Source organism: Ghiorsea bivora (assembly GCF_000744415.1).
GTDB classification, from domain to species: Bacteria; Pseudomonadota; Zetaproteobacteria; order Mariprofundales; family Mariprofundaceae; genus Ghiorsea; species Ghiorsea bivora.
On the sequence record NZ_JQLW01000006.1, the window covers coordinates 1 to 230,686 of the forward strand.

Consider the following 230,686-nt stretch of genomic DNA (forward strand, 5'->3'; position numbering starts at 1 on the left):
AACTTCACCATGATCACCAATTAAACGCTTGCGGGAATAACCATTACGATGGTTATTTGTATCGCTACGCTCATGATGACCATAACCAAGATGTTCTTCCATCTCTGCACCAAGGGCTGTTTCAACCGTGAGTTTCGTTAATAGCTGACTAAGGCTCGATATGTCAGACTCAGTCTTCATATGCTTCGCCAACTCACTGGCTAAGGCGACCAACTTTGGGTCATATTTGTCTTTCTTCTTCATTATAAATACTCCTGTCAGCATTCTAGCTGTTTGAAATATTTACACAGTTGGATTTACAGTCTCCATTTTTACTTACTTATCTGACCACACGGCAAACTCATTACCCACAGGATCTTTAAAATGAAAACGTCGCCCACCGGGGAACATAAAAATGTCCTTACAAATCATTCCACCCGCATCTTGTGCTTCACCCTGAGTCTGCTCCAAATCAGCACTATACAAGACCACCAATACACTGCCCTGATCTATAGAAACAGTTTCACTTGATTGATAAAAAACACCATCTATTCCTGCATCAACAAAAGCGGTGTATTCAGGTCCATAATCTTTAAATGACCAGCCAAACACTTGGCTAAAAAAGTTTTTACTAACCAATATATCTTTACTCGGAATTTCCAAGTAATTAATCTTATGTTGCACACGCATAACTAACCTCCCTGTTTACGGTATCGGGTTAAAATCTTGTCCAACTGATTGGCAAAAGTTTGTCTATCTGCATGACTAAATGCAGCCTGCCCACCTGTAACCACGCCGCTACCTCTAAGTTCATCCATAAAATTACGCATGGTCAGCTGTGCTTTAATCGTTTCCGGCGAAAACAAACTTCCACGTGGACTTAATGCCAAACCTCCTTTCTTAATCACATCTGCAGCCAAGGGTACATCCGCCGTAATCACCAAATCCTTTCCCTTTAAATGCTCTACAATCCAAGCATCAGCAACATCAGCCCCACTATCTACCTTCACACTAAAAATATAAGTCGACTTGGGCACTTGCATTTTACTGTTGGCAACCAAAGTTGTTGTGATTTGTGTACGCTCTGCAGCACGAAATAACATCTCTTTCACAGGCACAGGGCATGCATCGGCATCTACCCAAATTTTCATAGACTCACTCATTTGCTAAAAAAGGTCTAAATAAGTCTGGACAAAGCAGGTTGTGGTTCATGATTTATTCAGATCTTCCCTAAATGTCGTTGGTTTTTCAAGCTCATAAATAGCATCTTGAATCACATCCAAACGCTCAGCCAATACCGCTTGTGCATCCAATAAACCACGGTTATAAAAAGAACTTCCCACCTCGGTTGCGAAAAAGTCCAACACAGCCTCTGCCTCAAACTGCCCTAAATCTTGATCCAGTTCTTGATCAAAATAACGCTTAATTTTATGCACCAATACTTCTTTTTCACCATCAGAAAATGCAATCAAGATTTATCCCCTCTCTGCTTTGCGCGCCATAACAAGAAAAATGGGATATGCATTATCATCTTTATAAACGGTTGTTACCGTTTCAAAATGCACATCGAGGAAGCCAGCTTGCTCTAATTTCTTTTGTAGCGCACTTCGCTCAAATCCATCATGAAACACCCCTTCAATATCCGCAGGATGAAAACTTCCATCTTCCGCATCTAAGTCTGCCAAAGCCACCCTTCCATCATCTTTCAAATGTTCATAAAAGCTTTGCAACAAAACATCTGTATCTTGCACATGGTGCATAGCCATAGCGCTCACAATCACATCAAACTTCTCATCAATGGGACAATCTAAAATATCCTGACAAACCGTAGTCACTTTGCCCTGCAACTCAGGTTTAGCTGCCAATCGTTCCAACATCGAAGGCGAAATATCCACTGCCGCAATACTTTGCACATGTGGCGCAATGGCTGAGCAAATCAACCCCGTACCCGCGCCAAAATCCATCACATGATGTTGTTTCTCAAAACCAACCTTTTGCACCATCGCTCCACCAATCGCTTGGGAAAGCATCTGCTTCATATCACCCTTATCCCAATCACCCGCTTTGTTTTCAAATAAATCTGTCATTTACGCTCCTAATGCCTTCAATACTTTAACCATGCTTTGATTTAAACGGCTAAACCGTTGTTGATCAGCAAGCATTTCCTTTGCCAACTGCACATAACTGTTTTGCTTCGACAAACTGGCATCCAGTTCATCACCACAGTTTTCTATCAATGCAGCAGCTGATTCAGGCGTGGTTTCTAGATGAAACTGCAAACCCAATACCCGATTATCATAAATAAAACCTTGGTTAGCGCATGCTTCACTCGCCCCCAAAGCTTTCACGCCTGCTGGCACATCAAAGGTATCCCCATGCCAATGGAAAGCTTCGAAGGTTTGAGGAAACACCCCATCCAGCACTGTTTCCTGTAATTCAGGCGAGCATTGAATATCAAACCAGCCGATTTCCTTACGTTTGCTTGCATACACTGCTCTTTTATCTCCTGAACCACCCATGACATCAGCAATCAACTGCGCCCCCAAACACACACCCAACACCGTTTTACCCGCATCAATAGCTTGTTTGATAAAAACCTTCTCAGTTTGTAACCATGAATACTCATCATAGTCATAAATACCCATGGGGCCACCCATGGCAATCAACCAATCAAATGTATCCACACTTGGCAAATGCTCACCAGCATACAGCCTCGTCACACTTAAATCATGACCCTGAGCTTGCAAATAAGGCTGTATCGCCCCTAACCCTTCAAAAGCTACATGTTGGATATAATGTACACGCATCAAACTACCCTCACACAGCTTTAATGATTATATTTCTCAGCAAGTTTAGCAAAGCGTTTGCACTCTGCCGTTTCATTTTGCATAGCATCGCAGCTTTGTTTCTCCAAGCTTTGATAACATGCCAATGCAGGCTGATACAAATCATGATTTTTTACAGCCCTATCATAATTATCCACCATATCCAAACACAAGTAATCCAAAGATTGCTCCATCATTTGCAACGTACCTGCTGGCATACTTTGCATATTCTGAGCACTCATCTGCGCCTTGGTACACTGTTTCAACTTTTCGCAATACCCTTTTAAGCTATCTGCCAGCTCATCGGCAAATACTGGTTGTGTAAACAACAATAACATCAAACTTAATATGATCTTCTTCATGTTCCCTACTCCCTTCAAACAGCAAAATACTTATGATTACCACCATAAGCATGGCTACCTCTAGTTCACACCCTGATACAATCAAAGAAACAAGCAAAGCACAATCCAAAATTGACAATATCCATGTTTATAGCTTATATAAGGTATTATCAGGGGTGGGAGCAACAATCCTCTTTTACTGTTTAATATTCAATATAATGGAAAATATATCCACCTATAGAAATCAATAATGTGGAATTTTTTATTGCTCCTGTATAGTTAGTTAAGGTAATAAGGGGCTACTCATGAAAACAAAATCAAAATTAGTATTTCTTGAACTCATTACTAGTCTATTTGGGTGGATCTGGATTGGCGCATCAATAATAGCACTGTATTCTCTTATCGTAGCTCTATTCTCTGATGGTACATGGTCTCAGTTTTTCTGGGCATTGGGTGCAAGTATTATTGCAAAATGGCTTACAAGAGGCTTCGAAGATAACAGGGAACGAATTGCGTATGAAGCCAAGTTAGTAAATGAGGGGTATTCGGTTGAAGAAGCGGGGCAAATATGGTTTCAGCAGTATTCCAAAACATCTGAATCAGGCAACCAATCAAATGACTTAATGGCTATTATTCAGGCATACGGAAAAGCAATAGAAACATCGGCTCCTTCTCCTAGTTGTGTAGCCGACGAAAACAAACTTCCCTATCCAAAAAATAAAATCAAAAAAGCCATAATTGCTGGATTACGCAGCACTGAAGATCCTCAAATAAAAGAGCACCTCAAGATCAGTTATATTCAGCTAGCTGATTGGCAAAAGGATGTTGGGGAATTAGATCAAGGCTTTAATCTAACGAATATCGATATAAACCAAGATACAGAGTCTCTTGCTAAAGCGGTTCTAAAACAACCATCTTCTTCAAGAAATTGGGCTACAATTACACAGAAAGAGCAAGAAATTCTAAAGCAAGAATTGCAGGACTTGGGTCTGTGGTAAAAGTCCCAATAAGAAAACGGTGAATTCAAGTTCCAAGTGCACCACGTTTAGCCGCATTGAAGACCTCATGAGGTGTTCGATAGTTGAGGCACTTTCTGGGTCGATGATTAATCTTTCGCACAGCTTGAGCAAGCATTTCATCAGTCATATTTTTAAAGCTGGTGCCTTTAGGGAAATATTGGCGTAACAATCCATTCGTATTTTCATTTAAACCCCGCTGCCATTTTACTGGACCACTACAGTCTTCATTTCTAGGCTTGTGGTGCACTTGCTAGTTGGGTTCACCAACTCTCTCGGAGCAAACGGGGTCAGTGCTTGATTCGCGTATTTCTGTTATCTTATTCAATCACCCAACCCTGCTTGGCTTTGAAGCTTTAGTGAAACCCATACTTTAAGATATAGCCATTTACCCTATTACATAAACATACCTTTTGAGATATGATTGCAATAGGCACACAAATTGTGCTATCCTCCCTCTTATGAAACCCATCAACTGGAATCCCGACAAAAATCGCAAGCTTATTGAAGAGCGAGGTGTTTCATTTGAAGATATTATTTTTTCTCTTCAGTCAGGTTGTTTGCTTGATGATATTTCGCACCCGAACCAAGAGAAGTATTCCCACCAACGGGTGTTTATCGTTGCAATCGACGATTACGCATATTTGGTGCCCTATATTGAAAATGACGAGGAAATATTTCTTAAAACCGTAGTGCCAAGCAGAAAAGCGACAAAACAGCACCTTGGAGGAAAAACATGAAAAAGGTCAAATTAAACAAAGAAGAACAAGACATTCTCAATGCTTACGAGTCTGGTGAATTTGAATCTGTGATGACGGATGAGCGGAAAGAATCTATTGAGCAGATAGCTGCCGCCACTTTCAAAAAAGATAAGCGAATCAATATAAGATTATCTGGAAGGGATTTATCCGCAATTCAGAGAAGAGCTTTGGAAGAAGGTATTCCCTATCAAACATTAGTGACTAGCATTTTGCATAAGTATGTTTCAGGTAGTCTGTATGATGCCACAGCTAATAAAAGCAACTAACTGATGCTAGGCGTTAACCTTTCACCACCCAATCTTGCACTTGGCTTTGAAATTTGGGTGAAATCCGCACTTTAATTTGTAGCCACTCATCATCAGCTTGCTGAGATAACACTAGGCCGTGCTCATGACACCAAGCAAGGGTTTTACCATCGGCGATGGGTAGTTTGAGGGCAAGTTCAACCATATTTTGCTCACTCCACTTGGCAAGCAATGTCATCAAATCATCCATGCCTTGACCTGTAATTGCAGACAATGCAATGCGCGAACCATCAATATCTTCACGAATGGTAGTGGTCACTTGTGGAGCCAAATCAATCTTGTTTAACACTTCCACAATCGGTGGCGCATGATCACCATCTAGCCCAAGTTCTTTTAGGGTTTCAATTACTACAGCTTTATGATTAGGGCTTTCAGGGTCTGAAATATCACGCACATGTAAAATCAAATCGGCTTCAATCACTTCTTCCAAAGTAGCGCGAAAAGCATTCACCAGCTCATGGGGCAATTCTTGTACAAAACCCACAGTGTCCGACATCATCAAAGTAACACTGTTGGGCAGCTTAATTTGCCTCAGCGTGGGGTCTAATGTAGCAAATAATTGGTCGGCAACATAAGCATCGGCTTGGGTGATTTTATTAAATAATGTGGATTTACCAGCATTGGTATAACCCACCAATGCCACAGTTAATACATCCCTACGTTTACGACCTTCACGTTGAGTTGCCCGCATTTGACGTACTTTGGCGAGGTCTTGCTCAATGCGTTTGATGCTATCGCGAATCATACGTTTATCCAGCTCCAGTTGACGCTCACCAGGGCCACCCATAAAACCAACACCACCACGTTGCCGCTCAAGATGTGTCCAAGTGCGAACCAACCTACTGATTTGATAGTTAAGGCTAGCAAGCTCCACTTGCATCACCCCTTCCCTTGTTTGGGCTCTTGCGCCAAAGATTTCCAGAATCAAACCTGTTCTATCAATCACTTTACAATTAAAAGCTGTTTCAAGATTACGCTGTTGAATGGGTGATAATTGATGGTCCACAAACACCACGGCAGCTTCATGAATTTCAACACGCCGTGCAATATCTTTGGCTTGCCCTGAACCTATCAATGTGGCGGGCAATGCTCGGCGCACATTCATCAACACCGATTCTTCCAACGGACAACCCAACGACAAAACCAAACGTTCAAACTCTTCAAATCGAGACTTACTCGCCGCATCACCCCAGCGCATTTCGGCAAGCCGAGGATGCAGCGCAATCACTTTGTCTTGTTGATGTTCCGTTTCTGTCAGTTCGCTCATGAATACCCTTAAAATTTATCTGTTTATTGACAAGCCTGCCTTTATCAGCCCATGCTTTAGCGCACAAGTATGACAACAAACGACGCGAAACCTAGCATTTCGCACACGGGAGCAAGCAACCCCATCATGACAGCAGCAAGCAACACTGCCAATATTAATATTTACCACCTCAACCGCTTGTTTTTATTTCGAGCAAGCATGGTGGTTGCATATGAAATTTTATTGCTGACCATTGCTGTTCGTTTGAGTGACAACCATTTTCCTTTGCTGCAAGTGATGTTTATTGTCGGCTTATACGCTGCATTCACCATCATCACATGGCTAAAACAACCCAAAACATCCACCATTTCGCCCAACTATTTATTTTTTCAGCTTTGCATCGATGTATTGGCACTCACCTTATTGCTTTACTACACTGGCGGCTCAAACAACCCATTTGTGTCCTTATTTTTATTACCCCTACTGCTGGTCGCTGCGATTTTCCCCAAACCCTATATTTGGAGCATGGCGATGGTAACCACCATCAGTTATGCCATTCTTCTCTTATTCCCCTACCAACAAAACCAAGGCATGGGATACATGAACCCCGCAAACATGAGCAACTCCGCTATGAACAGCCATGCCATTGGTATGGCAGCGAGTTTTTTATTTAGTGTGGTGGTGATTTTATTTTTTGTGGTTTCCATGGCGGAATCCCTGCGTGACCGCGAACGTAAACTTGCGATTGCCCATGAAAAAAGCTTGCGTGATGAACATGTGATTGCCCTCGGCACATTGGCAGCAGGCGCTGCCCACGAACTGGGCACACCATTGGGAACCATGGCTATTTTAACCAAAGAAATGGAACGTGAGTATACCGATAATACAGAGCTTTTAGAGCAAGTTCAGATTTTAAGAGAACAAGTGAATCGCTGCAAAACCACGATTTCGCAAATGAGCAGCAGTGCTGGGCAATTGCGCGCCACAGGTGGCAAAAACATGGTCATCACCGATTATATCACTAACATTGGTAAACATTGGCAAAACGAACATAAGCTCACCCAACTTGAAACCCACTTCCCCTCAACAAAAGATGCACCTGAACTTGTGGTGGACGACACCTTGCAACAAGCCTTGATGAGTCTACTCAACAATGCAGCAGATGCAGGAGCACAACATATCAAACTCAATCTCAACTGGAATGATACGCATTTGAATATCGATATTTGCGATGATGGTGAAGGTTTAAGCAAGGAAGTACAAAGAACCTTAGGCAAACCATTTGTGAGCACCAAACCCAATGGGCAAGGACTAGGCTTTTATTTGGCGCAAGCCGTAATTTCACGCATGAGTGGCAATATTCACATTGAAAACCAAAGCAATAACCGTGGTGCTTGTGTCTATATTCAACTACCACTGCAAAACATAAGGTCATCCCATGCATGAAATAATGGACGATATGATTACACCCCACCCCACCTTGCTTTTGGTGGATGATGATGAATTATACTGTCGTATTTTGGGCAATGCGCTTAGCAAACGTGGTTTTTCTGTGCTCACCGCTCACAATGTACAACAAGCGCTTGAAGTAGTCGGCGAAGTACCGCCCAAATATGCAGTGATTGATTTAAACATGCCTGGCGACTCAGGCTTGGTATTGATTGAAAAAATCCACAAGTTAGACCCTGAGTCACATATAGTGGTGCTCACAGGTTATGCCAGCGTTGCCACAGCTGTGGAAGCCATCAAACTGGGTGCAACCCACTATCTCGCTAAACCCGCCGATGCTGATGAAGTGCTCAAAGCCTTGGGCAAAAGCGAGGGCGATACAGGCATTGAAGTCAAACAACAGCCCATGTCACCCAAACGTTTGGAATGGGAACATATCCAAAAAGTGCTCACAGAAAATGGCGGTAATATCTCCGAAACTGCAAGGCAGCTAGGTTTACACCGCCGCACCTTGCAACGCAAGCTACAAAAGCGCCCTGTCAACGAATAATCTAAACCCTGCGGCATCGTGTCGCATGTTCAAGCCTTCACCTACTTCCTAAAGTTTGTCCATCAAATTTTGGGAGAAATCAATGAATACGGTAAAAACTTTAAGCATCGCAACAGCTTTGCTATGTAGCAGCTTAGCATTATCACAACAATCAAACGCTAGCGAATGTGGACTTTCATGTTGTATCGCTGCGGGGATGGATGGTGTTGGTTCAAACAATGGGTTTAACATTTCATTGCAATACGACACCATGATTATGAAAACCAATAAAACAGGGACATCCACAATCAGTTCGACCCAAATTATCAATAACAAACTGGCCGGTGTAACAACTGGTATGTATACCGTATCCACAAAAATGGTGATGCAAAAAATAGCAGCTAATGTTTCATATCGTATTGACCAAGATAATGCCTTACTTCTGACTTTACCTTACATTATCAATGATATGGATATGCAAATGGGCATGAAAATGATGGGGAACATTACATACAAAAACATGACGATGGATACCATTCAAGGCATTGGAGATGTATCACTTCTTTATATCCGCAATCTTTACAAAGATAGCGAATTCAGAACCCGAAAACGCATTTCTATTGGCATTGGTATTAAAGCTCCAACAGGCACATCTGATGCCAGAAATGCAAAAGGCGAGCTCGTCCACATGATGATGCAAGCAGGCACCAATGCATGGGATGCCTTATTTAGCATCAATAGTGTTTTAGCCTTTGGACAACATGATGATGGTGGTGCCCAGTGGATAATATCGCCTTCATTGTTTTACCAAGCCAATACAAGAAACGATCTAGGGTATAAGGTGGGCAACCGCTTAAACTACGACATTTCCACCCGCTATCGGCTTACATCTCTATTTAATATCAAGTTCGATTTAAACGGCGTAAAATCAGAGCAAGACAGCACAGATGGAACCATAGATACTGCAACAGGTAACATTGCATACCAAAATGTAAATGGAAATGTTTTGGATAATATTGCCAACACAGGATTGCACTCCATTTTTATCTCACCCGGCTTTCAATGGATTCTCGATGATGGCTATAATTTAAGCGGCGAATATCGAATTCCTGTGTATCAAGATGTTAACGGCATCCAACAAGTGACGGATAACTGGTACTTTCTACGCGTAAGCAAAAGTTTCTAGCCTAATTTCGCATAAAAACAGAGCAACCTAACCGCTGCTCTGTTTTCATAGGCATATGCAAATAAAATAGTTAGCTTACCGCTCTGCGAAAGAGGATTCTATGAAATTTGAGCAATACCACATCTCTGAAGACATCAAAAAAAACCTAAGTAAGTTAGGTTTTAAACGCCCAACGGATATTCAATTCAAAGCCATTCCATCCATTATGGCAGGTGAAGATGTGCTCGCGATTGCTCAAACGGGTACAGGTAAAACCGCAGCTTTTGCGATTCCTGTGATTGATAAAATTCATAAATTTAAAAGCAGTAAACGTTCGTATGGCATCAAATGTATTGTGCTTGCCCCTACCCGCGAATTAGCCCAGCAAATTGGCGAAGTATTTACCAAGTTGGCACGACATACCCGCGTTAAAACCTTTGCTTTGTATGGTGGCGTAGAGCAAGAGCAACAAATTGCCAAGCTTCAAGATGGTATTGATGTTTTGATTGCAACCCCAGGGCGAATGTTTGATTTGATTAACCAAGATGTGATTAAACTGGAAGGCGTGAGCACGCTGATTTTGGATGAAGCCGACCATATGCTTGATTTGGGTTTTATTGAAGACATTAAATACATCAAAAAGATGGTCTATCATAAACACCAAACCCTATTCTTTTCCGCAACCATCAATGATGAGATTAAAAAACTTGCGTATTCCCAAGTAAAATCGGCTGCCATTCGTATTCAAGTTTCACCCAAAGACAAAGTGTCCAAAAACATCACGCACTTTGTCATGTTTGTCGATATGGATGATAAACGTTTCTTTTTGGAGCGGTTTATCAACGAAAACCCTGATAGTCGTATGATTGTCTTTGTACGTACGCGTGTTCGCGCAGAGCGCGTTGCCAAAGCCATGGCTAGGGTTGGCATTGAAACAGTCACCATTCATGGCGATAAAGATCAACATGAACGTTCAGACATTATGCGTAGCTTTAAACAAGGGCATGGCAATATCCTGATTGCCACCGATGTCAGTGCGCGCGGCATTGATATTGCCGATATTGATTATGTGATTAACTATGACCTACCCGAACGCGAAGAAAATTATGTACACCGAGTTGGGCGTACAGGGCGCGGTGTGAATAAAGGCACAGCCATTTCCTTTTGTGCACCTGAAGAAAAAGAACTGCTTGAAAATATCCAAGCATTTTTGAGCAAACCCATTGAAGTGCTCAAAGTATCCAAACACGAATACGAACAAACCCGTACTATTCCTGATGAACCAGCTAGCCTTCGCGCTATTATCAATGATGATGTGCTGCCTAAGAAAAAGCGAAAAACCAAGAAAAAAGTTAAAAAACCAAAAAAGAAAAAATAAAGTTAAAGTCCAGCATACTATTGCCGATGGTTTGTTCTGAAAGGGTGAATGTGTAACAGCATACATTCTAAGAATAAGATTTAAAAGAGGTTGGTACCGTTATGACGATTCGTCCTACAGATGGTTTGGTTTCACGACTACTGCAACAGCAGTCGCGCACATCAAATACACCTACGCCAACAAGCGAATCGCGTAAAACTGCAGATCATGTCAATATTTCTGCTCAAGCCCGTGAGCAAGGTAGTGAAGCCCAGCCCCAAAAACAAAATGGCACCAATACCTATGGGCAAAAACAAGAAAAACTAGAATCCCAATTGATTGGTTTATATACCAAACATGAACGGTATGAGTCAAAAGATTGACTGTCCCCAAGCTACTTATCGCCGAAGATGATGAAGCTTTAGGCGCATTACTTGAAGAATATCTCGATTCTTCTGGTTACCAAGTCACCTTGGTTCAGCGCGGTGATGATGCAGTCGCTGCTATCAAGTCACAACATTTTGACATTGTACTCACCGATATTGTCATGCCTGGTGCAGATGGTCTGCATGTCTTGGCAGAAAGCAAAGGAAATCCAAGTAAAACCCTTGTCGTTTTAATGACAGCTTATTCTGGCATCGAAGATGCTATACATGCTGTAGAACAAGGAGCCTATGATTTTGTTAGTAAACCATTCCAATTGCCTGAAATACGTGTTCGCCTTGATAATGCAGCACGCTACCAATCCCTTCTTCGCAAGTGGTCTGCCGTTGAGCGCCAAGAAAACAATGAAGAGTTCACACCTTATATTGCACCTGATTCATCCATATATGCACCTGCTGCCATCAAAGCTTATGGTGTCCGCAAAGGTTAAGCCATGTTAAAAATCCTTGTCATTGAAGACCAGCCTGCTGTCCGTGAAATTATTTCCGAAGTGATTCAAGGTATGCACATCAAAATGGACATTGGGCAGTCAAGCAGCCTCAAAGAAGCCGAAGTTGCCTTACATGAACAGAGCTGGGATATGGTTGTCACCGACTTAAGTCTAGGTGATGGTAATTCGTTGGATTTAATTTCAACACTACAGCAGAAACACATCACATTGCCACCCATTGTGCTCATCAGTGGTTTTCTCACCGACAAACATGTCCAACAAGCAAAAAGTCTCAATATTGAGCATATACTTGCCAAACCCTTTGACCCTGATGTGTTGTTGGGTTGTGTACAAGATGTACTGGATCTAAAGAATATCATTAAAGTTCCAGCCACATCAAACAACCACGCACATGATAGTAAGTTACTGCCTGAAATGTTTGAAATGGACAGAAAACTAGGGCTTTTGTTTCGTATGTTTGACGAAATGCCCAAAAGCCCCGATGTATCTTCAGTATGTGATAGCGCACTAAAAATAGCCATTGATATGGTGCATGCCCAAGGTGGTTACCTTGCCTTGTATGAGCGCAATAAAGAAACATTGGTGCAAGTCGCATTCCAAGGCAGTAATTCGCCTAATCCTATTGCGAAAACATGTCACTTACATGATACACCTTTTGCACCTTTGATTCATGCTTCACAAGAGTTTATTGAGGTGCTGCCCCAACAGCAGGTCAAACCATGTTGGCCAGATATTGAAAGTAATGCTTACTTGGCAATCCCTGTTTACCTTCAAGGTATTCCTATGGGGGTTTTATGTTTAACCAATCGTTTAAACACATCACCTTTAACCGATGAATCCCGGTACATGCTCAGTTTGCTCATCAAGAAACTGGATACGCTTTTGGATAACCGTGCTGTGCATGCAGCACTTGCTGACAGCATGAATGAAACACTGATTGCATTGGTACGCTCTTTGGAAGCAAGGGATAGATATACCAAAGACCATTCATCTCGAGTCAGCCTACTTTCTGTTCAGTTTGCTCGAGCTTTAGGGCTGGATGATGAAAGTGTTCAACTGATTAAAACGGGTGGTTTGTTACATGATATTGGCAAAGTTGGTATAGCAGACTCTGTACTACTCAAACCGGGTCGGTATACCGACCAAGAATATAATATTATGAAAGCCCACCCTGCCATTGGTGATTCTATTCTTAAAAATATGGATACTTTGGTTCGTGAACGTTTAATTGTACGCCATCATCATGAACGTTGGGATGGCAAAGGTTACCCCGATAAAATTGGCAGCACTGAAATTCCTTTTGAAGCACGTATTGTTTGTGTAGCCGATGCTATTGATGCCATGACCACCCACAGGGTTTACCGTCAAGCCAAACCCTTATCTTTTTGCGCTGAGCAGTTAGAGTTTGCCTCAGGAAGCCAGTTCGACCCACAAGTTGTTGCCGTAGCTCTTGAGGCAATTCGCCAAGGTAATATTTTCACACAAGCCAAATCTGACAATTGTGATGAAGGTGTGATGCCTATCCAAGCTTCTATGGGCCAAGATAAATCAATAAAACAACAGGAGTTGCCTTATGCCTGATCAAAATCGAAGACAAGATTTTCGCATTGATGATATTCTGCCCATGCAAGATACATTGCTCACCAAAGATGAGTATGAAGCCCAAAGTGAACAAATTGGTATTCGTTCTCGACAAAATAGTATGTTACAAGAAATGGTCGGCCGTGATATTTTTTCTTCAAATATGAAAGAAAGCCTTAATCATGATATGGCAGCTGCTATTGAAACCTTAGATGCCAAGCTTAACTATTTGATTGGCGTTAATATGCTTAATGATGCCAACCGCAGCGATCTTAAAGAACGCTCTGTAAATTTAAGTGTTACGGGCACAAGTTTTTTTACTAAAAAGTCATATCAGAAAGGTGACTACATCAAAACCACCATGATGCTCCCCTCTTTCCCACCAACCATTCTTGAACTTGTGGGTACGGTGACATGGGTAAAAAAACAAGACAGCGACGCATTACATATTGGTGTACGCTTTCACTACCGTTGTGATGAAGAAGAAAACAGTATTGCCAAATATGTATTCCGCCGCCACCGCGAAAGCATACGCCTGCGAGCCAAACAAGAGCAGCAACGCAACAATTCGCAAGCATCATAGTACCCCCGCGATGCATGCCGCAACCCTGCATCCAAGGTCAACCTCAGATTTTTGGGTTACATCAACGTTTTGATAGTAAAAGTAAGCTCTTCAACCAAACGATTACCAACATCTAACATCAAAGTTTCACTTTCCGCTTCAAGCATGACCCGAAGTTTTGGTTCCGTACCCGATGCTCGCACATTAATCCGACCTGTATTGCCCAAGCTTTGCTCTGCATTTTGAATCAATGTTTGCACAGATGCATCACTTAACACATCCACTTTCTTTTCCATCACAATATTCCACAGTTTTTGTGGATAAAGCGTTAAATCTTTAGCCAATTCAGAAAGCGGTTGCGCTGTTTCTTGCATTGCACATAACAACTGCAAGGCAGTCATTAAACCATCCCCCGTGGTATTGCTATCCAATAAAATCATGTGACCCGATTGTTCACCACCAAGATTACAACCTTTATCCCGCATCATTTCCAACACATATCTATCGCCAACGTTTGCTCGCAACATTTGCACACCACGTTGTTCAAGGAACTTACCCAGCCCCATATTGCTCATCAAGGTGGTCACCACTGCCTGCCCTTTGAGTTTTCCTTGCTTGAGTAAATGGTCAGCCAAAATAGCAATCACTTGATCACCATCCACAAGCTGACCTTGGGCATTACAAGCAATGAGTCTATCTGCATCACCATCCAGTGCAAAACCAATATCCGCACCTACATCAATCACTTTCTGACACATCGTTTCAGGATATGTCGAGCCACACTGTTGATTGATATTGTAACCATCAGGTTGGTCAAATAAGGAAATGACTTCACAACCCATTTCTTTAAACAAACTTGGGGCAACATCATAAGCTGCACCATTGGCACTATCGATGACCACTTTTAGCCCATCAAAACGAACACCTCGCGGCAATGAAGACTTTAAAAACTCAATATAACGACCCCGTGCATCATCAACACGCACAGCTTTACCAATCTCCAAAGCAGGTGGTAATGGTGGCAAGTTATCAAGTGCGGCTTCAATTTCTAGCTCCACACTATCAGGAAGTTTAAAACCATCGGCAGCAAAAAACTTAATACCATTATCACCCGCTGGATTATGTGAAGCAGATAACACCACACCCGCATCAGCCCGTAGGCTTCGCGTCAAATAAGCCACTGCAGGTGTAGGCACAGGACCAACAAGCAATACATTCATACCTTGGGCTGTAAGCCCTGCACATAAAGCTGATTCAATCATATAACCCGAAAGCCGCGTATCTTTACCAATCAAGACATGTGGTTTGTGTTTTAAATGTTTGGTCAAAACATGACCAGCGGCTCTACCTAAACGCAAAGCAAATTCAGCAGTCATTGGGTCAGTATTCACTACCCCTCTCACACCATCTGTACCAAAATAACGACGCATACTTATTTATCCCCAATACTCTTTTGTGTATTCGCATCTGGCACATCAGCATCAGCTGTTGCATCGATATGACTCAGTTCCCCACGAATACGTATACTCAAATCTTTATCTAATAAATGGATGCCTTGCCCACTCAATGGCACAAGCTCGGCTTGCACATCAAACAAGCCCTCTTCCAATGGCAATCGCACAGCAACAGTATCCACTTTGTTTAATGTGCTTAACCAAACCTCTGGACCTGAAAGTTTCACAATCGATGGGGTTACTACCACATGTTGTACTTCCCACCCTTGTGGCAAATCAAACGTAGGAACCACATCTAAAATACGTGTGACAATATGATCCACTTGTAATTGCACACTATCTGGCTGAATTTTTTCAACCTTTAATCCAACAGGTAAATCAATGGTTTCAACATCCAATGCCTGCTCAATCACACCAGGCATATTCAATGATGATGCATCCACAGATACAAATAAGTTTTTGGTATCCAAAGCATTTAGTTGCGCCTGCAAACCAGAAATAGTCACACTTACCTGATCGGGTAAATCATTCACAATCACCATATCAGCAGGCACATCACGTACTTGTAATGCAACATCCATGCGTACTGAACCCATACCTTGACCGTGAACCTGCACCCACAATACAACTGCAATCAACACTGACCAAAATGGTAACCCCAATACACGAAGCATTCTCATGTTTTACTTTTCCCATTGGCTTTCATGGAAACCAATTTTTTCTTCAGCTTTAATTTTAATGTTTTGGCATCCAAAGCTTCGCCCAGCTCACCATTTTCAACCAAGTGTACATCACCGCGTTCTTCTGAAACAACCAAAACCAAAGCATCATTTTCTTCTGTCAAACCAATAGCTGCTCTATGCCGAGTACCTAAGTCGCCATCAACACTTTTCGACTTGGCTAGCGGTAATAATACTCGGGCGGATCTTATTTCGGGAAGATTTTCCTCATTTAAGGCAATCACCACAGCACCATCATGCAATGGTGTGGAGGGTGAGAATAGTGTTAATATCAACTCAGCATCTGCGCGTGAGTGCAACAAAACACCACTTTCATCCAAGTGTTTCAAGCCTGTTTCCCGTTCAAAAACAATCAAAGCTCCCCATCGCTTATTGATAAGTCTAGTCGTTGCTTTAACAACTGCAGCGATAAGCTCATCCTTAGGCGTGGCTGAAACCGCAAGCGGGTTCACAGCCACACGCATCAAACCTTTACGAATCTCAGCTTGAAAAAGAACCACTAAAATCACAATAAAAACAGAGAAAACTTGATCAAATATCCACTCAACCGTCAGTAAACCGAAAGTACGCGCCACTTCATACAACACAAACATCAAGGCTAGCCCAATCAGCATTTTCTCAGCATGTGTGCCTCGAATTAAACGCAGCACATAATAGACCACAAACGCAACAAGCCCTATATCAATCAAATCGAGTAGGCTAACTTGCATATTACCAATCAACATACGCTAAGCTGCCTATAATCAGCTAGTTTCGCTGCCACCATCATGGGATGGTGAAGTGTGCAATCATGGACTCGAACCATATCCACACCATTAAACACCCCAATTGCCGAAGCAACAGCTGTTTCCACTTCACGGTGATGAATATCTGAACCCGTAATTTTCCCTAAGAAAGACTTGCGAGATGCACCCAACAACACAGGCAAAGCAAACTTTCGTTTTATTTGGTCTATATTGGCAATCAAAGTTAAATTATCTTCAAGATTTTTACCAAAACCTATGCCAGGATCAAGAATAATTGATGTTCTCTTAATCCCTGCCGCTAAACAGGCATCGATACGACGTTCAAAAAACTGTATCACTTCAGCAAGCACATTCACATACTTCGGCGCTTGTTGCATGGTTTCTGGTGTGCCTTGCATATGCATTAAACATACATCGACACCTGACTTTGCCACGACAGCCAAACTATCGCGATCAAACGTCAATGCGCTCACATCATTCACTAAACTGGCACCTGCCTCAATCGCCTGCCGCATCACCTCAGCTTTCATGGTATCAATAGAGATCACGATATCATTAGGCAATGCCTGAATCACAGGAATCACACGGGCAAGTTCTTCCTCAAGGCTGACAGGCTCAGCATTAGGGCGCGTTGATTCACCACCAACATCAATAATATCCGCACCTTGTGAAAGCATGACTTCAGTTTTACACACAAGCTCGGATACACTCAGGCCTGCACCATCAGAAAAAGAATCTGGTGTGCAATTGAGCACCCCCATCAGCCACGTAGGCTGCCCTTTTTTACGATGCCAACGCGCCGTCAAGCTTAACTCTCTTGACCTGTCTCTTTCCCATCTTTGGGTTCATGTTTTTCTTCACCAGCATCCATGGCGATATCTTCTTCGCCCGTATCATCATTGTTACTGGAAAAAGTACTTTGATCCACAGGACGTTGAAGTTTTTCACCACGCAATAAAGCAGACACTTCTTTACCCGACAATGTTTCATACTCCAGCAATGCTTGAGCAATAATTTCCAACTCATCACGGTGGTCTGTTAAAATTTTACGCGCTTTTTCTTCGGCTATATCAACAAAAGCTCGAATTTCTTCATCAATAATCAGCGCTGTTGCATCAGACACATGTTTATTTTGTGTCACTGAACGACCCAAAAATACCTCTTCTTCATTTTCAGAAAAACGCAAACGTCCCAAACGTTCACTAAAGCCATACTCTGTCACCATAGCTCTAGCAATTTTTGTAGCTTGCTGAATATCATGACCTGCACCTGTGGTAATGTTTTCAGGACCAAATACCAATTCTTCAGCCATGCGTCCACCAAACAAAGATGCCAAACGTGACTCCAACTCAATACGCGACTGACTTAAACGATCGCGTTCTGGCAAGTTCATGGTCACACCCAAAGCACGACCACGCGGAATAATCGTCACCTTATGCAAAGGATCATGTTTAGGGCTGTGAATACCAACAAGCGCATGACCTGCTTCATGGTAAGCCGTTAATGCTTTTTCCTCATCGGTCATTGCCATGGATTTACGCTCAGCACCCATCATGACTTTATCTTTGGACTCTTCAAAATCTTGATTGGTCACTTTATCACGATTGTATCGTGCAGCACTTAATGCAGCTTCATTCACCAAGTTTGCCAAGTCCGCGCCTGAGAACCCAGGTGTACCCCGTGCCAAAGCTTGTACATCCACATCCGATGATAAAGGCACTTTTTTCATGTGTACTTTAAGAATCTGTACACGACCTGCCATATCAGGATTACCAACAACCACTTGACGGTCAAAACGGCCCGGACGAAGTAATGCAGGGTCAAGCACATCTGGGCGGTTGGTGGCAGCCACCAAAATCACACCTTCATTGGCCTCAAAGCCATCCATCTCCACCAACAATTGGTTCAATGTTTGTTCGCGTTCATCATTACCACCGCCAATGCCTGCACCGCGGTGTCTACCCATAGCATCAATCTCATCAACAAAAATAATGCATGGTGCATGTTTTTTAGCTTGTTCAAACATATCACGCACGCGTGATGCACCTACACCTACGAACATTTCCACAAAATCTGAGCCTGAAATAGAATAAAATGGAACCTCAGCTTCACCAGCAATCGCACGACCCAACAACGTTTTACCTGTGCCCGGAGGTCCTACAAGCAGGATACCTTTAGGAATTTTACCACCCAATCGGGTGAATTTGGTCGGGTCGCGTAAAAACTCAATGACTTCAGTGACTTCTTGTTTGGCTTCATCACAACCCGCTACATCTTCAAATGTTACACGGTCTTTATGTTCGGTAAGCAACTTGGCTTTAGATTTACCAAAACCCATGGCTCCACCTTTGCCACCACCTTGCATTTGACGCATAAAGAAAATCCATACACCAATCAATAACAACATAGGGAACCATGAAATCAAAATGGTTAAGAACATAGATTCTTCACGATGCGATGCTTTCACTTCAACTTTATTATCAATCAAACGTTGCACCAAGCTAGGGTCATCGGGCAACTCAAGTTCGAATCGTGTAACATTACCAGACATGTCGCGGTAATGACCCACTGCTTTTTTATCTTGGATGGTAACATCATCCACAAGCCCTTGGTCTACTTTTTCAATAAACGCGGTATAACTTAGCGGCTGTGTTTTGCCCATTGGCGCACTGAACATATTAAAAATGCTCATCATTGTCATACCAATTACAATCCATAAAAGTAGGTTTTTATTCATATTTTATCACTATCCTTATGTTTCACTATTCATACATCTTTTGCGCAAACTCACCTTTCCTTGGCAAAGTTGCAAGTCTTGTTCATGCCGATACAAACAACATCCTGACAGATTCAGCCAACCATGACCACCCTGTTCACGCCATGTCTCAATGGCATGAATATGTCTTCGCCCCAACACACTTCCATCAACAAACAACATACCAACCATTTTTTGCAACAAATAAACACGCACTGGTAACAACTGCCCACACCAATCTTCCCAATTCATCGCACATACTACGATAGAATCTTGCTGCCATCGTTGCAAAGTCACAGCTTGCGCAAGCCCTTCTATCTCTGTTTGTATACGTTCAGCTTGTTTCTGCCAACGTAAAAACAACGCACTGGGTTCAATCTGGCGTGCTTTCATTGCTGGAAACAACTTATGCCTTATTTTATTTCGCCAAATGGTAACATCTTGATTGCTTACATCTTCGTGCCACTCTATTTGGCGGCAGATTAAGAATTGCTTAAGCCGTTCTTTACGCACAGTTAACAGTGGTCGCCAAAGTGTTACACACTGTTGCTGCCTAACATTCTTCATACCTTGGCAACCGGCAACCCCAGCACCTTGTAACAAACGCATACACACCGTCTCTGCTTGGTCTTCAGCATGATGCCCCAACACAATATGTTTACACCCTGTTTCTTTTGCCAATGCCGCAAAGGCTTGATAACGATGTTTCCGCGCTTCAGCCTCAATATTGCTTTTAGCCTTATGTGTATGCCTTAAATGAAAGCTTAAGCCCCAAAATTTAGCCTGCTGTGCTAACGCCTCGGCGATCAATCCAGACTGCTTACTCCATCCATGGTCGACATGCCACAATTGAACATCAAAACCTGCATCCTGCAATAACAAAACAAGCGCCGTAGAGTCCAAACCTCCAGACCATGCCACAGCAACTTGTTTAGGCATGGTGCCCAATAATGGTAAATCAAATGGCATTGTAGTCACGCTTAATAAAACACTGTCGTTTTAGGGAAGTTCTGAATAAACATGGATGAAGTAGCTTGTGATTCAGCGTATTCAAAATCTAGGCGTGAGTTACCTGAAATAGCCAAGCTATTGCGCAAACTCACAACACAGCGTTTGAATGCTCTGGACACAAAATACAGTTTCATGGTTTATTCAGAACTTCCTTAGTTACTTCCAACGAGGTAAACCATCATTATAAATACGTTTACCCACTACACTTGTCATATCAATCAACTCATACAAATCGGTATCCACACCAGCCAATGCTGGGCGACCAGCTCGAATAAACAAATACACCTCATCATCCTGACGTGAGCGAATACATACCACCTTCAAACCTTCTGGCGGCAAGCGAAACTCAGGTAATACAGATTGTGCAGCTTTTGATGTTGGTCGAAACTCTTTAACCACCGCTTTATTTTGCATGGATGCACAAAGCTCTGTTAACGCCTGAGATGTCAGGGCAAAACCATTATTGTACAAAACATATTCTGAATGACCTGTACCACTCTCTAAACTATCTACACGCACCCCACCCAATGGGCTTTTACGCATTTTTTGGTCACGGTAAGAAATCAATCGACCCACACCAACATCACGTACCACGCCAGCATCTGCTTGTGAGACAGCCAGACTAAATGCCAAGGTATGTTTTCCCAACTTCGGATGTTCAAAAGTCGCAAAGTCCCAATCTCCCATCAATGCCGCACACATAGATACTGCGGGCATGCTGGCTGCTGCACCTTCTTCAGTAGCTTCTTCAAACCATAACCTCAATTGGACACGCAACTCTTTTCCTACATCAACCAACCCCTTCACGCTACCTCGAAGCAAACATCCTGATGCTGAAATTTGATCAATATACACATGTTCGTGCTGACTCACCAAATCCATCACATTGGGCATAAAATATTTGCTCAAAAACTCCATACGGTTTTTCACGGTAATAGTCATACCTGCAAGGTAATCCGACCACTCTACACGCAAACAACCCTGTTTATTTGCCAGCGATGTACCGCCATGCAAAGACTTATTAGCATCAGGCTGAAAATAAACAATATCACCATCCATATAAGCCTTTTCAATCAAAGCATTAGCTTCTTTACCTTTTTTACCCGCCGTAATGTCCGCAGTTTTATCCATCCATAATGATTCTTGTTCTCGTCTGGTGACTTCTACTTTGACATCTTCTTCAAACACACGAAAAGCATTCAATACAACATCTTCATGTAACCAAGGTGAAGCTGCATTTTTCGCAGCTTTACCACCCTCTCTTACCGCCAATAGCCAACTTGCGACTGGGTGTTCTTTCTGCGCAGATGCAAGCAGTTTCACCACAGCATCAGGTAATTTTTCAGGGCGCGCTAACAATAAGTCCAGCTTTTTAGCATCCAAGACCCATTGCATCCACACACCTTGTTTGGTTTTTTGTGCCAATGTCCACAGTGCCAAACGTGCCCAGCTGCGTTTCACCATATGTTCGCCCATGCGATCTTGTGCCAGTAAAGGCAAAATACCGGCTTCATTTTTTGCGCCAACTTTAAGCCTAATCTCACGCATACGCGGCAACAAGTCTGGCTCTAAACCATAAGCTTTAATCATGATTCGTGAGTCTGCCAACAAATTAGCATCGGGCTGCTGATAAAAGAACGCCATGGGTGTTGCGGGAATAATCATGGTTTCATAGGTAGCAATACGTGTCATTTCCACGGCACCACCCACAAATTTTTTCAAAAATAAACGCAGTGCCCAATCATATAAACCACCCAACACCGACACCATGACATGGTCGTTATGTTCCGCGTGTTCATTGGGTAAACGTCCAATCGCATCACGAATCAACCGCAATACCAACACATTCACTGCGGGCACCCAAGGTGCTGTATCCTCTTGATCTTGTCGCCAAGATTGTGTCCACATATCTTGCCAAACTTTAAAAAGAGCCAGTCCCCCATTTTCATCTGCGCACCAATGATGCAGCAATGTTTGCGGAAAATGGGGATACAATGATTGCAAATGTTTCATCATTTCGCGGGCAACAGGGTTCATTTTAGGTAGCTGGTGCGCCGACACCCGCTGCTTATTTATCATGTATTTTACAGAATAATCATACAACCGTTTCACCGCATTATTAAACACCGAAGATATTTGCGAGTGCATCACATATGGCACATATTCACGTGCATCTTCACCCGGTACATACAACGGCAAACGTCGTGCATCCACACGACAACGTTTTGCAGCACTCTCACCTTGCTGCAAGATGGGGCGATACCAACTCCAACGATAATCAAAATATTCAGGTGAAAGCATTATTTCCCGCTCCTTTCAAACTTAACCACTTGACCCTAACACATACAACATTGGTTCATTGCCCATTCACAGGTAGAGTGCGCCCCTAAGTTAAGGTAAAAAGCATGCAAAATGCAACATTTACAACAACCACAGGAAAAAACGATGAAACTTTTTATCACGCTATCTCTATCTTTTATAGCACAAATGATGCTAATCACAAGCACAAATGCTGCCAATTTACCGACAAAACCCAAAAGTATTATCGTCACCTTACCTCCACTTTCAGGTTTAACCACCATGCTACTGCCTGAAGTAAAAAACCAATGTTTACTGTCTGCTGGTGCTGACCCACACCATTTTCAACCCTCGCCCAAACAAGTGGATCTCATCAACCAAGGGCATTTATTGATTCGTGCATCACACGATGATCAAGGCTGGCCTATTCAAACCCAGCCTGAACACACCTTGGATTTATCACCCACACAAAACCATGCTTGGCTACAGTTTTCCCAAGTTAAGCACATGCTTCCTATCCTTGCCCAAGCATTGATAAACAACTTTCCACAATACCAACAACAAATTCAAACGCGTTTAAAACAAAAGCTCAAAGACATAACGCAACTCGAAACAACTTGGGACAAACAATTACAAGTGTTAAAAAAACATGGTGTTTTTATGCAGCACCCTGCATGGCAAGGTTTGTTTGATAACAAGAACATTCCCGTTTGGGCGGTATTAGAATCTGAACAACATGGGCATGAACAAGGCCCAAGACATTTAGAAGAAGCGCTTTATACATTAAAAAAACATCCTTCAGCCATATTGATTGGTAGTACCCGTCACAGCAACCGCAGTTTGGAATGGTTAAGCAGACATCATACCCCCAAAAAGGAAATTATTCTACTCGATGAGTTGGGCACATGCAATCAAGCATGGGATGTACTCATGCGACACAATTTGGATGTTTTAGCAGGTAAACTGTGAGCACACCCATCATTAGTTTATCCCATGTCCGCTTTGGCCCTGCCAAGAAACCCATTTTAGACAATCTATCCTTGGAAGTACCAGCAGGTCATTTCATGGGCATTATTGGCCCCAATGGCGCAGGTAAAAGTACGCTTTTAACCATCATCGCAGGGCTAACCAAACCTGATGCAGGACATATCGACTTATTTGGACGCTGTTTAAACAGTAAAACCCGCATATCTTTGCAAGAAAACATTGGTTACTTGCATCAAAAACATGCCAATCAACCCGATATACCCATGCGTGTATATGATGTGGTTGCTATGGGGCTGACCAGCTTTAACCAATCACTTTGGCATGGTTTATTCGCAGATAAACAAGCTGAAAAAGATGCTATTCATCATGCCCTCACCTTGGTTGAAATGGATAACCATATACATACTGATTTCAGAAACTTATCAGGTGGACAACAGCAGCGTGTTCGTTTGGCAAGAGCCTTGGTTCGTCAACCCAAACTGTTACTTTTAGATGAACCTTCTGCCGCTTTAGACAGCCCGCGCCAAGAAAAACTCTACAAACTGCTACGCAAACTATGCGATGAAAACAATATGACCGTATTGATGGTTGAACATGATGTTGCAGCCATTACATCCTACGTGGATTCGGTTGCCTGCTTAAATAAACAAATGCATCACCACGCCAAAAAAGGCGAAACCATCCCTGATGAGGTATGGCGTGAAATGTATGGTGAACATGTGAATATTGTTGCCCATGATGCAAGCTGTATTGGTTGCGTGCCCTCACCCCAGAATCATTCGCAGAAGCAGTCGTCACCAGAACAACATCACCACGAGTTTCATCATGATTGATTTCCTTAACCAGTTTTTTAACAGCCCCGTCATGCAAGATGCATTGCCCCCTGCATTATTGATTGCATTTATCACTGCATCCATGTCCATCATGGTTGTTGCCCATAGATTATCCTTCCTCACGGTTGGTGTATCCCATGCTTCACTGGCAGGGCTTGGATTGGCTGTCGCTTTAAGCTTACCACTTTTACCAACTGCTGCTGCAACTGCCATCGCTATTGCCCTTTTATTGGCAGTCTTACCCAACCGTCAAGGTATCAATGAAGATGCTGGCACGGGTATGTTGTTTGCGGGCAGTATGGCTTTGGGTGTGGTCTTAATTTCCAGCACCAGCCGCAATGAAGTAGATTTATTTGGGTTGTTATTTGGTAATATTTTGACTGTATCCCCTGATGATATGCAATGGATTATGGGCGGAAGCATACTCGTTGTGTTCAGCATCATACTTTGGGCAAAAAGCTGGTGGAGTATGGCTTTTGATATGATTACCGCCAAAGCTTCAGGCATTGCCACATCAAGATTGCGCTTAATCTTACACGGCATGATTGGTTTAACCGTGGTGATGTGCGTTAAACTTGCAGGTATTGTGTTAACCACGGGATTATTGGTCTTACCCGCTGCTTGCGCTTGGTTTTGGGGGCGTTCGATGTTTAACCTTTGGTGGCTAAGCCTCTCTTTTTCATTGGTAGGCACATTGGGTGGTTTGATGTGGTCATATCAGTATGATTGGCCATCAGGTGCAGCGATTATTTTAATGTTATGTGTATTGTTTACCATCAGCTGGGCAGCTTCTTGGCTGCAACAACAATACCAAAAAAGTAGGTAACCATGAGTTTTGATTATATAAAAGCCATTGATGAAGCCAAAGTGTATGATGTTGCGATTAAAACACCGCTCACGGCTGCACCCAAATTATCCAAACGTTTAAACAATGATGTGGTATTCAAACGCGAAGACTTACAACCTGTATTCTCGTTTAAGCTTCGTGGTGCATACAATAAAATCGCCAACCTTAGCCAAGAAGACAAAGACAAAGGTGTGATTTGTGCATCTGCAGGCAATCATGCCCAAGGTGTTGCCATGAGTGCCGCCAAGCTTGGCATTGCAGCCACGATTGTGATGCCTGAAACCACGCCCGATATCAAAGTGTCTGCCGTAGAAGCCATGGGCGGTAATGTGGTGTTGATTGGTGATTCCTATTCCGATGCTTCAGCACATGCCAAAGTCTTGTGCGATGAAAATGGATACACCTTTATCCACCCTTACGACAATGAACTGGTGATTGCAGGGCAAGGCACTGTCGCCAAAGAATTAATCAAACAAAGCAAGCGACCGATTGATGCCGTGTTTATTCCTATCGGTGGTGGTGGTTTAGCTGCGGGTATTGCCGCATATTTCAAAGCCAAATCCCCACAAACCAAGTTGATTGGTGTTGAGCCCGTGGACTCCGCAGCCATGTTTGAGTCTATAAAAGCAGATAAACTGGTCACTTTAGACCAAGTGGGTATTTTTGCAGATGGTGTAGCGGTCAAACAAGTCGGTGACATCACATTTGACCTATGCAAACAATATTTGGATGAAGTCATCTTGGTCGACACTGATGAAACATGTGCCGCCATCAAGGATATTTACGATGAAATTCGCGCTATTGTTGAGCCTGCGGGCGCATTGGCTTTGGCAGCCTTGAAAAAATATGTCAAACGTGAAGCTGTCAATAAACAAACATTGGTTGCTATCAATAGCGGTGCAAACATGAATTTTGACCGTCTACGCCATGTTTCAGAGCGCGCAGAATTGGGAGAACGTCGTGAAGCGTTGTTCACTGTACAAATTCCTGAAAGAGCAGGTTCATTCCTTGAATTTTGCAATCAACTGGGCGCATACAATGTCACTGAATTCAATTATCGTATGTCCAGCCGCCATGAAGCTTATGTATATGTAGGCGTTGCCATCAAACATGGTTCACAAGCTGAAAAAATCACCACTGAATTGCGTGAGCATGGCTATCAAATCACCAGTTTGATGGACAATGAAGCTGCAAAATTGCATTTAAGGCATTTGGTGGGCGGTAAGTCTGTGGATGTGCATGATGAACACCTATATCGCTTCGAATTTCCAGAACGCCCGCGTGCATTGCTCGATTTCTTAACCAAACTTGCAGGTCGCTGGAATATATCCCTATTCCATTATCGCAATCATGGTGCTGCATTTGGTCGCGTTTTGGTTGGTTTTGAAGTACCTGATAAGGACTTAAATACTTTCCAAGCTTTCCTCGAAGATGTGGGTTACACCTATGTTGATGAAAGCAATAATGAAGCCTTAAAGCTATTTTTATAATGTTCAACATAAACAATTCCGTCATTCCCGCGAAGGCGGGAATCCATGAAGTAGATTCCCGCCTTCGCGGGAATGACGGCTAAGTTTGAATCATGTCTAACTCAGCATGGGAACGCGAGCATATTTGGCATCCCTATGCCGCTATGCCCAACCCTTCACCTATTTACCAAGTTGAATCCGCACAAGGCGTAAACCTCACCCTCAGCGATGGGCGAACAGTCATTGATGGCATGAGCTCATGGTGGTCTGCGATTCATGGTTATAATGTGCCAGAATTGAACCAAGCCATTGAAAAACAACTCAAAAACATGGCACATGTGATGTTTGGTGGCTTAACCCATCAACCTGCCATTGATTTAGCCAAAATATTGCTAGAAATCGCACCGAATAACCTAAAACACGTCTTTTTTGCCGATTCAGGCTCAGTTTCCGTCGAAACTGCCTTAAAAATGGCATTACAATACTGGCAAGGTCAAAAAAATACTAAAAAGACCAAGTTTTTAAGCCTCACCCACGCTTATCACGGCGACACATTCGGCGCGATGAGTGTCTGCGACCCTGATAATAGTATGCATCATCTATTCAGAGACATATTACCCCAACATATCTTTGTGCAACCCGAGATTGAAAGTTTGCGAACAACTTTTGCCCAACATCACCATGAACTTTCCGCCATGATTATTGAACCCATCGTGCAAGGTGCTGGTGGTATGCTATTTTATGATGCCGAAGTATTAAAAGAAATCCGCGTATTGTGTAATGAATATAATGTACTCCTCATTGTCGATGAAATAGCCACAGGTTTTGGGCGCACAGGTAAATTATTCGCCTGTGAACACGCCAATATTCAGCCTGACATCTTATGTCTAGGCAAAGCCTTAACAGGTGGCTACATGACACTCGCCGCCATACTCTGTGACCCTAAAATCAGCCAAGGCATCCAAAAAGAAGGTAATATCCTCATGCACGGCCCCACCTTTATGGCAAACCCATTAGCATGTGCTGTTGCCAAAGCATCCATTGATTTATTACTGGTTTCGCCTTGGCAACAACGCATCCAAAACATCGAAACCCAACTCAAAAATGGTTTAAAGCCCTGCCTACAATCGAATAAAGTTGCAGATGTGCGGGTGATAGGTGCGATTGGCGTGGTCGAAATGAAAGAGGTCATGGATATATCATCCATTCAAGCCAAACTCATCGAACAGGGCGTGTGGCTGCGTCCTTTTGGTAAGTTATTATACACCATGCCACCATTCATCGCTTCCCATGCAAACATACAACAAATAAACAACGCCATTACCATGCAGTGCTCTTAAAAAGCATTTCAATTCCCAAATAATTCTGCTAAAATATTTCATGTGCGCACAAACCAACTGAGGGTAACATGAGAAAATTTCTTTTACTGCTTCCAATTCTGTTCTCATGTGCGCTCATTGTTTTTGCATTTTACCCTGAAAAAGAATCACCGCCGATTAAAGTAGGCATTCTCCATTCTTTAACGGGCACTATGGCCATCAGTGAGAAACCAGTGATGCAAGCGACTCTGCTAGCAATCGAGGAAATCAATGCACAAGGTGGTTTGCTTGGGCGACAAATAGAGCCTGTTATTATTGATGGAAAATCAGACTGGGATACTTTTGCCAAACAAGCTGAATATTTGATTACGCAAGAAAAAGTACGCGTTATTTTTGGTTGTTGGACATCGGCAAGCCGAAAAAGAGTGCGCCCCATTGTAGAGAAATACCATCACCTACTCTTTTACCCTGTACAATATGAAGGTTTAGAAACATCGCCCAATATTATTTATATGGGGGCAGCTCCCAACCAACAAATTATTCCTGCCGTATCGTGGTCTATCCGAAACTTTGGGTCACGAATATATTTGATTGGTTCTGATTATGTGTTCCCGCGCGTTGCGAGCTGGTTAATCCATAAACAAACACCACTATTAGATGGTGCGATTATCGGCGAACATTATATGCCATTGGGTGCCACAGACATGACACAAGTGATTGCCGACCTCAAACAATTAAAACCTGATGTGGTGATCAATAGTATCAATGGTGACTCCAATATCGCCTTCTTTTCAGCTTTGCAAAAAGCGAGTATTACCGCAAGTGATATACCTGTCATGTCACTCAGTATTGGTGAAGCTGAGCTATCCAAGATACATAAAAGCACCAATATTCAAGGGCATTACGCCGCTTGGAATTATTTTCAAAGCATCAACACCCCTGAAAATCATAAATTTGTCCAAGCTTACCAGTCCCATTATGGGAAAAACCTTCCCGTAAGCGACCCTATGGAAGCTGCTTGGAATGGGGTTCACCTATGGTCACAGGCAGTGCTTTCAGCACAAACCGATGATACGGCAACCGTACGTCAAACCGTACGCCACCAAAGTTTCACTGGACCTGAAGGCATTGTTTCTATTGATAATCGCACCCAGCATACATGGAAAACTGCACGCATAGGTCAAATCCAAGAAAATGGTCAGTTTAAGATACTTTGGTCTTCAACTCAACCTATCCGCCCTATGCCTTACCCAGCATTGGTTTCCGTACAGGAAGCAGACCAGTATCTCAAACAACTCTACCTCGGATGGCATAAACACTGGGCAAGCCAAACCACACATGCGAAGCCTGCAAAACAGGGGCAACCATGAGTAAGCTTTTAGGCAAAATTCCCCTTATCACCACAAAGCCCAGCATTTTTAGTGTGCTTATGCTACTTATACTCAGTATCATCATCATACTTTCGCTTACCTCAGGTTGGCATACACTTAGCAGCCTAAAAAAAATAGCAGTCGAAGAAAAAATAGCCGCGTTACAAAGCCTTGCTGACAATAAAATAAATACACTCAATACCTATATTGATCAGCATTTGATACAGATTGAAGTATTAAGTAACATGCAGACAACACAAATCGCCACAAAAGCAATCATCCATGCATTTCATCACCAAACCCAAAACCCTAAAGTTTACAAGTTCGTCAACACGCACTATGGAAAATCCTTTGAGCATTTTTTATCAAGCTGGGGTTATTACGACCTGTTTATCATCGATTTGCAAGGCAATATTGTTTATACGATAAAGCACGAAAAAGACTTTGCGACCAACCTTATCCATGGACCATACAAAAACACAGGTTTAGGGTTTGTTTTCAAACAGGCTAAAGACTTTTTGCAAACCAGCAACTCAACATTCGCTTACTACCCACCATCAGATGCACCAGGTGCTTTTGTTGCCACGCCGATTATCAATGATGGTGTCATGCTTGGTGTCATTGCATTGCAATTTGACACCCTTGCTTTCTATGATGAACTCGATGACCTTGTCGGCATCGGTCAAACAGGGGAAATCGTAACAGGGCAACGCAGCAACCAACAAATTTTGATTACTGCACCACTTCGTCATGATGCCAATGCTGCTTTTAAACGCACTGTCCCCTTACATTCAGAGCAGCCTCTACCCATTGAACAAGCTTCTTCTGGACACAATGGCTCAGGTATATTTTACGACTGGCGTGGTCAAGAAGTTATCGCCGTATGGGAATATATTCCTGCTTTGCAATGGGGGATGGTGGTTAAAGTTGACACCCAAGAAGCCTTTGCATTTTTACATCAAGTACAACGCAATTATATCATGTGGGTTGGGGTTAGTTTATTATTCGCTTCCTTACTTATTTATATTTTTACCCGCCGATTAACCATGCCCCTGCATCAACTGACAAAAATCACAACAGAAATTGCCCATAACCCAGACCTTCATTTGACACAAGATACTTTCCATGCTCCTCGCACCATCACAGCAGAAGTCAATGCGCTCAGCCAAGCTTTTATAAGCATGATTCACAAAGTACAAGCGTCACAACGCAAGTTAAAAGATCATGTGGTCTCCTTAGCCAACCAAAATACAGCACTTGATTATCAAGTCTCAGAACAAACAGCCCGTATGCAAGCTGTGATTGAGAATGCAGCCGATGGCATTATCACCATCAGTGAAACAGGTGTTATTCTAAGCCTCAATCCAGCAGCATGCACGATTTTTGCATACGAAGAAGAGACCTTGTTGGGTCAACCCATCCAACAGCTAATCACAGCAGAAACACTAGATTTCCAAGTATTACAACAAAACAGCGAATCAGAAGGCAAACGAAAATCAGGAGAAATATTTCCCTTAGAAATAAGTTGTGCGGACATGTATGTGTTCACCCAGAAGTTATTTCTTGTCACCGTGCGTGACATTACCCAAGCTAAATATGAACGCGAACAACTCGAACATACCCAACGTTTGGAATCGCTAGGCGTGCTCGCAGGTGGTATTGCCCATGATTTCAACAATATACTGACCGCAATTTTGGGCAATGCAGCCATTGCCAAAGCACGAACAGATGCCTTATCCCCTATCTCACCCATGTTGGATAATATCGAGAAATCCAGTGAACGTGCCGCTGAATTGTGCAAACAAATGTTGGCTTATTCAGGTAAAGGCAAGTTTATTATTAAACATATCAGCCTCACCGAAATGGTCGAAGAAATGCTTGCCTTATTAGAGGTTTCGATACAAAAAAATATTGTGATGCGCTTAGACCTCACCCAGCAACTGCCCTATATCGAAGCTGATGTATCCCAAATTCAACAAATCATAATGAATCTTGTCATCAATGCATCAGAAGCCATTGGTAAAAATAGCGGTACCATCACCGTACACACTAGTGTCGTTCATGTTAGCGATGATTATATCAAAACCACCTACATCCATGACGATATTCAAGCCGGGCGTTATGTAACCCTTGAAGTATCCGATACTGGCTGTGGGATGAGCAAAGAAACCCAAAAACGGCTTTTTGACCCATTTTTCACCACCAAATTTACAGGGCGTGGTTTGGGCATGAGTGCGATTCTTGGTATTATCCGCGGTCATAAAGGTGCAATCAAAGTGTATTCTGAAGAAGGAAAAGGCTCAAGCTTTAAACTCCTTTTCCCATGTGCAACATCCGATAAACCCACAAATGCAGCAGACATTAAACCCATTATTCAACATCAACATGGCATCGTGCTTGTTATCGATGATGAAGAAAGTGTACGCGAAATTGCCAGTATTATGCTTGAAGAAGCAGGATATACAGTGCTTACTGCATCAGGAGGTGTAGAAGGCATCGCCATCTTCAAAGCGCAACAAAAAGACATTATTGCCATCTTACTCGACATGACCATGCCAGACATGGACGGCAGCACTGTTTTTCGTGAATTAAAAATCATACAACCTGATGTCACGGTCATTCTATCATCAGGTTATAATGAACAGGATGCAACCAACCGTTTTGCTGGTAAAGGTTTGGCTGGCTTCTTACAAAAACCTTATACACCTGATGCATTGTATAAAAAATTATCTGATGTCTTAAAATAAATACGCTACACATAACCCACTATATCAGATAAATGCCCGCTTTAAAAAAGCAGGCATTTATCCTTCATTTGAATCAATGTTAAACGATTACTGATTCATTAAAAGCGATCAAGATTCATCACTTTTGTCCATGCTTGGATGAAGTCATGTACAAATTTTTCTTTGGAATCATCAAATGCATACACTTCAGCAACAGCTCTTAGCTCTGAGTTTGAACCGAAAATCAAGTCAACGGATGTGGCACTCCACTTGTGTTGACCTGTTTTTCTATCAAACCCTTCATACATACCCTCAGCTTTATCGGATTTTTTCCAAGCTGTTGCCATATCAAGCAAGTTGACGAAGAAATCATTGCTTAATGTGGCGGGTTTAGCCGTGAATACACCATGTTTTGATCCATCGACATTGGTATCAAGCACACGCATACCCCCGACCAACACCGTCATTTCAGGCACAGTGAGATTCAACAAGCTTGCTTTATCCACCAACATTTCCACAGGACCACGATAGCTAGACGCATCATAATAATTGCGGAAACCATCGGCAGTCAGCTCTAACACGGCAAATGATTTCACATCCGTTTGCGCTTGTGTTGCATCAGCACGGCCTGGTGCAAATGGTACTTTCACAGTAAACCCTGCATCTTTAGCCGCTTTTTCAATCGCTGCTGCACCGCCAAGCACAATCAAATCTGCCAAGGATACTTTAGTCCGACTAAAGAAAGCATGGTTAAAGTCTTGCTGAATACCTTTCAACACGTTAAGCACTTTCGCCAATTCTTGAGGGTTATTCACCGCCCAATCCTTCTGTGGTGCTAAGCTAAGGCGAGCACCATTGGCACCACCACGCATATCACTGCTACGGAAACTGGCTGCCGATGCCCAAGCAGTACGCACAAGCTCTGGCACAGTTAACCCCGAGTGAAGGATGTCTTGTTTAAGCGATTTAATATCTCCTGCATCAATCAACTTATAATCAACACTGGGAATCGGATCTTGCCAAACCATGACTTCACTTGGCACATCAGCCCCAACATAACGTGTACGCGGTCCCATATCTCTGTGGGTTAGTTTAAACCAAGCACTCGCAAAGGCATGTTCAAACGCTTCGGGATGCTCTTGAAAACGTTTGGCAATCACTTTGTAACTGGGGTCAAACTTCAATGCCAAGTCTGTGGTAAACATGATAGGCGTATGAAACTTACCATCCACATGCGCATCAGGCACAATTTTTGCAGATTCATCGGTTGGAACCCATTGAATTGCACCCGCTGGACTTCTGGTTTTTTTCCACTCAAAGTGGAACAAGTTTTCCAAATACAAAGTTGTCCATTCGGTAGGTGATGATGTCCACGCACCTTCTAAACCACTGGTTACTGTGTCCTCAGCATTACCTTTGCCACACTTGTTCTTCCAGCCAAAACCCTGATCTTCGATGGGTGCCGCTGCTGGCTCTGCACCCACACATTTGGAGGGTTTATGTGCACCATGCGCTTTACCAAAGGTGTGACCACCTGCAATCAACGCAACCACTTCTTCATCATTCATCGCCATGCGACCAAAAGATTCACGAATCGATTGCGCCGCAGCCAATGGGTCTGGAATACCATTCGGGCCTTCAGGATTTACATAAATCAAACCCATTTGCACAGCCGCAAGTGGTTTTTCTAACTCACCATCTTTATTGCGACGTTTATGGTCCATGAATTTTGTTTCTGAACCCCAATAAATTAAATCAGGCTCCCAATCATCCTCTCGACCACCAGCAAAACCTAAGGTTTTAAAACCCATGTTTTCCATGGCTACATTGCCTGCAAGAATCATCAAATCAGCCCAAGAAATATGTTCGCCATATTTCTGTTTTACAGGCCACAATAAACGTCTGGCTTTATCAAGATTGCCATTATCAGGCCAACTGTTTAATGGCTCAAAGCGTTGTTGCCCACCTGCCGCACCACCACGGCCATCATGCACACGGTATGTGCCTGCACTATGCCAAGCCATACGAATAAAGAATGGCCCATAATTGCCATAATCGGCAGGCCACCAATCTTGCGATGTGGTTAACAAGGCATCAATATCCTTCTTCACCGCTTGCAAGTCTAACTGCGCAAACGCCTTGGCATAGTTAAAACTTTCACCCAAAGGATTGGATGAAGCATCGTGAGCACGAAGTGGGCTGAGGTTAAGTTGTTCAGGCCACCAAAATTGATTGGTTTTTGCTTCCCCTTTATGCACGTTGGGGTCGGCAAAAGTCGTCGTTGATAGCGGTACGGCTAACAAGCTTGCCACCGCTATACTCATTAATAGATTTCTTGTTTTCATGGGTTTTACCCTCCTTGATTTCAAACTTCATGTGAAAACCGCGTGTATTTTCACATTTGAAATGGTATCAATAGCTAAAACCTATGTACAAGCGATGTTTTGTATGATAACAATAGCTTTTAACTATGATGAAAGAGGCAATATAAGGAGTAATCATGAACTTACGTGAAATGTCATACTTGGTTGCCGTCGCTGAATTGCGCAATTTCACCAAAGCTGCAGAACATTGTCATGTTAGCCAGCCCACACTGAGCGCACAAATCAAAAAGATGGAAAAATACTTGGATGTAAAAATCTTTGAGCGCGATAACAAACAAGTGATGATTACCGAAGAAGGTAAAGACATCATCCAATCAGCTGAAAAAATCCTACAAGAAGTGGCGCGAATCGAAGAAATTGCAGAACACGCGCACAATCCATTTTCAGGCAAATTTAGGCTTGGCGCATTCCCAACCCTTGCCACTTATATATTCCCCGGCATGGTGCCAAAAATCAAAGCGCTCATGCCTGACCTTCACCTGATTCTTATTGAAGAAAAAACGGCTGAGTTGCTCGACCGTCTGCACAAAGGTGAAATTGATGCAGCCCTACTCGCTCTGCCCGTGCTTGGTGAGTCGCTGGAAATCAATGCCTTGTTTGATGATAATTTCTTCCTAGCCACTAGCCCCACCCACCCTTTGGCAAACACTGCTAGGATTAACATCGATACACTTGCCCAATACAGATTATTGCTGCTTGAAGAAGGTCATTGTTTACGCGACCACGCTTTGGAAGTTTGTCACCAACATAATATTGGTGAAGAGCAAGACTTTCGCGCTACAAGCCTTGAAACACTTAGGCAAATGGTCAAAGCTGGCACAGGCATCACCATGATACCTGAAATCGCCATTAATCATGTGGAAACGGACATCCATTATATCCCTTTTATCAAACCCCAACCCTACCGAACCATTGCCATGGTTTACCGAAAAACATCAACAAAAAAAGAAATCATCAAACATATTGAAGATATATTGAGAGCTTAGCTATCTTATCAGCTACATGCCTTGTGATTTCAGCATATAAACTGGCATAAGTGTTTAAAAACGATAGGTTTCAATTTAAAGATACATCAAAAACCTTGGAGGAAACATGGCTTATCCCATTGATAAAAAATTAGTGATTGCGGTGTCATCCAGTGCATTGTTTGATTTAAGTGAATCGGATAAAGTCTTTAGAGAACAAGGTGCAAAAGCTTACAAGGCTTATCAAGAGGAGCATTTGGATGATGTGTTGGGCAAAGGTGTTGCTTTCCCTTTTGTTCGCCGTTTTCTAAGTATCAATGACCGTTTTGCTGAGCAGCAACCTGTAGAAGTGGTGTTATTATCGCGCAATTCAGCAGTGACTGGCAAACGCGTGTTCCGATCTATCCAACATTATGACTTAAACATCTCCCGCGCCGCGTTTATGGAAGGCAAATCACCCTATGCCTATATCCCCGCGTTTAATGCCTCTCTATTCCTTTCTGCCAATGAAGGTGATGTGCTCAAAGCCATTGATTCAGGTTATCCAGCAGGCATGGTATTACCCTCTAAAGTCAATGATGATAATAATGACCATGAACTACGCATTGCCTTTGATTTTGATGGTGTAATTGCCGATGATGAAGCCGAATCTGTGTTTCAAGATGGTAAGCTTGATGAGTTTGTTCAACATGAAATTAACAACAAGCTCAAACCACACAATCCAGGTCCACTTGCGGACTTGTTCAAAAAACTATCGGATCTACAAGCCTTAGAAGCTGATGAAGAAACCAAAGATTCATCATATCAACGTATCATTCGCACCAGCATTATCACCGCCCGTAGCGCCCCTACCCATGAGCGTGTGATTACCACCTTAGAAAATTGGGGAGTAAGTGCCAATGAAACTTTTTTCTTGGGTGGCATGAAAAAAGAACATATCCTCAACACCTTAAAACCACACATGTTTTTTGATGACCAAAAGAATCATTTACAATCAAAACTTGGTAATATTCCTATGGTACATATCCCTTTCGGCATCACCAATAACGGTAGAATATAATTCTCTTATGCTTTGGCATCATCATTGCATAGCTATCATGGTATAACAGTACAATAAGGAGCACTTATGGTCAGTAGTAAACAAGATTGGGGACAGTACCCCGTCACTGTCTTTTATCTTGATGACCAACGAAGTGTGACCAAGTCTGTTAAAAAGATGTTAAAACACACCCCACATATTCATTACCATGAATGCAATGACCCTAAGCTTGCCATTGAACAAATATTAAATATTGGTCCTACTGTTATTCTTTTGGATTTACACATGCCCATTATGGATGGTTTTGCCATACTTCAACAACTGCAAACCCATGAAGCCACCCAAGATATTCCCGTGCTTATTCTTACTATGGATGCCAGTATTGAGTCTCATAAAAAGGCTTTTGAACTTGGTGCCAATGATTATTTGCTGAAAATGCCTGATAAAATGGAATTAATTTTACGTTTGCGCTACCACACACGTTCATATATTGACCATTTAGAACGCCAAGCCATGTACCAAACACTGCTGGAGAACAAAAAGAAATTGAAACAAGTGATTGAAAAATTGGAGCGTTCATCACTTGAAGATAGTTTAACTGAAATACCCAACCGCCGCTCTTTTGACCAATATTTTGAAGTGGAGTGGCAACGCGCTATGCGTGAAACCACATCACTATCCTTAATTTTCATCGATATTGACCACTTTAAACTATACAATGATTTTTATGGTCACCTAGCTGGTGACGACTGCCTTAAAGAAGTCGCCCAAGCCCTCAAAAACACCTTGCAACGCCCCACAGACTTACTTGCTCGTTATGGTGGGGAAGAGTTTGTTGCTTTATTGCCCAATACCCATGGGCAAGGTGCCATGCTAATTGCAGACCGTTTGCGTAAAAAAGTTCTCTCACTTCAACTTGAACACCAGCAATCTCCAACCAGCGACATTATTACCATCAGTCTTGGCGTTGTCACAACATCACCCATGATCAAACACCATGCCCGTGATTTTGTCCATGTCGCAGATGAAGCATTATATGAAGCAAAGAAAGCTGGGCGAAACTGTGTCATATGTAAAAGTATTTAGTATATGAATAAATTTTAACTTGCATGCATTCTCCCTTCGTGTTGAAATGACTAAATGGCAACGAAAAAAGTTAAACAACAAGCAAAAAATGTATTAAAAGAAGTATTCGGATATGATGAATTCCGCCCCCCACAAGAAGAAGTAATATGCTCAGTGCTCGATGGCAAGGATGCCTTCGTATTGATGCCAACAGGTGGAGGTAAATCTTTATGCTACCAAATTCCATCCATCATGCGCGAAGGTACAGGCATTGTCATCTCCCCACTGATTTCATTGATGAAAGATCAGGTGGATGCTCTCAATCGATGTGGTGTGTCAGCAGCATATTACAACTCCTCTTTAAAGGCTGCCGAAGCCAAAGAAGTGATGGAAAAATTTGAAAACGGTCAACTCGACTTATTATACGTCGCACCTGAGCGGCTATTAACCAAGGCATTCCTTTCTCGCTTGGAGAAAGTAAAGGTTGCGCTCTTTGCTGTCGATGAGGCACACTGTGTATCCCAATGGGGACATGATTTCCGTCCCGAATATGTGCGTTTGGGTGAGTTACGTGAAAACTTCCCAAATGTGCCTATGATTGCACTCACCGCAACAGCAGATATTCATACCCGCGATGATATTGTAAAACGTTTGGGCATGCGTCGCTCTAAACGGTATGTATCCAGCTTTGATCGCCCAAATATCCGTTATTTAATCGCCGAAAAGCGTCAACCCTTAACCCAAGTCCTTCAATTCTTGGATGATTGGAAAGATTGCTCTGGTATTATTTACTGTTTATCGCGCAAACGCGTGGAAGAAATGGCGGTAAACTTGCAACGCCATGGTATCCGTGCTTCAGCATACCATGCAGGTATGCCTGGTCGCGTGCGTGAAAAAGTACAAGATGATTTCTTGCGTGATCGCGTTAAAGTGATTGTGGCAACCATTGCCTTTGGTATGGGCGTCGATAAACCCAATGTTAGGTTTGTGATTCATCATGATTTACCCAAATCCATGGAATCCTACTACCAAGAAACAGGTCGTGCTGGGCGTGATGGTTTGGAATCTGAAGCCATGCTTTTATACGGCTCTGGTGATGTAAACTTGGTTCGTCGTTTGATTGAAAACGTTGAAAACCCCGATCAGCGACGTGTAGAAGTACACAAACTCAACAGCATGATTTCATTAGCAGAATCACTCACCTGTCGCCGTAAAGTTTTACTGGGTTATTTTAATGAATACTTAGAACATGACTGTGGCAACTGCGATGTTTGTTTGGACCCACCTGAAACATACGACGCTAGAGAACTTGCATATATGGTCGCCAAAGCTATTGAAGAACTTAATGGTGATTATGCCGTAGGTTATATTGTTGATGTGCTTCGTGGCTCTAAGAGCAAACGTATTGTAGACAAAAAACATGATGAACTGCCTTGTCATGGAGCCGGTAAAGATATCAATGCAGATGAATGGACATCGATTGTACGCCAACTTGTGCATCGCGGTTATTACAACCAAGATATTTCACGCCGTGCCGCATTGGTGCCCACTGAAATGGCTGCTTCATTGCTGGAGAAAAAACAAGCTGTGATACTTGCCAAATACCAACCAGGCATTAAACGCAAGCTTAAACGTTTCACTGTTGCCAAAGACAACAACTTATTCAAAAAACTTGTTGAACTAAGAGCCGAACTTGCTGAAAAAGAAAATGTAGCACCGCATACTTTGTTTAGTGATGTGACACTGACTGAACTAAGTCAGTTGGGAAATATCAATGACAATGACAATCCATTTACGCTAGTCAGTGGTATGGGTAAACATAAAATCGACACATATGGTGATGCTTTCTTAGAAGTGATTCGCTCGCATGTAGGTAAAAAATCATCTAAAAAGTCGATGGCAGATAGCAAACCTGTATTGCTTGCCAAAGGACCATCAGCAACTGATGGTCAAGTCTATACTTGGAACCTATACAAGTCTGGAAAATCACTGGATGAAATTGCAGCTGAGCAAGGAGTAAGTCAAAAAACAATTTTGAACCACTTTATTGCTTTGGTGCGCGCTGCCCATTATGTCGAAGTAAAAGATATTATTGGCGAAGAACGCTTCAAGCAGGCCATGGATGAACTTAAAGATGCTGACCCTTATGCTTCACTCTCTGAAATCAAAGGTGATTTAGATGTTGAACTCACCAATGAAGAGTTTCGTCTTATTCTTGCATGGCGTGAAGGTATTGGCGTTTCATAAAACAAACCTGTGCTCTTCTTACGAGGAGCACACCCTTAAGGAAGCGCTGATTTATTCAGTACTTCCGTGCAGCCCATGGACGGGCTGCCAAATCAATAGCCTAATCGTTTGATTTGTAAGAGAAAAGAAAACCACGCTTTTCCTTTCTCGCCCTGATTTTTGGCAGGATACCAATAAATCAGCATCTCCTTAATATAAAAAAGCCTCGATATTTTCTTGTAAAGTATCGGGGTGAAAGGGTTTGGACATCAGCATACTGTGCGCAAAATCCTTGGTGGCTTTAATCGATATCGACTGATCATAAGCAGTGGCAAAAATAATAGGAACATCAGGATAAAGTTGGCGAATTTGGCTTGCTGCAGCCGTGCCTACCAAACGTGGCATCACCATATCCATAACTATCAAATCCACCTGATCACCATGTTCACGCATCATATCAACAGCACATTGCCCATCTTCTGCCTGCAATATTTGATACCCCAATACATCAAGAAGTTCGGCACATGTATCCCGCACCAAACCATCATCATCCACCAGCAATATCGTCTGGTTCATTGTTTCACGAGGTAGTATCGAATGAATCTCTTCACTCTTTTTATCTTCCAATAAGGGTAACCAAATATGCACCACTGTACCGTCAGGTTTGGATTCAATATCAATCATGCCATGATTATTTTTGATATTACCAATGGCAACAGCCAAACCCAAACCGCTACCCAATGTTTTTGTCGTAAAAAATGGGTCAAAAACCTTATGAATATCTTCGTCTTTGATGCCTGAACCATTGTCAGCAATGGTAATATGGGCAAACCTACCCTCTGCAAGTGCTGCATGTTTTTTAACCCAAAGTGAATCGTTATCCGCATCCCAGCTTTGCAAACCCAGAATAATTGTAGGTTCTCTCGTATCTACTGCTGCATCCACGGCATTTTGTATAATATTTAACAGCGCTTCTTGCAAACTTTCTACATCACCCTGACACGAAAAATCAGCGCGCTGAAAATCAATGCTAAGCTTGATATTATCAGGCACGGTATGCTCTGCTAAGCGAATAAATTCTTTGATAAAAGACCCTAAAGGAAACCTTCTTTTTTTCACCTCACCTTTGCGCGCAAAGGTCATCAACTGCTGAACAATACCAGCAATATCATTGGCAACACCTTGTATTTTACCTAACCTTACAGAGGTTTTAGGCATATCCTTTACTTCCCGATTCGCCAAATACAAATGCCCTAACATACCCGATAATAAGTTATTAAAATCATGCGCAATGCCACCAATTAAAGTTGCCAAGGCTTCTTGTTTCTCACTTTGCCTATATTGCATTTCAAACTTAAGCTGCTCACTAATGTCTTCTTGCACCACCACAGCATGGGTCACTTTGCCTTGTGGGTTAACAATCGGGGCAATGCTCACCGATGCCATGAAACAAGAATCATCCTTACGCTTGATTTCAAGCCTGCCTTGCCATGTTTCAGCACCTGATACAACCTGCTTTACAGTAAGGTTAAGGTTGTCTTCTAAAGGCATAATATATGTGTCCCAATACGATTCGCCAAGCACATGCTCAGAACTTAAACAACCCGTTTGTGCAAGGAATGCTTTATTCACATATTCAATGTCACCATGAATACGCATAATTACAAAAGCTTCAGCGGCTTTATCCACAGCGCGCACAAGTATATTATTTTGTTGTTCCAGCTGTTTTCGTTGTTCAATTTCATGCTCATAAGAAGCCAAAACTTTTTTGTGCTTCTCTTCACGTAACACCGACCGCGTCATATCTACAACTGTAAATAAAGCCAGTGTTTCATTATCATTGCGTAATGAAGTGACTGTAACCCGCTGTGCTTGCAAGCTCCCATCAGGTTTCTGGAAATCAAAAAGATGATGGTGCAACAACATAGAAAAAAATGCAGGCGACCCGTTGTGTAAAACTTGGTCTATACGTGTTTTATAAGCAAGACCAGCCAGGCGAGGGTACAAATCGGTTAACTTTTGACCAACAAACACACTTTCCGCCTGTTGTGACCATTGTACCAACCTTTTATTCCAAAAGACAATTTTATAATCTTTATCAACAATACATACGCCATCAGGTAAAGTCTGCAACACATCAAAGCACATGAGACTTTTCATGCTACTCCACTCCACCTGCTTCTAGCGCACTAAAAAAAGAAGTTAAACTTTCTTGTTCGATTTGAAGCATCAATAAACTAGATAAATACAACCCAGAAACACAAAAATGTACATTAGCAGTCATAACCACACTACCTTGCTGCCCAACAGATAAACAATCATCAGCTGACAACTCCTCATAATCGGGAAAATCAAAAGACACTTCACCTTGTTTCGTATCACAAAGCTTACCTATCACGCCATTCATCAGAATATTACCAACTTCGGTTATCGCACCCATACGAAAAATATCCATTTCATAGCTGCGCATTGTGCTTTGCGTGAGTGTATTGATAAGTACAGTTATCGAATCTGAAGGAAACAATATTGCAACCGAACCAGACACCAACCCCGTAAACCGCATAAAGACCCATGATAAATGAACATCATAGTTCTCAGCCACTTGCTGCTGCAAACGCGGCACATCAATCACCTGCACAGCATCCACCGCAACTTGCATAGGTTGGGCGACCATCGCCTCAAATACCGACTCAGCTTGCGTCACCCCATGCACAAACATATCCTGCACCAAAGCGCGCTGCTGTTCTGATATTGATTGCTGTATTCCATCCATCATAGCACTATTACAGCAAAAAGTAAGCCAACAATCAATTTAAGCGTATCAGAGTGCTGTAAAAGCATGGGTAATGGGGTAACGCCTATCCCGACCAAATGCTTTTTCCGTAATTTTAATGCCCGGTGGTGATTGACGACGTTTATATTCAGCCAACTGCACCATGCGTACAATACGCTGCACTTCTTTTTGGTCATAACCAAACTGGGCAATTTCCTTCACGCTCAAACGTTCTTCAATGCTCGCCTTTAAAATCGCATCCAAAATCGCATAATCAGGCAATGAGTCTGAATCTTTTTGCTCAGGACGTAGTTCAGCCGATGGCGGTTTATCAATGGTATGTTGTGGAATCACTTCTTTATCTTTATTCAAATACCTGCACAGCGCAAACACTTCCATTTTATACACATCTTTAAGCACGGCAAAACCACCTGCCATATCCCCGTATAAGGTGGCATAACCCACTGCCATTTCCGATTTGTTTCCCGTTGTCAACAACATACGCCCTGTTTTATTGGAAATTGCCATCAACAACACACCACGAGCGCGCGCTTGAATATTTTCCTCGGTTACATCTCTATCTGTTTTTCCCCAAGCTTCAAAGGTTTCTGCCAAAGTATGTTCAATAGCAGCTACGCTTTCAGCAATCGGTAAGGTAATGCTTTCAATGCCAAGGTTTTCAACCAAATCCAGTGCATCCTTGATGGAATGGTCACTGGAAAATGATGAGGGCAACAATACACCCAACACATTCTCTTTACCCAAGGCATCCACAGCAATCGCGGCCGTAAGTGCCGAATCAATGCCACCCGACAAACCAAGCACCACTTGTGTACTACCATTACGCAACACATAATCTTTGGTGCCCAAAACCAAAGCTTGGTAAATTTGCGCCGTTGGCTCTTCAATCACAGCTAGCATCGCTGGTGTTAAAGGCTCAGTATCTATTTCAGCCGTAGCTTCAACAAACATAGGCAAACGAAGCATCACCTGCCCATCTTGATTCACCACATGTGACCCCCCATCAAATACCACTTCATCTTGTCCACCCACTGGGTTCACATACACCACAGGACATCCGAATTGTTTGGCACGTTTGGCTGTTAACGCCTCACGTTCATATTGTTTATTGATATGAAAGGGTGATGCATTGAGATTAAGCCAAACATCACAACCCAAATCTTGCTGCGAAGCTGCCAAATCATCATCCCATAAGTCTTCACACACACCCACACCAACCTTAACACCTTTAAGGTTAAACACAGCATGCCCTGCACCTTCCGTAAAATAACGCTGCTCATCAAAGACACCATAATTCGGCAGTTTTTGTTTATCATAAATGCCAATCAGTCTGCCGTGTTGCGCCATAAAAACACTGTTATACAACTTATCTTCTTCAGCTCTAGGCGCACCAAAAACCACCACAGCTTCACCGCTGCTCTGCACTATCGCACCAATCGCCTCATCCACCTCAGCCAAAAAAGATGCGCGCAACAATAAGTCTTCGGGTGGGTAACCTGTAATCACAAGCTCTGGAAACACCAGTAAGTCAGTCGGTGTGCCACTGGCATCTTGCATGGCATGATACACCTTTCTCGTATTGCCTAAAATGTCGCCCACACGGGGTATAATCTGCATCAATTTGATTTTCATGGGGCAAGTGTATCGTTGCTGGTGCGTGATGGGTAGATTCTGTGTAAGCTTTGCCTATGAATGATGCGCTAGATATTCAAATCGTCCAACATCTCAACCGTGGTTTAAGTTATGCAGAAAGCTGCTTTGAAACTTTTCGAGTCATTGATGGTGCTATTTTTTTATGGGATAAGCATTGGCAACGTTTGCAGCATGGGTTTGCAAGTTTCGGGCTTTGTTTGGCTGATAAACATCAAGAAAACATCAAACAAAACTGTTTACACGCGGCAAAAAAAGAAGGTTCGGATTGTCTGGTTCGGCTGACACTAACTGGTGGTGAAGCTGCTTGGGGGCTTATGCAACAGGCTACACCCCAAATTTTCATTCAAACGCTTCCCTTTTTAACCCAGCAACAAACCATACACTTACAAAGCGTTGAATATCCCTTTGCCTTGCTTCCCAAACCTGCCAAGTTCACAGCCGATTACGCGCTCATGCTTCGCGCCAAACAACACTGGACCTTACAAGATGGAAAAAGCCCCCTGATATGCAAAAATAATGTGCTTTTAAGCGGATTGGTTGCCAATATCGCTTTGTTTAACCAAGGAAAATGGCTTACACCACAAGGTGATGGTATTTTAGCTGGAAACATTCGAAATTACTTCATACAACAAGGTTTAATGACCCCACAATCATGTTCAGCCCAGCTTTTAGCACAAACTGAAGCTGCTGTACTGCTCAATTCAGGGTCTTTTTTACAGGTTGTGCAAAGCATAGATAACCAACCACTGCAAACACAACACCCTGCCATTGCTGATTTGCAACAAAATTTACAAGCCCAACAAGGTGTACGTTTATGAAAAGAACTTGGCTTATTCTGATTGTTGTTGTCTTGGTTTTGGCAGGCTCAGCTTTGTTTGCACAAACAAAAATCAACCAGTTACAAACGGTTGCAGCACAAGATATACAAATCCCCAACGGCGCATCGAGTAAAAGTATTGCCCGAATTTTAGAAACCAACGGTATTATCTCATCGGCAACCCTTTTTGCTTGGTACACCCGCCTATCCGACCAAGCATCCAAGCTTAAACCTGGTTTGTATCACTTTGAAGGCGCACTCAATATGCCTTATGTGTTGAATATACTTACCCAAGGCAAAGTGCTTCAGTTTAAAGTCACCATCCCTGAAGGTTTGCGCACCGATGAAATGCTTCATCTGCTGGCGAAGAAAACCCAAACACCCCTTCAAAACTGGCAAAACGCTCTCCAATCCATCGTTGGTACAGGTGAATATGAAGGTTTATTTTTACCTGAGACCTATGTCTATAACAAACCCATAAAGCCTGAGTCCATCTTGCAGCAAATGTATGATGCACGCGCCAAAATCGAAGGAAAACTTGCACAGGAACTTGATTGGAATGAGGCACAAATCAAACGCAATCGAATTATTGCTTCCATTGTCGAAAAAGAAACAGCCCTTGCCAAAGAGCGCGTTTGGGTATCAGCTGCCATTCATAACCGTTTAAGAAAAAACATGCGTTTACAAATGGACCCTACGGTCATTTATGGCATGTATCGCACCCAAGGTACATTTGATGGCAATATCAGGCGCAAGGATTTAAGAGCCGACACCCCTTGGAACACCTACACACGCAACGGTTTGCCACCGACGCCAATCTGCAACCCAGGAGCTGAAAGTTTACGCGCAGCGGCATACCCCGCCGATGTCGATTATTTATATTTTGTCGCCGATGGCACAGGCGGTCATGCCTTTGCTTCCACATTGGAAGAACACAATGCCAATGTACGCAAATGGATTCGCATTGAACGAAAGTTACATAAAAACTAAGGAGATACTGATTTATTGGTATCCTGCCAAAAATCAAGGCGCAAAAGGAAAAACGAGGCTTCCCTAAAGACCTAATCTTTTTCGGGAAGCCCTGTAAACTCAATGTAAATATGTTTGGCTTCTTCGGATTCTTTACTCACCGCTTCTTCTAGGGATGCTCGCACATTATCCAACCTATGCATAAAACGAATCGCTTGTTGTACTTCAGCCTCTGTCATATCGGCAAACAGCTCTTCTTCTCTTAGCTCAAGCTCTGCCATCAAAATACTTGCTTCAGGCGAGAGAACGATGCTGCGAATATGACGCACATTTTGTACCCGTTCATCAGCAGTCCAAGCCTTTAAAGCCACTTGGTTAATTTCCTCATCGGACACATTGAGCAAATACTTTTTATTGGTTGCAGCCAAAAATATTGCCAATAAACCCATCAACAACGCAATACCCATCGCTGCTGCCACATCAAAAATAGCTGACCCTGTATAAGCTGCCAACCCCATACCAACAAGGGCAAAGGTTAAACCCAGCACAGCAACAGTATCTTCAATTAAGATTGCCAACGTTGTTGGGTCTCGCGTTTCTTTCACATATTGCATAAAACCCATGTTTTCAGCTTTACGTTGACGGGTAAACTCCACAAATGCCACATAAAACGAGTAACCTTCCACCACAAAAGCAAAACCCAAAATACCAAAAGCAAGCCAGCTCATTTCTGGTGCATGCCCACTTTCCAACTGCCCAACAGCATGCATCATGGTGTAAATACAGCCTAAAAAGAAAATGGTAATGGCTGACACCAGATTCCAAAAATAACGTTCTTGCCCATAACCAAAGTGATATTTGCCATCAGCAACACGTTTCGACCGCTTTAGACCCAAAAACAATAAACCTTGATTCGCCGTATCAGCCAATGAATGAATCGCTTCAGCAAGCAAAGCACTCGAACCTGAAAATGCAAAACCAACAAATTTTGCAATCGTTACCGAACCATTGGCAACAATTGCAGTTATCACTGCTTTCGTTGAACCATCTTCACTATGTGACATTCATCAAACTCCGTTTACACTTGCCCAATGTGGACATACCAACATCAGCACTTCATCGTACATCAGTTGCCCGTACTTCGAGACAACTATATTTATATTATTCAAGACCGCCACAGTCCTGTGGTTTGTGTGGTTGATCCCGCCTTGGCCCAACCTGTGATTGAAGCATGTAAACAACACAACATCACCCCCACCCATATCCTCAACACACACCACCACTGGGACCATACCGATGGCAACAAGCAACTAGTAGAAACCTACCAATGTGCCGTGGTTGGCAACCAAGCTGATGCTTCACGCATTCCATACATCAAACAAGCAATAACCGCCAACAGTCACTTTTCACTAGGGCATTTGAATATTCAAAGTCTCGAAGTTAATGGCCACACACTAGGGCATATTGCCTTTGTGATTGATGACGCGCTATTTTGCGGGGATACTCTGTTTGGTGCTGGATGTGGTAGGTTATTTGAAGGAAGCTTTGCACAAATGTGGGAAAGTTTACAAAAACTTGCCGAACTCGACCAACAAACCAAAGTATATTGCGCCCATGAGTACACCCTTGTGAACCTAGCGTTCGCCCAAAGCGTTGATGCCGATAATAACCATCTTCAACAACGCATAGACGATGACAAATACAAACGCCTTCACAACCAACCAACCATTCCCTCTACCATAGGTTTAGAGGTTCAAACCAATCCCTTTTTACGCCCTTTAGACCCCACATTCTGTTTGGCTTACAGCCAAACCCATCAAACCAAGTCACAGCCCTTACAAGTGTTCACATCCATCCGAGAAGCAAGAAATAATTTTTAAACTGCGGGCAGCTGTTTGAGACAACTAAATTTGTGCTTGCAACTCAGGACCAATATCATTGATAAACTGCAAGTACTCTTCTTTGAGTTTTTCACCTTTGACATCTGCTGCATTCAACAAACCATAATTAAAGCGCATTTTCACCCACAGCGTACGTTTGCTATTTTTATAAGGTAACACTTCATATTTATCAGCAAAGTTTGGGAAATTACTGTCGATATAATGCTCAACCTTACGCGTCACATCTTCAATATCATGTCCTTTGGCTACAGTTTTAATTAATGAAAGTTCCATATATGTTTTATAGTTGGTGATAATATATGCCACACCTTTGTATTTAAACTTCCACTGACCATCGGCATACTGCGTCTCATACTGTGGTAAACCTTCCAAACCATCATTCATCAGTGCCATAAAATCTCTAGCAGACAATGTTTTCACAACTTGTGTCACCATATCTGCTGTATATTTATGAGTAATTTTACGCAAACTTGGGTAAATACCTCGCACATAATTAATAAACTTCTCATGATAATTGCGAATATCTTCACCTGAAGGTTCTTTATCTAAAGGATATTCCAATACAATCATGGTGATACCTTGTTTGTTCGGGTGCGCCAATACCTTGGTTGACTTAGCGCCTTTAGGTAACCTTGCTAAGATCCGCTTTCTTAAATCAGCATACATCTTTTCTTGTTTATATTCGGATAAACTTCCTGTATTTAACCATATACGTTCCTCAAAATACCGCCCATAATTCACCGTTTCAACATCAATATCATCCACTTTCCACTGCCAATGCCCTAGTTTGGAATCTTTGCGTCGCAATTGATTGCGCTTACTAAAACCATGACCAACCACCTCAACAAATACTTGTGTATCAACAATCGCCGCGTAATCTTTATTTAACACATGCTCAAAATAATCAGCCAAAGCTTCTTGGTTAGCATGATCAATCTCATAATACAAATCTGCCGTTTCTTCTCGCAAATCTTTCAACAGATTTTTCACTTCATCCAAACTTTTTCCAGCTACACTTACACTTCCTTTAAAGTTCATCCGTTTGCCATCAAAAGACACTTCACCCTGAAAACCCGATAAATCGGACATCATGGCATCATAGTTCTGTAAATCTTCAATATGACTGGTGGCATCACTATCATGAAGCACCACATCCGCTACGCGAGCATCGACTTTAGGCATCACTTGCACAATATGGATGCGACTTCCCGCATATCTAAGCATAGTAGGAATACCTACCTCATGACTTTCTTCATCTTCTTTGTCTGCTGTTTTGGCTAAAAACTTCATATGCCAACGGTTATTATAACCCTCATCTTCTTGGACATCGACGATATGTTTCTTATCCGCAGTAAGAATAGCCTCATATATTTCTGTGGTCGTAAAAGCATATGCTTGTACCGACCACATACCCAGAATACCCCACAGCACAACATGAAAGAAATTTGTTTTTTTTAACATCATCACACCTTATTCTTCATCATTTTAAACAAGTATAGCTTACCTTACCTATTCTTTAAACCCATTATCTACAGTGTACAGCAAATAAACGCGGCATTTTCTCTTGATCAAGCCTAGCCAAGGTCAACTGACCACCCCATACACATCCTGTATCTAGACCCAAAACATACGGGTGTTCAGCAACCAAACCTTTGGCTGCCCAATGTCCAAACACGAATCGCGTTTTCTTTTTTCCATCTTTTTTCCACTTGGCATGTTCGTGTTCAAACCATGGTTGACTATGTTGATCTGTGGTATCTGCTGTTTTTTGTTGCCAATCAAATGTGCCAACATCACTACAAAAACGTGTTCGCGTGAATACGGCTGTATTAAACAATAGTCTCACATGTTTATCTTTAGGTTCCTGCGTTGGAAAACCTTTACTTTGCAATGCCTTACAAAAAGAACCCCAATCATCGGATTGTAAAACAGCCTCAACCTTTCGTGCGCGTTTCTTGGCTTTTTTGAGGCTCCAAAGCGGGCTAACCCCTGCATGAACCATGGCCCAACCCAAAGTTTTATCATGATGCAATAAGGGTTTATGCCGAAGCCAATCGATCAATGCTGCACCATCTTTAGCATGCACCACTTCATCCAAGGTATCCCCTTCAAATGATTTCCCACCCGCATAATACGCCAACAATTGAATATCATGATTGCCTAATACACATACACAAGCGTCACCCAATTTTTTCAAGAAACGTAAGACTTTCAACGAATCAGGGCCTCGGTTGACCATGTCTCCAGCGCACCACAACATATCTTCCTTGGGGTTAAAGTTGACTTGCTTTAACAACTTTTTTAAAGGTTTATAACAGCCTTGAATATCACCCACCACATATACAGCCATTACTTCAACATCTCCTGCCAGCACAAAGCCGCAAGTTTTTCTGCAGGGTTACCTGTGCCCAGCAATGCACGCAAATCTGCAAAGGCTTGTGTTTGCTGCTGTGTCTCACCGCACAATAATGGATGAATGTTAGCTTCAATATTTTCTATCGTTGCATCATGCTGCAATAACTCTGGCACAATACCTTGCGAACTTGGCGCATCACCCAAAAGCAAGATATTAGCAAGCCCTACACACCGCCCCTTAATCAAGCGTTGTCCAATAAACCAAGAAAATGCCGATGTTTTGTACACCAATACTGTAGGCGTATCCCAAAGTGCCAATTCCAGCGTCGCCGTACCTGAAACAGCAATCGCAGCATCAGCTCTGAGCGCATAATAATTTTCCGTACGCTCTAAAAGCATTACACCCACATCCGTAAGAGGTTTTAATGCTTCGGGTTTGACACTTGGTGCAAGCGTTGCCACCGCTTGAAGTGCTGGTTGTTGTTTTTGTAAACGGACAAACGTATCCGCTAAAAGTTGCACATGCTGTTTTAATTCCGATGGGCGAGAGCCAGGCAGTAAAGCCAACAGTGGTGTATCCTCTATCAAACCCAAGCGCTTTTTAAGCGCAGCCTTGCTCCAACCACCCTGACAAGCATACGCACTGGGGTTACCCACATACACGACATCTTGAATACCACGTTCGCTAAACCACGTTTGCTCAAACGGAAAAATACATGCCAAACGATTTTGTGATTGCTGCAGTTTGGTAATGCGTTTCGCACCCCATGCCCAAAGCTTGGGTGCAATATAATGCGTCACAAACAAACCTTTGGCACGAAGTTTACGCCCAAGCCCCAAATGGAAACTGGTGAAATCAGTAAGAATCACTACATCAGGCTTAAACGCATCGGCAAATGCCAATATATCCTTTTCTACACGCTTGATACGTGGTAATGCCTTGATGACATCGCCAAAACCCATCACATTCAAATCAGCCATATCACGCACAGGTTTACAACCTGCTTTCTGCATCATCGGCCCTGCAATACCAGAAACTTCAAGCGTCACATCATCAGGTGTTTGCGCTTGAAGTTGTTTAACCACCGCAGCAGCATGCAAATCACCAGAAGTTTCCCCTGCTGACATCAAAACGCGATATGTTTTTGAATTACTCACCATGCTTGCAAGTCTATACAGATTTTGCGTTTTTCACCAATCTTGAACCACAGAGGACGCAGAGTTTCACAGAGACAATGCATTATTTGCCACTCTGTTAAAACACCCCACCACACTCGGCATAACCACCTAATTTTATCCATGTTTACCTGCGTTTATCAGCGGCTAAAATTTATCGAATGTATATTGCTATTATTTTGCCTGAAACCCAATCACCGAAATACCCAAACGACTTGCAGTATCTGCCAGTTTATATTTTTCAATCAACAGCGTTTTCCCTGCTTCAATACCTATGGCTGTACAACCTGATGCTGCCATGGTTTCTAATGTGCCAATACCCATAGCTGGCACATCAAACCTAGGGTCTTGATTGGGTTTGGAGACTTTGACGACTGTCACATCGGATTTACCTAAAGCTCCACCACGTTTAATCGCTTCATCCGTGCCTTCAATGGCTTCTACGGCAAGCACGGCTTCATCTTTAACAACAATGGTCTGCCCGATGTCTAAACTTGCAATCGCTTTAGCTTGAGGGAAACCAAATTTAATGTCTTTAAGCATTTGTTCTATGGGTTTGGGGCCAAACAAATGACCTTCACTTGCCAATAAGTCATCTGCAAATTCAATTTGCGAGCGCACCGTGATACCTGCTTTTTCTAGTGCAGCAACAATACCTAACATCAAGGAATCATCTTTTTTGTCTTTGGCTTGAAATAAAATTTTAGCCGCCAATAAATCAGGTTTAAAATTACGAAATAAATGTATCTTTTGCACTTTACCTGCAAAAATAAGGTCAGAAACATCATGGATCTGCATGGTTTTAATCATTTTTTTGATTTGACCAACCGATACCCAAGTCACACTATCGGCAATGCTTTCTATGTCTTTGGATGCTTCTTCTTGAATGGCGGCAACATGCACCATAAAACCTTTGTTTTTCAATGTTTGACACAGCTCTAGGGGAAACGCACCGTAACCCGCGACCAAACCAATCGATTGAGACTCAGACATCCTTATCTTTTTTGGAGTGCATCATCACGCCGCGTTCACTGCTGCGCACAAAATCAATCAACTCGTCCACATAAGCATTACCCAAGCTCAAACCTTCAACTTCAGCCAAGCGGTCTTTAAGCAAACCTGAACCCATAAATATCATTTTATATGCCGTTTTAAGGGCTCGAATATCATCGTTAGAAAAACCTTTGCGCTTCAAACCAACCGTGTTCAAACCTGATAAACTCATGGTGTATCCGCCGCCAGCAATGGTGAACGGAGGCATATCTTTAAGCACAGTACACGTTGCGCCCAACATGACATTTTTACCAATGCGACAGAATTGATGAACCGCAGACATCGCACCCACAATCGCCCCATCGTGTACTTCAACATGCCCTGCCAAAATCGCGCTGCATGCCAATACAATGCCATTGCCAATCTGACAGTCATGCGCCACATGGGTATAGGTTTGGAAAAGGTTGTTATCACCAATTTTGGTGAGCATACCGCCACCTTCTGTGCCTCTGTGTACAGTGACATACTCTCTAAAAGTGTTGTTATCACCAATGATAACTTCTGATGGTTCATCATGAAACTTTAAATCTTGCGGTACACCACCAATACTGGAAAAGGGTGAAAAAGTATTCTGTTTACCAATCGTTGTGCGTCCAGTGATGGACACATGCGAAACAAGCTCACAACCCGCGCCCAATGTTACCCCTTCATCTACCGTACAAAATGGTCCTATGCTTACCCCTTTACCAATACTTGCCTTGTCTGAGACAACAGCAGTTGGGTGAATGCTTGTCGCCTGGGCTTTGTTCACACTTCGTCCTTAGGAAAAACAGATGCCATCAAAGTTGCCGAACAAACCAAGCTACCATCCACAAATGCTTCGCCCTTAAATTTATACATCGCACCACGTTTTCTAAGTACATTGATTTCAAAAATAATTTGGTCGCCTGGACGCACAGGTTTACGAAACTTAACACCATCAATACCTGTAAAATACATCAAATATTCTTTGTCATCATCATTCGCAGACAGCGCCAACACACCACCCACTTGTGCCATGGCTTCCACAATCAAGACACCCGGCATAATGGGGTGACCAGGAAAATGTCCATTAAAATGAGGTTCATTAATACTAACATTTTTTAAGGCTTTAATCGATTCACCTTCTGTTAGCTCCAACACTCTATCCACCAATAAAAAGGGGTAACGGTGTGGTAACCTATCCATTATTTCATCAATATTAAAAGCCATGCATTACTCCAACTTTAACTTAAACGCTTAATTTTATTCCAAATAGCGGGCAGCCTATCAAACAAAGCAGAAGCTTTCAGCCAATGCCTGTGAGGTACAGCAGGAAAACCTGAAACCATACCTTTCTCTTTAATATCACCAATCACACCAGCTTTGGCGCCAACTATCGTACCATCCACTAATTTTAAATGACCGGCTACACCTGATTGTGCACCAAACTGGCACCCTTTACCAATCACTGTTGAGCCTGCAAAACCAGCTTGTCCTGCAATCACTGTATGTTCACCAACTTCAACATTGTGGGCAAGTTGAATCAAATTATCCAACTTCGCACCCTGTTTGATCACGGTATTACCAATGGCACCACGATCAATGCAAGTATTGGCACCAATCTCTACATCATTTTCTATCACCACATGCCCCACCTGTGGTATTTTTAAATAATCTTCACCCGTCCAAGCGAAACCAAAACCATCAGAGCCTATCACTGCCCCAGCTTGAACAATTACCCTGTCACCTAATGTTGTACCTTGAGCAAGCACAACCCTTGGGTGCAACAAACAATTCTCACCAATACGAACACCCTTCTCCAACACACAACCTGAACCAATAATACTACCTGCACCCACCGATACATCTTCGGCAATGCTCACAAATGCATCAAGCTGCACCTGTGCTGCAAGATTAGCCTTGTCATGAACACTTGCTGACGCATGAACCACACCTGTTGATACAGGTGCAGGGTGAAAGTACTGTTGTAACTTGGTAAAACCAACATACGGATTGTACAAACGAATTACAGCAAAAGAATTTTTCGCGGGTAATTCTATATCCTGACCCAATAAAACAAGGCCAGCCTGCGTGCTTTGCAAGTCATTTTTATACTTCATATTACTTAAAAATGAAGCTTGATTTGCTTTCGCTTTCGCCAAGGTTTGTACCCCAGCAATAACAATACTGGAATCATTGCAAATTAGCTCACCACCAAGAAGTTCAGCGACTTCCGCAAGCGTGAGAGGAGTAATGCTCACGAAATTTACTTTGTTTTGTCTAATATTTTCGTGATATCAGCGGTAATATCGTAAGGTTCGCTGCCATAAATAATCGCAGACCGTGGCAAAATAATATCAAACTTATGCTGTTTGCCATACGTTTTAACTGCATTGTAAAATTTACCAAACATGGTTTGATCCAACTGACGTTTTTCACGTTTTAATTCATCTGTTGCATCTTGAAGGTCGCGATCAAACTCTTTCTTCAAACGTGTTAACTCTTGCTGTTTTTCCATAAGGTGCTCAGAAGTCATTGCCATGGATTGCATTTGTAGTTCTTTATCCAAATCTGTTAATTTTTTACGTTTGGCATCAAGCTGCTTTCTTTTTTTGTTTTGTAAGGCTTCAAAACGTTTTACACCTTGTTTATAAGCCTTGGTGTTTTCCATCGAGACTTTGATGTCCACATAGGCAATTCTCATCTCTGAAGCGAAACTTTGACCTACCCACAAGCAAGACACGGCGATACATACTGCGATAATTTTCTTCATTTAATCAACTACACCTTTTACCTTTATTATCTCAAACAAACTTCAAATGGGAACTATCTCAAAAACCACGACCAAGTGCAAACTCAAAGCGTCGAACATCATCCAATGGCTGCGCATTCACAGCCGTAGCCCATGTTAAAGTAATGGGACCAACAGGTGAGCTCCATTCAATACCAAAACCATATGAACCACGAATAGAACCTTTATCAAAAGCAATATCGGATATCCCCCAAACTGTACCAGCATCTACAAAAAATGCGCCTCTAAATCCTGCTTGCTCCATATAAGGCAAGGGAAATTGTAAATCTACAGAAGCCGTTGCTTTTTTCGTGCCACCCAAAATGTCTAATGTCTGCGGGTCTACAACAGATATACCATAATAGTTATAACCACGCATACTTCCTACACCACCCAGCGAATACCGGCGATATACAGGTACTTCTTTACCAGCATAACCTTGGATTTGCCCCAACTTCATAGCTGTACGCAGAGTCCAGAAATCGGTCAGTGGAAGGTAGTATTGTGTCGAAACTGTGGTTTCATAAAACTTCCTATCACCTGTAGCCCCAGCATAACCCAAAGATACAGAAGACAAACCTCCTTCTGTAGGTAGCAATGTTCGGTTGCGCGTATCATAAGAAAGCGATTGTACCAGTTCACCCGTAGTATAAGTACCCTCTTGCGAACGTAATGCCAATGATGATGTTATCGGTACACCTGAAAGGGTTGTAGTTGTCAAATAATAACCTACTGAATAACGCATATACTCGTTCAACGCCATACCTACATTAAATGAAGCCCCTTTACTGTCTTGGTTGTACAAAACAATTGTTCGTATATCTGTTTGATTTTGAAAAACACGTACTGAAGCACTCACATCTTCTCCGAAGAAGTATGGGTCAGTTAAACTGATATCATAATTGTTGACTGCACCACCAACGTCTGCACTTACACTTGTTTTATAACCACCACCCAAAAAGTTATTTTCCGAAACAGACCCCACAAAACCTGTACCATAAAGTTGTGAGTAATTGATACCTGCAGAAAAAGAACCACTTTTCCCTTCTTCAATATCCAACTTCATATCCACAGTATTGGCAGCTTTACCTCTAGGTGTAGATATTTTACTTTTAGAAAGGTAGCTAATGCGTTGTAAACGTTCTTTACTGCGTCGAATTTTACTCGCACTGTAACGTTCACCTTCTGCTTGCCTTAACTCACGTCTAACCACATGTTCTTGTGTTTTATTGTGCCCTTGGATTTCCACCCGTTCCACATAAACTTCTCGCCCTTTTTCAATATCAAACTCAATAACAACAGTATTGGTTTTTAAATTCCTATGAAACATAGGCGTCACATTGGCAAAAGCATAACCTTCATCACCCACTTTTTCTGTCATCGCCTGAATAGATTCGCGCAATTTGGTGAGTGAATACAATTCACCTTTTTTTAGTTTTATAACATCCATCAATGCTTCTTTGGATGGTGTCACATCACCTGTCAGCTGAATAGCACTGACCGTAAATGCTTTACCTTCATATATACTCAAAGATAAATAAAAATCCTCTTTATTCGGCGTTAACATCAAACGTGTGGACTCAACTTTTGCATCCAAATAACCAGCATCTTGATAAAACATACGTATCATCTGTGCATCAGCTTCAAAACGCCTACGACTAAACACATCATTATTACTAAACCAACTGCCCAAACCAGAAACCGCAGAAGCTAAAACATTACGCAACTTATCACTTGAAAAGGACTTATTACCTATAAAACGAATGTCTTTGATATGTGTGACCGTACCCTCATCAATGGTTACCTTTACATCTACACGCCCATCATCCAATGGTATGGCGTCAATATGCACATCCACTTGGTAATAACCCTTGGCTAAATAAGCTTTGCGTATCATATTGGTATCAATACTTTCGACCAAAGGACTCAAAATCATGCTGGGTTTAATCTTCATTTTAGGTCGCAGTTTTTTATTCGACAGCTCTTTATTACCTTCAAAGGAAACACTGGCAATAACAGGGTTTTCTTTCACCATGTAAATAAGTTTAATACCACCATCAACCCGTTCACCTTCAGCATACACATCAGAGAAATACCCTGTTGCAAACAGGCGTCGAATATCTTGGCTAATCACGCGTCTATCCAGTGGTAAACCAGCTTTACTATGCACCTTTGCCATCACCGCTGGTGCTTCTACATACCGGTTGCCTTCAATAGCTACAGCTACCACCACATCTTCCGCAATTGCAATCCGTGCAAACGACAGCAGTAATACACAGCCTATCAGTGCCTTAAACCCAAATTTTTTCATGCTTATCCTCGAAATAATCGCATAATGTCATTGTAAAATGCAAACAACATCAGTGTCATAATCAGTAACATCCCTACCATCTGAAAACGCATTTGCATTTCTGGACTCAAGGCTTTACCTCGAACTTGCTCAATAGCTAAAAATAGCAACATGCCACCATCCAGAACTGGAATCGGCAATAAATTTAAAATCGCCAAATTCACTGAAAAGAAAGCCAAAAACATGATAAAATAAACCAACCCACGGTCTGCGGTATTACCCGCCATTTGGGCAATGGCAATGGGACCACCCAAGTTATCTGCAGAGATAGAACTGCTCACCATACGTTTGAACATTTCACCCGTCATCACAGTAACTTCCCAGGTACGAACAAAACCATATACCACACCATCCCAAATGCCTTTACGTTGCCATTCTGGTTCAGCCCATGGTTTTGCACTCAGGCGCACTCCGATTAAACCTCGCCCAGCCTCATTCCCCTTGGGTGTAACTGCCAATTGTAACTGTGAACTACCACGTTGCACCTGTATTTGCACAGTATCGCCAGCATGTTTACCAATCACATCAATCAAACCGTGTACCGACTTCACAGGTTCACCATTGACGGCCAATATTTGGTCCCCTGCCTGAAGCAAGGCTTTTTCCGCTGGAGAATCAGGCATCACCTCTTGCACAAGAATATCCAGCCCTAGGCCCAAGCCCAACACTTCTTCCGCCACGTTAGACAAAAACACATCTTTTTCAGGGTGTGATAAATACACAGGTAATTTGATATGTTGACCATCCCTATCAATGGACAAAAGGTGCTCACCACCAACGTTTAGCTTCAAGGTTTCTTCAAATGCTTGCCAAGAAGTAACCTTGGTTTCATCAACAGCCACAATCCTATCGCCCACCAATAGCCCTTGATGCTCCGCCTCTGAGTTTGGATTTACCGAGCCAATGACTGGCGGTAAGACCTGATGCCCCATCCAAGCCACCAACATATATGCAAAAATAGCAAATATAAAATTGAAACCAGGGCCTGCCACTGCAACGGCAGCACGTTTCCACACGGGCTGATTATTAAATGCTCGTTTTTTATCTGCTTCGGATAATACAACCCGCGTTTCATTTTCTTCGAGCTGCTCATAGGGGTTCTCACCCAGCATTTTCACATATCCACCCAAAGGGATTGCCGCAATCACATACTCCACTTCACCATCTTTACCACGCCATGAAAATAATGAAGGACCAAAACCAATAGAGAACTTTTCAACTTTAATGCCAAGTTTACGCGCAACGATAAAGTGACCATACTCATGAAAGCCAATCAAAATAACAATTGCGGAAATAAAATATAGTGTGGTGTGAATGGTTTCTATCATAGGGGAATCATTTCCTTAGCTTGAATACGTGCTTGCTTATCCAGCTGCCAAACTTGTTCAAGCGTTTCAACAGGTTGTTCTTTAGTTGTTGCCATTACTTTTTCAACCGTACTTACAATATCCATAAAACCAAGCTTACCATCTTGAAAAGCTTGGTTTGCCACTTCATTGGCAGCATTTAAAGCAATCGCTAAGCTATCTTCACCTGCAAGCACGGCTTTCACCAAACGCATAGCTGGAAAACGTGCTTCATCTATTGCTTGAAATTCTAAAGGTTGCGTTTGCGCCAATTCAAGCCATGGAATGCCACTTTCCAATCGTGGTTCCGCCTGCATAGCATACACAATGGGTGAACGCATATCTGGCATAGCCAACTGCGCTAAGACCGATCCATCTCGATATTCTACCATAGCATGCACAATACTTTGCGGGTGAATAATGGCAGATAATTGTTCTGCTTTGGCATCAAACAACCATTTGGCTTCTATCAATTCCAAGGCTTTGTTCATCATGGTTGCTGAATCAATACTAATTTTTGCACCCATACTCCAATTCGGATGAGCAACGGCTTCTTCAACTGTAATGTTTTTTAAACTTTCAGGCGCTCTGTTGCGAAAAGGACCACCCGATGCCGTCAAAATAATACGTGTTACCGAAGCCCTATCATGACCGGCCAATGCTTGATGCACAGCTGCATGTTCAGAATCTACAGGAACAACTTCAGCACCATATTGCTTGGCAGCCTGCATAAAAATACGTCCTGCTGTAACCAAACACTCTTTATTCGCCAGCCCCACACGTTTGCCAGCACGTACCGCAGCCAATGTTGCGGGCAAACCCGCCGAACCAACCATCGCTGCCATCACCATATCCACTTCATCCGCAGATGCGACGGCTTCTGCTGCATCCATACCAAACTCTAGTTTTGTTGCTTTAGGTAATTTGCCTTTTAAAGCCTGATAAGCTGATTCATCCGTCATTACAACAAATGCAGGTTTCACTTGTTCTGCAAGTTTTTGCATCAACGTTACGTTTTTATGTCCAACCAAAGCAAAAGCTTGAAACTGTTCGGGATGCCTCAGCATGACATCAATCGTACTCGTACCAATCGAACCCGTAGCACCCAAAATGGTTAATTTCATAGGTTTACTCATGATAATACCATCCACAACATGGCTACAAAAGGAATAGAAGGCAGCAACGCATCAATCCTATCCAAAATACCACCATGCCCAGGCAGCATACTGCCACTATCTTTAACCCCTACAGCACGTTTCAATGCCGATTCACCCAAATCACCCGCCACAGAAATCACCACCAATAACAAAGCCAATACCAGCGCAGTTAACATCGGCATAGCTAACATTTGCAGCCAAAAAACAGCCGCTGTTATCGTGCCAAAAAACATGCCGCCCATAAAACCTTCCACACTTTTACCTGGGCTAATCGATGGACAAAGTTTATGTTTACCCATGGCTTTACCTGTAAAATAAGCCGCAATATCTGCTGCCCACACACCCAAAAAAGCACCTGATAAAAATAACACACCATCGGGCAAATGATGTACTTCAATCAAAGTATAACAAAATAACATCAATAATAGGGTCATGCTTTGTAAGTAGACAAAACGTGCAAAATGTTCAGGTGTATTGTTATGGCGATGTGTCACTAAGAAAATCAGCAACCAAAGTACAAAAGGTGTTAACAACGGAAATAAAACGGGGATAGTATCAGCACTCCAAATCCAAAATAAACTTGGGATTGCCAAAGTTCCAACATAAAGCAGACCCACACCTAAAGAAAGCATGGCAAGCAACTCAACAACAGCCAGTAACCCCAAACCTACGGTGAGCATGTTAAATACACCCTCAGAAGTATAAAACATCCAGTATACCGCTACTGCAATCAAGAAAACCGCAGTAATGACGCGTTTTTTAAGCTCACTCATCCCTATCACCTGCCTGAACCTGCTCACTGGTCTTACCAAAACGGCGCTCTCGGTGGGCAAAGTCTTGAAGCGCCGCAATTAAATCTTGCTCACTGTATGCAGGCCAGTTGGTATCGGTAAAATAGAGTTCTGCATATGCAGCATCCCACAAATGAAAATTGGAAATGCGTTTTTCTCCGCCTGTACGAATAAGCAAGTCCACAGGTAAAATATCATCACGACCTAAAAATTTATAAAGTGTTTCAGGTGTAAGTTCAGAAAAAGCTTTCGCTCGTGTTTGTTCATCATCAAAAGATGCATAAAAAGATTTTACACCATCAACAATTTCTTGTTGACCGCCATAATTTAGGCATAAAATCACATCAATTTCAGTATTATTCTTCGTAGCTTGCACCGCTTTATCTAAAGCACGGCGCGCCAACCATGGGAATTTGGATATATCACCTAAAATTAAAAGCCTAGCACCTTTTTCTTGCATTTTAGGCACTTCTAATGGAAGAAGTGTCGCCAAGAGTGTCATTAGACCTGCAATCTCTAATTTTGGACGTTTCCAGTTTTCAGTTGAAAACGCATACAAGGAAACTTGTTTTACCCCAGCATCTTTTGCCCATTGAATCACATCACGAAGACGTTTGGCACCTTGTTTATGTCCTTCAAGACGGGAAAGACCCTGAGCTTTTGCCCAGCGCCCATTTCCATCCATAATAATAGCAACATGTTTGGGCACACGTTGTAGCGGCAGCCCTTCAGCAGAAGACATTAAACAGTTAAAATATCCTGTTCTTTTTTCTCAATCACAGCATCCACTTCTTTCACAAAGCTATCTGTAATTTTCTGGATTTCATCCTGCAATCGTTTGGATTCGTCTTCAGGCAAACCTTCTTCTTTCACCTGTTTTTTCACTGCTTCATTGGCATCACGACGCAAATTACGCAATGATACTTTTGATTTTTCAGCCATAGACTTAGCTTGTTTAACAAACTCTTTACGGCGATCTTCCGTTAATTCAGGTAAAATCAAACGAATCACTTCACCATCATTGGAAGGTGTTAAACCCAAGTCTGAAGCCAATAACGCTTTCTCCAAATCTTTCAACACAGCCTTTTCCCAAGGCGTAATCATCAAAATACGCGGCTCGGGTACAGAAATGCTTCCCACTTGGCTTACAGGCACATCTGAACCGTAATAAGGAACACGCACATGATCCAATAAGGCGGCATTTGCCCGACCTGTACGAATCGTTGCCAATTCAGTTTTTAGTGCCGAAATCGTCTTGTTCATTCGCTCTTTCAAATCTTCAAACATCTCAACTCTCCTGGACTACTGTGCCCACAGGTTCACCCATCACAGCTTTTAACATCTGTCCTTGTGTTGTCACATCAAACACCACAATTGGCATTTGGTTATCGCGACATAATGACATCGCCGTAGCATCCATCACACCCAATTGTTTGGTTAATGCTTCGGTAAATGTCAGGGTATCATAACGTGTAGCCGTTGGGTCTTTGACTGGGTCAGCCGTATAAACACCATCTACTTTGGTACCTTTAAGCACCACATCTGCATTGATTTCCATAGCGCGTAAACTAGCGGCTGTATCTGTTGTAAAATAAGGATTGCCTGTACCTGAGGCAAAAATAAGAATCCGACCTTTTTCAAGGTGGCGCACAGCGCGCCTACGGATATAGGGTTCGGCTACTTCTTTGATGTGTAATGCTGAAATCACACGAACCTTAGCGCCTTGTCGTTCCAAAGCATCCTGCAAAGCAATCGCATTCATCACGGTTGCCATCATACCCATATAATCAGCACTTGCTCTGTCCATACCAGAAGCTGTACCCATATTACCACGGAATATGTTACCACCACCAATCACAATGGCTAAGTCCACCTTGCTATCACGCACTTCAATCAGCTCGCTCGCCAAACGATTAATCGTATCAGGATCAATACCATAACCACTTTGGCCCATCAATACCTCACCAGATAGTTTGAGTAATACCCGTTTATATTTGGTGCTTGATGCCATACGAACTCCTTAAAGCTTTGATACCAACATGCCTTACTATAAAATGAATGCCTCAAGCTTGCGCAAAAACAAACTTGAGGCAATCATAATTGTTTAACTTGTTATTAACCTTTGATTTGCGCTGCAACTTCAGCAGCGAAATCTTCTTCTTTTTTCTCAATACCTTCACCCAAAGCAAAGCGAGCAACAGCAACGACTTTCGCGCCCGATTGAACATCAGATACGGCTTTAGCTACAGTTTTATCCGTATCCATCACAAAAGCTTGATCCAACAAACAGTTTTCTGAATAAAATTTATTCATTTGCCCAGCAACAATCTTTTCAACAATCGCTTCAGGTTTACCGCTTGCCAATGCACGCTCAGTTAATACCTTACGTTCACGCTCAATGGCTTCATCCGTAACAGAATCACGTGAAATAAATTCAGGGTTTACTGCTGCAACATGCATAGCAACATTGCGTGCAATCGCTGCAAGCGCATCATCAGCTTCGCCTTCAACTGCAACCAATACACCAATTTTACCTGCACCATGGATATAACCAGAAACCACACCATTGGTTTCCAAGATTTGGAAACGGCGAACGCTCATATTCTCACCAATCGTTGCAATCAATTGCGACAATGTTTGTTCAACGGTTAAACCCGCATCAAAATCCATTGCCAACAAAGCAGCTACATCTGCAGGGCGTTTTTCAAGGATAAAACCAGCCAATTTATCTACAAATGCCACAAACTGATCATTTTTACTTACGAAATCAGTTTCAGCGTTCACTTCCAACACAACAGCAGCATTACCGTTGGTTTTTGTTGCTACAATACCTTCTGCTGCAACACGTCCAGCTTTTTTCTCTGCAGCGCCCAGACCTTTTTTACGCAAGTAGTCTACGCCAGCATCAAAATCACCACCCACTTCAGTGAGTGCCTTTTTACAATCCATCATGCCTGCGCCTGTTGCTTCGCGCAGTTTTTTTACGTCAGCAGCTGTAATTGCCATTTCTATCTCCATCCAGTTGACGCGCCTTTCGGCGCGTTTTAGCTATGTATAATTTTATTAAGTTTACTTTGAATTAAGCTTTTTCTTCAGTTGCTGGCGCAGCTTCTTCCGCCGCTTTTTCAACAACTTCTTCTGCTGGTGCTTCTACAGCTTCTTCAGCTTGGTTTGCCATTTGCTCGATAATATCAGCACCATCTTCAGCATTTTCCAAGTGGAAAGTCTCCGTACCTTCAATGATTGCATCTGCAATTTTGCTGCAGAACAAACGCACAGCACGAATCGCATCATCATTACCAGGAACCACGTAATCAATACCTGTTGGATTACAGTTTGAATCCACAACCGCAACCACTGGAATACCCAATTTTTGCGCTTCTTTCACTGCCAACTCTTCTTTTTGTACATCAATCACAAACAAGCAATCTGGCAAGTGAGTCATTTCTTCAACACCACCCAATGTGCGTTCAAGTTTATCAAGGTCGTTTTGCAATTTTAATGCTTCTTTTTTGGTGATTAGGTCAAAAATGCCTTCTTCTTTTTTGCGCTTCAACTCTTTCATTTTACGCACAGATTGCTGCACTGTTTGGAAGTTGGTCAACATGCCACCCAACCAACGGTGATTTACATAGTATTGACCTGCACGGCTTGCTTCTTCTTTCACAGCATCACGCGCTTGACGTTTCGTACCCACGAACAATACACGTCCGCCAGCAGCAGCTAGTTCGCGCATGAAATCGTAAGATTCATTTGCCATACGTAGTGTTTTTTGAAGGTCGATGATATGAATACCGTTACGTGAACCGAAAATGTATGGTGCCATTTTAGGGTTCCAACGACGGGTTTGGTGACCAAAGTGTACGCCTGCTTCTAGCAGTGCTTTCATAGTAAATTGAGACATTTTAATGTGCTCCGATTGTTATTATTTCCTCCACGCTTCCAATCCCCATTTCTCTAGGGCACAACGGAAGAAACGTGTGCGAATTGGTTGCGCTTTCTACGCAAAAACAGCACTATGTCAACAATACATAAGCTTTCCCTACTATAAGTTTCCTGCTGCAATGACAATAAAGACAAAAACAGCAATCGCCGCAATAAAGCAACTTCGTTTCACAAGTTTACTTCGTCCATATTTAAGCGCCTCTGCTCCCAGAATAATATAAACTAGCAAACCAACAATTTTTGCAGCCAGCCAACCTGATTCAAGCAAGGAATATTCCAAAACAAATGCCATGTATAAACCACTGAAAAGCAGCACCGTATCCACACTATCTGGTAAAACACGACGGTACAAAACATTTGTAACAGGACGCTCAACCCACATGGCAATACCACGCCAGACAAACAACAAAATAGAAACCAATGCACAGCCCATATGTGTATACAGCAACGTTATTGTCATATTTCTTTCCTCACCTCTAACAATTAAAAATCATAACCAAAATAGAAGACACAGCATAACTATCAATTTATTTCAAACTAGGAAACTTATTTATCGTCCATCATTTTTTTTAAATTTGCAAAAGGGTTAGAAGTTGCTGCCTGCTGTTCATCTGGCGTGGTAATCTCCCGCATTTCACTAAAGCGCTGATGCTCATTGTCATGACAATAAATACATAGCAACTCCCAGTTGCTACCATCCGCAGGATTATTATTGTGGTTATGGTCTTTATGATGAACAGTAAGCTCTCTTAGATTTTTCCCAGTAAAATCTCTTGCGCACCGCCCACAGACCCATGGATAAATCTTTAGTGCGCGTTCCCGATAGTTTTGCCCTGCACTCGTAGAAACCATCATTTTCTCCTTTTACCAAAACACAACTTATTGAAGTTGCCCGCATACCGAGGATTGTGCATCCTTTTCCTACATTTATCCATACTAGGCTATAAAATGAATACACAATACCAATTCTCAACAGATTCACTACGCCATACATAAGCGGAACAATCAGCTTGAGGGTAGAAATACATGGTTGCAAGACCTAACCTCAAAACCCTAACTTACAATTAATCCTTCTCACCGCTAATATTCGCTTATGTCTTTACTACCCAATATCATCTTTCTTCACGGCTGGGGGCAGTCTGCACAAATTTGGCATCAGCAGGTGAAACATTTCTCACCTTTAACTCGAACTTATGCCATCAACCTACCTGGGCATGGTGGCGCTTGTGATATAACACAAGAACAATGGATTTCGCATTTAACCCGTGAAGTTGAGCACCATATCAACACACACCAACAACCCACGATTCTTGTGGGCTGGTCGCTTGGCGGGCAACTCGCTTTGACTTTGCAAGCTGCATTGCAGGATAAACTTGCAGGGCTGGCATTGGTTTCGACCACGCCAACATTTAGGCAACAACGCGATTGGTTACACGGTTGCAGCGATGAAGTCTGGCAAGAATTTGAGCAAGCAAGCCAACAACAAACACCCAAACTCATGCAACGTTTTTTTCAAATGATGCTGTATGGCGACAAACTTAGTCGAAAAGATATGCAGAATATCGCCAAAACAGCCGTCCACAAAGAGTATCCACCCACAAAGCAAGGTTTAACAACAGGTTTAAACCTGTTGTCTGACTTGGATAATCGCGCATTTTTGGGCGATATACAACTGCCCACATTGGTTATCCACGGTGCACAAGATGTCATTGTGCCAACAAAAGCAGGGCAATATTTGGCAGCGCATATCCCCAATACCCAGCTACAAATATTTGAAGACTGTGGACATGCGCCATTTCTCACCCATCATGTCGCCTTCAATCAATTATTGGAGTCATGGTGGAAGAATTTATCAATGTAAATAATGTGCGCCGCGCGTTTTCTGGCGCAACAAGCAGTTATGATGACCACGCCGAATTGCAACGTGAAATCGGGCGGCGTTTATTGGCACATCTCGACTTCACCAAACTTCAACCCCAATCCATTTTGGACATTGGCTGTGGCACAGGTTTTTTCACCCGTTTATTGGCTGAAAAATACAAAAAAGCACATATTTATGCTTCCGATATTTCAGAAACCATGGTTTGCCATACCAAACAACAATTCCCCAGACGTATGCCTTGGCAACGTAAATACCACCATGCAGTTAGTGATGCCGTCGCTCTACCTTTTAAAAAGGCATCCTTTGATTTGGTCACATCCAACCTTGCTATGCAATGGGTGCCTGAAGCCCAAGCCATGATGCAAGAAATGCGCCGTGTGCTCAAACCAGGTGGGTTGATTTTATTCTCCACCTTTGGGCGCAGAACATTAAGCGAACTCAAACAAACCCTTGCCCATATCAACCCTGAACATACCAGCTCTGTATTGCCTTTTGCTGATGTGATGAGCTTGGGCAATAGCCTTGGTGAATGCGCCGTAGAAGACCATGTGACCGACTCTGATTTATTCACTCTCACCTACCCCAACACCATGGGTTTGGTGCGTGAACTTAAAGGCATTGGTGCATCCGCATCTGCCATCCAAGGGCGCAGCGGTGGTTTGTATGGCAGAGCCTTATTGCGTGATATTGAGGCTTATTATAGTGAGCATTTTCAACATGAAGATGGGCGTATTCATGCTACATTTGAAGCTTTGTATGCCCAAGCTTGGTACAAAGATGTGGGATATGCTGACCGTGACAATATTATCCCCATTCAGGTTGCTTAAGCGCCTTGTTTTTTGACCATGTTTTTTGGACATTAAGTCTTGCCCTGGCTTTTGAATACATATGGGGCGACCCAAAATCGAATTGGCACCCAGTTGCCACTTTAGGTAATTTTGCCGAACAAATTGAGAAGCTTTTATGGAAAAATAGCAGATTTTCAGGTTTCCTTGCTTGGTTTTTGGTATTTTTCGGCTCTTTAAGCATCTTTATTACGCTTTGGTATCATCTTGCTTACGACCATGCGTGGTTATCCGTCATTTTTGAAGCTTTATTATTCTGGTTCTCTTTGGGCTGGAAATCGCTGATTGAACATACCCAAAGCATTACCTCAGCAAACAATATTGAAGAGGCAAAAGCCAAAGTCAGTATGGTGGTTGGACGCAACACAGACCAAATGAACCAGCAAGACATTCACAAAGCCAGCATTGAATCCTTAGCCGAAAACACTTCTGATGCCATCATTGCCCCATTATTTTGGTTTATATTGTTGGGGGCTTGGGGAGCTTGGGCTTACCGCATTATCAACACTTTGGATGCCATGTGGGGCTATAAAAATGAAAAATACACTTATTTTGGTTGGTTTGCGGCAAAAATAGATGATATTGCTAACTTTTTTCCTGCCCGTATCACGGCGCTGTTGATGTTACTCCAACAACCACGTCTTTTGAATAAAATTCCAAGCATTTACCATCAAGCCAAACAACATTTATCACCCAATGCTGGGTTCCCAGAAACTGCCATGGCATTTCTTTTAGGTATTCGTTTGGGTGGTGATGTTGTCCGCGATACAGGCATAGAACATCGCGCATACATGGGTGATAACCCACAAAGCATCACCACCACACATATCCAACAAGCTATCCATATCAGCAACCGCTGTGTTTATACCATGTTAGGCTTAACATATACCGGTATTCTCTATACAAGTTTCATGCATATGTTATGACAAACCTTCCTCACGGCGGTAATATTGAAGAAATTGCCAAACAGTGGGAATGTGCACCCGCTGATATTCTTGATTTATCCACGGGTTTGCACCCCGCAGGCCCTCCAACATGGTTAGGAAATTGGCTCAAGGAAAACAGTCATCTGGTTGGTCATTACCCCGACAGATTCGGGGAACCTGCACGTTCTGCCTTGGCAACATTCATGGGCATTGCCCCCGAAAACATCTTAATCATTGCAGGCGCACAAGCTGCCATCGAAGTTTTACCCCAAGCATTGCAATGGCAACACATGGCCATCAAACAACCCTGTTATGCTGAACCAATTCGAGCAGCAACACGTGCGGGTTGTCAGGTGATTGCTGTGGACATGCAGGCTACAACATATCCTGATGCGGATTGTGTGTGGATTACCTGTCCGCACAACCCTTTTGGACACAAAGAAACATTCCCTCAACATCGCCATGGTGTCTTGGATGAGTCTTATATGCCTTTTAATGAACGCCAAGCTTTGGGCATATTGTCTGATGTAATTCGCCTTGGTTCATTAACCAAAACCTTCTGCATTCCAGGGTTGCGTTTGGGGTATATCATTGCCGAACAAACCCACATCCAAAGCTTACAATCATGGCTTCCACCATGGCCAACATCCACACTTGCAGCACACCTTTTACCCAAGCTGCTTCCCCAAGCTGCGCAACGTGATGCACACATTGTCACATTAAGACAACAAATGCTTGATACATTAGCACAGCATAATTGGGAAGTTCAACAAGGTTTTACCAGTTTTGTGCTTGCCAGACCCAAAGACAAGTTGCCCGACTTTGCATCATCACGCATACTTGTCCGCCGCTTTCCTGAATGGGATAGTTTGGCAGGTTGGTTAAGGTTCGGCTATCCTGCATCAGAAAAAGATTGGCAACGTTTCATCGCAGCACTTACATGATACCATGTAGTGCCAAGGAGTAAGATTGAATGAGCAACATGTTTAAACATTTAACCCAACAACTAAGTTTAGGTTTTGCCGTTGGTTTATCCTTGCTCGTCACTACCCCCATACAAGCAGCGCCCACAATTGTTGACAGTATTTCAGCCGACCAACTGACTGGCATTGCAAGCAACAATATTTCATCCCTCTATGCAGACCATGGTGTTTTATGGATCACAGACAAACGTAATATTGCCTACCAATGGCGTGTTGGCGAAGCACCTAGCGTATTCCAGAAGGGCAATGAAAAGCAAAAGTTTAACAGTTTAATACCTATCTCAGATCAACGTTTTGTACTTACAGACACACGCAATGCACATTTTTTGGTAAGCACCAAAGATAGTTGGAATAGTTTTGCGGAAGAAGGGGACCAAGAGGGTCAAATTGACAACCCCATTGCCGCAGCTTGGTCAAAACATGGCATTATATATATTGCCGACGCTGGCAATGACCGCATCTCAGCTTTTACCCCCGAAGGCTTGTTTTTATTCACTTTTGGTGATGATGCAGACAAAAATTCAGAAGACCTAAACTTAAAACATATCACGCATATTGCGGTTGACCGTCAAGGCAGAGTCTATGTATTGGATGAAACGGGTGGTGGCAGAATATCCATTTATTCGGCCCAAGGCGAATTGGATACTATCTTAGGCAAAGACGAGTTTAAACTCTTTGAGCATAACAATCCTAAACTCACGGCCATGACTGTGCGCCCAGATGGTGTATTGATTATTGCCGAAAAGAAAAGCGGGCACATTTTAGAAATTGATTGGGAAAACATGAAAGTTTTGTCTTCTTTTGGCACCAATGGCAAAGGAAGGGGACAGTTTCAACGTATAGGTAGCCTAGCACTGGATGTGGACGGTAAGCTGTATGTTGCTGATCAAGGCAATAAAAAAATTGAAATTTTCCAACTGGATTGGCAAGACACGGGGCACCTAAACCTCAAACAAGACCATATGAGCATACTGCCTTCTTCCGTATTGTTATCAGCTTGTGAAAAATCTTACATTTATAGTGCAGAACAAATTTTGTGCCTAAACAGCAAAAAAGACAGTGTTTCTATCCGTTCGCACGATGGTGTTGTGTTACAACAGTTAAATAGCAAGTTTAACGACCCTATTCAGGCTACTTTTGACCAAAATGAACTACTCATTTTAGATGATAAAGGGGTTAAAGTTTTTGATAAATCAGGAAAATTCAAGTTTGCCTTTGGCAGCAAAGGTCGGCGTGATGGTGATTTGTCCGATGCCTCATCCTTAACAGTAACCCCAGATGCTGTTTTTATTGCAGACACAGGCAACAAACGTATCCAAGTATTTAGTCGCAATGGTTTGTTTAAACAGTCCATAGGCAATACCAAAGGTGATACGACCACATTAAAAGAACCCACTGCTGTTGCCATTGGCAGCAATGGTCAAATCTATGTTGCCGATGCCGAGCTGCGACAAATTCTTGTATATTCCAACAAAGGCAAGCTGCTTAAACAATTGGGTTATCCCGCTGAGCATCGCCATGAATTTTTAACCATCCATGACATTATGACAACCCAAGGTAATATGTTGTATGCCATGGTTTCTACAGCCAACAACCCACTTAGCGTTTGGGTGTACCATAATAATCAATATGTTTATCGTTTTTCACCAAGTTCCCAACAGGCACAAGCTGGTTATGACAAACAATGGGCAATGGCAAACACAAAACTACAAGCCAATTCTGTCACCCAATTAAAAAGCTTGGCAAAACAAGCATTACAAAGCACTGTTAGTATCAACTTAGACCTTAGTGTAGAACCAACTTTAAGTTTATTTAAAGCATCCAGTAGCCTATTTGGTAATGATAACAACTGGATATTTAACCCTATCCCTTCCAAGCCCAATGTGATTACCATACTTGATACTGCAAACCATACTCGTCATACATTTATTGCCCTTTTCCCACCTAAAAAGGTGAGAAATATTAGCATCACGGGTGATGAAAAACAGGCACACCTACAATGGCTTGCAGCAAGCAATCATTTCACTGGTTATTATAATATTTACGGCCGCAAAGATATATCCTCACCATTCCAAATGGTACAACAGAGCATACAACCAGAAATCACACTTGACCGTGAAAAGTTTGCCTTTACAGAATATAGAGTGTCAGCATCTACACCACTTGGTAAAAACAGTGCACTATCTACAATTTATCAAGATGGTTTCTGGCTGGGTTACCGTGCTTTTATGGCTCATGATTATGAGCATGCCTTAGATTTATTAAGTGAAGCAACATTAGCTAACCCTAAACATGCACAAGCTTGGTTATATCTTGGCAAAACCCAAATGGCTCTGCACAACTTTGATGAGGCTAGTTTAACCTTTAAAAAACTTGGTCAATTTACAGATTGGCAACAACAGTCGATTTACCTTCAAGCTGAAGCTTTGATGCAAAAAGAAGCATGGCTGGATGTAAAATCTTTGGTTGACCATGCTGAAGCCAATGGAAATATTGATGCCTACTTATACAGTTTATCAGCATACGCATTAATGCAGTTGGATGATGTGCCCAGTGCTATTTATTATCTGAGCCAAGCTGTGAACCTTGAACCAACATCACCCACTTGGCATTTAGCGCTCGCCGATGCCAACTTTAAACTGGGTGCTGAGAAAGACGCAGCAGCTGAATTACTTTTAGCCACGCAACTTGCAGGAAACAACATCAATTCTTGGCTTGAAATTGCTAGAACATATACCAAATATCATATGTATGATGATGCTATTGTGGCTTATGAACGCGCATTACGCCTGGATGCAAAACACCCACAAGCACTACCAGAACTTGCCAAGCTACATTTGATAAAAGGCAACCTTGCAGATGCACGTTCATTGGCAACACGGATGTCGGGTATTCCTAAGCTTAAAAGCACCTCTTATTATATTCTAGGACAAGTCGCACTGGCCGAAGGCAAAGCCCCATTGGCTTTAGCCATGTTGGCAAAAGCTGGGCAAAGCGACCCAAACAATGCCAATATTTGGTTATCCATGGCAAATGCTTATGCCAAGCTCAACCAACCTGCACGTGAAACGGAGTTTCTCGTCAAAGCCAATGCTGTAGATGACAACAACTTTGATGTGCATATGCGGTTAGCCACGGCCTGTGAAGCCAAAAAAGATTTACCTTGTACGCGTAACCATTATAAACGTGCCATTACCATTGATAAATCCAATATCACAGCCCAACTGGGGTTAGCACGTACTGCCATTGCTATGGGTAAAATGATTGAAGCCAATCACCATGCTCTAGAAGCCCTCAAAATTAACCCTACATCAATTGATGCACACCTAGTGTTGGCAGAAGTGCAAAGTGCACGTGGTATGATTCCAGCCAGTATTGCCACGCTGAAAAAAGCTATGAGTATTGAAGAAGCCAATATGGACGTTTACCTTGCTTTAAGTAAAGCTTATATTGATAACCATATGTATGATGAAGCGATTGCGATTACAGACAAAGCTATGTTATTGGATGTACGCAACCCTGCACCGCTGATTTTAAGTGGTAATATATATCTCGCACGTCAATCCTTTGATTTGGCTATTTCTGCTTTTGAAAAAGCTGTAAACCTTGCCCCAGACAATGCTAAATACCGCCTACAACTTAACACTGCATATTTACAGAAAAAACGCTCGGCCGATGCTGGTGGTAATGTGGTGGGTTTAACACTGAACACACCACAATTCTCCCGCGTATTTTCCGCAGCCTACAAACAATACACTGATGTTCCTGTAGCCACTTTAAAAATCAATAATGCTGCTGGTGTTGATTACACCAATGTTAAAATTTCCTTTTTCGTGAAAGAATATATGGACTTTCCTACAACCACAGTTGTGGAGCGCGTACCTGCAGGTGGCGAAGTTGAAGTGCCTTTATTGGCTGCCTTTAACAACCGCATTTTAGATATTGATGAAGATACGGGTGTACAAAGTGAAGTGCGTGCTGAGTATTATTTATCAGGTAAACCACATGTGGATACGCGTCATGAAATCATGACGATTTATGGTAAAAATGCCATCACATGGAATAAATTGGAAATGGTTGGTTCTTTTGCAACACCAAAAGATGATGCCTTAGCCGTCTTTGTTCGTCAGCTGGTCAATACTTATACACCCAAAGGTGGTGCTGTAAACCCACGCGTTGCCAAAGCCATGACTGTATACAACGGTTTATCAGCATATGGTATCAAATACCTTGTTGACCCCAATACACCATACGGAAAACTAGGTGCAACCCAACTCGACACCGTACAATTTCCAAGGGAGACCTTAAGACAACGCAGTGGTGATTGTGATGACTTATCTATCCTTTTGGTCGCAGCTTTATCAAACCTAGGTATGGAAACCGCTATCTTAGATGTACCACAACATCTTTTAATGATGTTTAACACTGGTGTACCAGCCTCTCGCAGCGGTTCAATTAGCCTCAATGATAACGCCTTAGCGATTATCAATGATCAAGTCTGGATTCCATTGGAAGCCACGCTTATTGCCTCAAGTTTTAATGAAGCATGGGCAGAAGGTGCCAGAAAATATCACTTGTATGGTAAACAGGGTAAAATGAAGATTATGCCATTGGCAAAAGCTTGGGAGAGTTACCCTCCTGTAACCCTGCCACCTGCAAACTTTGCTTTAACCATTCCAGACCAAAACATTGTTGGCAGTAAAATCCAAAAAGAATGGGCAATTCTAGCCGTCAAAGCATTGGAACGTCAGGTGAGGCCGTATCGTATTATGTTGGCTCTCGATGCCAGCAATACCCAAGCACAGATGCAAATCGCCGTAGTTTATGCACGAAATGGTTTGTATGAACAAGCCGTGCAAGAATTGGAAAATATACGCCAGAAAGACCCCAATAACGTTGCCGCACTCAACAACTTAGGCAATATTTATTATATGCAACAAAACTATCAAAAAGCATTGCCAATGTATGAGCAAGCCGCAGCGGCAGCACCTAACAATGCAGATATCAGAGTAAATATTGCAATGCTCTATTATAAAATGGGTGATGCTTTGAAAGCTAAACTTGTATTTGATGAAGCAACAGCGCTTGATGACCAAATACCTAAGCGTTATGAACAGTTAGCATTCCTCTTACACCAGTAAGCATGACACAAATCACAGATTTATATATAGAAGTAACTATGATTCTACAATCAAAGGAGAAATAATCATGAAACACCTTATTATCATTTGCTTATCATTCGGGCTTATTTCAAGCCAAGCAATAGCAACGGAGAATATTGATAAAAGCAATACCTATCAGGTTGTTAAATCTGAACGTTCGTTTTTCAGTTCTTTGTGGAGTAAAATCAAACGTATTATTCCTAGAAAACATGCAGCCAATACCACTGCAACTGCGGTGATTGGTGTTCGAGGTGCCGAAACCACGGAAAGTGCGCTTAAACCACACTGGGAAGGTGACCTCTCATCAGATACTGCATTTCGCAATGATGTAAAACAATTTGAAGATGGAACCAAATTATGCGAGTCAGACACACCGCAGCAAGGTGAAGCGGTTTTTGAAGGTTTACTTAAATCCACAGGTAACGATATGCTTAAAGCCAATACATTGCTTGCCTTAGCATCGTGTTATGCTCAAAATGGTAATGAGGCTAAAGGTCGCGAGTATTTGCAAACCTTTACAACTCAATACCCAAAACACCCTATGTATGAAGAAATTAATACTTGGTTGTCTGCAGGGAAATAATAACTAAACTCGCACCGCATGACTATACAAGCATGGAACGCTGACATTGAGCAAGAAGCTCGCAACTACCAGAATACACTGACAAAACCGCAAGGTTCGCTCGGTCTATTAGAAGATATCGCCTGTTGGTTTGCTGCTCGTCAAGGTAAGTATATACCTGACAAACTCGTACCCCATATTACAATTTTTGCAGCCGATCATGGGGTAACAGATGAGGGTATTTCTGCATTCCCTTCTGTAGTCACCACGGAAATGCTCAAAAACTTTAGTCATGGTGGCGCAGCCATTAATGTTTTGGCAAAACAAGCTGATGCAACACTCGCTATTGTTGATGTAGGCGTGTTACTAGATACCCAAAATATCCAAGGCATCACACATGCCAAAGTGCGTGCAGGCACTGCCAATCTTAAAATTGAGCCTGCAATGACAACGGATGAATGTGCCCAAGCCATTCAGGTGGGTAGGCAAGAAGCAAAAAAAGCGATTGCCAATGGGGCAAACATCTTAATTGCTGGTGATATGGGTATTGGCAACACCACTGCGAGTGCCTGTCTGATTTGTTTGTTCACCCAACATAAACCTCAAGATATTGTCGGCAGTGGTACAGGCATTGATGCTAAAACCCAAGCACATAAAGTAGACGTCGTACAACAGACTTTAAGACGTATTCAAAACCAAGGCATACAAGCAGAAGCTTACTTGGCACAAGTTGGTGGTTTGGAAATTGCAGCGATTACAGGTTTTTATCTTGAAGCCGCTGAGCAAGGTATCCCTATTCTGCTTGATGGTTTCATTACAACAGCAGCAGCACTTGCTGCCCAGCAATACGAAGTGAATATTCAACAATGGATGCTGGCTAGCCACCAGTCACAAGAACAAGGGCATACACTTGCGCTCAAAAAACTACAGCTCTCACCATTGCTTAACCTACAGTTACGCCTAGGCGAAGGCTCGGGGGCAGCACTTGCCTTACCCTTATTACAATCTGCCATCGCTTTACACCGCGAAATGGCAACTTTTGAAAGTGCCAACGTGAGTGATAAAGACCCTATTTAATTACACTTTTTGACAATCGCCTTGGATTAATCTACGTTTAGAACATGACAGTAATCCATGGTAAAACATCCTTATATGGCATCATTGGTGACCCCATTAGCCATTCACTCTCACCACTTTTTCAAAATTATTTCCTAGAACAGGCCAAACAAGATGCTATCTATGCTCCATTCCATGTGCTTCCTGATACCCTTAATCTCGCTCTATTGGGTTTGCATGCATCACATATTCAAGGGCTGAATATTACGGTTCCGCATAAGGAAACAGCACTCGCTTTGGTGGATGCCGATGACGATGCACGCATGATTGGTGCAGTCAACACCATCAAACGTACAGTAAATGGATGGCTGGCCACCAATACTGACTGGCAAGGTTTTGCAGCCGTATTACAAGGAATTCAAGCTGATATGGGCAATGCGCCTGTGTTATTGTTTGGTGCAGGAGGCACAGCAAAAGCAGTGATTCATGCCCTAGTACAACAAGGTGCTAAGAAAATTTATATATGCAACCGCAGCATACAACGTGCTGAACAACTTATTCATCAAACAAAACGAAACTATGCTGTTGAAATCATACACCTTGCTTGGCAACAAGAAGATATAAATCGAGTATACACAGAATGTAAAACAATCATCAACACAACCAGTATTGGTTTAAAACAAAATGATACTTTTCCCTTCAGCATTACAGGCGTAGGCGTGGCCATTGATGCTGTTTACAAACCACAAGGAAAAACAGCTTTTACTGTGGCAGCAACTGCAGGCGATTATCACACAACAGATGGACTACCTATGTTGATTGCACAAGGTATTGCTTCTTTCGCTTTTTGGCATCACGAAGCTATACAATCTGGACATCTCAGCTTGCCAGATAAGTTAGAGTCACTACACTGGGTAGAGCGTCAATTAGCAAGACAGCCTTTAAACCTGCCCGGCTGGGGGACATGATATGATGAAAACGCGATTAGGTGATATTTTATTACGTAAAAATGCTATCACCCAAGAACAGCTTGAAGAAGCTATGAAAAATATGAAGTTAAATGGTGAAACATTAACGGCATCATTGGTCAAAGCGGGTGTTTTCACTGAAGATGAACTTGTCAAATTTATCAGTCAAACCTTTGGTCGCCCAGCTATTGATCTTAAAAGTTTAGATATTGACACTGAACTGACCAAAATTCCAGTTGATATGATGCTCAAAAACCATGCTATTCCTGTCAAACGTAAAGGAAATGTCATCACCCTTGCTGTCGCTGACCCCTATGACATTAACAGTATGGATGAAATGGCATTCATTGCGGGTAGTCAAATTGACGTGGTTATTGTCCGTGAAAGCGAACTGATTTCCAAACTCGAAGAAATTAGTCAAACAGGGCACGACTTAGAAGATGTGATGGCAGAAATGGGTGCCGATGACATGTCTGTTGTTGAAGCTGAAGAGTTTCAAGCCGATGAAAACACTCTCGCCTCAGCCAGTGAAGAAGCACCCGTAGTCAAATTGGTTAACCTTATTCTGCTTGATGCTATCAAACGTGGCGCATCGGATATTCATATCGAACCTTATGAAAAAGTTCTGCGCGTACGTTACCGTGTGGATGGTGTATTGCAGGAAATCATGCGCCCCCCCATGAATATGCGTGATGCTTTGGTATCTCGACTAAAAATCCAAGCTAAACTTGATATTACTGAGCGTAGAGTTCCCCAAGATGGCAGGATGAAACTCCGTTTATCCAAAGCGAAAACAGTCGATTTCCGTGTCTCTGTATTACCTACCCTTTTTGGTGAAAAAGTTGTGATGCGGTTATTGGATCAATCCAACCTACAAACTGATTTAACCAAATTGGGTTACGAACCTGATGATTTAAAAATATTCCAAGAAACCGTACAGCTTCCTTATGGCATGGTATTGGTTACAGGCCCCACAGGTTCGGGTAAAACGGTAAGTTTGTATTCAGCTGTGGCTGAAGTAAACAAACCTGGCATCAATATTTGTACGGCAGAAGACCCTGTAGAGTTTAACTTTATGGGTATTAATCAAGTGAATGTTAACCCTGCTATTGGCATGGACTTCCCTGCTGCACTCAAATCATTCTTACGCCAAGATCCTGATGTGATTTTGATTGGTGAGATTCGTGATTATGATACCGCAGCTATTGGTATTAAAGCCGCACTGACAGGGCACTTGGTATTGGCAACCTTGCATACCAATGATGCGCCATCCACCATGACACGAATGGTGAATATGGGCATTGAATCCTTCCTCGTTGGTTCTGCTGTGAATATGGTTACAGCACAACGTTTGGGTCGACGTATTTGTAGTGAATGCGCTGAGCCTATCAAGCTCGACCCGCATGCCTTGCTCAATGCAGGGCTAAAAAAAGAAGACTTGGATACATTCACACCCATGCAAGGTAAAGGTTGCACTATTTGCAATGGTACGGGTTACAAAGGCCGCGTGGGTATTTATCAAGTGATGCCCGTCTCAGACAATATTCGTGATGCTGTGTATGCTGGCAGAAACTCAGATGAGATTAATGAAATTGCCATTAGTGAAGGTGTAAAAACACTGCGCATGGCAGCATTGAACAAAGTAAAAGAAGGTGTTTTAACACTAGAAGAGTGCTTGCGTACCACCGTAGGAGATTGATATGCCCAAATTTATTTATACTGCAAAAAACAGACAAGGACGCGAAGTAAAAGGTGAGTTTGAGGCGGTTAATAAAGATGTTGCTATTGCAACCCTACGCAGACAAAGCCTTGCCGACATCAAAGTAAAGAAAAAACCCATTGAAATTCATATCGGCGGTGACCCCAAAGTTACTGAAAAAGATATCAGCATCTTTTTTAGGCAACTTTCCACCATGATTAATGCAGGTTTACCCTTGGTACAATGTTTCGAATTATTACAAAAGGGTACGGACCACAAAGGTTTGTTAAAACTATTCAATGGTATTCAAACAGAATTAGAAAGCGGCTGCCCTTTCGGTGAAACATTACGAAAATTCCCTAACGACTTTGATCGCCTCACCTGCTCATTGGTTGAGGCAGGTGAAAAAGGTGGTATTTTGGATACCATTCTTTTACGTATTTGTGAATACAAAGAGAAATCGTTAGCCCTAAAGGCAAAAGTTAAATCAGCCATGGTTTACCCTGCATCTATTTTGGTTATTTCTTTTATTGTAACTGCGATTTTAATGATTTTTGTGGTTCCCATCTTCGCAGAAATGTTCTCTAGCTTTGGTGCTGAGCTTCCTGCACCAACCCAAATTGTGATGGCAATATCCGATGGTTTTGTCGAATACTGGTATTTGGTATTTGGTGTACCTATAGCCATCGTTTTTGCGATTAAAGCTATTTATAAAACACCTGCAGGGAATTATCAGTTGGATAAACTGATGCTAAATTTACCTGCCATTGGTGATGTGCTTCGCAAAGGTGCGGTTGCGCGCTTTACGCGTACGTTTTCAACATTAAGTGCTGCTGGTGTACCCATTTTAGAAGCCATGGATACAGTGGCTGAGACATCAGGCAATGCAGTGATTGAAGAAGCTGTCGTCAATGCCAAAGAGTCCATCAGCCAAGGCCAATCTTTAAGCCAACCACTGGAAGAAAGTGGTGTTTTCCCAATCATGGTAACACAAATGATAGGTATCGGTGAGCAAACAGGTGCTATGGAAGAAATGTTAGGCAAGATTGCCGATTTTTATGAAGAAGAGGTTGATACTGCCGTTGATAATATGACAGCGCTTATGGAACCTGCCATTATGGCATTCCTAGGTGTTGTCATTGGTGGTCTTGTGATTTCCATGTATCTACCTATCTTCATGATGGCTTCGGTGGTATAAAATCACCTCCTACCATGTCTGTAACCACTGACTCTATTTTTCAAGGGTCTTATGAAAAAAGCCGCTTAAGTCGGCTGTTTATTGCCCGCAATATTGGTTTATTCATCCTTCTTGTCACTTTTTCTTGGTTTATCAAAGGAACCCAAGTCAACACACAAGTTGTGCTGCCAAGTGTTTTCTTGTTATGGTTGTTTCTGTTGGTTGCTCAGTGGATATTGCTACAGCAACTTAAACCGAATGTGTGGAACCTTCTTTTCCAGTTATGCTCTGACTTCATACTCATTGGTGTATTGATATTTAGTAGTGGTGGTATTGCCAGTCCTTTGGTTTTTCTTTTGGGCGTGATTATTATCATTGCAGGTGCTCAAGCGCGCGTATTACTTGTACTTACCACAGCTGTTTTGGCAGCCATGACATACCTTATTGCTATTTATATTTATGCCGCTTCGCAACATACAGCCATCACCGATGAACACACCCTAAAAATTCTACTACAAACGTCCCTATTTTTCCTTGCTGGCGGCATTATGGCGCTCATTGCTCGCCGCCATTCAAATTTACAACAAGCAGAGCACAGTGCAACCAAAGCACACAAGAAACTGCAAGCCTTAAATAAACAAATATTATATACCATGCAAGAAGGCATGGTTTTTTTAGACGATAGGCTCTACATCCATGATTATAATCCAGCTGCACAAACTTTATTAAACCTACAATCGAATTGCAGGGGAAAAGCTTTACATACTATCCTTCATACGTCTTCTGATATGTTGTACCGCATCATGAAAAGTGATTGTCAAAGTTTTAAGTCAGAACAAAAAAATGGTGATGAACACCTTCTTTTTAACCTCGTACATATTCGTGGCGAGCAAAATATGTGGTTAATGACCATCGTCAACATTACAGAAACGCGTAATTTAGAACAAAAACTTGCAGAACAAGATAAACTTGCATCTTTAGGGCAAATGGCATCCATGCTAGCCCATGAAATTCGTAATCCTATGCAAAGTATTGCCCAAGCCGTAGAGCTTATGGGCTTACAACAGCCCAATAATAACTTAGAACGTATTGTAACCGACGAAATATCCCGCTTAAACCGTTTGGTCTCGGATATGTTAAACTATGCTAGCCCCTTACAACCTCATGTTCAGCATGTATCTATTTTAAAGCTTCTACAAACCTCGGTTGCACATATTGATTTAAACAATCAATACCAAATCCAAATCAACTGCCCTGATCTGCGTATAAATATCGACCCCGACCATTTTCGCCTTGTCACGGACAACCTGATTCGCAACGCGGTACATGCTAGCCCCGAGCCAGCATCTATCATACTAACATTCAAACATCACAAAAACACTTGGAGCTTTAACGTACGTGACCACGGTAAAGGTATTCACGGCGTAATGCGTAAGAAACTCTTTGAGCCCTTTCAAACCAACCGAAAACAAGGTACTGGTTTAGGGCTAGCAACAGTATGGCAAGTATGCCAAGTTAACGGCTGGAGAATTACTTTGGATGAGACTATTCACGATGGTAGCTGCTTTGTGATAACATCCCAGCCGAACAGTCCACAGCAAGGAGAGAACAGAAAACAACATGGCTAATATTTTACTCCTTGATGACGAAGCGAATGTACGCGAAGTATTGTCGCTCTCCTTAGGCTCATTTGGTCATGATGTCACTAGCATTGCTACGCCTAATGAAGCAGTACAAATGTTAGAGCAGCAAACTTTTGATGTCGTCATCACCGATTTACGTATGGATGGTGAAGACAAGGGGTTGGATGTAGTTCGCCAAGCCAAAAGCATACAGCCGCATGTCATTGTTTTACTACTCACAGCCTATGCTAGCGCTGAAACAGCTGTTGAAGCCATGCGCAATGGTGCATTTGACTATATCACCAAACCCGTATCACGTACCGAGCTTGGCGATATTATCGAACGAGCCTTAGCGGCAAAAGATATCTCTCCAACCCATCAAAGCTTAGAAGAAACGATGGCAACAGCCGAGACAAAAGGCACATTGATTGGTGATTCCCATGTGATTCAACGTGTTCGAGATCGAATACAGCGCGCAGCAAAGCGTGACTTTACAGTGTTAATCACAGGAGAATCAGGTACAGGTAAAGAGTTGGCAGCCCGCCTTGTTCATGAGCAATCACCTCGAAATCATGGACCATTTGTGCCCGTACATTGTGGTGCGATTCCTGAAAACCTTTTTGAATCTGAACTATTTGGTTATGTAAAAGGCGCATTTACTGGTGCTGATTCTGATAAAACTGGTCTGGTTGAAAGCGCTGATGGTGGCACACTTTTCCTCGACGAAATTGGTGAAATGCCATTACTTATCCAGGTAAAGTTACTACGTGTATTACAAGATATGCGTGTGCGCCGTGTAGGAAGTGAACATGAAATTCAAGTTGATGTGCGTATTGTTGCCGCCACTAATCGCAATCTTGAAGCCGAAGTCCAAGCTGGAAATTTCCGAGAAGATTTATTTTATCGGCTTAATGTTATCCCTGTACATATGCCAAGCTTACGTCAGCGCAGAGAAGATATTCCCGCTTTAGTGCAAGCTTTGATGCAACGCTGCGGTGGTCGCAATGTATTTATCTCCGATGCCTGCATGCAAAAACTAAGTAATTTACCTCTTGCTGGTAATGTGCGTGAACTAGAAAATACCCTTCAACGCCTCTTGGCATTGTCTGATGACGATGCTTTGGATATCCATCTGATTGATGAACTACAAAACCCAAATGCAACACCAGAAATCAATCTCAATCATTTGCAAGAACAAGGTATATCTTTAGATACCCAACTTGAACACATTGAAAAAGCTTTGGTTGAAGAAGCCCTGGCTCAGACAAAGAATAATGCAACCCAAGCTGCCAAGCACTTGGGCATAAGTTTTCGTTCTATGCGTTATCGTATGCAAAAGTTAGGGCTGAAAGAGGAAAAATAATGGACTTACATCTATTCTCCGTCTTATCTTTTTCCATACTTGGTTTATTATTTGGTAGTTTTGCCAATGTTTGTGTGCATCGCATCCCCCGTGGTGAATCAATTGTAAGCCCTGGTAGCCAATGCCCAAACTGTCATACTGCTATTGCATGGTATGATAATATTCCTCTACTCTCATGGTTGTATTTGGGAAGAAAATGTAGGCATTGTTCCCATCCTATTACATGGCGCTACCCCTTTTTAGAACTTAGCATGGGTGTATTATGGGGGCTTATAGCGTGGTATATCCCATTTAACAGTTTGTACTTTGCGCAAGCTATTGTATTGGTTAGTTTATTATGGATTTTAACCTTAATTGATTTGGAAACATTTTTATTGCCCAATGCTTTAACCTTTCCAGGTATCGCTTTGGGTTTATTCTTTGCTTGGCAAGCAGGTTATATACAAGATGCTATCATGGGTGCTTTGGCAGGTTATGCTGTATTTTGGTTGGTTGCATGGTTATTTCTCAAAGCCACTGGGCGCGAAGGCATGGGGCAAGGTGACTTTAAATTACTTGCCATGTTGGGCGCTTTTATGGGCTGGCAAGCATTGCCATTCATTATTCTTTTATCATCGCTTACAGGGGCAATCATTGGTTCTATTGCACTTATATTAAGCAAAAAAGGTCTGCGTGCAGAAATACCCTATGGTCCATATTTAGCAGTAGCAGGTGTGATTTGGTTCTTTTGGTCTAGCCCGATACTCAAAGCATACCAAGCTTATTTAGGCGAATGACCCTTTTTTATGGCTTAACTGGCGGTATTGGAGCAGGCAAATCAACTGTGGCCAAGATGTTTGCCGATTGGGGTGTACCTACCCTTGATTTGGATGAGGTTGGTAAAATATTATTAGATGAACCTCAAGTTCAACAGCAATTAGTTGATGCATTTGGCTTAGAAATACTTCAAGACAATAAAATAAACCGAGATCAATTGCGTACTATTGCTTTTCAATCTAAGCAAAACACAAAAGCACTCAATGGCATTATGCACCCTACAATCCGAAAGGCTGAAATGATTTGGCGTGAGAAACAAAATGCACCTTTTGCCATTATTGAAGCATCCGTTTTGATTGAGTCGGGTGATATAAACCGTATGAGTGGGTTAATTGTGGTGCTCACGAATATAGGAATACGCAAACAACGTGTGTTAGCACGCGGCAAACAAGATTCATCCATGTTTACAGCTATTCTACAAAAACAGTGTAGCGATGAACAACGAAAACAAATGGCTGATTATACCATCCATAACAATAGTGATTTACAAGCTTTACGGCAACAAGTAGACATCCTATACAAGCAATTACAACAGACAACCTAACCCACTCTCATATCAAACAAAGTTAAGATACCTGTGGTATCTTAACATGAATCACGCTTAACCAAAATAATAACCAAAGCATAAAAAAAGGGAGCCCTAAGGCTCCCTTTCTCAAGTCATTACAACTTTTAGCTTTAAACTAACTTAGATAAGTAGTTCGAAGTCAAGAAGTGTAGTTTTTGTTTTTGATGCAGGAGTAACACCAAATGCAGAGGTTTTTTCTTCATTGTATGACAATGATACTACAAAGTTTTGGTAAGCTTCCCACTCAACACCAACAAGTGTTTTGTCAATTGTGAAATCTGCTTTATCTTGACCAAGACCAGCCAAGAAGATCAAGTTATGTGTTGGTTTTACAGTTGCACGGAAAGAATAACCAGTACGGTCACTTGTAGCTGTTGCATAAACATTTGTAGCAGACTTAGGTGCTGTAGCATAATCAGCAAATACACCGATTTGCATATCGCCTACTTCACCAAATGCTTGAACATCAATACCAGTACGTTTAGTATCAATGTTGTTCTGAGAACCCGTTACAGCAATCGCACCAAGACCAACTTCCCAGTCACCTGCTTCTAAGAAGTAGTTACCACGAAGTACTGGAGCTAATGTGAATCCAGTTCCAACACCAGTAGCACCAGAAGCAACATCAACCATTGCCAATTGTGCAGCCCATGCGTCAGTACCAACCCAACCAGTTACACCAACACCACCTGCAAGACCAGCCATTGCACCATTGATTGTTAGTGATTTACCACCAAGCAAACCACCATGTTGACCCCAAACAGACATCAATTGAAGACCAGAATCTTCACCGAAGCCATCAGCCCAAATTGTAGCACCAACTTTCATGTCGCCCATGTCCCAAGAATTGAACAATTGAACATTTGCATAAGGTTGACCACCGCCTGCAACATCAGCAGCTGCGAATTCAATGAATACACCAGTGTGCTCGCCACCACGACCACCAACCATGAATACTTGGTCAGCGAAGCCAATTGAATTGGCTTTTGTTGTACCATTATCTACACTTTGAAATTGAGGACGAACCATTGCAGTCCAGTTTACTACTGCTGGAATTGAAAGACCTTCATCTTCAATCAAAGCTTGGTCTCCAACGTCAGTCAATGCGCCCATTTTAAAAGCACGACCATACGCGTTCAAAGTTGGGAATGATTGGAAATGACATGCTAGGCAAGCAGAACCAGTTTGGCGTGCAAACGCCGGAATAGCTTCAGAAGTTGTTGGAGCGACTGATACAGAAGCAACAGCAGCAACAGCTAGAGAAGCAGCAGAAAGAATAATTTTCTTCATGTTTAACATCCTATTGTTTTTTTATTTGGCTCGCCCGAAAGTGAACCAGTGTTTTTTGTTTGCAATTTCCTCCCGATAATTCCTTAGGCAAAGCCTTAAGCCTCATTGGTCTCCCATTGCAACGCTGCGAAACATCACCGCAAACATGTCATGCGTCAATTGAGCACTTTAAAACATGTGTATTTTTGACACACCTTGTTTTTCTTTAAGTATAGCAACAAAACATGAATGTCGAAATTTATGGTTTAGCCATTAGACTGCCGCCATGTCTGAATCCAATCCTAACTCACTTATCATCTTAAAAGGTCAAAATGCACTATCTGCATTTCGCGCCAGTAAACTCAGTGCATCACTTGGCACTACACAATTATCAGCCCATTACATCTATATCATAGAAACCTCAGCACAGTGGTCGGAACAAAATATAGACACATTAAATAAACTCTTGGGTTGCCAAACACAAAAATTTAGCAGCCATGGTATGTATCTCGTAACGCCTCGCATTGGTACGATTTCACCTTGGTCTAGCAAAGCAACGGATATTGCAAACATTTGTGGATTAGATGCTTTAATTCGTATTGAACGTGGTATCGCCTATGATATTGAAGGTGAAGAAAACACCATTATACCCTTGATTCACGACCGCATGACAGAGTCTGTTTTACGAACCACTGACGACTTAAAGCTATTGTTTCAGCACCAAGCTCCACAGCCATTAACCCGCATTGATATCTTAAAAGACGGACGAAATGCGTTAGAAGCTGCCAACACAACATTGGGTTTGGCGCTCGCTGAAGATGAAATTGATTATTTACTTGAAAACTTTTTAGCCCTCAAACGTAACCCTACTGATGCTGAATTGATGATGTTTGCCCAAGCCAACTCTGAGCATTGCCGCCATAAAATCTTTAATGCGGACTGGAAGATTGATGGTGAAACCAAAGACATATCTTTGTTTGGCATGATTCGTCATACCCACCAAACATCACCACAAGGCACAATTGTCGCCTATGCTGACAACTCATCGGTGATTGAAGGTGGCAAATCCAAACGTTTTTATCCTGACACAAACAAAGTCTACCAAGCGCATGATGATGTTACTCATATCTTGATGAAAGTGGAAACCCATAACCACCCTACTGCCATTTCCCCATTTGCTGGTGCTGCCACAGGTTCTGGTGGTGAAATCCGCGATGAAGGTTCAACGGGCATTGGTTCTAAACCCAAAGCGGGTTTAAGTGGTTTTACCGTATCCAACTTACAAATTCCTAATTTTGAACAGCCTTGGGAAACCCATCATGGGAAACCTGAACGTGTGTCTTCAGCTTTGGACATCATGTTAGATGGCCCCATCGGTGCTGCGGCATTTAATAACGAATTTGGTCGTCCGAATATCAATGGTTATTTCAGAACTTATGAGCAAGAAGTGGCAGGCGAACTTAAAGGCTACCACAAACCCATCATGTTAGCAGGTGGTGTGGGCAATATTGATGCCCGTCATGTGAACAAAGATGAGGTCCCTGCTGGTTCTTTAATTATTCAACTGGGTGGCCCTGCTATGTTGATTGGTTTGGGGGGCGGTGCAGCATCCAGCATGGATACCGGTGCCAATGCTGAAAACCTTGATTTTGACTCTGTGCAACGGGGTAACCCAGAAATGGAACGGCGTTGCCAAGAGGTGCTCGACCGCTGCTGGCAGCAGGGCGATGACAACCCCATTTTATTTATCCATGATATCGGTGCTGGCGGGTTATCTAATGCTGTACCTGAGTTAATTCATGATGCTGGGCGCGGTGGTAAGTTTGATTTACGCAATGTGCATAACATGGAAACCAGTATGAGCCCTATGCAAATTTGGTGCAATGAGGCGCAAGAACGTTATGTGCTTGCCATTGCTCCTGAATCTTTACCGGCATTCACTGCGATGTGTGAACGCGAGCGTTGTTTATTTGCCGTGCTTGGTGAAGCAACTGATGATGGGTATTTGCATGTTGATGATTCGCTATTGGGTGATGCACCTGTTGATTTACCGTTGGATGTATTATTGGGTAAAGCACCCAAAATGTTACGTGATGTGCAACATGCACAGCCTAAATCTACCCCACTACCCAATCATATGAACATCAAAGAAGCAAGCTTGCGTGTGCTTCGTTTACCTTCTGTTGCAAGCAAAGAATTCCTTATCACCATTGGCGATAGAAGTGTCACAGGTTTGGTTGCTCGCGACCAAATGGTTGGACCTTGGCAAGTACCCGTGTCTGATGTTGCTGTCACAGCCTCTGATTTTAGCAACCACACTGGCGAAGCCATGGCTATGGGCGAACGTACACCTATTGCTGTGTTGAATGCTGCCGCCTCTGGGCGTATGGCAGTAGGCGAAGCTTTAACCAATATTGCTGCGGCATCTATTGCGAAGCTGGGTGATATTAAATTATCCGCCAATTGGATGGCAGCTTGTGGTCATGAGGGTGAAGATGCTGCATTGTATGATACAGTTAAAGCTGTAGGTATGGAATTATGCCCTGCTTTAGGCATTTCTATCCCCGTAGGTAAAGACTCTTTATCCATGAAATCCACATGGTTTGAAGGCGAAACCAAAAAAGAAGTGGTTTCTCCACTTTCACTGGTTGTATCTGCTTTTGCACCCGTCACGGATATTCGCAAAACACTTACCCCTCAATTGCGCACTGATATGGGTGACACTGACCTTATCCTGATTGACTTAGGTCAAGGTCAAAACCGCTTGGGCGGCTCATGTTTGGCACAGGTCTATCAAGCCACTGGTGAAACAACGCCAGACCTTGATGATGCATCCATGTTTGCCAGCTTCTTCAATGCGATTCAAAAGCTAAACCAAAATGATTTACTGCTGGCATACCACGACCGCTCAGATGGTGGTTTATTCGCAACCCTCGCAGAAATGTGTTTTGCTGGTCGCACAGGCATTGATATTTATCTGGATGAACTAGGGCATGACAGCTTATCCATCCTCTTTACTGAAGAGCTTGGTGCCGTGATCCAAATCCAACGCAACCACAGAGAAAAAGTATTGCAAACACTTGAAAAGGAAGGGTTAGGTCATATCACACATCTCATTGGCAGCACCAATGATGATTTGCAATTGCACATGGTTTACAATCATCAAACGGTATTGGATGAACCTGTTCTAGATCTGCAACAAATATGGTCAGAAACTTCATACCAATTGGCAAGCTTGCGTGACAACCCTGAATGCACCAAACAAGCTTTCGATGCTATCAACAACCCTGATGACCAAGGTTTATTTGCTGATTTAACCTATGATGTATGTGAAGACATAACAGCGCCCTTTATCAATCATACACGACCTAAAATAGCAGTATTGCGCGAACAAGGCGTGAATGGACAAGTTGAAATGGCTGCCGCATTTGATAAGGCAGGATTTACATCTGTAGATGTTCACATGTCCGACTTGATTGAAGGACGTGTATCATTAGAAGATTTCCAAGGGCTTGTCGCTTGTGGCGGGTTTTCATTTGGTGATGTGTTAGGTGCAGGTCGCGGTTGGGCAAACTCGATTCAATTTAACCCACGCGCAGCCGAAACATTCCAAACATTCTTTCATCGTGATGATGTATTTGCCTTAGGTGTATGTAATGGTTGCCAAATGATGAGCCAGCTCAAAGAAATGATTCCAGGTGCCGAACATTGGCCAAGCTTTGAACGCAATATTTCCGAACAATTTGAAGCACGTTTACTGATGGTTGAAGTCATGGATTCCCCATCCATTCTGATGCAAGGTATGCAGGGCTCTAAATTACCGTTGGTGGTGGCGCATGGTGAAGGTCGCGCTATGTTTAAACACGATAACCAACAACATGTTGCGGCATATTTGCGCTACATCGATGCGAAAGGGCAAGCTGCAACAACTTACCCCGCCAACCCCAATGGCTCACCTGATGGTTTAACTGGATTTAGCTCCACAGATGGACGTTTTAATATCATGATGCCACACCCCGAGCGTTTATTCCGAAACAGTCAGTTTTCTTATTACCCTGAAACGAACCAAGAACAAGGTGCTTGGTTACGTATGTTCCAGAATGCAAGGCTCTGGTTAGCTTAAATCAAAAAAGCCTCTGATAATTTATATTATCAGAGGCTTGATGTTGAGTGTTATTGATTAGGTACACTTTATTTCTTAATAAAGAATTCCAGCTTGGTATCACTTAATTCAATAATATCACCATCTTTTAATACACGCGGTGAACTTCCAACCACCTCACCATTAACTTTTAACTTACTTATCCCTTCAAGGTAAGTGATATGGTAACCTGTAGGTCTGCGAGTAATGACAGCCGCTTGTTTACCCACAAGTAAACCCTTCACCTTAATTTTACAGCCATCACCCTTACCAATACTGGTAAGCGATGATTTCAGCTCAACCACCTTACCCATTAATGGGCCTGAAATATATTGAACCTTAGCCAAAACCATAGGTGAAGCGATAGAAGGTCTTGCTGATGCACCACCTTGTGTCATCATCTCTTCTCGTGCAGCTGAACTGATAATCATGGTTTTATCCATATCATCTTCCTCAACTGGTGCTGCAACTGGACTTTCATTTTCAAGAGCTACAAATGTTAAGGTATGTTTACCCACTGTAATCACATCCCCATTATTCAGGATATGTTTCGATGTTTCTTGTCCATTAACTAGGGTACCATTGGTACTCCCCAAGTCTTCAAGAATAACTTTTTTACCAATTTTTAATACTCTGGCATGTTTACTACTCACTGCCAGATTATCAATATGAATTGTATTCTCAGGTTTTCGCCCAATCGTTGTTTCTTCTTGATCGAGCTCAAACTCAGAAATAACCGTATCTTTGAACTTCAAAATAAGCTTGGTACTCATCTTATTTCCCTCCAAATAGTCGCGAAAACAAACCTTTCTTACGCGACGTTGAACCTTTGACTCGAATCAATATGACTGAAATATTATCTGGGCCACCTGCATCATTGGCCAAATCAATCAGTGTTTGTGCGGCTACATCCAAATGATTTGCATGTTCAATCATGGTCAAACGAATCGCTTCATCGGGCACCACATCCGTTAAACCATCCGAACACATCATATAAATGTCGCCTACACGTGTAATTTCTTCAACAACATCAGCTTCAACATCTTTCTCAACACCCAAAGCTCGCGTCACTAAATTCTTAATCGATGAGTTTCGTGCATCTTCAGCAGTAAGTAAACCACGTCGCACTTGCTCTTGTATTAAGGAATGATCTTCTGTGACGTGGGTCAAGTATTCATCACGTAATAAATACATACGCGAATCACCAACATGTGACACTGCCACCCTGTCACCATAAAACAAAGCAACCACCAATGTTGTACCCATACCTGCGCACTCAGGTTTAGCTTCGGCTGTTTCAATAATCACATTATTGGCAGTGACTGCTGCTTTACGGGCTAAAACCGCTTCTTTTGAAAAACCTGTTTCTTCATCAAGTTCACCTTGGGGAAACCTTTGAATGCCATCTTTTAACAAACGCATGACCAAATCCACAGCCATTGCACTGGCTACTTCACCAGCATTATGCCCACCCATTCCATCTGCTAAAATTGCAATTCCATTTGCTACATCAATGCCAACACAGTCTTCATTGTGGTCTCTCTTCACGCCCACATCTGTGACAGCAATCATCTCAAGTGCACTCATTTCTTACCATCCTTTGCCGCCATTACTTTCAGGCATGCAATAATTCCTCGAATTACTGCACCACCATTGGGCAAGCGTTTATCTGGGTTCTTTTCTAACATATCATTAATCAACGTACTTACCTCTTGGGGTAAGTTAGGGTCAAACTCGCGAATATCAGGGTGTGGTTCATTGGCAATCTGAAACAATAATGTTGCCATGGAATCCCCTTTAAACGGTCGTTTTCCCACCAACATTTCATACAACATCACACCCAAAGAAAAAATATCCGAACGCCCATCAACGTGTTTTCCTGAAAGTTGCTCAGGGGACATATATGAAGGTGTACCCAATACAATACCTGTTTTGGTCTTGCTTGATGCAGTAATACGCGCAATACCAAAATCCGTTACTTTTACTGTTTTATCTTTAAGTAACATAATATTGGCAGGTTTAATATCCCTATGCACCACATGTTGCTGGCTTGCATAATGCAATGCTTCTGCCACTTTGCCAACAATCTTTAAGGTTGCCATTTGCGGCAATAGCTTGCCTTTTTTCGTATATGGTGCCAAATCAGTACCATCCAAATATTCCATAGCGATAAAAGCAAGGTCATGTTCTTCACCTGCATCATACATGGTGACAATATTCGGGTGATTTAACATACCAGCCGTTTCTGCTTCACGAAAGAACCTGTCTTTCACATCTTGCAGCTCATCACCCTCAAATTCTTGTGATAATGCCATGGTTTTAATCGCTACATCACGGTTAATTTTCGGGTCTTTACCCAAATATACTGTGCCCATTGCACCTTTGCCGATTTCCTTCACAATTTCATAGCGACCCAAAGTAGGTTTTGCACCACCCGTAATCATCAGGGTTCCCATACCGCCACCTGCACCACTACCACCAAACACCATGGATTCCCCAGCATCTTTGGTGCGCTCCATACGCTGTTTCACATCTTTGAATTTAGGATTATGCTCTAAAATGTACTCATAAACTGCCGCTGCTTTATTAAACTGACGTTTACGTTCAAAATCGAGGGCTAAGGTATACATACCCTCTAAAATATCATCTGCTGGTGGACATTTTTTAAACTTATCAAAAGCCATGTCCAACATGCCTTGACTCTGAAAGGACAAGGCTAACATTTTATTGGTTTCAGCAGATTCTGATGAAATCTTTGCTCTATCATCTTCACTGGCAGAGAAGCGTTTAATGGTTAAAATCACATAACCCACAAGCAATAGGCTTGCAGCAGCAATGGTTGACACCCACAAACCGCTATCAACCAAAGACACATACGTATAACCAAGAATCACCAACAAGGAGCTAAAAGTTACCAGCGTACCCAACAAGGCACTCAACCTTGGCAAGACAACCGCCAAGTAGAAACCTACTGCAAGCAATAAGACAAGTCCTACAATACCTGCCCATTCAGGTGTGGTGATAAAACTACTATTAAGCAAACTTTCTATCACATTCGCATGATAATCCACAGCATTCATATCATTGCTTACTGGCGTTTGGTAACCTTCACCAATACCAACGGCTGTTACACCAATAAGTACAATTTTATCCTTAAATACATCTAAGGGCACTTTACCTGCTTTTAAATCATAAAAAGAAACATGACGAAATGCCTGCCCTTCTTTATCACCTAAATCCGCATAAAACTTTGGTGCAACCTGCATCACGTCATCCGTTGGAATCACCAAAGCACCCAGCTCTACGCTCTGCCCTATATTCACCAACACATCATTCATGGTTAGGTTTAAATCATGCGCCACCATTGCCAATGACATTGACGGCAAGAATTTGCCGTAATATTCAACAATTAAAGGTTCTGAGCGAAGCACACCATCCAAACTGGGCAAAACATTAAGGTAACCAATACCTGTAGACACTTGGGACAACTTGGCAAAAGGGTAAGATAACTTCACCGCACTAATCGGTGGTGCAGAAGCATCAACATCACCAATATTTTCAATCGCCATCCGTGAAATATAGGGTGGCAACGTACTATCAGGTCGTCCAAAAGCGTCCCCTGCCTCATAAAACATAGGCATAAATACATTACCCGCGTGTTGAACTGCTTTCACTAACCTCGCATCGCCATTTTTAGCCATGGCTTCTGCAACAACTTTATCAGCTTGTAATAACTTGGCATCTGCCTGCGCAAATTTGGCATCTGCTTCTGCTCCACGGCCTTGCGCTGCCAAAGCATCAGCTTCTGCAAGCAATGCATCACCTTGTTCTTGTAAGAGATCTGCCAACTTCAAGGCTGCATTATTGCCATTATCAGCTTGTTCTTCGCTATAAAAAACATCAACACCAATCATGCGAACTTGCGCTTGGCTCAAGGTTTCAATCATATCCGCCATTTCTGTGCGAGGCCATGGCCAGCGACCAATTAAATCAATCGATGCATCATCAATATCAACAATGACAATACTATCATCGGCAGGTTGCGCACTGGTTTCTAAAGCAAAATCATAAACTGAAAACTCAAGGTTTTTAATGATTGATGAATCATACGCAGCAAAAAAGACTAGCGTAAGCACTAACCCCAAAAACCAATCTGTTTTCCAAAATGCTCTTTTCACAAAAACGCATCCCCTAAATAATGTTTAAGTCACTCATAAATAAGTATATTTAGACGGTACAATAGACGAATTAAACGCATATAGCCAACTTTACGAGATATAAAAGCTCATTTTCGCCAGAATTCAGGCACTAGCAATACAAAAAATGTAAAAATCTCCAATCTTCCCAATACCATACCAAACATCAGAACTGCTTTGGCAGTGTCGGGTAGCATTGCATATGTTGAAGCAGGACCTACATCACCAAAACCTGGCCCTGCATTAGTAATTGTTGCTGCAGAAGCAGAGATTGCAGTCAGTATATCTACACCCGTCATCGCAACCAAAACAGCAATAACGATAAAACATACAATATACAATGCAAAAAAGCCCCATAAAGCCTGAACAACTGAACCTTCCACACTTTTATTGCCGACTTTAACATGCAGCACAGCATGCGGATGAATCAAGCGCCGAACCTCTCGTATACCTTGCCGAAAAAGCAATAAAATCCGAACCACCTTCATTCCACCTGCCGTCGAACCTGAGCAACCGCCTACAAACATGACAATGAGAAAAAACAAAGACGTTGCTGGCGGCCAAAGCCCATAGTCACTCACGGCAAAACCTGCAGAAGTGGAAATCGAAACAATATTAAAAACCACCTCATTCCATTCACCCTTACCTGAACTAACCGTCAATACACCAACGATGAGAATGATGCTTGCCAACCACTTAAAATAGGTCATCAACTCATCATCTTCCAAATAGGTTCTTAGCGTAAAACCGTTACGTAATGCCATAAAATGTAAGGTGAAGTTAACAGCTCCCAAAATCATGGTAACCACAATCACACCCCGAATCCATAGCGATGAAAAATGCCCTACACTGGCATCATGCGTAGAAAATCCGCCAGTGGACACCGATGTCATGGCGTGATTAAGCGCATCAAACCAGCCCATACCAGCTAGTTTTAAAGCAATGGTTGCCATCACTGTGGTAGCCAAATAAAGCAACCACAATACTTTGGCTGTTTCTGTCACACGGGCAGTCAGCTTGTCTTTCACTGGCCCTGGAGTTTCAGCTTTGAACAACTGCATACCACCCACGCCCAAAAGTGGCATGACTGCCACAGCTAAAACGATAATTCCCATACCCCCCAGCCACTGCTGCATAGAACGCCAAAATAAAATCGCATGAGGCATGTTATCCAAACCCGTCAATACTGTTGCACCTGTTGTGGTCAAACCTGATGTTGATTCAAACAAAGCATCAACCACTGTCTTACAAGTACCTGTCGTCAAAAAAGGGATAGCTCCCAATACCGATAAAACCACCCATGCCAAAGCCACAATCAGGAACCCGTCCTTATGACCCAACTGTTTGGGAGCTTCTCCTGCCCAACTCACCATAGAAATGCCCAGTATTAACACCAACACACCTGCTAAAATAAACTGATCCGCATGACCTGAGTCATAATATAATGCAACCAGAGCAGGAAACATCATGCCGCCTGCAAACAAACAGACCAGCACACCCAATGTCCAAACAATACCTTTAAGATGCATGATTTACATGCGCCTCATACATCAAAAAAACTCAAGACGCACTTCAAAAAGCCGTTCAATATCACGAATCGCATCTGCCCGAGATACCAGCACAACATGGTCATTCGGCAATACCATGCTCTCCCCATCAGGGATAATGACCGTCTCCCCGCGAACAATTGCGCCAATCACAGTATCTTTAGGTAAGCGTAAATCTTTAAGCGGCAGCTCCAAAATCTTTGCCGTTTCAAGTGCTTCAGCTTCAATCACTTCAAGCGTTCCGTCTCCCAAAGGCGACATACCTAAGATACTGCCTTTACGAACATGGCGTAAAATCGAAGCCGCTGTTGTAAACCGCGGCGATACAATCACATCCAAGCCAATTTCTCGCACAAGATCCGAATAAATCGCACGGTTTACTAATGTAACCACATGCGGAACTTTATACTTACTCGCAATCAAACTACTTAAAATATTTGTTTCATCATCATTGGTTAAGGCTAAAAAGTCATCCATGTGGGCAACAGCCTCTTCTTCTAACAAGTCTCGATCTAAAGCATCACCATGCAACACAATGGTCGAATCCAAATGATCGGATATCCACTTGGCACGCTCTTCATTGTGCTCAATCAGCTTAACCGATACCCCCATTCTCTCCAAAGCTTGCGCCACGGCATAACCAACATTGCCACCACCAACCAACATCACATTACGCTTCACACTTTGCTCTTGTTTACAACCTTCCAAAGCCTCTACAACAGCTTCAACCTGATGACTGGAAACAGCAAGGTACACACTATCACCCGCCAACAACACCGTGTCCTTCATGGGTACTTTCCATTTGCGATTATGCTCATGCGCCACCACAAAAACACGGTTATCCCCCATCACGTCAGCAAGTTCTTCTAATGCCAAACCCGCCAGTAAACTTTTGGGCCGAATCATCATCCCAAGCAGTTGCACTCTATCACCAGCAAAACCCTGAGCATCCATAGCCGATGCCACTTGATAGCGTTTTACAATCGCTCTTGCCGCCTCATGTTCAGGAGAAATAATCATATCAATAGGCAATTCATCACGCCCAAACAATTGTTTATTATTGGCAAAATCAGGTTCACGAATACGTGCCATCTTCGTTGTGACTTTAAAGAGAGAATGTGCAACTTGGCATGCCAACATATTGGTTTCATCACTCGCAGTGGCTGCAATCAACAAATCTGCATTTTTTGCCCCCGCACTTTCCAATACTGAAGGGTGAGCAGCATTACCCAATACCGTACGCACATCCATAGTATCAGCAACGCGTTGTATGCGCTCTTCATTACTATCCACCACGGCAACATCATGCCCTTCTGCAGCCAATCGCATGGCAATATGAAATCCAACTTCCCCTGCACCCAAAACTAAAATATTCATTTGTTGGGTGGTGTTAAATCATGTGATTTTATTTTTCGGTGCAACTGACTTCTTTCCATTCCAATATCCGCCGCTGTTTTACTAACATTCCAATCATTTTTTTCCAAATGGTGCACAATATAACTTCTTTCAAAACGTTTTCTCGCATCATGGAAACCATCCATCAACACCGAATCATCAGGCACTGCTGAAAAGCTTGGTTTCTGCAAAGATGCATCCAAAGGAAGCATCGTGTCTACGGTTAGCGTTTGTCCTGAACATAAAATATGGCACCGCTCCACATAGTTACGCAGCTCGCGTATATTACCAGGCCAATCATAGGCTTGAAGCAATGTTATCACGTCATCGGAAAACACAACGGGCTCGCCCCCTAGGCTTTCCACCTGCTCTTGTGCCAAAAAAGCAAGCAATGCAGGTATATCCTCTAAACGCTCATTCAACTTTGGCATACAAATCGTTACACCATTTGTTTTGGCATATAAATCAGCAAGCAAAACTTCACCTGATAACAACACATCCTGCGTACAACACGAGCTCATCAACAGGCGTACATCACATGGATGCTGTTTCTGATTACCTAATCGTTGCGCGCGCTTTTCTTGTATGACTTTAAGCAGCCCCTGCTGCAGAGGCAAGCTTATTTTTGTAATATCTTCAAGGTATAACGAACCTTCATGCGCAGCCTCCAAGCGACCACGCTGCGTGTAAAGTGCGCCAACAAAGGCTCCTTTTTCATAACCAAACAATTCATGCTGCGTTTCTTGTTCAGACAATGTACCTTGATGGAAGGTAATATACGGTTGTCCTTGGCGTTGTGAGGCTTCATGAATCAAACGCGCCACGATAGACTTACCCGTACCATGATCACCAATAATCATGACTGGTGTATCTTTCATGCTGGCTTTTTTTATCGCTTTTCGCACCTCTTGAATCACAGGACTATCACCAATCAACTGTGATGAAGCTCGACTTGTCTCTTGCTTTAAATCAAAGTTTTCCGTTGCTAAACGTCGTTTCTCAATCGCATTACGCAGCAAAATAAGCAACTTTTCAGAAGAAAAAGGTTTTTCAATAAAATCAAATGCGCCCAACTTGGTCGCACGAACCGCTGTATCTATCGTGGCATGCCCAGACATCATAATAACGGGCACATCTGCATCCATTTGTTTAATGCGACTCATGGTTTCCAAACCATCAATGCCAGGCATCCAAATATCTAAAAAAATACAATCAACAGGATGTTTCCGAAAACGTGCAACAGCCTCTTCACCCGAAGGCGCAGTGCTCACCAGATAACCCTCATCCTCAAACAATCCCTGTAAAGACTCTCGGATTGGCTGCTCATCATCAACAATTAAAATATGAATCGTCATGCCTTTTCCTCCTCCAAACCTCGAAGTATAAGTTTATGCGGCAAACACATACAAAAACGTGTAGGAGATGCTGCAGAGACCAACATTAAGGTACCATCATGTTCTTCAGTAATACGTTGTGCAATCGCCAAACCTAAACCACTACCATCCCTCTTGGTTGAAAAGTACGGCTCAAACATATGCTTTTGTGTTTTTTCATCAATACCAGGGCCTTCATCTTGCACATAAAACTTGGTATCATCTTCTGTAACCTCAACATAAACACGCACAGGCGTTTTTGTAGCCAGCGCATTATCAATCAAGTTAATCAACACCTGCCGCACCTGATCGGGGTCACAACATACTTCCCCTTCGGGTAAACCCTCAAATGTAACATTCTGATATGCACTGTATAACTCTCGCAAATCTTGCAGTAATGAACGAATACTTACCACTTCAGTTCTCGGTTTGGGTAAGGTTGCCAAATTCGAGAAATCAGCCAACAAACGCTGCAAACGTTCAACTTGGGTAATCACAGCTTTGGTACACGTATCAAAGATCTCAACAGGATCTACCTGTGAACGAAAACGCCGCTGTAGGCGTTCGGTTGAAAGTTTAATCGGTGTTAGCGGGTTCTTAATTTCATGCGCCAAGCGTTGCGCAACTTCTGACCATGCCTGATGTTTTTGTGCTTCCGCCAACTGTGTCACATCATCAAAAACCAACAACCATCCAGAAAAAAGCTGATCCTCTTGTTTGCCTAACACTGTACCTCTGGCAAGAATTTTAATGGTTTGAAAACCATGGAAAAGTTCAATTTCATGTTGCAAGCTGTCCAAACCTTGGGTTTGCAAGGTTCTAAAGAAATTTAATACTGGTGCCAAATGAACTTCTGAGAAATCAAAAATCGAAACTTTCTTTTGCGTGGATTCAGGAATAACCAACAGCTCTTGGCAAGCTTGATTCATCAACCGAATATCACCACTTTGATCCAATAAAATTACGCCACTTTGCAAATTAGATAGCAGATTTTCCAATACGTATTGACGTTGGCGACTGCTAACCAATGCCCCTGTCAATTCTTCTTGTGTTTGTTGTAACATTTCCATATTTTGCCGAAGTTTTGCTGTCATACTATTAAATGAACGCGCCAATGAACCCAGCTCATCCTCTGCATGTACAGGCACCAACACATCAAACTCACCTGCTTCTACTCTTTTTAAAGCCAAAGCTAATTCTTCAATGGGTGTGGTGAGCTTGCGTGCAAAGAACAAAGCTAACAAACCTGCAATACATGTGATGAGCACCATGGCTATCATTAAGGTGTGCGTAAATATTTCCTGAATACCTTGTCTATGCCGTTCAAGCTCTCGATATGATTTATAATCAGATTCTATACTTCGTGCACTCAAGGTCACTTCATCAGGCAAACGAATTTCCGCACGCAACAAAGCGACAAAACGCTGCTGCATGTACAAAGGCAAATAACCCACAACATATTCACCGCTTTTACGTACTTCATGCTCAACAGCTTGCCTACCTAAAACCTTACTCAACCTTGCCGTATCCGACAGGTCACGAATTTTTAAATCACTAAATTGTTGTCCTGCAACCTGCTTACTTGCCACCGCAATCAAACGCTCTGACACATCAAAAAGCTCCACTTTATGCCAGCCATATTGGTCAATCAGTTTACCCAAATGCTGACTAATCAACATCGTGCCTAATGGCTGTGTAACAATCTCAAGTGGAAAGTCATCATCTTGTGCCACTTGTGATAATGACAATTCCATATCTGACTCCGCCCCAGAGTAAAAGCCCTGCGCCAAACTCATGGCTTTGTCCAATAAGGTATCAACCCGAACATCAAACCAGACATCAAGACCCTTATCAATCACTTGGTTTGCTGTCAGTTGCAACAGCAACGACGGTACCAACACCATCAATACCATAGCCGCCACCAATTTTGTACGAAGGTATGAACCAGCATGTTCTTCTTTGCTTGATTTTAATCGATAAATCCCAACCAAAAAGAAAACAACAGCTAATACAAAAAATAAAAAAACAGTTAACCAGTTCAGAAAACTCGGCCCAAATTGATCATGACTAGGCCAAGACAAGATACCTACTGTCAATAATAATACTGCAACAACAAAAGGCACCCAAACAAGGGGTTTCAACCTACCCCTATGCAAAACCTCACTCATGCTTTAAACCTTGTGCTGGCAAAACAAGCTCAACTGTACCCATATCCACGCCTCCGAGAATATCAGCAAACCAACCTTTACTGCCTTGTTCACCCTCATATATATACAATTGGGTTTCTAAATAAAACTTTTCTTGCCCATCTAAAATAGACACATCCACGACTGCCGCATGATGCATTTCCGTTAAAAATCGCATAGCAACATGTACATTTCTTGTATAATGCACCACACCACTGCTCAAGTCTCGCATCAACCAACGTTTGGTCACCAAATCAGGGATAACTTGGCGCCCCAAACGTACGCTAGCCACTGATTTATCCAACCAAAACCGTTGTTTACGCAATACATCAAACTGCCAAAATACAGTCAGCGAAGAACCGCCAGCCAAAACATTCAGCACGTATGCTTCTTGATTAAAAGTCTGAACATCGCAATAAACCACACCATCCTCAATATGGACATGCGTTTCTTTGTTTAGATTTTCTTTTGCTTCTAACGGTGTCCATGTAAAACACACACATAAAAGGTATATCAATACGCGTAACATTACCGCTAGCCTAAAACGGATATTCGCGATGAGCAACTTATGCCAGCATAATCATTGATAACTGACGACCTGTATCGCCTTCATCCCGCCGAAATGAATAGTATAAAGGGTCAATATGGCAAACTGTACAGTGGGATGAAGTTTCGATATTTTCAGGCTGTACACCAGCACATAAGAGTTGCTCCTGATTCACTGAAGCTAAATCTACAAAATAAGTTCCATGACGATAAAAGCTTACGTTTTGTTGACAAACATCACTAAACTTCTTGGCAACATCTGGGCTCACTTCAAAACAGCATGGACCAATAGATGGACCTAAACTTGTCACAATTTTTTCAGCATTAGCCCCACGCTCACACATGGCTTGCACAGCTTTAAACACAGCTTGTGCCACAGTACCTTTCCAGCCTGCATGTACAGCTGCAATCACACCAGCTTGTTGATCCGCCAAAAGTATGGGTACACAATCTGCGGTACGCACAGCTAAAGCAACACCCTGATCTGTAGCCAGCAATATATCTGCTTCTTGCTGATGCATATGACCCAAACCCGAGCAGTGTAATACTTCTGCCTTATGAGCTTGTATCACTTGATGCGGTATAGGCATATGGGTCTGATGACATAATACTTGGATATTGTGAGCCAACTTTGTTTCATCAAGCAGTGAAAAATCAGCGGTCGTTCCAGCCTCGCGATTCGTAAACACGGCTTGAACACCATGTTTCTGCAATAACCGTGAAACATAAAACATCTTACATCAATGTTTTTAACGCTGTATTTAACTGCGCAAGTTCATCAGGAAATGGCGCAAAACACAAAATATCTTCTTGCGTAATTGGGTGCACAAAACCTAATGTTTCCGCATGCAAAGCTTGGCGAGATAAATTTTTCAACACACTGTATGCTGGTTCCGCAATGGTTTTACTTGGATTAAATTTACGACCGTACACTGCATCACCCAATACAGGCATACCTTCATGACTTAAATGCACCCGAATCTGATGTGTACGCCCAGTATGAAGCCGCAAACGCATGCGGCAAAAGTGTTCATCAAAACGTTGCTCTAAACTGGCGTCGGTAATCGCTACTTTTCCTTGCGGCACCACTGCCATTTTTTGTCTATTATGCGGGTGTCTACCAATCGGAAGCTCAATGCGTTTCTGCATCCAACGTGGAAAACCTCGACACCACGCAACATACTCTCGTTGCAAATCATGGTTAGCAAATAATGCAGACAAGCCTTGGTGCGCAGCTTCAGTTTTGGCAACCACCAAACTACCTGAAGTATCTTTATCTAACCGATGTACAATACCTGGTCTCTCAACACCATTAATACCAGGCAGACTTTCACAGTGATGCAACAAAGCATGCACCAATGTACCCGTATCATGACCATGAGAAGGATGAACAACCATACCCGCAGGTTTATTGACTACAATAAGGTATTCATCCTCAAATAATACATCCAGTGGTATATCTTCTGGTTGCAAGTCCATGGCTTGAGCCACAGGGATGTCAGCAAGAAAAACATCGCCTTCCATCACTTTTACCGACCGCTTCAAGCGTTGTTTTTTTGCACCAGACTGCCAAATACAACCTTCATCCAATAACTGTTGAATACGCACCCTTGTTAATCCAGACAGGGCTGTTAAAGCCGCATCCAAACGTTTCCCATGCCACTCACTAGGAATATCCCACGTGACTACATTCTTATCCGAAGTCACAACTTATACTTCTGTCGTAGTTGACGGCTCTTTTTTCGGTTGCGCGGCAGCAGTATTATTTTTCTTTTGATTATTTTGCTGCTGGTTGTTTTGCGTCTGATCGTTCTGTTGTTGAGCACCTTGCTGTTGACCCGCTTTATCTTTTGCTGGGCGACGACGACGACGACGGCGACGCTTTTGCCCTTCTTCGCCTTCAGTTTTGGTCGGTTTTTCCTGTTTTACATCCACTTTTACCGCAGGTTTATTCTTTTTCGTACGATTGGGTGTACGTTTGCGTTTGCGTGAAGTGTTTTTATGCTTCACCTCTGGTTTATCTTCTTTTTTCTCACCAAAAAGTTTATCTAAAAGCGCCTTAAACCAACCCACTTTAACAGCCTTCACAATCGGTTGTGGAATACCTACCACGGGTTTCATCGGTTTAAGCTTGCGAGCAACACGCTGAGGTTTTTTGCCTTTCATTGTATCTTCAAGCATTTCCAAACGGTCTTGGTTATCATCACGCCAATGTCGTTCGATACGGTAGTGTGGAATCATCAAATCGGGGCGGATTTGCAAAGAAATCTGCACATCATGATTTTCTTCAATGCGGGCAATATAGTCCCGCTTATTATTCATCAGGTATTCACCTGTTTCCGATGGCACTTGAACCACAAGCTTGGGTTTTTTGCCTTTTTCAGCCAAATCTTCCATGCGCGTCAACATTTGTAACGCCATAGACTCAACCGTCAGAATAGAACCACGACCTTGGCAACGCGGACATGTTTCCGTTGTTGTTTCACGCACCGAAGGATGCAAACGCTGACGTGACATTTCCAACAGACCAAAGCGTGAAATACGTGCAAATTGCACTCTGGCTTTGTCTGCAGCTGTGGCACTGCGCAATTCTTCTTCAACTTGTTGACCATGTTTTCGGTTTGCCATATCGATAAAATCAACCACAACCAAACCACCAATATCTCGAATGCGAAGTTGGCGCGCAATTTCACGCGCAGCCTCAAGATTGGTATCCAAGGCTGTGTCATCAATATGTTTACGCCCTGTGGAGCGCGATGAGTTCACATCTACTGCAGTTAAAGCTTCCGTGGGGTCAAATACAATAGAGCCACCCGACGGCAAACGAATCTCACGTTCATGAATTTGTTCACATTGGCTTTCAATACCATATTGGCGGAAAATAGGTTTTTTACCCCTATATAGTTTTACTAATTTCTCTTTGCCTGGTAATACCGCATGCACAAAGTTTTTGGTGCGGGTATAAACCTCATGGTTATCCACCCAGATCTCATGAATATCATCACTAAAATGATCACGTATGGCACGGGTTGCCATGTCTCCTTCCAAATAAATCAATGAAGGTGATGGTGCTGTGCCACTTTTGATACGAATTTCATCCCACAAACGTTGTAAATACGAATAATCACGTTCCAAAGCTTCCAGCTTTTGGTCACGTCCTGCAGTACGAACAATCAAACCCATATTATCAGGCACATTCAATTGCGATAAAATTTCTTTAAGTGCACGACGCACATCTTCTGGAAGTTTACGTGAAATACCACCGCGCTCTGTATTTGGGCTCAATACCAAATAACGGCCAGCCAACGATAAATACGTGGTTAAAGCAGCACCTTTATTACCGCGCTCTTCCTTTACCACCTGCACCAATACTGATTGTTTTGGTTCTAATACATCTTGAATATTTACGTTGCGTGGATCTTGGGTTTTATCAACACCATCTTTCCAATAGTCCGGATGAATTTCGCTTAGTGGCATAAAACCTTGGCGCAACGCACCATATTCTACAAATGCGGCCTGCAAGCTGGCTTCAACTTTGGTGATGGTTCCTTTATAAATATTGCCCTTGGTTAGGACTTTGTGCGTGGATTCTATGTCTAGTTCTTGTAAAAAGTCATCTTCGACAATAGCAACACGGCTTTCTTCCTCGTGTGAGGCGTTGATCAACATCAACTTCTTCATTGCGGTTCCTTTACCGCTGACAGTATAAACCTTTGAAACAACACAAGTTATTGTGATATCCAAAGCATATTTTAATTGTCACCCCAACCAAGTATTTGCACACAACAAACACCAAACTCGGGTTAAAATCTGTATCTATTTAAGACCGTCAGGCGGCTTTTATATTTATTTACTGTACATCGCTCAACACGGCGTTGGCTAAGGTGAGTCCCCTAAGAAAAATGACTCACTCTCCGTAAATATCGTCTGAACGAAGCGACTAACTTCTCAAGTTGCATGTTTAGCACCCTTGTTTTCAAACCGATACGCGACACATTACTCGCTATATATCGCCACACACGCGGAACACATGTACAATCTGCCCCATTAAAGCAAATAGGAGCCACTTTGGCAAGTTCAGAGCTAAAAAACGAAAAGAAACCCCACCTTATTATTGATAAAAATGAGGATAATAGCCGTATTGACCGCGTACTTTGCCGCCTGCTAGGGCAGGAAAAGCGTACCCTTATTTTGCGCTTGATCCGAAAAGGAAACGTAAGGGTCAATAGCAAACGTATTAAACCCGAGTTTCGTGTTCATGAAGGCGACAGTGTATTTTTACCCGCCAGCCTGCGTCCTGATGCCCCTGAACAACAAGCTCAAACATTTATGCCAACCATCAAAAACTTAATCACCCTTTATGAAGATGATGATTTACTGATCATTGATAAACAGGCAGGCATTGTTGTACATGGCGGCAGTGGTCATGATGTAGGGCTGGTTGAACGCCTTAAAGTACAACTCAACTTGCCAGAATTACGCTTGGCACACCGCCTAGATAGAGATACCAGTGGATGTTTATTACTGGCCAAAAACCTAAAAACCTTACGCAAACTTACCGAAAGTTTTCGTAATCGTGATGCCCACAAAACATATCTCGCTTGGGTAGCAGGACACCCCTACCCTTATGCAGGACGCATGCAGTCCAAACTACTTAAAGGTGTGACCCAAAGTGGTGAGCGTATGGTTGTGGATTCTGAACATGGGCAAGAAGCCATCACTGATCTACAAACCGTATTGTTGCGTGAACATGCAGACTGGCGGTACAGCTTGGTTGCATTACAGCCGCACAGCGGAAGAACCCATCAACTGCGTGTACAGCTACAACAAGAGGGACATGCTATCTTGGGCGACCCCAAATACGCAGAAAAAGGCGACCTTAAACATTACAAAACTATCAAAGGAAAAGGTTTAGCTTTGCATGCTTGGCGACTTCGTTTTGAACACCCAAGTACAGGAAAAATATTAGAATGTCGTGCGCCTTGGCCTAAGCGTTGGGCGCACTTCAAAAAAGAGACCTAAGGAAGTTCTGAACAAACCATGAACTCGCATCTTGCGCCCAAAGCATTCAAAATCTGCTTCTCTCAAACTTATTCAGAGCTTCCTTAAAAGTTTACTTCTTATCTTTGGCTTCGTTCACGCGAAGCTTGCGACCTGCAAACTCTTCGCCATTAAGCACTAAAGCTGCTTTCACATCGCCAGCCGAACCCATTTCTACAAAACCATAACCTTTGGGGCGGCGACTAGGGCCACCACGAACCAAACGCACAGAAACAACCGTACCATAAGTTTCAAACAAACGTTGTACTTCTTCTTCACGCGCTTTAAATGGGATATTACCCACATACAACACATTTGTATTATTATGTTTCACTTTTGAACTCGAGCGACATGGACCGCCACCAAATGCCCAGGCACCCAATAAAAAGCCAATCACTAAACCCGATGCCAACACTGAACCTACAGGTATTTCTTGGTTCAAACCTACCATAGGGCCAACAAAATAACCAATCAAACCCAATGCAATTGCCATCGCAATACCTTTACTTACACAACCAATATTCATAAAAAAACACTCCAAAAAGGGATACAACCCTGAAAAATATGGGCGCAACCTGCCAATTTTCACTAAAGAAACAACAAGATTGATATGAACCTTTTGCTATCACTTACGTTTTACATAAGTTTTCGACCATGAAAACAAACGCGCTTATGATTCAAGGAACAGCCTCAGGTGTCGGAAAATCTGTCTTAGTTGCAGGCCTTTGCCGCCTACTTGCTCGTAATGGCGTGAAGGTTGCTCCGTTTAAGCCACAAAACATGAGCAACAATGCAGCAGTCACTGCAGATGGCGGCGAAATCGGTAGAGCCCAAGCCTTACAAGCCTTGGCTTGCGGCATTCAACCGACTGTAGATATGAACCCTGTACTTATCAAACCTGAAAGCAACCAAAAGGCACAATTGATTGTACGCGGCAAAGTACATGGTCGTTTACATGCCAAACATTTTCGTAAAGATAGAATTGCCTTGCTCGATACCGTGCTCCAATCCTTTGACACCCTACAACAACAATATGACATGGTGATTATTGAAGGTGCTGGCTGCCCAGCAGAGCCCAATCTTATGCTTGGTGACATTGCCAATATGGGTTTTGCCGAAGCTGCGGATATACCCGTGTGGTTGGTTGGAGACATTGATAAAGGCGGTGTGTTCGCCTCCCTCAAAGGATGCATTGATATTCTACAAGATGAACACAGTCATAGGATTCAAGCCCTACTCATCAATCGATTCAGAGGTGATCCAGCTTTATTGAATGATGCTTTAACGTGGCTTGAGCAAGACACAAACAAACCCATCATAGGGGTAATCCCTATGCTTAATTTAGACTTACCTGAAGAAGACAGTCCCTTTAAACATGAGCAATTATCTAAAAAACAACAGCAACTGCATATTGCCGTGATTGCTTATCCACACATGTCTAACCATGATGACTTAGACCCTTTAGCCTCCGACCCAGATATCCAAGTCTCTTTTGTACGCAATACAGATGAACTTCAACCTTGTGACTTGATTGTATTACCTGGCTCCAAACATGTGTCTTCAGACTTGGCTTGGTTAAAAACACAAGGATTTGCTGATAAAATCCAACAACATTTACGCTATCACGGAAAAGTTTTAGGTATTTGTGGTGGCCTTCAAATGTTGGGGAAGCATATTGTAGACACCGTTGACGATGCATTTAGCTCCAGTGTCGAAGGCGAAAGCTGCCAAGGTTTAAGCCTATTACCCATACACACCCAAATGATGCCTGAAAAAACACTCAAACAAGTACAGCAAACAGCAAACTTTCCGCAAGGACACTTGGTCACAGGATATGAAATTCACCATGGCGTATCCCATACCAATGAACATCTATTTCCTTTTGCTGCATGCTCTGAAGACAAACAAGTCTGGGGAACTTATGTGCACGGTTTATTTGAACAAGGTGAATTTCGCCAAGCTTGGTTACTCGAACTAGGCTTTAAGACAACAAATAACACCAATCAATATGATCGAACCTTGGCATCTTTAGATATACTTGCTGACCAATTGAAAAAAAGCCTGCACCCCCAATATCTACAACAACTGCTAATACCAAAATCCTAAATCTTTTTCGCTTCAGCATGAGGAAATTATGGCATCACCTTTGCTAGTATACTTGCAATCGTACTTCAGCCAGCACTTCAACCAGTGATACATTGAAAGGAGCCTACTTTGGAAGCAAGTCATGTAGCAGAAATTGAAACTTTATTTCAGGCTGTAACCAGTGGTGATTTCACCTTTAGAATAAGCGACGACCACCCCCTATCCAACTCAGCCAACCATATGATGCAATGGCTGGATCAAATGCAACTTAAAGAGCTCAAAGATAAAGTCGAACTAACCATGACAGGCTTTGAAAACACCATCAATATGGCAAAGCTGCAGCAGTTGGCGGATGGTGTTGCCCAACGCACAGAAACCATGGCATCAGCCACCGAAGAAATGAGTATTACCGTACAAATGATTGCCGAGCAGGCTGATAAAGTTGGCTGTCAAAGTGAACAAGCAAAGATTGCTGTCGATGAAGGCAGTCAGTCTATGAAACAAGTGTTTGATGTTATCCATGCCACAACACAACAAATGGACAATGTTACCGATGAGGTTCAACAGCTTGCGAGTGTATCCAAAGAAATTGATAGCTTATTAACAACCATACAAAAAATATCCGATCAAACCAATTTACTTGCCTTAAATGCCACAATTGAAGCAGCTAGAGCTGGTGATGCAGGCCGTGGATTTGCAGTTGTGGCAGGAGAGGTCAAACAACTATCCCATCAAACCAAAGATGCCGCTGATAACATTGTAGAAAAAAGTATAAGCATACAAAAATCTGTTGCGGCTGTCGTTGCACGTTTGAGCGAAATGTCTGAAACGGTTACCAATGCATCATCCATTGTCGAAACCACACAAACCTCCATGGACACCATCGTTTATAATATGCAGCAGGTGGATGAAAGCGTACATGGCATGCACCATGCCACCAAAGAACAAGCTATTGCATCCACTGAAATCGCTGAGGGTGTAACCCAATGTCATGCGGATGCAAAAGTAATGGATACCCAAGCCAATCAAAGCTTAAACACAACAGATAAAATGGATGTTTCGCTACGTGCAGACCTACAAGAGTTTTCAGAGCTTAAAATCACCAATGCTGTCATTCAGCTCGCTAAAAGCGACCATATGTTTTGGAAAAAACGTTTAATGGATATGATTTTAGGCCGCGGTAGCATTGATATCAACGAAGTCACTGACCACCACAGTTGCCGTTTAGGCAAATGGTATTACAGCAATGGGCAAGCTGAGTTTGGTAACTGCGCTTCTTTCAAAAGCATTGAATCACCCCATACCGATATGCATAGATTAGCCAAACAAGCAGTCAGTAAGTTCAATGCTGGTGATATAGCTGGCGCTACCCAAGACGTAGATGCCATTACCCCATTATCAGCTGCTGTAGTCAAAGGTCTGGAAGAGTTAGAACAGTAGACTATACTTACTTACATGACTCATAAGCCAAATAATATTCTTGGTGTTTTTCGCCAGCTTTCACTTTTTCAAGTTGTTCTGGCAGCATCATTCTTACTGGTATTAAGTTATTTTTTCTACTTAATGTCCAATAGTTTAGCTGAAAGCCTTGAAAAAGACTTACACAATGCTTTTGACCAACAAAATTTAACCGTAGTTGATATTGCCAGCTCTCGCGTAGGTTTTCATATTGCCAACGATGTTGCAGAGAATGTGCGTCTTCTCGGGCAGTTCCCTGCCATGCAACGCTTAGAATTCCACAATGGCACGCGTGATATGGAAAAAGTAAATACTTTTGCAGCTCCTAGAGTAGATGGTTTTATTTTATTTGATGCACAAGGTGACTTCTTCAGTGCATTCCCAGAGTCCATGCAACACATCTATCAAGGCAACCAATCTACCCAGCCTTTCTTTCAAGTAAGCAAAGAAACTTCCTCACTTTATTTTTCCAACTGGTTCCCAGATGGTGACCACCTTAAAATGCGTGTCTCTGCCCCCATATACAATCGCATCGTTGATAAAAACTTTCCTGAACCAACCAATCAACTTTCTGGTGTCATCATGGCGCAAATTGACTTTGATCGCACAGTTGCCAGTGAACTAGGTCGACTGAAATCTAGCGGGATTATGCACTGGATTATTGATGAGAAATCTGGCGATGTGCTTTATCATTCTGTACTACCTCGCACCACCAATAAAAATGCTATTGATTCAGACGAAAGTACCTTGGCAAAAAAGCTACTGCAAGCTTTTTCCTCAACTATCTTAGAGCCAGGTATTCATCGCACAAAAATAAACGGAAAAGATTATTCTATAGCAAGTGCACGTAGCACCGTAGGTCCACACAAAATTATTGTAAATTTGGCATATGATGATTCTTCCGTAACCAACTTGGTTCATGAAAAAACAAGCCGTATTTATCAGCTAGGGATAACCTTTCTGATTGTTGTACTCATAGGTGCATGGATAACCTTACGTCAAATTGCTAAGCGCCAAACTTTAATTACAGAAAAAGAACACCTTGCTCGAGAGTTATCATTAGAAGAAGATAAGAAAAAACTACGCGAGCAAGTCTTTCAACTACAAAAAATGGAAAGCTTAGGCTCTTTGGCTGCGGGTACAGCACACGAACTGAATAATGCTTTAACTGGACCTATGGGAATGCTTAGCATACTTGCATTAAAACCAAATATGCCAGAAGAGAAACGCACAAAAATGTTAACCAAAGCTGTTAAAGGCATTGAACAAGCTCGCAGTATTGTCGAAAGCTTACTGCGTTTCTCCCGCAGTGAACGTAATGAAAAACATGCGGGTGATATCAATGAAGACGTACGCTTTGCCCTAAACATGTATAAAAAAGAGCTTGAACATGCAGGCATTGAGTTAAACTGTCATTTACAAGAAGGTTTACCCGATGTCATTGCTTCACACCGACAAATACAACAAGTTATTCTAAACTTAATCACCAATGCTAAATATGTATTAAACAAGGGTGACTCTTTAAATATATCCACCAAGCCCCTAGAAAAGAATAGTATTGATGGTGTGCTCATCCAAATTACAGATACAGGCCCTGGTATGGATCAAGAAACACAACAGCGTATCTTTGAACCTTTCTTCTCAACCAAACCCGTTGGTGATGGAACAGGATTAGGGCTGTCCATTTGTTATGGTATTATTCAAGAACATAATGGTACCTTAGATGTACAAAGCCGACCAGATGAAGGGGCAACATTTAGCATCTGGCTTCCACTGAACCAAGAGTCGTAACATGAAAAGAATACTTACCATAGATGACAATGAACTTGTTCAAGAAATCTTAGAGCCTATGCTAGATATTTGGGCAGAAGAACGTCAGTTACCCATTGAAATCATAACTGCAAGTAACGGCAAAGAAGCATTATCATGGGTTAATCAGCATAGTGCTCCAGATTTGATATTATTGGATGTGCGTATGCCTATTATGGATGGTGCTGAATTCTTACGACAAACAGCTTTGCTTGGTTTGGATATCAAGCCGTTCACCTTACTACTTACAGGTTACGCCGATGACCTAGAAGAACATTTAGGCACGGATGCCTTACTCATGAAACACCTACGCAAACCATTCACAGCACCCGAATTATTCCAAGCATTAGATAAACTGGTGTCAAAGTAAATCTATACCACCCGCTATTTTAAAGTGCCTAAATAGGCAATAACATCCTCTCTGGCTTGTTCATCCTGCATTTCAGGTAATGTAGGCATGGTTAGGTTATAGGTATTACTTTCTTTTAAATTTTGTGCATACTCATCATGTTTAATCATTTTACTTGGGTTTTGTAAAAAGCTATGCAGCCATTTCATATCCCTGCGCTCTGTAATACCAGCCAGACCTGGTGCAAATTTCTCATCATAACTGGGTTTATGACAATGGAAACACAACCGATCAAAAATAGCCTTTCCTTTAACCATATCACCTGCATGAGCAGGCACAAGCAAACCCCAAAAGGCAAAAGAGAGAACGCTTATTTTTACATAGATTTTCATATTTTATCCTTTTCGGGTTTACTTTTCACAATCAAGAAAGTGCTGTATTAGAGAGCTAGTCCAACCACTTGATAGAGCAGCCAATGGTTGGGTGCTGTGGTTGCGGTGCAGGTTTACCTGCAACCAATGCTTCTGCAGCAGGCAAAAGCTCTTCCTGAGTCACTTTTCTTTCATCTTTCCAATAATCATCAATACGCCCGTGATAATAAAGCTCACCATTTTTATCAAACATATAAATATCAGGCGTGCATTGCGCATCAAAAGCCTTAGCAACCTCTTGTGTTTCATCTGCAAGATATGGAAAGTCAATATTCCATTCATCTAATTTCTTACGCATAGCGTCCACATTATCTTCTGGGAAACCAGGATGAATATTAGGATTAATTGCTATCGTATTGATACCCATTGCCTTTAATGTTGCCGCATGACGCACCAAACGTGGCCAAACTGCAATGGCATAAGGGCAATGGTTACATGTAAATGCTACCACCAAGCCGTGTTCTCCAATTTGCTCTTTTAAAGCGTGTGCCACACCTTTAGAATCATTCAGCGTAAAATCAGGAAGTGTAAACTCTCCCTTATAAATTGATGCTACCAATGCCATAAACCAAACTCCCAAAATACATATGTTAGCCTGCAATCATGGAAGAAAAAACACAGCAAATCAAGCGTGTTATTCCAATGATGAAAAACTGGCATCATACCTGCTGGTAAATCATTTAGGTGACCCACACAGCGGAACGCACCATAAAAACACAAGCAATAAACAGCCACAATGCGAGGTACCCATTGTCTGAAAAAGATCATATGATTGATGAACTACTGGATGGATTGGACACCATTCGCCCTACCCTGCTTGCCAGCAAAGAAAAAAATGGCGAATTACGCAGTTTACTCAGGCGCATGCTTTCCTTATTGGAAGCTTTGCAACACATGCCGCACATCGAACCTTCCCTTTATGCCAAAGTCATCATGATGTTAACCCCTTTGGTAGATGCCGAACATGGTGTTTTACTCAAACATTTACAACATGAACACGCCGACACACAAACATGGCAACAACTTGAACAACATTTAAAAACTCGGCAACAACTCATCAAAACCGCGCAGCAAGATTTACCTAGCGTACAACTTATGCTACGCCGAAGCTGCAATTTATTGGGTAAACCATACCCAGATACAGCTGAGCTCAAACAAAACTTAAACCTATTTGAGCAATACCTTAGAGAATATTTGCAACACCATGCGAAACTTCGTTTGGGTTTCACATCGGTTACAGCAGCACTCAAAGATTCCGTCAAAGCCATGGATCATGTATTGCATGATATTGGTGATGAATCACCCGAGCTCAAACAAGCCCAACAAGTTTTAGAGCAGAAGCTACCCGAAGACCCCGCCCAAGCCCAAGCCCTACTCAAACATGCCGCACAAAATATTCGCCAAGCCAGTAAAAAGCTCAGCAACGCTAGCCATAAAGTCAAAGCTACCATGTCTGCACAAATCCAACAAATGGATGCCTTATCCCAGCGCTTAAAACAAGCTGAAGCACAAGCGAGAAATGACCCACTTACAGGTTTAGCCAACCGCAGAAAACTACGCGAGTATTTTCAAACCTTACCCCAAGACGTACCCAGTTTATTTCTCATGCTTGATATTGACCACTTCAAAAAAATTAACGATACCCATGGTCATGATGCTGGCGATGAAGTATTGATTAAAGTTGCAGACTTACTCAAACAATCTGTACGCAGCACAGATATGGTTGCCCGCTTGGGTGGTGAAGAATTTTGTATCATCTTGGCCAACACTACAACCAAACAAGGCATCAAATTGGCAGAAAATATTCGTAAAACTATTGAAACAACAACATTCTCAGGCCCACATGGGGAGATTCAAATAACCATGAGTATCGGCGTTGCAGAACGTCAGCTTGATGAAGCCATCAACCACTGGTTAAAACGCGCTGACCAAGCCCTTTATCATGCTAAAAACAATGGTCGAAACCAAGTTACAACCACAGCTTTACCTATGGCTAAGATAACAAATAAACAAGAAGGGTTGAATTCAGTCAGCTAGCCCCCTATAACATAGGTCTATGGCACAATTTTCTTCCTCATTCCTCGATGAACTCATTTCTCGTACTGACTTGGTTGAGGTGATTGCTCGCCATGTTGAGCTAAAACCATCAGGCTCGAATAATATGGTTGGTTTGTGTCCTTTTCACCATGAAAAGACCCCCTCTTTTTCTGTATCTGTTGATAAACAAATGTATTACTGTTTTGGTTGCGGCAAGGGAGGAAATGCTTATCGTTTTTTAATGGAACACGATGGTTACCCCTTCCCCGAAGCCGTTGAATACCTAGCCAACAAAGCTGGCATGCCCATGCCTGAAGCTCGTACCGTTAACCCTAAAGAAGAGGCACGCAAAAAACAGGCCTATCATTTGCTTGACCAAGTTGCATCTGTTTTTTCACGCACACTACAGGCAGACGAAGGCAAACAAGCCAAAGCATACTTTGCCCAACGCAAACTTCCCGATAGCATTATTCAACGCTACCAGTTGGGGTTTGCACCTGCAGGTTATGGTTTTATGCAGCGCTGTTTTGGCTCTGAAACACATACTTTACAACAATTAGAAAGCATTGGTTTACTGGTGAAAAATGAGCGGGGTTATGCCGACCGCTTCCGTGGGCGGGTGATGTTTCCTATCCGTAATAAACGCGGGCAAGTGGTCGGTTTTGGTGGGCGTATTATGGGAGATGGCGAGCCAAAATATTTAAACTCACCTGAAACAGATTTTTATCATAAATCCGACTTACTCTATGCCTATTCCGAACACCGCGAATCCATTCGCAAACATAAAATGCTTGTGGTCGTTGAAGGTTATATGGATGTATTGGCTATGGCAGCCTTTGACTTACCCTATGCCTTAGCACCTTTAGGCACAGCTATCACAGAGCAACAATTATCCCATATCCTACGTTTACATGGAGAGCCTGTGTTTTGTTTTGATGGTGACCGCGCAGGTAGGCAAGCGGCTTGGCGTGCCATCGAACGCATGTTGCCTATTTTAAAAACAGAGCATGCACCCAAATTCCTCTATTTACCAGATGGCGAAGACCCTGATACCTTGCTCCAAAAAGAAGGTAAGAATGCCTTTGAAAAACGCCTAAAACATGATGCACAACCCATGCTAAACACATGGATACAAGGGTTAAAAAATATTGCAGGTAGTGGCGCTGAAGGTCGGGCTCGTATGGCAAAAAAAGCAGACCAAATGCTAAGTAAAATGCAAGATGACTACCTACGTCAGGCGTGGCAAGTTGAAATCGAAAACATTAGCGGAGTGATGTTAAAACAAACAAAACCTACGCAATACATGTCTAAACCAAGGCAAACTTCAACAAGAAAAATGGCACCTAGGCTTGCTGTGACACCCATGACACATGAACAATTTATGGCTGCATTACTACAAAAACCTAGTAGGTTCCAACTTTTACCTGAAGATGCTTTTCATTTTTTTGTTGACAGCAACCCGATATTCCCGATATACACCCGAGCCTTTTCGTTGGCAGGCGATGATGAAAACACCACATTTGATATAGCGGCACAGTTGATGCGGGAATTCCCCGACACAGATATAGCACGCTGGGTGAACCTGCCAAAAGTCGAAGATGAAGCGTTTCAAATGCTTTTAAGGGATATGCATCTTGCATACCTTAAAGCACAGCTGAGCCAGACAGAAAACTTATCTGTCCGAATCAAGCTGCAAGCAGAGTTAAAAGCACTGCAAGCAGAATTAAAAGCTTTGAAACCAACAAACTAAGATTAAACAACTAAAATAAAAAAATAATTTCCGCAAACGGTGGCTACAAAGCATGAGTAAATTGGATCAATCAAAGGTAAAAGAACTTGGCACATTAATGGCCAAGGGTAAAGAAGCTGGTTTTATTACCTATGACGAATTAAACAGTCATTTACCCAAAGGTTTGGTCGATGCCGATCAAGTTGAAGGTATTATCAACCTCTTTACTGAAATGGGTGTTGAAGTTGTTGACCCACAACGCGCACCCACAGGCGAATATGCCATGCGTAAAGACCGCTTACGCAAAGAAGACTCTGCACTTCGCGCTGATACTACAACATTAGGTACAGTCATCCGTGTGGACGACCCTGTGCGTATGTATTTACGCGAAATGGGTACAGTTGAACTCTTAACCCGTGAAGGTGAAATTGAAATTGCCCGTCGTATTGAAGAAGGACGTATGCAAGTGCATGAGGCCATTTGCCTTTGTCCTGCAACCTTCCGTGAAATCATGCGTTTGGGTGAGCGCGTCATTGAAATTCGTGATGAAGCCGTCGAGCTTGAGGAAGAACCAAATTTCAAAGATATCCTAGATATTGATGATAAAGTGGTGAATGCCGCAGCCATTGCTGAATATGAAAACCGCATGAACAAAAGCGAAATGGACGATGATGACCTCATTGATGCCAAACCTAAGATGAATGCAGAAGAGCTTTCAGCTGCCATTAAAGCACGCACAGCGACACCTGACGGCACACCTATGGAAGAAACCGTCATCACCAAAGAAGAGCAGCTTGAAGAAGCATTAGAGCACTTTGAAAAAGCAAAAGAATTGCACGAAGAATTTTTACGCATACGCCAAGAACGTGTACGTAAACCACGCGACAAGAAATTGGCAGCGCAAGCATCACAACTTTTAAATGCCATGTTGATTGAATTGGTTACCATTCCATTTTCAACCAAACAATTGGTTATGCTTGTCAGTCGTTTTAAAAGTGCCATTGACCGTGTTCGCAAATACGAACGTGCGATTCGTGACCAAGCACTTAAAGCGAAAATGCCACGCAAACTATTTTTAGAAACATTCCCTACCCGTTTAACCGATGAAAAATGGGTCAATGATATGTTAAAGCAACACCCTGACGGACGATGGGTGGAAGCATTTGAACTATCTGCAAATAAAATACGTGAAAACCAACGCCGCCTCAAACGTGTTGAACAAGAAACAGAAATGGATGTTTATGAGCTTAAAGATGTGGCACGTAAACTTACCATGGGCGAAGCAAAAATGCGCCAAGCCAAACGTGAAATGATTGAAGCCAACTTACGTTTGGTGATTTCAATTGCTAAGAAATATACCAACCGTGGTTTGGGTTTCTTAGACTTGATTCAAGAAGGTAATATCGGTTTGATGAAAGCCGTGGATAAATTTGAATGGCGCAGGGGTTATAAATTCTCCACCTATGCAACATGGTGGATTCGCCAAGCCATTACTCGCTCCATTGCTGACCAAGCCCGGACTATTCGTATTCCTGTACACATGATTGAAACCATCAATAAAATCATGCGTATATCACGTCAAATGGCACAAGAAACAGGTCGTGAACCAAGCCCTGAAGAACTTGCAGAACACTTAGAAATGCCTATTGAAAAAGTAGAGCAAATTCTTGAAGTTGCAAAAGAACCCGTATCACTGGATACACCCGTTGGTGATGATGATGACACCAGCTTGGGTGACTTTGTGCAAGATACCAAAGCTGAAAACCCACTGGATACTGCTGTCATTGAAGCATTACGCGAGTCCACACACGAAGTGTTAGAAAACCTAACGGACCGTGAGCAAAAAGTGCTTCGCATGCGTTTTGGTATTGGTATGAATACCGACCATACCTTAGAAGAAGTGGGCAAACAGTTTAATGTAACGCGTGAGCGTATTCGTCAAATTGAAGCCAAAGCATTACGCAAACTTCGTCATCCATCACGCGCACAAAAACTTAAAACCTTCGCCGAAAGCCCTGAGCTTTCATCATCGTTACTCAACAAGTAACTTTTAAACAGAAAAAAGGCAGCTCAGGCTGCCTTTTTTATTTATACCCTTATTGATTCGATGCGCTATGAATGCCAGCACCTTATCTATCAATATCAATCAATATCCACATAAAAAACCAAACCTAAATCTTTATCTTCATGAAATTTGGTCCATACATTAAACACTTTACTCGGGTCAGATAACATCGTGCGTTTGACTAAAAATTGTTTTTTATGCGTACCCGCCGCATCCGAATCCAACACGTCACAAACACCACTAATCGAAAAAAACAATGAATCCTCATCCGATTCATCATTAAAAAAGAAACGACAATTCAAGCCACTGTTTGCTAGCTTATTTTCTGATGTCATGCGCAACACATCGGACTGTACATTAATAATATCCCTGTCTTTCACTTTGGGCGTACGCAATGCAACCATGACATGTGCATCTTTTTCCACAGATGAAATCAATGCACTTAAAGAACCCGTAAATAGACCTTCAAAATTGGCGTTTTTATGGTCCTTTTGAAAAGCAACAAGGTTTACCTGTCGAATCGTGTCCGCATAAACTTGGCTTGGCATGAATGCATATAAACTACAAAGCGAAAATAATAAGATAACAAGCTTATATGGTAAATGTAGTGATACTACGGTGCGTAAATTCATGGACAATATCCTCAAAGCCTTCTTATAAAAGCAACAGTTTCCTGTTGTGTTTGATTAATTTTTTGCTGAAGTGCATTTTTCATCAAAAGCACGTCCTGTCTTGGCATACCAATCTCTTCAAGCTGGTTAATATCCCGCAAGTTATACACCAAATCACGTAACTTTGATATCATCACACGTAATGTTTGCATTCTTTGTGATGTTAAATTTGGATTCATTTCCAAACTGCTGCCAACCGCAGCATCTGCAGCAGACAGCTGCATCACTGTCATGCCAATAACAAACGAAACCAACATCAATAACTTATACATATCACCACCTATCATTGCATACGGGCGGCATATTTCATGTCATCTATGATACCAGTGTGACACAGAGAAGTCTTTCATCAGCTTACGCTTCAGGGCGAATACAAATCCTTTGAATATTTGTTGTTTTCCGAGTTTGCGCATCCACTGTAATTTTTGTGGCAAAAATTGTAGCACCACGCTCCACAGCCTCAAATCGCTGCGGTAACCGCTTCACCATGCGGCGTAACGCCCCTTCTTTTTTCATACCAATAATAGAATTATAAGACCCCGTCATACCAATATCGGATTGGAAAGCTGTGCCACTGGGGTGAATAATTTCATCACAAGTTGGCACATGGGTATGCGTACCATAAACCATACTCACTTGCCCATCGAGATACCAACCCATACCCATCTTTTCACTGGTCACTTCAGCATGAAAATCCACCAAAATAGCATTTACATCATCAGGAATTTCTTCCAGTACTTTATCCGCAGCTTCAAAGGGGCAATCCCAAGTGCCCATAAATACTTGTCCTATCAAATTCATCACTACAACTTTATGCCCATCACGGGTTTCTTGCACCGTCCAACCATTACCTGGGGCATATTTAGAAAAGTTGGCAGGGCGAACAAACCTATCATCTTCTTCAATTTCTTCTAAAAAACTACGCTGGTCCCAGCAATGGTTACCATTGGTAATCACATCCACACCCAAAGCGAATAACTCATCCGCAAGTTTAAGCGTTGTACCAAATCCTGCGGCAATGTTTTCACCATTGGCAACACAGAAATCAATTTGATGCTCATCCAATAAATTGGGCAAATGGTCGCGTAATGCTCTGCGCCCTGCTTTACCAAGCACATCACCAATGATAAGAATGTTTAAACTATTGGACATGAATGATTCCTTTCTCTGTAATAATTGTTGTTAATGGCACATCATGCTGTTCAACAGGAATATTGGGAAGCTCTTGGCATGAAAAAGCAACACCAACTTGCTCATCAAGGTATTGCGCAAAGTCTGCTAACCAACGGTCAAAGTAACCCTTACCCATACCCAAGCGATTACCCTGCCTATCAAAGCCCAATAAAGGGCATACAATCATACTTCGCTTAGCACTGGGCTTCCATATTTCACCTTGTTCAGGCTCTAAAACCCCAAAAGAACCTTTGACCCATAATGTGGGCTCATCAACCTTTACCCATTGCATGGCTGTATCTGCCAACATACGCGGTACAAAACATTCAATATCCGTAAGGTTTAACAATGACTCCGTATCCACCTCAAAAGGTAAAGCTTTGTATACAAGCAATTGTTGCACACCTTTGCAATGCAGATAAGGCAATAAGTGCTGCACAATTTGGCAAGAATAATATTGTTTATCTGCTTGCGATAATTGCTGCCGTTGCTTATTTAAATATTGGCGGAGTTCTTGTTTTTGTTGCGTCATATCAGGCATAAAATAAAAAAGCATCCCCGCGCTGTCGTATCATCAGGAAGTTGTCGAACCCTCATAGTGAGGGGGGCGAAGCATTGTTGCATTAGGTTCTTTCGCAAGGAACGACGCACACAACAACAATAGCAATCTCCCAATCGAAACACATAGGCTCAGGCAACTATGTTGTGACTCGATCAGCGCAGGGACACGTTAGCTAAACCCTCTGCTTGTGCAACCGCTTGGTCAAGCTTGGATATCAGCTTGTTTAATGCCTGTGGTGAAGCTTGTTTTTGATTTAATAAATCATCTGCCAAATTCAGCGCAATCAACGCCATAATTTTACTGGTATCGATAATTGTACCCGAGCTTTTTAAGGCATCAAACTGCTCTTGTACCAAAGCAGCAGCAGCTTCTACCTTTTTCGGGTCATCATCGGTATGAATATGAAGTTTCAAACCTGCAAGGTTAATTTCTACGGATTCACTCATACTAAAACGCTCATGTTTGCCTACTTGCATTTTCAGCAGCTAACACATCAAGTTTTTCAATCGTATGTTCAATACGTGCTTTGGCTTCCAACCGTTTGTTTTCTAAGTTTTGATGCTCTAACTGTAACTTTTCAATTTGTTCGCGACGTTTACGCAACTCTGCTTCTGCCAAACGTGCCACTTCTCGCAAACGACGATTCTCCGCCAAAATTTGCTCATGATTACGCCGAATCGTTGCCAAGTGCTCAAGCAGTATAGCTACCTGCTCTTCTACTTTTTTACTTTGTTCCTCTGCATTCATGTCGTGATTGAAACACTGAACAAACTATAGGTCAACACTCAGTCTTGCTGTATTTGTTGAATCGTATTGCAATGGTGGCAAACCACAGCTTCATTGGCAATACGTTTATGACAAGTGTCACATGGCTTTTGTTTGAAAAAACGTTTGTATAAATGTAACACAAGCATCACCATAATAATGGCTAAAACCAAACGAACAATCATAATTCACGCTCTTTATTGTCTTCAACTTCTTTGGCTTTTTTTGCCGCCATATGAGACAACACAATACCTACTTCATAAAGCAATAACATGGGCAATGCCAATAAGGTTTGCGAAATAATATCAGGTGGCGTAAGAATAGCCGCAAAAATAAATGCCCAAACAATCACATAACGTCTTTTGTCTTTAAGGGCTTGTGTCCCCACCAAGTCCATGCGCACCAATAACATAATAATGATTGGAATTTGAAAGCTCATGCCAAAAGCAAACAACAGCTTCAATACCAAAGTTAAATACTCTTTAATCGCAGGCATTGCCTGAATTAAATCTGTAGAAAAACCAAGGAAAAACTTAAAAATAAGTGGGAAAACTACATAAAAAGAAAAAGTTGCCCCTGCAATCATTAAGAACAAGCTAGATACAAAATAACCAAGAAAAGCCCGTCGCTCATTTTTATATAAACCAGGGGCTACAAATGCCCACAGCTGATAAAATGTAATCGGGGCAGTGACAAATAAACTTAATACCAAAGCAATTTTCAAATACGTAAAAAACACATCGGGCGCATTTAAAAATACCAAAGGTGTACCCGGTGGTAATGCTGCACGAATGGGCGCTGAAATAAATTCAAACACAATGTCTGAAAAATTCATCAATACCAAGACACCAAAAACATAAGCTAAAATAGCAATCATCAATCGTTTTTTCAGCTCTTTAAGATGTGTCATCAATGGTGTTGCATCTACTGCTTGCTCAGTCACGTATCTTTCTTCTCTTGTTTAGAATCATCTGTTACTGATTGCGTAGCCGCTTCTACTTCTGCTTTAACTTGCGACATATCCGAAGTTGCCGCTTGCATATGTGTTTCCACTTCTTCTTTTATCTGCTGCACAGGTTTCGTAAGCTGTTGCTTTTCTTGGTCAAGTTGCATTTTAAGACTGTTCAACCACAATCGACCTTCTCGCACGACTTTAGCAATTTGTGCCAAAAAAGATGGTAAACGTTCTGGTCCAAGCACCAAAAAACCAACAATACCTATAAGGATGAGTTCAATCATCCCAATATCAGGCATGTTTTATTGCTCCGACAAATAAGTATAACATTTTACGATGATTTTTTATCCTTTTGTTTTTCAGTAGAAGATACTTCTACATCAATGGTTTTATCATCATCTTTATCTTTTTCATCGATAGAAATATTGGTTCTAAAGCTCTTAATACCTTTAGCAAGCCCTTCGCCCAAAGCTGGTAATTTTTTCGCGCCAAATAATACCATGACGATTACCAATATTAAGATTAATTCCGTTGTTCCTAAACCAAACATAATACCTGCCCCTTCATTTTTTCATTTCTGCAAACTTACACGTTCGCAAGCCTAAGGCAAGCAAAGCAAAGTCTCATTAAGATAATGCTGATTTATTGGCATCCTGCCAAACATCAGGACGAGAAAAGAAAAGCGTGGTTTTCCTTTCTCTTACAAATCAATCGCTTACGCTATTTATTTGGCAGACCATCCATGATCTGCACGGAAGCACTAAATAAATCAGCGCTTCCTTCAATTTCCTATTATTTTTCTAATGCCTTGGCAAAGGCTGCTGCAAAAGCATTGTCTGCCTGTGGTTTTCCACGTCCTTGTGAACCTTTAACCCGTGATTTTTGTTTTAATTTCTGTTGCACTTGTTTGCTCACACTAGACTCTTGTTTTCGTTGCGGTTTTTTATCTTTTCTAACCACTTCACCCGTTGCTTTCCCATCCGAGCGCATACTTAATGAAATACGCCGCCGCTTCATGTCCACTTCACTCACTTTAACAGTAACGACCTGCCCTGTTTTCACCAACTTACGTGGATCATCAACAAACTGATCGGCCAAAGCAGAAATATGAATCAAACCATCTTGATGCACACCAATATCAACAAATGCACCAAAATTCGTAACATTACTGACTACACCTTCAAGCTGCATACCTACACGTAGGTCACGAATATCATTCACACCTGACTTAAATTTTGCTGTTTTAAAACTTGGGCGCGGATCACGACCTGGTTTTTCTAGCTCAGCCAATACATCACGCACGGTCTGCTCGCCAAAGTTGCCTTGTGCCAAGGTTTGAATATCCACAGCCTTACTTAAACCTTCTTTGCCCACAGCCTCATGTAAATCCAATGATAGCTGCTGCAACACACGCTCCACCAAAGCATAAGCTTCAGGGTGTACCGCTGAGGCATCTAGCGGATTATCACCGTTTAGAATCCGCAAAAAACCAGCCGCTTGCTCAAATGTTTTTTCACCCAAACCTTTAATAGATAACAATTCATTGCGATTGCTAAATGCACCTTTGGCATCACGCTGCTCTACAATTGCCGCTGCTACGTTTCGATTTAAACCTGCAACATAAGCAATCAACTCAACCGATGCCGTATTTAAGTTTACCCCCACCGCATTCACACAGTCTTCAACCACACTGGTCAAAGCCTCGTTCAAGCTTACCTGATCAATATCATGTTGATACTGCCCCACCCCAATAGCCTTAGGCTCAATTTTCACCAATTCTGCAAGCGGATCCTGCAAGCGGCGAGCAATCGAAACGGCTCCACGCAAAGAAACATCAACATCAGGAAACTCTTTGGATGCAAGCTCAGAAGCCGAATAAACCGATGCCCCAGCCTCGGAAACAATCACTGAAGTTAATTTAAACTGCGGATATGTTTCCATCAGTTCTGCAACCAATTTCTCCGTCTCACGTGAGCCTGTACCATTCCCAATAGCAACAAGTTCTGGTTTATGTTTATCCACCAACACTGCCAATGCGGCAAGCGACTCTTGCCAGCGGTTTTTCGGCTGATGCGGATAAATCACGGCAGTTTCAAGTAATTTCCCATGCTGATCTATCACAGCAACTTTCACACCCGTACGAATACCAGGATCTAAGCCCAGCACAGCCTTTTGCCCAGCAGGTGCGGCAAGCAATAAGTCGCGAATATTCTCACCAAATACTTTAATTGCCTCTTCTTCTGCACGTTGGCGTAAATCTTTAAAGAAGTCAGTTTGAAAACGTTTAAGTATCTTTTGCCAAGCCAAATTCGCCGTGTCTTGTAAAAAGCGATAGGCTGCAGCACCTTGACGAAATTTAAAATGTGTACACAGCATCCCAACATACACACTTGCATCTTCTTCCATATTCGCCAGTAATTTTAAACGTAAAAAACCTTCTTGCTGCCCACGGAACAACGCCAATGCCCGATGTGAGGGTATCTTTTTGTATAGTTCTGTATAATTGAAGTAATCGGTAAACTTCACGGCTTCTTCTTGTTTCTTTTTCACCACGCGACTACACATCACAGCACTTTTCTGCAAATGTCTGCGCAACTTACCCAATAACACGGCATCTTCACTAAACTGCTCAATAAGAATGTCTTGCGCACCTTGTAAAGCATCATCAATGCCTTCAATACCAAGCTCAGGATTCACAAAACCCAAAGCATGCTGCTTAGGTTGTTGGTCTTGATTGGATAACAAAAGCGTCGCTAAAGGCTCTAACCCTGCTTCTTTTGCCACGCTAGCTTTGCTGCGACGCTTGGGTTTATAAGGTAAATATAGGTCTTCCAACTGTGTTAAAGATACGGCTGTCAAAATCTTATTTTGCAACTGTGGGGTTAATAAACCTTGTTTTTCTATACTTTTAAGAATGCTTTGCTGTCGCGCCGAAAATTCACGCAATTGCCCCAAACGTTTTTCCAAAGCACGCAGTTGAATATCATCCAAATTGCCCGTCATTTCTTTACGGTATCGTGCAATAAACGGTACGGTCGCGCCTTCATCCAATAAAGAGACTGCCGCTTTCACTTGTTTGGGCTGAACACCCAGTTCTTGTGCTATAGTTTCAATGATTTGCATACTTGCCCCAGCATTGTTTTACAATTTGAGGGGCAAGATAACATGAAGTTTCGTCAGCGCACTGACAATTTCAGACACCACACAAACATGAAGCAGGTGCGACTTAAATATCTAAGGTCTGAATATAGTCTTTAAACAACTTACCATATTTGGGGTGTCTTAAACCAAGACTAAGGTTGGCAATAAGGAAACCCAAGGGATTACCCGCGTCAAAACGTTCTGCCTCAACCACCAAACCATAAACAGGTTCAACTTTTGCCAAAGCATCCATAGCATCCGTGAGTTGCAATTCGCCACCCACACCAACTTCACCCTGCTTTAAGAAGTCAAACAAGCGTGGTGTAAACACATAACGTCCAATCATAGCCAAGTCTGATGGGGCATCCTCAACCGCAGGTTTTTCAACCAAACCCTGTAGTCGGTACAAACCATTTTCTTCCGCTTCAACTTGCGCAATACCATACCTAGATACTTCTGCCTTGGGCACACGCGCCATTGCCACCACGGAAAAACCCGTCTTTTCATGTGCTTGACGCAGCTGCCGCATCACTGGAACTTGTGAAATCATCAACTCATCCGCCAAAGAAACACCAAAAACTTCATCACCCACCCAAGGTTCGGCACACAACACAGCATGCCCCAAACCTTTGGCAACCTTTTGTCTGATATATGCAATCGTCGCCATCTGTGCAACACGAGAAACTTCTCGGTACAACTCATCTTTACCCGATGCATGAAGATTCGCTTCTAATTCTGCAGAAATATCAAAATGATCTTCAATGGCATGTTTCCCCCGCCCAGTAATCATAATAATATCATCCAAACCTGCAGCCAATGCCTCTTCAACACCATATTGAATCATGGGTTTATCCACCACCGTCAACATTTCTTTAGGTGTTGCCTTGGTTGCAGGCAGGAAACGTGTACCCATTCCCGCTGCTGGAAAAACTATTTTTCTCATTCTATACCCCAAAAATTATTACTGTACTGCATGCCTTTCATATTTAAACGTTAAGCAGTTACTCTAAAAAAACAAATCTAACAACAGCCCGTCATATACCAAACATCTGTCAAATAGCATAACAAATCTTGTATCACGTACAAGTTTAACGTTGCTAAACAATCATCTTATAAAACCGAAACACGCTTACAAACAACACACTATCACGAAGCCCTATGTAATAGTTGATAAATAGCATCTTGTAAAACATCAAAATGTATAGGTTTGGTTAAAATTTGACTTTGTGTGGGTATGCTGCCTATTTTTAGCACATTATTTTTATCATAACCCGTCATCAGAATTACAGGAACTTGTGATTTTATATCCCGCAAAACTTGCACAAGCTGAACACCACCCAATTTAGGCATCACAACATCAACCATAACCAAAGCAATATCCTTGTAATGCTCTTTAAATATAACGAATGCTTGCTCACCATCACTGGCCTGATAAACCCTATAACCCATTGTTTCTAAAACCTCTGCCATAGCTTGGCGTACCTCGACTTCATCATCTGCCAACAAAATAACTTCACCATTGGCCTCCGTCATTTGTATTCTCGGCTGTATACGCTTTTTATCTTGGTCGGATTTGATGGTAGGTAAATAGACATGAAAAGAAGCCCCTTCACCTGGCTGGCTTTCCACCTCAACAACACCATGATGGCTAAGGATTGCACCATACACCATAGACAAACCCAGCCCCGTACCCTTATCAACATCTTTGGTTGTAAAAAACGGATCAAAAATATACTTCACATCTTCCTCGGCAATGCCACAACCATTATCTTGCACACACAGATGTACCAATCTATCGATATCAGTAAACCCATGTTTTTGCTTAAAATTTTCGCTTGGTATATAAGTATGAAGTGTTACGGAAATCGTTGGTTCAGGCATATCTTCCACTGCATCTCGGGCATTGTTTAACAAGTTCATCAGCACCTGCTGAAGTTGGCTAGAATCTGCGTAAACCATCATGGATTCATCTTCAATGTTATGCTTTACATGAACATTCTCAGGAATCGTGACTTTCGCCAATTGCAATGACTCTTGCACAAATGCCTGCATGGAAAGTTTTTCCTTTTGCATCACACCTTTGCGTGAAAAGCTTAATAACTGCGCAATCATGGTCGCTGCCTTATCACTTAACCCTTCTATACGCTCAACTTTCGCAACCGCCGCAGCTACATCCCCCTGCAACATACTCCTTTTTGCCAAATACATATTACCTGTCATAGCAGCTAAAATATTATTAAAGTCATGGGCGATACCGCCCACCAAAGTACCAATAGCTTCCATTTTTTGTGCTTGATGAAATTGTGCTTCTAAATCTTTAATATCCGTAACATCACGTGAAATTCCAATCAAACCAAGCAATTCCCCTTGTGCATTACGATAGGGGGACTTTAAAGTATCAAACAACCCTTTACGCCCATCAGGATAAGCTACCCAAGTCTCACTTCTTAAACTCTCACCTTGTGTAAATATACGTTTATCGTGCTCGGCAAACTGTTTGGCTTGTGCTGGTTCAAAGAAGTCAAAATCAGTACAGCCCACAACATCAGCTTCCGAAGCTTTGCCTACCAAAGTACAAAATGCATGATTACAACCAAGGTATACACCCTCTGTATCCTTTAAAAACACAAGGTCGGGCACCGATTCTAAGATATTATTCAATAATATATTGGTTTGCGTAAGACTAGTTTGCGACTTGCGAAGTGCAGCATGCATGGATGACAGAGACTCTGCCAAGTGTGCCACCTCTTTTGTGCCCTGAACCTTCAATGTGGTCGTGCCTTTACCCTGCTCAACACCTTGAATAAACCGCATGCTGGCTGCTAAAGGCTGAGTAACTGCCTTTCTCATAAACATAAAGAATAACAATGCAACCAACACAAGCAATCCAGCAAAATACATCAATTGTTGCTGTTGCTCACGCTGCAAAATCATCGCCTGTTTCTTAAAAGTAAATTTACCAATCATCAACCCTTGACCAAGGTCTTGCGCTTGGAAAGATGCCGACATATCAATGGGATAATAAATATACCCTTCAGCATTTTCTGTATTGACATCAGACAGTATATGATGGTTCTTTAAGGCAGTCGTAAAATGCAGGTTATTGAGGTCTGGAATGACATCTTTTGCCTGCTTACCCAACCATGTATAATGTGTAGCGTTGATGATTTTCCCTGACTTATCCACCACACTAAGGTGCTCTATAGTATCACTGGCAGCAGCCACTGACACAAAACGCTGTGCAGATTGAACTTCGCCTTGCCGTAAATCTCGCACAACCTGTAAAGATAGGTTGGAAAGTTGCTCTTGAAACAAACGTAAGTTCATGTCTGCCAACTGCTGTTGAGCACCCACATATATAGATGAAATCACAAACCAACCTACTGGAAAAACAAAAAGAACAAATAGAAAAGAAACAACCTGCCCTAAACTAAATCTTTGCAATATCATAGCTTCACATGCGTCACAAAAGTTTTATCTTGGATATGAGAAACGGAAAACTGATGTTTAATCATCCCTCGGTTTCGCATCAAATCATATACCTCGCGGGTATGACGCTCAAACTTGGATGGTGAGCCTGAAAAATAAGCAATATTTTCGCTTACACTCGGCAAAATTAAATCTTGGTATGTTTGTTGTAATGCATGGGTTGTAATGTGTAAGCGCGGTGCCATAAGGTTTACACTCTTTTCCGCATGTTGTTCCATGTATGCTCGCGCCTTAGCATAAGCTTGTACCAACTGGAAAATATTCTCACGTTGTTTCTCTAGTTGTTCGGTGCGCACTGCCAACACATCAACAATTAAATCTGGAACCACGCGACTATCAAACAAAACATGTGCTCCATGTTGTTTCAACCTACTTTCTATAGGTTCAAACGTCACCACCGCATCAACCTTACCACTGGTATATGCTTCTTCGTGCTCATCTGCTGGCACATACACCACTTGAACATCATCACTCTCAAGACCAGCATGGTTTAAAGCAGCATAAAACAATAATGCGCCAACTCCCGTACTCTCCACACCAACACGGTGGTTTCGAATATCCGCTAGTGTTTTTAAGGAAGGTTTGGCAAGTAAAACATCTGCGCCATTTGAAAAATCAAACACCAACACAATAGTCAGCTCAGTGCCCATGTCCATCACACTTAGAGCTTCATCCAGCGTCAATGCAGCAGCATCTAAACGCCCCCCACGAAGTAAAGTAATCGATTCGGTACTGGAAGGTAGCTCCACCAACTTCACCTTATGCTTAGGCAAATAACCTAGGTCTCTGGCTAAAAACATAGGCTCATAACCTGGCCACTGGTTCACACCAACTTTCAGTAGTTCTGATGGTTTATCCGCACAAGAGATCAACAAAAACAATAACATAAAAGCAAAAAACTTCGCGTATGCAAAATATTTCATTACCCCTCCTTACCCAAATGCAATCATGATGATATTAAAACCAATCCACTTCGGCGAAACAATGAAGCAAACACATATTAGGTCAAGAAAATCAATATTTACTCCAGTTCCTCACGAATGACCTGGCATAACTGCTCAATAGTGAAAGGCTTTTGCAAGCGACGTATCGAATCAAGTTCTTTTGCATCTTGGGTTAACCTACGCTCTGTTGTACTATTCTTTTCATAAGCTGTGGCGAAGAATATTTTGGCTTGTTTATCCATCATTAAAATATGCTGTGCTGCTTTCACACCGTCCATATTAGGCATCACACTATCCATCATGACCAAATCAATTTGCGCTTTCTTTTGTGCATAAATCTTAATCGCCTCAAGCCCATCTTCAGCCAAAAGAACCTTATAATTCAAGTTTTCCAACGCGCTTTGGTGTGCCAAGCGTAAGGCTTTGTCATCATCAACAATGAGTATCGTTTCCCCATTACCCACTAAACCTTGAAAATGTACATCTTGTTTTTGCCGCTCCTGAGCGCTCAATTCTAAAGGCAAATAGATATGAAAAGATGTGCCGTGTTTAGGAGCACTTTCCACCTCAATCATGCCCCCATGCGACTTAATCGCACCATAACACATAGCCAAACCTAAACCTGTCCCCTTACCTTGTTCTTTTGTCGTGAAAAATGGTTCGAAAATATGCACCAGATTTTGTTGTGATATGCCCTCGCCATTATCACAAAAACATAAATACAACCACTTACCTTCTAAATCAGGGTGTTTCTCACGTAAATGCGTTGCTTGATCTAAAGGTTTGAGTGTCACTCTAATCTCTGGTTCTTGAATGGTGGATAAAGCATCTTTAGCATTATTCAGCAAGTTTAATAAAACTTGTTGCAACTGGGTTGCACTACCGCAAATAAGTAGCGGTGACTTTGTTAAATCCTTTGCAACCTTAATTCTTGAAGACAAGGAAATCACACCCAACTTTAATGCTTCATTGATAAATGAAGCCATATCAAATGTTTTCTTTTCCACATCATCTTTGCGCGCAAAGGTTAGAAGTTGTTTGCTCATATCTGATGCATGAAACACCAGCTTTTCTACATCATCCAGTTTATCTTGCACTAAGGAGTTCCCCTTAATTTCACGTTGAATCAAAAATAGATTCGCACTAATGCCCGACATCACATTACTAAAATCATGCGCCAAACCACCAACCAATGTGCCCAACGCTTCCATTTTTTGTGCTTGAAAAAACTTCTGCTCTGCCTCACGTAAGCTATGATCTGTTTTCTGGTGTTGCTCTACTTCTTGCGCTAATTTTTGATTACTTTCTTTAAGCTCAACCGTTCTACTTTGAATTTCTTGTTCTAAATGTTCTAAAGTATGACTAAGCTTTTCTCGTACAGCCAATAAACTTGTATTTTTTTCTTCCAACTGTTTTTGCTGCACACTGCGCAAAATCTCAAAAACCAAACCAACCATAACATAAAAGACAAAGGCTACGAAAAAGATAATCACTTCTTCTGCCGTATACGGTGTATGTAAAACATCCATATAATCCAAAAATTCTATAGCAACTGCACCACACAAAAACAATGCAATCCACCATAAACCACGATAAATACCAGCAACAGCAAATATCATAAATGGGAAAAATGGAATCCAATAAATAGCTGTGTTTGCAATACCACCATCAATAAGAAAAAACCAAAAAAGCAAACATGTGCCCACCACCACGGCTATTTCTTTGAACCGTTGGTTTTTTACATGAAAAACATCAAAATATGCGATAGCATATAAAATAGCCAAACAGCCTTGAATCACTGCCATCACATACTCAGCCAACAAAAGGTGCACAACAAAGAATACGCCCAATATAACGATAGCAAGCCCCAACATGACTTGGGTTAGTGTTCGGTGGTATACCTGCTCTTTATGTCCATGTTTGAGGTGTTCCCCAAGGATGGAAAGTAATTTCATAATTCCTCTATGATTTAAAACTCAATCTACGCTTTTACTATAGTTGATGAGATTCAAACCAGCTAGTGCCAATACCAATGTCGGCAATCAATGGAACATCAAGTGTAACAGCAGCTTCCATCACCTCTTTTATCAAAGCTGATACCTGCTCAACATCAGTTTCACTACATTCCACAATCAATTCATCATGCACTTGCATAATCAAACGTGCCTGAGGAAACAATTCATTTAACTTCATTTGCAGTTGAATCATAGCAACCTTAATAATATCTGCTGCCGAACCTTGAAGTGGCGCATTAATCGCTGTGCGCTCAGCATAAGCTTTTTGCATGCCGTTGCTGCTATTGATGTCTGGCACTTGCACTCTATGCCCCAACAGCGTTTCTACATACCCCTGGACACGCGCTTTTTCCAAAGTGCTGTCCATAAAGGTTTGCACGGTGGGATATTGGGCAAAATAAGCTTCAATAAACGCCTTGGCATCACCTCGGCTCACGCCCAGTTGTTTTGCCAAACCAAATGCACTCATGCCATACAAAATACCGAAGTTGACTGCTTTGGCTTGCCTTCGTTGTTCTCCCGTGACTTCTTCTAAAGGAATTTGATTCACCGAAGCTGCCGTTGCCGCATGAATATCCAAACCATCGGCAAATGCTTGTTTTAAATTGGCATCACCCGAAAAGTGCGCCATCAAACGCAGTTCAATTTGTGAATAATCGGCCGCTATCAATTGGTTCCCTGCTTCTGCAACAAAGGCTTTGCGAATTTCACGCCCTTCTTCAGAGCGAATCGGGATATTTTGTAAGTTTGGGTTGGTTGATGACAAACGACCAGTAGTTGTCACCGCTTGGTTGTAAGATGTGTGAACACGCCCTGTTTTTTTATTAATCATCTTCTGCAAAGCATCGGTGTATGTCGATTTTAGTTTGGACAAACTACGCACTTCTAAAATCAAACGCGGCACTTCGTGTTCAGCAGCCAACTTTTCCAACACTTCTTGCCCAGTTGCCCATTGCCCAGATTTGGTTTTTTTGCCACCCTCAATACCCAAGGTTTCAAATAACAACACACCCAACTGCTTGGGTGATTGGATATTAAACTCTTGCCCTGCTGCTGCAAAAATCTTGGTCTGCAACGCATCAATACGCTCACCAAACTTGGTCGAAAGCGTGTGCAATTGCGCCACATCAATGTATGCACCATCCCACTCCATATCTGCAAGCACAAAAGATAAGGGAAGCTCAATATCATCATGGCGTTTGATATGTTCACCCAACTTATCTTGGAATTTATGACAAAGTCGGAGTGTAACTTCCGCATCTTCCGCCGCATATTTCGCTGCTTCTTCAATGCCAATCAAATCAAAGGTGATTTGTTTAACGCCTTTGCCCGCAATAGATTCAAAAGAAACACATTCATGCCCCAAATATTTAAGCGCAAGTTTATCCATGTTTACGGCTTGCCCAGCTTCCAAAACATACGCCATCAACATCGTATCAAACTTCACACCTTGAAGTGTAATACCCTCATTGCGTAAAATTTGTTTATCATATTTATTGTTCTGCAAACATTTGGCTTTGTTTTTATCTTCCAAGATAGGTTTCAAAGCCGAAAATACGCTTTTTTTGTCCAACTGTTTGGGTGCTTCACTCAATAAATCCATGCCACGATGCGCAACCGGCACATAATAACCCACACCTGCCTTCACAGAAAACGATAAACCCACCAAATCCGCATCATGGATATTTAAGGATGTGGTCTCCGTATCCACAGCAATCAGGTCAGCCGCATTTAACACATTCACCAAGTCAGCCAGTTTGGCTTTATCGTCCACAATAATCGTTGTTAAAGGTTTTTGCTCGGCAAAGACTTCTTCGACTTCATTGTGTTCACTATCAGGTGAGGCAATAACCGATGGTGTCACCACTTCATCACCATCCAAAAACTCAGCCGTTAAACGCCTAAATTCCAGCTCAGCAAACACTTTCACCAACGCTTCACGGTTGGGTTTTTGCACCTTCAAATCATCAAGTGTTAATGGCAATGGTGTTTGTTCATCCAATGCCACAAGGTCATACGATAATCGTGCATCATCAGCAAATTCAATCAGGTTTTCCCTGCGTTTATTTTGTTTGATTTCATGGGCATGGCTTAAAATGCCTTCCAAATCGCCATAGGTATTAATCAGCTCAAGTGCTGTTTTCGGGCCAATACCTGGCACACCAGGGATATTATCCGCCGAGTCCCCTGCAAGCGCCAAAAGGTCTTGCACTTTGGCAGGTTCAACACCCCACTTTTCTTTCACTTCATCGATGCCATATTCTTTGCGGCGCATGGTGTCTAACATCCAAATCTTATCACCCACCAATTGCATCAAATCTTTATCTGTGGATACAATGGTCACGTCCCAGCCTTTGGCTTCTGCTTGCCTTGCCAATGTCGCAATCACATCATCCGCTTCATAATTCTGCACACAAATACGCGCAAAATTAAAGGCATCGGTCACTTCATAAATATAGTTCCATTGGGCTGCCAAGTCTTCGGGCATAGGCGGGCGATGGGCTTTGTATTCTTTATACATATCATTACGAAATGTGCCGCCCTTAGGGTCAAACACCACAGCAACATGGGTAGGGCTTAAGTCTTTAAGGATGCTACGCACCATTTGCACATAACCAAACACCGCATTGGTCGGCTGCCCCTTAGAATTGCTTAAATTATGTTTCACCGCATGAAACGCACGAAAAACATAGTTGGGACCATCAATTAAAACCAAATGCGGCATACAAACATCCTTAAAATTAAAGTTGATGCTATGATGGTATGATAAACATAATGGTCAACAGCTTAAAAAACGCTACGAGATATTACCTGCGCTCTTTTACTGTATATTCATAAGTCACAAGGAACTCCGTTACCGCAGTATCCAAGGTACCCTGAAACGCTTTTAAACGACCCGCGCCTAGACGTATACCCACACCATTTTCCCACTGATAATCTGCATAAATATTGCCCATATACAGTGCTCCACCACCAACGGATGTTCCGCCACCGCCACCACCACCTACGGCGACTTCTAAAGACAAGGAACTTTTACGCTCGAATAAAGGTATACGGTAACCAAGGTCAACAAAAGCTGCTCCGTAACCACCATACCTTCCTCCCTTAGCGGCATACATCATATGTACACCATAATAAAGGTGCTCATTGGCAAATCGATTGACGACAACTTCTGAAGCTGAAAATGGTACTGCATTTACACTGCCGCTAGGCGTGACCGTATGATAATTAAATGCGCCCACATGCCATACGTAATCAGTCGTATAAAAATTGTAAGGTTCTGCATATGGATTGTCCAAATCAACAGTAAACTCTACACCAACGTATTGTGCCTGCATGGCCCCTTGAACTGCTGCAACATATCCACTTTCCAGTGAAACTTGTGCATCTTTCGTGATATCAACCGCCAAATTCACTGCGGCTTTGGCAAGCATTCCACCTTGTGTCAGCACTGCTGCACCACCGCCCATACCTATACCAATACGCGCACCAATATTTATTGCATCTGTCCACATCGGGTATTCAACCCCTAAAAAACCTAAATACTCTGCATAACCACCAAGTTTGCCACCTGCGGCACCTACAATTTCTACACCCCAGTATGACGTTGGGGTCATCCAGTGCTCTGAACGTGCACCAAGCATCGTGGCAGTATCCTGAACATCGCTACGCAATAAATACCCACGATAAGAAGCAACAGTAGCTCGAACACGGTGAAAACCTATGCCTCCATCAACGGGCTTTTGCGCAACAGCAGGCTGCTCATTGTATTTCACAGTATAAAAATCTTGGCTAGATAAAAAAACAAAACCGAGCTGTCTGCTTGTAGCTGTACCATACGGAAAACGAACTTGAGATGTCGATATACCCACTTGATAATCTTTTAATTGATAAAGAATATCAAAATATGGTCGAATGGTTAATCCGCCACCCACCAAGTTATTTGCACCGCCACCACCGCCGCCACCAATATAAATACCTACACCTGAAAACCATTGGTCTTTAATCTGTTTGCACCAAAGTGCTTCTGCACCAAGTGAAAAGAACCCGCCCCGCTGCCCAGTTACGGCACCATAAAGTGTCGCACCCACAAATATATTATCATATGTTTCCAGTAAATAACTCGCACCAACCCAGCCTAAGCTTTCTTTATCCGTAAGTTGGATGTTTTCTACCGTCATTTTCATAAGTGCATTATTAGCGGTCATCACTTGGCTTTCTTCAGCATTTGCATTGACCATGCTACAAAGTAAAAACAATATTATGTTTATATAAATTTTCATCCAGACTGTTCTAAAGCCAAAAGCTTTCTTTTGGCAGGTAAACCACCCGCATAACCTACTAACGAACCATCAGAGCCAATAATGCGATGGCATGGAATCATGATGGAGATTGCATTCGCTCCGTTGGCTGATGCCACAGCACGCACAGCTTTTTCATTGCCTATACTTTTGGATAAGACCAAATAAGAAGAGGTTGTACCATAAGGAATATCAATCAATTCCCGCCAAACCTGCTTCTGAAAGTCAGTGCCTACCATCAACAATGGTATATTAAAGTTTTGACGTTGCCGATTAAAGTATTCATCCAATTCTTGGCGGGCTTGTTGCAGCACCGCCGTATCTTCTTCAATGTAAGTTACGCTCAAACCTTTTTGTAATCTAGCATCAATACTTTTTCGCGTTTTTCTATAGCGCCAATCCGCCATACATAATTGATTATCGTATACACCAAGTATCAATTCACCTGCTGGTGTATGAAAGTATTGTACTTGAATGTAAGACATAAAACAGCGTAAAAAACACGCTTAAAGCTTTTAGCCTTCTAACACCCTGCGCACTGCATCCTCAGTGGCATCAATGGTGACAGGGGTGGCAATATCTTGCATGGCGGTGTCCGGGTCTTTCAAACCATTGCCTGTAAGTGTACAAACAATCTTATCACCTGCTTTGAAATAACCAGCCTTGTTAAGCTTGATAATACCTGCAACAGATGCCGCAGAGGCTGGTTCACAGAACACACCTTCAAGGCTTGCCAACATATCGTATGCTTGTAAAATTTCTTTATCGGTCACGGCATCAATCACGCCACCGGATTCATCACGTGCATCTTCTGCTTGCTGCCATGATGCAGGTTTACCAATACGAATCGCAGTGGCAATGGTTTCAGGATTTTCAACAGGTGCGCCATTTACAATGGGTGCAGCACCTGCGGCTTGGAAACCAAGCATTTTGGGCAATGATTTAGAAATACGGTGTTCTTTGTATTCTTTATAACCTTTCCAATACGCAGTGATATTACCAGCATTACCCACGGGAAGCGCATGATAATCAGGTGCAAAACCTAGCTCATCAATAATCTCAAATGCACCTGTTTTTTGTCCTTCAATACGATAAGGATTCACAGAGTTGACCAAAGAAATCGAACCATCGGCAGAAATATCGCGCACGATTTGCAAAGCATCATCAAAGTTGCCTTTAATTTGAATCACTTTCGCACCATAACGCATGCCTTGACTCATTTTACCCAAGGCGATTTTTCCATCAGGAATTAATACATACGCTTCCATGCCTGAGTTGGCTGCATAAGCTGCTGCAGAGGCTGAAGTATTGCCCGTAGATGCACAGATAATTTTACGCGAGCCTGCATTATATGCTTGGGTAACAGCCATGGTCATGCCACGGTCTTTAAAGGAACCTGTAGGATTCAAACCTTCAAATTTAAGAAAAATATTAAGTTCTGGGTTGATGGCGTTACGCAAGTTATGCGATTCATGAAGCGGCGTATTGCCTTCATAAAGCGTGATAATTGCATCATCCTTGGCGATTGGTAAAAACGCACGGTAACGGTCGATGATTCCTTGGTAATGTGGCATGAAAAAAATCCTTAATCCATCAATAAAGTGAGCTCAATTATGCTACCAAATATAACAACGGCAAGCTTTGCAATGATTATAGCTGCGGATAACCAACCGATTCACTTTCACAAACCACCCTATCAGGTGCAAAAGCATCCATGTTTATGTTGGGTTGCGTGCCACATATCCAATCTGCCATCACCTTGGCTGTAATCGGCGCAAGCGCTACACCATTGCGATAATGCCCTGTCGCCACCCACAATCCTTGCTTAGCTGACACTTTGCCCAGATAAGGCAACCCATCAGGACTACCTGGTCTAAATCCCATCCACTGTTGCTCAACTTGTGCATGTTTTAAACTTGGTATTAACCGCTGTGTTGCTGCAAGCAGCTCGCTTAGGGCTTCAACTGTATTGCCCCGAGCAAAACCAACATTCTCCATGGTAGCACCCACCAGCACTCTACCATCCTTTCGCGGCACAAAATAAGCATCATCATGTTTAACAATATGTTTTAATGTGCCAGGTTTTGTTTTTAATAGTACAATTTGCCCTTTTACGGGTTTTACGTGTAAATCAAAACCACTTTGTACTGCAAGTTTTTCGCTCCAGCTACCCGCAGCCAATAATACGGCATCAGCTTCATAAGTTTGACCTTGTGATGTTTGTACACCACATACGCTTCCCGTTTCATGTTCTAACAATTGGGCAACTTCACTATGTTCAATCACTTCCACACCCAATTTTTGTAAATACAGCATCACGGCTTTTAATAATTCAGGGTTTCTCACTTGGTAAACATCTTGCCAATACAATGCTTCTTCAACAAACGTCGATAAGTTAGGCTCTATGTCTAAAGCTTGCTTTGGCGTTAAACGCTGCATCTCCCAGTCAAACTTATCCGACCAAACTTGCGCTGCACTTTGATGTTTTACAGCATCATCTGCAAAACAAGGAATAAGCAAACCACTTTGAATACGTTGAATATCATGCCCTGTTTCATGTGTAAGCTCAGCTTGTAGTTCTGGATACAAATCAAGGCTAGCATTAACCAAGTCCGTAAAGCTATCAGGGTAAAGCCATGGGTGAATAGGGCATAAAATACCTGCACCAGCCCACGAAGACTCACTAGCGGCTTCAGCTTTTTCTAAAACAACCACATCTACGCCTTGTTGTTTTAAACGCAATGCCGTCAACAAACCAATTAAACCCGCACCTATCACAACTACTTTCATCGTTTAACCCATCAAACCGGAAATTTCTTGCGCTGAAAACGCTGGGTATAAAGCATCTGTAAAATACAAACCATGTGCAGGTGCAGTTTGTGCCGCCGCACAGCGGTTTTTACCCAATAACAAGGTTTGCATGTATTCTGGCTGCCATCGACCAATACCCACAGCAACAAGCGAACCCACAATATTTCTCACCATGTGGTATAAAAAAGCATCAGCAGCAACATCAATGGTAAACCAATGTCCATCTTGTTTCACTTGCAAAACCTTTAACTCACGTTCAGGTGCATTGGCTTGGCAACCTGAGGCACGAAATGTTGTAAAATCATGTTTGCCCACGATAAAAGATGCAGCCTGATTCATTTTCTCCACATCCAGTGTTTGAAATACCCACCATGCCTGCTTGTTATACAACACAGAACTAACGGAACGATTCCAAATTTTATATTGATAACGTCGCTCAAAGCAATCAAATCGCGCATGAAAATCATTGGATACAGCCTTGATACCATGCACCAAAACACCAGCGTCTCGCAAATGAAAGTTTAAACCTTTCATATAAGCATGAGGACTATCTAACCAACGCGATTTCACCACATCAGCATGAATTAACATATGTGTCGCATGCACACCTGTATCTGTTCGCCCTGCCGCAGCAAAACATGGCTCTGCATCACTGCCTTCGATTTTAAACATTGCTGTTTCCATCGCTTCTTGCACCGTATATGCATTGTCTTGCCGTTGCCAACCGTGAAACTTCGAACCATCAAACTCAATGACCATAGCTAGCCGTTGCCTTTGCACATGTATCATAACCAAAGCCCCAGTAACGCAAGTATAGCCAATGCACCAAAACCTAAATCTGAAACCACCAACTTGGATCTTGGCTCATTCACCTGCAGCAACTTCTCCACCTCATCATCCCACTGTTCCCACAAAAGTTGTGCTTCATTACGTGAACTCTTTAATATAGATAATATACTTTCAAACAACACATCGGGTAAGGTCAACCATTTATGCTCTAAGCTTTGCCAATACATGCGTTGTTTATTTAGCAATTGGGGAATCGTGATACGTAATCGCGTTAATAATAATAAGCGGGGTAACAATACTTGGCTTAAAGCTGGTGTTTTTTGTAAAACTTGTAAAAGGTATTTCATTTTTAACACCTGCATGACCAATAAAGCCGTAAAAAACATACATGCCAAATTCAGACTGAGCGAAAAAGACTGTTTTAAACCTTCAATACTTATAGGTAAACCCATAATATATGTACCAGGTGTAAAAAAACCGTGTAGCAAAATAATAGGAATAAACAACCAAACCAAGAGCCTAAAACTTCGCACAATTATCACCATGCTTTTACTTTGTAAATACAAAAGTCCAACCGTGAACAGTGTGAATACCACCAACACAGTATCATCTGCCATAACTGTGGCAAATAGAAACCATGCAATTGCAAAAAGGAACCGACAGTACACTTATTTCTTAGGTTCATCCTCATCAAGCAAACCTTTAAGGTCATTCATTAACCCATCTAATTCAGTGGTTGCTTCTAAGTCTTCAGCCGCATTGTTTTGTAGTGATTCAATACTGGTTTCAATATTTTCAAGTTCACCGGTCGCATTAAAAACATCTTCCATAGGGTCGGATGAAACATCCATCATCAATGTTTTATCACTATCCATATCATCAAGGCTAGCCAAATGATCATTATCAGCTTTTACATCGGCAGCCGATGTTTGCGCTAAGTTCTTCTGCGTATTATCCATTATAACAGTTGAATCAAAAGCATCGGATGCTGGTTTGGAAGTCGAACTGTCTTCTGTTTCCTCATCCAAGCTTATTTCTTGCAAATCAAAATCGTCTAAATCCAATTCTGTTGAAGCTTCCGCACTTACCTCATCATCGGCATCAATAAGCAAGTCATCACCAATCATATCCAACCCATCCAAATCAACTTCAGATGTTAGCTCTTCTTCAATAGCTTTCACTTCATCTAGTGCAGAATCAGTGTCTTCTGAAAAACCAGATAAATCCAAGGATATACTATCCAAGTCTTCTAAAGGTTCTTGATCATGACTTTGTTTAGCCGAATCATCCAAAGCTAGCACATCGGTACCTAAATCTTGAATTTCATCAATATCATCATTGGATATATCTGAAGCCAAGTTGCTCTCTTCAGCATCGCTAAGCAGTGCATTGGCTGCTTCAAATGGATCTTCCGCATCTGCAGGAATCTCAACTGCAGTAGCATTTGCTTCCTCTTCTGCTTGCGCACGTGCTTGTTCTACCTGCCTATCATTGATTGCATCATCAAGCTTGGCTTCAGCTTCGCCCGAAGAAACAACCATGGTTTCATCTGTTGTTTGCACAGCAGAAGTGCTTTCTAAATCATCATCTTCTAGGTCAATTTCATTTAATAAATTCTCAGAACTATCAGTCTCATCAAAATCGATACCATAGTTTTCTAGGTCTATGCTTTTTTCCATATCTGAAAGTTCACTGCTTGCTTCCTCAGTATCACTTGCACCCATTTCACTAAAGTCAAAATCTACTTCAATCTCATCTGCACTGTCACTTTCATCTTTCGATTCAGTTTCATCTGTGGATGAATTACTTAGGAAATCACCAAAGTCCACAGCACCTGTATCCAATGATTCATCTTCCATCACATCGGCAGTTTTATTTGTGACGTTATCCGATGTGTCCGTAGCATCACTTGTATCCAAGCTTACTTCATCTACAGTTAAATCGCCGAAGTCCAGTTCACCTGTATCCAAAGCTTCGATACTCATAGCGTCTTCTAACTCATCATCTGCTGAAGCACTTTCTTCCACTATTACATTTTCTTGCACATCATTTTCTTCAACATCTAAGTCACCAAAGTCCAACTCACCTGTATCCAATTCAATGTTGCCCATCACATCTTCTAATGCAACATCATCTGTTGAAACCATATCCTCAACATCACTTGCTTCAGTAAGGTCTAGGGCACCAAAATCTAAGTCACCCGTATCCAAAGCTTGGGCATCATCCATTGCATCTTCATCACCCAAATTTATTGAGTCAAGGCCAATATCATCTACATTTTCGCCTGTATCTGTTTCACCAAAATCAATACCTGCAAAATCGATATCATCACCCATATCGATACCAGCATCTTCTTCCACATCACCAAAATCCATTTTACCTGTATCAAGTAGCTCTGGCTCCATCACATCTTCAGGCATACTGTCTGTAGACGCACTGTCTGAATCAGATGATATACTATCTGGAGCATCAAAATTAATAGCGCCAAAATCCACAATACCTGTGTCTTCACCAGTAAAATCGTCATCCTTTAATGCTGAGATTTCAGATGCTTGCTCAGCATCATCTACTGCACCACTGGTAGCATCATCACTACTTGCCGCCTCAGCTGAAGAATCAGCCAACAAACCCTCAAATGTTGCCAAAGCAGAACCTACCAACACAGCTTTGGCTGCATTAAGTGCCGCTTCTTCACCTTCTGAGTTTTTACGCATGCGCAAAATTCGCACCAATTTTGCATGTGCTGCAGCATCTTGATCATCCAACTTCAATGCCAGACGTACTTGTTTCTCTGCTTCATCTTCCATGCCATAACGCAAGTAAACATCAGCTTCTTCAAGATAATTCACGCTAGGATCTGGTGTCTCATCTACATCGCTATCAAAGGCATCCATTTCTCCCGTTTCATCATCGGTAAAGTCTGGGATTTCCTCTAAAGGCTCATCATTATTGGTTGGATTTTCTCTTACAGCCTGCTCTTCAGACAAGTCTGAAGGCATTTCAAAATCATCAACATCCATTTGCTTGGTTGCATCTTGATCATCAACGGATTCAACATCATATTCTTCCACAACATCATCAAACACTTCTTCTTTTGACGCAGTTTGTTCTGCTGGATGTTTGGGTTGGCGGCGCAACAACATCACCACAGCACCAATAAGACCCAATACCAACAACCCAAGCCCAGATAATGCATACATGAGCCAGCCTGAAGTATCTTGTTCTTCACTTGCTTTAGCCTTCTCTAATTGACCTTTTAAACGTGAGATAACAATTTCCAAACGTTTGTTTTGCGCATCTAAAGCTGCCGCATCCACAGTAACCGTTGCTTCATTGGCTTTTTTCTCAGCAGCTTGCAAACGTTCTTCCAAGGCAGACATTTTATTTTGTAATGATGAAAGCTCACTATCCTTTTGCGCAATCACTTGCTCTGCTGCAATCAATTTTGCAGAAACCTCTTGGTCAGCCATGTTTGTTTGAGGCTGAACTTCTTCGGCTTGTAGTGGTTTTTTTGTTTTTTCTGGTGCCAACATGGGTGCGCTAGCAACACCTGAAGCCTTCTGACCTATGCGAACACGACGTGTATAACGATGTTTTTGTGCATCAGCAACAGCAGCATACTTGGGCTGCTTGGTCATGTTTTTCCAAACCTTATTTTGCTCGCTAATCACTTGTTTGGCATGGGCAACAGAAACTTGTTCCACTTCTTCAGCCGCAGGTACATCCAAATACGAACCTGCTTTAATTAAGTTGATATTACCTTTACCAAACTTATCTTTATTCTTTTCAAATAAAGCAACCATCACCTGTTGATTGGTAAACCTATCATCCAAACGTAATCGTTTGGCAACCACCGTAATCGTGTCACCATAAACCATTGGCCCGTAACGCGATGTACGTGCCCAACCTGAATACGGCTTAAAGGTATTTTCCACAACTTGTTCAGATTGGCTATCATCAACAGGCTCTACAAAAGCAGATTTTGCACCTTGCGGTACTTTAGTGATAAAGGCATCAGAAGTATCTGGTTGAACTGTTGCTGCATTTACAGGGGCTGCAACCACTTTGGGTGCTTCATTCTCCTGCATCATTTCAACCGCAGCAGACTCTAAGAAAATAGGTAGTTTTTTGTAATGGGTCGAACGTCCATAACGTACTTTAAGGACTAGATTAAAGAACGCTGTATCGATAGGTGCTTCTGAGGTGAGTTTAACACGCGCCCCACGTTCATCTTTGACAATATCTGTACGGATTTGGTTGATCACTTGATCTCGATATACTTCGAGAATTCGATAGTCCGATGAAGAACCTAGCTCAACAGAAATTTTCGAAAGTGTTTCCTTCCCATCCAAGCGAAGTGGCACTTCGGCGTAAAAAGGTTCACCAATATGGCTCGCCACATCAATACGCTCAAATGATACTGCTCCCACACTTTGAATGCCGAACAAAAAAACCAGCACAAAGCTTAAAAAAACATGCATAGCTCGCTGAAGCATGCCTGCCTCCTATCCCTCAGATTAATGAAATAAGAGGTCACCCACTATTTCATCATCGAATTAAAATTTCTGCTATCTGCACAGCATTTAGAGCCGCACCTTTACGCACATTATCGGCTACGACCCATAAGTGCAAGGAATTTCTGAAAGAATTGTCATTGCGAATCCGGCTAACCCACACTGGATCCGTGCCCGCAGCTTCCGAAGGCATAGCATAATCCTCTGTTGCTGGATCATCCACAACGCAGATGCCATCTGCATCAGCAAGCAGGTCTCTCGCCCTATCCGCATCCATTTCCGCAGCAAAAGTTATGTTCACTGCTTCAGAGTGACCATAAAACACAGGCACACGCACTGTAGTCGCAGTTACCGCAATATTTGCACCCATAATTTTAACTGTTTCATCCATCATCTTCCGTTCTTCTTTGGTATAGCCGTCATCCATGAAAACGTCAATCTGTGGAATCACATTAAATGCAATACGCGCAGGAAAAACGTCCACTTCAGCCTCTTCACCCTGCAACAATGATGCTGTTTGTTTTGCCAACTCATCCATGGCTATGCCACCAGCTCCTGACACCGCCTGATAGGTCGATACATTCACCCGTTCAATCGGCACGACATCATGCAATGGTTTGAGTGCCACCACCATTTGAATGGTTGAACAATTGGGATTTGCGATAATACGGTTGTGACGTGCCATTTCCAAAGCATGTGGGTTCACTTCTGGCACAACCAAGGCAATATCTTCATCCATGCGCCATGCACTGGAATTATCCACCACAAAACAACCTGCCTCAGCAAACTTGGGTGCAAATTCCTTAGACGTCCCGCCGCCAGCAGAAAACAACGCAATATCAACGCCTTCAGGCTCAAAACTTGCCAAATCCTGAACAACCACATCTTTACCCGAAAAACTTACCTTTGAACCTGCACTGCGGCTTGAAGCCAGTGGAATAAGCTTTGATATTGGAAACTTACGCTGCTCTAAAATCTCCAACATGGTTTGCCCCACAGCACCCGTAACCCCAACCACAGCGACGACATAACCTTCTTCTTTTTCTGGTAAAAATCTTTCCATATCACTCACACCCATATTATTCATACCCACGTCACTCATGCCAATTTCTCCAGTGCAGCACATACCGCATCACCCATAGCCGAGCATGCCACAGGTGTTTGTCCATCTGCTAAATCTACTGTACGCACACCTGCATCCAAAGTATGCTCCACTGCTTGCTCCACTTTCTCTGCCAAATCCGCACGATTCAAGGAAAAACGCAACATCATAGCCACCGACAAAATCGTCGCCAAAGGATTGGCTTTATCTTCACCTGCAATATCTGGTGCAGAGCCATGAATAGGTTCATACATAGCAAATTCTTCACCAATCGACGCAGAAGGAAGCATACCAATAGAACCTGTAAGCATGGATGCTTCATCGGATAAAATATCACCAAACAAATTGCCAGTCACAATCACATCGAACTGCTTAGGATTACGAATCAATTGCATGGCTGCATTATCCACATACATGTGTGACAATTCCACATCAGAAAACTCAGCTTGATGCACTTCAGTCACAATCTCACGCCACAATTCTGACACTTCCAATACATTGGCTTTTTCAACACTGCATACTTTATTCGAGCGCAAACGCGCTGCTTCAAATGCTTTACGTGCAATGCGACGCACTTCGGACTCGCAGTAACGCATGGTATTAAAACCACTACGCTCGCCTTTATATTCTTCAAAACCGCGCGGTTGTCCAAAATAAATGCCCGATACCAGTTCACGCACCACCAAAATATCCACACCTTGCACCACTTCTGGTTTCAAGGTTGAAGCTTCCAATAATTGGTCAAACACCTTGGTCGGGCGGTAGTTGGCATACAAACCCAAATCTTCACGAATACGCAGCAAACCCGCCTCAGGGCGCAAAGGTTTATCCAAAGCTTCCCATTTTGGTCCACCCACAGCACCCAAAAGCACGGCATCTGAATCTTTAACCAAAGCTTGTGTTGAAGCAGGGTAAGGGTCTTTTTCTGCATCATAAGCCGCACCACCAATGGTCGCCTCTTGCCATGTTGCATTCAAATCAAACTTTTGGTTCAACACTTCCAATACTTTCAGTGCTTCACTGACAATTTCCGAACCAATACCATCACCCGGCAACACAGCAATTTTTAATGACATGATTTTCCCACCTTATCGACACACAACGACGTGCATGAACTTTATTCTATAGCCTAAAATTGGTCGCGCATGTTATGGTGAATGACCATGAAGCGCAAATGTTAGACATCAAACTTGATTGAAACCGCTTATGGCGTACCATCGCATTTTTAAGTCGTTACGCTTGAAGACGAATAACAACAAAAAGGGGCAGGTTTTATCATGGATGCAAATGCAGTAACCCAAGCCATACGTGATGGCAAATCCATTGCAGGTCAAGACTTATCGGGTTTAAACTTGGATAATATTGATTTTTCGGGTACCGACCTTACAGGCTGCAATTTCAACAAAACAAGCCTAAAAAATGCAAACTTAAGCAAAACAAAACTTATCAATTGCGACCTACGGCTTGCAGACTTAAGCAGAGCCAACCTATTTCACGCCGATTTAACAGGCTCCAAGCTGCGCCGTGCCAATTTAACGGGCAGTATTCGTATTGGTTGCACCGTAAAAAGGTCTGCACTCAAAGGTGCATATATTGCAGGCGAAGTCGCCTACATTGAGGATTAAACAATGAGCTTCAATAATGTTCATGCCATGCCTGGTGCATTCCCATTACACCAAGATAAAAGCTATATTTCAGAAAGTGAGTGGGTCATATGGAAGCTTTTATGCCGCCCACTCAGCAGTTTACCTGAAAACACACCCGAAGAGTTGTCCCAAGCCACAGGCGGACAAATCAGCGTACAACGTTGCGATGAATTGATTCGCATCGCCAATATTGCAACCTTATCTGGACTAGGCACATGGATAGCCCGTCTTTTAGCTGAAACAGATTATAATGTACAAGATGTTTGTGACAAACCAGCCAATGTTTTGCTTGATGGCATCAATAAACGTTTGGGTTACCCACTCTGCAATGATGCCACGGTTCGCGCCTTTGAACTTTTGCAACTGCAATGGCGCGGTGAAGAGAAACAATTAGAAAAATCAGGGCAAGCGGAGTAAGCACAAGTGAAAGAACGCATTCTTATTACAGGCGGTTCAGGTTTTATTGGCTCTAACCTTGCAGCTGCATTATTAAAACGCGCAAATACAGACGTGGTCATTGCAGATGATTTCTCATCTGGCGATTGGCGCAACCTAATCAATGTAGATGCTGAAGTTCGCGCTGTTTTTTGTGATGACCCACAATTACTGCAAGATATTGCAAATGGACACTTCTCCGCCATCTACCATGAAGCTGCCATCACCGACACAACCATCATGGATCAAAAACTGATGATGAATGTAAATACTGATGCTTTTGCTGCCATCTTAGAAGCTTCTTCTAAAAGTGGCACCCGTGTAATTTACGCATCATCAGCAGGAACCTATGGCAACTCACCTGCACCCAATAGCATTGGTTCAGGTGAAGAACCTGAAAACATCTATGGTTTTTCAAAACTTGCCATGGATAGAATTGCAGCACGTTGGTATGATAAACACAGCGCACCGATTATCGGCTTGCGTTATTTCAATGTTTATGGACCAGGCGAACACCACAAGAATGAAAGAGAAGGAACCAAAACTGCCTCCATGATATTGCAATGGTTTCAAAGCATACAAGCTGAAAAACCCATCCGGATGTTTGAATTTGGCGAACAACGGCGCGACTTCGTGTACATCGGTGATGTCATTGGTGCCAACCTTGCTGCCCTTGAAACACCACGTTCAGGTGTATGCAATGTAGGCTCTGGCAAAGCACGTTCTTACAATGATATTGTCAACAACCTAAACCGAATTCTTAATATTGATTACCCTGTCGAATATATTCATAACCCCTACCCCTTCTTCCAAGACCATACCGAAGCGGATTTAACTGAAAGCAAAACTTTGTTAGATTGGCAACCCCAGTGGACCTTAGAACAAGGTATGGATGATTATATCCGTCTCCTTCAAATAGGGCACCGTGGGCCCGTAGAAACCGCATGAAACTATTCATTACAATCATGATGTGCGCACTTTTGTCTACGGCTTGCGTCAAACAAAAAATCCATCAAGGTAATGTGATCGACCCCGATAGTATTTGGATTATACAAGAAGGTGATACCCGCTTTGCCATTGAACAAGAAATGGGTACACCTATGGTTAAAGATAGCGCACACCCTAAACGCGCATTGTATATCGAAGAATTTTACGATGAAGAAACAGGCGAAAAATACACACGCGGTGTTGAAGTCATTTATGATGATGCTTGGCGCGCCAAAAGTATTCGTCGCTTTGGCTTTGAATAAACCATGCAATTAAGCAGAAAAAGAATACCCGGGCAACGTTCCAATATTACATTGCTGATTACCAGCTTTTGGGCTGTACTTGGTTTATTTGTTCTGATTATTGGGCACCTCACCATTGTATTTTTCATCTATGGTCAAATGAAAAACATGGATGCCCTGCATGAACTTGCCTTATCTATGCCCGTGCTTGAAAAATCACACCTTTATATCTTGGCTGGTTTGGCGATAGCCTTGGATATATGGATTGTCATTAGCCACAAAAAACAACGTAAACACAAAATAAAGCGCTAGGAATACACCACAACCCATGAACTGGACATTATCCAATAAAATCACTGCCATGCGCATCATTCTTGTACCTGTATTTGTACTCGCCTTTTATTTGCCTGCCCCACTTTCTTATTATGCATCAGGTTTGATTTTTGCCATTGCAGGTTGGTCAGACTGGTTTGATGGTTACTTGGCACGTACTCGTGGCGAAGAAACAGCCTTTGGTCGCTTTTTAGACCCTGTTGCTGACAAACTACTGGTCACTGTTGCACTTGTATTGTTGGTCGAAGCTGGTTTTGCATCCACCATACTTGTGCTTATCATTATCAGTCGTGAAATTATCATTGGTGCATTGCGCGAATGGTTGGCAGAACGCGCTGTGGTGGTACATGTTTCACAAATGGGAAAATGGAAAACCTTGACCCAAATGTTTGCCATTGAAGGTTTATTATTGCACCAAGACTTCTTTGGTTTCCCTATGCATGAAGCAGGGACAGGTTTTTTATGGCTTGCCACGTTTTTAAGCGTTTGGTCAGGTTATGAGTATTTAAAAGGTGCCCTGCCTGAGTTTCGTAGAGGTTAAATTCTCGCCAGCAACAGCATTTTCAGTTCATCATTAGTAAGTTTAATCGGGTTGGTGGCATAACTACCCCCACTAATATTGGCAATAATACGCTCCACATCATTTTCTGAAACACCATAGTCTGATAATTTGGGCATTTGCAAATGCTGTTGCCAAAGTTCAAGCATGCCCAGCAACATTTTAAGCGCATCCGCCGCATCCATATTCATATCAGGTACAAACAGCCGCCCTACTTTGGCATATTTGCCTAAAGCTGGATTGTATTCATCTCGGCTCAACATGGCTTGGATATTAATTCGTGTGGCTTCAAATAATAATGAACCACACACCACACCATGCGGAATGGGAAAGAATGCACCCAACGGTGATGCCAAGCCGTGAACTGAACCAAGCCCTGCATTGGCAAGCGTTAAACCTGAAATCGATGAGGCATACAACATATCGGCTCTCGCCAACATATCATCACCATTCTCATAAGCTGCTGACAATGCCGTCACAACCTTTTCCAATGCCGACCATGCCAAAGCATCCGTCATCGGGCTTGCATTGAGCGACACATAACTTTCCAACAATTGGGTAAATGCATCCATACCACATGCAGCGGTGACTTCCTTGCTGCAAGTCATGGTCAATTCAGGGTCAAGCACAATATGTTTGGCAACCAAATCTTCATGCCGAAATGATTTCTTAAATCCATGTTCACCAATCACCGACAACACTGCATTTTTGCTGGTTTCACCACCCGTGCCCGCCGTGGTGGGCACTGCAATCAATGGTGTCGTTGGTTGTTTGAATGTTTTACCTTTACCCACACCTTCCAAATACTCCATCACTGAGTCACCCGAAGGCAACAGCCCTGCCACGGCTTTGGCTGCATCCACAGCGCTGCCACCACCAATGGCTAGCACCACATCAGGTTGAAACCTTTGATAACGTTTCACCCAATCATCCACCATCTGCGGTGAAGGTTCGCCCACCATCTTTTCTCTACACACTTCAAAGTCTTGCTCTAATTGCGATAATAACTGCTGACATAAATCAGAATCATCAAAAGACTTTCCGCCCGTAATCAACAATACTTTATCGCCATAGGTTTGAATGATGGTAGTAAGTGTATTTCTCGTGCCCACGCCAAAATGAATATGCGGCGTGGCTGCAAAATGAAACGAATTAAACATATTGAAACCTTTGAAATAGCTGATTTTGAGCTGTATCCAAATACAAAGAGATAAGTTTTAAAGATTGTGCTTTGGATAAATCGGCATCCACTAAACCTGATGCTTTTTCACCCCCCAACAAGGTGAAATGCGTGGTCAAAAACAATTCATTCACACAAGCATCTTTGATAAACGTGGCATGCACTTTCGGGCCAGCAATCAAATACGCACTACGATAGTTTAAATCAAGTAAACACTGCCGCATAAACTTACCTGTCACCCCAAACGAAGCACCACAGGTAGGCTTCGCACCCAAGGGGTCTCGAGATGTCTCGACTTCCCCCAGGGGATACTCTCTAGCTACGCTATTCACCTTATCGCTCGACATGACAGGTAACACCAACACACCCGCTTGCTCAAGCTGCGTTATTTTTTCAACATCTGAAGATGATGTGCAAACAATCACCTTGCGGTCTTTTACCTTTTCCAAAGCTTCAAGCGGAATATCCAAAGAATCTGACAGTACCATCACATCAGGCTGTGGCTTTAAACCCTGCTTTTCTCGCCAGTGTTTAATATCAGCATACGCCTCACCCTCGCCCACAGGCAACAAATCTTGGGCTTTGCCCTTAGCGAGTTGCCTGAAATAACGTGCCGAGGTCAGCATCACATCTGCCTGCCCTGCCAACTCTTGATACAAGCGCCAGTCTCTACCATTGGCAATTGCAGGCGGCACTTCATACTCAGCCAATTGTTCATTATACAAGGCAATGCGCCCATCCAAGCTACTGATATAATTAACATAAATATAAACATCACCCGCTTTGGCTTGCTGATGTAAGTTTAAATCAAGGTAGGCCCCTTCAAGCAAACGCGTAACATCACACTGTGGATAGAGTTGTTTTAGCATTTAAGCCTTACGGTATAAATAAGTGACAATACCCAAGGTCAATACAAATACGATCATTTGCATACCACTGGGTTGCGAGTCATAACCCATCAACACATGCAATATTTCACCCATCAAACTCTCATCAGAAAGAATAAAGGAGCTATCCCAGAGCGTATCGGTAATCGATGGCAACATATCCACCAACACCAAATTACTCGCCGCTTGTGATGCCATGCCTGCTGCAAGCAGAATTAACAATGTACCCATCACATTAAATACATATTTCATCGGAATACGAATCAAACCTTGATACAAAGCAAAACCAAACGTTATGCCTGCCAACAACCCAATCAAACCACCTGTTAACATTTCACTGGCTTCCGTTTCCATTTGCATCGCACCAAATAAGAAAAACACCGCTTCGCCACCTTCGCGCATCACGGCCGCCATGGATAACACCAGCAAAGATTTCATCGGCAAGTCGCCTTCCGCTACCGATGCACCTGCTTGTTTTAAACGAATGCTCATATCTCGCCCATGTTTACTCATCCACACCACTGTCCAAGCCAATAATACCGAAGCAATGGATAAAATTACCGCATTAAATACAAACTCACCATCCCCATCCATAGCATTTTCTACTTCGTCCATAAACAATGCAAACACAAATGCACCAAGCAAACCAAGCCCTGCGCCTGCAATAATCCATTTCTTACAGCCCATTACATCTTTAGTGGCAGCAAACAATAAGCCTAAAATGATAGACATTTCCAATACTTCACGAAATACAATAATCAATGCAGATAACATTTAACGTTCTCCTACTTTACACGCTTTGCAAAGCCCAAATAATAATAATTGATGCCCTTGAATGTGGAAGCCACGTTCCTCTGCCACTTTATCTTGCAATGCCTCAATTTCAGGATTGCAAAACTCTTCAATACTGCCGCAGTTTGTACACAGCAAATGGTCATGATGCGCCTTGTCTGCGCGTTCATAGCGTTTTTTATCGGCAAGCTGAATCGACTCAATCAACCCCTGCTCAGCCAAGGCTGACAACCCACGGTATACCGTAGCAATACCAATGCTAATCCCTTGTTCTTTAAGTTTGTAAGCAACTTCATCGGCATCCCAGTGTTTATCTGAGCGATTGATCATGTCCAAAATAGCTTGGCGTTGTGCGGTTAACTTCTGCATAATGTCGAATGATAATCACTATCACTATCATTTTGCAAGTCTTAAGTAACATCATGTAAAATTATGGCATAAAATCGGCTTTTTGTTATGGTGTCGCTCAACTTATCTATAGACACACTGAGGAGCGCCCCTTGAGTAACACAACAAGCAATACATTTGATGCAAAAAACACACTAAACGTTAATGGCAAGGCATACACCTATTACAAACTTGATGCCGCAGGGGATACTTCTCACCTTCCCTTTTCCCTAAAAATTCTTTTGGAAAATTTATTGCGTCGTGAAGATGGTGTAAATGTGACCCGTGAAGATATTTTGGCATTGGTGAACCGCAAACCCTCCGATGAACCGCGTGAAATTGCTTATATGCCAGCCCGTGTATTGATGCAGGATTTCACTGGTGTACCTGCGGTTGTCGATTTAGCGGCAATGCGTGATGCCATGGCAGACTTGGGCGGCGACCCATCCAAAATTAACCCACTTGCCCCCGCAGAACTTGTGATTGACCATTCTGTGCAGGTGGACAACTTCGCATCCAATGATGCAGCGGAATTAAACACTGCCATTGAATATGTACGCAATGAAGAGCGTTATAAATTCCTTAAATGGGGTCAAAATGCGTTTGAAACCTTTAAAGTCGTACCTCCAGGTACAGGCATTGTACATCAGGTTAACCTTGAAAACTTAGCCCGTACTGTGTTTGTAAACGATGATAATGTAGCTTATCCCGACACTTTGATTGGTACCGATTCACACACCACCATGATTAATGGTTTAGGCGTACTTGGTTGGGGCGTGGGTGGCATTGAGGCAGAAGCGGCTATGCTTGGTCAGCCTGTGTCTATGCTTGTACCTAAAGTGGTTGGTTTTGAACTCACAGGTGCGTTGCCTGAAGGCGCATTAGCCACCGATTTGGTGCTTACCATTGTGCAAATGTTACGCAAACTTGGTGTGGTGGGTAAATTCGTTGAATTTTATGGTGAAGGTTTGGATGCTTTACCACTTGCAGACCGTGCAACCATCGCCAATATGGCACCTGAATATGGTGCAACATGTGGTATCTTCCCCGTTGATGATGAAACATTGAATTATTTGGCGCTTACAGGTCGCGGTGATAACAACGCTTTGGTCAAAGCCTATTATCAAGCCCAAGGTATGTTCCACGAAAGCGGCGAAAACAAAGCGGTATATGATGAAACTATCAGCCTTGATATGCGCACAGTGGTGCCATCAATTTCTGGGCCCAAACGCCCGCAAGACCGCATCGCCTTAACCGATGCCAAGACTGCATTTGAAAAAGATGTGGAAATCATTAAGTCCGAAGCAGGTTTAAATCCTAAACCCATAAATACCACCATCAACGGCAAAGCAGTGACCATTGAAGATGGTGCAGTCGTCATTGCAGCGATTACATCATGCACCAACACATCCAACCCAACCGTGATGTTGGGGGCAGGGCTTGTGGCTAAAAAAGCGGAAGCACTGGGTTTAACCGCTGCCCCTTGGGTGAAAACATCATTGGGCCCCGGCTCATTGGTGGTGACTGAATACTTAGAAAAATCCAACTTGATGAACCCATTAAAAAGCCTTGGTTTCCATGTGGTGGGTTATGGTTGCACGACTTGTATTGGTAACTCTGGTCCATTGCCTGTGGAAGTGTCCAAAGCCATTGTTGATGGTGATTTGTCAGTTACAGCCGTGTTGTCGGGCAACCGCAACTTTGAAGGCAGGGTTCACGCTGAAGTGCGCATGAATTATCTTGCATCACCACCACTGGTGGTGGCATACGCCATTGCAGGCACGATGAACATCGATATCTTTAATGAGCCTTTAGCGCAAGATAAAAATGGCAATGATGTGTATTTGAAAGACATTTGGCCAAGTCAGGCAGAATTGGCTGCATTGGTTCACGATTGTGTGACCAAAGAACAATTTGAATCATCCTACAAAGATGTGTTTGCAGGTGATGAACATTGGCAAGCATTAGAAGCGCCAACCGCTGACCGCTTTGCATGGGAAGATGATTCCACCTACATCCAAAACCCACCTTATTTTACAGGCATGAAACAACAGCCTGAAACAGTGGCGGATATTCAAGGCGCACGTGTACTTGCAGTGCTTGGTGATTCCGTGACTACCGACCATATTTCGCCAGCAGGCGCAATCAAAACGGATTCACCTGCGGGTCGTTATTTGGCTGAAAAAGATGTGGCACAAAAAGATTTCAACTCCTATGGCTCGCGCCGTGGTAATCATGAAATCATGATGCGCGGCACATTTGCGAATATTCGTTTGCGTAACCAACTTGCACCGGGCACAGAAGGTGGTGAAACCATTCATCAGCCATCGCAAAAGCCAATGAGTATTTATGATGCAGCCATGAAATACAAAGAAGATAACGTGCCAGCCATGATTTTGGCAGGTAAAGAATATGGTTCAGGTTCATCACGCGACTGGGCAGCCAAAGGCCCTATGCTTTTGGGCGTGCGCGCTGTGATTGCAGAGTCTTACGAGCGTATTCACCGCTCAAACCTTGTCGGTATGGGTATTCTTCCATTGCAATTTAATGATGGTGAAACACCGCAATCATTGGGTTTAACTGGGCAAGAAAGCTATGACATCATCGGGCTTGGTGATGGCTCTGCCAAGTCTGTGACCATCAAAGCCACGGCAGAAGATGGCAGCGTGAAAGAGTTTACGGCTGTAGTGCGTATTGATACGCCCAAAGAAGTCGAATATTATCAACACGGCGGCATTTTGCGTTACGTGCTCCGCCAAATGAACAGCTAAGAGATTGGATAATCATTAAACCGCAGAGGACGCGAAGTTTCGCAGGGTAATGCAAGTGCATCATGGACTCCCGCCTACGCGGGAATGACGGTATGAAAATCTGCATACTCTGCGGTGAAAGAAAAAAGGAATAACGAAACATGAACATAGAAAAGTCACAAAAAGATTTCGCAGCAGCACAAAAAATTATTCCGGGCGGTGTAAATTCACCTGTTCGTGCTTTTAAAGGCGTGGGTGGCACACCCCGCTTCTTCGACCATGCCAAAGGCGCATACGTCACCGATGTGGATGGTAACACCTACATCGATTATGTGGGTTCTTGGGGTCCTATGATTTTGGGGCATGCCCATGATGCAGTGATTGCTGGCATCACCGAAACGGCGCAAAAAGGTGTTTCATTTGGCGCACCATGCGAGCTTGAAATTGATTTGGCGCAAATGGTCATAGATATGGTTCCTTCAATCGATGTGATTCGTTTTGTAAGCTCTGGCTCAGAAGCCACCATGAGTGCATTACGTTTGGCACGCGGTTTCACAGGTCGCGATAAAATCCTAAAATTTGACGGTGGTTACCACGGTCATGCCGATGGTTTGTTGGTGAAAGCAGGTTCTGGCGCTGCAACATTTGGAGAGCCTGATTCAGCAGGTGTGCCTGCCGATTATGCCAAGTTAACCCTTACTGCCCCATTCCAAGATTTGGATGAAGTGAAACGTTTGTTTGCAGAAAACAAAGGCGAAATCGCATGTATCATCGTTGAGCCAATCCCTGGCAACACGGGGGTAATGGATTTGTATTCCAATGGTTTCCTACAATCATTAAGAGACATTTGCACCGCAGAAGGCGCATTGCTGATTTTTGATGAAGTGATGTGTGGCTTCCGCGTTTCATCAGGTGGTGCACAAAAATTATTTAATATCACCCCTGATTTAACTTGCTTGGGTAAAATCATTGGTGGTGGTTTACCTGTGGGCGCTTATGGCGGCCGCGAAGAAATCATGCGCAAAATTTCACCCGATGGCCCAGTCTATCAAGCAGGCACTTTATCGGGCAACCCGCTTGCCATGCGCGCAGGTCTTGAAACATTATCTCGTCTGCAAGACGACTCACTTTATGCAGACCTTGAAGCCAAATCCAAACGTTTGTTTGAAGGTTTACTCGCTGGCTGTAAAGCTGCGGGTGTGCCTGCCACGGGCAACCGCTTTGGTTCTATGTTTACCGTGTTCTTCACAGAACTCGAACATGTAACTTGTGGTGCGGATGTATCGGGTCATTGCGACTTGGCATTCTTCGGTAAGTTCTTCAATGAAATGTTAAATGAAGGTATTTATCTCGCCCCCTCGCAATATGAAGCAGCATTTGTGTCAGCGGCACACACCGATGAAGATATTGACAACACCATTGCTGCGGCAGAACGTGTACTAGCAAAATTAACAGCATAATATGAACCACGAAGTGCACAGAGAACACGAAGACAAACATCGTCATTCCCGTGAAAACGGCAATCCATACCTTATAAATCTTCGTGCCCTTCGTGGTAAAACAAAATAGGGAAAAAACATGAGTAAAAGCGAAAACAAAGATTTGATTATGCCCGTTGAAAAAGTAGAGCCACAAGCGCCTATGGGCTTGGATAACCTACTTAAAGACATCAAGTTTAATGATGATGGGCTTGTGCCTGCTATTGCCCAATCTGTGGACACTGGGCGGGTGCTGATGATGGCATGGATGAATGAGGAAGCTGTCAAACAAACACTAAACACAAACTATGCCCACTATTATTCCCGCTCGCGCAAAACCCAATGGAAAAAAGGCGAAACTTCAGGGCATGTACAAAAGGTATTGGATATTTTCTTGGATTGTGATGGCGACACCATCCTGCTGCTGATTGAACAAACAGGTGCAGCATGCCACACTAACCGTGCATCTTGCTTCTTTAGAGAGAAGCGCGGTGATAAATGGGTTACGTTTGAAGAGCCGATCGAATAATGGTTCATCTTCCCCTACTTCGTCATACCCGCACAGAGCTTGTCCCCGCGAAGGCGCGGGACGGGTATCCATGCTTTCAATTGCCTGTCGAAGTAACTAAGGCTTATGGATTCCCAATCAAAGCCTGCCGTCAACTTGATTGGGCGTTAAGAATGACGGGGTTTACTACACCCTTGGAGCAAGCATGAGCAATGATATTCTAAAAGAACTCGCAGCTATTCTTGAAGCGAGGAAATCAGAAAGCCCCGATGCGTCTTATGTGGCTTCGCTTTATGCCAAGCCTGATAAGATGTTGGAAAAGATTGGTGAAGAAGCCACAGAAACCATTATCGCAGCCAAAAATGAAGATAAAGAACAAATCATTTATGAAACAGCAGACCTTTGGTTTCACACCATGGTGATGTTGGCGCAAAAAGGCTTAAGTCCTGATGATGTACTCAATGAACTTGCTAGACGTTTTGGCGTGTCTGGGCACGATGAAAAGGCTTCTCGAAAATAAAACGTGTCAAGGGGGGCGCAAATGGGAACACAAAAACTAATTTCAACAACTGCTTTAGCCAAACGTCTTAATATCAGTAAACGTGAGCTAGATATCAAATTTGATAAAGACAAGCTCATTCAAAAAGGTGCGGATAACAAATATATTCTAACTGAGCTTGGAAAGAAAATTGGTGGAAGTTATAAAGAATCCAAACAATATGGACGCTATATTGTTTGGCCTGAGTCTATTGCTCGTGCTCCCACTATTAAAAAACAAGTGGAATCGAGACTAACTGCAAAATCCTTGGGGACTAAGTTCAACCTCACAGCCAACAAAATTAATTTTATACTATCTGAGCTTGGTTGGATAAAAAAAGATATTAAAGGTTGGAAAGTAACCAGCCAAGGCCTAAAACAAGGTGGTATTCAAGACGAAGATTCAAAGTCAGGTGTTCCCTTTGCGCGCTGGTCAGAAGCTATTATTTCTAATAGAACATTGCTTTCTTCTATTCAAGAGGTAAAAGGAGAAGCTGAGGTTTCAACGAAGAAAAAAGTTGAGTTCAGAGAAAAGTTTAAAGCTGAATTTAGAAGTACCGATGGTCACTTCGTTCGCTCGAAAGCCGAAATGCTAATTGACAACTGGTTGTATATGGCTGAAATTATCCATGCATATGAACGAAAACTTCCAATTGAAGAAGATGTTTATTGTGATTTTTATATTCCGACCGGAAAAGTTTATATCGAATATTGGGGATATGAAAATGATTCCAAATACTTACATCGCAAAAAAGAAAAGATTGAAATTTATAAAAAATATGGCTTTAATCTTATCGAACTGAACGATGAAGATGTTCAAAACCTTGATGATAAATTACCACGCCTATTACTAAAATATGGTATTCAAGCATATTAATTCGGAGAGAAATTATGGCAGAAATTAATTACGGACCATTAGCACAACTGATTGGCACTTGGAAAGGTGACAAAGGCACAGATATTGCCCCAGAACCCAACGGCGAAGAAAACAACCCCTACTTTGAAACCATTACTTATGAAGCCATTGGCGATGTGAGCAATGCGGAAACACAAACCCTTGCTGTGTTACATTACAAACAAATTGTATCTCGCAAAGAAAACAGTGAAGTATTCCATCATCAATCGGGTTATTGGTCTTGGGATGCTGAAACAGGTGTGATTACCCATTCATTTACCATTCCTCGTGGTGTTGGCGTGGTGGCATGTGGTAAAGTTTTGGACACCGAAGATGATGTAAGTGGCACAGTGATTGGAGTATCAGCCGAAGAAAGTGGTTTTGATGGTGGCATTGCCCAATCATCATTTATGCAGAAAAAAGCCAGCACCACAGCGTTTACCCAAACCGTCACCATAGATGGCAATACCATGAAATATGAGCAAACTATTATGCTGGATATTTACAGCAAAACTTTTGAGCATACCGATACCAACACATTAACACGCCAGTAAGCTGTCATGTCGAGCGCAGTCGAGACATCTCGTACCGCAAAGATTTCTCCATTTCGCTACGCTCCAGTCGAAATAACAATGTTTAGATCCGTCATTCCCGCGCAGGCGGGAGTGAAGCAACGACCATCGAGGGAGCTCAATACTACGCTATGGATACCCGTCTGCGCGGATATGACGAATAGTTTAATATGAATAAACAGAGTGTTATAAACCATATCATCACCCAACTTGAAGCCAATATCAGCGTAGCGCAGCAAGCTGTGGACGTGGCGCGGGATACGGCAACGCATAAGGATTGTTTGGGTTCATCCAAGTATGAAACCATGGGCACAGAAGCATCGTATCTTGCCAAAGGGCAAGGTGAGCGTTTGTTGGAATTGCAACGTGCGCTTGCCTGTTTCAAGCAATTATCACCGCAACCATGCACCACAGCCAAGCTTGTATCGCTGGTAACATTAGAAGATGAACAAGGCAAAAGCCAAACCCTACTTTTGGCAGGCGATGCAGGTGGTTTAAAAGTTGAGGCGCAAGGTACAACCATCACCGTGATTACCCCGCAATCACCACTGGGCAGAAGTTTAATGGGGAAATCTATTGGTGATGATATTGAGCTAAAAATAAGTGGCAAAACAAACTATTTTGAAGTTATTGATGTTGCATAAGATTTCTACTTCACTGTCACCCCGACTGGAATGGAGGGGTCTTAAGGTGTCTCGACTACGCTCGACATGACAATAAATAAATTTTGTCATTCCCGCGTAGGCGGGAGTAACAGGGAGTTCAATCCATTTACCTCAAAATTTCGTTACGCTATGGATACCCGCCTACGCGGGTATGACGAATTTGTATGACTGATAAGATTTGGTATTTATACATGATTCGCTGCAAAGGTAATGTGCTTTACACAGGCATCACCACAGACGTGCAACGCAGATTTTCAGAACACCAAACGGGCAAAGGCGCAAAATTCTTGCGCGGAAAAACACCCCTTTCCTTGGTATTTTCACAAAAAGCAGGTAATCATTCCCAAGCCCTGAAATTAGAATTGTGGCTAAAAAAACAACCCAAAATCAATAAAGAAAAAATCATTCAACAAGGTTTACTGCCTGAGATACAGGCATGATGAATGCAGATTAATGCAATAGCTGTGGTTCAAACAAATAAACATATTCCAAGCGTGAGCAAATGGGCTGTACAACACATTGCTCCTGCATATCCGGGTGTTTTTTCATAAATACATCCGCTGCAAATTTTGCCTGTTCTTTTGAATGGTAAGGTCCATAAGCATCTTCATTCACCAATAATCGATATTCATCCATAACGCACATCCTTGAAAACATATTGCTGTTCATCACCTCGTCATAGCTCATCTATCGCAGTTTATGCCTTTCAATTTAGACAAAAAAACAAATGCTTACTTTTTTACCTGCCGTCATGATATTGCTTATCGCAAGTGCTTTGTTAAGCTACAAGCCTGCGCTCAACCACTACACATACAAAGAGGAAGATACCATGAGTGATTGTTTATTTTGTAAAATAATCGAAGGCAGCATTCCTTCAGATAAGGTGTATGAGGATAATACGGTCTATGCTTTTAAGGATATTCATCCCAAAGCACCCACCCATGTATTGGTGATTCCTAAAACACATATCCCTACCCTTGCCGATGCCCAAGACCCTACCATGTTGGGTGAGTTGATGCTTAAAGTGAACCATGTGGCAAATGATGTATTAAACCTTGAAGCTGGTTATCGCGTGGTGATTAACGTGCGCGAAGGTGGTGGGCAAGAGGTGTTTCATTTACACGCACATATTTTAGGCGGGAAAAAGTTACCCTTCTAAACGAACCTATACATCCATATGGCAACCCATCGTAGAACCCGCAAACCTTCCGAACTTAAACCACTCAAATTAAACTTGAGCAAAGTATTCAATGCAGAACATATGCAGCGCTTAAATAGCATTGCTTTGTTACGCAGGCATTGGCACGACATTGTCGGCAGCATGCTGGCTGAGCGCTGTGAACCTGTTGCCATGGAACCACAAGCCGATGAGTCACTAGGGTTGTTAATTGCAGTCAATCACCCCGTCATTGCCAGCCATATTCGACTGCTGCATGAAGAAATTCGTAAGGCATGTTTTAAACGGTGTAAACTTCAAGGTTTGAGCAAGGTATGGACACGTGTGCAAGCCGATGCAGGTATCCGCGAAGAAAAAAAAGTGCGCATTCGTAATGATATACACTGCCAAGATTTACGCTTACTTGCCCAAAGCCTACAAGATGTGAAGGATAAGCCGCTGCGTCGGTTAATGTTTCAAGCTGGCGCTGCGCAATTAAGATATTCCAAAGAAGTATAGGACGTTATAAAACATGAAAAAAGCAATGATATTCAGCTTGTTAGCCATATTCATTAGTGTGACTGGATTAAGTACCACAGCAGATGCCAAACGATTCGGCATGGGTGGTAGCTTCGGCAAATCATTCAGTAAACAAAAAAGCTTCTCAAAACCAGTGCCTAAACAAGGTGTCAATAAAGCCGCACCAGCGCGTTCTGGCTCACGCGCTGGTGGCATGATGGGTATTCTAGGCGGATTGGCGATGGGTGGTCTTTTGGGAGCCTTGTTCTTTGGTGGAGGTTTTGAAGGCATCAACTTTATGGACATTCTTATTTTTGGTGGTATTGCCTTTGCGATTTTCTGGTTTATGCGCAGAGCAGCGGGTGGTCGCAGAGAAGCATACGCACATGCAGGACACCACAACCAAAGCTTTGGACATGATGCACAACCTAACTCTGAGCATCAAACCTTCACCAGCGAAGAAACAAGCACATCAGCAAAACCTGCCATTGATGAAGCCCACTTTGTGCAGGCTGCCAAAGATATTTTTGTGCGCATGCAACAAGATTGGGATGCCAAAAATGAAGATGATATTCGTTCATTTTGCACATCCGAAGTTGCACAGCATGTACTCGATGATATGAAACGCATAGGTGACAACAAAACACATACTGAAATTGGTATGTTGGATGCTGAAATTGCAGAAACATGGGTAGAATCAGGCATGGAATGGGTTGCAGTACATTTCCAAGCCAAACTTAAAGAAGAAACATTGAATATGGCTGGTGCTGTGGTTGATACCGAAAATTCCGATGTAAATGAAATATGGATTTTCCAACACACACCAAACAGCGATGACCCAACATGGTACCTCGCTGGTATTCAACAAGCTTAATGACATAACAGAAAACGCACGAGGAAAGATAAGTATGAACATTGCAAAAATGATGCAACAAGCCAAGAAAATGCAAGAAAACATGAAAAACATGCAGGAAGAATTGGCAAACTTGGAAGTGACTGGCGAATCAGGCGGCGGCATGGTTAAAGCCACTGTTGCAGGTAACCACCAAGTCCAACGCATTGATATTGATGATAGTTTATTGGCTGATGATGATAAATCTTTGCTTGAAGATTTGGTTGTGGCAGCTGTGAATTCGGCAATGATTAAAATCGAAGAAACAACCAAAGCCAAACAAAAAGATATGATGGGTGGCATGTCGCTACCACCAGGATTTTCACTATAATGTACCACTTGGCAGGCATGCCTGAGCCATTGGCGCGTTTGGTGGAGCAGCTTAGTGCATTCCAAGGCATTGGTCCTAAAACTGCCATGCGCCTTGCTTTAAACATGCTGGAACAATCAGAAAATGAAGTAAAAAACCTAGCGCATTCATTGGAGCACCTACACACGCAGGTAAAGTTTTGTGATACCTGTGGTGGGTTTGCTTCTGCCAACCATTGTACGATTTGTGATAATGTGAAACGCCAACATGAACTTGTCTGTGTGGTTGAACAACCTGTGGATGTATTGATGCTAGAGCGTGGTCACTTTCAAGGCAGTTATCATGTCTTACATGGTCGCCTCAGCCCTGTGGATGGCATTGGCCCTGATAAACTTCGGTTTAATAGCTTGGACAAACGTATTGCAAACGGCAATATCAAAGAGTTGATTATGGCAACCAGCGCAACGGTGGATGGTGAAGCCACTGCTCACTTTATTTCCCGCCGCTATGCCCATCATCATATTCGCATCTCTCGTATTGCCCGTGGTGTGCCTGAAGGCGGCGAATTGGAATATTTAGATGAATACACATTATCACGTGCTTTGGAGCAACGGGTTTTGTGGGAACAAGAGCGAACCATCGCTTCATAAACACAATTAAGGATTAGGAAGATAGTTATTTATGTTAAATTTTGCAGATAGAGATGGAATGATTTGGTTTGATGGTGAAATGGTACCTTGGCGTGATGCCAAAATTCATGTGCTCACCCATACCCTGCATTATGGCATGGGTGTATTTGAAGGTGTTCGCGCTTATCATGCTGAAGAAGGCACTGCGATTTTCCGTTTACAAGAGCATACCGACCGTTTGTTTAACTCTGCAAAAATCATGAATATGGATATGCCTTATTCTAAAGATGAGATTAACCAAGCCCAATTGGATGCCGTTAAAATCAACAACCTTGATTCAGCTTATTTGCGTCCTATGGCGTTTTATGGTTCTGAAGGTATGGGTTTACGCGCTGATGGTTTGAAAACACATGTTATCGTTGCCGCTTGGCATTGGGGTGCATATTTGGGCGAAGATGCTTTGAAAAAAGGCATTCGTATTCGCACATCTTCATTCACTCGTCATCATCCAAATATCGCCATGTGCAAAGCCAAAGCCAATGGTAACTACATCAACTCTATGCTTGCGCTCTCTGATGCACTCAAAGATGGTTATGATGAAGCGTTGTTATTGGATGTAGATGGTTTTGTGGCTGAGGGCAGTGGTGAAAACTTCTTTTTGGTTAAAGACGGTGTGATTTATACACCAGAACTATCCAGCGCTTTGGATGGCATTACCCGTAAAACCGTGATTCAGCTTGCTGAAGAAGAAGGTTATAAAGTGATTGAAAAACGTATCACCCGTGATGAAGTTTATATTGCTGATGAAGCATTTTTCACAGGTACAGCTGCTGAAGTCACCCCAATTCGTGAACTTGATGGTCGAACCATTGGTTGTGGCTCTCGTGGTCCGATTACTGAAGTACTGCAAACCAAATACTTTGATGTGGTGCATGGCAGAAGCCCTGCACATAAAGATTGGTTAGCTGCTGTTTAAATGTCCAGCGACAGAGTATTGGTCTATTCTAGTGAAGATGGGATGATAAATAAATCATCTCAGCCTTCAGCCAAAGTTGGCAAACGCGGTAAAAAGAAAAAAGGCACTGCCCCTTCACCCATTAAAAACCCTAATAAACAAGGCGTGCGTATTATGCGTGAAAGCAAAGGGCGTGGCGGCAAATCGGTATCTGTGATTACAGGTTTAAGCTTGGATAAAGATGCACTCAAGAAGTTGGGCAAAACACTCAAAGCCCAATTGGGTACAGGTGGTGCAATCAAAGATAACAACATCGAAATTCAAGGCGACCACAGAGAAAAGCTGCTTGAGCTTTTGGATAAACAAGGCATCAAAGCAAAAATAGCTGGCGGTTAACATGGAAACCAAAGTTCACTTTGAATCCTTAGAACATGCCGACCGCATCAAAGGCATTGCCAAGCTTTTATTACGCCGCAACCGCTTAACCCCACATGTATTGGTGCTTTGCCCTGATGAAGATTTTATGCAACAACTTGATGAAACATTGTGGACAATTCATCCCGAAGCCTTCCTGCCGCATGCCATCGCCAGCGATGATGCCGCCAACAATGCCAAACAACCCATTTTATTGGCGACACATATCAACCGTGATAATCAAGCAGCAGTGCTTATCAATGGTGGTTTGGAAATACCACCCGAATTACAAGGTTTTTCGCATATTGTTGATTTTGTTGATGCTTGGGATGAAAATTTAAAACAAGCTTCTCGCGAAAGGTTTAAAACCTACCGTCAACTATCTTTTAAACCGAGCTATATTCCACCGAGCAAACAAAACCAATAGTTTTAAGCACACAGTCCTTAAGATGCTTGGTATTTAAACAACATATACCGTTTACTTTCAAACAATACATCACTCATCTTTTCACGTATATTTTTAGGTAAATTGCCCAACTCACCTTTGGCTACCACCACATAAAAAGTTGGCACCACACCAACGACTTGTGTTTGAAATTGCTGCCAAGTTATCACCTTGCTGTGTTTCATGGTTCGCGGAGCCAACTCTACCAACACAGCTTGGTTAGCCGAATAATACTGCGCCGAAAATGGGCGCGTATTGATATAATAAATACCTTGCGCATCGGCTTGATGCATTTGGTAATATGCAATCAAATTTTTCTCTGTAGGTAATTTTTCTTCATGTTGGCTAAAATAAATACCCGCCACAAGAAAAATGATTGGGGTAAACAATACAAATACACTGGTTACAGGATAAGAGCCTACCTTTATTTGATGCCCTTGTTTTGCCCAATACATCGCCAGTAAGATTGCCAATGCAGGCAGTGCGGGCAAAATATATGTTGCTAAGATATTGGCAGAAATCGTGAAGAAAATAAGTGTAAACAACGACCACATCACAAAATAACTTGTTTCCTGATGGTGGCGCAGTGTATAAAACCATTGTTTAACACCCGATACACTTACCATACGCTTGCCCAATATTGCCAAAACCATGAATGAAAAAGGAAGGGCTGCACCCAGCCACATCACCCAAATATAACCTTTGGGTTCTTTATGCGCAGTGCCATACAAATCGCCTTTCCAACCCGAATCGATAAAACGCATAAAATGTTCGCCCACAATAAAGTAGTCAATAAAACCTGGAGTTTTTAATTCCGCCAGCACATACCAAGGCAAAGCTAAGAGCAATACAATCGCTATACCTGCCCACCAAGAAAAAGCAGAAAGAAGTTTCAATCGTTTGAAGTCCCACATCAACCACATGCTTAATGCACCGCCCACCAGCACAAAAATCAATGGCCCCTTGGTCAACAATCCCAAGGCAATACCAACAAAAAATAAATGACTCCAATAATGCTCTTGCTTACGTATCACCATGATAAAAGAAATCATGGTTAATGTACTGGCAAACGTAAGAAAAGGGTCGGTTAGCACTGCACCACTCAATACAAATACCAACACCATCGACAAATAAATCAACACACCCAAATAGGCTGTCGCCTTGACATAAAATGTGACCAAATAACGGAAAATCAACCATGCCGTAAGCAATGTAAATATAAGCGAAGGAATACGTGGCACAAAATCATGCACACCAAAGACCTCATAAGACAATGCAGCAGCCCAAAAAGAAAAAGGTGGTTTACCCCAAAAAGGAATACCCACATCAAAATATGGCGTAATCCAATCATTGCTCATCGCCATCATTAGTGCGATATTGGCATAACGCGCCTCTGTCGTATCTGTCAGTGGAAAAACCACCATCATATACACCCGCACCAGCACTAAAATGGCTAAAAGTAATAAAAAACGCTGTTTGGTCATATATTCTTGCATGTTTTTTCCTTATTTAACTTGAAATGTCCAAAGCTTATGAATGACAAACGATACCAATGGAATCACCATCACAATCAACAGCGTTTGTATATATTGGTTGTCCAATCGAAACCATGTTGACGACATATATGCCAGCACAAATGCCCCACTTTGCACAGCAAAAAAACGTACAAACTTCTGTGCATCAAAGCTTGCTTTAAACACATATTTGCTCTGAAAAATATATGAAAACATAAAGGCAATGAGAAAAGCACAGCTATTGGCAAGCAATACCGATGTGCTAAGCCCATAAATTAACAACCATGCCGACAACAAATGAATCAGGGTCGCAATGATACCAAAAAAGCCATACCTACTTAATTGCAGCAACAGTATTTTAATATTCGCGCTCCACGATATAAATCGGCCTACGCTTGGACTCAAGGTAAATCCTGCCGATATATTCACCCAAAATACCAATACCCATCAATTGAATACCACCAAGGAATAACACAATGGTAATGATTGAAGCATAACCTGGGCTATCCACCCCAAACATCAGTGTTTTGAGCACAATCCACGAGCCATACACAAAAGCAATCAACGCTAATACACTGCCGACATACAACCAAACGCGTAACGGAGCCGTTGAAAAGCTGGTGATACCATCGAGTGCAAAATTCCAAAGCTTCCAACCATTAAAACTGGATTCACCTGCTACACGTTCTTCGCGTTTGTAGGTTACAACCGCAGTTTTAAAACCAAGCCATGCAAAAATACCTTTCATAAAACGCTGGGTCTCGGGTAGTTGTTTTAGCGCATCAACCACACGCCGTGACATCAAACGATAATCCCCAACATTTTGTGGGATTTGAATATCTGATATTTTATTATGCATTTTATAGAAAAATTCAGCGCTCATCCGCTTGGCAGTCGAGTCAGTTGTTCTGTCTTCTCGCTTGCCGACCACCACATCGTAACCTGCTTCATATTCACGTACAAAATCTAAAATAAGCTCGGGTGGGTCTTGCAAATCCACGTCAATGGGCACCACCACTTCACCTTGGGCATGGTCAATACCCGCAGTAAGCGCTGCTTCTTTACCAAAATTCCGTGCTAGGTTTAAAACACGAACTTCATCGTGTGCTTTGGCTTTTTCAATCAAAATATCCAATGTGTTATCGCGGCTTCCATCATTCACAAACACAATCTCAAAGTCACGATTCAAACGTTTTAAAATGACAAACATCTCTTGCAAAAACACATCAATCACGCCTGCTTCATTATAGCAGGGTGCAACAATAGATATAAATGGAGTTTTATTTTGCATGAATCGCTAACCGCCTGTGTTCCCAATGTTGAAAGTGTAATTCGTGCCATTGCCTAAAGCAAACATACACATAACTTTATATGGCTGTTCCTAAACTCTCACATCTTTATAACCCTATAAAAAACAGAAAAACTACACATTAGGCATAACAATTGCTTGTTACAATCAACAATCAACATTGATACCGATAAACAAATAAAAAAGTTGAGGCAACAGTAAAATGTGGCGTTTATTTAAAAGATTTTTTGCAAGTAAACAAAAAGAAACCTTTGAGACTGAAGAAAGAAAACATAATCCTTTTAATCTCGATTTAGGGACCAGAAGTGGCTTTGAAGCTAAGCAATTATTGGAAACAGTCACTCAACCCGAACGCCTTAAAATGTATGCCGATGCAGTCAGAAGACTACCTATGCCTTCTGCATTATGGGATGAATACCAACGCCTTTCCCGCGCAGGCGCATCCAACCGTAAATTATCATCCATCATCAAAGGCGACCCCGTGCTGTCAGCTCAAATCCTTAAGGTTGTGAATGCACCAGCTTTTGGACTGAGAAAACCTATTGTTGATTTAAACAGAGCTATTTCACACTTGGGCAACAACTTGGTAAGAAGCATCGTCGCCAAACATTGTTTTTCTCAAGTGATTCCCCAAATGCGTGGTGCTTACAACCTAACTGACCTTTGGAAACACGGCATGGCAGTATCAGCACTGGCTGAAGTTGTAAGCAAACATATACCCAAATGTGAAGCCAAAACTGCAGCAGCGATAGGTCTGTTTCATGATATTGGACGCATGGGTCTTAACTTTGTTAAAACAGAGCGTCAGCCCATTATGTTTAACCATGAAAAAGGTATACTTGTCCACGAAGCTGAACGCTTTGGCTGCACACATGTTGAAGTCGGTTGTATTTTTGCGGAACATTGGAACTTACCTGAAAAAATACAACAAGGTATCCTCTGGCACCATCACCCTGGTGCTGCTGACAAACAGGTTGTGCCTGAATCCATCCGCGCTGAAGTTTTTGCTGTTTATATTGCAGATTTATTGGCAAAACACTTGGAATTTAGTGGCGGGAATGCAAGTAAGACCCTACCCCATGAAAGTTACGCACCCTTATTACCCAAAACAACACTTTATGACCTGATGCAAAATAAAACCATTAGCAAAGAGCTTTGGCGTATCAACTGCATTGATTTTTAAGTTATGAAAAGAAAGTATCTGCTTCTTACCTACAAAGGAGAAGCAATGAAGAAACTTATGATTTTACTCACCATATTGGCTGCAATCACAGCCTGCAGCGAAGAAGAACGCCCTGCAGCACAAGCCAAACATGCACTTGATGCAGCTCAGCAAGCGGCAGACCAAGCCACACAACATGCACAAGATATGGCAGATAAAGCGCAAGAAATGTTAGATAATCAGTAAGTATCCAAACGCTTGAGCCAGCCGTTTAACCAGCGTTGCTCATTGCGCTCTGGTGGTGAAAGACTGACCCGCTGCTGTAACATTTGTTTTGCTGAGCTCACGAATGCCCTAAGTGCATTACCTTCATGATCCATATTGAGTAACACTTGCGCCAAGCCCCAACCTTTACCGTGGTAACGCTCGGTTTCTTTAATACCTTCACCCTTAAAATTCACATAATCAATCAAGGCATACCAACCATTCGGGCTGGCTGAAACCCGTTCAAACTGGTGTTTGATTTTATCCTTTTCAACTTGGTTTTGCCCAATCGCCAACATCTTGGGCAAAGCATCCGCCAACCGCTGCATGATAAAGGATGCTTGTACATCTTGAGTATCTGCCAAAAACTGACGCAGCTGTTCAATTTGAGGCTTGTTTTCATCTTGTAGAAATTCAGCTTTATTCTGCCAAGGACTAGATTGATTGGGCTGTAATATATTTGAAAGCCTTTCAGGAACGATGACACCCTGCTGCTGGTACCAACGCATTAAATCAGGAAAACTTTCTTGAAATGGTGCATTCGAGCCTTTGGGAAACCAAATAAAATGCCCTATGCCCAAGGATGGAAAATCTTCACCATCATTCCAAGACACCAAACACTCAAACTTGCGATTGCATTCATTCTTAAAAATTAAATCCGCAATGCGACTTTGTTCTGCTTTGGATATATTGGAAACATCAGCAGCTTGCGCTTGGCTTACCAAACTACAAAGCAAAAAGACTACCCATAACCTTTTTTTACCGCAGAGGGTGCAGAGTAACGCAGAGAAAATGTTTTGAGACATATATTTCATTGGCTTAAATTAGCTCGTCTCTACTTGCTGTCGCTTTGTCTTAGCACAAGGCAAAAGCGCAGAGCTTACTAACAATAAGTGAGCACTTTTAACGCAGTGCTTAGGCAAATAAGGCACAAGCCCTACGATGCAAACACAGTCCCTACACCTTCGTCTGTAAACATTTCTAGCAGGATTGCATGCGGCACACGCCCATCAATAATATGCGCTTTTTCCACACTGTTTTCCACTGCATCTAAACAGCAATTCACTTTGGGAATCATGCCACCAGCAATCGTACCATCAGCTATCCATGCTCTAGCTTCATCAGTGGAGAACTTGGATTTGAGTTTTTTGTCTGCATCCAACACACCCACAACATCCGTTAATAAAATTAATTTCGCCGCACCCAAAGCTTGGGCTATCGCACCTGCAACCAAATCAGCATTAATATTATAACTTTGCGCTTTATCTTTATCATAACCCACAGGCGCAATCACAGGCACAAACTTATCACTTTCAAGCACATTCAAGATTTCCGTATTGATTTTGTGCACTTGCCCAACATGCCCCAAATCAATAATTTCAGGCACATCCAACTCAGGTGAGTTTTTGGTCACTTTCATCTTACGCGCACAAATCAAACCACCATCTTTACCCGATAAACCAACAGCTTTACCACCTGCTCTATTGATATTGGCTACGATTTCTTTGTTTACCTTGCCCGCAAGCACCATTTCAACAATATCCATGGTCTCATCATCGGTTACCCGCATACCATCAATAAACTCAGCTTGTTTACCGATTTTTTTGAGTACATTCCCAATTTGTGGCCCGCCGCCATGCACCACCACAGGGTTGATACCCACTTGTTTAAGCAGTGTGATGTCTTTGGCAAAACTTTCTTTCAGGCTTTCTTCCACCATGGCGTTACCGCCATATTTAATCACTATGGTTTGGTCTGCAAAACGCTGCAAATAAGGCAGCGCTTCGACCAACATGGAAGCCCGAGAATTCATGTGTTTCATGCCGTACTAACTTTCCGTTTCTTTTTCTTTTCAGGTTCCACATCAAGCAACATTTGAAACAATAACAAAATACCAACCACAGCCACTGTTGCCCCAATGGATACCAAAATCAACGAACCTTCAGGGTGTTCCAACTGTTTACCCATAGGTATAAACACGAGAATACCTGGTAAAATCAATGCCAAACGTGTCATTCTTAATTCCAAACTAAACAAGTTTGCTGCAATGCCTGGTGTAGATAAAAGCGCATATAATGTAAGTGCAATCCAATGGTTTTCACCATCAACCGATGTCATACGCTCCCAAATACCAGACTGTAAATTGGGGTCCAACCGCATATCAAATGAGGCAGCAAAAAGTAAAATCACAAAACCCAAAACCGACCACAACAATATGGCAATAAACCGACTTTCTCTTGCCCATTTGTTCACCCATGCAGCATTACCAACCACGTAAAAGATACCTGCAAAAAGTATGCCCCAAAAAGCATGATTATAATTCAAATCCATGATGTGTTCGTCCCTTGTGAAATATTCGTTGCACGCACCCTACAAACAAAGCTGCGATTCGACAAACTGTTATCCATTTCCATTAAAAGCGCGTGAAACCTGCTCTATCTTAAAGAATAGGTGATATTTTGTTCTGACTTGATTAGGGTGCGCGACCATTTTAAGTTTTATTGAACATATTTAGGAGTACAAGCCCATGGCATTAAACGTTTATTATGATAAAGATGCAGACTTATCCATCATCAAAGGCATGAAAGTTGCCATCATTGGTTATGGTTCTCAAGGTCACGCTCATGCGACTAACCTTAATGATTCAGGTGTAGACGTTGTTGTTGGTCTTCGTACGAATTCTTCATCTGTGGCTAAAGCCGAGGCACATGGCTTGAAAGTAAGTAATGTTGCAGATGCTGTTGCATCAGCTGATTTGGTGATGATTCTTACCCCTGATGAATTCCAATCAGTATTGTACAAAGAAGAGATTGAGCCAAACATCAAAAAAGGTGCAACTTTGGCATTCGCTCATGGTTTCGCAGTTCACTACAACCAAGTAACAGCTCGCGCTGACCTAAACGTTGTGATGATTGCACCCAAAGCACCAGGTCACACTGTTCGCTCTGAATTTGAGCGTGGCGGCGGTATTCCAGACCTTATCGCAGTGCATCAAGATGCAACTGGCAACGCCAAAGACATTTGCTTGTCTTACGCATCAGCGATTGGTGGCGGTCGTACTGGTATCATCGAAACAACATTTAAAGATGAAACTGAAACAGATTTATTCGGTGAACAAGCGGTTCTTTGTGGCGGCGCGGTTGAATTGGTGAAAGCTGGTTTCGAAACATTGACTGAAGCGGGCTACGCACCAGAAATGGCATACTTTGAATGTTTACATGAATTGAAATTAATTGTTGATTTGATGTATGAAGGTGGCATCGCCAACATGAACTACTCAATCTCTAACAACGCTGAATACGGCGAATATGTGACTGGCCCTAAAGTGATTAACGAAGAGTCTCGCAAAGCCATGCGTGAGTGCTTGCACAACATTCAAACGGGTGAATATGCAAAACAATTCATCCTTGAAGGTGCAACCAACTATGCTTCAATGACTGCTGCACGCCGTAACAACGCTGCACATCCAATCGAGCAAACAGGCGAAAAACTTCGCGCTATGATGCCTTGGATTAAGAAAATCGTAGATAAAGAGAAAAACTAAGTTTTCTTAACCGTCTGAATGATTCAAGAGGCTGCCGCGAGGTGGCCTCTTTTTTTGTGCTTTTAGCATATGTATCATGAAAGAACTTGCAATATCATAGGTAATGGGTAATACTGTCATTACATTCATACATAGAGGTTTAGATATGCAAACAGCAACAAGTAAACTAACCAGTAAATATCAGGCAACTATTCCTAAGCCTGTTCGTAAAGCCCTTCATCTTCAAGCAGGCGATGCCGTGGCTTTCGATATTCAAGATAATTCCATACAGCTTAGGAAAGCGCAGCCTATTGATTTCGCATTTGCAAAAGGCATTGAAGCCACCCTAACCGAATGGGCAACCGCCGAAGACGAACAAGCCTACAATGACCTTTGAGGCATTTGATGTCGTTGTTGTTCCCTTTCCATTCACGGATAGAGCAACCACAAAACGCAGGCCTGCACTGGTACTTTCTGATGCAAAAAGCTTCAATCTTCCCGTGGGTCAATCTGTATTGGCTATGATTACCAGCGCCAGTAATTCTGATTGGGTATTGGATGTTGAAATCAGAGACCTTGATGCCGCAGGTCTATCATCACCTTCCATTGTGCGCATGAAATTATTTACACTAGACCATCAACTGATTCTAAGAAAAGCAGGCACGCTCAATAAAAAAGACCAAACGCAGGTCAAACAAGCTTTAAACAAACTATTCCCTATCAAGTAACCCTTACCCTCGTCATTCCCACGATTAGGTGAATTGCGTAGCAAGAGAGTATCCCCTGAGGGAAGACGGGAATCCACAGGCAAGCTACGCACTCGAAAGGCCTTTCTGTTTTGAATATACCTTGACTATGCTCAGTATGACATCTCTCTCATCCTCTCGTCATTCCCACGGAGGTGGGAATCCACTACCAATAATGGATACCCGCCTACGCGGGTATGACGCACTAGAAAATTATTTAAATATATCCAAGTTTAGTGACTCTATACTGCCCATCCACATGGTATGCTCGGTATGGTCTTTAAGGTCATCGCCTGTGTTTCCATGAATAAACACAGTTAAACCTTTTCGGTTAAGCATTAACCAAGGCACAACTTCTGCAAACTTCTCAGCCGTTAAGCTAATCTGACAGCTCCACATGGGGTGCGGACCCACAGGTTGTTGGTGTTTAAAACCAACAGGCACATCAAACAATACACCCACTTCATCGCAAAGCTTGGATGCTTGCTCAAAAGTGCTTTCATTATAATAAATATGCGCGTGATAGTTCATTATATTGGTGTCCATTCATTCTCCCATTACTTGCATAGCCCTGTGGATAAGTTATGATTTAAAAGGTAATCTCTATTCAAGTAAATTGCCACTGATATACCATATAAATCTTTCGATATTTTACCTACACTCAATTAGGAGGGTAGATTAAAAAAACTAAAACCTTTAGCTGTCACAGGTGGACTATGGAAAACTTAACAACAATGGAAGTAATTATTTATATCGCAGGTATTGGTATAATATTCATAATAGCAATTATCTTGAAACTACTTTTATCTCATAAAGGGATGGTCAGTTAAACAGCAATAACAAGGTGACTATTAAGTGAAAAAATAACCTGCTTCACTCTTTCAACTGTAGCTTGCTCTCGCTCGGTTCTATTACCATTTAACATGCGCTGAAAATCATCATAAATTTGTTGTAAGTCTTCCACCGCTTGTTTGGGATATGTTTCACAACCACTATCTTCAAAGGCTATGCTTTCAATCGTGTTCCCTGTTTGATGCTTTACTACCTTTTGCCTATCAGCATACAATTCAGGCTCACCTTCTGCGCCCATAAACACCAAAGATTCCTTTTGACCAAGCAATACATTCGCTTCTGCCATATAATCGGCATATGGGGTATGAAAAAAGCCGTTGAGTTGTTTGTCGCACTGCATGGGGTTGAGCAACCTAGCAACCGTGTTGACAAAGGAGCGTACACCCAATCTATCGCGCAAATGATAAATTCGATTCAAGTCAGGGCATATATCCTCTAAATCCATATACACCATGCCATGTTCATCCATGATATTCTTGGCTTCAGATAATGTGGTCGCAGCTTTAATGCCCACTGTTTGTAATACCTGCCAAGCTGTGACACGTCCTTCGATGTGGGATATGCCATGCACAAAAATGGGAATACCTTTGTCTTTGGCTTCCAGAGCCGCAATCAAATAAGCATGTGCTGCGCGACGTTTACCCGCATAACAAGGTAAATCCACCGTACCTTGCGGGGCAATGGTATGATTAAAATGAGACACATGCTCACGGGCAGCTTGGACAAAACCTGCAAGCTCAGCAGAGGTTTCCCCTTTCATGCGCTGGGCAATCAAAAACGCACCCAACTGCAATGCATCAGCTTGTGGATTTAATAACTCGGAGAATACAAAACGCGCTTCATCCTGATTCAAATGCTCTGAGCCATGTTTACCACGGGCTACACGTTTAATTAAAGATGCTACTTCCACTTCAACTCTCCCTTTGTCATTCCCTCGCCACCCCAGGGTGGTCTCTCTTGCTATGCAATTCACCTTCAGGAGGGAATCCACCTAAGCTACTCAACACACATGGATACCCGCCTTCGCGGGTATGACGAGTTATTTCTCGATGATAACCTGTCACCTTGAGCGAAGCCGAAAGGTCTTAGATGCCTCCACTACTCGGCATGAGAAATTATTCGCACACTTCCTTCGCGTGTCCTCTGCTGTGGAAAGTTACAGTGGATACAAACAAGCTACGCCATCCTTAAGCTGCATATCAAATAATTTACACGCATCTTGAGCAAAGGCACAACGCGGCGCAAAGGCACAACCAACACTTGCCACACCTTCATCCACAGCAATCACATCTTCATCACTACGTTGGCTAGGGTGACTGATGGGTTTGGCATCCAATAATGATTTGGTGTAAGGATGTTTAGGATGATTAAACACCGTATCTACATCGCCCTCTTCCACCACAAAACCTGCAAACATGACCATTACCCGCGTCGCAATATGTTGCACCACGGATAAATCATGGGAAATAAACAAATATGCCAAACCTTTTTCTTGTTGCAGTTGTTTTAATAAGTTCAAAATCTGGGCTTGTACAGACACATCCAACGCAGATACAGGTTCATCCAAAACCAACACTTCAGGCTGCACAATCAATGCTCTAGCAATGCCTATACGTTGCCGTTGCCCACCTGAAAACTGGTGTGGATACCTATCCAAAGCTTCTTCACCCAAGCCACATAACTGTAATGTTTCAGCTACTTTACGCCTGCGCTCTGCCTTGCTTAAACTTGGCTGATGCACACGCAAACCTTCTGCCACCGTATCCACAATTTTCATTTTAGGATTTAGCGAGGCAAAAGGGTCTTGAAATACCATTTGCAAATGTTTACGTTTTTCCCGCAAAGCTTTGCCCGTTAACAAACTAACATCTTCGCCAGCCCATATGACTTGCCCTGCATCGGCATCCAATAAACGCATGGCTAATCGTGCTGTAGTTGACTTGCCACTACCTGATTCACCCACAATCGCCAGTGTCTCACCCCTAACCAAATCAAAGCTTAAATCATTCACCGCAATTTTTTCTGCACCACCGCCAAAGAAACCACCACCCTTAAACACTTTGCGAATATGTTGAACGCTTAACACACTCATGATTCAGCAACCCTAATACAACGTGCTTGATGCACCCCACTATGCCAAGCATCAAGACGAACAGGTGCAGCAGCACACAATTGACTTGCCCTATCACAACGCGGTGCAAAACGGCATCCCTGCGCCCAATCACCAGGGCTTGGCACATTGCCAGGAATCACCGCCAGTTGACCATCTTTGGTAAACTCAGGGCGACACTTCATCAACGCTTGGGTATAAGGATGTGATGGTTTATCAAAAATATCCATCACCGATGCTTGCTCAACAATTTCACCCGCATACATCACAGCCACTTCATCTGCCATTTCAGCAACCAGCCCAAAATCATGGGTGACCAACAACATACCTAAACCCTTTTCTCGTTGTAGACTACGCAACAAAGCAATAATTCGTTTTTGTACCGAAACATCCAAGGCTGTGGTTGGCTCATCAGCAATAATAAATTCAGGCTCACCTGCCATTGCCATGGCAATAAGAATACGTTGACGCATACCACCTGAAAGTGAATCTGGATATTGCTGCATCAGGTGCTCACCATCTTGCAGACCAACATCAGCCAGTAAAGACAATGCTCTTTGAACTGCGGCACCTTTATCCAAGTCTGTATGTAAATGAATCACTTCTAAAATTTGGCTACCAATCGAAAATACAGGATTGAGCGCAGTCATCGGCTCTTGGAAAATCATGGAAATAACACCACCACGAATCTTGCGTAGTTCATGTGCAGATATATCAAACAGGCTTTTGCCATGAAGCAAAATATCACCTGATTCTTTATTCACACCTTGAAACTCACCAAGCCTTAACATGGATTGTGCCGTCAAACTTTTACCACAACCCGACTCGCCCACCAAGGCTAATACTTTGCCCGCTTTTAAACTTAGCGATACATCAGATACTGCTTTAATATGCTGACCTGACACTGGAATGGACAACGATAGATTACAAATCTCAAGCATGTATCAATGATATTGTTGGCAATTTAACATCTGTTTTCACTGTTTTTCTTCACGCATAGATGACATCATAACCATCAACCACAAATGCATCAGCTGCTCACTTCTTGTGCTACTTGCTGCGCAGCTAAAGCTTCTTTTTTCTTTTGCATACGTATATTAATAAGATTTACACCTGCCAAAATAAAACCAAGCGCAATAAATGCTCCTGGTGGCAAAATAAAGACCAATACATCAGGATAATCTGCACCAAACACATCAAAACCAAACAAATGACCTTGCCCTAAAAGTTCGCGTACACCACCAAGAAGTAACAAAGCAAAAGTGAAACCTAAACCCATACCCAAAGCATCCATAAGTGAATCTGACACGCTATTTTTACTGGCAAAAGCTTCGGCTCTGCCCAAAATTGCACAGTTCACCACAATCAAGGGAATAAATAGCCCTAAAACTAAGTACATCTCATGCATCCAAGCATTCATGACCAATTCAACCACAGTCACCAAGGATGCAATAATGACAATATATGCGGGAATACGTACTTCACTCGGAATAAAATCTCGAACCAAGGATACAATCAAGTTGGAGCCCATCAGTACCAATAATGTTGCCAAACCCATCCAAAAACCATTCTCAGCCGAGGTGGTTACTCCAAGCAATGGACACATACCTAATAACTGAGCAAAAATGGCATTATTATACCAAAAACCATCATTAAATATCTCTTGCTTACCTATCTCTGTACTGGATGATGATGAATTCACGATGAACCTCCAGACTTTTGATTCGCCAACTGTTTATCTTCTTTCTGCTGCTGGTTGGCCTTGTATGCTTTATAAAAACCTCGTCGGCTTTTTTTGTACATGCTTAAGCCATGATGTACTGCTTTTACCACGGCACGAGGGCTAATGGTCGCCCCAGTGAACTGGTCAAAATCACCACCATCTTTTTTCACTTTCCATGTAACATTATCTAGTGTCTTGCTCACAAAACTTTTTAACCATGCTGTGTTTTTGGTAATACCATCACCCAAACCTGGGGTTTCTTTATGCTCAGTAATACGAATCGCTACAATTTCACCCGCAACACGGATACCCATCAAAATTCGAATCGTACCTGAATAACCATCGGGTGCAATTTGCTCCCACGCATAGCCAATCACACGCCCGCTTTTGTCACGCGCAGGAAATACTTGAAGCTGCTTAGTATCCGACAATGAATACACAAAAGCATCTTTTACAGGGTCGTTATCATGCTCAGGCAAGACTTGCACCAAACCTTTATGCAAAGCCGCTCGTTGTGCTTCCGCAATCGGTTCTTGCGTAATTTGGTCTGCTATAGCCAACAATGATGCCGCAATTAACCCGACTATAAATAATGCCAGCACCATTCGTTGCTGTGTTTTATCCAAGCTTATCATGATTTTTCACCACGTTTATAACCATACACGCGTGGTCTGATATAATAATCAATCAGCGGAGTGGCACAGTTCATGAGAACCACTGCAAACATTGCACCTTCAGGGTAGTTACCAAACGTACGAATCACCCATGTAAGCAAACCACAACCCACACCAAACACGATTTTACCTATGCCTGAAGATGGTGAGGATACAGGATCGGTCGCCATAAAAAACGCGCACAAAATCAAACCACCTGCCAACAAATGAAACAATGGCGGTGCATACACATCAGGATTAATCAGGTTGAAAATACCTGCAAACACAGCCACTGTTAACAAATAAGATACAGGGATATGCCAAGAAATGGTATGCCTTGCCATCAGCCAAATACCACCCATCAACAACGCCAAGGCGCTGCCCTCACCCAAGCTACCTGCTTCACGACCAATAAAAGCATTAAGTGTGGAATACTGATAATTGGCTAAAGCTTCACCCACAGTAACGCCTTGGGTAAGCTCTGTTTTTACATGCCCTAATGGTGTCGCCATAGTAATGGCATCCCATGTTTGTTTCACGGCATCAGGTCCTAAGAAAAAGAAGGATAGACTGTTGCTGAAATCATACATATCCAGCACTGCACCCATATGCATGGGAATTAACCATGATGTCATATACAGCGGAAACGAAATCAACAATACCACACGCGCTGCTAATGCAGGGTTAAACAAGTTATAGCCCAAACCACCATACAATTGTTTACCCAAAAGAATGGCAAAAACCGCGGCAAAAACCGCAATCCACCATGGCACTGCCGCAGGCAACACCAATGCTAAAAATAAACCCGTTAATGCCGCAGAACCGTCCCAAAGCCTTGCTGTATCTCGCTTCATCATACGCAGCACGACATATTCAGTGAGCAGACTCATACCGATGCAAGTGGTCAGTAAAAACACTGCCAGCCAACCATACAAATACACACTGACCATGGCTGCTGGAATTAAAGCAATAATAACCGAAAACATGGTTAATTGTATGCTGTTGCCGCTATGCTGATGGGGAGAACTTAAAAAAATCATGACTCAGCCTCAGGTTTCTTAGTTTCACCCTCAGCAGCTTCTTGGGCTTGTTTTTCTGCCAAAGCCTTAGCTCTTGCTTCTTTTTTCTCTTTGGCGATACGGCGTTTTTCTTCTTTTTCAGCCAGCTCTTGCGCAATGCGTGCATCACGCGTTTCAGAGCGTTTGCGTGACTCTTCAGCAAACGCTTTTTCACGGCGAATTTGTGCCACTTTTCCTTTACCAAAACGGAAATAATGCACCAAAGGAATATGCGATGGGCAAACATAGCTGCATGCACCACACTCAATACAATCAAAAAGATTGTAATCTTCAGCTCTTTCAAACTGTTCTTCTTTGCAATGCACAGCCAACAAATTGGGCATCAAACCTGCAGGACATACATCACCACAATCCCCACAACGAATACACGGGTCTTCTTGGTGATGTGCTTGCATCAATGTTGATATACGCATAGCAAGAATACCATTACTCGCCTTAACCACAGGGATACGCATATCTGTTAAAATATCACCCATCATCGGGCCACCGTGAATCACTTTAATGCCATCCGTATCATCTAAACCACATTGCTCAAGCAGCCATGCAACAGGTGTACCCAAACGCACACGCATATTGGTTGGGTTGGGCAAGGCATCTCCACTCACTGTCATCATACGCTCAGTTAAAGCTTCGCCCAAACAAACCGCATCATAAATGGCTTTGCTTGTACCTACATTTTGCGAAAGCACGCCAACCTGAATAGGCAACCGACCTGCAGGAACTTCTTTACCCGTCAACACTTGAATCAGCTGTTTTTCACCGCCTTGTGGGTATTTGGTGGGCAATACTTCAATACGTACACTTGCATCAAGCCCCATATCAACCAAGGTTTTCTGCATCACTTCTACGGTATCCATTTTGTTGTCTTCAATGGCAATAATACCCTGCTGTGAGCCTACCATATGCATCAAAATATCCATGCCTGTGACAATCTCATGCGCTTTTTCCAACATGAGTTGATGGTCATTGGTTAACCAAGGTTCACACTCAATACCATTAAGTACAACCGTTTCAATTTTATTTTGTTGATCCAATACCAGTTTGATAAATGTCGGAAAAGCTGCTCCACCCAAACCGGCTAAACCTGCACTTCTGATTCGCTCACGCAGTTCAATAGGGTCCGCACTGCGGTAATTGGGTAGTGGATACAAAGACTCATCTACCTCATCTTTGCCATCAGGTTCGATAAAAATACATGGTAAACCCAAACCTGATGGATGTGCAATCACATGATCTTCAATTTTTGTTACCGTGCCAGAGGTTGATGCATGCACAGGCACGGATAAATAACCTTGAGATTTCGCAATTTGTTGCCCGCGCAACACATGATCCCCCACCTTAACCAAGGGTTCACAAGCATCACCAATATGTTGTTTCATGGGCAAAATTATTTGTTTAGGCAGCGGGCAAGTCATGCTTGGTAAACCTGCCGTCTTTTTCAACTCTTGTGGATGAACACCACCCGTGAAGCTGTGTTGTGGTTTAAGGTGCAGCTGTTCACCCAGCCCTTTAAGCATCTCAAGCAACTTAGACATGTTCTTCCTCATGGTGAACCGCTCTACGTTGCTCTGCCACTTGAGCACGCAACGTGCCTGGCACAGGCCAAGACCAATGCTCTAAAGGCTCTAGCACTTCCACCATTTCAATGCAGTCCACAGGGCATGGCTCCAAGCATAATGTACAACCCGTACACTGATCTGCAATAATTGTATGGTATTGTTTGGGTGCGCCAATAATACAGTCCACAGGACAGGCTTTAATACAAAGCGTGCAACCAATACATTCATCTTCTCGAATATACGCAACCATAGGGGCAGTTTCTTCTTCTTCAATTTCTTTAGGTTCCACACCCATAATACTAGCGATTTCTTGCATGGTGCGCTCACCACCAGGCACGCACTGATTCACATCTGCTTCCTGTGACGCAACTGCATTGGCATAGGGGCGGCAACCGGGATAACCACATTGACCACATTGTGTCTGTGGCAACAAGGCATCGATATTATCCGCCAAAGGGTCACCTTCCACATGGAAATACCGTGATGCTAAAGCCAATGTCACGCCAATCAACAAAGCAAGACCTGCAAAAATGAGAATCGCATAAAAAACATGCATAACTTAAACTTTAACCAAACCTGAGAAACCCATAAATGCCAATGCCATCATACCTGCGGTAATCAAAGCAATGGGCGAACCTTTAAATACCTCAGGAATAGGAGCAGCTTCGATACGCTCACGCAAACCAGAAAAGAGAACCAATACCAAGGCAAACCCCACAGCAGCACCAAAACCATACAACACCGAAGCAAAAAACGAATAATCTTGTTGAACATTTAAGATAGCCACACCCAAAACTGCGCAATTGGTGGTAATCAAAGGTAAAAAGATACCCAGACCTTGGTGCAATACAGGGCTGGTTTTATGCATCACCATTTCCACAAACTGCACCAGTGCCGCAATAATCAGAATAAAAAACACGGTTTGCAGATATAAAATATCCAATGGGATGAGAATCCACTGTTGTATCAACCACGACATGGTCGAAGCTAAAGTCATCACAAACATCACCGCAAACGACATACCAATCGCCGTTTCAAGTTTACCCGAAACACCCAAAAAAGGACAAATACCCAAAAACTTGGTCAGCACGTAGTTGTTCACCAACACGGCAGACAATAAGATTACAGCAAATTCAGTCATAGGCTGCACTATACCCGAAGTTTAAATTGTGCCAACCTTCAAAATACTTCGTTAAAGCCTATTCCTTCATCCCGCTTGTATTTAGCCTGAATTATTCGCAAAATACTGGCGTACCCTTGCTTGCCCCTGTATTGAAAACAAAGGTTCTGCGCAATTATCACCATGATTGATGAATAATTCGGACTAAAAGCTATAACCCAACAACACCGAAGTTTTCGTATCCGTAGGCACCTTGCCCACTGGTGGTTTTGTAATGGTTCGTTCTTCATGGCTAAAATCAACGGTAAAACCATGGAAAAGCTGGTGAACCCAAGTGATTTCACGCAATAAAAAATCATCGTCATTGCCAAGCTCACCCGAAATTTTCACATTCACCTTATTATCACCATCAAAAACATATTCACTCATCAAAGCCACATGTTTACCATTATCGTGGTCAACTTTGAGTTTGTTCACTTTCTCGGTTATCCGCTGCCCATAACCAAGCTCTACATCCACCAAAAAGTTAGGAACATCTGTAAAAGCATGGTAACCCAAGGCTACGACATAAGACTTTTCACTATAAATACCACTAAACTCATCTTGCCGATAACCCAGCTGAATCACAGTATATATATGATTCACAATATCATAACTACCACGCAAATATGCCTCATAATAATCAGAGGTTAATACACCATCTTCTTTTGTTTGCGAGGCTTTGAAGGTAAATGTTGAAGCCCAATCTTGATACGAATAGGATAAATCCAAGTTACCATCAAAGTTATCCGTATTGGTATTACCTGAGCTAAGGTTGCCTCCAAAATTCACACTTCCCGAAAAAGTTTGCGCTGGTGTTTCATCAGCATAACCAACTTGTGCAACCAACAACATCAACCCACAACAAGCACCAACCACATTATGCTTTAACATGTTTACTCCTTTAAACACACAGCTTTTTTCAAAAAAGAAACCTATGCACCACCAACTGGGATGCAAACATTTCCTATTGGCGTAAGCTTCGCCCATGAAATTCAAACTCGCAGGCAATTTTACACCCCAAGGCGATCAACCCGCCGCGATTGATACGCTTGTACGCGGACTTGAAAGTGATGAACCTCACCAGGTCTTGCTTGGGGTCACAGGCTCAGGTAAAACCTACACCATGGCATGTGTGATTGAACGTTCACAAAAACCAACTCTAATCCTCGCTCCCAACAAAACACTGGCAGCCCAACTTTATGGCGAGTTCAAGCAGTTTTTCCCTGAAAATGCAGTGGAATATTTCGTATCTTATTACGACTATTATCAGCCTGAAGCATATGTGCCAGCATCGGATACTTTTATCGAAAAAGACTCTGCCATCAATGAACATATTGATAGAATGCGCCACGCTGCCACCCGTGCTTTATTGGAACGCGAAGATGTGATTATTATTGCTTCTGTATCATGTATTTATGGTCTAGGTAGCCCTGAAGCGTATGCTAATATGTTGCAATATTTTGAAGTAGGACGCGAACAAGACCAACGTGCCGCCGTCAATAAACTGGTCGAATTACAATACACCCGAAATGATATGGATTTCCACAGGGGTACATTTCGTTTACGTGGTGATGTGCTTGAAATTTACCCTGCCGACGCTGAAGACTCTGCCATTCGCGTCGAATTTTTTGGTGATGATATTGATGCTATTTCCCGTTTCAACCCACTCACTGGGCAACGCATAGAATCTTTGCATAAATACACAGTTTTTCCAAAATCGCACTTTGTTACCCCCAGATCCACCTTGCTTAACGCTATGGAAAACATCAAAGTCGAGTTGTCTGAACGTTTGGCAGAGCTGTACGACCAAAACAAACTGGTTGAAGCCCAACGCTTGGAGCAGCGCACCATATTTGATTTAGAAATGATTCAAGAAATTGGACACTGCACGGGTATGGAAAATTACTCGCGGCATTTATCAGGGAGAAAAGCTGGAGAAGCACCACCAACTTTACTGGATTATTTACCCAATAATGCCGTGGTCATGCTGGATGAATCTCATGTGACTGTACCCCAAATTGGTGGTATGTTTAAAGGCGATAGAGCACGCAAACAGACCTTGGTTGACTTTGGTTTTAGGTTACCCTCAGCACTGGACAATAGACCCTTACAATTTCACGAGTTTGAAGCCATTGCACCACAAATTATCCATGTTTCAGCCACACCTGGCAATTATGAAATGGAAAAAACAGGCGGTGTATTCATTGAACAAATCATCCGTCCAACTGGGCTTATTGACCCTGAAATTGAAGTCCGCCCAGCAAGCACGCAAGTTGATGATTTCATTGGTGCAGCCAATGAAGTGATAACCAAAGGTGACCGTGTCTTAGCCACTTGTTTAACCAAACGTATGGCAGAAGATTTAACTGAATATTTAACCGATGTAGGTTTAAGAGTACGCTATTTACACTCTGATATTAAAACCATTGAACGCATGGAAATCTTGCGTGACTTGCGTCTGGGTGAGTTTGATATCTTGGTAGGTATCAATTTACTTCGCGAAGGTTTGGATTTACCCGAAGTAAGCTTGGTTTGTATTTTTGATGCCGACAAAGAAGGGTTCTTACGCTCTGTGCGTTCACTGATTCAAACCATTGGTCGCGCTGCACGCAATGCAGAAGGCAAGGTTATTTTGTATGCCGACAAAATCACAAAATCCATGAAACAAGCCATGGATGAAACCAGCCGTCGCCGCGAAAAACAACTGGCTTACAATGCACAACATGGCATCACCCCTTTAACCATTAAAAAAGAAATCCAAGATATTCTTGGTTCGGTTTACAACTTGGATTATGCCCACATCCCAGAAATCGCAGAACCTACCCCGTTAACGCCTTACGAGAAAAGCGTGCGTATCAATGAGCTTGAACGTTTAATGACCGAAGCTGCTGCTGATTTAAGGTTTGAGGATGCTGCCAAGTACCGCGATGAAGTGGCAAAGCTTAAAGATGATGTTTAAGCTTATAATCCTCTAAAGATGGAATTGTATTAATCGTCATATCTCTTGCTTCTCTATCATCCAAAACTGCACTAAGCACAGCTCTGTTTTCTTTCAGTTTACGATAAACCTGTCCATAAAGCGCATAACCAAAGTCGGAATAACGCCCGCTCCAAGCTGCAATACATGCATTACGCAACGCCAATACACGCACAGGTTCTAAAGCCTTCACAGTTGCACCATGTGGATACCCTGTAATCACGGAAATTTCTCCCAACTCATCACCTGAGCCTTGCTCCGCCACTACAATTTTACTATCAAGTTCGCTTGGATGCTGAAAACTGATTTCAACCCTACCTGCTAAAATTAAGAACATAAAAGAAGCTTCATCACCTTCATGAATAATGACCTCACCTTCTTTTACACTGACATATTTCGCATTGTATAATGCAACTTCGCGTACTGCCATGGGTAAGGTTGAGAAAACAGGGTTAACCGCTAAAGCACTGGCTGCAGCACGTCGTTCTGCCAGCTGTGTAGTCGCCCTAAGGAAACGTTCATTACTATCAAACAACATATGTACAGTTTCTGCTGGAACAGCATACAACTCACAATCATCTACAGCCCTAACTTCTGCGCCAGCTGTGCCTTGATACAACACAGATGCCTCACCAAACACATCACCTGGTGTAATCGAACCAACTTCATACACATTATCTTCATGGCGTTTATTCACCAACAACTGCCCTGATTTCACAAGGTATAAAGACTCACCCTTCTGCCCTTCTTCAATCACAGGTTCATCGGCTTCAAAACTTATCAGATCGGCAGAACTAAACAAAAGTTGCAACTCATCAGGGTATAAAACACGCAAATCAGGGAATGCATTTCCTTGAAAAACCTCATGATTTGCCGCATTTGAATCAATCATTATGCCATTATCGATGAATTTTCAAAAAGCTGCAAGTTTTTACTCACTTTCTTTCTCATCCAGCAAATGAAATTGAGTTTTTATACCCGAACTCATATGAACCAACATGTCTGGGTCCACCCATATCGCCTCAACATTGGGCATACTTTCAACAAGTGACATCCCTTTCTCAAAACCCAAAATAAACAAAGCTGTACTCAAGGCATCGGCTTGCATTGCTGTGGGTGCTTGAACAGTCACACTTACCGACTGCATTGCAGGAAAACCCGTTTTAGGATTGATAATATGGTGGTATCGCTTACCCTGACTTATAAAAAAACGTTCGTAATCACCCGATGTTACAATGCTAGTATCTGCTGATATATCCAACCAGCCCAATGCTGTATCCTGCCTAGGATGACGAATAGCAATACGCCATGATTGACCGCCATGGTCACCTAAAATACGCATATCCCCGCCAGCATTAATAATAGCATGTTGTATGCCTAGATGCTTTAATTTTGCGATACCTTTATCAATCGCCAAACCCTTGGCAATCGCACCAAAATCAAGTTGAATCCCTGCCTTATCTTTCACCCATGTACGGGGTGCAATACGCCGTATGTTATCCACACCTGAGCGTGTTAAGGCTTGTCTCACTTCTGCTTTTGATAACACTTGCCTTGGTGCCACATCACCAGAAAAACCCCAGCGCATGTTCAAATCACCTAGCGTAGGGTCAAAGGCTGCTTGTGTTTCGCGCCAATATTTTATGGATTGCTGCAATAATGTATCCACAGCTGCATCTAACTGCACAGCCTCACCAACCGCAGCTTGGTTAAAGGTTTTCACGGTATTCAACACATCACCATGGGTAGTAAAAGTGTTTTCTACCGCTTGCATCGCTGCCGCAGCCTGCGTGATTGCCTGTAAAGCAACATCTTCTGGTTTACCAGTGACTGTAAAAGTTACCACTGTGCCTAATAATAAACGTGTTTCTTTAATATCTTGCAGCTGAGGCTGACAAGAAACAAGTAGAAATAAGGCAACCACTGCCCATATAAATTTTAACATCTGTAATGCACGATACCCTGTTTAACGAACTTGTTTATGCTTTTGTGCCAAAATCTCCCAAGTCGCGCAAACGTTGCTCTCGCTGCTTCAGCAATGTGTTGGCGGGCACTTTTAGCAGTTCACTTAAACTTTTATACAATGTATCAGCCATCATCTCTGCTGCCTGCTCTACATTACGATGTGCACCTTCTTTTGGCTCATCAATAATTGCATCAATTAAACCTAAGTTTTGCATATCTACAGCTGTTGGTTTCAAGGCTTCAGCGGCTTCTGGTGCAAACTTACGATCGCGCCAAAGAATAGCAGCACAGCCTTCAGGTGAAATCACGGCATAGGTTGAAAACTTTTGCATGTATAACCTATCACCCACACCAATCGCCAGCGCACCGCCCGAACCTCCTTCGCCAATCACAGTGGCAATCACGGGTACTTTAAGCTTGGCAAGCTCTTGCAAGTTGCGTGCAATGGCTTCACTTTGACCACGTTCTTCAGCATCAATACCCGGCCATGCACCTGCGGTATCAATAAATGTAAGCACAGGCATCTCAAATCGCTCAGCAAGTTTGAACAAGCGCAATGCTTTGCGGTAACCTTCAGGTTTTGCCATACCAAAATTACGATGCAACTTTTCTTTGGTTGTTTTGCCTTTTTGATGCCCTACAATCATCACCGAATGTTCACGAAAACGTGCAACACCGCCAACAATTGCTGCATCATCAGCAAAGGCACGGTCACCGTGCAACTCTTGAAAATCATCAAAAATCAAAGGCACATAATCCAATAAGTTTGGACGGTCTGGATGACGCGATAGCTGACAAATTTCACTGCGTGTCGCCTTGGCATATACCCGTTTTACCAAGTCATCACGTTTTTTATGCAAACGTTCGACTTCTTCTGCAATATTAATATCCGCATCATCGCCCATCAGTGATAACTCCTCAATTTTGGATGTCATTTCTGCAATTGGACGTTCAAACTCCAGATATGTCGCCATGTTTTACCCCTGTCCTGCCTGATAAACTTTTCTTTTCTCTGCAAACTTCACTTGCCACGGTTTGCATACAATCTTTATGGACGATTTATCCACATACTCTTTTAACCAATCTTGGCTTCTTTGGTGCCATAAAAATGAGCTAGTCATGGTTTCCAACTCGGCAATACTGCCATCAGGACGGCGAAGCGCAAAGTGTAAGGGTACTTGCGTGGTTATTTCTTCACGATTCGTATCCCCTATATCTTTCACAGCCACAGGTTTAACACAAAATTGCTTCACACCATCAATCATACTTTCGTCCCAAAGCGTAGTGCTACTATGGACACACACTTTTTCAATCAGTTGCGGCAGTATATCTTCCAACAATGTGACATGCTCTGCAATAAGCACAGGGCTGTTTTTGCTAGCATCCACTTTCGCCGCCAGTAAAATCACTTGGTCGGGTTTAATCATTTCCCCACACTTTTCATAAGTTTTGGCAAATACAATCAATTCCGCAGTACCATACAAATCATCGACCTGTACAAAAGCCATATTGGCACCATTTTTGGTTCGATAATCACGCACGGATGAGATATACACAGGTAAAATCACAGTGGACTCATGTTCCAACTCTTCAAGCAAACTTAAATTGGTATCACCAAGGTTTTCAAGGTTGGACAAATGCTCTTCTAAAGGGTGACCTGTCAAAAAGAAACCAAATACTTCTCGCTCTGCCTGTAAATTTTCGCCCATACCCCACTTGGGCACATCAGGGAATAAATCAGGTTCATTTTCACGAATAGAATCCACGGAGAACAAGGCAGACTGCCTATCATTCTGTTGTTTCCTGCGCTGGTTCGCCGTATTCAGTGCAGCATCCAAACCTTTGAGGCCTGCTGCAATATGTGGCACAAGCCCTGCCATTGCACCCGCTTTAATCAATGCCTCACCAATACGTTTATTAAAACAGCCTTTGGGAATACGCGTAATCAAATCCTCAAAACTCTCAAAAGCACCATGTGCCTTGCGTTCTTTCACAATTGCACGAATCGCAGCTTCACCCACGCCCTTGATGGCTCCCAAACCAAAACGAATACCTTTATCGCCATCAGGCGTAAACTCCCAATCCGATTCATTGATGTGTGGTGCCAAGATTTCTAAACCCATATGTTCACAATCTGCAACCAAACCCATGACTTTTTCATCCGAACCCATATCGCATGATAATGTCGCTGCCATAAAAGCTTGCGGATAATGCGCTTTGAGATATGCCGTTTGGTAACAAATCAAACCATATGCAGCTGAATGTGATTTATTAAAACCATAACCCGCAAACTTTTCCATCAAATCAAAAATTTGCTCAGCCTTGGCAGGGTCATGCCCATTTTTCTCAGCGCCTTCCATGAAAATTTCGCGCTGTTTCTGCATTTCTTCAGGTTTTTTCTTACCCATAGCTCGGCGCAGCATATCGGCTTGTCCAAGCGAATAACCTGCCAATACCTGCGCAATTTTCATCACCTGTTCTTGATACAAAATCACGCCATTGGTTTCTTCAAGAATAGGCTTTAACTCAGGCAGCGCATATTGGATTTCTTGGCGACCATGTTTACATTCCACATAGGTATCCACCATGCCTGATTCCAAAGGACCTGGTCGATAAAGTGCTACCAAGGCAATCACATCTTCAAAGCAATCAGGTAAAAGCTTGGTTAATAGCTCTCGCATACCTTGGGATTCAATCTGGAATACCGCTGCGGTTTGCCCGCTTTGCATCAATTCAAAACTTGCCGTGTCATCCATAGAGATATGATTAATATCAAAATCTGGGTTACCCGTCTCACGCACCAAACGCACAGCCAAATCGACCACAGTCAAAGTTTTTAAACCCAAGAAATCGAATTTGATTAAACCTGTTTTTTCAGCGCTGCCCATATCCCACTGCACCACAGGACTTTTATGTGCGTTTTCTCCACCTTTGGGGTCGCGGTTCAGCGGCGCTGTTTCTGCCAGTGCCCAGCGCCCGATAATCACACCCGCTGCATGTTTACCAATATTGCGATTCATACCCTCTAACTTGAGCGCCAAATCAAACAAAGCTTGCACCTCATTGTCTTCTTCACACATCGCTTCAAGCTTGGGCTCTTGCTCCAAAGCCTTTTCCAGCGTGATGCCCAAATCCGATGAAATCAGCTTGGCAATAGTATTCACCTTAGCCAAATCAATGCCCAATACCCGCCCAACATCACGAATCACCGCCTTGGCTTTCATCGCGCCATAAGTAATAATTTGCGCCACTTTATCTTCACCATATTTATGGGTGACATAGTCAATCACTTCTGCCCTACGGTCGCGGCAGAAATCAATATCAAAATCGGGCATGGAAATACGTTCTGGATTCAAAAATCGCTCAAACAGAAGCCCGTACTTAATCGGGTCAAGGTCAGTAATTTCAAGCACATACGCCACCAATGAACCTGCCCCCGAACCACGACCTGGACCCACAGGAATACCTTGTTCTTTCCCCCAAATAATGAAGTCGGATACAATCAAAAAGTAACCGGGGAAACCCATTTGAATAATAATATCCAACTCAAATTTGAGCCGCGCATCATACACTGCCCTATCGGCATCAGGCGTACCCTGCGTAATGGCTGCCCAGCGTTTATCCAGACCTTGCTTAGATAATGTACGCAAATATTCATTCAAATCCGAGCCATCAGGTGTTTGAAAATCTGGCATTTGCCAGTTGTAAAACTCAAGTTCCACATTGCATGATTGGGCAATAACCACCGTGTTTTCCAATGCTTCAGGCACATCTTCAAACAAACGATTCATTTCTTCGGATGTTTTTAAATGCCGTGCATCGCTCAAGCCATTCAAGTCATCGGCATCCAAAGTCGCATTATCCCGCAATGCCGACAGCACTTTAAAGGCCTGTTTATCATCTTCATTGAGGAAATGAACATTGTTGCTAGCAACCAAAGGAATATCGGTTTCATGCGCCAAAGCAATCACTTCTTGATTCAGTGTTTCTTGCCCATGATAATTTAAACGCTGCAACTCAAGGAAGAAACTGTCTTCTTCAAAAATATCTTTGTATTCTAAGGCAAGTTCTCGGGCAGCTTCTTTATCACCTTTTCTTAAAGCACGCTCAACATCACCATCCCAACCCGAAGACAACGCAATCAAACCTTCGCCATACTCGCGTAACAAATCTTTATCAATACGCGGTTCATAATAATAACCTTGCAACGAAGCAATCGACACCAGTTTAATCAGGTTATGCCAGCCCACATTGTTCCGTGCCAATAAGACAATAGACGGAAAATCAGGGCGACGCGGCCCTTCGCTGACTTTTTCTTGAATCGTATCACAAAGGTTAAACTCACAACCCAAAATGGGTTTAATGCCTCGGCTCATGGCTTGCGAATAAAATTCAATCGCACCAAATAAATTACCATAATCAGTTAAAGCCACAGCGGGCTGCTGCAAAGATGCCACCAAGTCCAACATCTTTTTCACCTTGGCAGTGCTGCGTTGCATGGAATAGTCCGAATGCGTGTGCAGATGAACAAAAGGATTATCGTAGGTTTGCGGGATTTGTTCAGATGACATGACGCAAGCTTAGCCGAGTTTCAAAACATAGTTAAGCGTATTTATCACTTATTCACCTAATGCTTTACGCAGTGCCTTTTTCAACTTCTTTCTGTCATAATCTTTGGGTGATTTTTGCACTTATGTGTGTGTTGCAAGCTTTTTTCGCACCTTAATATCGTGCACTTTTATTTTACCAATTTTAATCTTTTTCATGACTCAAAAATTGTAATACAAATGATGATAGCAATATTAAAAATGTGCCCACCACACCAATCATCATGGTATGCAATGGGAACGTTAAATCCATTTCAACGCCAAACTTCGCCAAACTTGCCCATGCCACAAACACCACGCCAATCAATGTCGCAATCATAGCTAGTTTGGATGAAAGTTTGGGCAACAACAGTGCTGATAAAAACAAGCCCAACATACCCCCACCAAAAATCGCCGAAATTTGCCACCAAACATCCAAAGCCGTTTTCACATCAATCATGGCAAGGCTGGCAAGTGTTGCCACCACACCAATGATTGCCGTGGTAAAACGAATCATGCGCAATTGTTTGGCATCATCAGCCTGTGGATGAAACACCCGCTTGTAAAAATCAATCGTGACCACCGTTGCTGAGCTATTGAGTGATGAGTCCAGTGTACTCATACCTGCCGCCATCACCCCCGCAATCACAATACCCACCAAACCTGTTGGCAATTCATGCACAATAAAATACGGAAACACTTGGTCGGCTTTGGCAGGAAAATTTTCAGGTTGAACATTGAGATAATACACAAACAACGCCGTACCAATCATAAAAAACAAAGCTGAAATTGGGATATAAAGTAATCCACCCAACCACAATGCTTTTTTCGCTTCATGTTCTGATGGTGCAGACAAAAAACGTTGCACATAATTTTGGTCAACCGAGAAGTTTTTTAGGTTTTCCACAATACCGAAGATGAAGATGACCCAAAAACCTTGCACCACCAAGTCAAAATCGAATGTACCCAAATCAAACTTATGCGCTCGGCTTGCTTCTGCGGTCAGCACTTCAAAACCACCATCCATATTGTTGATAAGCAAGAACAAACACAACAAACCACCCAATAGTAACACAATGGACTGCACCACATCCGTCCAAATCACCGCAGCAAAACCACCCAACAATGTATAAAGAATAGTCAGCGCACCCAATGCTAAAATCAGCGTGGTAATATTCATGCCCAACAAGGCCGCCAAAGCCAGTGCAGTTAAATATAACACCACGGCAAAACGACCGACTTGCAACAACACATACGCCACACCCATATACAGCCGCGCCCAAAGCCCAAATCGACTTTCCAAGTATTCATAAGCCGTGGTCTGCACATGATTACGATACAAAGGAATAAACCACTTGGCAGCAATCCAAATGGCAATGGGTAATGTCAGCGAAAACACAAAAGGTCGCCAATCCGAAGCATACGATTTACCAGGGTTGGCAAGAAAACTAATACTACTCAAATACGTTGCCATGAGTGATAAACCAATCGCCCAACCGGGAATCAATTTACCCGCCAAGGTAAACCCTTTCATATCATGGCTACCTTTAACAAACCACGCCCCAAAAGCGGTAGTCGCCACGATATAAATCACGATAATGGCTAGGTCGATACTGGAAATACTGCTTTGCATAAACGCTCCCTTCCGAGCCAAACCGTAGCAGTTATTTCGGCTTTAATGAACCGCAGTACCCGCAAGGGGGGGGGGGGGGCAGGCTTCTTGCCTACGGCAATTCATCACGGAACACAGAGTTACGCAGAGGAACAACGCTATCAATTATACGTCTTCCCACGCAGATGGGAATCCACTTCCCTTTGTTTAGCTACGTCGAAGCCTTGGTTTGCAATATTGCAATATCAAGAAACATCATCTTTTCCCAACGCATAAAATCTAAATGCAAACCCAATACTAAACACCACCAAGGCAATCGCTGCACCTCCCCACCATGGCAAGGATCTCACCTCAAACCAGTTCAGCATAAGATTCAAAAGCCATACCACGAAAAGCAACTTACCCAGTGACGACAAATAATCACCCAGCTTTAACATATAATCTATCCTCCCATCATGAAGCTATTATCCCATAACATTCACAAACGCTAATACTGAAGCAAGTAGCCCTTCCTCAGCCTCAGCCTTTTGCTCCAGCACCCAAAGCGGTTTGCTGTTGTCCCAAAGTGGTAAAAGTTTTACAGCATCTTTACCCGTAGTCACAATGGTTTGATTGCCCTTCATCAGTTTAGCTACGACATCTTGGGTGTAAGCATGGTGGTCATCAAAGATTTCATGATTCATCACTTCAAACCCCAAAGTTTCCAAATCATTGCGCACTCGCCTTGGTCTTGCCACCGAAGTCACCAGTGTCACCTTACTATCGACACCAAGCGGCATACCCTGCACACCCATCCAGTCCACAACACCCGCCGCTTTTGCCGACCAATCCCATTCTTTAGCATCCGTCAACGGTTCAAACCCACCATGCCCCGTGCGTACCACAACATCCGCCCGAGCAAGCGCAGAAACAGGCTCTCTTAAAGGACCTGCAGGCAACAAATAACCATTACCCACGCCCTCTTTGGGCACAAGCACAATATCACACACCCTATGCAGTTGGCGATATTGAAAGCCATCATCCAAAATCAACACATCGCCATACTTAGCTGCCATCTCAGCACCTTTGATGCGGTCGCGCCCTGCAATCACTGGACACCCACTTAACCTATATAATAAAACAGCTTCATCACCCACTTCTCTAGCTTTAGAATACTGCGACACCACATGCGGCTCTTGATTATTTGCCCCATCACCTCGTGATAATAAAACAGGATTAAACCCTTGCGCTTTTAGCTCGCCTGCAAGCCAGACGACAAAGGGTGTTTTGCCACTGCCACCGACTGTAATATTGCCTACTGAAATCATAGGAATGGATGGGCAAACTTGGGTTTGAAAGCGTTTGTTTTGGTCGTATAACATGACCTTCTTATAAATACGCGACAACAAGCGCAGCCCAATATTGGGTTTACGGCGTTTGCTCCACCACATATGTTCAAACCATTGTTGCATAGCTGCACTTTGCTTGGCTTCAAAAGTAATTGCAACGGTATTACTTTTTTGAACCGCAGAGGACGCAGAGGAACACCAAACTTTCACACCCGCTTTCCCCTTTGTTAAGCTGCGCCGAAGCCTTGCTGTTGAAGAAGGAATAAGCGAAAAAACTTTTCGCCCCCATTTTAACTAACACAGATAAAGAAAAGTTAATATACCTCTTGACTTTCTTACCCCCCCCATATTTTTCGCATAAAACTAGTGAGGGGAGAATATTAACCATGAATTTTAAACAAACTATTACTTACGCAACCATACTTACACTACTAGCAGCCTGTGTGCCACCAAAGCAGACTACAACAATAAACACCAAAACTGAGCCTGCAAAACCAGTCACTGCGGTAGCTCTTAACATCACACCACTAAAGCAAACAAAGCTATCTCAAACAAAATCTAAAGTGACTGTACGCATCGAACCGATAAATGAGTGGTCATACCATTGGGTTTATACTAACTTATACACTCAAAAACCCGATGAGATTAAACTATTTACACTTAAAATCGAAGATGGAAAAAAGGATTACATTAAAGAATCAAAGCCCAATCTATTTTACGACAACGAAAACGTTCGGTTCAAGATTACAATTAGTAATCAATCGGATAAAGTTATTAGACCTTCTGGCAGTGTTTTAACCATTGATGCTGATGGCAAAAACCTTCCCGTTCAAAAATCCCAAATGCTAGATTACATTAATGCAATAATTGTGCCCAACTCATCCAAAGAAATGATTATTTCGCCTTTCACAATAAAAGCTCTAACATCCAAAAATCATGGAACTATTCGTTTTGGGTTATATGAGTTAAAGGTTGGTGATAAACTAGAAACATTTGAATGGTATTATAATTTCAAGAAGGTTTTTCATACTATAAAAGGTCAATCAACTATCCATACCGAAGAACGCTTATATCCATTCAATGTCCCAGCTCGCCAAGGACAACGGACACCTGGACCAAAAGCGGTTATTATCGACTAACTGAAAACATTGCCATTAAAAAGGAAAAAGGAATAAGCAAAAACTTTTAGTCCCACTTCAAAGGAATCTGTCATATCCCAAAATATACTATAATCTTTTGGGATATGTCGGTTCGTTTCTTTTTCGGAAAAGAAATTAACAAAAATCTTTCTTTTACTCATGGATTCCCGCCTGCGCGGGAATGACGACCCTTGTTTATCTTCGTGACCATCAACATAAAAAGCAGTAAGTTGTGCCTTATGAACAACAAGGAAAATAACGATTGGAAAGCTGGTATTCAAACATTGTTGAGCAACACCCGCATTGCTTTTTTAAGTACGCAAGGCGACATATCGCCTGAAACCAGCATGTGCCCTTATGCTGTGTTTCAAGGTGATATGGTGTTGCACTTATCAGCTCTTGCCAAACACAGCAAAAACCTAAGCAACAGCCAACACGCTGGGCTAATGATTTGCACGCCTGAATCAGCAGATTTCTCTCCACTTGCCCTGCCTCGCTTAAGTTTTACAGGGCATATCGAAGCTGTGCCTGAAGATGAACAAGCAGCTTATAAAAAAGCTTACTTGCAAAACATCCCTGATGCAGAACCCTTATTTTCATTCCCCGACTTTACGCTCTATCGCTTCAAGGCGAGTGCTGTGTTTTGGGTGGGTGGCTTTGGCAAAGCTCGCCAAATTCCTTTAGAAACATGGAAATCTATATGTTAAATTTATTATCCCAAGTCGAAAGCATCGCCAAAGAAGTTGGGCAACATATTTTATTGCCTGCCTTTATCAGCCAGACTTCAATACAATCGCGAAAAAGCGATGGCTCTATCGTCACCGAAACCGATGAAAAAGCACAAACCTTTATCCAACAAGCCTTGCATGACATCCACCCAAACATTGGATTTCTTGGCGAAGAAATGAGCAAAGCCGAACAACAACAAGCTTTAGATGAAGGTGGCAAGTTTTGGTGCGTTGACCCCCTCGATGGCACGGGAAACTTCACTACCCCCATGCCTTTGTTTGCTATATCCATTGCTTTGATTGCAGATGACAAACCCGTACTTGCCTGTATTTATGACCCTGTACGCGATGAAATATTTTCCGCCACACGGGGCAATGGTTTAAGTATTAATGGTGAAAGCTATACACCTATACCTGTGAACAAACCTTTGAATGATTGTATTGGTTTTGTTGATTTTAAACGCCTTCAAACACCACTTGCCATCAAACTCGTGACAAAAAAACATTATCGAAGCCAACGTAATATCGGTACATGCGCGTTGGAATGGGCATGGCTTGCCGCAGGCCGTGCGCAATTTATTGTGCATGGTGGACAAAAACTTTGGGATTATGCCGCAGGTCTATTGCTTGCCGAAGAAGCTGCTTGCACGGTGACTGATTTTGCAGGTAACCACCCTTTTGCACAATCGCGTTTAAGCTGCCCTATTCTCGCCACCAGCAATACGGATTTATCCCAAGCTTGGTTATCGTTGGTTGACGAAAAAGCTTAACCCCCTACGCTTGCAACCCGTGAAAAACGACAACCCTCTCAACCAAGCCATCAAACTGTGTACCGATGACATGAAACGCGTGAATGACTGCATTCATGACAATCTGCAATCGGACATCGCCATGATTCCTGCCATTGGTCACTATATTATTAATAGTGGCGGCAAACGTCTGCGCCCTTTGTTATGCCTTTTGATTGCCAAAATGTTTGATTATAAAGGTGATAGGCATATCCCTCTATCGGTGGTGGTTGAGTTTATTCATACCGCATCCTTATTGCATGATGATGTGGTGGATTCATCCGATTTTAGGCGCAGTAACCCATCTGCCAATGCCGTATGGGGCAATCAAGCCAGTGTCTTGGTGGGCGATTATTTGTTTTCCCGTTCCTTCCAAATGTTGGTACAAGACAACGATATGGGCATGTTAAAACTCATGGCTGATGTAACCAACGCACTGGCTGAAGGCGAGGTATTACAATTATCCCGCACTTTTCACTTGGAAATGACCGAAGAAGAATGCCTAGAAGTGATTGAACGCAAAACGGCTGTATTGTTTGCCGCCGCTGCAGAGGTTGGCGCACATGTCAGTGGTCAATCCGAGCAAGTGATTCAAGATATGACCGAATATGGTATGTGTTTGGGTGTAGCTTTTCAATTGATGGATGATGCTTTGGATTATTTATCCGATGAAGAAGCCGCTGGCAAACCTGTGGGACATGATTTGGAAGAAGGTAAAATCACCTTACCGCTGATTCATGCCATGCACCAAGACCCAGAGCTTCAAGAGCGTGTACGCATCATTTCTGAACGCGATGAAAACCCATACCATGAAGGTGATAGAGCATGGGTTCGCGACCGTGTATTGCAACATGGCGGCACTGAATACACCATGTTTAAAGCCAAAGTTTATGCAGAACGAGCGATGAATTTATTACCCGATGTAGAAAACAAAGAAATTAAACAGCTATTGTGTGACCTAGCTAACTTTTCTGCACAACGTTTATATTAAACTACTACGTATAAGCAGCATGTCGCTTGATAAAAACATCAAGACTGTTTACATTGAGCTTAGAGGAACTTGGAGGAACAACACACATGAATATTGATTTTAATTGGTTGGAAAAAAACTTCTTTGGACAGAAACTTGATGACACACAACGCGACGTGTTATCCACAAAATTTGACGTGGTTAAATATAGCGCTGGTGATACCATCGTAAAACAAGGAAGCATGGGGCAAGCACTCTATATTATCCATTCAGGCACTGCGCATATCGACTGCGATTGTAATGGTGAGAATGTACGTGTTGGCACTGTTCACTCTGGCGACTTGGTTGGCGAAATGAGTTTTTTAACTGCGGCAGAGGCAAGTGCTACCGTGACTGCCCGTGATGACTGTGTAATCTATAAACTACCACGTTCTGCTTTCACCAGCTTAATGAAAGAAAATCAAGAGTTGGCGTATGCTGTGTTTGCACACCTACTTACCCATACAGCTGATGTGATTCGTCAAATGAATGCTGAAAAAGCAGCCATTCAACATTATATGGCAGGCAGCCGCTTCTAAAAAACAACGCTGCTCAACCTATGGCACCAAATCTAAGAACCAAGCAGTCATTCTGCTTGGTTTTTTTTTATCTTACGTTAAGTTCACAGCATGAATCATGAATTTGATGCCATCAGTCGCTTATTTCAACAACGCACCCCTTTTCAACATCCGACAACCCAAGTGGGCAACGGTGATGATGCTTCAACCCATAAAATTCCTGATGGTTTTGAGTTGGTTGTTAGCACCGATACTGCTGTTGAAGCTGTGCATTGGCCTCAAGATATGCCCTTGGATATTGCAAGCAATCGCGCCATTAACGCAGCCCTTTCCGATTTGGCAGCCATGGGCGCAACACCAGCTTGGCTATGGCTTGCCATCATGGCAAAAGATGCTACAAGTTTAAGCAGTATGAGCGATGGTATTGTACAAGCATGTTTAACCCACAAGGTTGAGCTTGCTGGTGGTGATACTGTACGTTCAAGCACCAACACCATCAATGTTACCGTGGGTGGTTTACTACCCAAAGGGCAAGCCATGTTACGCGCCCATGCCCAAGTCAGTGATAATGTTTGGTTGTTGGGCAACATAGGCTTGGCCGCAGCAGGTTTAAAACAATGGTTTAAAGGTGATAAAAAAGGCTGTTTTGTTCCCTATTTCCAACACATCAAACCTTTATACCAGCAAGGCATTGCTTTGCGTAAGCTTGGTATCCGTTGCTGCATCGACATCAGTGATGGGCTGCTCCAAGATGCAGGACATATCGCCAAAAGCTCAGCGCTTGGTTTGCATGTTGATTTGGCGCATATTCAGAACCTAGCTTGCTACCAGCAGTTATTAGCCCACTTTGATAAAGAAACCAGCTTGAAAAAAGTTTTAAGTGGTGGAGAAGATTATGCTTTATTATGCACTGCCCCGAAATCACAGCAGCGAGTACTACAAAATATGCATGCACAGCATATTGGCACTTGTGTGAAAGGTGACGGTGTACATTTGATACATGAGGGGAAAATCGTGGACTATAATATCAAAGGTTATGACCATTTTGCATAATACAACACTATCCACACTCAAATGGCTTGCCGCAGGGCTTGGCAGCGGTTGGTTGCCCAAAGCACCAGGCACATGGGGCAGTCTATTTTCTCTTATTCCTGCTTGGTTTATTTTACAAACTTGGGGGTCTCATGGCTTAGGTATGGCAACATTATACGTCACAGGTATTGGTTTTATCGTGTGTTATTATTTATTACCTCATCTTGTCGCCCAAGGTGAGAACCATGACCCTGGGTGGATAGTCATTGATGAATGGGCAGGGCAATGGCTTTGTATCTACATCATGCTTTTGTTTTACCCTCAACTTGATTTAAACATGCTTTTACCCTTTGCTTTTGTTCTCTTTCGATGTTTTGATATTCTCAAACCTTTCCCGATTAAAACCGTGGAAACATGGGGTGCGGATTGGTTTTCCATTATCAATGATGATTTGGTTGCAGGTATGATGGGAGCAGCTCTTGGACTGTTAATTTTAACTTGGGTTACATAAAATGAATAAAGCACAACATTTAATTCAAAAACTACAGCAAAATCACTGGCAAATTCGTTGTGTAGAGTCTTGCACAGCAGGTGCACTTACCGCAGCGATTGGTAGCATCGCTGGTGCATCATCGGTATTGGATAGAAGCTGGGTAACATATAGCAACCAAGCCAAACATGAAGAAGTGGGTGTCCCCCTTAAGACTCTTGAAACCTATGGTGCAGTGAGCAAGGAAGTTGTACTCAGCATGGCAGAAGGCGCTGTTCGCGGCTGTGAAAATCATACATTATCACTTGCCGTAAGCGGCATTGCAGGCCCTGATGGCGGCAGAAAAAACAAACCTGTAGGCACGGTTTGGATTGCTTGCAAAACACCTTCTCAAGCAGCCTATGCCCAATGTTTTCATTTCAAAGGCAGTCGCACAGAAATACAATTACAAGCCGTAACACAAGCGCTGACTATGCCTTTGTAAAATAAAACGCTATCTTACGACTTATCAATAACCATCTCAAAGGAGTCGCTTATGCGCTGGTCTGGTGTTGTTCCACATGATAATGCTTATTTCCCAAGAAAAAAACTCACCGTTGTTGGCTCTGGTAATGTCGGTGCAACTGCTGCATTTTTAGCCGCTTATAAGGAGCTGGGTGATATTGTATTGCTTGATGTGATGGAAGGTGTGCCCCAAGGCAAAGCTTTGGATATGTATGAAGCCTCTCCCATTTTAGGTTATGATGTGAATGTCAAAGGCACACAAGATTATGCTGACACTGCAAATTCCGATGTGGTTGTGATTACGGCAGGCATAGCCCGCAGACCAGGCATGAGCCGTGATGACTTATTGGCAACCAATGTAAAAATTGTCGCTGAAGTCACCGCAAATATCGTCGAACATTCACCCGACTGCATTATTATCGTGGTTACCAATCCGCTCGATGCCATGGTTTATACTGCCAAACAAGTTTCAGGTTTTTGTCGTAAACGCGTGGTTGGCATGGCTGGCGTATTAGACTCTGCACGTATGCGTTCATTTATCGCCCAAGCTTTGGATGTATCCATCACCGATGTTTCCGCTTTGGTATTGGGTGGGCATGGCGATAATATGGTACCACTTACGCGTTATTCTACCGTAGGTGGTATTCCACTGACTGACATGATGAGCAAAGAAGACATTGATAACATCAGTGAACGCACTGCCCAAGGTGGTGCAGAAATTGTACAGTTACTCAAAACTGGCTCGGCATTTTATGCGCCCGGTGCAGCCGTTGTTGAAATGGCAGAAGCCATTTTAAAAGATCAAAACCGTATTCTACCCTGTGCAGCTTGGCTTGAAGGTGAATATGGCATCAACAATTATTTTATGGGAGTACCATGCAAACTGGGCGGTGGTGGCATGGAAGGCGTCATCGAGCTGGACTTAAATAAACAAGAAAAAACAGCCATGAAAACATCGCTAACATCCGTCAAAGAACTGGTCAAACAAGTTGATAACATGGGTATTTTTTCATGAATATCCACGAATATCAAGCCAAACAATTACTCAAAGCTTATGGCATCTCAGTCCCTCATGGTAAACCCGTTTTACATGCTGATGAAGCCTTTGCCATTGCTGAACTTTTGGGTGGCGACGTTTGGGTCGTCAAAGCGCAAATTCATGCTGGTGGTCGTGGCAAGGCTGGTGGTGTGCGCATTTGTAAATCACTGGCTGAAGTAGAGCAAGCCGCCAATGACTTGATGGGCAGCACCTTGATCACCCATCAAACAGGTAAAGAAGGCAAAGAAGTTCATCGTCTATACATTGAATCTGGCGTTGATATTGAACATGAATATTACCTAAGTTTGCTGATTGATCGTGAGCATGAGTGCATCAGTTTTGTGGTCTCTCCAGATGGCGGCATGGACATTGAAGAAGTTGCAACCAACACCCCTGAGCGCATTTTAAACGTGCAAGTGGATACCGTATCAGGTTTATCGCCCTATATCAGTCGGAAAATGGCGTTTTTCCTAGGACTAAAAGGCGACAATGCTAAAGTATTTGGTAAATTGGCAGAATCACTGTATGCCATGTTTGTCAAAACAGATGCCAGTTTGCTTGAGCTCAACCCTTTGGTGCTCACCACACAACATCAATTTATTGCCCTAGACGCCAAGTTTTCTGTGGATGACAATGCACTTTATCGTCAGCCCAGTGTTGCCAATTTGCGCGACCTAGACGAAGAAGACCCTAAAGAAACCGAAGCTGCCAAATATGGGCTTAATTATATTGCGCTTGATGGTTCCATCGGCTGCATGGTTAATGGCGCAGGGCTTGCCATGGCAACCATGGATATTATCCAGCTCAAAGGACAAAAACCCGCCAATTTCTTAGATGTTGGTGGTGGTGTGACGGTTGAAACTGTATGCGAAGCATTCAAGCTTTTATTTGATGACCAGCATGTTAAAGCCGTATTGGTCAATATTTTTGGCGGCATTGTGCGCTGTGATGTGATTGCCCAAGGTTTGCTCGAAGCGATTAAAACACACCCTATGCGCGTACCTGTGGTGATGCGTTTGGTAGGCACCAATGAGAAAGAAGGGCGAAAACTCATTGCCAATGCAGATTTGAATGTGCAGTGGGCAAGCGACTTAGATGAAGCAGCAACTTTGGCTGCGGAGGCTGTATAAATGGCAGTATTACTTGATAAAAATACCCGCGTCATTTGCCAAGGGTTCACGGGCAAACAAGGCACTTTTCATTCCGAACAAATGATAGCTTACGGCACAAATTTTGTGGGTGGTGTCACACCAAACAAAGGCGGTGCTACCCATCTAGGGCTACCCGTATTTAACACCGTAGAAGAAGCTGTAAACCAAGCTGGTGCTGAAGCCTCAGTGATTTATGTGCCCGCACCCTTTGCAGCAGACTCAATTATGGAAGCCGCTGATGCTGGTATCAAACTTATTGTATGCATCACCGAAGGTATTCCTGTTGAAGATATGCTAAAGGTAAAAGCATATTTAAGGGGCAGGGATAATATCCTAATTGGTCCAAACTGCCCTGGCATCATCACCCCAGGGCAAGCTAAAATTGGTATCATGCCAGGACATATTCATTTACCTGGTCGTATTGGCGTGGTCTCGCGTTCTGGCACACTCACCTACGAAGCTGTAGAACAACTTACCCAAACCAAACTTGGGCAAAGCACCTGCATTGGCATTGGTGGTGACCCTATACACGGCATGACATTCACCGATTGTCTTAAACTTTTTGAAGCTGATACACAAACCGAAGGTATTATCATGATTGGTGAAATTGGTGGCTCAGAAGAAGAAGAGGCCGCCGAATATATTCAACACCATGTATCAAAACCCGTGGTCGCATTTATCGCAGGCGCAACTGCGCCTTCAGGTAAACGTATGGGGCATGCTGGTGCCATTATCTCTGGTGGCAAAGGTACGGCTGAGGCTAAATTTACAGCATTGGAAGCCGCAGGTGTTATCGTAGAGCGCAATCCAACCCTGCTTGGTAAACGTATGACTGAGCAATTTTAAAGGATTTTTATCATTCTTGTCTTTTCCATTTGCAATCGAAACAACACTGGCTATATTGCGCCCCACAACGGAAGGGTGACAGAGCTGGCCGAATGTACCGGTCTTGAAAACCGGCGTAGGGAAACCTACCGTGGGTTCGAATCCCACCCCTTCCGCCAGCTAATGTGGTCTCCGCTGTTTTTCAGCGGAGCTTCTACAAGGAGAGGTGGCTGAGTGGCTGAAAGCGCGCCCCTGCTAAGGGTGTATAGAGTAAAATCTATCGAGGGTTCGAATCCCTCTCTCTCCGCCATGTTTTTAAAAACATTACTGGGCTTAAGTTTAGCAGTGTTTTTAAGCGCATGTGATGGAGAAAAAACGCAGGAAATTGAGTGGCAATTGCCTTTAAGTGTCCCAACCGACCCTCATGCTTCTGCAAAAGCCAAGCAACTCCCTGATTGGGCAATGAACAATCAAGGAAATGCAACTGTTGTTGTCCTGAACAAAGCAACAACACGTATATTTGAAGTTAATGTTCAAAATGGCAGTGAGAAAAAAACCAATGATTGGTCGATTCAACTGCAAGGGCTTGCTCAAGGGCTACGTATCAAAGATAATACACTTATCAATGATACAAGCATAAGCAATCCCGCAGCTTTTGTCGCATTGTATTATCGTGATACATTGATGTATGAAGGCTGGTTGTACCAAGATTTCCCTGAATTATTTGGCATGGATAATTCGCACTGGAAAGTTTGGATAAAAGACGTTACTATGCCGCCGTCTTCGCAAGAAGATGACAACAGCAATAAAAGGCTCCCTTAGCTCAGCTGGATAGAGTATCTGACTACGAATCAGAGGGCCGGGCGTTCGAATCGCTCAGGGAGCACCATTTTTTAAAAGACCTGCAAGCAATTGCAGGTCTTTTTTTATCTCTATTTTCCACTAAAACAAACATAACAGCTTACCTGTTCACCTATCACTATAAAATAATGGCGTAAACCCTTGACACCTATAATGAATTAGTCTTTCATTCGACTATGAAAGTATTGACTACCACCCTAAACCTTCAGGCACTCTTTTTCTTGAAAAGGCATGTGCCCCACACTTTCATCAACATACTTAAAAACTTAACCTACAAAACATCTTACGTCTTATTCTCTTTTGGCTTGAGACTTGCTTGCTTAAATAAAGACCACGGGGCTCAAAATTTTATCTTAAAAATAAAGCATTTACATGACTTCCATATAGAGGAGATGGTCTTGGCTTGTACAAACACACAACGTAAAATCCTACAACAAAACACACAAACCATCTGCCAAAACCTATGCATACAGGGGCAAACATGACCAGTAAGCAGAGCCTAAAAAGGTTCATTTTCACCCTTCTTTACATCTGTATAAGTGTGAATTTATTGGCATGTAGAAGCACAGTTCCACAACCATCCATGCCCTTGCAGGCGCTAAACTCGCCTATTCCAAAATACAAAATGCACAATATAGGTCCACAACAAGCATCTGAATCACAATCAGTGCACTATGTTGACCTGAATCAAGATGGTTATATCGACTTACTTATTGGTGGTCATGAAAATATTGATGGTTTCCATGTTGAATGGGGTGATGGTACTGGCAACTGGACACTACAGGGCGGCCCACTTACAGCCATGCAGCCTCGCGCCATTGCAACTGCAGATGTTGATCACGATAACAACATTGAAGTCCTTATTGGCGGCGAAGGTGACCAAAAAGGATTACAAGTATGGAAACTAAACAATCAAACACAGACTTGGGACCTACACTCGTCCCCCTTGGTTGCGGGCGTATTCCATGCCGTTAAATTTGCTGATATTAATGAAGATGGATGGCAAGATATTATTGCTGTTCGCTCAGATAGCATTGCCGATGGCGGCATTTATGTATTGCTTAATGATGGACACAATGGCTGGGTTCAAGGCACTGGACCTATGGTCAAAGGTATCTTCACAGGTGTATCAGTTGAAGATATTAACGCAGATGGTCACCTCGATATTATAGCTGCGCGTCGTGGCGGTTTGGGTGCTACACAAAACAGAGAACAACTTTGGAGTCAAGCTGGTGGCATTCAAGTTTGGTATGGTGATGGTAATGCACGTTGGGAGCCTTTGGTATTACCCACCAATGCCGACGCTGAATCGGTTACGGTTGCTGATATCAATAGCGATGGCAACTTGGATATTGTGGCTGGTTTATACCAACAAGGTATTCGTTACTGGATAGGTGGTGAAAAAACTTGGACAATTCAAAGCCTTACAACTTCGGGCACTTGGTCAGACGTGCGCGTAGGCGACCTGAATGCAGATGGTGATAAAGAGCTGGTTGCCTCATCCAGTATTGGTCAAGGCATGGCTATTTGGAGTTGGAAAGACAACCGTTTTATCAGTGAAGATCATCAAGTACCCAACTATGGCGTATACCTTGATTTGGATCTTGGTGATGTCAAAAACAATGGTCTATTAGATATTGCCGCAACACGAGCAGATGGTGGGGTTGAAATTTGGTCTTTTAGCAAAGCCAAACCGCTACCCATGAAAAAATTCTTATCAAAACAAGTAGGCAAACGCCTTTCTATCTATTTCGATTCGGGAACAGCACGTTTAAACCCTGAATCCATTGAAAAAGTCAACGCATGGGTTGAATCATTAGGTGTGGATTTAAGTCAGCTTCACCTTGAATTACAAGGTCGTGCTGACCAACGTCCCATTCATTCTGAATTATACCCCAACAACACAGCACTCTCCAGAGCCCGCGCAGATGCTGTAGCGACAACACTTTTAAGGCACAATGCAAAAAAAGAAAACTTAATCATTGATGCTTTAGGCGATAAGTCTCCACTTCCACCAGGTTTAGACCCTGCTTCCTTACGTCAAAACAGAAGGGTGTTTGTAAAAGCCTTTAAAATTGAAAACACCAAACTTCCTTTATCAGCATCCAATATCAATAAGCGTGACTTATATAATATTGATGAGAACAAGGTGTTTAAAACCATTGATGGTGTACCTGAATACAAAGTTGGTATTGGTGACGAGCTACAAATTACTTTTTGGCAGGGTGCAAAGTCAGAGGTACAAAAGGTCATCGTACAAATCGATGGCACGGTATCCCTCCCTTACCAAGCTGCGCTTAAAGTGGCAGGTCTAACACCACGTGAAATCGATAGCCTAACCACAAACATTATTAGGAAGTATGAACGAAACCCACGCGTTGATGTTCAAGTGCTTAAAGCCAAGAGTAAATTTGCCAGTATTTTTGGTGAGGTACAAAGTTTATCACGTCAACCTACAGGTGCAGGCACTTATGCCCTGCGCGGTAAAGAAAGTTTGGTTGATTTTTTATCCCGTGTGGGTGGTCCGACCAAAGAAGCCAACTTAAATAATGTACAAATCATTCGTGATGGTAAAACCGTACTCTTGGATTTAAACCGTGCTATTCGCCAAGGTGATTTATCTGAAAATGCTATTATTGATGATGGAGATACCATTTTTATCCCATCACTTGCCCAATCCAAACGCCAAGTTTATGTGCTTGGGCAAGTTGCCAAAGCTGGTATTGTAGAGTTTACAGGTGATATCAACTTTTTGGATGCTGTTTCTAAGGCGGGCGGCTTGACTAATGATGCCTATTTACCAGATATTCGAATTTTACGTACAGATAGAGACCAACCGCAAATCCTAGCTGTTAACTTCCAACGTTTCCTTGAAGAAGGTGATTTAACCCAAAACCTTGCTTTGATGGATAAAGATGTATTGATTATACCATCACGCCCTATTGCCAATTGGAATAAGTTTATAGCTGATATAACACCTTCGATTACTTTGCTTTTACAACCTGTTAGCATTGCCCAGCAAATTCTAACGCTACGCTTATTAACGGGGCAGATTCAATAATGGCAGCAGCACAACATAACGAAGGCTACGAACTTAATTTATCTGAATATTGGCAAATTATTGTAAGAAGACGTTGGATTATTATCTTTTGTGCCTTATCCATGGGTTTTTTCAGTGGTTTTCTGACTTGGGCAAAACAACCACCCGCTATTTATACATCCAGCTCTGCCATCAAAATTGAGTCATCGGTGAATGTTGCCGACCTGCTGCTTCGCGGTGGTTCAAGACAATCGTACAGTGATGTCAAAACACAACTGGCTATGATTGAGTCTTATGCCGTGATGGAACGTGTGGCGCAACGCATGAACCTTATTCCTCCAGAGTTAAGTTCAGAAGAAATTCGGGCTAACCCCGATTATATGGATGAAGTGTTGAGTATCAAAGACAGTATATCTGTATACCAAGATCAAGTCTCGGGAATTATCACTATCTCTGCCACTTCAACACGCCCCTTATTTGCACGTGACTTGGCACAAGCTGTAGCCGATGAATTTAAAGAATTTAACGTACAAGATAAAAATCGTCGGATTTTCGAAGCAAAAAAGTTTATTCAACAACAGTTAATCATTGTACGCAAACGGCTAAAAAAAGCTGAAGAACAAATTCGTGATTACCGCAATAAACATAATTTATCTTTTTCAAGCGCCGATCCTGAACTTATGGCACGCATTATTTCTGACTTGGAACAAGAATACCGTCAAGCCACAGCGCATTTGGGCGACCTGAAATTTGCTATCAAACCACTCAAACAACGTATCAATAATGGTGATTGGGATTACCAAGCTGTCACCATTGCAGGTAGCGTGAGCAACTACTTTGACCAGCTCAACAAACGTTTGGTTGATATGGCACTCAAACGTACTGAGTTGATGACCAACTACACCGATGACCATCCACAAATCAAAGAGTTACGTGAGCAGGCCCACGATATTTTATCCAGCATGGTCGATGAACTCATCAAACAAATTGAACTCACACAACGGCGTATTTCTGATATTCAAAAAAGTATAGAAAAAACCAAACATCGTTTCCAGGGTGTACCCGAACAAGCCCTAGAACTGCAACGTATGCAACGTACTGTGCGCATCAATGAAGAATTGTTCGACTTGCTTGAGAAGAAATATCAAGAAGTGTTAATCAAAGAAGCCGAAAAAGTGCAGGCTGTGTCTTTGGTGCGCCCAGCCATGATTCCAGTGTTTCGCATCAACCCTGTTAACCCTGTACAAAGTGGTCTGGCAGGCATGATTCTTGGTTTGGTACTTGGTCTGATCGTATCTTTGATTCTTGAAGCGATGGACTCATCTGTAGGCACCATTGAAGAAGTGGAAAGCTTTTTGGATACTTCTGTTGTTGGTTTTGTACCCCAATTGGATCACGATGAAGCCATTGAACTGTTTTCTGGTGTCAAAGAACTCAAAACAAGTGGACACCATTTAGAAAGACAAATCCGTCTGATTAGTCACTTCTCACCGCCATCAACCATTTCAGAAGCTTACCGCAGTTTACGAACCAACCTGCTTTTTTCACAAACAGGTGGGCACAAGGTTATTCTAGTTACCAGTTCTACGGTCAAAGAAGGTAAAAGTACAATTGCAGCGAACTTGGCGGTGGTATTGGCCCAACAAGGTGGGCGTATACTCCTAATTGATGCTGATATGCGCAAACCTATGCAACACCATACTTTTGGTCTCAAACGTGACCCAGGTTTAAGTGAGTGTTTATTAGGGCAATACCATTGGCAGGATGTAGTTAAACGCTTTTCTGATGTAATGTTAGGCGACATGGGTATTGATCAAGCCTTATTAACACCAGGTCTTGATCAATTAGAAATTCTTACATGTGGTATTGTAAATGCCAATCCCCCAGACTTATTGGCAGCACCCATGATGGATACCATCTTAAAAGAAGTACGTGAAGAATATGATATGGTAATTATTGATATGCCACCACTATTGCATACCACTGATGCAACCATACTAGCTTCAAAAGTAGACGGTGTATTGCTTGTATACCACATTGGTTCTGTGGTTAGAGGTGCTTTGAAACGTGTGAAAACCAACATTGAAGCTGTGGGTGGCCATGTGCTTGGCATTATCCTCAATGGTGTTCGCGGTGAGCTATCACCCGATTATGCAACGTATAAAATGAATCGCTATTATGCTTATGCATATGGTAATGATGAACAAATTCGAGGAAATATATTTGAGCAATGGATTGCAAAAATGAAACGTCGCTCTCTGCGTTTATGGCAGGCAGTGAAAACACGTTTCGACAAGGAGTAATCATGCAAAGAGATTTTGATCACTTCGTAAAACATAAAAAAAAACGTAACCGTTTTATTGCGATTTTTATCTTAACCATGTTAGCTGCTGGCATTGTCGTTTTGATTCAAGAATGTAGCCAAAGCTTTAATGAGCCTTACAACAAAGACTATCAGCCTATGGATAAAGCAAGACACCTTGATGCAGGTAAACAACCCTGAGTATTCGAAGCATTCGTGTCCCTATACCACCAAACATTCTACTAACGTTTGTTTTAACCACGTTATTACTTTATAGCGCTTATCTTTTAGCACCTCAGCTTATTCAAGGTCCTTTGCTTCTTTTTGCGGGTTTAATGATTGTCGTCATCACATTCACCAGCATTGAGTTAGCACTCTACTTCCTTATTTTGTCCACCCTGCTCTCACCTGAGCTAACCTTTGGTGGCGCATCAGCCCAAGAAGTTGCTGCAGGCATGAGCAGTACTACTGAGTCCCGAGGTATCACATTGCGCTTGGATGATATTATGTTAACCCTGATTTCATTCACATGGTTAGTACGTATGGCTGTTCGCAATGAGCTTGGTTTCTTACGTCGCACACCCATCAATCAAGCCGCTTTTTTATATTGGGTCGCCTGCGCCTTTTCGACCATGATTGCTTTCTTCTCCGGCAAGGTTGGTTTGTATGGTATATTCTTTGTTATCAAATATTTGGAATATTTTATTCTGTTTTATATCGTAGTAAATCATGTACATGATGAAGCCATCATCAAACGTTTTTTGATGGTTATGATTTTCACATGTTTGGTTGCATCACTTATTGGTATCGCACAAATACCTTCAGGGCTTCGTGTTTCCGCACCTTTTGAAGGTGCTGAGGGTGAACCCAATACCTTTGGTGGTTACTTGATGTTTATGTTTAGTATTATGTTGGGTATTCTTCTGCATACAACAAACAAAAAACAACGTTTTTTACTCTTTATTGCCATGGGCATTATTCTTATACCCTTTGCATTTACAGAATCACGAAGTTCTTACCTTTCCTTTATTGTGGCAATCATTTGTTTTCTTTTCTATTCTCAAAAGAAAAAACTACTCTTTTTTATGTGTTTAACAGGTCTGGCTCTTGCCCCCTTTGTTTTACCGCAAAATGTTATTAACCGTGTCATGTTTACATTTAACCAAGCCGAGCAATCGGGCCAATTGCAAGTGGGTAATATAAAAGTTGATACATCAACAACAGAGCGGTTGCGAGCTTGGGAGGATGTCATCACCAATGACTTCCCTAAAAATCCTGTTTTTGGTGTAGGTGTTACAGGTGGTAAGTTTCTTGATGCACAATACCCACGTGTTTTATTAGAAACGGGTATTGTTGGGCTTGTACTCTTTATTTGGTTCTTACGGCGGGTTTGGGTATTACTCAAAAAAAGTAGCCGTAAACTTCAAGACCCTGTGATGCGCGGTGTAGCCTTGGGGGCACTGTGTGGCTTCGCTGGTTTATTGGTGCACGGTATTGGCGCCAATACCTTTATTATTGTGCGAATCATGGAACCATTTATGATTATTTTAGGTTTGGTTCTTGCCATGCAAATCTTGGAAAAAGAAAAGAAACAACGTGAAGAAGATACCACATCAGAGAAAAACAACGAGCCTATTAAGGCCTCAGTTCGTTTCTAACACCACATCTTTAATCACAAATTGCACCGCATCACCACCCCGATAGTCATCGGTTTGCAATTGCCCCAAAACCGAGACACATACACCTTCTTGTAAATCATCTGCCAAAACACCTGCACCAAAAACCACAGCATTGATAAACTGCAAACCATCCGTCAGTCGTACACGCATCACACCACCCTTAAGTTTTTTAGCATCAACCACAGTCACATCATGAATCACCCATAAACACGCGGGGTTAGACTGCCCAACAGGTTCAAAACGCTGCAACCTTGCTGCCAAACCAATATGCAAAGCAGATAAACTTAATACACCATCAATCAACAAATGATTTTGAATCAGACCATCCATTTGTTGTTGCTTGACTGCTCTTGTAAAATCCAAGACAAAAGCATCCCAGCTGCCCGATTTAACCGTGCCACCCCCAGCACCAGCATGCCCACCAAACCCATGCAAATGCTCCTCACATGCTTGCAATAACTGACCTATATGGAAACCTTTTACACCACGCAATGATACACGAATATCTTGGTTGTTATCCACAAAACCTACGGCTGCGGGTCGCCCATGTTGCCTAGCCAAACGCCCTGCAACCAAACCCACCACACCAGCATGCCAACTTTCATCATAAACAGTGAGATGTGTATTCTTTTCTTGGTTTTCACCTGTGCTGTTTGGGTGGGTTGCCTCAAGTTTAACCAATGCTTGTTTATATGTTTCCACTTCAATTTTTCGCCGTTCTTGGTTGCATACATCCAAAGACGCTGCCAATGCTGCCGCCTCACCTGCATCTTGGCAGCACAATAAACGCATCGCCTCTTCACCATGCCGCATACGACCCGCCGCATTCACCCGAGGTGCCAAATAAAAACCAATGCTCTCAGTTGAAATGCGTTTACGATTTACCTTTGCAATGTCTAACAATGCTGCCATGCCTACAGAAGGAGCAGTACGCAGTTGTTGAAGCCCAAAATGCACCAATACGCGATTCACACCCTGCAAAGGCATCACATCAGCTACCGTTGCCATTGCCACCCTATCCAGCAATTGTTTTAAATCATAAGCAGGGCGCTGTTTTTTATCAGCAAGCAGCTTCCAAGTCGCCATCAGCAAAAAGAAAGCAACCCCTGTACCACACAGTACGCGCTCAGCAAAACCACAGTCTTCGCGTGCTGGGTTTAATAAAGCATATGCATTGGGTAATATCTTGTCAGGCAAATGATGGTCGGTGATAATTAAATCAAAACCTAACGCCGTCGCCTTATCGCATGCATCCAAACATGTGGTACCTGTATCTACACTTAACCCCAATGTAGCCCCCGCTTCATAAGCCATCTGCACAGGCTCTACACCAATACCATGCCCATCATCGGCACGGTGTGGAATGGAAAAACAGACATCTGCACCTGCACTTCTTAAGGCTTCTACAAGGATAGTGGTACCGCTTACCCCATCGCAGTCAAAATCACCAAACACATGAACTTTTTCTTTCTTTTCTATGGCGAAAACCAAGCGATCTGCCGCTTTTTGCATATCTTGCATGAGGAAAGGGTCTGGTAAATCAGATAATGCAGGCGCAAAAAAAGCATCTTGCTCAGATAAGCCTCTCGCTTTGAGTAAACCTTGCCACGCACTTAATGGGTTATCCGCTATCAGTGGCTCATGTCGCCACTGCAATGTGCGCCCCTTTCGCGTGCTTTTCCCTTGGCAATCAAAAGTCATATTTTGCCACCATTACAGCGCGTTTGGGTGCTTGATAACCTTCAATAGTTTTTTGTGTGTTTTGCGGGTCTAAGAAATTAGGTAATGACTCAAAAGTCATCCATGCTGTGCTGCGTTGTTCTTCTGTACTGGTTGTATTTAAGGCCACACAACGTATCTCTTTAAACCCTGCCCGCTGTAACCAAATTTTCAACATGGAAACCGATGGTATAAACCATACATTACGCATTTTGGCATACCGCCCACTGGGCACCAAACACGTGGTTTCATCACCATCGACCACCAAGGTTTCCAGCACCAACTCACCACCTTTTTTTAATAAACTGCGTATTTTATACAAATGTTCCAAAGGTTCACGTCTATGGTATAAAATCCCCATGGAAAACACTGTGTCAAAACACTGCATACCATCAGGCATTTCATCGATACCCGTAGGAATTAAAAAGTTTGCAGCATCGGGTTGATAACGTTTAATACTGGCAAAATGGAAAGAGAATAAAGGTGAAGGGTCAATGCCAAGCACCAACTTCGCACCTTCACCCAACATGCGCCACATGTGATAACCCGAACCACAACCAATATCCAACACCATTTTATCCTGAAGCGGAGAAATATGTGGTAGCACCCGTTGCCATTTCCAATCTGAACGCCACTCCGTATCAATATGCACACCTAAAATATCAAAAGGTCCTTTACGCCAAGGGTGGAGCTGTTTTAAAGCTTTCTCCAACTCACTTTGATCAACACTGCTATTTTTTCCATCACCAATGCGCACTTGTTGCGCAAAATCAACGTCCTGCACATGTATATCTGGCAAAACATTCAAGGCTTGGGACCAACGTAGAAAATCACCATGTTTAAAAATTTTATGCCAGCCCTGTTGGTTTAACTTTAATAAGGCATCGGTGTAAGGCGCGAAGTCTAGACAAGATAAAATATGCGCTAGGTTTTGATATTCTCTGGCTTGATAAGCTGTTGTAAAATCCAATGTTTCCTCACATATATAAAAAGCCAAAGCGTAAACCTCCCATCAGCAAAAGAAAGTAAAAAGCAAGGCAGAGTATTGTAGTCAGTCATATCATCTACTGAGATATTACCAATCGACTTATCAAGCAAAGATAATGATGCCAGTGTTCTTTTTATAACGCTGATTTGGGATGTTTCTTGTCTTACCCCTTTTTTTAAAGGGGTAACATCAACCAAATACTTTTCTATAATTTCACTGAATGTTGTGTATTCAGCTTTAAGAATACCTTTAAATGAGTTGTTCATCATTGCATCTTCAATGACTTCTGCCCATTTGATAGCCTCCAGTTTTGTTTCAAAGGTTTTAGCCCGCTGAGGGAATCCTTTCTTTCTTACTTGAGCCTGCCACTGGTGTTTTCCACGCTTCCTTATTGTTGCCATATTATTATCTAAGCCTCTTAAATATATACCCTTTAGAAGGGGTAAAAGTCAATAGGCTGATGAAGATTTATTGTGACAAATGGTGTGACAAAGCCCTTTTTTAGACTTTTTTCAAACCAAAGAATTGAATCAACTGTGACAAGAATTGTGAAAAAACGAAAAAGGGACTTAAGCCGTTAAGCGTAAGCCCCTATTAATGTTGCGTAATTTGGTTGCGGGGGCCGGACTTGAACCGACGACCTTCGGGTTATGAGCCCGACGAGCTACCACTGCTCCACCCCGCGTTATTGGGTGTTTGCCTCAAAGGTTTGAACCCGAAGCGGGGCGAATTGTAGCGTCAACTTTTTAAATAACAAGCCTTAAGATTTTCACCTATATCCAAAACTTATCCAGTGTAAGCTTTGGCAAAAATAAACGACAAAACTGCAACACCTTAATTTTGGAGAACCTCACATGCGTGATATGTTACCTTTACTTAAAAAAACAGACTTTCCAGCTCTTAAACGCGCTCGCATGCACACCTTGCAAGTCAACCTCGGTTATTTATGCAATCAAACCTGTTTTCATTGTCATGTGAATGCTGGCCCTAATCGCAAGGAGTTGATGGATGAAGCCAATATCAACTTACTTATTCAGTTGATGGAAGTGTCAGGCATCAAAACTTTGGATTTAACAGGTGGTGCACCTGAAATGAATCCGCACTTTCGTAAACTTGTGCTTGCCGCACGTAAACTCAAAATCAATGTGATTGACCGCTGCAACCTGACTATTCTTAATGAAGAAGGGTATGAATGGTTGGCAGACTTCTTAGCAGACAACCAGGTCGAGGTTGCTGCATCCTTACCCTGCTACTTAGAAGACAATGTGGACAGTCAGCGCGGCAATGGCGTATTCCAAAGTAGCATTACAGGCATTAAAAAACTTAACGCATTGGGCTATGCTGAAGAAGGTAGTAAACTTACATTAAATCTTGTGTACAACCCGCAAGGCATCAGCCTACCCCCTTCACAAGAGGAACTTGAAGCGGCATACAAAAAAGAATTGTTAGCCCGATATGACATCCATTTTAATGAACTCTTTACCATCACCAACCAGCCCATTGCTCGGTTTGGCAGTACGCTTGTCAGCAAAGGGTTATTTAATGAATACATGACATTACTCAAAGACAACTTTCAACAAGCCAATATGAAAGGTGTGATGTGTCGAACCTTAATCAGTATCGACTGGCAAGGTTATGTCTACGATTGTGATTTTAATCAAATGCTAGGGCTTCATGCACCTATTGAAGGTGAAGAAAAATTACATATCGCCCAACTCATCGCTCAAGAAGAGTTAGCACAAACCCTAGGTTATGGTTTAGCAGGGCAACCTATTGCCATTATGGATCATTGTTATGCCTGCACAGCAGGGCAAGGTTCAAGTTGTGGTGGCGCGTTATAAGCACAAAAAAAGCCCTCTAGGTTTTAGAGGGCTTAGTCGTATTAATTAGATGCGGTCTCTTTTTGTTCCCATGGTAATCCTGCATATTTGGGATAGCCCTCAATGTATAAAACCTTGGCTTTTGTACTATCGTGAATATATTGCATAGCTTCGGATACTGTTTGATCCACAAAACCTTGCGGTGAACCCGCCGAACCCGCAATCGCAGATCCAAGTTTCTTGCCTAGCTCAAGAGGGTTTAGCGTAAAACCTTCTTTCGTTGTATAGGAAGCATAAAAATCTAAATGATAACCTTTAGTGTATGGGAACAAACAAGCCGTAAACTGAATTCCACCTGTAGTTCCTGGATGAGGTCGATGCGCACTTCCTGTCCACGCGGCACCTTCACATTGCACACTCTTCAATCCTGCTTGACCTGCTCTCGCCATAAAAAATGCCATATTACCAGAAAGTTTTTGTGTAACCACCTTAAATCTTCCTGCTTTCTTTGGAAGCGGCGAACCATCTGGAATAGGTCTTGTTTCGCTCATATCTGACACAGAACGACCAATTCCGTCACTAACTAAATCTGACATATCAAACCGTGATACGGAAGTTTGAACATCAAAAATTCTATAATGTTCAACAGTTTTATACTTGTTTGTCATTGCATTATTTGTAGCTCCACAAGATGCCAAAAGTAATGAAACTGATAAAAGCTTCACTCCTAGTTTTAATTGTACTCTCATTACTATCTCTCTCCTTTTCGCGCTTAAGATATTGGCAAGATATTTGCGGGGGGCTAGTCAAGTTTTCCATAAGCAAAACAAAACATTGCTTTAAAGTGGGTTCAACCTCAATCTTTCGCCTTCATTCATTTTGGAGAAAAGTACCGTGGCAAAACAACAACAAGATTCACAAAACATCAAACGCATCGTTTCAGGCATGCGCTCATCAGGCAAATTACACCTTGGGCACTACAAAGGTGTGCTGCAAAACTGGCTAACTTTGCAAGAGGATAAAGAATGCTTTTTCTTTGCCGCAGACTGGCATGGTTTAACCACCGAATATGCGAATCCTTCTGTGGTTAAAGAAGGAATTTGGGATATGTTGATGGACTGGTTGGCGGTGGGCATTGACCCTGAAAAATCGACGATTTTTATCCAATCTCAAGTACCAGAACATGCCGAATTGCATTTATTGCTATCCTTTATGACTCCACTTTCATGGCTAGAGCGCGTACCCACCTATAAAGACCAAATTGCGCAACTACGCGAAAAAGATTTGGGAACGTACGGTTTTTTGGGTTATCCATTGCTTCAATCGGCTGATATTATGATGTATCGCGCCGATGCTGTGCCTGTGGGCGAAGACCAAGTACCACATATTGAACTGACCCGTGAAATTGGACGCAGATTTAATCACCTTTATCGCCAAGGTATTCCGCCGCTATTTCCAGATTGCCAAGCTTTATTGATGCCAACATCCAAGCTTCCTGGGCTTGATGGGCGCAAGATGAGTAAATCATACGGCAATGCCATTACGCTATGCGAGCCTTGGAAGGACACTGAGAAAAAAGTTAAAACCATGCCAACGGATCCTGCGCGTGTTCGCCGCGAAGATGCTGGCACCCCTGAGCTTTGCCCTGTTTGGGATTTTCATAAAGTCTATTCTACTGAAGAAGAACGTAACGAAGTCCGTGAAGGTTGCACCACAGCAGGTATTGGTTGCTTGGATTGTAAAAGTATCTTACTCAAACACTTGAAAGATGAATTAGAACCCATCCGTGAGCGTAGAGAAGATTTAGCCAAACGCCCAGATGATGTGAAAGACATTGTGCGAGCAGGCAATGAAAAAGCACGTCGTGAAGCACGAAAAACCATGGATAAAGTGCGTAAATCAGTCAAGTTGGATTACAAGCTTTAAAAAGAGCGTCACTCCCGTGCAGACGGGAGTCCATGATTCAAACGGAATGGGTTCCCGCCTTCCCCCAGGGGATACTCTCTTGCTACGCAATTCACCTGATCGCGGGAATGACATATAAAAATACAACTGTCACCTCTAGCAAAGTCGAGAGGTCTTGAGATTTTTCCATTCCGTTCGCACTCCAAATCGAAATGATATAAAAAACCGTTTAGATACAATATGGCAACCTTTTGCTAAGCTGCGCCGAAGTATCTTGTGGCAAAAGGATAAAGCGCAGTAACACGCACCCTTTTGACACAAGTAAACGAAGGGAACAAGCAGCTTATAAAAGGCAGTTTCTTTGTTGACAAAGAAATGAACAAACACATACAACACGTAAGTGGATTTCCGCCTTCGCGGGGATAACGTATAGAATACAACTGTCACCTCGAGCAAAGTTGAGAGGTCTTGAGATACCTCCACTGCGGTCGGTATGACAACCAAATAACATACAGTGGGGACATTGCATGAACGATAAAAGAAAACAACCCGAAAAGCCTGAAAATACAGGCGTTCGCATCAATAAATACCTTGCCAGTTGCGGCCTTTGCTCTAGGCGCGAAGCCGATAAAATGATTGAGGCTGGGCGCGTACAGGTCAATGGTGAAGTTGTTACCCAAATGGGTACCAAAATTCAGCCCAATGATTTGGTATTGGTCGATGATAAACCCGTGGACAACAACCAAGAGCAAATCTACCTGCTTTACAACAAACCCCGTGGTTTATTGTGCTCGCGCAAAGATGATAAAGGTCGCCCGTTGATTTATGACCATTTGGACATCCCTGCGCATGTGCAATCAGTTGGTCGCTTGGATATGGATAGTGAAGGTTTATTATTGCTCACCAGCAATGGTGAAATCTTGCAAACATTGATTGCGCCAAAAAACAAAATTCCGCGCAAATACAAAGTGAAATTCACAGGTTCTTTAAGCTTAGAAAGCATTGAAAAGTTACGCAATGGCGGTATCGATTTGGGTAAAGGTGAATTAAGCGACCCTTGGGATATGAGCATTGACTCCGATAATGGTGGGCATAGTTGGATAACCGTAACCATCAAACGCGGCAGATGGCGCGAAATCCGCCGTACTTTGGATGCAGTGGGCCACATTGTGCGCCGCTTGATTCGCGTACGTTTTGGTCCGATTAAACTTGAAGAGGGTATGCCCATAGGCAGCTGGCGTAATTTGAGCAGCAAAGAAGTCGCCGCCCTAAAACGCCTGCATAAAGACGCTTCAAAATAAAAAAGGGCGGGCATTGCTGCCCACCCTTTCGTCATGTTTTTCCATCAAGTTATTTGATGATTAAACCTTCGTTTTCATCATAATCCACAGTAATGCTATCACCACTTGCTTGTCCACCAATCAAGTATCGCGCCAAAGGCGTTTCAACCGCTTGTTGGATAAAGCGTTTGAGTGGACGCGCACCATACACAGGGTCGTAGCCTTCTTTCGCCAACCATGCTTTTGCAGCATCGGTGACTTCAAAGTTGTAACCTTGCGCTTTGATGCGTTTGGCAAGTGATGCCACAAGCAAGTCCACAATATGAACCAAATCATCTTGTGTAAGTGCTGCAAACAAGACCACATCATCCACCCTGTTTAAAAACTCTGGGCGGAAGTGGGCTTGCAATCTCGCCATCACTTTGGCTTCCACTTCATCATCAATGCCTTCCAGCATTTCATCGCTGCCGATGTTACTTGTCATCAACACAATGGTATTGCGGAAATCTACCGTTCTACCTTGTGAATCCGTCAAGCGACCATCATCAAGCAATTGCAAGAGAAGGTTAAACACATCGGGATGTGCTTTTTCAATCTCATCAAAGAGCAACACCGAATAAGGATTACGGCGCACTGCTTCAGTGAGTTGACCACCTTCTTCAAAACCCACATAACCTGGAGGCGCACCAACCAAACGCGATACGCTATGTTTCTCCATGTATTCCGACATATCCAAGCGAATCATATGCTCTTCACTGTCGAACAATGCATTGGCAAGCGTACGTGCAAGCTCAGTTTTACCCACACCAGTCGGACCCAAGAAAATAAATGAGCCCATCGGTCTATTCGGGTCTTGAATGCCCGCTTTAGCGCGAAGAATGGCATCAGACACAGCTTTGACGGCTTTATCCTGACCAATCACCCGCTCATGCAACACAGATTCCAAACGCAAAATTTTCTCGCGTTCGCCTTCCAACAATCGTGTCACAGGAATATTGGTCCAACGCGCCACCACTTCTGCAATTTCATCGTCGGTCACTTCTTCCTGCAACAAGTCGCTTGAAGACTCTTGCGCTTCCAATGCTTTAAGTTTGGCTTCCAACTCAGGAAGTTTGCCATACCTAAGCTCAGCTACTTTCTCCAACTGATAATTGCGCTCTGCTTCCTCAATTTCTAAACGTGTTTTATCAAGCTCTTCACGCACAGTTTGCAATGCATCATGGGCAGTTTTCTCACTTTCCCACTGTGAATACATGACATCTCGTTTTTCTTTTAAGTCAGCAAGCTCTTTGCGCAATACTTCCAAGCGCTCTTTACTCGCATCATCGGTCTCTTTTTTCAAAGCTGTTTCTTCAATTTCAAGGCGCATCACTTTTCGGGTGATTTCATCCAGCTCTGCTGGCATAGAATCGATTTCAGTTCGAATCGATGCACATGCCTCATCAATCAAATCAATAGCTTTATCGGGCAAGAATCTATCATTGATATACCTATCCGACATGGTTGCCGCTGCTACAATTGCCGCATCTTGAATGCGTACACCATGATGCAATTCAAAACGTTCACGCAAGCCGCGCAAAATTGAAATCGTATCTTCCACATTGGGTGCTTCGACAAGCACAGGTTGGAATCTACGCTCCAATGCCGCGTCTTTTTCAATGTATAAGCGATGCTCGTTTAAAGTTGTCGCACCAATACAATGCAATTCACCACGTGCCAACATAGGTTTGAGCATATTACCTGCATCTGCTGAACCTTCGGTTTTACCAGCGCCAACAATGGTATGCAATTCATCAATAAATAGAATGACACGACCTTCCGATGCTTTGATTTCATTGAGCACCGCTTTGAGGCGTTCTTCAAATTCACCACGGTATTTCGCACCCGCCATTAAGGATGTCATATCCAAAGCAAAGATGGTGCGGTGTTTCAATCCTTCAGGCACATCACCCGATACAATACGTTGCGCCAAACCTTCAGCAATCGCAGTTTTACCCACACCAGGTTCACCAATCAACACAGGGTTGTTTTTGGTTTTACGTGATAAAATCCGAATCACTGCCCGAATTTCGCTATCGCGCCCAATCACAGGGTCTAACTTGCCCTGCCTTGCCATTTCAACAAGGTCAGTGCCGTATTTTTCCAACGCTTCATATTGTGCTTCTGGCGTATCACTGGTTACCCGTTGATTACCGCGCACAGCTTGCAATGCCTCTTCAAATTTAGGCATATCCAAGCCTGATTCAATCAGAATTTTTGCCGACTCCGTAGATTTGTCATCAATAATCGCCCATAAAATATGTTCCACAGACATATAGGCATCGCCCATTTTCTGCATTTTATCCATGGCTTTCACAACCATTTGGTTCAATTCATGGGTGACAAAAATTTTGCCTGCTTCGCTGCTACCTGTCACTTTAGGGCGTTTACCCAAAGCAACCGATACTTTGTTTTTTACAGCTTCAACATCCACGTCAGCCTTATTCAGAAGCTGCGTTGCTAAACCCTTATCTTGACTTAAAAGCTCAAACAAAACATGTGGCGTATCCACCTCTTGATGGGATAACCGTACTGCAGTGGCCTGCGCTGCTTGTATTGCTTCAGCGACTTTTTGTGTAAAACGACTTGTATCCATCACTGCTACCTCTCATATATTTTTTAACCTTACTTTTCTTGCGTCCTTTATGCTATAAGGTCGCATAATAATGAATTCAAGGGGTTAAAGTGATGTTATCTATGCTGCAAGTTATTCATACCAATAGTGGTGAATGAACAATATATGATACCCTCCACTTCCATGACTTATTCTATGCTTGACACTTGATAGCCATCTCGCAACACTTCGCGCCGTCTTACCAACGCACGAGTTGATTAAAAGTGCACAATGCCCGAGTGATGGAACTGGTAGACTTGGGGGATTCAAAATCCCTTGCCTCACGGCGTGGCGGTTCGAATCCGCCCTCGGGTACCATTCATGAGCCTGCAAACTTTTCGAAGTTTGCAGGCTTTTTTTATTTCTCACTACACCTTACACTTGGCAGCAATGAACAATCCAATCAACTGGTCAGAACTCAGTAAAAATATTCAAACATGCATGTTGTTTAAGCGTAGGTCATTTTCAAATCGACTAAGAAAACTGCGTGGGCTGAGCAAAAAGAACAAAGATATAAGCACCCAGTTACAACGTTTACAGACCGACATCAAACAATCACAACAACAGCTGTTGGATAGACAAAACAATATCCCAAACATCAACTATCCCGAAGACTTACCCATCAGCCAGAAGCGAGAAGTCATTGCAGATGCCATCCAAAGCAATCAAGTCACCATTATTGCAGGTGAAACAGGCTCAGGGAAAACCACCCAAATTCCTAAAATTTGTTTAGCGCTTGGGCGCGGCATCATGGGAACGATTGGACATACCCAACCACGCAGAATTGCCGCAAGAAGTGTGGCAACCCGTATCGCCGAGGAACTTCAATCACCATTGGGTAAAGATGTGGGTTATAAAATTCGTTTTTCTGACCACACCCAGCCCAACACCTATATCAAGCTGATGACCGATGGCATTTTATTGGCTGAAATTCAGCATGACCCTAGGCTTTTGCAATACGATACGATTATCATTGATGAAGCCCATGAACGCAGTTTAAATATCGACTTTTTATTGGGTTATATCAAAAATATTCTACCCAAGCGTCCTGATTTAAAGGTTATCATCACATCCGCAACTATTAATACCGAACGGTTTTCCCAGTTCTTTAACCATGCGCCTGTCATTGAAGTGTCTGGTCGTAGTTTCCCTGTGGATATTGCATACCTACCAGCTGATGAAGACGATGATAAGTCGCTCGAAGCTGCCATTATTCGAGCTGTTGATGAAGCGGCTGACTATGAGCCATTGGGTGATATTTTGATTTTCTTACCCGGTGAGCGTGAAATCCGAGACATTACCCATGCCCTGAACCAACATGCCATGCGCAACACCGAAGTACTACCCTTGTTCTCAAGGCTTTCCCCTGCCGAGCAAGACAAGATTTTTAAAGGGCATAAAGGGCGGCGCATTGTGCTGGCAACCAATGTAGCGGAAACATCGCTCACTGTGCCCGGTATTCGTTTTGTCATTGATTCAGGACTTGCCCGTATTAGCCGCTATAGCCCTAAGTCTAAAGTACAACAACTTCCCATCGAACCTATTTCCCAAGCTTCTGCCAATCAACGCGCAGGTCGTTGTGGGCGTGTGGCGGCAGGTATTTGTTTTAGACTCTACAGTGAAGAAAACTTCAACAATCGTCCTGAACATACCGACCCTGAAATTCTCCGCACCAATCTCGCCAATGTGATTTTACAAATGGTAAGTTTGGGTTTGGGTGACATTCATCAATTTGATTTTATGCAACCACCTGAAAAGCGCAGCATACAAGATGGCTACAAACTGCTTGAAGAGCTGCAAGCGATTGATAAAAACATGGCTGTCACTAAACAAGGAAAACAACTTACACGGCTACCTGTTGACCCTCGCTTTGGGCGTATGTTATTGCAAGCCAACCAAGAGCGAAGCCTACGAGAAGTATTGATTATTGTTGCCGCCTTATCCGTACAAGACCCTAAAATACGCCCCGCAGACAAGCAGCAAAAAGCCGATGAAAAACACAAGATTTTCACCGACAAAACATCCGACTTTTTATCATGGCTTAAGCTGTGGTTTTGGTATCAAGAACAACGCAAACATTTAAGTAAGTCTCAGCTTAGAAAAACCTGCACCGCACATTTCTTATCCTATTTGCGTATGCGTGAATGGACAGATTTACATGGACAATTGCTTGGCATCGTCCGTGAATTAAAGCTCACCCCCAATAAAGAAGATGCCAAACCCGATGAAATCCACAGAGCTATGCTTTCAGGGCTACTTAGTCATGTGATTAAAAAACGCGAAGAAGCAAAAAAAGGGGACGCACCATTTATTGGCGCACGAGGTTTGCAAGTCCACTTGTTCCCAGGTTCGCCTGTGAGCAAAAAACCAGCACGTTGGTTGATGGCAGGCTCACTGGTCGAAACCTCTCGCCTATTCGCCCGCAGCCTCTCACCCATCAACCCTGAATGGTTAGAAGTTTTAGCACCCCATCTGCTCAAACGAACCTATAGTGAACCACATTGGTCAAAAAAACGTGCCCAAGTTTGCGCCTATGAAACGGTGACTTTATATGGCTTGCCCATTGTGAGCCGCCGTATTGTACACTTTGGCAGCATAGACCCTGAAATATCCCGTGAAATTTTCATTCGTCATGCTTTGGTTCACCATGAGTTTCACAGTTTTGGCAAATGGTTTAAACACAATACAAAACTTTTGGCAGAAATTGAACATATGGAAGCCATGCACCGCCGCCGTGATTTTATGAGCGATGAACAAACCCGCTTTGATTTCTTCGATGCGCTTATTCCTGAACATGTGTATAGTGGAAAGCTATTTGAGCAATGGCGTAAAAAAGCTGAGAAAGATAAACCAAAACTACTTTATTTAAGTAAGGACGTCTTGTTAGAAGATGCAACCCATACCATTGATAGTCGGCAGTTTCCTACACACTTGGAAACCCATGGTTTAAAACTCAAACTACAATACCACTTCGACCCCAGTCATCATGCCGATGGCATCACAGTGCAAGTGCCTATTATGGCATTGGGTCAGCTTAAAGCAGAGCCGTTTGAGTGGTTGGTACCAGGCGTGTTAGAAGAAAAAATTACAACGCTTATCAAAGCTTTGCCTAAATCGCTACGCAAAAACTTTGTGCCAGCACCTCAGTTTGCCGCAGCTTGCGCAGGTAATCTAAGTTTTGCGCAAGGTTCACTATTGCTTGCCTTATCACGAGAGTTGCAACGCATGACTGGTATTTATATCCCTACGCAAGATTGGCAAATTGATAAATTGCCTGCCCATTTATGTATGAAATTTGAAGTACGTGATCAAAATAACAAAGTCATCACCACTGGACATCAGCTGGGTTTATTACAAAAGCAATACGCACACCTTGCCCGCGTGAATACAGGGCAACAAAAACACACCGCGATTAAACTACAACAAAATATCACCCGCTGGGACTTTGGCGAGTTGCCTGAAGTGGTCACCAGCCAAAAACAAGGCATGCATATTGCCCAGTTCCCTGCTTTGGTGGATAAACAAAACAGTGTATGCATCAATCTTTTAGAGAGCGAAAATGCTGCGCTAAAAGCCACACGACAAGGTATAAAACGTTTGCTTATGCTTAGTTTGCACCAGCAAGTAGATATGCTGCGAAAGAATATGCCCAAACAAAAGGAGCTGGCTTTGTATTATGTCAGCCTTGGCAAAGCCGAAGATTTGCGTGAGTCCATCATTAGCCAAACATTTGAGCAGGTATTTTTATCTGACCTAAAAACATTGCCCCGCAATGCCAAAACTTTTCAAATGCTTTTGGATAAAGGCAGAGCCAAGCTGGTTAAACAAGGGGCAAACATAGCCGAACAAGTATGCCAAACATTACAAAACTATGCTGAATTACAACATAAACTTCGTAGCGTGAAAGCCGCAGCCCTTGCCCCTGTGGTACAAGATATACAACAACAAGTGCAACATATGATATACCCTGATTTTGTGAAACACACCCCTAGCCAGTGGTTGCCTCACCTGCCTAGATTTATACAAGCTGCTTTATTACGCTTGGAAAAAGCAGGGCAACAGTTGGCGCAAGACAGTATTAACACCAAGGTGTTACAACAGTTTTGGTTACAATACAGGCAGCAGCTAGAACAATGTGAAAAACATAATGAAGACACCGCACAACTGGTGGAATTTCGCTGGTTGTTAGAAGAGCTTCGCGTTTCATTGTTTGCCCAAAGCCTAAAAACATCCATGCCCATATCCATTAAACGCATAGAAAAACACTGGACATCCGTATTATCAGTATAATTTATCAACATAAATGGTGCTACATGTCACTAGAGATTTCCAATCGCCATAGTAGGCTTGCTTCCCCCCGTTGAGCAAGTTTAGGAGTTTAGTGTTCGCAATGAAGAAAATTAGCTTGATACTGTTGCTTGGCATAAGTATATCATTAACGGCTTTTTCGGCAGTTAAACAGTGGGAAGAAGGACAACGCCAGCAACAATACCAACACCGTGCTGATGCACATACCGCAGCGCTCATCGCTGGGTTTCAAAACATTGCAAAACAACTCGAAGATATGCGTTACCTACTCGAATACAATATCAATAATAAGAAAGATAAACCAACAGAGCCCCGTGAACTTTTGGATATGTTTACCCCTATATTAAGTCATGAACCTGCACTTATAGATGTAGACTGGGCAGTGTTTGACCCCAACACAGGACAAGCGCACATCATTTACAGCCTCAAACATCGAAACAACATTGAAAAAATCCCCGTCACCCTGAGCAAACATCCTGTCACCGCACATATCACGCAAGAAACGCCAGACCACTATGTACTACAACTTATCAGTCCAATCAGTAACCAACTCAATCCCATCAATCAACCAGAGCTTGAAGGCAAACTTGTTGCCGCACTTGTTACCGAATGGGATATCAAAACCATTATCGAACAAGCCTTAAAACATACGCCTGTGGCTGCCCAAGACATCCATATTATTAGCATCGAAAACAATAAAAAAACAGAGCTCTATGTTCATGCATCTCGTAGCCGCACTAAAGCAGATAAACACGTACACACCGATATTCATTACACCACCACCTTCCCTTTTGCTAACTTAACCTTACAAGCAGAATATGAGGCTGCACCCAAGTTTCTTAAAGATTTCCCTATTGTACTTGCTTGGCAAACCCTATTGATTTGGCTTGCTGCCACCTTTTTACTTGCTTGGTATATTTATAAAAAAGATAAACATACCGAACATGTCGAAAAACTCGTCGAAGAGCGTACTAAAGAACTCAATAAAAAACGTAAGAAACTGCATCAAATCATTGCAAACCTACAAGATATTTATTACGAAATAGATCTTAAAGGTAATATAAAGATGATATCCCCCTCCATTGGTTCACTTGGTTACACCGTGGATGAGGTGCTAAATAAAAGTATGCAAACATTCTGTATTGATAGCGACGAACTCAAAAACCTCTTGCTTGCTTTACAAGGCAGCGGCGATGGTAAAATACATAACCGCCATATCCGTGTCAGACACCACAATGGTAGTTTGCGTTGGGTATCGATGAATGCACAATATAGGTATGATGAGAATCGGAAAGTTGTAAGCATCGAAGGAACATTACGAGATTTCACAGTATCTAAGGCACAACAAGAGAAGATTCAACAAGCAGACAAACTTGAGCTTTTAGGGCTGATGGCAGGCAGCATTGCGCATAATTTCAATAATATTCTTACTTCTATTTTAGGTCACGCCTCTATGGCTCGTATGTCTTCTCAAAGCAATCCAAAACTCAACCAACATATGGATGCAATTGAAAGTTCGAGCACCAAAGCTGCTGAAATATGTAAACAAATGCTTGCTTACACAGGGCAAGGAAATTATTGCTTACAACCACTACACTTAAGCCAATGTCTTGGCGAAGTTAAAGCAATGATTCGCGCTTCTATTCCTGAAAACATTCAGCTCGATTTTTCCTTTACTGATGACTTAGCTGCTATCCGTGCCGACAAGTCTCAAATTCAACAACTGGCTATCGACTTAATTCTAAATGCCGCAGAGTCTTATGAACAAAAAGCAGGAACCGTGCGCACCTCAACTGGTAGCCAAGTCTTAAAAGCACAAGACTTGAAGTTATGTATCGAATCAGAACAGTCATCGCCTGGGAGTTATATCTACCTTCGTATTCAAGATACAGGCTGTGGCATAGCAAAAGCCATGCAAGAAAAGATATTTGAGCCTTTTATCACCACTAAATTTATGGGTAGAGGACTAGGACTAAGCGCTGTGCGTGGCATTGTACGCTCCCAGCATGGTGCTATTTTATTAGAGTCTGAAGAGGGTAAAGGCACCACCATCACCGTATTTTTTCCTGTTGACAACCACCAAGCATAAACCGACCTTTCGCTGTCTTATGAACAGTGCAACTGCAACAAAACGAATCACCAAGCTATGGCTTTTGCTATCGGCTGTGGTTTGTTTTGTTTAACGTTTACACTTTGTAATACTATACAAGCAACCGCAGAAATTCTGCTTCGTTGCTTGTTCACCTTCCAAAACATCTAACTAACAGTATTTCTCGGTTGCTCTAAATATCTAATTGGAGTAATACCATGAACGCTACCGTTCAATCACAACAAAGAAACATACAAATAGGCTTTTTACTTGCTACGGGCGCTGCCCTTGGCTTTTCCATCAAAGCTATTTTTGTCAAACTGGCATACGCATATCATGTCGATGCCATCACCATGCTTATGTTCCGCATGATGTTTGCCCTGCCCTTTTTTATTGTGATTGTTTGGTTGGAAGAGCGTAAAGCCAAAAGCCGTATTCGTCGTAAAGATTTTATAAATATCACCCTATTGGGTTTGGTGGGTTACTATTGCTCCAGCTTATTGGATTTTATGGGCTTAATGTATATCACCACGGGATTAGAGCGCTTAATCTTGTTTCTTTTCCCGACCATGGTGGTGTTTATTTCAGCTGTATTCTTAGGCAAACGCATCCAAAAAGAAGCTTATATTGCTTTGGCTTTAAGCTATATGGGTATCATCGTAGCCATGGCGAATGATGTACAAATATCGGGTGAACATGTG

212 protein-coding genes, 5 tRNA genes, 1 other RNA gene and 1 pseudogene (1 of these 219 cut by a window edge) are annotated in these 230,686 nt (G+C 42.6%); 102 read left to right on the forward strand and 117 right to left on the reverse strand.

Going from position 1 to position 230,686, the window contains the following annotated elements:
• The 7 genes from DM09_RS02640 to DM09_RS02670 form a co-directional block, all read right to left on the reverse strand.
• Positions 1-243: transposase (locus DM09_RS02640; protein WP_038247531.1), on the reverse strand; the 243-nt coding region annotated here is incomplete at its 3' end.
• Between the two features lie 72 nt (positions 244-315).
• Positions 316-669 carry a VOC family protein gene (locus tag DM09_RS02645; protein ID WP_038247532.1) on the reverse strand — a complete coding sequence of 118 codons (354 nt, stop codon included), beginning with the start codon at positions 667-669 and terminating at the stop codon, positions 316-318.
• Positions 670-671: 2 nt separating this feature from the next.
• Positions 672-1,130, reverse strand: coding sequence for a YaiI/YqxD family protein (locus tag DM09_RS02650; RefSeq protein WP_038247533.1), 459 nt, complete (start codon positions 1,128-1,130; stop codon positions 672-674).
• Positions 1,131-1,187: 57 nt separating this feature from the next.
• Positions 1,188-1,451 carry a DUF2164 domain-containing protein gene (locus DM09_RS02655; RefSeq protein WP_232507731.1) on the reverse strand — a complete coding sequence of 88 codons (264 nt, stop codon included), beginning with the start codon at positions 1,449-1,451 and terminating at the stop codon, positions 1,188-1,190.
• Between the two features lie 3 nt (positions 1,452-1,454).
• A complete protein-coding gene (locus tag DM09_RS02660; RefSeq protein ID WP_038247535.1) occupies positions 1,455-2,066 on the reverse strand; it encodes a class I SAM-dependent methyltransferase in 612 nt (203 codons plus the stop codon).
• On the reverse strand, positions 2,067-2,786 hold the full coding sequence (locus DM09_RS02665; protein ID WP_038247536.1) for a type 1 glutamine amidotransferase: 720 nt from the start codon (positions 2,784-2,786) through the stop codon (positions 2,067-2,069).
• A gap of 20 nt (positions 2,787-2,806) precedes the next feature.
• Positions 2,807-3,166, reverse strand: a complete 360-nt coding sequence (locus tag DM09_RS02670) for a hypothetical protein (RefSeq protein ID WP_038247537.1) — start codon at positions 3,164-3,166, stop codon at positions 2,807-2,809.
• A 284-nt stretch (positions 3,167-3,450) separates the two neighbouring features.
• On the opposite strand from DM09_RS02670, the gene DM09_RS02675 reads away from it, so the two are divergent.
• The gene (locus DM09_RS02675) at positions 3,451-4,143 is read left to right on the forward strand and encodes an NfeD family protein (protein WP_038247538.1); all 693 of its coding nucleotides are present in this window, start codon (positions 3,451-3,453) and stop codon (positions 4,141-4,143) included.
• Between the two features lie 25 nt (positions 4,144-4,168).
• On the opposite strand, the pseudogene DM09_RS11700 reads toward DM09_RS02675, so the two are convergent.
• Positions 4,169-4,366 (reverse strand): annotated as a pseudogene (locus tag DM09_RS11700) (transposase); the annotation flags it as partial.
• 256 nt (positions 4,367-4,622) lie between these two features.
• Here DM09_RS11700 and DM09_RS02680 point away from each other — a divergent pair.
• Together DM09_RS02680 and DM09_RS02685 are read left to right on the forward strand one after the other, a co-directional pair.
• Positions 4,623-4,901 (forward strand): BrnT family toxin, encoded by a 279-nt coding sequence (locus DM09_RS02680; protein ID WP_038247540.1) that lies wholly within the window; start codon positions 4,623-4,625, stop codon positions 4,899-4,901.
• On the forward strand, positions 4,898-5,188 hold the full coding sequence (locus DM09_RS02685) for a hypothetical protein (RefSeq protein WP_038247542.1): 291 nt from the start codon (positions 4,898-4,900) through the stop codon (positions 5,186-5,188). The genes DM09_RS02680 and DM09_RS02685 overlap by 4 nt, the downstream gene beginning before the upstream one ends.
• Positions 5,189-5,201: 13 nt before the next feature.
• Here the strand turns inward: DM09_RS02685 and hflX are convergent, their stop codons facing one another.
• Positions 5,202-6,494, reverse strand: a complete 1,293-nt coding sequence (hflX, locus tag DM09_RS02690) for a GTPase HflX (RefSeq protein WP_038247544.1) — start codon at positions 6,492-6,494, stop codon at positions 5,202-5,204.
• 126 nt (positions 6,495-6,620) lie between these two features.
• On the opposite strand from hflX, the gene DM09_RS02695 reads away from it, so the two are divergent.
• The 8 genes from DM09_RS02695 to DM09_RS02730 all read left to right on the forward strand — a co-directional run bounded on the left by DM09_RS02695 (position 6,621) and on the right by DM09_RS02730 (position 14,032).
• Positions 6,621-7,919 carry an ATP-binding protein gene (locus DM09_RS02695; RefSeq protein ID WP_038247545.1) on the forward strand — a complete coding sequence of 433 codons (1,299 nt, stop codon included), beginning with the start codon at positions 6,621-6,623 and terminating at the stop codon, positions 7,917-7,919.
• Positions 7,912-8,472: a response regulator transcription factor gene (locus DM09_RS02700; RefSeq protein ID WP_051937994.1), complete on the forward strand. Its 561-nt coding sequence runs from the start codon at positions 7,912-7,914 to the stop codon at positions 8,470-8,472. The genes DM09_RS02695 and DM09_RS02700 overlap by 8 nt, the downstream gene beginning before the upstream one ends.
• Positions 8,473-8,554: 82 nt before the next feature.
• Positions 8,555-9,637 (forward strand): hypothetical protein, encoded by a 1,083-nt coding sequence (locus DM09_RS02705; protein WP_038247546.1) that lies wholly within the window; start codon positions 8,555-8,557, stop codon positions 9,635-9,637.
• 100 nt (positions 9,638-9,737) lie between these two features.
• On the forward strand, positions 9,738-10,994 hold the full coding sequence (locus DM09_RS02710) for a DEAD/DEAH box helicase (RefSeq protein ID WP_038247547.1): 1,257 nt from the start codon (positions 9,738-9,740) through the stop codon (positions 10,992-10,994).
• Positions 10,995-11,095: 101 nt separating this feature from the next.
• Positions 11,096-11,356: a hypothetical protein gene (locus DM09_RS02715; RefSeq protein WP_038247548.1), complete on the forward strand. Its 261-nt coding sequence runs from the start codon at positions 11,096-11,098 to the stop codon at positions 11,354-11,356.
• On the forward strand, positions 11,353-11,847 hold the full coding sequence (locus DM09_RS02720) for a response regulator (protein ID WP_038247549.1): 495 nt from the start codon (positions 11,353-11,355) through the stop codon (positions 11,845-11,847). Before DM09_RS02715 ends, DM09_RS02720 begins: the two co-directional genes overlap by 4 nt.
• A gap of 3 nt (positions 11,848-11,850) precedes the next feature.
• On the forward strand, positions 11,851-13,449 hold the full coding sequence (locus tag DM09_RS02725; RefSeq protein WP_038247550.1) for an HD domain-containing phosphohydrolase: 1,599 nt from the start codon (positions 11,851-11,853) through the stop codon (positions 13,447-13,449).
• The gene (locus tag DM09_RS02730; RefSeq protein WP_051937996.1) at positions 13,442-14,032 is read left to right on the forward strand and encodes a PilZ domain-containing protein; all 591 of its coding nucleotides are present in this window, start codon (positions 13,442-13,444) and stop codon (positions 14,030-14,032) included. Before DM09_RS02725 ends, DM09_RS02730 begins: the two co-directional genes overlap by 8 nt.
• Positions 14,033-14,088: 56 nt before the next feature.
• Here the strand turns inward: DM09_RS02730 and glmM are convergent, their stop codons facing one another.
• From glmM to DM09_RS02765, 8 genes are read right to left on the reverse strand one after another with little or no spacing between them, the layout of a single operon-like run.
• Complete coding sequence (glmM, locus tag DM09_RS02735; RefSeq protein WP_038247551.1) at positions 14,089-15,441, reverse strand: phosphoglucosamine mutase; 1,353 nt, start codon at positions 15,439-15,441, stop codon at positions 14,089-14,091.
• A 2-nt stretch (positions 15,442-15,443) separates the two neighbouring features.
• Positions 15,444-16,145, reverse strand: coding sequence for a CdaR family protein (locus DM09_RS02740; protein ID WP_051937998.1), 702 nt, complete (start codon positions 16,143-16,145; stop codon positions 15,444-15,446).
• Positions 16,142-16,930 carry a diadenylate cyclase gene (locus DM09_RS02745; protein WP_232507732.1) on the reverse strand — a complete coding sequence of 263 codons (789 nt, stop codon included), beginning with the start codon at positions 16,928-16,930 and terminating at the stop codon, positions 16,142-16,144. Before DM09_RS02745 ends, DM09_RS02740 begins: the two co-directional genes overlap by 4 nt.
• A complete protein-coding gene (gene folP / locus DM09_RS02750) occupies positions 16,924-17,757 on the reverse strand; it encodes a dihydropteroate synthase (RefSeq protein ID WP_038247552.1) in 834 nt (277 codons plus the stop codon). Before folP ends, DM09_RS02745 begins: the two co-directional genes overlap by 7 nt.
• 2 nt (positions 17,758-17,759) lie before the next feature.
• Positions 17,760-19,688, reverse strand: coding sequence for an ATP-dependent zinc metalloprotease FtsH (gene ftsH / locus DM09_RS02755; RefSeq protein WP_051938000.1), 1,929 nt, complete (start codon positions 19,686-19,688; stop codon positions 17,760-17,762).
• Between the two features lie 15 nt (positions 19,689-19,703).
• Positions 19,704-20,675: a tRNA lysidine(34) synthetase TilS gene (gene tilS / locus DM09_RS02760; protein ID WP_051938002.1), complete on the reverse strand. Its 972-nt coding sequence runs from the start codon at positions 20,673-20,675 to the stop codon at positions 19,704-19,706.
• Between the two features lie 11 nt (positions 20,676-20,686).
• Positions 20,687-20,851, reverse strand: a complete 165-nt coding sequence (locus DM09_RS11525; protein ID WP_157753585.1) for a hypothetical protein — start codon at positions 20,849-20,851, stop codon at positions 20,687-20,689.
• A gap of 22 nt (positions 20,852-20,873) precedes the next feature.
• Positions 20,874-23,018 (reverse strand): hypothetical protein, encoded by a 2,145-nt coding sequence (locus tag DM09_RS02765; protein ID WP_038247553.1) that lies wholly within the window; start codon positions 23,016-23,018, stop codon positions 20,874-20,876.
• Between the two features lie 111 nt (positions 23,019-23,129).
• Here DM09_RS02765 and DM09_RS02770 point away from each other — a divergent pair, with 111 nt between their 5' ends.
• The 7 genes from DM09_RS02770 (at position 23,130) to DM09_RS10985 (ending at position 32,587) form a co-directional block, all read left to right on the forward strand.
• Positions 23,130-23,984 carry a metal ABC transporter substrate-binding protein gene (locus DM09_RS02770; RefSeq protein ID WP_051938004.1) on the forward strand — a complete coding sequence of 285 codons (855 nt, stop codon included), beginning with the start codon at positions 23,130-23,132 and terminating at the stop codon, positions 23,982-23,984.
• Positions 23,981-24,835, forward strand: a complete 855-nt coding sequence (locus DM09_RS02775; RefSeq protein WP_081881065.1) for a metal ABC transporter ATP-binding protein — start codon at positions 23,981-23,983, stop codon at positions 24,833-24,835. The genes DM09_RS02770 and DM09_RS02775 overlap by 4 nt, the downstream gene beginning before the upstream one ends.
• Complete coding sequence (locus DM09_RS02780) at positions 24,828-25,661, forward strand: metal ABC transporter permease (RefSeq protein WP_038247555.1); 834 nt, start codon at positions 24,828-24,830, stop codon at positions 25,659-25,661. Before DM09_RS02775 ends, DM09_RS02780 begins: the two co-directional genes overlap by 8 nt.
• A 2-nt stretch (positions 25,662-25,663) precedes the next feature.
• Positions 25,664-27,172, forward strand: a complete 1,509-nt coding sequence (gene ilvA / locus DM09_RS02785) for a threonine ammonia-lyase, biosynthetic (RefSeq protein ID WP_038247557.1) — start codon at positions 25,664-25,666, stop codon at positions 27,170-27,172.
• A gap of 92 nt (positions 27,173-27,264) precedes the next feature.
• Complete coding sequence (gene bioA / locus DM09_RS02790) at positions 27,265-28,491, forward strand: adenosylmethionine--8-amino-7-oxononanoate transaminase (protein ID WP_038247559.1); 1,227 nt, start codon at positions 27,265-27,267, stop codon at positions 28,489-28,491.
• 68 nt (positions 28,492-28,559) lie between these two features.
• Entirely contained in the window at positions 28,560-29,840 is a 1,281-nt protein-coding gene (locus DM09_RS02795; protein WP_038247561.1) for an urea ABC transporter substrate-binding protein, read from the forward strand.
• The gene (locus DM09_RS10985) at positions 29,837-32,587 is read left to right on the forward strand and encodes a hybrid sensor histidine kinase/response regulator (RefSeq protein ID WP_051938006.1); all 2,751 of its coding nucleotides are present in this window, start codon (positions 29,837-29,839) and stop codon (positions 32,585-32,587) included. Before DM09_RS02795 ends, DM09_RS10985 begins: the two co-directional genes overlap by 4 nt.
• Positions 32,588-32,685: 98 nt before the next feature.
• Here the strand turns inward: DM09_RS10985 and katG are convergent, their stop codons facing one another.
• On the reverse strand, positions 32,686-34,911 hold the full coding sequence (katG, locus tag DM09_RS02805) for a catalase/peroxidase HPI (RefSeq protein ID WP_081881066.1): 2,226 nt from the start codon (positions 34,909-34,911) through the stop codon (positions 32,686-32,688).
• A gap of 155 nt (positions 34,912-35,066) precedes the next feature.
• On the opposite strand from katG, the gene DM09_RS02810 reads away from it, so the two are divergent.
• The 4 genes from DM09_RS02810 (at position 35,067) to recQ (ending at position 40,266) form a co-directional block, all read left to right on the forward strand.
• Positions 35,067-35,936 (forward strand): LysR substrate-binding domain-containing protein, encoded by an 870-nt coding sequence (locus tag DM09_RS02810; protein WP_038247565.1) that lies wholly within the window; start codon positions 35,067-35,069, stop codon positions 35,934-35,936.
• A gap of 106 nt (positions 35,937-36,042) precedes the next feature.
• On the forward strand, positions 36,043-36,975 hold the full coding sequence (locus tag DM09_RS02815) for a 5'-nucleotidase (protein WP_038247566.1): 933 nt from the start codon (positions 36,043-36,045) through the stop codon (positions 36,973-36,975).
• A 66-nt stretch (positions 36,976-37,041) separates the two neighbouring features.
• Complete coding sequence (locus DM09_RS02820) at positions 37,042-38,040, forward strand: diguanylate cyclase domain-containing protein (protein WP_051938008.1); 999 nt, start codon at positions 37,042-37,044, stop codon at positions 38,038-38,040.
• A gap of 54 nt (positions 38,041-38,094) precedes the next feature.
• Positions 38,095-40,266, forward strand: a complete 2,172-nt coding sequence (recQ, locus tag DM09_RS02825) for a DNA helicase RecQ (protein WP_038247568.1) — start codon at positions 38,095-38,097, stop codon at positions 40,264-40,266.
• A gap of 189 nt (positions 40,267-40,455) precedes the next feature.
• Here recQ and DM09_RS02830 read toward each other — a convergent pair whose 3' ends face one another.
• From DM09_RS02830 to DM09_RS02840, 3 genes are read right to left on the reverse strand one after another with little or no spacing between them, the layout of a single operon-like run.
• Positions 40,456-42,405 carry a PAS domain-containing hybrid sensor histidine kinase/response regulator gene (locus tag DM09_RS02830; RefSeq protein ID WP_051938011.1) on the reverse strand — a complete coding sequence of 650 codons (1,950 nt, stop codon included), beginning with the start codon at positions 42,403-42,405 and terminating at the stop codon, positions 40,456-40,458.
• Position 42,406: 1 nt separating this feature from the next.
• On the reverse strand, positions 42,407-43,021 hold the full coding sequence (locus DM09_RS02835; protein WP_038247570.1) for a hypothetical protein: 615 nt from the start codon (positions 43,019-43,021) through the stop codon (positions 42,407-42,409).
• Positions 43,022-43,066: 45 nt separating this feature from the next.
• Positions 43,067-44,671 carry an NAD+ synthase gene (locus tag DM09_RS02840; protein WP_038247572.1) on the reverse strand — a complete coding sequence of 535 codons (1,605 nt, stop codon included), beginning with the start codon at positions 44,669-44,671 and terminating at the stop codon, positions 43,067-43,069.
• A gap of 56 nt (positions 44,672-44,727) precedes the next feature.
• Between DM09_RS02840 and DM09_RS02845 the strand changes: the two genes are divergently transcribed.
• Both DM09_RS02845 and mltG read left to right on the forward strand, forming a co-directional pair.
• Complete coding sequence (locus DM09_RS02845) at positions 44,728-45,510, forward strand: aminotransferase class IV (protein WP_051938013.1); 783 nt, start codon at positions 44,728-44,730, stop codon at positions 45,508-45,510.
• Positions 45,507-46,499 (forward strand): endolytic transglycosylase MltG, encoded by a 993-nt coding sequence (gene mltG, locus DM09_RS02850; protein WP_038247574.1) that lies wholly within the window; start codon positions 45,507-45,509, stop codon positions 46,497-46,499. Before DM09_RS02845 ends, mltG begins: the two co-directional genes overlap by 4 nt.
• A gap of 71 nt (positions 46,500-46,570) precedes the next feature.
• On the opposite strand, the gene DM09_RS02855 is transcribed toward mltG, so the two are convergent.
• Positions 46,571-47,542 (reverse strand): cation diffusion facilitator family transporter, encoded by a 972-nt coding sequence (locus tag DM09_RS02855; RefSeq protein WP_038247576.1) that lies wholly within the window; start codon positions 47,540-47,542, stop codon positions 46,571-46,573.
• A 27-nt stretch (positions 47,543-47,569) separates the two neighbouring features.
• On the opposite strand from DM09_RS02855, the gene gloB reads away from it, so the two are divergent.
• Positions 47,570-48,358, forward strand: coding sequence for a hydroxyacylglutathione hydrolase (gene gloB, locus DM09_RS02860; protein ID WP_038247579.1), 789 nt, complete (start codon positions 47,570-47,572; stop codon positions 48,356-48,358).
• A 24-nt stretch (positions 48,359-48,382) separates the two neighbouring features.
• Here the strand turns inward: gloB and DM09_RS02865 are convergent, their stop codons facing one another.
• From DM09_RS02865 to DM09_RS02955, 19 genes are all read right to left on the reverse strand, one after another.
• Positions 48,383-49,840, reverse strand: coding sequence for a hypothetical protein (locus tag DM09_RS02865; protein WP_038247581.1), 1,458 nt, complete (start codon positions 49,838-49,840; stop codon positions 48,383-48,385).
• Positions 49,841-49,904: 64 nt separating this feature from the next.
• Positions 49,905-50,729 carry a symmetrical bis(5'-nucleosyl)-tetraphosphatase gene (locus DM09_RS02870; protein WP_038247582.1) on the reverse strand — a complete coding sequence of 275 codons (825 nt, stop codon included), beginning with the start codon at positions 50,727-50,729 and terminating at the stop codon, positions 49,905-49,907.
• Complete coding sequence (gene lpxB, locus DM09_RS02875; RefSeq protein ID WP_038247583.1) at positions 50,729-51,895, reverse strand: lipid-A-disaccharide synthase; 1,167 nt, start codon at positions 51,893-51,895, stop codon at positions 50,729-50,731. The genes DM09_RS02870 and lpxB overlap by 1 nt, the downstream gene beginning before the upstream one ends.
• 189 nt (positions 51,896-52,084) lie before the next feature.
• Complete coding sequence (locus tag DM09_RS02880; RefSeq protein ID WP_038247584.1) at positions 52,085-52,903, reverse strand: LpxI family protein; 819 nt, start codon at positions 52,901-52,903, stop codon at positions 52,085-52,087.
• Positions 52,896-53,714: an acyl-ACP--UDP-N-acetylglucosamine O-acyltransferase gene (gene lpxA / locus DM09_RS02885; protein ID WP_038247585.1), complete on the reverse strand. Its 819-nt coding sequence runs from the start codon at positions 53,712-53,714 to the stop codon at positions 52,896-52,898. The genes DM09_RS02880 and lpxA overlap by 8 nt, the downstream gene beginning before the upstream one ends.
• Positions 53,711-54,154: a 3-hydroxyacyl-ACP dehydratase FabZ gene (gene fabZ, locus DM09_RS02890; RefSeq protein ID WP_038247586.1), complete on the reverse strand. Its 444-nt coding sequence runs from the start codon at positions 54,152-54,154 to the stop codon at positions 53,711-53,713. The genes lpxA and fabZ overlap by 4 nt, the downstream gene beginning before the upstream one ends.
• Before the next feature lie 14 nt (positions 54,155-54,168).
• Complete coding sequence (gene lpxD, locus DM09_RS02895; RefSeq protein WP_051938015.1) at positions 54,169-55,185, reverse strand: UDP-3-O-(3-hydroxymyristoyl)glucosamine N-acyltransferase; 1,017 nt, start codon at positions 55,183-55,185, stop codon at positions 54,169-54,171.
• A gap of 5 nt (positions 55,186-55,190) precedes the next feature.
• Positions 55,191-55,697: an OmpH family outer membrane protein gene (locus DM09_RS02900; protein ID WP_038247587.1), complete on the reverse strand. Its 507-nt coding sequence runs from the start codon at positions 55,695-55,697 to the stop codon at positions 55,191-55,193.
• A gap of 58 nt (positions 55,698-55,755) precedes the next feature.
• Positions 55,756-58,026 (reverse strand): outer membrane protein assembly factor BamA, encoded by a 2,271-nt coding sequence (bamA, locus tag DM09_RS02905; RefSeq protein WP_038247588.1) that lies wholly within the window; start codon positions 58,024-58,026, stop codon positions 55,756-55,758.
• Between the two features lie 2 nt (positions 58,027-58,028).
• Complete coding sequence (gene rseP / locus DM09_RS02910; protein WP_038247589.1) at positions 58,029-59,393, reverse strand: RIP metalloprotease RseP; 1,365 nt, start codon at positions 59,391-59,393, stop codon at positions 58,029-58,031.
• Positions 59,390-60,547: a 1-deoxy-D-xylulose-5-phosphate reductoisomerase gene (gene dxr / locus DM09_RS02915; RefSeq protein ID WP_081881067.1), complete on the reverse strand. Its 1,158-nt coding sequence runs from the start codon at positions 60,545-60,547 to the stop codon at positions 59,390-59,392. The genes rseP and dxr overlap by 4 nt, the downstream gene beginning before the upstream one ends.
• The gene (locus DM09_RS10990) at positions 60,544-61,341 is read right to left on the reverse strand and encodes a phosphatidate cytidylyltransferase (RefSeq protein ID WP_051938017.1); all 798 of its coding nucleotides are present in this window, start codon (positions 61,339-61,341) and stop codon (positions 60,544-60,546) included. Before DM09_RS10990 ends, dxr begins: the two co-directional genes overlap by 4 nt.
• Positions 61,334-62,101: a polyprenyl diphosphate synthase gene (gene uppS / locus DM09_RS02925; RefSeq protein WP_038247590.1), complete on the reverse strand. Its 768-nt coding sequence runs from the start codon at positions 62,099-62,101 to the stop codon at positions 61,334-61,336. Before uppS ends, DM09_RS10990 begins: the two co-directional genes overlap by 8 nt.
• Positions 62,101-62,646 carry a ribosome recycling factor gene (gene frr / locus DM09_RS02930; RefSeq protein ID WP_038247591.1) on the reverse strand — a complete coding sequence of 182 codons (546 nt, stop codon included), beginning with the start codon at positions 62,644-62,646 and terminating at the stop codon, positions 62,101-62,103. The genes uppS and frr overlap by 1 nt, the downstream gene beginning before the upstream one ends.
• A gap of 1 nt (position 62,647) precedes the next feature.
• Positions 62,648-63,370, reverse strand: coding sequence for a UMP kinase (pyrH, locus tag DM09_RS02935; protein ID WP_038247592.1), 723 nt, complete (start codon positions 63,368-63,370; stop codon positions 62,648-62,650).
• 104 nt (positions 63,371-63,474) lie between these two features.
• Positions 63,475-64,365, reverse strand: a complete 891-nt coding sequence (gene tsf / locus DM09_RS02940) for a translation elongation factor Ts (protein ID WP_038247593.1) — start codon at positions 64,363-64,365, stop codon at positions 63,475-63,477.
• A 73-nt stretch (positions 64,366-64,438) separates the two neighbouring features.
• Entirely contained in the window at positions 64,439-65,263 is an 825-nt protein-coding gene (rpsB, locus tag DM09_RS02945) for a 30S ribosomal protein S2 (protein ID WP_038247594.1), read from the reverse strand.
• Positions 65,264-65,404: 141 nt separating this feature from the next.
• A complete protein-coding gene (locus tag DM09_RS02950) occupies positions 65,405-65,764 on the reverse strand; it encodes a SirB2 family protein (RefSeq protein WP_038247595.1) in 360 nt (119 codons plus the stop codon).
• Between the two features lie 86 nt (positions 65,765-65,850).
• Positions 65,851-66,156: a YajD family HNH nuclease gene (locus tag DM09_RS02955; RefSeq protein WP_038247596.1), complete on the reverse strand. Its 306-nt coding sequence runs from the start codon at positions 66,154-66,156 to the stop codon at positions 65,851-65,853.
• Positions 66,157-66,397: 241 nt separating this feature from the next.
• Here DM09_RS02955 and DM09_RS02960 point away from each other — a divergent pair, with 241 nt between their 5' ends.
• The 14 genes from DM09_RS02960 (at position 66,398) to coaE (ending at position 84,909) form a co-directional block, all read left to right on the forward strand.
• Complete coding sequence (locus DM09_RS02960; protein WP_038247597.1) at positions 66,398-67,165, forward strand: alpha/beta fold hydrolase; 768 nt, start codon at positions 66,398-66,400, stop codon at positions 67,163-67,165.
• Positions 67,141-68,013, forward strand: coding sequence for a malonyl-ACP O-methyltransferase BioC (gene bioC, locus DM09_RS02965; RefSeq protein WP_038247598.1), 873 nt, complete (start codon positions 67,141-67,143; stop codon positions 68,011-68,013). The genes DM09_RS02960 and bioC overlap by 25 nt, the downstream gene beginning before the upstream one ends.
• Positions 68,014-68,018: 5 nt before the next feature.
• Positions 68,019-68,957 (forward strand): adenosylcobinamide-phosphate synthase CbiB, encoded by a 939-nt coding sequence (cbiB, locus tag DM09_RS02970; RefSeq protein WP_051938020.1) that lies wholly within the window; start codon positions 68,019-68,021, stop codon positions 68,955-68,957.
• Positions 68,954-69,901, forward strand: coding sequence for an aminotransferase class I/II-fold pyridoxal phosphate-dependent enzyme (locus DM09_RS02975; RefSeq protein ID WP_038247599.1), 948 nt, complete (start codon positions 68,954-68,956; stop codon positions 69,899-69,901). Before cbiB ends, DM09_RS02975 begins: the two co-directional genes overlap by 4 nt.
• Positions 69,902-69,930: 29 nt before the next feature.
• The gene (locus DM09_RS02980) at positions 69,931-75,081 is read left to right on the forward strand and encodes a tetratricopeptide repeat protein (RefSeq protein WP_038247600.1); all 5,151 of its coding nucleotides are present in this window, start codon (positions 69,931-69,933) and stop codon (positions 75,079-75,081) included.
• 67 nt (positions 75,082-75,148) lie between these two features.
• Positions 75,149-75,685: a tetratricopeptide repeat protein gene (locus DM09_RS02985; protein ID WP_038247601.1), complete on the forward strand. Its 537-nt coding sequence runs from the start codon at positions 75,149-75,151 to the stop codon at positions 75,683-75,685.
• Between the two features lie 18 nt (positions 75,686-75,703).
• Positions 75,704-76,741, forward strand: a complete 1,038-nt coding sequence (gene cobT, locus DM09_RS02990; protein WP_051938023.1) for a nicotinate-nucleotide--dimethylbenzimidazole phosphoribosyltransferase — start codon at positions 75,704-75,706, stop codon at positions 76,739-76,741.
• Positions 76,742-76,785: 44 nt separating this feature from the next.
• Positions 76,786-77,688 (forward strand): shikimate dehydrogenase family protein, encoded by a 903-nt coding sequence (locus DM09_RS02995; RefSeq protein ID WP_038247602.1) that lies wholly within the window; start codon positions 76,786-76,788, stop codon positions 77,686-77,688.
• 1 nt (position 77,689) lies between these two features.
• Positions 77,690-79,387 carry a type IV-A pilus assembly ATPase PilB gene (pilB, locus tag DM09_RS03000; RefSeq protein ID WP_038247603.1) on the forward strand — a complete coding sequence of 566 codons (1,698 nt, stop codon included), beginning with the start codon at positions 77,690-77,692 and terminating at the stop codon, positions 79,385-79,387.
• A gap of 1 nt (position 79,388) precedes the next feature.
• Positions 79,389-80,585, forward strand: coding sequence for a type II secretion system F family protein (locus DM09_RS03005; protein ID WP_038247604.1), 1,197 nt, complete (start codon positions 79,389-79,391; stop codon positions 80,583-80,585).
• A gap of 14 nt (positions 80,586-80,599) precedes the next feature.
• Positions 80,600-82,192 (forward strand): two-component system sensor histidine kinase NtrB, encoded by a 1,593-nt coding sequence (locus tag DM09_RS03010; protein ID WP_051938025.1) that lies wholly within the window; start codon positions 80,600-80,602, stop codon positions 82,190-82,192.
• Positions 82,185-83,549, forward strand: a complete 1,365-nt coding sequence (locus DM09_RS03015) for a sigma-54-dependent transcriptional regulator (RefSeq protein WP_038247605.1) — start codon at positions 82,185-82,187, stop codon at positions 83,547-83,549. Before DM09_RS03010 ends, DM09_RS03015 begins: the two co-directional genes overlap by 8 nt.
• On the forward strand, positions 83,549-84,325 hold the full coding sequence (locus tag DM09_RS03020; protein WP_038247606.1) for a prepilin peptidase: 777 nt from the start codon (positions 83,549-83,551) through the stop codon (positions 84,323-84,325). The genes DM09_RS03015 and DM09_RS03020 overlap by 1 nt, the downstream gene beginning before the upstream one ends.
• Positions 84,322-84,909, forward strand: coding sequence for a dephospho-CoA kinase (gene coaE, locus DM09_RS03025; protein WP_038247607.1), 588 nt, complete (start codon positions 84,322-84,324; stop codon positions 84,907-84,909). The genes DM09_RS03020 and coaE overlap by 4 nt, the downstream gene beginning before the upstream one ends.
• A gap of 144 nt (positions 84,910-85,053) precedes the next feature.
• On the opposite strand, the gene DM09_RS03030 is transcribed toward coaE, so the two are convergent.
• Positions 85,054-86,223 carry a hypothetical protein gene (locus tag DM09_RS03030; protein ID WP_038247608.1) on the reverse strand — a complete coding sequence of 390 codons (1,170 nt, stop codon included), beginning with the start codon at positions 86,221-86,223 and terminating at the stop codon, positions 85,054-85,056.
• 265 nt (positions 86,224-86,488) lie between these two features.
• On the opposite strand from DM09_RS03030, the gene purL reads away from it, so the two are divergent.
• Positions 86,489-90,325, forward strand: coding sequence for a phosphoribosylformylglycinamidine synthase (gene purL, locus DM09_RS03035; RefSeq protein WP_038247609.1), 3,837 nt, complete (start codon positions 86,489-86,491; stop codon positions 90,323-90,325).
• Positions 90,326-90,393: 68 nt separating this feature from the next.
• Here purL and DM09_RS03040 read toward each other — a convergent pair whose 3' ends face one another.
• The 11 genes from DM09_RS03040 to DM09_RS03090 all read right to left on the reverse strand — a co-directional run bounded on the left by DM09_RS03040 (position 90,394) and on the right by DM09_RS03090 (position 105,267).
• Positions 90,394-91,116 carry an FHA domain-containing protein gene (locus tag DM09_RS03040; RefSeq protein ID WP_038247610.1) on the reverse strand — a complete coding sequence of 241 codons (723 nt, stop codon included), beginning with the start codon at positions 91,114-91,116 and terminating at the stop codon, positions 90,394-90,396.
• A 1-nt stretch (position 91,117) separates the two neighbouring features.
• A complete protein-coding gene (locus DM09_RS03045; RefSeq protein ID WP_038247611.1) occupies positions 91,118-91,930 on the reverse strand; it encodes a Stp1/IreP family PP2C-type Ser/Thr phosphatase in 813 nt (270 codons plus the stop codon).
• Positions 91,927-94,521 carry a CHASE2 domain-containing serine/threonine-protein kinase gene (locus tag DM09_RS03050; protein ID WP_038247612.1) on the reverse strand — a complete coding sequence of 865 codons (2,595 nt, stop codon included), beginning with the start codon at positions 94,519-94,521 and terminating at the stop codon, positions 91,927-91,929. The genes DM09_RS03045 and DM09_RS03050 overlap by 4 nt, the downstream gene beginning before the upstream one ends.
• A gap of 107 nt (positions 94,522-94,628) precedes the next feature.
• Complete coding sequence (locus DM09_RS03055) at positions 94,629-96,068, reverse strand: TrkH family potassium uptake protein (protein ID WP_198401646.1); 1,440 nt, start codon at positions 96,066-96,068, stop codon at positions 94,629-94,631.
• Between the two features lie 21 nt (positions 96,069-96,089).
• Complete coding sequence (trkA, locus tag DM09_RS03060) at positions 96,090-97,463, reverse strand: Trk system potassium transporter TrkA (RefSeq protein ID WP_038247613.1); 1,374 nt, start codon at positions 97,461-97,463, stop codon at positions 96,090-96,092.
• Positions 97,460-98,836 (reverse strand): sigma-54-dependent transcriptional regulator, encoded by a 1,377-nt coding sequence (locus tag DM09_RS03065; protein WP_038247614.1) that lies wholly within the window; start codon positions 98,834-98,836, stop codon positions 97,460-97,462. Before DM09_RS03065 ends, trkA begins: the two co-directional genes overlap by 4 nt.
• The gene (locus DM09_RS03070) at positions 98,833-101,022 is read right to left on the reverse strand and encodes a sensor histidine kinase (protein WP_051938027.1); all 2,190 of its coding nucleotides are present in this window, start codon (positions 101,020-101,022) and stop codon (positions 98,833-98,835) included. Before DM09_RS03070 ends, DM09_RS03065 begins: the two co-directional genes overlap by 4 nt.
• The gene (locus DM09_RS03075) at positions 101,015-101,569 is read right to left on the reverse strand and encodes a DUF4390 domain-containing protein (protein ID WP_038247615.1); all 555 of its coding nucleotides are present in this window, start codon (positions 101,567-101,569) and stop codon (positions 101,015-101,017) included. The genes DM09_RS03070 and DM09_RS03075 overlap by 8 nt, the downstream gene beginning before the upstream one ends.
• 37 nt (positions 101,570-101,606) lie before the next feature.
• Complete coding sequence (pgeF, locus tag DM09_RS03080) at positions 101,607-102,320, reverse strand: peptidoglycan editing factor PgeF (RefSeq protein WP_038247617.1); 714 nt, start codon at positions 102,318-102,320, stop codon at positions 101,607-101,609.
• Position 102,321: 1 nt separating this feature from the next.
• Positions 102,322-103,293 carry an RluA family pseudouridine synthase gene (locus tag DM09_RS03085; RefSeq protein WP_038247618.1) on the reverse strand — a complete coding sequence of 324 codons (972 nt, stop codon included), beginning with the start codon at positions 103,291-103,293 and terminating at the stop codon, positions 102,322-102,324.
• A gap of 3 nt (positions 103,294-103,296) precedes the next feature.
• Positions 103,297-105,267, reverse strand: coding sequence for an Rne/Rng family ribonuclease (locus DM09_RS03090; RefSeq protein WP_232507733.1), 1,971 nt, complete (start codon positions 105,265-105,267; stop codon positions 103,297-103,299).
• 387 nt (positions 105,268-105,654) lie between these two features.
• Between DM09_RS03090 and DM09_RS03095 the strand changes: the two genes are divergently transcribed.
• A complete protein-coding gene (locus tag DM09_RS03095) occupies positions 105,655-106,608 on the forward strand; it encodes an RluA family pseudouridine synthase (protein WP_038247619.1) in 954 nt (317 codons plus the stop codon).
• Between the two features lie 91 nt (positions 106,609-106,699).
• On the opposite strand, the gene DM09_RS03100 is transcribed toward DM09_RS03095, so the two are convergent.
• A complete protein-coding gene (locus tag DM09_RS03100) occupies positions 106,700-107,152 on the reverse strand; it encodes an RNA recognition motif domain-containing protein (protein WP_038247620.1) in 453 nt (150 codons plus the stop codon).
• A 128-nt stretch (positions 107,153-107,280) separates the two neighbouring features.
• Here DM09_RS03100 and DM09_RS03105 point away from each other — a divergent pair, with 128 nt between their 5' ends.
• From DM09_RS03105 to DM09_RS10995, 4 genes are all read left to right on the forward strand, one after another.
• Positions 107,281-108,732 carry a cobyric acid synthase gene (locus tag DM09_RS03105; protein ID WP_038247621.1) on the forward strand — a complete coding sequence of 484 codons (1,452 nt, stop codon included), beginning with the start codon at positions 107,281-107,283 and terminating at the stop codon, positions 108,730-108,732.
• Between the two features lie 108 nt (positions 108,733-108,840).
• The gene (locus DM09_RS03110; protein WP_038247622.1) at positions 108,841-110,151 is read left to right on the forward strand and encodes a methyl-accepting chemotaxis protein; all 1,311 of its coding nucleotides are present in this window, start codon (positions 108,841-108,843) and stop codon (positions 110,149-110,151) included.
• 15 nt (positions 110,152-110,166) lie between these two features.
• Positions 110,167-111,960: a sensor histidine kinase gene (locus DM09_RS03115; RefSeq protein WP_038247623.1), complete on the forward strand. Its 1,794-nt coding sequence runs from the start codon at positions 110,167-110,169 to the stop codon at positions 111,958-111,960.
• A 1-nt stretch (position 111,961) separates the two neighbouring features.
• A complete protein-coding gene (locus tag DM09_RS10995) occupies positions 111,962-112,348 on the forward strand; it encodes a response regulator (protein ID WP_051938029.1) in 387 nt (128 codons plus the stop codon).
• Positions 112,349-112,362: 14 nt separating this feature from the next.
• On the opposite strand, the gene DM09_RS03125 is transcribed toward DM09_RS10995, so the two are convergent.
• Both DM09_RS03125 and DM09_RS03130 read right to left on the reverse strand, forming a co-directional pair.
• Positions 112,363-112,719, reverse strand: coding sequence for a c-type cytochrome (locus DM09_RS03125; protein WP_051938031.1), 357 nt, complete (start codon positions 112,717-112,719; stop codon positions 112,363-112,365).
• A gap of 55 nt (positions 112,720-112,774) precedes the next feature.
• Positions 112,775-113,323, reverse strand: a complete 549-nt coding sequence (locus DM09_RS03130; protein WP_038247624.1) for a thioredoxin family protein — start codon at positions 113,321-113,323, stop codon at positions 112,775-112,777.
• Positions 113,324-113,508: 185 nt separating this feature from the next.
• On the opposite strand from DM09_RS03130, the gene DM09_RS11000 reads away from it, so the two are divergent.
• The 3 genes from DM09_RS11000 to rpoD all read left to right on the forward strand — a co-directional run bounded on the left by DM09_RS11000 (position 113,509) and on the right by rpoD (position 118,571).
• On the forward strand, positions 113,509-114,795 hold the full coding sequence (locus DM09_RS11000; protein ID WP_157753586.1) for a GGDEF domain-containing protein: 1,287 nt from the start codon (positions 113,509-113,511) through the stop codon (positions 114,793-114,795).
• Between the two features lie 19 nt (positions 114,796-114,814).
• On the forward strand, positions 114,815-116,545 hold the full coding sequence (gene dnaG, locus DM09_RS03145) for a DNA primase (protein ID WP_038247626.1): 1,731 nt from the start codon (positions 114,815-114,817) through the stop codon (positions 116,543-116,545).
• 61 nt (positions 116,546-116,606) lie between these two features.
• Entirely contained in the window at positions 116,607-118,571 is a 1,965-nt protein-coding gene (rpoD, locus tag DM09_RS03150; protein ID WP_232507746.1) for an RNA polymerase sigma factor RpoD, read from the forward strand.
• 95 nt (positions 118,572-118,666) lie between these two features.
• Here rpoD and DM09_RS03155 read toward each other — a convergent pair whose 3' ends face one another.
• The 26 genes from DM09_RS03155 to leuB all read right to left on the reverse strand — a co-directional run bounded on the left by DM09_RS03155 (position 118,667) and on the right by leuB (position 146,897).
• A complete protein-coding gene (locus DM09_RS03155) occupies positions 118,667-119,221 on the reverse strand; it encodes a hypothetical protein (RefSeq protein ID WP_038247628.1) in 555 nt (184 codons plus the stop codon).
• Between the two features lie 11 nt (positions 119,222-119,232).
• On the reverse strand, positions 119,233-119,532 hold the full coding sequence (locus DM09_RS03160) for a hypothetical protein (protein ID WP_038247629.1): 300 nt from the start codon (positions 119,530-119,532) through the stop codon (positions 119,233-119,235).
• A gap of 82 nt (positions 119,533-119,614) precedes the next feature.
• The gene (locus DM09_RS03165; protein ID WP_038247630.1) at positions 119,615-120,412 is read right to left on the reverse strand and encodes a TIGR00282 family metallophosphoesterase; all 798 of its coding nucleotides are present in this window, start codon (positions 120,410-120,412) and stop codon (positions 119,615-119,617) included.
• The gene (locus DM09_RS03170) at positions 120,402-120,974 is read right to left on the reverse strand and encodes a 5-formyltetrahydrofolate cyclo-ligase (RefSeq protein ID WP_157753587.1); all 573 of its coding nucleotides are present in this window, start codon (positions 120,972-120,974) and stop codon (positions 120,402-120,404) included. Before DM09_RS03170 ends, DM09_RS03165 begins: the two co-directional genes overlap by 11 nt.
• A 10-nt stretch (positions 120,975-120,984) precedes the next feature.
• A non-coding RNA gene (gene ssrS / locus DM09_RS11315) (6S RNA) lies at positions 120,985-121,162 on the reverse strand.
• The gene (locus DM09_RS03175; RefSeq protein WP_051938037.1) at positions 121,148-121,471 is read right to left on the reverse strand and encodes a cell division protein ZapA; all 324 of its coding nucleotides are present in this window, start codon (positions 121,469-121,471) and stop codon (positions 121,148-121,150) included. The genes ssrS and DM09_RS03175 overlap by 15 nt, the downstream gene beginning before the upstream one ends.
• Positions 121,452-121,742 carry a hypothetical protein gene (locus tag DM09_RS03180; RefSeq protein WP_038247631.1) on the reverse strand — a complete coding sequence of 97 codons (291 nt, stop codon included), beginning with the start codon at positions 121,740-121,742 and terminating at the stop codon, positions 121,452-121,454. Before DM09_RS03180 ends, DM09_RS03175 begins: the two co-directional genes overlap by 20 nt.
• A gap of 38 nt (positions 121,743-121,780) precedes the next feature.
• Positions 121,781-121,945, reverse strand: a complete 165-nt coding sequence (locus DM09_RS11530; RefSeq protein ID WP_157753588.1) for a hypothetical protein — start codon at positions 121,943-121,945, stop codon at positions 121,781-121,783.
• On the reverse strand, positions 121,942-122,703 hold the full coding sequence (gene tatC, locus DM09_RS03185) for a twin-arginine translocase subunit TatC (RefSeq protein WP_232507734.1): 762 nt from the start codon (positions 122,701-122,703) through the stop codon (positions 121,942-121,944). Before tatC ends, DM09_RS11530 begins: the two co-directional genes overlap by 4 nt.
• The gene (locus DM09_RS11005; RefSeq protein ID WP_051938038.1) at positions 122,700-123,014 is read right to left on the reverse strand and encodes a hypothetical protein; all 315 of its coding nucleotides are present in this window, start codon (positions 123,012-123,014) and stop codon (positions 122,700-122,702) included. Before DM09_RS11005 ends, tatC begins: the two co-directional genes overlap by 4 nt.
• A gap of 32 nt (positions 123,015-123,046) precedes the next feature.
• Positions 123,047-123,265 carry a twin-arginine translocase TatA/TatE family subunit gene (gene tatA / locus DM09_RS03195; protein ID WP_038247632.1) on the reverse strand — a complete coding sequence of 73 codons (219 nt, stop codon included), beginning with the start codon at positions 123,263-123,265 and terminating at the stop codon, positions 123,047-123,049.
• Between the two features lie 242 nt (positions 123,266-123,507).
• Complete coding sequence (locus tag DM09_RS03200; RefSeq protein ID WP_038247633.1) at positions 123,508-125,838, reverse strand: Tex family protein; 2,331 nt, start codon at positions 125,836-125,838, stop codon at positions 123,508-123,510.
• Positions 125,839-125,941: 103 nt separating this feature from the next.
• Entirely contained in the window at positions 125,942-126,799 is an 858-nt protein-coding gene (gene galU, locus DM09_RS03205) for a UTP--glucose-1-phosphate uridylyltransferase GalU (protein WP_038247634.1), read from the reverse strand.
• Positions 126,800-127,002: 203 nt separating this feature from the next.
• Positions 127,003-129,228, reverse strand: coding sequence for a hybrid sensor histidine kinase/response regulator (locus DM09_RS11010; protein ID WP_198401647.1), 2,226 nt, complete (start codon positions 129,226-129,228; stop codon positions 127,003-127,005).
• 74 nt (positions 129,229-129,302) lie between these two features.
• Positions 129,303-130,268, reverse strand: coding sequence for an ABC transporter substrate-binding protein (locus DM09_RS03215; RefSeq protein WP_051938042.1), 966 nt, complete (start codon positions 130,266-130,268; stop codon positions 129,303-129,305).
• 98 nt (positions 130,269-130,366) lie between these two features.
• Entirely contained in the window at positions 130,367-132,244 is a 1,878-nt protein-coding gene (locus tag DM09_RS11015) for a hybrid sensor histidine kinase/response regulator (protein ID WP_051938044.1), read from the reverse strand.
• A gap of 37 nt (positions 132,245-132,281) precedes the next feature.
• Positions 132,282-135,029 (reverse strand): DNA polymerase I, encoded by a 2,748-nt coding sequence (polA, locus tag DM09_RS03225; protein ID WP_038247635.1) that lies wholly within the window; start codon positions 135,027-135,029, stop codon positions 132,282-132,284.
• Positions 135,030-135,111: 82 nt separating this feature from the next.
• Positions 135,112-136,587 (reverse strand): hypothetical protein, encoded by a 1,476-nt coding sequence (locus DM09_RS03230; protein WP_038247636.1) that lies wholly within the window; start codon positions 136,585-136,587, stop codon positions 135,112-135,114.
• Entirely contained in the window at positions 136,584-137,090 is a 507-nt protein-coding gene (locus DM09_RS03235; RefSeq protein WP_038247637.1) for a methylated-DNA--[protein]-cysteine S-methyltransferase, read from the reverse strand. The genes DM09_RS03230 and DM09_RS03235 overlap by 4 nt, the downstream gene beginning before the upstream one ends.
• 30 nt (positions 137,091-137,120) lie before the next feature.
• Positions 137,121-138,179, reverse strand: a complete 1,059-nt coding sequence (thrC, locus tag DM09_RS03240) for a threonine synthase (RefSeq protein WP_038247638.1) — start codon at positions 138,177-138,179, stop codon at positions 137,121-137,123.
• A 76-nt stretch (positions 138,180-138,255) separates the two neighbouring features.
• The gene (thiO, locus tag DM09_RS03245; RefSeq protein ID WP_038247639.1) at positions 138,256-139,395 is read right to left on the reverse strand and encodes a glycine oxidase ThiO; all 1,140 of its coding nucleotides are present in this window, start codon (positions 139,393-139,395) and stop codon (positions 138,256-138,258) included.
• Positions 139,396-139,398: 3 nt separating this feature from the next.
• On the reverse strand, positions 139,399-140,205 hold the full coding sequence (gene truA, locus DM09_RS03250; RefSeq protein WP_038247641.1) for a tRNA pseudouridine(38-40) synthase TruA: 807 nt from the start codon (positions 140,203-140,205) through the stop codon (positions 139,399-139,401).
• Complete coding sequence (locus tag DM09_RS03255; RefSeq protein WP_157753589.1) at positions 140,202-140,822, reverse strand: hypothetical protein; 621 nt, start codon at positions 140,820-140,822, stop codon at positions 140,202-140,204. The genes truA and DM09_RS03255 overlap by 4 nt, the downstream gene beginning before the upstream one ends.
• 51 nt (positions 140,823-140,873) lie before the next feature.
• A complete protein-coding gene (locus tag DM09_RS11020; protein WP_051938046.1) occupies positions 140,874-144,701 on the reverse strand; it encodes a FimV/HubP family polar landmark protein in 3,828 nt (1,275 codons plus the stop codon).
• Between the two features lie 52 nt (positions 144,702-144,753).
• Positions 144,754-145,797 carry an aspartate-semialdehyde dehydrogenase gene (locus DM09_RS03265; protein ID WP_099098486.1) on the reverse strand — a complete coding sequence of 348 codons (1,044 nt, stop codon included), beginning with the start codon at positions 145,795-145,797 and terminating at the stop codon, positions 144,754-144,756.
• Between the two features lie 20 nt (positions 145,798-145,817).
• Entirely contained in the window at positions 145,818-146,897 is a 1,080-nt protein-coding gene (gene leuB, locus DM09_RS03270; protein ID WP_038247643.1) for a 3-isopropylmalate dehydrogenase, read from the reverse strand.
• Positions 146,898-147,098: 201 nt separating this feature from the next.
• Here leuB and DM09_RS03275 point away from each other — a divergent pair, with 201 nt between their 5' ends.
• The 6 genes from DM09_RS03275 to pgsA are packed head-to-tail and all read left to right on the forward strand — an operon-like array spanning position 147,099 to position 150,005.
• Positions 147,099-147,446, forward strand: a complete 348-nt coding sequence (locus tag DM09_RS03275) for a pentapeptide repeat-containing protein (protein ID WP_038247644.1) — start codon at positions 147,099-147,101, stop codon at positions 147,444-147,446.
• A 3-nt stretch (positions 147,447-147,449) separates the two neighbouring features.
• Positions 147,450-147,884 carry a hypothetical protein gene (locus tag DM09_RS03280; protein WP_038247645.1) on the forward strand — a complete coding sequence of 145 codons (435 nt, stop codon included), beginning with the start codon at positions 147,450-147,452 and terminating at the stop codon, positions 147,882-147,884.
• Positions 147,885-147,890: 6 nt separating this feature from the next.
• Entirely contained in the window at positions 147,891-148,850 is a 960-nt protein-coding gene (gene rfaD, locus DM09_RS03285) for an ADP-glyceromanno-heptose 6-epimerase (RefSeq protein ID WP_038247646.1), read from the forward strand.
• The gene (locus tag DM09_RS03290) at positions 148,847-149,152 is read left to right on the forward strand and encodes an outer membrane protein assembly factor BamE (protein ID WP_038247647.1); all 306 of its coding nucleotides are present in this window, start codon (positions 148,847-148,849) and stop codon (positions 149,150-149,152) included. The genes rfaD and DM09_RS03290 overlap by 4 nt, the downstream gene beginning before the upstream one ends.
• A gap of 3 nt (positions 149,153-149,155) precedes the next feature.
• The gene (locus DM09_RS03295; RefSeq protein WP_038247648.1) at positions 149,156-149,443 is read left to right on the forward strand and encodes a hypothetical protein; all 288 of its coding nucleotides are present in this window, start codon (positions 149,156-149,158) and stop codon (positions 149,441-149,443) included.
• A 16-nt stretch (positions 149,444-149,459) separates the two neighbouring features.
• A complete protein-coding gene (pgsA, locus tag DM09_RS03300; RefSeq protein WP_038247649.1) occupies positions 149,460-150,005 on the forward strand; it encodes a CDP-diacylglycerol--glycerol-3-phosphate 3-phosphatidyltransferase in 546 nt (181 codons plus the stop codon).
• Here the strand turns inward: pgsA and DM09_RS03305 are convergent.
• From DM09_RS03305 to DM09_RS03320, 4 genes are read right to left on the reverse strand one after another with little or no spacing between them, the layout of a single operon-like run.
• The gene (locus DM09_RS03305; protein WP_038247650.1) at positions 150,002-151,183 is read right to left on the reverse strand and encodes an iron-containing alcohol dehydrogenase; all 1,182 of its coding nucleotides are present in this window, start codon (positions 151,181-151,183) and stop codon (positions 150,002-150,004) included. The two genes, pgsA and DM09_RS03305, sit on opposite strands and share 4 nt — an antisense overlap.
• Positions 151,176-152,072 (reverse strand): RibD family protein, encoded by an 897-nt coding sequence (locus DM09_RS03310; protein WP_038247651.1) that lies wholly within the window; start codon positions 152,070-152,072, stop codon positions 151,176-151,178. The genes DM09_RS03305 and DM09_RS03310 overlap by 8 nt, the downstream gene beginning before the upstream one ends.
• Complete coding sequence (locus DM09_RS03315; RefSeq protein WP_038247652.1) at positions 152,073-152,864, reverse strand: FTR1 family iron permease; 792 nt, start codon at positions 152,862-152,864, stop codon at positions 152,073-152,075. It lies immediately after the preceding gene.
• Positions 152,865-153,251, reverse strand: coding sequence for a Fur family transcriptional regulator (locus DM09_RS03320; RefSeq protein ID WP_038247653.1), 387 nt, complete (start codon positions 153,249-153,251; stop codon positions 152,865-152,867). It abuts the gene before it with no gap.
• Positions 153,252-153,382: 131 nt separating this feature from the next.
• Here DM09_RS03320 and acnA point away from each other — a divergent pair, with 131 nt between their 5' ends.
• The 8 genes from acnA (at position 153,383) to DM09_RS03365 (ending at position 161,114) form a co-directional block, all read left to right on the forward strand.
• Positions 153,383-156,040, forward strand: a complete 2,658-nt coding sequence (gene acnA / locus DM09_RS03325; RefSeq protein WP_038247654.1) for an aconitate hydratase AcnA — start codon at positions 153,383-153,385, stop codon at positions 156,038-156,040.
• A gap of 140 nt (positions 156,041-156,180) precedes the next feature.
• Entirely contained in the window at positions 156,181-157,479 is a 1,299-nt protein-coding gene (hemL, locus tag DM09_RS03330; protein ID WP_038247655.1) for a glutamate-1-semialdehyde 2,1-aminomutase, read from the forward strand.
• Between the two features lie 181 nt (positions 157,480-157,660).
• Entirely contained in the window at positions 157,661-158,026 is a 366-nt protein-coding gene (hisI, locus tag DM09_RS03335) for a phosphoribosyl-AMP cyclohydrolase (RefSeq protein ID WP_038247858.1), read from the forward strand.
• Positions 158,027-158,210: 184 nt separating this feature from the next.
• Entirely contained in the window at positions 158,211-158,525 is a 315-nt protein-coding gene (locus DM09_RS03345; RefSeq protein WP_038247657.1) for a phosphoribosyl-ATP diphosphatase, read from the forward strand.
• A gap of 21 nt (positions 158,526-158,546) precedes the next feature.
• Positions 158,547-159,419: a hypothetical protein gene (locus DM09_RS03350; protein WP_038247658.1), complete on the forward strand. Its 873-nt coding sequence runs from the start codon at positions 158,547-158,549 to the stop codon at positions 159,417-159,419.
• Between the two features lie 14 nt (positions 159,420-159,433).
• Complete coding sequence (locus DM09_RS03355; protein ID WP_038247659.1) at positions 159,434-159,991, forward strand: heme-binding beta-barrel domain-containing protein; 558 nt, start codon at positions 159,434-159,436, stop codon at positions 159,989-159,991.
• Positions 159,992-160,179: 188 nt separating this feature from the next.
• Positions 160,180-160,653 (forward strand): GreA/GreB family elongation factor, encoded by a 474-nt coding sequence (locus tag DM09_RS03360; RefSeq protein WP_038247660.1) that lies wholly within the window; start codon positions 160,180-160,182, stop codon positions 160,651-160,653.
• A gap of 185 nt (positions 160,654-160,838) precedes the next feature.
• Entirely contained in the window at positions 160,839-161,114 is a 276-nt protein-coding gene (locus DM09_RS03365) for a GIY-YIG nuclease family protein (protein WP_038247661.1), read from the forward strand.
• A gap of 10 nt (positions 161,115-161,124) precedes the next feature.
• Here DM09_RS03365 and DM09_RS03370 read toward each other — a convergent pair whose 3' ends face one another.
• A complete protein-coding gene (locus DM09_RS03370; protein WP_038247662.1) occupies positions 161,125-161,310 on the reverse strand; it encodes a hypothetical protein in 186 nt (61 codons plus the stop codon).
• 193 nt (positions 161,311-161,503) lie between these two features.
• Between DM09_RS03370 and DM09_RS03375 the strand changes: the two genes are divergently transcribed.
• From DM09_RS03375 to DM09_RS03410, 8 genes are read left to right on the forward strand one after another with little or no spacing between them, the layout of a single operon-like run.
• Positions 161,504-161,833, forward strand: a complete 330-nt coding sequence (locus DM09_RS03375; RefSeq protein WP_038247860.1) for a histidine triad nucleotide-binding protein — start codon at positions 161,504-161,506, stop codon at positions 161,831-161,833.
• Positions 161,834-161,851: 18 nt separating this feature from the next.
• Positions 161,852-162,349, forward strand: a complete 498-nt coding sequence (locus tag DM09_RS03380) for a DciA family protein (RefSeq protein ID WP_038247663.1) — start codon at positions 161,852-161,854, stop codon at positions 162,347-162,349.
• A gap of 13 nt (positions 162,350-162,362) precedes the next feature.
• Positions 162,363-163,223 carry a Tim44 domain-containing protein gene (locus tag DM09_RS03385; RefSeq protein WP_038247664.1) on the forward strand — a complete coding sequence of 287 codons (861 nt, stop codon included), beginning with the start codon at positions 162,363-162,365 and terminating at the stop codon, positions 163,221-163,223.
• 34 nt (positions 163,224-163,257) lie between these two features.
• Complete coding sequence (locus DM09_RS03390; protein WP_038247665.1) at positions 163,258-163,572, forward strand: YbaB/EbfC family nucleoid-associated protein; 315 nt, start codon at positions 163,258-163,260, stop codon at positions 163,570-163,572.
• A complete protein-coding gene (recR, locus tag DM09_RS03395) occupies positions 163,572-164,201 on the forward strand; it encodes a recombination mediator RecR (protein WP_038247666.1) in 630 nt (209 codons plus the stop codon). Before DM09_RS03390 ends, recR begins: the two co-directional genes overlap by 1 nt.
• 31 nt (positions 164,202-164,232) lie before the next feature.
• Positions 164,233-165,156, forward strand: coding sequence for a branched-chain amino acid transaminase (locus tag DM09_RS03400; protein ID WP_038247667.1), 924 nt, complete (start codon positions 164,233-164,235; stop codon positions 165,154-165,156).
• Positions 165,157-165,531, forward strand: coding sequence for a translation initiation factor (locus tag DM09_RS03405; protein ID WP_038247668.1), 375 nt, complete (start codon positions 165,157-165,159; stop codon positions 165,529-165,531).
• A 1-nt stretch (position 165,532) separates the two neighbouring features.
• Positions 165,533-165,976, forward strand: coding sequence for a DNA polymerase III subunit chi (locus tag DM09_RS03410; RefSeq protein ID WP_038247669.1), 444 nt, complete (start codon positions 165,533-165,535; stop codon positions 165,974-165,976).
• Positions 165,977-165,993: 17 nt separating this feature from the next.
• On the opposite strand, the gene DM09_RS03415 is transcribed toward DM09_RS03410, so the two are convergent.
• Genes DM09_RS03415 through DM09_RS03425 form a run of 3 tightly spaced genes read right to left on the reverse strand, consistent with a single transcriptional unit; the run spans position 165,994 to position 168,799 of the window.
• Complete coding sequence (locus DM09_RS03415) at positions 165,994-167,490, reverse strand: ArnT family glycosyltransferase (protein ID WP_051938048.1); 1,497 nt, start codon at positions 167,488-167,490, stop codon at positions 165,994-165,996.
• A 9-nt stretch (positions 167,491-167,499) separates the two neighbouring features.
• Entirely contained in the window at positions 167,500-167,913 is a 414-nt protein-coding gene (locus DM09_RS03420; protein WP_157753590.1) for a GtrA family protein, read from the reverse strand.
• Positions 167,867-168,799, reverse strand: a complete 933-nt coding sequence (locus DM09_RS03425; protein ID WP_038247670.1) for a glycosyltransferase family 2 protein — start codon at positions 168,797-168,799, stop codon at positions 167,867-167,869. The genes DM09_RS03420 and DM09_RS03425 overlap by 47 nt, the downstream gene beginning before the upstream one ends.
• 220 nt (positions 168,800-169,019) lie before the next feature.
• On the opposite strand from DM09_RS03425, the gene DM09_RS03430 reads away from it, so the two are divergent.
• The gene (locus DM09_RS03430) at positions 169,020-170,000 is read left to right on the forward strand and encodes an HDOD domain-containing protein (RefSeq protein ID WP_038247671.1); all 981 of its coding nucleotides are present in this window, start codon (positions 169,020-169,022) and stop codon (positions 169,998-170,000) included.
• Between the two features lie 45 nt (positions 170,001-170,045).
• Positions 170,046-170,225, forward strand: a complete 180-nt coding sequence (locus tag DM09_RS03435; protein WP_038247672.1) for a hypothetical protein — start codon at positions 170,046-170,048, stop codon at positions 170,223-170,225.
• Here the strand turns inward: DM09_RS03435 and DM09_RS03440 are convergent.
• From DM09_RS03440 to DM09_RS03450, 3 genes are all read right to left on the reverse strand, one after another.
• Positions 170,219-170,980, reverse strand: coding sequence for a hypothetical protein (locus tag DM09_RS03440; RefSeq protein ID WP_038247673.1), 762 nt, complete (start codon positions 170,978-170,980; stop codon positions 170,219-170,221). The genes DM09_RS03435 and DM09_RS03440 overlap by 7 nt on opposite strands.
• Positions 170,981-171,180: 200 nt before the next feature.
• On the reverse strand, positions 171,181-172,065 hold the full coding sequence (argB, locus tag DM09_RS03445) for an acetylglutamate kinase (protein ID WP_038247674.1): 885 nt from the start codon (positions 172,063-172,065) through the stop codon (positions 171,181-171,183).
• Positions 172,062-172,574 (reverse strand): hypothetical protein, encoded by a 513-nt coding sequence (locus DM09_RS03450; protein ID WP_038247675.1) that lies wholly within the window; start codon positions 172,572-172,574, stop codon positions 172,062-172,064. The genes argB and DM09_RS03450 overlap by 4 nt, the downstream gene beginning before the upstream one ends.
• Before the next feature lie 196 nt (positions 172,575-172,770).
• On the opposite strand from DM09_RS03450, the gene ilvC reads away from it, so the two are divergent.
• The 3 genes from ilvC (at position 172,771) to DM09_RS03465 (ending at position 174,494) form a co-directional block, all read left to right on the forward strand.
• Complete coding sequence (gene ilvC / locus DM09_RS03455; protein WP_038247676.1) at positions 172,771-173,787, forward strand: ketol-acid reductoisomerase; 1,017 nt, start codon at positions 172,771-172,773, stop codon at positions 173,785-173,787.
• Between the two features lie 145 nt (positions 173,788-173,932).
• Positions 173,933-174,163, forward strand: coding sequence for an AbrB/MazE/SpoVT family DNA-binding domain-containing protein (locus DM09_RS03460; RefSeq protein WP_038247677.1), 231 nt, complete (start codon positions 173,933-173,935; stop codon positions 174,161-174,163).
• Positions 174,153-174,494 carry a type II toxin-antitoxin system PemK/MazF family toxin gene (locus DM09_RS03465; protein ID WP_038247678.1) on the forward strand — a complete coding sequence of 114 codons (342 nt, stop codon included), beginning with the start codon at positions 174,153-174,155 and terminating at the stop codon, positions 174,492-174,494. The genes DM09_RS03460 and DM09_RS03465 overlap by 11 nt, the downstream gene beginning before the upstream one ends.
• A 231-nt stretch (positions 174,495-174,725) precedes the next feature.
• Here DM09_RS03465 and DM09_RS03470 read toward each other — a convergent pair whose 3' ends face one another.
• From DM09_RS03470 to DM09_RS03520, 11 genes are all read right to left on the reverse strand, one after another.
• On the reverse strand, positions 174,726-175,058 hold the full coding sequence (locus DM09_RS03470; RefSeq protein WP_051938051.1) for a DOPA 4,5-dioxygenase family protein: 333 nt from the start codon (positions 175,056-175,058) through the stop codon (positions 174,726-174,728).
• A 280-nt stretch (positions 175,059-175,338) separates the two neighbouring features.
• Complete coding sequence (locus DM09_RS11320) at positions 175,339-176,274, reverse strand: anthranilate phosphoribosyltransferase (RefSeq protein ID WP_038247679.1); 936 nt, start codon at positions 176,272-176,274, stop codon at positions 175,339-175,341.
• Positions 176,275-176,520: 246 nt separating this feature from the next.
• A complete protein-coding gene (locus DM09_RS03480; protein ID WP_038247680.1) occupies positions 176,521-177,456 on the reverse strand; it encodes an ABC transporter ATP-binding protein in 936 nt (311 codons plus the stop codon).
• The gene (locus tag DM09_RS03485) at positions 177,453-178,415 is read right to left on the reverse strand and encodes an ABC transporter ATP-binding protein (RefSeq protein WP_038247681.1); all 963 of its coding nucleotides are present in this window, start codon (positions 178,413-178,415) and stop codon (positions 177,453-177,455) included. Before DM09_RS03485 ends, DM09_RS03480 begins: the two co-directional genes overlap by 4 nt.
• Before the next feature lie 89 nt (positions 178,416-178,504).
• A complete protein-coding gene (locus DM09_RS03490; RefSeq protein WP_318024132.1) occupies positions 178,505-179,176 on the reverse strand; it encodes an electron transport complex subunit E in 672 nt (223 codons plus the stop codon).
• The gene (locus tag DM09_RS03495) at positions 179,173-179,832 is read right to left on the reverse strand and encodes an RnfABCDGE type electron transport complex subunit G (RefSeq protein WP_232507736.1); all 660 of its coding nucleotides are present in this window, start codon (positions 179,830-179,832) and stop codon (positions 179,173-179,175) included. Before DM09_RS03495 ends, DM09_RS03490 begins: the two co-directional genes overlap by 4 nt.
• Entirely contained in the window at positions 179,829-180,890 is a 1,062-nt protein-coding gene (locus DM09_RS03500) for an RnfABCDGE type electron transport complex subunit D (protein ID WP_038247682.1), read from the reverse strand. Before DM09_RS03500 ends, DM09_RS03495 begins: the two co-directional genes overlap by 4 nt.
• Positions 180,887-182,464 (reverse strand): electron transport complex subunit RsxC, encoded by a 1,578-nt coding sequence (gene rsxC / locus DM09_RS03505; protein ID WP_232507737.1) that lies wholly within the window; start codon positions 182,462-182,464, stop codon positions 180,887-180,889. The genes DM09_RS03500 and rsxC overlap by 4 nt, the downstream gene beginning before the upstream one ends.
• Positions 182,457-183,044, reverse strand: coding sequence for an electron transport complex subunit RsxB (gene rsxB / locus DM09_RS03510; protein WP_038247683.1), 588 nt, complete (start codon positions 183,042-183,044; stop codon positions 182,457-182,459). The genes rsxC and rsxB overlap by 8 nt, the downstream gene beginning before the upstream one ends.
• Before the next feature lie 3 nt (positions 183,045-183,047).
• The gene (rsxA, locus tag DM09_RS03515) at positions 183,048-183,629 is read right to left on the reverse strand and encodes an electron transport complex subunit RsxA (protein WP_038247684.1); all 582 of its coding nucleotides are present in this window, start codon (positions 183,627-183,629) and stop codon (positions 183,048-183,050) included.
• Positions 183,630-183,812: 183 nt separating this feature from the next.
• Positions 183,813-184,541 carry a DUF481 domain-containing protein gene (locus DM09_RS03520; protein WP_038247685.1) on the reverse strand — a complete coding sequence of 243 codons (729 nt, stop codon included), beginning with the start codon at positions 184,539-184,541 and terminating at the stop codon, positions 183,813-183,815.
• A 94-nt stretch (positions 184,542-184,635) separates the two neighbouring features.
• Here DM09_RS03520 and uvrB point away from each other — a divergent pair, with 94 nt between their 5' ends.
• Positions 184,636-186,609, forward strand: coding sequence for an excinuclease ABC subunit UvrB (gene uvrB, locus DM09_RS03525; RefSeq protein ID WP_038247686.1), 1,974 nt, complete (start codon positions 184,636-184,638; stop codon positions 186,607-186,609).
• Here uvrB and DM09_RS03530 read toward each other — a convergent pair.
• From DM09_RS03530 to lpxK, 7 genes are all read right to left on the reverse strand, one after another.
• A complete protein-coding gene (locus DM09_RS03530) occupies positions 186,593-187,519 on the reverse strand; it encodes a cyclic nucleotide-binding domain-containing protein (protein WP_038247687.1) in 927 nt (308 codons plus the stop codon). The genes uvrB and DM09_RS03530 overlap by 17 nt on opposite strands.
• Positions 187,520-187,558: 39 nt before the next feature.
• Entirely contained in the window at positions 187,559-188,572 is a 1,014-nt protein-coding gene (locus DM09_RS03535; RefSeq protein ID WP_051938055.1) for an FAD:protein FMN transferase, read from the reverse strand.
• Between the two features lie 34 nt (positions 188,573-188,606).
• Complete coding sequence (locus DM09_RS03540) at positions 188,607-189,566, reverse strand: acetyl-CoA carboxylase carboxyltransferase subunit alpha (RefSeq protein ID WP_038247688.1); 960 nt, start codon at positions 189,564-189,566, stop codon at positions 188,607-188,609.
• Between the two features lie 3 nt (positions 189,567-189,569).
• Positions 189,570-193,163, reverse strand: a complete 3,594-nt coding sequence (dnaE, locus tag DM09_RS03545; RefSeq protein WP_051938057.1) for a DNA polymerase III subunit alpha — start codon at positions 193,161-193,163, stop codon at positions 189,570-189,572.
• A 181-nt stretch (positions 193,164-193,344) separates the two neighbouring features.
• The gene (locus tag DM09_RS03550; RefSeq protein ID WP_038247689.1) at positions 193,345-194,811 is read right to left on the reverse strand and encodes a sodium:solute symporter; all 1,467 of its coding nucleotides are present in this window, start codon (positions 194,809-194,811) and stop codon (positions 193,345-193,347) included.
• A 224-nt stretch (positions 194,812-195,035) separates the two neighbouring features.
• The gene (locus tag DM09_RS03555) at positions 195,036-195,227 is read right to left on the reverse strand and encodes a hypothetical protein (protein WP_038247691.1); all 192 of its coding nucleotides are present in this window, start codon (positions 195,225-195,227) and stop codon (positions 195,036-195,038) included.
• A gap of 27 nt (positions 195,228-195,254) precedes the next feature.
• Complete coding sequence (gene lpxK, locus DM09_RS03560; RefSeq protein WP_232507738.1) at positions 195,255-196,328, reverse strand: tetraacyldisaccharide 4'-kinase; 1,074 nt, start codon at positions 196,326-196,328, stop codon at positions 195,255-195,257.
• 176 nt (positions 196,329-196,504) lie between these two features.
• Between lpxK and DM09_RS03565 the strand changes: the two genes are divergently transcribed.
• From DM09_RS03565 to DM09_RS03650, 19 genes are all read left to right on the forward strand, one after another.
• The gene (locus DM09_RS03565; RefSeq protein ID WP_038247693.1) at positions 196,505-197,257 is read left to right on the forward strand and encodes a hypothetical protein; all 753 of its coding nucleotides are present in this window, start codon (positions 196,505-196,507) and stop codon (positions 197,255-197,257) included.
• Between the two features lie 239 nt (positions 197,258-197,496).
• Positions 197,497-197,964, forward strand: a complete 468-nt coding sequence (locus DM09_RS03570; protein ID WP_038247695.1) for a pyridoxamine 5'-phosphate oxidase family protein — start codon at positions 197,497-197,499, stop codon at positions 197,962-197,964.
• Positions 197,958-198,755 carry an inositol monophosphatase family protein gene (locus DM09_RS03575; protein ID WP_038247696.1) on the forward strand — a complete coding sequence of 266 codons (798 nt, stop codon included), beginning with the start codon at positions 197,958-197,960 and terminating at the stop codon, positions 198,753-198,755. The genes DM09_RS03570 and DM09_RS03575 overlap by 7 nt, the downstream gene beginning before the upstream one ends.
• Positions 198,739-199,764 (forward strand): polyprenyl synthetase family protein, encoded by a 1,026-nt coding sequence (locus DM09_RS03580; protein ID WP_232507739.1) that lies wholly within the window; start codon positions 198,739-198,741, stop codon positions 199,762-199,764. The genes DM09_RS03575 and DM09_RS03580 overlap by 17 nt, the downstream gene beginning before the upstream one ends.
• A gap of 86 nt (positions 199,765-199,850) precedes the next feature.
• Positions 199,851-200,321 (forward strand): cyclic nucleotide-binding domain-containing protein, encoded by a 471-nt coding sequence (locus tag DM09_RS03585; protein ID WP_038247697.1) that lies wholly within the window; start codon positions 199,851-199,853, stop codon positions 200,319-200,321.
• Positions 200,322-200,411: 90 nt separating this feature from the next.
• On the forward strand, positions 200,412-201,353 hold the full coding sequence (thiL, locus tag DM09_RS03590) for a thiamine-phosphate kinase (RefSeq protein ID WP_051938060.1): 942 nt from the start codon (positions 200,412-200,414) through the stop codon (positions 201,351-201,353).
• Positions 201,337-201,843, forward strand: coding sequence for a phosphatidylglycerophosphatase A family protein (locus DM09_RS03595; RefSeq protein WP_038247698.1), 507 nt, complete (start codon positions 201,337-201,339; stop codon positions 201,841-201,843). The genes thiL and DM09_RS03595 overlap by 17 nt, the downstream gene beginning before the upstream one ends.
• A gap of 1 nt (position 201,844) precedes the next feature.
• Positions 201,845-202,306 carry a CinA family protein gene (locus DM09_RS03600; RefSeq protein ID WP_038247699.1) on the forward strand — a complete coding sequence of 154 codons (462 nt, stop codon included), beginning with the start codon at positions 201,845-201,847 and terminating at the stop codon, positions 202,304-202,306.
• 51 nt (positions 202,307-202,357) lie between these two features.
• Positions 202,358-203,341, forward strand: a complete 984-nt coding sequence (gene mdh, locus DM09_RS03605; protein WP_038247700.1) for a malate dehydrogenase — start codon at positions 202,358-202,360, stop codon at positions 203,339-203,341.
• The gene (sucC, locus tag DM09_RS03610) at positions 203,338-204,495 is read left to right on the forward strand and encodes an ADP-forming succinate--CoA ligase subunit beta (RefSeq protein ID WP_038247701.1); all 1,158 of its coding nucleotides are present in this window, start codon (positions 203,338-203,340) and stop codon (positions 204,493-204,495) included. Before mdh ends, sucC begins: the two co-directional genes overlap by 4 nt.
• Positions 204,496-205,362: a succinate--CoA ligase subunit alpha gene (gene sucD, locus DM09_RS03615; protein ID WP_038247702.1), complete on the forward strand. Its 867-nt coding sequence runs from the start codon at positions 204,496-204,498 to the stop codon at positions 205,360-205,362.
• 69 nt (positions 205,363-205,431) lie between these two features.
• Positions 205,432-205,520, forward strand: a tRNA-Ser gene (locus DM09_RS03620).
• A 41-nt stretch (positions 205,521-205,561) separates the two neighbouring features.
• Positions 205,562-205,651: transfer RNA gene (locus tag DM09_RS03625), tRNA-Ser, on the forward strand.
• Positions 205,651-206,163, forward strand: coding sequence for a DUF2155 domain-containing protein (locus tag DM09_RS11325; RefSeq protein WP_081881070.1), 513 nt, complete (start codon positions 205,651-205,653; stop codon positions 206,161-206,163). The genes DM09_RS03625 and DM09_RS11325 overlap by 1 nt, the downstream gene beginning before the upstream one ends.
• Positions 206,154-206,230: transfer RNA gene (locus DM09_RS03630), tRNA-Arg, on the forward strand. Before DM09_RS11325 ends, DM09_RS03630 begins: the two co-directional genes overlap by 10 nt.
• A 597-nt stretch (positions 206,231-206,827) precedes the next feature.
• Positions 206,828-209,263 carry an FG-GAP-like repeat-containing protein gene (locus DM09_RS03635; RefSeq protein ID WP_038247703.1) on the forward strand — a complete coding sequence of 812 codons (2,436 nt, stop codon included), beginning with the start codon at positions 206,828-206,830 and terminating at the stop codon, positions 209,261-209,263.
• Entirely contained in the window at positions 209,263-211,545 is a 2,283-nt protein-coding gene (locus DM09_RS03640; RefSeq protein WP_051938062.1) for a GumC family protein, read from the forward strand. Before DM09_RS03635 ends, DM09_RS03640 begins: the two co-directional genes overlap by 1 nt.
• Positions 211,546-211,547: 2 nt before the next feature.
• A complete protein-coding gene (locus DM09_RS03645; RefSeq protein WP_038247704.1) occupies positions 211,548-211,745 on the forward strand; it encodes a hypothetical protein in 198 nt (65 codons plus the stop codon).
• Between the two features lie 134 nt (positions 211,746-211,879).
• Positions 211,880-213,202, forward strand: coding sequence for an O-antigen ligase family protein (locus DM09_RS03650; RefSeq protein WP_081881072.1), 1,323 nt, complete (start codon positions 211,880-211,882; stop codon positions 213,200-213,202).
• Here DM09_RS03650 and recJ read toward each other — a convergent pair.
• The 4 genes from recJ to DM09_RS03670 form a co-directional block, all read right to left on the reverse strand.
• Positions 213,188-214,924, reverse strand: coding sequence for a single-stranded-DNA-specific exonuclease RecJ (recJ, locus tag DM09_RS03655; RefSeq protein WP_038247705.1), 1,737 nt, complete (start codon positions 214,922-214,924; stop codon positions 213,188-213,190). The two genes, DM09_RS03650 and recJ, sit on opposite strands and share 15 nt — an antisense overlap.
• Positions 214,914-215,939 carry a tRNA 5-methoxyuridine(34)/uridine 5-oxyacetic acid(34) synthase CmoB gene (gene cmoB, locus DM09_RS03660; protein WP_232507740.1) on the reverse strand — a complete coding sequence of 342 codons (1,026 nt, stop codon included), beginning with the start codon at positions 215,937-215,939 and terminating at the stop codon, positions 214,914-214,916. The genes recJ and cmoB overlap by 11 nt, the downstream gene beginning before the upstream one ends.
• Entirely contained in the window at positions 215,867-216,331 is a 465-nt protein-coding gene (locus DM09_RS11030; protein ID WP_051938064.1) for a hypothetical protein, read from the reverse strand. Before DM09_RS11030 ends, cmoB begins: the two co-directional genes overlap by 73 nt.
• Before the next feature lie 209 nt (positions 216,332-216,540).
• Positions 216,541-216,615: transfer RNA gene (locus DM09_RS03670), tRNA-Met, on the reverse strand.
• A 169-nt stretch (positions 216,616-216,784) separates the two neighbouring features.
• On the opposite strand from DM09_RS03670, the gene arsS reads away from it, so the two are divergent.
• Complete coding sequence (gene arsS, locus DM09_RS03675; protein WP_038247707.1) at positions 216,785-217,771, forward strand: arsenosugar biosynthesis radical SAM (seleno)protein ArsS; 987 nt, start codon at positions 216,785-216,787, stop codon at positions 217,769-217,771.
• Between the two features lie 41 nt (positions 217,772-217,812).
• Here arsS and DM09_RS03680 read toward each other — a convergent pair whose 3' ends face one another.
• A complete protein-coding gene (locus tag DM09_RS03680; RefSeq protein WP_038247708.1) occupies positions 217,813-218,499 on the reverse strand; it encodes a hypothetical protein in 687 nt (228 codons plus the stop codon).
• A 145-nt stretch (positions 218,500-218,644) separates the two neighbouring features.
• Here DM09_RS03680 and trpS point away from each other — a divergent pair, with 145 nt between their 5' ends.
• Complete coding sequence (gene trpS / locus DM09_RS03685) at positions 218,645-219,676, forward strand: tryptophan--tRNA ligase (RefSeq protein ID WP_038247709.1); 1,032 nt, start codon at positions 218,645-218,647, stop codon at positions 219,674-219,676.
• Between the two features lie 506 nt (positions 219,677-220,182).
• Positions 220,183-220,956: a pseudouridine synthase gene (locus tag DM09_RS03690; protein ID WP_051938066.1), complete on the forward strand. Its 774-nt coding sequence runs from the start codon at positions 220,183-220,185 to the stop codon at positions 220,954-220,956.
• A gap of 49 nt (positions 220,957-221,005) precedes the next feature.
• Here the strand turns inward: DM09_RS03690 and clpB are convergent, their stop codons facing one another.
• Positions 221,006-223,570, reverse strand: a complete 2,565-nt coding sequence (clpB, locus tag DM09_RS03695; protein WP_038247710.1) for an ATP-dependent chaperone ClpB — start codon at positions 223,568-223,570, stop codon at positions 221,006-221,008.
• A 251-nt stretch (positions 223,571-223,821) separates the two neighbouring features.
• On the opposite strand from clpB, the gene DM09_RS03700 reads away from it, so the two are divergent.
• From DM09_RS03700 to DM09_RS03715, 4 genes are all read left to right on the forward strand, one after another.
• Positions 223,822-223,906: transfer RNA gene (locus tag DM09_RS03700), tRNA-Leu, on the forward strand.
• A 3-nt stretch (positions 223,907-223,909) separates the two neighbouring features.
• Entirely contained in the window at positions 223,910-227,878 is a 3,969-nt protein-coding gene (gene hrpA, locus DM09_RS03705) for an ATP-dependent RNA helicase HrpA (protein ID WP_232507741.1), read from the forward strand.
• 100 nt (positions 227,879-227,978) lie between these two features.
• Positions 227,979-229,985, forward strand: coding sequence for a two-component system sensor histidine kinase NtrB (locus tag DM09_RS03710; protein WP_038247711.1), 2,007 nt, complete (start codon positions 227,979-227,981; stop codon positions 229,983-229,985).
• Between the two features lie 218 nt (positions 229,986-230,203).
• On the forward strand, positions 230,204-230,686 hold the 5' portion of the coding sequence (locus DM09_RS03715; protein ID WP_038247712.1) for a DMT family transporter. The gene runs 429 nt beyond the window's last position; 483 of the gene's 912 nt are visible here — the first part of the coding sequence; its start codon is at positions 230,204-230,206; its stop codon lies off the right edge, out of view.

Bases quoted from the DNA above. Each gene is read 5' to 3' on its own strand.
- DM09_RS03405 (WP_038247668.1), top strand. From the start codon at position 165,157: ATGTCCAGCGACAGAGTATTGGTCTATTCTAGTGAAGATGGGATGATA.
- DM09_RS02835 (WP_038247570.1), bottom strand. From the start codon at position 43,021: ATGATGGATGGAATACAGCAATCAATATCAGAACAGCAGCGCGCTTTG.
- DM09_RS02730 (WP_051937996.1), top strand. From the start codon at position 13,442: ATGCCTGATCAAAATCGAAGACAAGATTTTCGCATTGATGATATTCTG.
- DM09_RS03415 (WP_051938048.1), bottom strand. From the start codon at position 167,490: ATGCAAGAATATATGACCAAACAGCGTTTTTTATTACTTTTAGCCATT.
- DM09_RS03480 (WP_038247680.1), bottom strand. From the start codon at position 177,456: ATGAGTGTGTTAAGCGTTCAACATATTCGCAAAGTGTTTAAGGGTGGT.
- DM09_RS02765 (WP_038247553.1), bottom strand. From the start codon at position 23,018: ATGCTTTCACCTGAATATTTTGATTATCGTTGGAGTTGGTATCGCCCC.
- DM09_RS03390 (WP_038247665.1), top strand. From the start codon at position 163,258: ATGAACATTGCAAAAATGATGCAACAAGCCAAGAAAATGCAAGAAAAC.
- rsxC (WP_232507737.1), bottom strand. From the start codon at position 182,464: ATGTCTAAGTTGCTTGAGATGCTTAAAGGGCTGGGTGAACAGCTGCAC.
- DM09_RS11020 (WP_051938046.1), bottom strand. From the start codon at position 144,701: ATGCTTCAGCGAGCTATGCATGTTTTTTTAAGCTTTGTGCTGGTTTTT.
- DM09_RS03320 (WP_038247653.1), bottom strand. From the start codon at position 153,251: ATGCAGAAGTTAACCGCACAACGCCAAGCTATTTTGGACATGATCAAT.
- DM09_RS03305 (WP_038247650.1), bottom strand. From the start codon at position 151,183: ATGTTTAATTCGTTTCATTTTGCAGCCACGCCGCATATTCATTTTGGC.
- rpsB (WP_038247594.1), bottom strand. From the start codon at position 65,263: ATGTCTCAATTTACTATGAAAGCACTGCTAGAAGCAGGCGTACACTTT.
- DM09_RS03070 (WP_051938027.1), bottom strand. From the start codon at position 101,022: ATGAGTGAGGTTTTGCATAGGGGTAGGTTGAAACCCCTTGTTTGGGTG.
- bioA (WP_038247559.1), top strand. From the start codon at position 27,265: ATGTCTAACTCAGCATGGGAACGCGAGCATATTTGGCATCCCTATGCC.
- DM09_RS02985 (WP_038247601.1), top strand. From the start codon at position 75,149: ATGAAACACCTTATTATCATTTGCTTATCATTCGGGCTTATTTCAAGC.
- DM09_RS02700 (WP_051937994.1), top strand. From the start codon at position 7,912: ATGCATGAAATAATGGACGATATGATTACACCCCACCCCACCTTGCTT.
- DM09_RS11005 (WP_051938038.1), bottom strand. From the start codon at position 123,014: ATGCCTGATATTGGGATGATTGAACTCATCCTTATAGGTATTGTTGGT.
- DM09_RS02845 (WP_051938013.1), top strand. From the start codon at position 44,728: ATGAATGATGCGCTAGATATTCAAATCGTCCAACATCTCAACCGTGGT.
- DM09_RS03495 (WP_232507736.1), bottom strand. From the start codon at position 179,832: ATGATAAGCTTGGATAAAACACAGCAACGAATGGTGCTGGCATTATTT.
- DM09_RS03090 (WP_232507733.1), bottom strand. From the start codon at position 105,267: ATGAAGAAGTTGATGTTGATCAACGCCTCACACGAGGAAGAAAGCCGT.
- DM09_RS02955 (WP_038247596.1), bottom strand. From the start codon at position 66,156: ATGGTTTCTACGAGTGCAGGGCAAAACTATCGGGAACGCGCACTAAAG.
- DM09_RS03450 (WP_038247675.1), bottom strand. From the start codon at position 172,574: ATGGATTTGAATTATAATCATGCTTTTTGGGGCATACTTTTTGCAGGT.
- DM09_RS03380 (WP_038247663.1), top strand. From the start codon at position 161,852: ATGGCAACCCATCGTAGAACCCGCAAACCTTCCGAACTTAAACCACTC.
- DM09_RS03295 (WP_038247648.1), top strand. From the start codon at position 149,156: ATGCAATTAAGCAGAAAAAGAATACCCGGGCAACGTTCCAATATTACA.
- uppS (WP_038247590.1), bottom strand. From the start codon at position 62,101: ATGTCTTCTGCTGAAGGGCTGCCGCTACAACGTGTGCCCAAACATGTT.
- pyrH (WP_038247592.1), bottom strand. From the start codon at position 63,370: ATGGCATCAAGCACCAAATATAAACGGGTATTACTCAAACTATCTGGT.
- DM09_RS03115 (WP_038247623.1), top strand. From the start codon at position 110,167: ATGACTCATAAGCCAAATAATATTCTTGGTGTTTTTCGCCAGCTTTCA.
- DM09_RS03130 (WP_038247624.1), bottom strand. From the start codon at position 113,323: ATGGCATTGGTAGCATCAATTTATAAGGGAGAGTTTACACTTCCTGAT.
- DM09_RS03265 (WP_099098486.1), bottom strand. From the start codon at position 145,797: ATGGGTGTGAGTGATATGGAAAGATTTTTACCAGAAAAAGAAGAAGGT.
- thrC (WP_038247638.1), bottom strand. From the start codon at position 138,179: ATGCCACATTACCAAGGAATCATCGACCGTTACCGTGCGTTTTTACCA.
- DM09_RS03635 (WP_038247703.1), top strand. From the start codon at position 206,828: ATGCACAATATAGGTCCACAACAAGCATCTGAATCACAATCAGTGCAC.
- mltG (WP_038247574.1), top strand. From the start codon at position 45,507: ATGAAAAGAACTTGGCTTATTCTGATTGTTGTTGTCTTGGTTTTGGCA.
- DM09_RS03585 (WP_038247697.1), top strand. From the start codon at position 199,851: ATGAATATTGATTTTAATTGGTTGGAAAAAAACTTCTTTGGACAGAAA.
- cobT (WP_051938023.1), top strand. From the start codon at position 75,704: ATGACTATACAAGCATGGAACGCTGACATTGAGCAAGAAGCTCGCAAC.
- DM09_RS03175 (WP_051938037.1), bottom strand. From the start codon at position 121,471: ATGCAAGTAGGCAAACATGAGCGTTTTAGTATGAGTGAATCCGTAGAA.
- DM09_RS02675 (WP_038247538.1), top strand. From the start codon at position 3,451: ATGAAAACAAAATCAAAATTAGTATTTCTTGAACTCATTACTAGTCTA.
- sucD (WP_038247702.1), top strand. From the start codon at position 204,496: ATGGCAGTATTACTTGATAAAAATACCCGCGTCATTTGCCAAGGGTTC.
- DM09_RS03710 (WP_038247711.1), top strand. From the start codon at position 227,979: ATGAAGAAAATTAGCTTGATACTGTTGCTTGGCATAAGTATATCATTA.
- DM09_RS02830 (WP_051938011.1), bottom strand. From the start codon at position 42,405: ATGAAAAGTCTCATGTGCTTTGATGTGTTGCAGACTTTACCTGATGGC.
- DM09_RS02820 (WP_051938008.1), top strand. From the start codon at position 37,042: ATGGTCAGTAGTAAACAAGATTGGGGACAGTACCCCGTCACTGTCTTT.
- polA (WP_038247635.1), bottom strand. From the start codon at position 135,029: ATGCCGCATTTGGTTTTAATTGATGGTCCCAACTATGTTTTTCGTGCG.
- arsS (WP_038247707.1), top strand. From the start codon at position 216,785: ATGCGTGATATGTTACCTTTACTTAAAAAAACAGACTTTCCAGCTCTT.
- DM09_RS10995 (WP_051938029.1), top strand. From the start codon at position 111,962: ATGAAAAGAATACTTACCATAGATGACAATGAACTTGTTCAAGAAATC.
- DM09_RS11530 (WP_157753588.1), bottom strand. From the start codon at position 121,945: ATGATTGTTCGTTTGGTTTTAGCCATTATTATGGTGATGCTTGTGTTA.
- rsxA (WP_038247684.1), bottom strand. From the start codon at position 183,629: ATGACTGAATTTGCTGTAATCTTATTGTCTGCCGTGTTGGTGAACAAC.
- DM09_RS02745 (WP_232507732.1), bottom strand. From the start codon at position 16,930: ATGTTGATTGGTAATATGCAAGTTAGCCTACTCGATTTGATTGATATA.
- DM09_RS03530 (WP_038247687.1), bottom strand. From the start codon at position 187,519: ATGATTGATTCAAATGCGGCAAATCATGAGGTTTTTCAAGGAAATGCA.
- fabZ (WP_038247586.1), bottom strand. From the start codon at position 54,154: ATGGCTTTTAATATTGATGAAATAATGGATAGGTTACCACACCGTTAC.
- mdh (WP_038247700.1), top strand. From the start codon at position 202,358: ATGCGCTGGTCTGGTGTTGTTCCACATGATAATGCTTATTTCCCAAGA.
- DM09_RS02645 (WP_038247532.1), bottom strand. From the start codon at position 669: ATGCGTGTGCAACATAAGATTAATTACTTGGAAATTCCGAGTAAAGAT.
- DM09_RS02795 (WP_038247561.1), top strand. From the start codon at position 28,560: ATGAGAAAATTTCTTTTACTGCTTCCAATTCTGTTCTCATGTGCGCTC.
- DM09_RS02710 (WP_038247547.1), top strand. From the start codon at position 9,738: ATGAAATTTGAGCAATACCACATCTCTGAAGACATCAAAAAAAACCTA.
- DM09_RS02780 (WP_038247555.1), top strand. From the start codon at position 24,828: ATGATTGATTTCCTTAACCAGTTTTTTAACAGCCCCGTCATGCAAGAT.
- DM09_RS03565 (WP_038247693.1), top strand. From the start codon at position 196,505: ATGAATTTTAAACAAACTATTACTTACGCAACCATACTTACACTACTA.
- DM09_RS03345 (WP_038247657.1), top strand. From the start codon at position 158,211: ATGAGCAATGATATTCTAAAAGAACTCGCAGCTATTCTTGAAGCGAGG.
- DM09_RS02960 (WP_038247597.1), top strand. From the start codon at position 66,398: ATGTCTTTACTACCCAATATCATCTTTCTTCACGGCTGGGGGCAGTCT.
- DM09_RS03400 (WP_038247667.1), top strand. From the start codon at position 164,233: ATGTTAAATTTTGCAGATAGAGATGGAATGATTTGGTTTGATGGTGAA.
- sucC (WP_038247701.1), top strand. From the start codon at position 203,338: ATGAATATCCACGAATATCAAGCCAAACAATTACTCAAAGCTTATGGC.
- DM09_RS03425 (WP_038247670.1), bottom strand. From the start codon at position 168,799: ATGCAAAATAAAACTCCATTTATATCTATTGTTGCACCCTGCTATAAT.
- DM09_RS02770 (WP_051938004.1), top strand. From the start codon at position 23,130: ATGCAACATTTACAACAACCACAGGAAAAAACGATGAAACTTTTTATC.
- DM09_RS11015 (WP_051938044.1), bottom strand. From the start codon at position 132,244: ATGAAATTACTTTCCATCCTTGGGGAACACCTCAAACATGGACATAAA.
- DM09_RS03430 (WP_038247671.1), top strand. From the start codon at position 169,020: ATGTGGCGTTTATTTAAAAGATTTTTTGCAAGTAAACAAAAAGAAACC.
- DM09_RS03235 (WP_038247637.1), bottom strand. From the start codon at position 137,090: ATGTCTTACATTCAAGTACAATACTTTCATACACCAGCAGGTGAATTG.
- DM09_RS02705 (WP_038247546.1), top strand. From the start codon at position 8,555: ATGAATACGGTAAAAACTTTAAGCATCGCAACAGCTTTGCTATGTAGC.
- DM09_RS03540 (WP_038247688.1), bottom strand. From the start codon at position 189,566: ATGGCGACATATCTGGAGTTTGAACGTCCAATTGCAGAAATGACATCC.
- DM09_RS03155 (WP_038247628.1), bottom strand. From the start codon at position 119,221: ATGAATTTACGCACCGTAGTATCACTACATTTACCATATAAGCTTGTT.
- DM09_RS03370 (WP_038247662.1), bottom strand. From the start codon at position 161,310: ATGGATGAATATCGATTATTGGTGAATGAAGATGCTTATGGACCTTAC.
- rsxB (WP_038247683.1), bottom strand. From the start codon at position 183,044: ATGCATGTTTTTTATGCGATTCTCATTTTTGCAGGTCTTGCTTTGTTG.
- lpxB (WP_038247583.1), bottom strand. From the start codon at position 51,895: ATGGTGAGTAATTCAAAAACATATCGCGTTTTGATGTCAGCAGGGGAA.
- dnaG (WP_038247626.1), top strand. From the start codon at position 114,815: ATGGCACAATTTTCTTCCTCATTCCTCGATGAACTCATTTCTCGTACT.
- DM09_RS02650 (WP_038247533.1), bottom strand. From the start codon at position 1,130: ATGAAAATTTGGGTAGATGCCGATGCATGCCCTGTGCCTGTGAAAGAG.
- ftsH (WP_051938000.1), bottom strand. From the start codon at position 19,688: ATGAATAAAAACCTACTTTTATGGATTGTAATTGGTATGACAATGATG.
- DM09_RS03645 (WP_038247704.1), top strand. From the start codon at position 211,548: ATGCAAAGAGATTTTGATCACTTCGTAAAACATAAAAAAAAACGTAAC.
- DM09_RS02870 (WP_038247582.1), bottom strand. From the start codon at position 50,729: ATGGCTGTATATGTGGTGGGTGATATTCAAGGCTGTTATAAACCTTTA.
- DM09_RS02995 (WP_038247602.1), top strand. From the start codon at position 76,786: ATGACAGTAATCCATGGTAAAACATCCTTATATGGCATCATTGGTGAC.
- DM09_RS03360 (WP_038247660.1), top strand. From the start codon at position 160,180: ATGAATAAACAGAGTGTTATAAACCATATCATCACCCAACTTGAAGCC.
- DM09_RS03125 (WP_051938031.1), bottom strand. From the start codon at position 112,719: ATGAAAATCTATGTAAAAATAAGCGTTCTCTCTTTTGCCTTTTGGGGT.
- pilB (WP_038247603.1), top strand. From the start codon at position 77,690: ATGATGAAAACGCGATTAGGTGATATTTTATTACGTAAAAATGCTATC.
- DM09_RS03350 (WP_038247658.1), top strand. From the start codon at position 158,547: ATGGGAACACAAAAACTAATTTCAACAACTGCTTTAGCCAAACGTCTT.
- DM09_RS10990 (WP_051938017.1), bottom strand. From the start codon at position 61,341: ATGAGTGAGCTTAAAAAACGCGTCATTACTGCGGTTTTCTTGATTGCA.
- gloB (WP_038247579.1), top strand. From the start codon at position 47,570: ATGTGGACATACCAACATCAGCACTTCATCGTACATCAGTTGCCCGTA.
- tsf (WP_038247593.1), bottom strand. From the start codon at position 64,365: ATGGCAATTACAGCTGCTGACGTAAAAAAACTGCGCGAAGCAACAGGC.
- DM09_RS02840 (WP_038247572.1), bottom strand. From the start codon at position 44,671: ATGAAAATCAAATTGATGCAGATTATACCCCGTGTGGGCGACATTTTA.
- katG (WP_081881066.1), bottom strand. From the start codon at position 34,911: ATGAAAACAAGAAATCTATTAATGAGTATAGCGGTGGCAAGCTTGTTA.
- DM09_RS03280 (WP_038247645.1), top strand. From the start codon at position 147,450: ATGAGCTTCAATAATGTTCATGCCATGCCTGGTGCATTCCCATTACAC.
- DM09_RS03315 (WP_038247652.1), bottom strand. From the start codon at position 152,864: ATGTTATCTGCATTGATTATTGTATTTCGTGAAGTATTGGAAATGTCT.
- DM09_RS03500 (WP_038247682.1), bottom strand. From the start codon at position 180,890: ATGATTTTTTTAAGTTCTCCCCATCAGCATAGCGGCAACAGCATACAA.
- DM09_RS03535 (WP_051938055.1), bottom strand. From the start codon at position 188,572: ATGTTAAAATTTATATGGGCAGTGGTTGCCTTATTTCTACTTGTTTCT.
- hrpA (WP_232507741.1), top strand. From the start codon at position 223,910: ATGAGCCTGCAAACTTTTCGAAGTTTGCAGGCTTTTTTTATTTCTCAC.
- DM09_RS03575 (WP_038247696.1), top strand. From the start codon at position 197,958: ATGTTAAATTTATTATCCCAAGTCGAAAGCATCGCCAAAGAAGTTGGG.
- recR (WP_038247666.1), top strand. From the start codon at position 163,572: ATGTACCACTTGGCAGGCATGCCTGAGCCATTGGCGCGTTTGGTGGAG.
- DM09_RS03595 (WP_038247698.1), top strand. From the start codon at position 201,337: ATGACCATTTTGCATAATACAACACTATCCACACTCAAATGGCTTGCC.
- hisI (WP_038247858.1), top strand. From the start codon at position 157,661: ATGGGCTTGGATAACCTACTTAAAGACATCAAGTTTAATGATGATGGG.
- DM09_RS03275 (WP_038247644.1), top strand. From the start codon at position 147,099: ATGGATGCAAATGCAGTAACCCAAGCCATACGTGATGGCAAATCCATT.
- DM09_RS03165 (WP_038247630.1), bottom strand. From the start codon at position 120,412: ATGTCCAATAGTTTAAACATTCTTATCATTGGTGATGTGCTTGGTAAA.
- DM09_RS02880 (WP_038247584.1), bottom strand. From the start codon at position 52,903: ATGTCTGAGTCTCAATCGATTGGTTTGGTCGCGGGTTACGGTGCGTTT.
- tilS (WP_051938002.1), bottom strand. From the start codon at position 20,675: ATGCCATTTGATTTACCATTATTGGGCACCATGCCTAAACAAGTTGCT.
- DM09_RS03355 (WP_038247659.1), top strand. From the start codon at position 159,434: ATGGCAGAAATTAATTACGGACCATTAGCACAACTGATTGGCACTTGG.
- DM09_RS02950 (WP_038247595.1), bottom strand. From the start codon at position 65,764: ATGACAATAACGTTGCTGTATACACATATGGGCTGTGCATTGGTTTCT.
- DM09_RS03600 (WP_038247699.1), top strand. From the start codon at position 201,845: ATGAATAAAGCACAACATTTAATTCAAAAACTACAGCAAAATCACTGG.
- DM09_RS03680 (WP_038247708.1), bottom strand. From the start codon at position 218,499: ATGAGAGTACAATTAAAACTAGGAGTGAAGCTTTTATCAGTTTCATTA.
- truA (WP_038247641.1), bottom strand. From the start codon at position 140,205: ATGATACATGTGCAAAGGCAACGGCTAGCTATGGTCATTGAGTTTGAT.
- DM09_RS02855 (WP_038247576.1), bottom strand. From the start codon at position 47,542: ATGTCACATAGTGAAGATGGTTCAACGAAAGCAGTGATAACTGCAATT.
- DM09_RS10985 (WP_051938006.1), top strand. From the start codon at position 29,837: ATGAGTAAGCTTTTAGGCAAAATTCCCCTTATCACCACAAAGCCCAGC.
- uvrB (WP_038247686.1), top strand. From the start codon at position 184,636: ATGAAATTCAAACTCGCAGGCAATTTTACACCCCAAGGCGATCAACCC.
- coaE (WP_038247607.1), top strand. From the start codon at position 84,322: ATGACCCTTTTTTATGGCTTAACTGGCGGTATTGGAGCAGGCAAATCA.
- DM09_RS03105 (WP_038247621.1), top strand. From the start codon at position 107,281: ATGAAAACAAACGCGCTTATGATTCAAGGAACAGCCTCAGGTGTCGGA.
- DM09_RS03015 (WP_038247605.1), top strand. From the start codon at position 82,185: ATGGCTAATATTTTACTCCTTGATGACGAAGCGAATGTACGCGAAGTA.
- DM09_RS03230 (WP_038247636.1), bottom strand. From the start codon at position 136,587: ATGAAAATTTATATAAACATAATATTGTTTTTACTTTGTAGCATGGTC.
- DM09_RS03040 (WP_038247610.1), bottom strand. From the start codon at position 91,116: ATGAGTACCAAGCTTATTTTGAAGTTCAAAGATACGGTTATTTCTGAG.
- DM09_RS02810 (WP_038247565.1), top strand. From the start codon at position 35,067: ATGAACTTACGTGAAATGTCATACTTGGTTGCCGTCGCTGAATTGCGC.
- DM09_RS03570 (WP_038247695.1), top strand. From the start codon at position 197,497: ATGAACAACAAGGAAAATAACGATTGGAAAGCTGGTATTCAAACATTG.
- hflX (WP_038247544.1), bottom strand. From the start codon at position 6,494: ATGAGCGAACTGACAGAAACGGAACATCAACAAGACAAAGTGATTGCG.
- DM09_RS02715 (WP_038247548.1), top strand. From the start codon at position 11,096: ATGACGATTCGTCCTACAGATGGTTTGGTTTCACGACTACTGCAACAG.
- ilvC (WP_038247676.1), top strand. From the start codon at position 172,771: ATGGCATTAAACGTTTATTATGATAAAGATGCAGACTTATCCATCATC.
- DM09_RS03215 (WP_051938042.1), bottom strand. From the start codon at position 130,268: ATGAAATATTTTGCATACGCGAAGTTTTTTGCTTTTATGTTATTGTTT.
- DM09_RS03410 (WP_038247669.1), top strand. From the start codon at position 165,533: ATGGAAACCAAAGTTCACTTTGAATCCTTAGAACATGCCGACCGCATC.
- dxr (WP_081881067.1), bottom strand. From the start codon at position 60,547: ATGAGTAAACCTATGAAATTAACCATTTTGGGTGCTACGGGTTCGATT.
- galU (WP_038247634.1), bottom strand. From the start codon at position 126,799: ATGAGAAAAATAGTTTTTCCAGCAGCGGGAATGGGTACACGTTTCCTG.
- recJ (WP_038247705.1), bottom strand. From the start codon at position 214,924: ATGACTTTTGATTGCCAAGGGAAAAGCACGCGAAAGGGGCGCACATTG.
- DM09_RS03055 (WP_198401646.1), bottom strand. From the start codon at position 96,068: ATGCATCTTAAAGGTATTGTTTGGACATTGGGTGTGCTGGTCTGTTTG.
- DM09_RS03045 (WP_038247611.1), bottom strand. From the start codon at position 91,930: ATGAGTGCACTTGAGATGATTGCTGTCACAGATGTGGGCGTGAAGAGA.
- DM09_RS02680 (WP_038247540.1), top strand. From the start codon at position 4,623: ATGAAACCCATCAACTGGAATCCCGACAAAAATCGCAAGCTTATTGAA.
- DM09_RS02865 (WP_038247581.1), bottom strand. From the start codon at position 49,840: ATGTTAAAAAAAACAAATTTCTTTCATGTTGTGCTGTGGGGTATTCTG.
- DM09_RS02815 (WP_038247566.1), top strand. From the start codon at position 36,043: ATGGCTTATCCCATTGATAAAAAATTAGTGATTGCGGTGTCATCCAGT.
- clpB (WP_038247710.1), bottom strand. From the start codon at position 223,570: ATGGATACAAGTCGTTTTACACAAAAAGTCGCTGAAGCAATACAAGCA.
- thiL (WP_051938060.1), top strand. From the start codon at position 200,412: ATGAATCATGAATTTGATGCCATCAGTCGCTTATTTCAACAACGCACC.
- DM09_RS02725 (WP_038247550.1), top strand. From the start codon at position 11,851: ATGTTAAAAATCCTTGTCATTGAAGACCAGCCTGCTGTCCGTGAAATT.
- DM09_RS03550 (WP_038247689.1), bottom strand. From the start codon at position 194,811: ATGCAAAGCAGTATTTCCAGTATCGACCTAGCCATTATCGTGATTTAT.
- DM09_RS02740 (WP_051937998.1), bottom strand. From the start codon at position 16,145: ATGAGAATGCTTCGTGTATTGGGGTTACCATTTTGGTCAGTGTTGATT.
- DM09_RS02685 (WP_038247542.1), top strand. From the start codon at position 4,898: ATGAAAAAGGTCAAATTAAACAAAGAAGAACAAGACATTCTCAATGCT.
- glmM (WP_038247551.1), bottom strand. From the start codon at position 15,441: ATGCGTCGTTATTTTGGTACAGATGGTGTGAGAGGGGTAGTGAATACT.
- DM09_RS03375 (WP_038247860.1), top strand. From the start codon at position 161,504: ATGAGTGATTGTTTATTTTGTAAAATAATCGAAGGCAGCATTCCTTCA.
- thiO (WP_038247639.1), bottom strand. From the start codon at position 139,395: ATGAAAGTAGTTGTGATAGGTGCGGGTTTAATTGGTTTGTTGACGGCA.
- bamA (WP_038247588.1), bottom strand. From the start codon at position 58,026: ATGAAAAAATTTGGGTTTAAGGCACTGATAGGCTGTGTATTACTGCTG.
- DM09_RS03290 (WP_038247647.1), top strand. From the start codon at position 148,847: ATGAAACTATTCATTACAATCATGATGTGCGCACTTTTGTCTACGGCT.
- DM09_RS03005 (WP_038247604.1), top strand. From the start codon at position 79,389: ATGCCCAAATTTATTTATACTGCAAAAAACAGACAAGGACGCGAAGTA.
- DM09_RS03310 (WP_038247651.1), bottom strand. From the start codon at position 152,072: ATGCTAAAACAACTCTATCCACAGTGTGATGTTACGCGTTTGCTTGAA.
- DM09_RS03640 (WP_051938062.1), top strand. From the start codon at position 209,263: ATGGCAGCAGCACAACATAACGAAGGCTACGAACTTAATTTATCTGAA.
- argB (WP_038247674.1), bottom strand. From the start codon at position 172,065: ATGAAACACATGAATTCTCGGGCTTCCATGTTGGTCGAAGCGCTGCCT.
- DM09_RS03075 (WP_038247615.1), bottom strand. From the start codon at position 101,569: ATGTTACGCGTATTGATATACCTTTTATGTGTGTGTTTTACATGGACA.
- DM09_RS03180 (WP_038247631.1), bottom strand. From the start codon at position 121,742: ATGAATGCAGAGGAACAAAGTAAAAAAGTAGAAGAGCAGGTAGCTATA.
- DM09_RS03470 (WP_051938051.1), bottom strand. From the start codon at position 175,058: ATGGACACCAATATAATGAACTATCACGCGCATATTTATTATAATGAA.
- DM09_RS02980 (WP_038247600.1), top strand. From the start codon at position 69,931: ATGAGCAACATGTTTAAACATTTAACCCAACAACTAAGTTTAGGTTTT.
- frr (WP_038247591.1), bottom strand. From the start codon at position 62,646: ATGTTTGAAGATTTGAAAGAGCGAATGAACAAGACGATTTCGGCACTA.
- DM09_RS03460 (WP_038247677.1), top strand. From the start codon at position 173,933: ATGCAAACAGCAACAAGTAAACTAACCAGTAAATATCAGGCAACTATT.
- DM09_RS02665 (WP_038247536.1), bottom strand. From the start codon at position 2,786: ATGCGTGTACATTATATCCAACATGTAGCTTTTGAAGGGTTAGGGGCG.
- DM09_RS03365 (WP_038247661.1), top strand. From the start codon at position 160,839: ATGACTGATAAGATTTGGTATTTATACATGATTCGCTGCAAAGGTAAT.
- DM09_RS02695 (WP_038247545.1), top strand. From the start codon at position 6,621: ATGACAGCAGCAAGCAACACTGCCAATATTAATATTTACCACCTCAAC.
- DM09_RS03255 (WP_157753589.1), bottom strand. From the start codon at position 140,822: ATGGCAGATGATACTGTGTTGGTGGTATTCACACTGTTCACGGTTGGA.
- DM09_RS03485 (WP_038247681.1), bottom strand. From the start codon at position 178,415: ATGCTTGAGATTTGTAATCTATCGTTGTCCATTCCAGTGTCAGGTCAG.
- purL (WP_038247609.1), top strand. From the start codon at position 86,489: ATGTCTGAATCCAATCCTAACTCACTTATCATCTTAAAAGGTCAAAAT.
- DM09_RS03465 (WP_038247678.1), top strand. From the start codon at position 174,153: ATGACCTTTGAGGCATTTGATGTCGTTGTTGTTCCCTTTCCATTCACG.
- DM09_RS03020 (WP_038247606.1), top strand. From the start codon at position 83,549: ATGGACTTACATCTATTCTCCGTCTTATCTTTTTCCATACTTGGTTTA.
- recQ (WP_038247568.1), top strand. From the start codon at position 38,095: ATGGCAACGAAAAAAGTTAAACAACAAGCAAAAAATGTATTAAAAGAA.
- pgsA (WP_038247649.1), top strand. From the start codon at position 149,460: ATGAACTGGACATTATCCAATAAAATCACTGCCATGCGCATCATTCTT.
- pgeF (WP_038247617.1), bottom strand. From the start codon at position 102,320: ATGTTTTATGTTTCACGGTTATTGCAGAAACATGGTGTTCAAGCCGTG.
- dnaE (WP_051938057.1), bottom strand. From the start codon at position 193,163: ATGTCATCTGAACAAATCCCGCAAACCTACGATAATCCTTTTGTTCAT.
- DM09_RS03100 (WP_038247620.1), bottom strand. From the start codon at position 107,152: ATGAATATTGGTTGTGTAAGTAAAGGTATTGCGATGGCAATTGCATTG.
- bioC (WP_038247598.1), top strand. From the start codon at position 67,141: ATGGTGGAAGAATTTATCAATGTAAATAATGTGCGCCGCGCGTTTTCT.
- ilvA (WP_038247557.1), top strand. From the start codon at position 25,664: ATGAGTTTTGATTATATAAAAGCCATTGATGAAGCCAAAGTGTATGAT.
- DM09_RS03690 (WP_051938066.1), top strand. From the start codon at position 220,183: ATGAACGATAAAAGAAAACAACCCGAAAAGCCTGAAAATACAGGCGTT.
- hemL (WP_038247655.1), top strand. From the start codon at position 156,181: ATGAACATAGAAAAGTCACAAAAAGATTTCGCAGCAGCACAAAAAATT.
- DM09_RS02975 (WP_038247599.1), top strand. From the start codon at position 68,954: ATGACAAACCTTCCTCACGGCGGTAATATTGAAGAAATTGCCAAACAG.
- trkA (WP_038247613.1), bottom strand. From the start codon at position 97,463: ATGAATATTTTAGTTTTGGGTGCAGGGGAAGTTGGATTTCATATTGCC.
- DM09_RS03170 (WP_157753587.1), bottom strand. From the start codon at position 120,974: ATGCCTGATATGACGCAACAAAAACAAGAACTCCGCCAATATTTAAAT.
- DM09_RS03200 (WP_038247633.1), bottom strand. From the start codon at position 125,838: ATGCAAATCATTGAAACTATAGCACAAGAACTGGGTGTTCAGCCCAAA.
- DM09_RS03385 (WP_038247664.1), top strand. From the start codon at position 162,363: ATGAAAAAAGCAATGATATTCAGCTTGTTAGCCATATTCATTAGTGTG.
- rseP (WP_038247589.1), bottom strand. From the start codon at position 59,393: ATGATAGAAACCATTCACACCACACTATATTTTATTTCCGCAATTGTT.
- DM09_RS03555 (WP_038247691.1), bottom strand. From the start codon at position 195,227: ATGTTAAAGCTGGGTGATTATTTGTCGTCACTGGGTAAGTTGCTTTTC.
- DM09_RS11325 (WP_081881070.1), top strand. From the start codon at position 205,651: ATGTTTTTAAAAACATTACTGGGCTTAAGTTTAGCAGTGTTTTTAAGC.
- DM09_RS03010 (WP_051938025.1), top strand. From the start codon at position 80,600: ATGTCTGTAACCACTGACTCTATTTTTCAAGGGTCTTATGAAAAAAGC.
- tatA (WP_038247632.1), bottom strand. From the start codon at position 123,265: ATGTTTGGTTTAGGAACAACGGAATTAATCTTAATATTGGTAATCGTC.
- DM09_RS03160 (WP_038247629.1), bottom strand. From the start codon at position 119,532: ATGTATAAGTTATTGATGTTGGTTTCGTTTGTTATTGGCATGACAGTG.
- DM09_RS03650 (WP_081881072.1), top strand. From the start codon at position 211,880: ATGATTGTCGTCATCACATTCACCAGCATTGAGTTAGCACTCTACTTC.
- DM09_RS03065 (WP_038247614.1), bottom strand. From the start codon at position 98,836: ATGACGATTCATATTTTAATTGTTGATGATGAGCAGCCAATCCGAGAG.
- DM09_RS02900 (WP_038247587.1), bottom strand. From the start codon at position 55,697: ATGAAGAAAATTATCGCAGTATGTATCGCCGTGTCTTGCTTGTGGGTA.
- DM09_RS11525 (WP_157753585.1), bottom strand. From the start codon at position 20,851: ATGAAACTGTATTTTGTGTCCAGAGCATTCAAACGCTGTGTTGTGAGT.
- leuB (WP_038247643.1), bottom strand. From the start codon at position 146,897: ATGTCATTAAAAATTGCTGTGTTGCCGGGTGATGGTATTGGTTCGGAA.
- DM09_RS11030 (WP_051938064.1), bottom strand. From the start codon at position 216,331: ATGGCAACAATAAGGAAGCGTGGAAAACACCAGTGGCAGGCTCAAGTA.
- DM09_RS03520 (WP_038247685.1), bottom strand. From the start codon at position 184,541: ATGTTAAAGCATAATGTGGTTGGTGCTTGTTGTGGGTTGATGTTGTTG.
- DM09_RS02660 (WP_038247535.1), bottom strand. From the start codon at position 2,066: ATGACAGATTTATTTGAAAACAAAGCGGGTGATTGGGATAAGGGTGAT.
- DM09_RS03435 (WP_038247672.1), top strand. From the start codon at position 170,046: ATGAAGAAACTTATGATTTTACTCACCATATTGGCTGCAATCACAGCC.
- DM09_RS03030 (WP_038247608.1), bottom strand. From the start codon at position 86,223: ATGAAGAAAATTATTCTTTCTGCTGCTTCTCTAGCTGTTGCTGCTGTT.
- DM09_RS02670 (WP_038247537.1), bottom strand. From the start codon at position 3,166: ATGAAGAAGATCATATTAAGTTTGATGTTATTGTTGTTTACACAACCA.